A 223,227-nucleotide genomic window follows, 5' to 3' on the forward strand; every position below is an offset into this window, starting at 1 on the left:
GGTCTTCGCGTATGCGCAGCCAACTGCCGCCCTGTGCGGCCGCCCTACGACAGCCTGGGCGCGCCCTCGCGTGGTGCGGTTCCTTCCGTACGGCGGTCAGGGCCTGGTGGGGGTCGTGCTGGACGGCATGGCGCGCAGGAGTTCCGTGACGTCCGCGTGCCAGGCCCTCACCTCGGCCGGAGTGGGCGGCAGTTCGTAGGTGTGGTGGTGGCAGGCGGCGCTGAGGGCCGACCAGACCACGTACCACTGGCGGGCCACCGAGGGGCCCACGTACCAGTCCAGGCAGAGCGCCTTGGTCCGGCCCCTGCTGTGGACCATGCGGGGGCTGACGCTCCGCCAGAAGTCGTCCATGGCCTCGTCCAGAGCCAGCCTCAGCAGCGCGGCCGCGGCGCGGGCGCGCAGTCCGGGCGTGAGCGAGGGCATGGTGCCGGGCGGGGGTGTGAGCAGGGCGTCGGCGGCGGCCACGAGGTCGCGGGTGGACCGGGTCACCGGCGCTGCACCGCCCTGGCGAGCTTCTCTGTTTCCCGGACCAGGTCCATGGACGCACCGGACGGGGCGGGAGCCTGGTGGGCCCCCGCGTTGCACCGCTCGATCAGGGTGCGCGCCCACGGCCCGTGGTCCTGGGCGACCGCGGCGAGCACATCGGCCGGTGCCATCCCGCTGTCGTAGAAGGCGAGCGCGGCCAACTCGGTGAGCTTGAACGTCCTGCCGATCCTCGCCTCGACCTCGTCGTGGCTGTGGCCGTCGGCGCGCAGCCGGCGCCGTGCGGGCTCCAGGTAGGCCGCTTCCAGAGCTCCCCGGCACATCTGGGGCAGTACCCGGTCGGCAACGTCCTGCGGCACGTTGCGGTCACTGGCCACGGCCCGGGCCTCACCCAGCGCGAGGGAGACCGGGTCGTCGGTCCGGGTGACCCGTACGACGGAGTCGGTCTGGCGGGACACCTGCATGATCGTCGCGGGGACGCGCAGCTGACGGATGGCCTGCTGGAGGCGGGTGTCGTGGGTGAAGACGACCACCTGGCGGTGCCGGGAGTGGAGTTGGAGGACGCGGGCGAGTCCTTCGACCTTCTCCGGGTCCATGGACTGTACGGGGTCGTCGATCACCAGGAACCCGAAGGGGCTGTCGGGGTGCGTGGCCCGCGGGAGGAACAGCGAGAGTGCGAGCGAGTGGAGCTCGCCCTGGCTCATCACGCCGAAGGCGGGCGCGTCGATCGTGTCCACGGAGGCATCGAGCACCACCTTGCGCTGGTTGGCGGTGCCCGCGAGGCTGATCGAGCCGAGCGAGACGCTGCTGCGTTCGCACAGCAGTTTCCAGATGGTCTGCGACTGGTCGGCGAAGGGCCGGAGCCGTTCCTCGCGCAGTTCGCCGGTGACCTTCTTCAGCCACGCCCGGCCGTCCTTGATCTGCTTGATGAGCGGCCGGGCCGCCTCCGCCTTCTCGGCGTCGCGCAGGCATTCGGCGAGGCGCAGGGCGAGCGGCTGCCACCGGCCGTCCTGCTCGGCGATCCGGTCCGCGGCCTCCTCGCTCAGCTGTCGGCACGCGTCGGCCAGCGTGGCCGCCACCCGCTCGATCCGGTCCGCGAGTTCGCGCGGGTCGGCGACGTCCCGGCAAGCGGCCCACTCGTACCAGAGGGAGGCGAGCGGCGAAGCGTCATCCTGGAGCCAGCCCGGAACCGGCTGCACCAGATCGCGTACGGCCCGCTCCGCGGCGGCCAGGCCCGCACGGGCGGTCTGCGCCTCGGCCGCCTCCCGCTGGAGCCGTTCGACCTGTTCCCGGGCGCGCAGGGCCCAGATCTCGTCGAGTCGGCTCCCGGCACCGCAGACGGGGCAGTCGGCGGACTGCGGGTGTCGGCGGTGGTGGTCCAGGGCCCGCTCCAGCAGTCCGATCAGCTGCCGGGCGTCCTCGGCTGTGCCGAAACGCGCGTCCTCGGCGACGGCGGCGGCTTCCCGGAGCCGGGCCACCGCGCCCGCGACTCCGCGCGGGTCGGGGCCTTCCAGGCCGACGAGGCGACGCAGGCGGGCGAGCTCGGCGCCGTCCGTTTCGACCCGGCCCTTGAGCAGCGCGCGTAACCGGTCGAGGTCCGGGTGGCGGCCGCTCAGCGCCGCGACGGCCTCGGCGGCCCGCGGGTCGTCCGACTCCGACAGTTCGGCGATCACGGCTCGGATCAGGTCACCGGCCCCTGTGACGGTGTCGGTGAGCTTCTTCGCTCGGGCGCGGGCTTCGTTGTCGGCGTCGCTGAGCAGGTCCAGGCCGAGGATCTGCGCGAGCGCGTCGTGCAGGGCACTCATCCGCCCGTTGATCATCGCGCCCAGCTCGCTGTACGAGAGGAACGGCCGGTAGAGGGACAGGTCCTCGGCGTCGATGACCTCGCGGGGATCCTGTTCGGGCACCCCGGGCCGGTGAACGACCGTTCGGGAGTCGTCCAGGCCGTCCCCGTGCCAACTCCTGCGGACGGTCAGCGGATCGTTCTCGCCGTCGAGGCAGAGCTGCACCGACACCTGTGGAGCGGTGTGGTCGTGCAGGTTGCGCCAGCCCTGCCTCCAGATCTGAGTGCGGTCCTGCCAGCGGAAGTTCTCTCCGGTGAGCACCATTTCGGCGGCCTCGGCGAAGCTGGACTTCCCTGAGCCGTTGCGGCCCGCGACCACGGTGAGGCCGGGGCCGGGGGTGAGGTCCAGCGTTGCGGCCGGTCCGATGCCGCGCCAGCCGGCCGCCGAGATCGATCGCAGGTACACCGGCCCGGCCTGCCCTGCACTCCTGGTCCGTACCTCGGGCAGCAGCCCGGCCACGAGGTGCCGCACGGCGGGCGCCAGCGAGGAGGCGGCCAGGCGGCCGAGGACCAGGTCGCGGAGGGAGGGGTGGGGCTGGTCACTCAAGGCGGCTCCTTGCGGTGGCACGGGGGCGGCGCTGATCGAGCTGTTCGCCCATGTTGCCCGAGTCCACCGCCGCCAGGAGGCGGAACCGTCGAGCGGGATCTCGGCTCCCACGGCTCGGCTCCGTCGGGCGGTTCCGTCGGGTGGTTCCGGTGGTCTGTACGAGGGGGGTGGGGCGGAGTCTGTGGGTTTTGGGGGGTGGGTAGGGATGGGGGGCGTGCGTAGGGTGGTCGGTAAGGCCGCATAGTGCCGTTGACCTGGTGCTTTGTGGCGAGTGGAGCTCGCATGAGGATGGGGCGGCGCGATGCGTGAGTTGGTGGAGACGGCGCGGCAGTGGGTGGCCGAGGGGCGCGCGGGGTATCTGGCGCGGCCCGTGACCGAGCAGGGGTTCGGGCCGCGGGATCCGGCCGGGGCGGTGCTCGTCGATGCGCGGGGGGAGTGTGTCGGCGCCCTGTACCGGGGGGTCTTTGATGCCGAGCTCGTCGCCGAGGCCGGGGCGATGGGGGCCGGGGACACCGCGCGGGTGTGCGAGGTGTCCGTGCGCGGGGCCGAGGCCGTGGAGGCGAAGCTGACCTGTGGCGGGCAGGCCGAGGTGCTGCTCCAGCCGCTGGCGGCGATCCCGGCCGAGTGGTGGGAGCTGCTCGGTGAGGGGGTCGGGGTGGCGTTGGTGACCCGGCTGAACGAGGGCGCCGATCATGCCGTCAGTGCGGTCGTACGGGCCGGCGACGTGCCGCGTGATGACGCCGGGCGGCGGGCCGGGGAACTGCTGGGGACGCGGCGGGCCGGGCGGGACGCGTTGTACGGGGAGTCCGGGCTGGTGCTGGTGGAGGCGTACCCGTCGGCTCCGTACGTGGTGATCGGCGGGGGCGGTGAGCTCGCCGAGATCATCGAGCGGCAGGCGCTGCTGCTGGGCTGGGAGGCCGTGCTGGTCGACGGTACGGAGGAGGCCGTGAAGGTGATCCAGGCGCGGCGGGACGCCGCGTGCCTGGTCATGCTGAGTCACGACGAGGCGTTCGACGTACCGACGCTGCGGTTCGCGCTCGCTCAGGGGGTCCCGTACGTCGGTGCGCTGGGCTCGCGCAAGACGACCGCGCGGCGGCGGGAAGGGCTGATCGCCGCCGGGGTGAGCGAGGCCCAACTGGCCCGGGTGCACGGGCCGATCGGCCTGGACCTCGGCGCGCGGACCCCGGCGGAGACCGCGCTGGCCATCTGCGCCGAGATCCTGGGGGTGCTGGGCGGACGCGAGCTCGACACCCTGCGGGATACGGACGGGCCCATCAACTCCTGACCGCTGGTTCGTCCCGACCGGTCGGCCTTCGCCTGATCAGCCGTCGCCGAGGGCCCGCTTGAGCTGTGCCTTGTTCATGTCCGAGCGGCCGTGGACGTTGCGGCGCCGGGCCTCCGCGTAGAGCTGGTCGTACGTAGGGCCCTGCGCGCCGGAGTGGGAGTGCAGGCCCCCGCGGCGGGACGAGGACATGTCCTGCAGGGACTCCTTGCTGGCCGTCTTGGACTCCCCCGCCCGGGCGCGTTCCTTGTTGACCGTCCGGGCGGCGATCTCCTCGGCCTTGCCCTTCGGCTCGCCGCGCTGCTCCAGGCCCTCCTTGATGTGCTCGTACTGGCGTTCGCGCTTGGGGGAAGATCCGCGGGGCATGACCGGCCTCCTTCTCGGCTGCGGCTCGATTCGGGTGCCCCTGGCGCGTACCCCGGATGGCGCAAGGTATCCCGGCCAGAACAGCGCATATCGCCCTGAAGTGCGGGAAAATGGTTCCATGGACATGATCCTGAGCGTGGACTCGACCTTGACCGACATCGCATGGTTCCTGGTCGTCGGGATTGTCGTCGCCGGCTTCCTCCTCGGCGGCTTCAAGCTGGGTCAGCGGGTCCGGGCGAAGGAACCCCCGCCGCCCACCGCCGAGAGCCAGCCCCACCTGCCGAACGGCGGGGCCGTCTACGAGGTCCGCGAGGAGCGGGACCCCGTGGAGATTCCCGAGGGCGGCCTCCGGCCGCACGAGATGCAGGGCTACGGAAACTTCGGCTCCACCGCCTCCGCGCATCCCGACGACGTCCGCAAGCGGCGCGAGTCCGGTCACCAGCACGTGGAGGGACCGGGTCCGCATCCACAGCCGGGGGCTCCGCCGGACGCGGGACGAGGCGCACACAGCTGACACGCCGGCCCGACTCCCTCTGGCGTCTGACCTCCGACCTCTGGCGTCTGACCTCTGACCTCTGACCCGCGCCTCCCGCGCGGGTCAGAGGTCTGTCCGCAGCCGCAGCACCTCCGGCGGCGGGTGCCGGGCCGAGGCGTGCCGGACCTCCGCCGTCAGCGGCGGGTCGAGCGGCCGGAAGGGCACCTCGCCGAGCCCGATCGCCGTGACGGTCGCCCCGGCCGGAGCCACGGCCGCGCGGGAGGCCACGGCCTGCGCCACCTCCGCGCGCAGGGCCGCCGTCAGAGGGCTCGACACCAGCGGGGTCTCGTCCCCGACCGGCAGGACCAGCACCAGGGCGAGCGGGCGGCGCGGGGTGCCGGTGTAGCCGACCACCGCCGCGTCGCGGACGTCCGTGTGCCGCAGCTTCTGCCAGCCGCGCCGGCCTGCCGGGTAGGTCTGGTCCAGCCGTTTGACGACCAGGCCCTCGATGCCGCTGGCGGGCAGGGTCTCGTACCAGGTGGCCGCCAGCTCCGGGTCGGTGGTCATCGGCACCGGCTGCAGCGGCGGCCCGAGCGGCAGCAGAAGGTCCACCAGGAGGGCCCGGCGGCGCTCGTACGCGCGCCCGCGCAGGTCCAGCCCGGCCAGTTCCAGCACGTCGAAGGCGGCGTACGAGGCCGGCAGCGTCTGCGCCAGTACGGCGGCCCGCGCGGCCGTGGCCGCCGCCGCCCGGCGCTGCACCAGCGCGAAGTCCGTCCGGCCCGCGTGCCAGACCACCACCTCCCCGTCGAGGACGGTCCCGGCGGGCAACTGCCGTGCGGCCACCTCCAGATCGGGGAAGGCGCTGGTCACGATCCGGCCGGAACGCGCCTGGAGCACGACGTCGGCGTCCGAGCGCACGATGACCAGGCGGTGGCCGTCGAACTTCGGCTCGTACGCCAGGCCCGCGCCGCGCGGAAGGGTCCGTACGGCGGTGGCCAGCGCGACGCGGATCACGGCCGGGCTCCTCGCGTCCCCGGCAGCCGGCCGGCCCGGTCGAGGCTGACCAGGGGGCCGAAGAGGTCCCCGTCGCGCTCCAGCCGCAGCGGAACGTCGTCGGCGAGGAAGACCAGGTCGTCAGGGCGCCGGCAGGCCTCGACCTCCTCCCAGGACACCGGTGTGGACACGGTCGGCCGGGCCCGCGCGCGCAGCGTGTAGGGCGCGGCGGTGGTCTTGGCGGCGGCGTTCTGGCTGTGGTCGACGAAAACCTTGCCGGGGCGCAGCGCCTTGGCCATGCGGTGGACGACCAGGTCCGGCAGCTCGCGCTCGGCCTCCTGGGCGAGCAGCTTCGCGTACGCCGACACCTGCTCGGAGGGGGTCGGCTCCAGGGGCACGGCCAGGTGCATGCCCTTGGAGCCGGAGGTCTTGGCGTACGCGTGCAGGCCGTCGGCCGCGAGCCGGTCGCGCAGCCAGAGCGCGGCGGCGCAGCACTCGACGACGGAGGCGGGCGCGCCGGGGTCGAGGTCGAGGACCATCCGGTCGGCGATGGCCGGGCTCCCGGCGGTCCACTGGGGGGTGTGGAACTCGACGACGAGGTTGGCGGACCACATGAGGGTGGCCATGTCGGCGACGACCACCTGTTCGGCGGAGAGGTCCTCGGAGCGGGGCACGGGGGTGGTCTTCACCCAGTCGGGGGTGCCGGGCGGCGGGTTCTTGGTGAAGAAGAGCTGGCCGTCCGGGCCGTCGGGATAGCGCAGGAAGGACACCGGCCGGTTGTGGATGTGCGGGAGGAGGGATCCCGCGACGAGGGCGTAGTAGTGCAGCACCTCGCCCTTGGTGAAGCCGGTCTCGGGGTAGAGCACCTTGTCGAGATTGCTGAGCGCGATGCGACGGCCCTCCACCAATGTGATCGGCGTCATACGATGAGACTGCCACGAAACAGGAGGAACCGTGCGATCCATTTGGAACGGGGCGATCTCCTTCGGCTTGGTCAGCATCCCGATCAAGCTCGTGAACGCCACCGAGAGCCACTCGATCTCCTTCCGTCAGATCCACCTCACCGACGGCGGGCGGATCCGCTACCGCAAGGTGTGCGAGCTGGACGCCGAGGAGGTGCCGACCGCTGAGATCGGGAAGGGGTACGAGGAGGGGGACGGGTCGATCATCCCGATCACCGACGAGGACCTGGCGCAGCTGCCGATCGCGACCGCCAGGACGATCGAGATCATGTCGTTCGTACCGGCGGACGAGATCGATCCGCTGCAGATGGACGCGGCGTACTACCTCGCGGCGAACGGGGCGACGGCGGCGAAGCCCTACACCCTGTTGCGGGAGGCGCTGAAGCGGAGCCGGAAGGTCGCGATCGCCAAGTACGCGCTGCGGGGGCGGGAGCGGCTGGGCATGCTGCGGGTCGTGGACGACGTGATCGCCATGCACGGGCTGTTGTGGCCGGACGAGATCCGGGCGCCGGAGGGGGTGGCGCCGGATGCGGACGTGACGGTACGGGAGGCCGAACTCGACCTGGCGGACGCGCTGATGGCGACGTTGGGCGAGGTGGAGCTGTCCTCGCTGCACGACGACTACCGGGAGGCCGTGGAGGCGATGATCGCGGCGAAGGCGGGTGGGGCGTTCGAGCCGACCGAGGCCGTCGTGGAGCCGGCCGGGGGTCAGGTGATCGACCTGATGGCGGCGCTGGAGAAGAGCGTGAAGGCGGCCAAGGCTTCTCGGGGGGAGGCGGGTTCCGCGGGCGGGGCGGAGGGCTCGGCCGAGGCCGAGGTCACGCCGATTCGGGGGCGGCGGAAGTCGGCGGCTGCGGCTGCGCCGAAGGCGGTGGGTGGGAAGAAGTCGACGGCGAAGTCGGCCGCGGGCAAGAAGACTGCGTCGGGTGCGGCGAAGAAGGCCGCGGCGTCCAAGTCGACCGCGAAGTCGGCCAAGTCGGCTGCCGCGGCCAAGAAGACGGCCGGCGCCGCGAAGAAGGCGGCGCCTGCGCGGAAGCGGACCTCGGCCTGAGCCCAGGGTGGCGGGGGCCTGCGGCGCTGCCCCCTACCCGCCCCGTCCCGAAACTGGGGCTCCGCCCCAGACCCCGCGTCTCAAACTCCCCCAGACTCCGTCCGGGGGGACCCCCAGGCGGGGCTGGATCTGCCGGCGTTGGGGCCCAGCCAGGTTCTCGTGTCGCGGGCCAGGGTGAACAGGGTTTCGATGTCCGGGGGTTTGAGGGCCGTTGGGGAGGACGTGAGGTCTGTCGCGGCCGTGGGGGGTTGGAGTACGCGGATGTCGCGGAGGGTGGGGGCCACCTCGACGCGGGAGGCGTCGACCACGGCCAGGGCCGGGGTGACCTGGGCCGTCAGGGCGCGGGTGGCTCGGGCTGCCGCGCGGCGGGTCCAGCGCGGGTCCGGGCGGGGTTCGGCGCGGCCGACCGCGAGCAGGAGATCGCCGGCCACCGCGCGCTGGCGGCGGCCCGGGACGGTGCGGACGCAGAAGATCCCGGCCGGGCCGATGAGCAGGTGGTCGATGCGTCCCATTCCCGGGACCGGGACGCAGTGCAGGATCCGCCAGCCGTCCGCCTCCAGGGCGTCGAAGGTGTCCCCCATGCGCTGCTGGGCCAGCAGGTCCTGACGCAGCCGGTGCCGCGCCCGGGTGCCCGCCGGGCCGTGTTCCAGCTCCCCCAGCAGGGTCTCGCCGGGGCGGTTCGGGGCCAGGTCCGCGTCCGGCGGGAGGGCGAGGCCCGCCAGGTCGGCCGCCGTGGGGACGGGAGGCGGACCGATCGTCACCGTTCCGCTCAGGTAGGGCCGTAACACCGCGAGGATCGCCTCGCGCTGGTCGTCCGCGAGGATGCTGATCCGGTTCGCCTGCCGGTCGTACCAGGCCACCGCCCGCCCGTCGGGCAGATTGACATACAACCGGCCCCGGCCGGGCCGGCCGCCCGGCAGCACTCTGAGTCCCTTCATGGGCCCTCACCCCCCGCCGTCCATGGGAACAGCCGGGGCGCCGCACGGCAATCCCCCGGCTGTGTAACGACTCTGACGTGACCCTGCGACGTCGCTGTTACACGAACGGGGCTCCGCCGCAACGGCCGGCGCCTAGGTTTGTCCCACCTGGCCCCATCAGGAACCGCCAGCACACGCCAGCACACGCCAGGACATGACCAGCACCGGAGGGCTTCCCGTGAGCACCGTCAGCCGCCGCACCCTCGTTCGCGCCGCCGCCGTGACCGCATGCGCCGGGAGCCTGCTGGCGCTGCCGACCGCCGCCGCCCTCGCCGAGGGGGTGCCGGCGGCCTCGTCCGCGCACTCCGCGGGACCGCAGCCGACGCTGGTCAAGAGCCTCTCCCTCGCGGACGGCACCTCCACCGCGAAGGTCTACCGCATCGCCGGGGGCGCGTACCGGGCCGACATCCTGACCGCCGGCGGCCACAAGGCCACCACGCTGACGAGCCGTGAGGGCATCACCGGCTTCGGCGGCGCCGGGGACCTGCACGCCGCGCTGGAGTCCGACGGGCGGCTGACGTCCTGGGTGGGCGGCGACGCTCCCGCGGAGGGCCGGTCCCACGAGGTCGCGGGCGACGGGTACAAGACCGGCACCCGCAGCGGGCAGGTCGTTCCCGCGTCGGCGCCCGGGGCTGCGGGCGGCGGGAGCCGGTCCGTGGCCACCGGCCCGGCCGACTCGCTGCGCCTGAACACGCTGGCCGACGGGCCGGGCGAGGGCGTGTTCCTGCTCGCCGCGGGCGGCGGCATCGCGGCCATCGGCGCCGCCGGACTCGGCTTCGCGATGCTGCGGCGCGGGCGGACCGAGAGCTGACGCCCGGCCGGTACGGCGCAAGCGGCTCAGCGGGAGTCGCCCGGCGGTAGCAGCACTGCGGAAAATGCCGCAAGCGAAAAGGGCAAACCTCCGCATAAGGTTGACCGGACCCGAAGGTCATACCGCTGTGGACATGGAGGACGCTGGGGTCTGTGAAAACGTTTCCCTTCCGCTCGGCCGCCGCCTCCGTCCCGCAGGCGCTCGCACTGGTCGGTCTGCTCGCCCTGCTGCCCCTGCTGACGGGTTGCGGCGACGCCGGCGGGCTGGTCGGCGCGGGCTCGACACCGACCGCGAGCGGGCCCGTACATCTGTGGCCCGACCGCCAGGGTGCCGTCGTACCGCCGGCCGATCCGGGTGGCGCCCCGCCCGAGTACGTCCGGGGGATCCCGCCCGTCCAGGACCAGGACGTGCACGCCGTGGACCCGGTGGCCCTCGTCCAGGCGGAGCTGCGGGCCCATCCGAAGACCGACGTCGGCCCGGACGGGATGCCCGCAGAGACCGCTGCCGCGATCAGGGACTGCGGCAAGGACGGCGTGGAGCCCGAGGAGTGCCCGGTGCTGACGCCGTACTACCGGGACCTCACGGGGAACAGCAAGGACGAGCTGATCGTCGGCATCGAGTACCCGGACAAGATGATGTCGGTACGGGTGTACACGACGGACGCCGACGGCCGGCTCAACCGGATCATGGCGACGACGCAGACCGTCATCAACGTGGACCTGGCCGGGCGGGACGTGATCCTGCGGGTGCCCAGCGGGAACAACGGCTACGAGCTGATCACCGCCTGGTCCTGGGACGAGAAGCAGCTGACCATGCTGCCGACGCGCGAGCAGATCGTACGGGTGCCGGGCAATCCGCAGGGCCCGGCGAGTCCCGGCACGGGCCCGGGCTCCGGCTCGGGTTCCGGCCCCGGTTCCGGTCCCGGTTCCGGCGCCGGGAACGGGAACGGGTCAGGCACCGGCCCCCGGTCGAAGGCCTCCGGCGCGCCCGCCGGACCAGGCACGCCGTGAGACCCCGGCTGCCCGCCTGGACCGCCACGCTGACCTGGAAGTCCGCGTGTTTCATCGTGGTGATGTGCTGCTCGCTGGCGGCCGCGCTGGGGGCGCTCGTCCATGTGGAGGTGACCCGTCAGACCGTGGCCACGGCGCGCGAGAAGGCGCTCGCCAAGCTGAACGACGCCTCCCGCGCGTACGAGGCCGGCGAGGCCCTGCCGCCCGATTCGGCCCTGGATCCCGTGGGCCTGCCGCCGCGGCTGCGGGCGCTGGCCCTCAGCGGGCACCGCGGGACGGTGGTGGACGACTACCGGGACCGCCCCACGATGTGGGCGGCGGCTCCGGCGGACGGGCGGGCGCTGGCCACCGCCATCGACTACGGGCAGAGCGCGCGCACCATCAGCGGGCTGGACAACGCGATCATCGGGTCGTCGGTCCTGGCGATCGGCGGGACGCTGCTGGTCGGCGCCTTCGCCGTGACACGGGTGACGCGCCGGCTGCACCAGACGGCGACGGTGGCGCGCCGGATCACGCAGGGGGATCTCGACGCGCGGGTGGGCGACCCGCGGACGAAGGACCCCTCGCGGCACCAGGACGAGGTGGCGACGGTGGCCGGGGCGCTGGACACGATGGCGGGGAGCCTGCAGGCGAAGCTGGAGAGCGAGCGGCGGTTCACGGCGGACGTGGCGCACGAGCTGCGCACACCGCTGACCGGCTTGCATGCGGCGTCGGAACTGCTGCCGGAGGGGCGGCCGACGGAGCTGGTGCGGGAGCGCGTACGGACGATGCGGCAGCTGACGGAGGACCTGCTGGAGATCTCGCGGCTGGACTCGGGCAGCGAGGTGGTCGAGACCGATCTGCACCAGCTGGGGCGGCTGGCGGGACGGGTGGTGAGGGCGTCCGGGACGCAGACGCAGGTCGTCGTCGTCCGGGACGCGCACGTGGAGACGGACCGGCGGCGCCTCGAGCGGGTGCTGGGCAATCTGGTGGCCAACGCGCACAAGCACGGCCGGGCGCCGGTGGTGCTGACGGTGGACGGGCCGGTGGTGACGGTACGGGACCACGGCGACGGCTTTCCCGACTACCTGCGGGCGCACGGTCCGCAGCGGTTCCGCAGCGGGGGCAAGGGGCACGGGCTGGGGCTGACGATCGCGGTCGGGCAGGCGGCGGCGATCGGGGCGCGGCTGGAGTTCCGCGCCGCGGAGGGGGGCGGGGCGGAGGCGGTGCTGACGCTGCCGGGGCCCGTCCCGGCGCCTCCGGCGGAGACCTGACGGCACCCCCGGAGGCGCGGCCGAGCCCCCGGCCGTCAGGGGCGCGGGGCCTTGGTCCAGGGCCAGCGGGGCTTCGGCTTCTGGCCCTCCGGGCGGAAGGCGTACTTCCAGCCCTTCTGGAGCCCCAGGCGCTTGGAGTAGCCCGACGGGACGCGTTCGTAGAGGAGCACCGTCGCCGGGCCCCCGTCCGGCGCCGGGACCGGGATCTCGTACCACTTCGGGGGATGACCGGTGGGGCCGAGGAGGATCGGGAGGACCCGGCCGTCCATCGGGCCGCCCTCGAAGGGGGTCGGTTGGCTTCTCACCCCACCAGTGTCACAGGAGGTGGGCGGCCTCGGAGACCACCGGGATCACCCGGCGGGCCAGAACCCCGACCGGGCCGTCCGCCGATTCCAGTGCGAGGGCGGCGCGGGCGGCGGCCGCCGTTTCCGGGTCCGTGGCGGCGGTGGCCGTGAGCAGCGCGATGAACTGGTCCACCAGCCAGTCGCGCAGGGAGCCGACCTCCGGCTGCTTGCCCTCGTCGATCCAGATGAGGGAGGCCGCCTCGACCGCCGTGATCCACGTACGGACCATCATGCGCAGGCGGGGGCCGGGGGCGGGGACCCCCAGGTGGAAGAGGATCTGCTCGGCGGCGGACCGGCGGATGCCGTCGACCGTCGCCGTCGTGCGGGAGGTCTCCACGACGCTGCCGCCCTGGAGGAGCGCCGAGAATCCGGCGTCGTGTTCGTCGACGAAGGCCAGGTACCGGTCGAGGGCCCGGCTGAGGCGCTGGGTCAGGGGGCCCTGCTGCGGTTCCGCGAAGCACAGTTCGAGGAGGTCGGACGCCGAGCGCAGGGCGGCCTCGTACAACTGCTGCTTGCCGCCCGGGAAGTAGCGGTAGACGAGCGGGCGCGAAACCCCGGCCGCCTCGGCCACGTCGTCGAGCGAGACCTCCTCCGGCGCCCGGTGCGCGAACAGCGACAGGGCGGCGTCGAGGAGTTGGGCTCGCCGCTCCTCGACGCTCAGCCTGCGGTAGGCGCGTACGGTCATGCCCGCAGAGTAGACGACACCCACCTCTACGCGAGGAGGCCCGAGCTCTTCCACAGCTTGCGGCCGACCCCGCGCATCACGCCGATGTCGTCGAGGAAATCGGTGAGCCGCTTGGCGCCGGTCTGCATGACCTCGCGGCGGTGGCCGCTCGCCTTGACCTGGGCCACGGCTTCGCGGCGGTCGAGGCCGATGTTCTCGTAGACGGCCGGGTTCACGAAGGCGAGGGAGAAGACCCGGGCGGCCTCGCCGCAGCTGATGCGGGTGAGTTCCTGCTCCCAGCGCGGGGCCGTCAGCATCTGGCGGCGCAGTTCCTCCCGGGCGTACCGGACGTGCCGGGCCTCCTCGATGACGTGGATCCGGGTGACCCCGCGGACGAGGGGCTGGACGCGCTCGTCCGGGAAGGTCAGGCGCTGCATCCAGTCGAGGATCTCCTCGCCGAGGAGGGTGCACGCGAAGGAGCCGGGGGTGGTCGAGACCGTCTTGAGGACACGGGCGAGGTTGTGGTTGACGCGGGAGACCGGGTAGGCGGGGGCGCCGCCCTTCTGGATCATGCGGGCGAACATCATCGAGTGGCGGCACTCGTCGGCGATCTCGGTGAGCGCGTAGCGCACGTGGTTGCTGGTCAGGGACTTGTCGTAGATGTGCCGGACCAGGAGCTGCATGAGGATGATCTCGAACCAGATGCCCAGCGAGCCGAGCGCCGCGGCCTCGTGGCGGGAGAGGTCGATGCGCTGCTCCTCCCCCATCTTCTTCCAGATCGGGGTGTCGTAGAGGGAGAGCAGCTCCGGGGGCCAGTAGTACTTGCCCTCGATCACCGGGGCGTCCCAGTCGAGTTCCTTGTCGGGGTCGAAGGAGTGCTTGGCGGAGGATTCGAGCAGCCGTTCGGCGATCTGCTCGCGGTCCTTGAGCAGGCCGAGGGCGTCCCTCAGCTCGGCTCGATCGGTCACGGTCGTCATGGCTTCGGACACCTCGTCGTCGAGTTACCGGCGGTCACTGCTTATGAGACTGCCTGTCAGCAAGGTCGTCAATCCCTCGCGCACGACTTGTTGACCGCGCGTCTACCAACGTGTGACGCTGCCAACTGTCCAGTCCCGCACGGCAGTACGTGACGACGTGATGAGGCGAGGAGGCGTCAGTGTCGACGCACGAGCTCTACACCAAGGACCCGGGCGAGGGCGTCTGGCAGGTTCCCGCCTCCGGATCGGCCCGCTTCAGCTGGGAGTACGACGGGGGCCGCGAGCGGCTCCTCGCCCTCTACCAGAAGGGCAAGGACAAGCAGTGGGACGGTGCCAAGCGCATCGACTGGGACATCGAGGTGGACCCGTACGATCCGCTGGGCACCCCGGACGAGGTGCTGACCCTGTACGGGACGCGGCACTGGGCCAAGCTCACCGAGCAGGACAAGGGCGAGCTGCGCCGGCACTACGCCTCCTGGCAGTTCAGCCAGTTCCTGCACGGCGAGCAGGGCGCGATGGTGTGCGCGGCGCGCATCGTGGAGTCGGTGCCGGACCTGGACGCGAAGTTCTACTCCGCCACCCAGACCATGGACGAGGCCCGGCACGCCGAGATCTTCGGGCGCTTCCTGCACGAGAAGGTCGGGATGCTGTACCCGATCAACGACAGCCTCCAGGGGCTGCTGGGCGACACCCTGCGCGACTCCCGCTGGGACATGCCGTACCTGGGCATGCAGGTGCTCATCGAGGGGCTGGCGCTGGCCGCCTTCGGGATGATCCGCGACACGACCGACAAGCCGCTGCCGAAGCAGATCCTGGCGTACGTAATGCAGGACGAGGCCCGGCACGTGGCCTTCGGGCGGATGGCGCTGCGCGACTACTACAAGCAGTTGACGGACGCCGAGCTGCGCGAGCGCGAGGAGTTCGTGATCGAGGGCTGCTACCTGATGCGGGACCGGCTGCGCGGGGTGGAGGTGCTGGAGAACTTCGGCATCCCGCGGAAGGAGGCGGAACAGTTCAGCGAGCAGTCGGAGTTCCTGGCCCTGTTCCGCAAGCTGCTGTTCAGCCGGATCGTGCCCTGCGTGAAGGACATCGGGCTGTGGGGCGAGCGGCTGCAGAAGGCGTACCTGGAGATGGGCGTCTTCGAGATGGGCGATTCCAACCTGGACCTGCTGATGCGGCAGGACGAGGAGATCGCCGAGACCCTCGACCGCGAACGGTTCGCGGCGGAGGAATCGGAGCGCGTGGCGGAGGTGGAGGCAGCCATCGCGGACGGAGCCGCGAGCTAGCGGCAAAGCGGCAACGCGGCAGCCGGCCGGGCGCCCCCCGCATGCCCCGCGCAGCTCCCAGCGTCGATCTATCGAGCGGCCAGCGCCGCCTCCATCACCGCTCGCGCGATCGGGGCGGCGGCCAGGTTCCCGCTGATGTCCCCGCGGTCCGCCGCCGCGTCCTCGACCACCACCGCGACCGCGACCGCCGGCAGCGGCGCACCCTCGGCCTTGGCCCAGGAGATGAACCACGCGTACGGGGTCCCCGCGTTGCCGACCCCGTGCTGCGCTGTGCCGGTCTTGCCGCCGACCACCGCGCCCGGGATCGCCGCGTTCTTCCCCGTCCCGTTCTCCACCACCTTCACCATCAGCTCCTGCATCCTCAGGGCGGTGGCCGGATTCATGGCGCGGCCCAGGCTGCGCTGGTCCCCGCGCCGCACCGGGGATCCGTCGTCCTGCGTGGTCCGCTCCACCAGGTAGGGGGACTTGAGCTCACCGCCGTTGGCGACCGCGGCCGCCACCATCGCCATCTGCAGCGGCGTGGCCCGGGTGTTGAACTGCCCGATCGAGGACAGGGCCAGCTGGTCCTGGCTCATGTCGGTGTCGAAGTTCGACCGCGACACCCACGAGGGCACCCGCGGCCCGTCGCGGTTGAACCCGAACCGCTCCGCCGCCTCCACCATGCCGCGCAGCCCGACCCGCACCCCGATCTTCGCCATCACCGTGTTGCAGGACCACTGCACCGCCTCCGCCATCGAAGCGTCCTGGCAGCCGGTGCCCGCGTTCGGCAGCAGGGTGCTGGTGCCGGGCAGCGGGTAGGGGTCGGGGGTCTCGGTGGGCGCGTCCGCATCGGTGACCACGCCCGCGTCGAGTGCGGCCGCCGCCGTCACGATCTTGAAGGTGGAACCGGGCGGATAGGTCTCGCGCAGCGCCCGGTTGAGCATCGGCCGGGCGGGGTCCGCGTTCAGCCGCGCCCACTCCTCCTTGACCCGGGTGCCCGTACCCGAGAGCACCGACGGGTCGTACGAAGGGCTGCTGACCAGCGCGAGGATCTTCCCGGTGGCCGGTTCTACGGCCGCCACCGCGCCCCGTTTGCCGGCGAGCCCGGCGTACGCGGCCAGCTGCACGCCGGCCCGGACGGTGGTGGCCGCGTTCCCGCCGGCCGGGCGGCCGCGCGTCAGGTCGTACCAGAGCGGGAAGGCCGAGAGCCCGGGGTCCGTGCCCGCGAGGATCCCGTCCTCGGCGCGCTCGACGAAGCTGGTCCCGTACGTCTGGGAGGAGAAGCCGGTGACGGGCGCGTACAGCGGGCCGTTCTTGTACGTCCGCTCGTAGCGCAGCAGTTGGCCGCTGTCCCGGGAGCCGGTGACGGGACGCCCGTCGACCAGGATGTCCCCGCGGGGTTCGGCGTAGCGCGCGATGGCGGGACGTTTGTTGGCCGGGTTCGCGCCGTAGGCGGCGGACTTCCAGACCTGCACGCGGGCGATGTTGACCAGCAGGGCGACGAGCAGCAGGGCGCAGAAGTACGCGCACCAGCGGATGTAGCGGATCACTCGGGGGGCTCCTGCGGTGCGGGCCTGCGGGCGCTGTCGCTGAGCCGGACCAGCAGGGCGACGATGATCCAGTTGGTGACGACGGAGGAGCCACCCTGGGCCAGAAAGGGCATGGCCATGCCCGTCAGCGGGATCAGCCCGGTGACGCCGCCCGCGATGACGAACACCTGGAGCGCGACGATCGAGGCGAGGCCGGTGGCGAGCAGGCGGCCGAAGGGGTCGCGCAGGGCGAGCCCGGCCCGGAAGCCGCGGGCAACGAGGAGCCCGTAGAGGAGCAGGATCGCGGCGAGGCCGACGAGGCCGAGCTCCTCGCCGGCGGTGGCGAGGATGAAGTCCGACTTGGCGGCGAAGCCGATGAGGAAGGACTGGCCGTGGCCGAGCCCGGCGCCGAGCAGGCCGCCGGCGCCGAAGGCGAAGAGGGACTGGGCGAGCTGGCCGGGGCCCTCGCCGCGCTCGATGGAGGCGAACGGATTCATCCAGTCGTCCACGCGGCTGTGCACGTGCGGTTCGAAGGTCCCGACGGCGTAGGCACCGACAGCCGCGAGCAGCAGGCCGATCGCGATCCAGCCGATCCGTCCGGTGGCCGTGAACAGCATGATCACGAACAGTCCGAAGAACAGCAGCGAGGTCCCGAGGTCCCGCTCCAGGACCAGCACGCCGACGCTCAGCAGCCAGATCGCGAGGATCGGGCCGAGGACCCGGCCGGGCAGGAGGCGCAGCTTCCAGAAGAGCCTGCGGCCGGTGAGGGCCAGGGCGGTGCGGTTCGCGGCGAGGTAGGCGGCGAAGAAGACGGCGAGCAGGATCTTGGCGAACTCCCCCGGCTGGAAGGAGAGTCCGGCGAACCGGATCCAGATGTGGGCGCCGTTGACCGCCGGGAAGAACACGGGGACGAGCATCAGCACGAGGGCGACGGTGACGGAGAGGTAGGCGTAGCGCTGGAGCACCCGGTGGTCGCGCAGGACCAGGACGACGAGGACGAAGAGCGCCACACCGAGGGCGGACCACAGGAGCTGGTCCCCGGCGGTGAGGTGGCCGGGGGTGGTCGCGTCGAGGCGCTGGATGAGGACGAGGCCGAGTCCGTTGAGCAGGACGGCGATCGGGAGCACGAGGGGGTCTGCGTACGGGGCCCGGAGGCGGACGGCGACGTGCGCGAGCAGGGCGGCGGCGGCGAGGCCGGCGGCGTACTGGGCGGCGGGGCGGGGGACGCGGCCGGTGGTGGTGAGGCCGACGTAGAGGTGGCCGAGTACGGAGATCAGGACGGCGCCTGCGAGGAGCGTCAGCTCGACGCCGCGGCGCTTGGGGGCGCGGGCGTCGGGAGGTGGGGGCGGGGCGGGCTCCGCCACCTGTGCCGTCAGAGCGGTCATAGGCGAAACGTAGCAAGCAGACGGATGGTATGTCCGTTTATGTCATAGTGTGCCGAAGAGTCGTCATAAACGGTCGGAATCAGGAGCCGAGCCCTATGGGACCTGTGGAATTCATCGTCCTGGCCTTCCCGGAGGAGCAACTGCGGGTGCCGGCGGTCGAGGCGGTGATGGGGCTTCGGAAGACCGGGGTGGTCCGGCTGATCGACGGGCTCGTGGCGACGAGAACGGCGTCGGGGGATGTCCTCGCGGCGGAGTTCGACGAGTTCGTGGAGCTACGGGGCCTGCTGACGGGCCGGGACGTGGCACGGCTGATCGGGCCGGAGGACGTACAGGAGGCGGCGGAGCTGCTGGAGCGCGGGAGCTGCGCGCTGCTGCTGCTGGTCGAGCACGTGTGGGCCGAGGACGCGGCGATCGCCGTACGGGCGGCGGGCGGGCGGATCGTGGGCTCGGTCCGCATCCCGGTGGACCGGGTCCCGGCGGACACCCGGACGGGGGTGGCGTGATGTTCATCCGTCCGGTGGCAGTAACGGTCAGGTCGGCGAACCGCCCGCCGGGCCGCCCGCTGCTGCGGGGCCTGCTGGCACGGGCGGCGGGCGCGGTGACGGAGGGCGCGGCGGAGCCACAGCCCCGGGGCCTGCTGGGGCGGGCGGTGAGGGCGGCGGAGGACACGGGAGCGGTGGAGTGGGAGCCGGAAGGGGAACGGGAGCCGGAGTCGGAGTCGGAGCCCTGGCCACCGGACCCGGACGCCCCGGAGGAACCCTCGCCGACCACCCCCGCTCCCCCGACGGGCCTGGTATCGGAACTCACCCAACTGGCGGCCCTGACCCGCGAGGGCCTGCTCACCCCGGAGGAATTCACGACGGCCAAGGCGCGGCTGCTGGGGGCGTGAGGCGGGGCTTCGGGGGTCGGGGTCCGGGTTGCTCGGGATCAGAGAGGGTTTGGGGGTTTCCCGTCAGTCCCACTGTCTCTCCGGGTCGGGCCGGCCTGTAAAGGGCGCTCCTCCTTCGTCGTCGCGTCGCTTCGCGATGGCCTTCGGCCACCCTTGACACACCGTCCCGCCCCGGAAAGACAGGACTGTCGGGAAGCCCCCAAAAGAACGGTCCACCGGTTCACGATTCAGACCGGGGGACATCAGGGACCGAATGCTTGGCTGTCGTGGGCGGGCATGCGCCCGGGCCGATCGGGAGGGGATCCGGGGTCGGTGGGCGCATCAGATCGCTACACACTTGCTCATTGTCTGGCGGCTGCGGGCCGTCTGGGGCTGGGAACAGACCGGGAGCCGGTCGTCCTACTCAGCGTCCTGTACTGCCAGCTGCTCACGGACTTGAGGGGTGTCCTCGTAGACGCGCCACTCGGCGACCTCGCCGTTTCGGATCCTGGCGGTCCAGAGGGCCGGTCCGGCGAGGCTCGGTTCCGCACACACCGCGTGGCCGACGACCGTGACGACGCCCTCCCTCGCGTGAGTGAATCGAAGACGTTCCGGTAGTCGGGGAACGACTCGAAGAAGCCGCGCCAGGCATCGAGGCACTCTCGTTTCCCCGAGACGACACCTCCTTCCGAGTCGATGAAGGTGTGGTCATCCGACATCAAGCGGGCGAGACCCTCGATGTCCCGGCCGTTGATGCAGTCGTTGAACCGGACGACGAGCGCGGTGGGATCCGCGCTTCCTTCACCTGTCACACGCGCAAGCTATGCCCACCTGCGCCGAACAGGGCATCGCTACGCGCCCTTGACGTCTTGGCGTTCGGCGGGCTCGATATTGCCGGCGGCAGTGGTGAACTCGCGGCCGGACGCGCCTCGGATATAGGCCAGCTCGATCCAGTGTTCACGGGCGTCGGAGTCGGAGACGTTCTCGTTGACCACGGCCATCAGCTCGCCCTCGGCGCCGGAGGCGATATCGCGCACGTGCCGGTGCAGAAGTCGGTGCGGCACGTATTCGTACCGCTCACTCATCGGATGCTCCGTCAAAGGTGCCGAGGAAGCGCTGCCAGCCGACCAGCGCTCGATCGAGCAGGTCTGCACCGGGTCCGACCACCACAGCCACCCTCACGAAGGGGGGCTCCTCGGTTTCGATGCTGAGTACATCGCGGGCGCAGGGGATGTCGGAGGCCGCCATGCAGACCGTCAGTCGGTCGCCGGCATCCGGTACTCGAAGACGAACTGATCGGCGGCCATGAGGGTGTCGCAGACCTCCACCACCCGACCCTCGTCCGTGACGGCGTTCCTCACCAGATGGACCACCGGCGCGCCCGGGCTCAGCGCCAGCTCCGATGCCTCGGCTTTGGCTGCGAGCCGCGCCTGCAACGTCTCCACGAACTCGGTGAAGACGTGACCGTGTTCCTCCAAGCGGGCGTAGATGCCGCCGCCGCCAGGATTCTCGGCGAAGAGTTCCGGGATGTCGCGAACCACGTCCCACGGCAGGTACGACGTCGCAGACTCCACGGGAACGCCGTTACGGAAGTACAGACGCCGACGGGCAAGCACTTGGGTCCCCGTATCCACGCCCAGCCGCTGAGCGATTCCATCTGGGGCGGCCATCGGTCCGATGGAGATGACACTGACCTTCGCGGTGGCTCCGGACTGCTCGGATTCGGCAAGATATGCGGCCTTGCCGCCCTGCCGAAGCGACCGGCGGAAGCGGTCCGAAGACCGGTGACGCACTGGGGGACGGGCCTTCACGTACGAACCCTTGCCGTGCCTCGTGTCCACGAGGCCGCTGGCGCGGATCTCCAGCATGGCTTTGCGAACGGTCCCGCCCGAGACGCCGTAGCGCTCGACCATCTCGGACTCGCTCGGGACCTGATCGCCCGGTTTCAGGGAGCCTGCGCGAATCTGCTGGACGATGTCCTCGGCGATCTGCAAGTACCGCGGTACGGCCTTGCCCCCTCCTACAGCTACTCCCATAGTCCTTCGCTTCCTCCTATGCTCATGTACATGAGTAACAGTGCCCAGTCGGACAGGTCAACGCCACGCCACTCCGTATCGGTAGCCGGAGCAGTGGTGCGGGATGACGGCCGACTACTGGCAATCCGCCGGGCGGACAACGGGACGTGGGAGCTGCCGGGCGGCGTCCTGGAGCTGGAGGAGACCCCGGAAGACGGGCTGCGCCGCGAAGTCCTGGAGGAAACCGGGATCCACGTCGAAGTGGACCGGCTCACCGGCGTGTACAAGAACATCGTGGTGGGAGTGGTGGCCCTGGTGTTCCGCTGCAAGCCCTCCGGGGGTACCGAACGCGTCTCCGGGGAGACCACGGCAATCCAGTGGCTCACGCCCGAAGAGGTGTCCGAGCGGATGTCCGAGGCATACGCGATCCGACTGCTGGACGCACTCGATGCGGACACTCCTCACGTGCGCAGCCATGACGGACGGCGGCTCCTCAAGGTCCGGTGACCTTCATGAAGGCCGTCCCCCTGGGGCAATCCGAGAGCGGGCCCATCGGGAGGGGATCCGGGGTCGGTGGGCCGTCAGATCGCTACGGGCGCCTCCATCACTGCGAGTGCAGGTCGGTTGTCCCTATTTGGCGGCGAGTTCAGGACTAATCGATCTCTTCCCGGAGTGTGAGACCGAAACATCCGGCACCACACTCCGTCAGAGCGCTTTCTCCGCCCTCTACGGCCCGCAGACGCCTGCTGAGAGCACCAAGTGACGGTCTGGGGCGGCTTATGCCCAGCCCCAGACGGCCCGCAGCCGCCAAGCAATGAGCAAGTGTGTAGCGATCTGACGCGCCCACCGACCCCGGATCCCCTCCCGGCGGGCCCGCGCTCAGACCCTGCCCCTGGCAACCAGGGAGCCGGTCCCTGATGCCCCTTGCTCATTCATGGAACCAGTGGACCGTTCTTTTGGGGGCTTCCCGACAGTCCTGTCTTTCCGGGGCGGGACGGTGTGTCAAGGGTGGCCGAAGGCCATCGCGAAGCGACGCGACGACGAAGGAGGAGCGCCCTTTACAGGCCGGCCCGACCCGGGGAGACAGTGGGACTGACGGGAAACCCCCAAACCCTCCCTGATCCCGCCCCGCCGAGACCCCGACCCCCGAAGCCCCCGCCCCGTCCCCCCAACCGGGTGACCGCGCCCGGGCCCGCCGCTCCGTTGGGGGATTTGTCATATCGGGCGTGGCAGCATCAGGCGCCTCGGAGGTGATCCCCATGTCCCATCGGCCGCTTCGTGCCGCCTGCATCGCCGCAGTCGCCGCAGTGCTCGTCACCGCCGGCCCGATCCCCGCCGCCGACGCCGAACCCGGCGCGTCCGGCGAGTCCGTCGGGGTGCTGCTCACCCGGCTGCAAGGGCTCTACCAGAAGGCCGAGGAGGCCACCGAGGCCTACAACGCCACCGAAGTCGCCCTCAAGACCCGCCAGGACGAAGAGCGGCGGCTCACCGCCGAGCTCGGCAAGGCCCGTACCGCCCTCGGGTCCAAGAAGGCGCTCCTCGGCCGGTTGGCCCGCGAGCAGTACCAGGGCACCGGCGGCGGCATCTCCCCGTACGCCCGCATGCTGCTCGCCGGCAACCCCCAGGCCGCCCTGGACCAGCGGCGCCTCGCCGCCCGCGAGGGCGCCCGGCAGGCCGCCGTACTGGAGCGGCTCGCGCGCGGCGAGCGGGAGGCCGGCACCCTCGCCGGCCGGGCCCGCAAGGCCCTGGACTCCCAGCAGACGCTGGCCGCGCGGCAGAAGGAGCACAAGGACGAGGTCGCGACGCGGCTCAAGGAGGTCGAGCGGACGCTCGCCGCCCTGACCCCCGAGCAGCTCGCGCAGCTCGGCGCGCGCGAGGCCGCGGACACCGACGACGCGCAGCGCAGGCTGGTGGACTCCGGCCGGCTCCCCACCCGCACCGGTACGCCCACGGCCGCCGGCGGCGCGGCCCTCACGTACGCGGCGGCCCAGATCGGCAAGCCGTACGTGTGGGGCGCCGAGGGGCCGTCCTCCTTCGACTGCTCCGGGCTGACCTCGCAGGCCTGGGCGCACGCCGGCCGCACCATCCCGCGGACCAGCCAGGAGCAGTGGGCCACGCTGCCGAAGGTGCCGCTGGACCAGCTGCGCCCCGGGGATCTGGTGGTCTACTTCCCCAAGGCCACCCACGTGGGCCTGTACGTCGGCGGCGGAAAGGTGATCCAGGCTCCGCGGCCCGGGGCGAAGGTCAAGGTCTCGCCGATCGCCGCTAATCCGCTCCTCGGCGCCGTGCGCCCGGACCCCGACGGCAGCCCGCTCGCGCAGTTCACCCCTCCGCCGCTGCCCGAGGCGGCGGCGGAGGGGGCCGACACCGGCTACTCCGCCGAGGAGGCGCCCGAGTCCGCGACCGACGCCGAGACCGACGCCAGGTAGTCCGCCGCGTCCTCGGGGTCGTAGAAGTACGCGTCGAAGTCGGCCGGGTGGTCGAAGCCGTTGGCGAATCGATCCGCCACCGGCTGGAGCTGCCCGGCCGCCCCGATCAGGTTCAGTACGTGCTCCGGCGGGACACCGAGCATCGCGTTCGTCCACTGGGTCACCGGCTTGCCCGTGGTGAACCAGAACTTGTCGAAGGTGGCCTTCATCCACGCCTCGTCGAACGGCTTGTCCCCGTGCATCAGGATCGACGAAAGGTACGAGGCCGCGCACTTGGCGGCGGAGTTCGAGCCCTGCCCGGTGATCGGGTCGTTGGCGACGACCACGTCCGCGACCCCCAGCACCAGCCCGCCACCCGGGAGGCGCCCGATCGGGTTGCGGACCACCGGAGCGTAGCGGCCGGCCAGCGTCCCGCCCGCGTCCGTCAGCTCCACCTTCGTGGCACGCGCGTACTCCCACGGCGTGTACTTCTCCATCAGCTCCAGCGTGAGCGCCAGGTGCTCCGCCGGGTCCTTCACACCCTGGAACACGTCCAGCGGCCCGCCCGGAATGCCTTCCCAGAACAGGATGTCCGCCCGCCCGGACGTGGTGAGGGTCGGCATCACGAACAGCTCGCCGACGCCCGGGACCAGGTTGCAGCGCACGGCCTCGGTCTCCGGGTGCTCGGGGCGCGGGCCGAGTCCGTGCACGTACGAGACGGCCAGCGCGCGCTGCGGGGCGTCGTACGGGGAGCGTGCCGCGTCGCGCTCGAACATGGACACCAGCTCGCCCTTGCCGGCGGCCAGCAGCACCAGGTCGTACGTGCGGGAGAAGAAGTCGAGGTCGGCGACCGAGGCGCCGTGGATGACCAGCTGCCCGCCGCGCTGCGTGAAGGTGTCGAGCCAGCCGGCCATCTTCACGCGCTGGTCGACGGACTGCGCGTACCCCTTGAGGCGGCCGAGCCAGTCGATGGCGCGGCCCGCGTCGGGGGCCGCCACCGAGACGCCGAGGCCCTCGATCTTCGGGGCCTGCTGCTCCCAGAAGTTGATCTGGAGGTCACGCTCGTGGCGCAGTGCCGTGTCGAACATGCACTGCGTGGACATCACCCGGCCGGTGCGGATCTCGTCCGCCGTCCGGTTGGACATGAGGGTGACCTCGTACCCCTTCGACTGGAGTCCGAGGGCGAGCTGGAGACCGGACTGGCCGGCTCCTACGACAAGTATCTTGCGCATCTCTCACGTTCTCTATTCGGGAGTGGTGTCGAGGGCGTGCCCGACCAGGGTCAGCAGGGATTCGACGACCGTCGCGCGGCGCCGCGCGTCCATGATCACGACGGGGACGTGCGGCGGGATGCTGAGCGCCTCCCGCACGTCCTCGGGTTCGTACGAGGCCGAACCCTCGAAGTGGTTGACGGCGACGGCGTACGGCAGCCCGCAGCTCTCGAAGTAGTCGAGGGCCGGGAAGCAGTCGCGCAGCCGCCGCGTGTCGGCCAGGACGATGCCGCCGACCGCGCCGCGCACCAGGTCGTCCCACATGAACCAGAACCGCTCCTGGCCCGGGGTCCCGTACACGTACAGCACCAGGTCGTCGTCGAGGGTGACGCGGCCGAAGTCCATCGCGACGGTGGTGGTGTGCTTGTCCGGGGTGCCGGTCAGGTCGTCGGTCGGGACGCTGGCCTGGGTCATCACCGCCTCGGTGCGCAGCGGCGTGATCTCGGAGACGGAGGAGACGAAGGTGGTCTTGCCGACCCCGAAGCCACCCGCGACCAGCACCTTGACGGCGACGGGCGCGCGGGAGCGGTCGTACTGCCAGGGCTGGACGGGCTCGTCGGCTCCAGCGGACGGCGACACCGGCTGGTCAGAGACGGCGAAGACCACTGAGCACCCTTTCGAGCAGCGCGCGTTCGGGACGGCCGGTGCCGTGGCCCGTGCCGAAGACGCGGATCCGTCCCTGGTCGGCGAGGTCGCTGACGAGGACGCGGACCACGCCGAGCGGCAGCTTCAGCAGCGCGGCGATCTCGGCGATCGTGCGCATGCGGCGGCAGACCTCGACGATGGCGGGCATCTCGGGCATGCGGTCGGGCGCCTTGACGGGAGCCGCGTCCAGGGCGGCGACGAAGGTCTCCACCAGCAGGACCTGCGTGAAGCGGGTCCGGCCGCCCGTGAGGGAGTACGGGCGGACGCGGGCGGGACGGCGGTCGGCGCCGCGTATCGGCAGCCGGTCGGTGGCCGGACTCCTCACGGGGTTTTCTCCATCGACTGGCGCAGCTCACTGCGGACTTCGGGGGTCAGGACGTGGCCGGCGCGGCCGACGAACAGGGCCATGTGGTAGGCGACGACGCTCATGTCGCAGTCGGGCGTGGCGTGCACGCCCAGCAGGGAGCCGTCGCTGATGGCCATGACGAAGACGGAGCCGTGCTCCATCGCCACCATGGTCTGTTTGACGGAGCCGCCGTCCATGAGGGCGGCGGCACCGGTGGTGAGGCTGCCGAGGCCGGAGACGATGGTGGCGAGGTCGGCACAGGCGCCCCGCGGGCCCTTCGCGCGCGACTCCTGGGGGGATTCCGCTCCCGGGTCGGAGGACAGGAGCAGCAGCCCGTCCGAGGAGACGACGGCGACGGAGTTGACGCCGGGCACCTCCTCGACCAGGTCGGTCAGCAGCCATTGCAGGTTGCGGGCCTGGGTGCTCAGTCCGTACGTACTGGGCGCGGTCATGTGCGTGCCTCCTGTGCGGTGTCCCCCCGGTCGGTCTGCCCGTGCTGCGGCTCGTGCTCCTGCGCGTGCTCCTGCTCGAGCTCGGCGGCGGCCACGCGCCGCCCGTCCTGGGCGCCCTGGTAGAACCCGCCGAGGCGGCGGCGCAGTTCTTCGGCGTCGACCTTGCGCGGCGGCTCGGGCCGTACCTCATCCGCGCGGCCGGCGGCCACGGACCGCGGAGTCCGCTTCGGCAGGCCCTTGTCGGTGACGACCTCGGCCCCGGCGTCGGCCGGGTCGGCGGGGTGGCTGCCCTGCCGGGGCAGCCAGCTGTCCTCGGCGCTGGCATGGCTGTGCGGATCCGAATCCTGCTCCGGCTCCTGATCCGGCTCGGGCGCGGATTCCCGTACGTCGGCACCCGACTCGGCACCGGGCGCGCCGGCCGGGATCTCCGACCCGGGGTCCGGCTCACCGAAGCCGGCCACTTCCGCGTCGGGGACGACCCGCGCGAGCAACTGCTCCTCGGGACCGGGCCCGGCCGGGACCTCCGCCGCCGGGGCCTCCACGGGGACCTCAGCCGCCAGGGCCTCCACCGCGACCTCAGCCGCAGGAGCCTCCGCCGAGGCCTCCGCGAGCGGAGCCTCCGGAACCGGACCCTCGCCGCGCAGCCGGCTCGGCAGCGTGTTCTCGTTCGCCTCCGCGACCACGCCCGGCAGGTGCAGCGCGGGCGCGCCCGGCGTGGCCAGGGCGTGCACCGGCGAGGCCGGCGGGGTGGTGGGCAGCAGCGCGGCCGGGACGACCACCATCGCCTCGGTGCCGCCGTGCCGCGGAGCGCGCAGCTCCGCGGTGACCCCGTGGCGCGCCGCGAGGCGTCCGGCCACGTACAGGCCGAGGCCCAGGCCGTGTTCCGCCTCGGGCTCCTCGTCGTAGGCCTCGGGCGTGGACAGCCGGGAGTTGAGCGATTCCAGCCGGTCCTCGGTGACCCCGATGCCCTCGTCGACGACGGACAGCACCACGTCGCCGGAGTCCAGCAGCCACCCGGACACCTTGACCTTGACCTCCGGCGGCGAGAACGTCGTCGCGTTCTCCAGCAGCTCGGCGAGGACGTGCGAGATGTCGTCAGCCGCGTGCCCCGCGACCTGGGTGTACGAGGGCAGCGCCGCGAGGTCGACGCGCTCGTAGCGCTCGATCTCGCTCACGGCCGCCCGCATGACGTCGACCAGCGGCACCGGCAGCCCCTGGCCGTGGCCGTGCTCCTGACCGGCCAGGACCAGCAGGTTCTCGTTGTGGCGGCGCATCACGGTCGCCAGGTGGTCCAGCTTGAACAGGGTCGCCAGGCGGTCCGGGTCCTGTTCCTTGGACTCCAGCTCCTCGATGACCGCGAGCTGGCGCTCCACCAGACCGAGGGTCCGCAGCGACAGCGAGACGGAGGTCGTCGACATGATGCGGCGGTGCTCCTCCAGCCCGGCCCGCAGCTTCGCCAGCTCCTCCTCCAGCACCTCGCGGCCCGAGGCGAGCGCCTCGTTGCGGCCGATGATCCGGCGCCGGTCGGCGTCGAGCCCGGCGATCCGGGTGTGCAGGGAGACGGTCTGGTCGCGCACCGCGTTCAGGTGGCGCACGACTTCGGCGAACTCGTCGTTGCGGCCGGTGAACCGGACCGGTTCCACCGATCCCTCCGGCGTCGCCAGCCGCGCGGTGCCGCGGCGCAGCACGGACAGCGGCCGGGTCAGCGAGCGGGCAACGGCGGTGGAGACGCCGACGGTGACCAGGAACAGCAGGCCCAGCAGCGCGACCACGGTCTCGAGCCGGGTCACGTCGTCGTCGCGCTGGGCGGCGAGCGCGGAGGCGCGCTGACCGGCGAGGGTCGATTCGACGGACCGCATGCGGTCGATGCGGGCGGTGAGCGCGGAGCCCACGGCGGCCCCGTCGGTCTTGCGGTCGGCCGCGGTGAGCGTGGGCCGGTCGGTGAGCCGCTTGAGGTAGTCGTCGGCGGCCTTGACCTCGGGTCCGGTGACGGTGGCGGCGAGGGTCTGGCGCACGTCGGGCCGCGCGGCCCGCGCGAAGTCGTCCAGGGCGGCCTGTTCCCGTACCCGCGAACGCTGGGCGGCGGTGGTGAGTTCGTCGACCACGGCCGAGTTGGGGAGCTGGTCGCCGCGGGGGACGGCCAGCGCGGCGAGCAGCAGTCCGCGGGTGGACGAGGCCTGTTCCACCGCCTGGCCCAGCGGGGCCATCGGGCGGGTGGTGGCGAGGGCGGCCGTGGCGCGCGGCGGGGTCAGTTCGGCGAGCCGGTCGCCGGGGGCGAGCAGTTCCGCGAGGACTCCGGCGTAGGCCTGGTGGGCGGCGAGGGCGCTGCCCTTGCCGTCGACGGCTTCGGTGCGGACGGCCTGGACGCGGGCGAGGGTGCGGGCGGTCGCCTCGTCGGCGTCGGCCTGGACCTCGGCGAGCTGCCGGTCGGTGCGGGCGGTGCGCTCCTGGACGGGCCCCTTGGCCGCGCCGGGGCGGCCCTTGGCGGCGTACTCGACGACGGCGTCGCGTTCGTCGCCGAGGAGGTGGGCGAGGGTGAGGGTGTGCCGGGTCTGTTCCGCGAGGGTGACCAGGCGCTGGGAGTCGTTCAGTTCCCTCGTGGCGGAGACGACGGCGGGGGCGCCGGCCGCGAGGACGGTGAGGCCGGCGACGGCCACGCCTACGACCAGCCTGCGGCGCACGCGGACGCGGCGTCCTGCGGGGGCCGGGCCGTCGGTGGCGGTGCCGTTCTTCCGAGACCGCTTCTTCTGCACCGGTGCTCGCAATCCTGTACGTGTGCTCTTGCTCGTCTACTCGTGTGGCCGAGGTAACGGCCGGTCAACAAGTAAACGCCTCCTGCCCCCTCGTACCGCCTCAGACCTTTGCAGTGTGATGGGGACAGAGCCGCACATCGCCCACCCGGCCACTCGAACGAGTGAACATCACGGATGAGTTGGCGACCAACTCGGGCACCCGGTGCCAGAGCGCTTCCGTGGACAGGTGGTTGAAAGATCGATGCGGGCTTTGGCAGTATGCCCGCCCACATCGCGGGCCTCCGGCGCCCGGCCCTCCGGCGCCCCGCACGGGAGCCCGCCCGCCGCCTCGCCCGTTGGTACGGACCTACCCTCGCTCGGCGACCCCGCGCCCGGCAGAATGCCCGCATGCGCATCGACCTCGCCTCTGCCCCCGGCAGCCCGGAACGCCCCAATGAGGACTGGGTGTCGGCCGCGATCCCCGCTTCGGGCGGTGGCGTACTGGTCGCCCTGGACGGGGTCACTCCGCCGCGCGGCGAGGACGGCTGCGTGCACGGGGTGCCGTGGTTCGCGGCCCGGCTCGGCGGCCGATTGACCGAACTGTCCGGATCGCGGCGGGACATGCCGCTCGACCGGATCCTGGCGGAGGCGGTCCGCACCACGGCCGAGGCGCACCGGGACACCTGTGACCTTTCTCACGTCCGCACGCCGCAGGCGACGGTGGTCGTCGTCCGCTGGGACGAGGCGTACGTGGAGCACCTGGTCCTCTCGGACTCCGTACTGCTCCTCCAGGAACCGGGGGGTCAGGTGACGGCGGTGCTCGACGACCGGCTGGACCGGATCCCCCGGGAGGTGCTGCGGTCGGTGGAGGCGACGGACGCCCTGCGGAACGCGGAGGGCGGCTTCTTCACCGCGGCCGCGGATCCGGCGGTGGCGGCCCGGGCGGTGACGGGGCGCACCCCGCGCGGCCGGGTCCGGGCGGTGGCCGCGCTCACGGACGGGGCGAGCCGGTGGACGGACACGTTCGGGGAGGGCGACTGGGCCGAGTGCCTGGCGCTGCTGCGCAAGGAGGGCGCGGAGGGGCTGATCGGCCGGGTCCGCGCGATCGAGTCCGACCCGGCGCGCCCGTCGGCCCGGCACAAGCGGCACGACGACGCCTCGGCGGTCTACGCGGAGCTCTAGGGCCTGTGCGAGCGCTCTACGGGGTGTCTTCGCCCGCGTTCAGCTGGTTGAGGAGCCGGGCCAGTTCCGCCACCTCGCCGCGGTCCCAGTCGGCGAGTTTGCGCATGTACTGCTCGCGCCGGGCCCCTCGTACGCGCAGGAACCGCTCGCGGCCCTCCTCGGTGAGGCCGACCAGGAAGGCCCGGCCGTCGGCGGGGTCCGGCTCGCGGGCGATCAGGCCCAGCACCTCCAGGGCCCGCAGCTGGCGGCTCATGGTGGCCTTGCCGACGCCGAAGTACGCGGCGAGCTCGGTCGCCCGCTGCCGGCCGGCCGCCTCCAGGCGTACGAGGAGCCCGTACGCGGCGGGCTCCAGCTCGGGGTGGAGGGCGCGCGCCATCTCGCCGGAGGAGGCGCGGGCGCGCCGGAGGAAGACGGACAGCTCCCGCTCCAGGGCAAGGAACTCCTGGTCTTCGCTCCCGTGCACGTACCGCTCCTTCGGTGGTGGGTGAGCGGCCAGTATTTCGCAGCGGGCGGGGCTAAGCGGCCTCGGGGAAGTGGGGTGCGCCTCCGCGCCGTCCGGTGCGGTGCCTCGGCGTGCTGCCGCATCGCCCGTGTACTGGACGTACTCGGGCGATGCGGCAGTGCGGCGAGGTGCCGTGCCGGGCGGCGCGGAGGCGTGCCCCACTTCCCCGAGGCCGCTTGGGGCCCGGGACCCCGCCGCAGCGGAGTCCCGGGCCCTCGGCGTGCTTGCCGATCAGGCGGCGGCGGGGACCGTCAGCTCCTCCCGGGCCTGCGCCCCCGACAGGGCGAGCTCCAGTACCTGGCGCACGTCCGTCACCGGGTGCACCTCCAGCCCCTCCAGCACCTCGGCCGGGACGTCGTCCAGGTCGGCCTCGTTGCGCTTGGGGATGATGACGGTGGTCAGGCCCGCCCGGTGCGCGGCGAGCAGCTTCTGCTTGACCCCGCCGATCGGCAGGACGCGCCCGGTCAGCGAGACCTCACCGGTCATGGCCACGTCCGTACGCACCTGGCGCCCGGAGAGCAGCGAGGCGAGCGCCGTCGTCATGGTGATGCCCGCGCTCGGGCCGTCCTTGGGCACCGCGCCGGCCGGGAAGTGGATGTGCACGCCCCGGTCCTTCAGGTCGGCGACCGGCAGCTCGAGTTCGGCGCCGTGCGAGCGCAGGAAGCTGAGCGCGATCTGCGCCGACTCCTTCATGACGTCGCCGAGCTGGCCGGTGAGGGTCAGGCCGGCCGCGCCCGTCTCCGGATCGGCCAGCGAGGCCTCCACGAAGAGGACGTCGCCGCCCGCCCCGGTCACCGCGAGTCCGGTGGCCACGCCGGGGACGGCGGTGCGCCGCTCGGCCGGGTCCTGGGCGGACTCCGGTACGTGGTGGGGCCGTCCGATCAGCCCGCGCAGGTCGTCGGCGCCGATGCTGAAGGGCAGCTCCCGCTCGCCCAGTTCGTGCTGGGAGGCCACCTTGCGCAGCAGTCGCGCGATGGACCGCTCCAGGGTGCGCACGCCCGCCTCGCGGGTGTACTCGCCGGCGAGCTTCCTCAGTGCCTCCTCCTCCAGGACCACCTCGTCGGCGCCCAGGCCGGCGCGCTCCAGCTGGCGCGGCAGCAGGTGGTCGCGGGCGATGACGACCTTCTCGTCCTCGGTGTACCCGTCGAGGCGGACCAGCTCCATCCGGTCGGCCAGCGCCTCCGGGATGGCTTCCAGGACGTTGGCCGTCGCCAGGAACACCACGTCGCTGAGGTCGAGCTCCACCTCCAGGTAGTGGTCGCGGAAGGTGTGGTTCTGCGCCGGGTCCAGGACTTCCAGCAGGGCCGCGGCCGGGTCGCCGCGGAAGTCGGAGCCCACCTTGTCGATCTCGTCGAGGAGCACGACCGGGTTCATCGACCCGGCCTCCTTGATGGCCCGGACGATCCGGCCCGGCAGGGCGCCGACGTAGGTACGGCGGTGTCCTCGCACCTCGGCCTCGTCGCGTACGCCGCCGAGCGCGACCCGGACGAACTTGCGGCCCATGGCGTGGGCCACGGACTCGCCGAGCGAGGTCTTGCCGACGCCGGGCGGCCCGACGAGCGCGAGCACGGCTCCGCCGCGGCGGCCGCCGATGACGCCCATGCCGCGCTCGGTGCGGCGCTTGCGGACGGCGAGGTACTCGGTGATGCGGTCCTTGACGTCGCTGAGCCCGGCGTGTTCGGCGTCGAGGACGGCCCGCGCGCCCTGGATGTCGTACCGGTCCTCGGTCCGCTCGTTCCAGGGCAGCTCGAGCACGGTGTCCAGCCAGGTGCGGATCCAGGAGCCCTCCGGGCTCTGGTCGCTGGCCCGCTCCAGCTTGTCGACCTCCTTGAGGGCGGCCTCCCGGACCTTCTCGGGGAGGTCGGCGGCCTCGACGCGGCTGCGGTAGTCGTCGGACTCCTCGCCGTCCTTCTCCCCGTTCAGCTCGCGCAGTTCCTTGCGGACGGCCTCCAGCTGGCGGCGCAGGAGGAACTCGCGCTGCTGCTTGTCGACGCCGTCCTGTACGTCCTTGGCGATGGACTCGGCGACGTCCTGCTCCGCGAGGTGGTCGCTGAGCGCCTTGATCGCCAGCTTGAGGCGGGCGACGGGGTCGGCGGTCTCGAGCAGTTCGACCTTCTGCTCGACCGTCAGGAACGGCGAGTACCCGGAGTTGTCGGCGAGGGCCGACACCCCTTCGATCTGCTGGACGCGGTCGACGACCTGCCAGGCCCCGCGCTTCTTGAGCCAGCTGGTGGCGAGCGCCTTGTACTCCTTGACGAGCTCGGCGACCGCGCCCGGCAGCGGGTCCGGCACGTGCTCGTCGACGGTCTCGCCCTCGACCCAGAGCGCGGCGCCGGGGCCGGTGGTCCCGGCGCCGATGCGGACGCGCCCGCGGCCGCGGATGAGCGCACCGGGGTCCCCGTCGGAGAGTCGGCCCACCTGCTCGACCGTGCCGAGCACCCCGGTCCCGGCGTACTTCCCGTCGATCCGCGGCACGAGCAGTACCCGGGGTTTCCCTGTGCCCGCCGCGGCCTGGGCCGCTTCCACGGCCCCGCGCACCTCGGTGTCGGACAGGTCCAGCGGAACGACCATTCCGGGCAGCACGACCTCGTCGTCGAGCGGCAGCACGGGCAGAGTGAGCGTTACGGACGTCGAAGCCATGATCAACCCTCCGGCAGTGAAGTTGAGCTATGCCGACTCAATGCATGTGCGCCGCCTGTTGTTCCCCAACCCCCGTTCGCCTGGGGCGAACAGCCGGGAACTCGGATGGACGACGCCTCGGAGCGCGGATGGACGCCCTGGAGTGCACGGGGGAGGGCGGCGGCTTAGCGTCGCCGTGCGAGGCCGCGCGTCACCCGGCCGCGGCACGTGCAAGCGGTCGAGAGGAAGCTCCATGGCAGTCGTGATGACCTTTTCCTGGCCTGAGATCACGTCCGACGTCTACGACGCGGTGCGCAAGCGGGTGCGCTGGGAAGAGGACGCGCCGGACGGGTGTGTGCTGCACACCGCGTGGTTCGTCTCGGGCGGTCTCAACGTGCTCGACGTCTGGGAGTCCGAGGACCACTTCACCCGGTTCATCGCCGCCCGGATCGCCCCCGTGCTCAAGGGCGAACTGGGCGTGCAGAGCGACCCCGAGCCGCAGTTCTTCCCTCTGCACAGGCGCTTCGTCGCCCCGGGCGTCAGCGGCGGCGGCGAGTGATCCATCCGGACGCCGGGCGGGGTCAACCCCCGGCCGGGCCCGTGGCCTCGCCCGTGGCCACCGGGCGCTGGTCCGACGGCAGGCCCCACTCGCTCCAGGAGCCGTCGTACACCGCCAGCTTCCGGTAGCCGGCGAGGTCGGCGCCGAGGGCGAGGACGCACGCGGTGACGCCGGAGCCGCAGCTGAAGTAGAGCCGCTCCCGCTCTCCCGCCAACGCCCGGAAGATCTCGCGGAGTTCCCCGGCGTCCCGCATCAGGCCGCCGTCCCGCTGGAGCTCCCCGAAGGGCAGGTTGAGCGCGCCGGGCATGTGCCCGCCGCGCAGGCCCGGGCGGGGTTCGGGGGCGGCGCCGGCGAAGCGTTCGCGGGTGCGGGCGTCGAGGACGGCGGCGGCGGGGTCGGCCAGGGCCTCGGCGACCGCCGAGCTGTCGACCAGCAGCCCGGGGCGCGGGCGGGCGGTGAAGGAGCCGCGCGGGCCCTCGTACGCCGGGCGGGCGGCCTCCACGGGCAGGCCGGCGGCCGTCCAGGCGGGCAGTCCCCCGTCGAGGACGGCGACCCGGTCGAAGCCCATGGCGCGCAGCATCCACCAGGCGCGGGCGCTGGAGTAGACGCCGGCGCCGTCGTACACGACCACGGTGTCGGTGTCGCGGACGCCGAGGGCCCGCATCGCCTCACCGAACCGCGCGGCCGCGGGCATGGTGTGCGGGGCCGGGGCGTCGTGGTCGGACAGGTCCCCGTCGAGGTCGAAGGGGCGGGCGCCGGGGATGCGGTGCCCGGCGCCGCGGTGGGCGCCGACGGAGGCGTCGAAGACGACCAGCCCGGGCGCGGCGAGCCGGTCGGCCAGCCAGTCGGCCCCGACCAGCGGCCCGGACGGCTCAAGGGAGTTGGGGGTCATACGGCGGCTCCTCGACGTGGTGGGCCACATCCTGCCGCACGCCTCACGCCGGGCAGCCGCCCGGGCGGGCGTAGAGCGCGACGCGGGCGCCCCGTACGCCGGTGACCGAGCACAGTTCGAACCGGGCGGCCAGCGTCTCCCGCTTCACCACCTCGCGCGGATACGGGTCCAGCGGCTGGCCGGCCGGGTCCAGCAGGGCGATGACCCGGGGGGACGCGACGAGCGCCTCGCGGATCTCCGCCGCGGGCAGCTCGGTGCCCTGGAGGCTGTGCGAGGCCACCGGGGAGCGGTCCAGGGCCACGTCGCGCAGCCCGCCGTAGACGTCCGGCGAGGACAGCAGCCACTCGCGCCGCCGCGACGGCAGGAAGGCCACCGCGTCCCCCGGCCGGGCCCGCTCCCGGACCGCGGCGGCCACCGCGAGCACGTCGTCCTTGCGGCTCTCGGGCGTGCGCAGCCACACCGACCAGATGCCGAAGGGTACGAGCAGGGCCGCGACCGGCAGCCACGGCCACCAGCCGCGCGCCGTCGCCAGCCTGGCCCCCGCCAGCAGGGCGAGCCCGGCCAGCGCGTAGAGCACGTACCGGTCGACGTACCAGGGGTGGACCAGCGAGAGCGTCATCAGCAGCCCGGGCGGCAGCAGCGCGAGGGGCACGGCCACGCGGACCAGGAGGCTCCGGTGCCCCGCTTCCCCGAGGCCGCCCGGGTCCCGCGACCCGGCGCCCCGCGCGAGCAGCAGCACGGCGGCCACGAGCACCCCGTACGCCGCCCAGTCCTGCCAGCTCGGCCGTCCGAGCCAGCCGAGCTGCTGCTCCGCCTGCCGGGCGCTGACCAGGGCGAGGGGCAGCAGCAGGACCACGACGGCCCCGGCGGCGATGCGCCAGCCGCGCGAGCGCCAGGCGGTGAACGCGTGCGCGAGCAGGGCCAGCACCGCGAACTCGTGCAGCCAGCAGCCGAGCAGCAGCACCACCGCGTACGCCGCCCACCGCTCGCGCAGCATCAGGTACGTCGCCCACACCACCGCGGCGGCGACGAGGGCGTACGAGCGCCCCTCCTGGGCGTACATCTGCACGGGCGGGAGTACGGCGTACACGAGCCCGGAGAGCAGCGCGGCCCGCTCCCCCGCGAGCCGGTGCCCGATCGCGGCCACCCCGGCGGCCGCGAGGGCGGTGGCGGCGACGGACGGCAGCCGCAGTGCCCACGGGCCGCCGTCCCAGGCCAGGAACACCCCGTGCATGAGCAGGTAGTACAGGCCGTGCACGGCGTCCACCTGGCCGAGCAGCTCCCAGAGCCCGCCGAGCGGCCGGTGGGCCACCTGCCAGGTGACGGACTCGTCGCGCCACATGCTGCCGCCGCGCTCCAGGCCCCAGAGGCCGAGGAGGGCGGCGACCAGCGGCGGGAGCACGCGCCAGGGGGCGATGCGGCGGATGGCTGCCTCCGGGTGCTGTCGTAACGGGTGCGGGGACTCCATACTCGGGGTTCCGGGGGAGTACCTGCGGAGGTGGGTGTGCGAGCGTTGCGAGTGGTGGCGGTGACAAGCGCGGTCCTGTGCGCGGTCCTGGTCGGATGCGGACCGTCCGGTGCGGATGACGTCGACGGCCGGCCCGCGCCGACGGGCACGGCGAGCCCGGCGGCCACACCCGCTCCCACGACGGCGGGCCCGGCCCCTGCGACGACCCCCGCCACGCCCCCGGCCGCGACCGAGACCCTGGTCCGGGTCAGCCGCAGCGGCGGCTTCGCCGGCCAGACCCACACCCTCGTCGTCAAGGGCGACGGCTCGTGGACCCGGCTGGGCAGCCAGGCCGAGCCGGAGGGCACCGGAAAGCTGTCGGAGGCGGAGCTCGCGACCCTGCGCACCGCCCTCCGGGAGGCGGACTTCGCGCATCTGCCCAGGTTCGCGACGGGCGACCCGAAGGTCTACGACGGGTTCGTCTACGCGTTCGTGCACGGCGGTTTCGAGGTGGCCGCCGACGAGGAGGCCCTGGCCCCGGCCCTGAAGAAGGTACTGGAGGCGCTGCCCGGGTTCACGGCCGGCTGAGGCCCTGCGGGCCCGGAAGGGCCGCCAGACCCGTACCCGCGACCGAGATCTCCCGCAGCCGCCGGTCGAGGAAGGCGTGCAGCCGGGCCGGCATGTCCACGCTCGCGGGGGCGAGCACCCACTGGATCTGCAGGCCGTCCATGATCGCGAGGGTCTCGCGGCCGACGGCCTCGCAGTCGGTGCCGGGGCGCAGTTCGCCGCGCGCGATGCCGGCCTCCAGCAGGTCGACGGTGTAGCCGAGCACGCGGGCGTAGCGCTCCCGGAAGTACGCGTGGGCGGGATGCCCGGGGTTGCCGGACTCGCCGACCAGGGTGTTGAACATCCGGACGAGGCCGGGCCGGCGCGCGTTGTCGGCGGCGAGGGCGACGACGGTGGTGAAGTGCGCGGCCACCGAGTCGGCCGGCTCGCTGAACAGCCGCTCGATGTCGTGCCGTTCGCTTTGCGCCAGCACGGACAGCAGCAGGTCCTCCTTGCTGCGGAAGTGGTGCAGCAGCCCGCCCTGGGTGATCCCGCAGTCGGCCGCGATGCGGGCCAGCGAGGAGGCGTGGAAGCCCCACTGCGCGAAGTGCTCGACCGCGGTGTCGAGGATCTTCTGCCGACGGGCGTCACCCACCGCATAGGTCCCCCGGCCCCCGGCCTTCGGGGCCGTGCGCCCCTTGCCCTGTGCCATGCGAACACCGTCCTGTGCCATGCGAACACCCTAGACGCTGCATATTTTCGGCCACTCACACGGAGTGATCCAGGTCACTTTTAAAAACCTAGTGGGTGCATGGTTTTCACGTTTACGTTGGGGCGCCACGGTCGGCGACGCGACCGAGCCCCCTCAGGAGCCCCCATGAACACCCCCGCCTACAAAGACGCCTCGCTCCCCGTAGACCGGCGCGTCGAGGACCTGCTGTCCCGGATGACGCTGGAGGAGAAGGCCGGCCAGCTCTTCCACTCCATGCTGATGATGAACGCGGACGGCACCCCGGTCACCGAGACCGACGGCTCGATGCTCCCCTTCACCACGCCCGAGCTGATCGGGGAGCGACTCCTCACCCACTTCAACCTGCTCGGTACGTACGGGGCCCGCGAGATGGCCCAGTGGCAGAACGCCGTCCAGGAGATGGCCGCGGCCACCCGCCTCGGCATCCCGGTCACCCTCTCGACCGACCCGCGCCACGCCTTCACCGACAACATCGGCGCCTCCTTCAACGCCGGAGCCTTCTCCGCCTGGCCCGAGGCCCTGGGCCTGGCCGCCATCGGCGACCCTGACCTGGTCTTCCGGTTCGCCGACACCGTCCGCCGCGAGTACCTGGCCGTCGGCTTCCGCGTCGCCCTGCACCCGCAGATCGACCTGGCCAGCGAACCGCGCTGGGCCCGCCAGACCGGCACATTCGGCTCCGACGCCCGGCTGACCGCCGAGCTCGTGCAGGCGTACGTACGCGGCCTCCAGGGCCCGGAGCTGGGCCCCGAGTCCGTGTCCGCCATGGTCAAGCACTTCCCGGGCGGCGGCCCCCAGAAGGACGGCGAGGACCCGCACTTCGCGCACGGCAAGGAGCAGGTCTACCCGGGCGGGATGCGCGAGCACCACCTGGAGCCCTTCAAGGCGGCCATCGCCGCCGGGTGCGCGCAGATGATGCCGTACTACGGCCAGCCGATCGGCACCGACTGGGAGGAGGTCGGCTTCGGCTTCAACAAGGGCGTGGTCACCGGCCTGCTGCGCGAGGAGCTCGGGTTCGAGGGCATCGTCTGCACCGACTGGGGCCTGCTCAACGACGCGGCGATCTTCGGTCAGATGCACCCGGCGCGCGCCTGGGGGCTGGAGCACCTGAGCACGGCCGAGCGCGCGGCGCGCGCCCTGGACGCCGGCTGCGACCAGTTCGGCGGCGAGCAGTGCCCCGAGGTGGTCGTGGATCTGGTCCGCTCCGGCCGGATCGCGGAGTCCCGCATCGACGCGTCGGTACGGCGGCTGCTGCGCGAGAAGTTCCGGCTCGGGCTGTTCGAGAATCCGTACGTGGATCCGGACACGGCGGCCGAGACGGTGGGCCGGGCCGATTTCACGGCCCTGGGCGCCGCGGCGCAGCGTCGCTCGCTCACGGTGCTGACAAATCCGGAAGGAATTATTCCGCTCTCCGCGAAGCCGGAGCCTGGGCCGAGGCCGAAGCTGTACGTGCGGAACGTGGACGAGGCCGTCGCCGCCGCGTACGGCGAGGTCGTGGCCGACCCGGCCGCCGCCGACCTGGCCGTCCTGCGCCTGCGGACCCCGTACGAGCCCCGGGAGAACGTCTTCGAGTCCTTCTTCCACTCCGGCTCGCTGGCCTTCCCCGAGCCCGAACTCGCCGAGATCCTGACCCTGCTCGACCAGGTGCCGACCCTGGTCTGCATCAACCTGGAACGGGCCGCCGTCATCCCGGAGATCGCCGCGCGAGCGGCCGCGCTGATCGCCGACTACGGCGCCTCGGACGCGGCCCTGCTGGACGTGGCCTTCGGCCGCGCCGTCCCCGAGGGCCGCCTCCCCTTCGAGCTCCCGCGCTCGATGAAGGCCGTCGAAGCCTCCCGCCCCGATGTGCCGAACGACACGGAGAACCCGGTCTTCGCACACGGCCACGGACTGTCCCTCTAGGCCGGTACATCCCGCCCCCAACCCGGATGATCAGCACAAATGCCCTGTCCGAACCCCGCATAGCCGCAGGCCGGTGCCTCCTCTACGCTGCACCCCACCACGCAGATCTTCAGGGGCGGACCGGGACATGGAACAGACGCACACCACCCACAACGGCGCCTCGGCGACCCCCGGCGCCCAGCGGCGCGTACTCGTCGTCGAGGACGACCACACCATCGCCGAGGCCATCGCGGCCCGCCTGCGGGCCGAGGGCTTCCAGGTGCAGACGGCCGCGGACGGCCCGGCCGCCGTCGCCGCGGCCGAGAGCTGGCTGCCCGAGCTGCTGGTCCTGGACGTGATGCTGCCCGGCTTCGACGGACTGGAGGTCTGCCGCCGGGTCCAGGCCCAGCGGCCGGTCCCGGTGCTGATGCTCACCGCCCGGGACGACGAAACCGACCTGCTGGTCGGTCTCGGGGTCGGCGCGGACGACTACATGACCAAGCCGTTCTCCATCCGTGAGCTGGCCGCGCGGGTCCACGTACTGCTGCGGCGTGTGGAACGGGCCACACTGGCCGCGCACGCCCCGCGCGGGGCCACCCTGCGCCTGGGCGATCTGGAGATCGACCACGCGCAGCGCCGGGTCCGCGTGCAGACGGAGGACGTGCACCTGACGCCGACCGAGTTCGACCTGCTGGTGTGCCTGGCCGGGACCCCGCGGGCGGTGCTCTCCCGGGAGCAGCTGCTGGCCGAGGTGTGGGACTGGGCCGACGCTTCGGGGACCCGTACGGTCGACAGCCACATCAAGGCCCTGCGGCGCAAGATCGGCGCGGAGCGGATCCGTACGGTCCACGGCGTCGGGTACGCCCTGGAGACCCCGGCGCAGGCATGAGCGGCCGGCACCCCGGACCGGGGCTGCGGCCCTTCTCGCCGTTCTCGATCAAGACCAAGCTGGGCACCCTCGTGGTGGTCTCGGTCTTCATCACGACGGGCCTGCTGCTGGTGGCCCTGCGCACGGACACCGAGCTGCGTTTCATCACGGTCTTCTCGGTGATCGCCTCGATGCTGATCACCCAGTTCGTGGCGCACAGCCTGACGGCGCCGCTGGACGACATGACGCGGGTGGCCCGGGCGATATCCCGCGGCGACTACACCCGCCGGGTCCGCGAGGCGGGGCGCCGCGACGAGCTGGGGGACCTGGCCTCGACGATCAACCTCATGGCGGACGACCTGGAGGCGGTGGACCGGCACCGCAAGGAGCTCGTCGCCAACGTCTCGCACGAACTGCGCACGCCGATCTCCGCGCTGCGGGCGGTACTGGAGAACGTGGTGGACGGGGTCTCGGCCGCCGATCCGGAGACCATGCGCACGATGCTCAAGCAGACCGAGCGCCTGGGCCGCCTCGTGGAGACCCTGCTGGACCTGTCCCGGGTGGACAACGGCGTGGTCCCGCTGAAGGCCCGCCGCTTCGAGGTGTGGCCGTACCTGTCGGGGGTGCTGAAGGAGTCGGGGCTGGCGGCCGCGGGCCGGCCGGGTCTGCTCTCCGGTTCGGGCGGGCACACCCGCAACGACGTGCACCTGCACCTGGACGTCTTCCCGCCCGAGCTGACGGCGTACGCGGACGCCGAGCGGCTTCACCAGGTCGTCGCCAACCTGATCGACAACGCGGTCAAGCACAGCCCTCCGCACGGCCGGGTCACGGTCCGCGCCCGGGCCGGCGATGCGCCCGGCGGTCTGGCGCTGGAGGTGCGGGACGAAGGTCCCGGCATCCCGGAAGCCGAGCGGCACCGGGTCTTCGAGCGGTTCAACCGGGGCAGCGCGCGGGCCGGCGACGGCGGCACCGGGCTGGGCCTGGCGATCGCCCGCTGGGCCGTGGAGCTGCACGGAGGGCACATCGGCGTGGCCGAATCGTCACGGGGCTGCCGCATCCTCGTCACGCTTCCGGGCAGCTCGCAGGCGCCGCGTTGACGTAGGGTTCGAGTGGGAAGGACATGATCTCGGCCACACGTACCCGGGGTCCGTCAGGGGTGCGAAGCCAAGGGGGCCGCAACCTGGGTGCCCCCTACCCGAACCGCGCTTGTTTCCCGCCATTCCAGGCAGCGAAACCCGCCGTTCGATGTGACCTACGCGACGGATGTCCCGCCCGGTCTGCATCTCACCGCCGAGGAGGCGTAGCCTTTATTCCCGCTGTCCATACCTTGTGAAGCGGAAGAGGGCGGTTGCCGCCGTGTCGCCACAGTCCCCCAGTAACTCGAGCACCACGACCGAAGCAGCAGAGGGCGGGAAGACCCCTGCCTCAGGCTTCGGTGCCAATGAGTGGCTCGTCGACGAGATCTATCAGCAGTACCTCCAGGACCCGAATTCGGTCGACCGGGCCTGGTGGGACTTCTTCGCCGACTACAAGCCGGGGGGCGCTGCCGCTCCGGTCAAGGCCGAAGAGCCGAAGAAGTCCCCGACGACGGACGGCGCCTCCGCACAGGCCGCCACCACCGTCGCCGCAGCTCCGCAGGCCGTCGACGCCGCCGCCACGGGGGCGGCGCGCGCCGCGGCTCCCGCCCCGACTGCCGCGCCCACACCTGTGTCAGCTCCTGCCCCTGCTCCTGCCACCCCCTCTGGTGCCCCTGCTGTGACTGTCACCTCCCAGGCCCCGGCCGCCGCACCGGCCGCGCCCGCCACCCCCGCTCCCGTAGCCAAGCAGGCCGCGCCCGCCACCGAGGCCCCCGCGGGCCCGGAACTGGTGACGCTCCGCGGCCCGGCTGCCGCCGTGGCCAAGAACATGAACGCCTCCCTCGACGTCCCGACGGCCACGTCCGTCCGCGCCGTCCCGGTGAAGCTGCTGTTCGACAACCGCATCGTCATCAACAACCACCTGAAGCGCGCCCGGGGCGGGAAGATCTCCTTCACCCACCTCATCGGCTACGCGATGGTGCAGGCGATCAAGGCCATGCCGGCCATGAACTACTCCTTCGCGGAGAAGGACGGCAAGCCGACCCTGGTCAAGCCGGAGCACATCAACTTCGGTCTCGCGATCGACCTGGTGAAGCCCAACGGCGACCGCCAGCTCGTCGTCGCCGGCATCAAGAAGGCCGAGACCCTCAACTTCTTCGAGTTCTGGCAGGCCTACGAGGACATCGTCCGCCGCGCCCGCGTCGGCAAGCTGACGATGGACGACTTCACCGGCGTCACCGTCTCGCTGACCAACCCCGGCGGCCTGGGCACCGTGCACTCCGTGCCCCGCCTGATGCCCGGACAGTCGGTCATCATGGGCGTCGGCTCCATGGACTACCCCGCCGAGTTCCAGGGCACCTCGCAGGACACCCTGAACAAGCTGGGCATCTCCAAGGTCATGACCCTGACCTCGACCTACGACCACCGGGTCATCCAGGGCGCGGCCTCCGGCGAGTTCCTGCGCATCGTCGCGAACCTGCTGCTCGGCGAAGACGGCTTCTACGACGCCGTCTTCGAGTCGCTGCGCATTCCGTACGAGCCCGTCCGCTGGAACCGGGACATCGACGCCTCGCACGACGACGACGTCACGAAGGCCGCCCGCGTCTTCGAGCTGATCCACTCCTACCGGGTCCGCGGCCACGTCATGGCCGACACCGACCCGCTGGAGTACAAGCAGCGCAAGCACCCCGACCTCGACATCACCGAGCACGGCCTCACCCTGTGGGACCTGGAGCGCGAGTTCGCGGTCGGCGGCTTCTCCGGCAAGTCGATGATGAAGCTGCGCGACATCCTCGGCGTGCTGCGCGACTCGTACTGCCGCACCACCGGCGTCGAGTTCATGCACATCCAGGACCCGAAGCAGCGCCGCTGGATCCAGGACCGCATCGAGCGCCCGCACTCCAAGCCGGAGCGCGAGGAGCAGCTGCGCATCCTGCGCCGCCTGAACGCGGCGGAGGCCTTCGAGACCTTCCTGCAGACGAAGTACGTCGGCCAGAAGCGCTTCTCGCTGGAGGGCGGCGAGTCCGTCATCCCGCTGCTCGACGCCGTCATCGACTCGGCCGCCGAAGCCCGCCTCGAAGAGGTCGTCATCGGCATGGCCCACCGCGGCCGCCTGAACGTCCTGGCGAACATCGTCGGCAAGTCGTACGCGCAGATCTTCCGCGAGTTCGAGGGCAACCTCGACCCGAAGTCCATGCACGGCTCCGGCGACGTCAAGTACCACCTCGGCGCCGAGGGCACCTTCACGGGCCTGGACGGGGAGCAGATCAAGGTCTCGCTCGTCGCCAACCCCTCCCACCTGGAGGCCGTGGACCCGGTCCTGGAGGGTGTCGCCCGCGCCAAGCAGGACGTCATCAACAAGGGCGGCACGGACTTCACCGTCCTGCCGCTGGCCCTGCACGGCGACGCGGCCTTCGCGGGCCAGGGTGTGGTCGCCGAGACGCTGAACATGTCGCAGCTGCGCGGCTACCGCACCGGCGGCACCGTCCACGTCGTGATCAACAACCAGGTCGGCTTCACCGCCGCCCCGGAGTCCTCGCGTTCGTCGATGTACGCGACCGACGTGGCCCGCATGATCGAGGCGCCGATCTTCCACGTGAACGGTGACGACCCGGAGGCCGTGGTCCGCGTCGCGCGGCTCGCCTTCGAGTTCCGCCAGGCGTTCAACAAGGACGTGGTCATCGACCTCATCTGCTACCGCCGCCGCGGTCACAACGAGTCCGACAACCCGGCGTTCACCCAGCCGCTGATGTACGACCTGATCGACAAGAAGCGCTCGGTGCGCAAGCTGTACACCGAGTCCCTCATCGGTCGCGGCGACATCACCCTGGAAGAGGCCGAGCAGGCGCTCCAGGACTTCCAGGGCCAGCTGGAGAAGGTCTTCGCGGAGGTCCGCGAGGCCGCCACGGCTCCCGCCGGCGCCCCGGTGCCGCCGGCGCAGGTCGCGCAGGTGTTCCCGGTCCCGGTGAACACCGCGATCTCCCAGGAGGTCGTCAAGCGGATCGCCGAGTCCCAGGTCAACATCCCCGACCACGTCACCGTGCACCCGCGTCTGCTGCCGCAGCTGCAGCGCCGCGCGTCGATGATCGACGAGGGCACCATCGACTGGGGCATGGGCGAGACCCTGGCCTTCGGTTCGCTGCTGATGGAGGGCACTCCGGTCCGGCTGTCCGGCCAGGACTCCCGCCGCGGCACCTTCGGCCAGCGCCACGCAGTCCTCATCGACCGGGAGACCGGCGAGGACTACACCCCGCTGCAGTACCTGTCGGACGAGCAGGCCCGCTACAACGTCTACGACTCGCTGCTCTCCGAGTACGCGGCCATGGGCTTCGAGTACGGCTACTCGCTGGCCCGCCCGGACGCGCTGGTCCTCTGGGAGGCCCAGTTCGGTGACTTCGTCAACGGCGCGCAGACCGTCGTCGACGAGTTCATCTCCTCGGCCGAGCAGAAGTGGGGCCAGACCTCCGGCGTCACGCTGCTCCTGCCGCACGGCTACGAGGGCCAGGGCCCGGACCACTCGTCCGCGCGTCCCGAGCGCTTCCTCCAGATGTGCGCGCAGGACAACATGACGGTCGCGATGCCGACCCTGCCGTCGAACTACTTCCACCTGCTGCGCTGGCAGTCCCTCAACCCGCACCACAAGCCGCTCATCGTCTTCACCCCGAAGTCGATGCTGCGTCTGAAGGCGGCGGCGTCGAAGGCGGAGGAGTTCACGAACGGCTCGTTCCGTCCGGTCATCGGGGACGCCACCGTGGACCCGACCGCGGTCCGCAAGGTCGTCTTCTGCGCCGGCAAGGTCTACTACGACCTGGAGGCCGAGCGCGAGAAGCGCGGCATCACGGACACCGCGATCGTCCGCATCGAGCGGCTGTACCCGCTGGCGGGTGCGGAGCTCCAGGCGGAGATCGCCAAGTTCCCGAACGCGGAGAAGTACATCTGGGCCCAGGAGGAGCCGGCGAACCAGGGTGCGTGGCCGTTCATCGCGCTGAACCTGATCGACCACCTCGACCTGGCGGTCGGCGCGGACGTCCCGGCGGGCGAGCGCCTGCGGCGCGTCTCCCGCCCGCACGGCTCGTCCCCGGCGGTCGGCTCGGCGAAGCGCCACCAGGCGGAGCAGCAGCTCCTGCTGAACGAGGTCTTCGAGGCCTGAGCTTCGTGACCACCGGAAGGCCCGGTCCCCTTGGGGGGCCGGGCCTTCCGGCTCGCTGGGGGGAGGCCGGTCAGCGCAGGTCGAGCAGCATCACGTCGTGCAGGTCCGCGCCGGGCAATGCCCTGCCTGCGCCACGCGGCGCGTACGGCGAGTTCCATGAGTCCGACCGTCCGTCGGCCGTCCTCACGGCGCATGTCCTCGGGCACTGGCGCGGTCAGTTGGTCCCACCAGCCCGTCTGCGGTTCGAGCGGGAAGCCGTACGCGATGCCGACGGGCTCGCCGCCCGAGGTGGTCGCCAGGGCGCCGCGAAAGGTGGCCTTACGGGTCTGTGACCGAAAGCGGCGGAACGCCGCCGACACGTCGGTCTCGGTCTCGTTGTACGGCGGCTCGGCAAACGCCTCGGCGTAGACCAGGCGGAAGGCGCCCTCGGCCCTGGCGGCGGCCGTCCCATCGAGCCGCTCGCACCTACGCCGACAACTCCCTGGACGGCCTCTGGGCGGCTGCGCCCCCGCGACGGGCCTTCACTGCTGCGGTGTACTGCTCGCGCGTCAGGTCATCCGCGCCGATGCCGAGCTCGACAAGAACCTCGCGGACATCGTCAAGGGCCCCGGTTACGCCCTTCTCCTCGACAAGGGTCTCCAACTCCAGGAACGTCCCGTCGAGCTCCGGGACCCGGACCAAGGTGGCGAGCATCTGTCGGCCTCGTGCCTCGAAGGCGTAGTTCCTGCACCTCTTCTCGAACGCGATTGCCGGCACGTAGCCGAGGCCGCGCAACACGGCATGCACAGCTTGGGCGTCCTCCACTCGGGTCTCGTGCTCAGGCTTCGACCGGGACTCCTCGTCCACCGGGGCGCCCTTGTACGTGAGGACGGTGCGCGTCTCGTCCGCCCCGTGCACCGTCCTGACACGAAGCTCTTCGTCCCGGGCCTCCAAGGCCCCGTCCACCGTGTCGTAATAGGTGTCCTGGTATACCTCGGCCCGGCCCACGGCCCGCTCGTCCAGCCGCCGCAGCGTCTCTTCCGGCGCGTGCACACGTGCCTTCAGCTCCGCTTCGATCATCCGTCCGTCCCCTCTCAAACCGTACGTTCAGCGCTCCCGGCGACAGCCTCGAACATGCGCCGGAACCCCCTGAACAGCGGGCCGTGCGGCGTCTCCATCACCTTGTACGTGGCAGACTCGTGCCCCTCCCAACCTGCGTCGAACGCCCCGACGAACATGGTGGAGTCGGCCCGGATCACCCGCCATGTGGGCAGCATGCCGTACCGGTACACCTCGATGTCGCAGATCCCGGCAAGCTCACGGAGCCGAGCCTCGGCCAGCCGCACACCACTGGCAAGAGACTCCGCCGACTCACCGATTTCGGCAGCACGTAAGGCAAGGGCCGGCGCCTCAGGGTCGAGCAACAGCACCCGCACTCGGAGACCTTCGCCCTGCCTCCCGAGGTGAGCACGCAACATCGAATCATTCAGACCGATCAACCCGAGGCCACGCACGGCGAGGATGTCCAATTCCTTCGCGCCCCGCACCTGCTGCTGAATCTCCTCCCGCGCAGAGGCCTGCCCGGAGTACACCGCACCACCTCGGGAAACGCTGCGAGGTCGAAAGCGGCCCCACCGGAACGTCGCTCACGGCCAGCCGCCAACCCGAGGAGATGCCGAGCATCGTCGGGCATGTTCAGCCCGTCAGCGATCCGCTCGTACACATCGAGGCGCGACACCTCACGACGCCGGTTGATGATCTCGTTCACCCGCGCCTGGGTCATGCCGACCGCCGCAGCGATGCGCGCCTGACTGGCTCCGCTGTACTGCTGCACGTATCGGAACACGGCGCCCACGTCGCGCGTGCGAAGGGCCTGACGTACGTCTGCGCGCTCCCACGCCCAGTCGGGCAGGCAAGTCGGCACGAGCGGTGTGCTCACGGTCGGCTACTCCCGTCATCCACCTGCGAGATGGGAAAACATCCCACGGTGAGATTACCGTCCGGATATCGAACTTGTACGCACAGTCACCAGATTCTGTCCACATACCGCCAGGCGGTATGTCACCCAGACCCGGAAGGCCCCGACATGACTCTCAACGCCCCCGAAACCCCGGACGGCCCGTGGCGATGCGTGGAGGCCAGGCCCGAGCTCAGCCAGGAACTCCTCGACCGAGCTCTCGTCGGCTGGGAGCGTTTCCTCGCCTCCGTCCGGGAGCCGACCGATGACTGAACGCTACGAGTACGTCCCTCATCCCCTGTTGCGCCGCCGCGTACGAGATATCGCGTCCGGCACCGAAGGAGTCCTGATGGCCGTGATCAACGAGAACGTCTCGGACTCGGCCCTCCGCGAGCACTGGATGGAACTGGCGTACATCCGGGTCGCATCCGGCCGCGAGTTCACGACCGCCGTCGACAACGTCGAGCCCGCCGGCGACCAGCCACAGACGGGTCGCAGACGCCGAGACACGAGAAGCGCGTAGCGATCTGACGCGTCCGGCGGCTTCCGAGGCGCTTCTGGCCGCTGTTTGATGCGGGTTAGGCCTCCCCCGACCCGGAGAGACGATGGGACTGGCGAGAAGCCCCCAAACCCTCTCCGATCCCGCCCCCGCGGGCCGGACCGCCCAAGCGGAATCCGCCCGCCCCCCGACCCCGGCCGCAAGCCCTCAGCCCCCGCCCCGCCGCCCAGGGGGCGGGTGGGCAACCGCCGACTGCGGGTGGGGACTCGGGGGGCGGAAACCGGGCAGGTGTGGGCCCCGTACCGCCCACCCCTAAGGCTGCGGCTCGAAGTCCCAGTACGGGCGGGTCTGTTGCTTTGCCGCGACGGTGTGGACGTGCTGGGGGCCCAGGGTGCGGGTGAGGCCCTTGATGCCCGCGTCCTCGTGCTTGCCCGCCTCCGCGTCCTCCCGTACCGAACGGAGATCGGCGGCCAGGGCGATCTGGGCGCTCAGCGTCATCGGGTGGTCCGGGCCCAGCACCTGTTCGGCGGTGCGCAGTGTCTCGCGGCTCAGGGACAGCGCGTCCTCCAGGTGCCCGGTGATGTTGCGGTGCCCGGTGGCGTTCAGGGCGCAGCCCAGCGTCCAGGGGTGCCGGTCGCCGAGCGCGCCCCGCATGCCGACCAGCGCCTGCTCCGCGAGCGAGAGGGCCTCCGCGCGCTCGCCCTGGGCGCGCAGCACCAGCCCGAGGTTGCCGACCGTGCCGATGCTGTACGGGTGGGCCAGGCCCAGCTGCGACTGGTAGCCGCGGACCACGTCCTCCGAGATCCGGCGGGCCTCGCCGATGTCCCCGTACTCGCGCAGGTAGGTCGCGTAGTCGGAGGCCACCATCAGCGTCCACGGGTAGTCGACCCCGAACACCCGCGTCGCCCGCTCCCACACGGTCCGCAGCCGCAGCCCCGCGCCGGGGATGTCCCCGGAACGGCGCAGGCACAGCCCGAGGTTGTGCTCGGCGCGCAGGGTCTGCGGGTGGCCCAGCCCCAGCACCTGGGTGTTGACCTTGACCCCCTGCTCCTGCCGGGTCTGCGCCTCCCGGTAGCGGCCCATCAGCCGCAGTCCCATGGCGCAGGCGATGCCGGAGGAGAGGGTGGAGATGTGCTGGGCGCGCAGCACCCGCTCGCGGCGGCGCAGGGTGTCCAGGTCGAGCTCGTAGGCGTCCTGGTAGCGGCCCAGCAGCCGGTAGGTGGCGGCGAGGTTGTTCTGGGCGCCCAGGGTGGTGGAGTCGTCCTCGCCGAGCAGCTCGCGGTAGGTGGCCAGGCAGTGCTCGAAGATCTCGCGGGCGGGCTCGAACTTGGCGATGCAGAGCAGCACTCCCCCGTACGCGCTGCTGGCGCGCAGGGTCTCCAGGTCGCGCTCGCCGCGTTCCCCGGTGAGCCGGTCGGCGACGGCCCGGGTGAGGGTCTCGGCCGTCCGGAACAGGCCGAGGTTGCGCAGGGCTCCGCCGTACTGGTAACTGAGCTCGCGGACCTTGGGGTGGTCCTCGCCGAGCATGGCCCGCCAGGACTGGTCGGTCTCCTCGGACAGCCGCAGGCAGGTGCGGTACTCCCCGGCGAGGATCAGGTAGCGCAGGCAGTGCAGCAGGAAGTTCTGGATGCGCGGGTTGCTGCTGGTCAGCACCCCGGAGGTGGACAGGTGCGGGATGAGTTCGGCGTAGCGGGGCCACAGCCGGGAGTCGGAGGGGCGGCCGGGGTCGGCGGCGGCGAGGACCTGGCGGACGGCGCGGGCCAGCGGTTCGGCCTCGTCCTCGGAGAGGTTCTCGCGGACGATGCCGTGCACCATGCGGTGCAGCTGTACGGTCTCCAGCCCGCCGCCGCCCTCCTCCACGGGCAGGTCGGAGTACTCCAGGCGGACGACGGAGAACTGGACGAGCTTGTTGAGGGCCGCGTTCCACCGGATCTGGTCGTTGATCAGCCCGGCGAGCTGTTCGGGCACGTCGTCGGCCGGGAACTCGCGCAGCAGCCGCAGCGGCACGGGCCCGGGTGCGAAGAAGACGAACAGCCGCAGGAGGGCCAGGGCGTCGGGGAAGTTCTCCCGTACGTTGTTGAGCAGTATCGCCAGGGCCGTGGGGAAGGGCAGCGGGTAGTCGTCGGAGACGGTGACGGCCTCGCGGGAGTCCAGCCGGCGCTGGAGCAGCGCCAGGTAGTCGCCGACGGTCAGCGGGGAGTCGGCGAGCCAGCCCGCGGTCTGGTCGAGGGCGAGCGGGTAGTCCTCCAGGGCCTCGGCGAGCTGGTCGGCCTCGACGGCGGTGAGCCTCAGGGCCCGGCGGCGGATGAAGGTGATGGACTCGGGCCGGGCGTAGAGCGGGACTTCGACGAGGCTGGTGTGCCGGGAGGCCCATTCGCGGTTGCGGGAGGTGATGATGACGTCGCCCGCGCCGGAGGGCAGCAAGTCGGTGAGGTCGTCGGGGTTGTCGCAGCCGTCGAAGACCATCAGCCAGCGGCTGTAAGGGGATCCGCGCCGCAGCGCCTCCAGGACGGCCCGGATCTGCTCGCCGTAACTGCCGGCGCCGCGCGGCAGGCCGAGGGCGGGGGCCAGGTCGGCGAGGCGTTCGCGCAGGGTGGGCCGGTCCTCGGCGGGGACCCACCAGACCACGTCGTACTCGGAGGCGAAGCGGTAGGCGTACTCGGTGGCGACCTGGGTCTTGCCGACTCCGGAGAGCCCCAGCAGGGTGACGGTGGAGGCGCCGGCCGGGGCTTCGGTGAGCGCCGCGCGCAGGGTGCCGATGACGTCGTTGCGGCCGGTGAAGCGCGGGTTGCGGCGCGGGACCCGGCCCCAGATCTCCGGCGGGTCGTTGGGGAAGCGGGGCCCGCGGCGGCCGGTCTCGGTGCCGATGCGGTCGGTGGGCAGCTCCAGGCGGCGCAGCACGCGGTACTCCGCCTCGTACGCGTCCAGGCCCCACAGGTCGGTCTTCTCCAGTACGGCCACGGCGCTGGGCAGCGGGGCGTCGGTGAGGCAGACCGCGGCGAACCGGTCGGGGTGGCGGTCGGTGACCGTGCGCAGGGCGGTGTTCCACTCCGCGTCCTGGACGTCGCCGGGGGTGCCGGCGGAGAAGTAGCGCTCGCTGAGGACGAGCAGGACCCGGCTGCCCGAGCGGGCGAGGTCGTCGAGGGCCTGCGCGAGTCCGGGGCTGTTCTGCGGGTCCCAGCGCTGGAGGGCGACGCGGTGGCCGTGTTCCTCCAGGCGGTGGGCGATCCAGACGGCCCAGGGCCGGTTGAACCCGGCGAAGCTGATGACGAAGCGCTGCGGCCCAGCGGTGGAGCCCTGTTCCTGCCGACTACCGGTGGTCATGCGGCCGTCTCCCTGAAATCCGGGCAGTGGACGGGCTTGAAAGGTACCGCAGCACTGCCCTTCGCGAAGCCCCTCAAGCCCGTACGAACGGGGCGAGTTCGGGATGGGCCTCGCACCAGGCGCGGCGTTCGCGGTCGACGGCCCGGCGGGCGGTGGCGTGCTGGTCCCCGGGCGGCGGGAGCTCGTCCATGTTCCGCTCGGCGGCGGCCATGGCGTCGGTGAACTCCCTTCCCGCGGAGGTCAGTCGGTCGTGCGCGCGCAGTACGGGCAGGACGGCGGCGACCTGGGCGCGGCTGCGGGCGTGCTGGGCCCAGGCGCCGCGGGCTCCGTAGAGGGCGGCACGCTGCCAGTACCCGGCCAGGGCCAGATGGGCGTACGCGCCGTGCAGGAGCCCTTCCAGCGGGCGGGGGTCGGCGCGCCAGGGGGCCCAGTACCGGGGGGTGCGGTCGGCGGTGTGCAGGGTCAGCACGTCGGCGAGGGCGGTGAGCTTGCCGTGCTGGACCTCGTGCACGAGGGTGGCGGCCAGCGCGGGCGGGGCCTGCGCACGGGCCAGTACGGAACCGGCGGCCGCGGGCAGGGTGGCGCCGCTGGAGCGGGAGCCGCCGGCCAGCGGCACGACCGAGCGCAGCAGTTGGACGGTCTCCTCGGCGCGGGCGGTGTCGTACCGCTCGAGCAGGGTGAGCGCGCCGGCCCACTGGGTGTCCCAGCGCTTGTGGCCCTTGGGGGTGAGCCGGCGGGCGGGGCGGACGGGGGCCGGCCGGTCGGGGCCGGGCGCCCGGTAGGGGTCGAGGTCGTCGAGGGCGGTGCGGCCTCCGGGGAGGGTGTGCAGGGGCAGGGTGGCCGGGTGCCCGGGGTCCCAGGAGCGTTCGGTGAGGGCGAGCGGGCCGGGGCGGTCCGGGCGCAGCAGTCCGAGGGTGGGCAGGACGAGGCGCCCGTGCAGGGGCCGCAGGGTGTGGGTGAAGGCGAGCCCGGAGCGCAGGGCTGCGGCGACGGCGAGGGCCCCGAGGTGGCCGAGGTCCGGCGGGGGCCCGTACGGGGCGTGCAGGCGGCGCAGGGTCTCCTCGGCCCACACCCCGGTGGCGGGGTAGTGCAGGACGTCGCGGACGGCGCCCGGGTCGTGCCGTTCGGCCTCCTCCAGCAGGGCCCAGTGGTCGGCGGTCTCCCCGGCCCGGGCGCCGGGGGCGGCGTCGAGGACGGCGCGCAGCAGGACCAGGCGCTTGGAGCGGCGTACGTCGCGGACCAGGCGGGTGCCTTCGGTGCAGGGCTCGGTGGAGGCGAGGGCCCGCAGGGTGCGGGAGGAGACGGTGAAGGAGGCGAGGGCGGCGGTCATGAGGCGACCGCCGGGGGACGGGCGGCGGGGGTTCGGGCGGCGGGAGTTCGGGCCGCGGGAGTTCGGGCCGCGCGCTCGAGGGCCGTGGCGATGTGCCGGATGAGGACCTGGAGGTCCGCGCAGTACACGGACGGCTGCCGGAAGCCCTCGCCGGCCCGGTAGCGGTGCGGGTAGTGCCCGCCGCCGCACACCTCGACCAGTTCGCAGGCGCGGCAGCCGGCGGCGAGCGCGTCCCGGCCGAGCTGGCGGGCGGCGAACCCGGGGTGGTCGAGGAGCTGGTCGAAGCTGTGCGTGTCGAGGGTCATCCCGGTGGCGGCGGCGCCCTCGTAGGCGGACTTCAGCGAATCGGCCTGTTCGATGGAGCCGTCGGTCTCGATGACGGCGGTGGCGGCGGGCGCGAGCCCGAGGGTCTCGGTGGCGGCGGGCAGGCCGAGCAGCAGGGCGATGATCTCCTCGAAGGTCCGGATCCGGGTGCGCCGCACTCCGTCGTGCCACCAGCGTTCGAAGACGGCGAGGAGCCAGTCGGCGTACGGGGTCCCGCGGGGGCGGTGGCCGGGCGGCGGGGAGCTCCAGTTGGCGAGCGGCAGCAGCAGCCCGACGCTGGGCGGGGCGAAGGCGAGCAGGGACTCGTACGTCTCGACGGGGTCGTGGGCGAGGTCGATGACGCAGAGCACCCCGGCGTAGCTGTCCGGATGCCGTGCCAGCAGCCGCAGGCCGCGGGCGGCGGCGGCGAATCCGGGGCGTCCGGCGTGGTCCACGCGCCGGGTGTTGTGCGCGGGGAGCCCTCCGTCGAGGCTGACGCCGACGCGGATCCCGGCGGCGGCCAGCGCGGCGAGGCGGCCGCGGGTGAGGAGGGTGCCGTTGGTCTGGACGGTGGCGGTGACGCGGGTGCGCGGGGCGGCCGCGGCCACGGCGGCCCGTACGGCGTCGACGGGCTCGGCCAGCCGGGCGGGCGCGGTGAGCAGCGGTTCGCCGCCGTGCAGGACGAGGTCGACGCGGGGCAGGTCGTGGGCGGCGGCGTGCTCGGCGATCCGCTCGGCGGCGCGGGCGGCGGTGGCCGGGGCCATGAGGGCGGGCTGGGCGCGCCAGCCCTGGTCGGCCATCTCGTAGACGTAGCAGTAGGTGCAGGCGAGGTTGCAGCGGCTGCGCGTCTTGAGCACGAACTGCCGGATGGGATGGGGCCGGTGTCCGGCGGCGCGCAGGGCGGGCACGTCGAGCCGGGTGTAGGGCCAGGGCGCGTGGGTCCGGTGCGCGATCTGTTCGGCCGCGCTCGTCTGGGTGTGCCTCATCGCAGTACCTCCCGCCCCCGTACACCGCAGGGAGGCGCCCCCTGCGGACGGTCCATCCCTGCCCTTCGGACGGCCTCGGCTAACGGCGGAAAGTGGTCAACCGGCCTGTGGTCCGCGTGACTCGGGCCACTCGTGCGGCTTCGGTGTCTTCGGTGGCTCAGGGGGCTTCGGGCGACTCGGGCGGCCGAGGTGACTCGGGTGGCGCCCCGGGTCAATCGACCCCGGAGTCGAAGGCGTTCAGGATCTCGGCCGGGTGGGTCACCCGCTCGACCATGCCCTCGATCACCTGGGCCAGCACGGGATGGTCGATCCCGCGCAGCGCCGCCAGATCCAGCCCGGAGAGGTCCGGGAGCCGTCCGGGGCACTTGTGGACCACCACTGCCACGTCCTGATCCTTCGTCACCATGGGCCGCCCGTCCCCCTGTTGCGTCGCACGTTCGATGGTCCACTGCCTTTTCCCCTCCCCCGCTGCCCGGAAACGGCCGGGCCGGGGGCGCAGGGCGGCTCAGAGGGCCGCCTCCAGAGCGCTGATCCGCCCGGCGAGCGCCTCGGACCGCCCCTCCCACTGCCCCTCGGACCGCCCCTCGGCACCCGCGCCGAGCCGCCCCCACAACTCCAGCGCCGAGCGGTACGCGTCCAGGGCCGCCCGGGGCCGGGCCAGCCGCTCCAGTACCTCCCCGCGCAGCTCCTGCACGCGGGCCGCGAGCTGCACGGCGAGATCCTGGCGCTCCTCGCGGTCGGCCTCGAGGGCGGACCGCCAGGCCCGCCGGTAGGAGTCCGCCGCCCGGTCGAGGCGGTCCGCCGCCCGGGTGTGGCCGTGGATCTCCAGCTGCACGTCCGCGTGGTCCCGCCAGGCGCGGGCCCGTTCCAGCGGGCTGCGGCTCTGCCGGACGGCGAGTTCGAGCAGGTACTCCGCCTCCCGCAGGTCCACCGGGTCCCCTTCGTAGGTGTGCCGCAGCCGCAGCCCGGTGGCCAGCCTCAGCAGCCGGTGCGCCGCCCCCGGGTCGGACTGCGGCACCGCCGCCCGGCTGTCGCGCAGCACGCGTACGGCGGCCCCGGTGAACCGCCGCCCGTCGGCGGCCCGGGCCCGCTCCAGCAGTACGTCGCCCCACTCGGGCAGCAGCTCCCCGAAGGCCTCCGCGTCCCGGGGGATCAGCCGCCGGGCCCTGCCGTACGCCTCGGCGGCCTCCTCCAGCGCCACCGGGTCGGCGTCCCGCTCGTACCGGGCCCGGTGCACCCGCGCCAGGCACACCAGGGCGGCCACCCGCAGTTCGGGATCCCCGCCCGCCTCCCCGAAGGCCGCGTCCAGCTCCCCGGCCGCCTCCTCGAGCCGCCCGGGCAGGTACCGCAGCGCGCCGGCCAGCTCGACCCGGGTCCGGGCGCGCGTCTCCCGCCCGGCGGCGTCCTCCGCGGTCAGGCCGGTCACGGCCAGGCGGGCCGCGGCCTGTTCGGCCAGGGCCGTGCGCTCGGCCGGGTCGGGCGTGTGGGGCAGCAGGGCCAGCAGGACGCGGCCCAGGGCCCGTTGCAGCTCGGGGTACGCCGCGCCGCCGTCGTCGGCGCCTGCGACGGGCTCCAGGGCGGCCCGCGCCTCGCGCAGCGCGCCCGGGTCCTCGCGCAGCGCGCTCAGCCGGATCAGGGTCTCGGCCCGGCGCACCGCGCAGTCCCGGCGCAGCCCGGGGTCGGCGGAGGCGCCCGCCGCCGCGAACTCCCGGTCGGCGGCGGCCAGCAGGTCCGCCCGGGGTTCGGCGACCAGCGCCCGCTCGTACAGCACCCGGCCCAGCACGGCCCGGGCCGGGGCCGTGCGCAGGCCCGTCACGGTCCGCTCCGCCTCGGTGAGGAGTTCCGGGTCCCGCTGCGCCGCCCACAGCCGCAGCAGCGCGCCGGCCAGTTCGGTCTCGGCCTCCTCCGGCGGGTCGCCGGGCCCGGCCGGGGCCGCGACCGCCCGGCGCAGTACGGCCACGGCCTCGTAGAGCGCCCGCGCGTCCCCGTCCGCTTCCCCGTTCCCGTCCCGGTCCGCGTCGGCGAGCCGCTCCCGCGCGGCGCGCACCGCTCCGGCCCTCCCGGGCGGCGACGGGGGCGTGACGGCCTCGCGCACCGGCGGGCCCTCCTCGGGCATGCCGGGCAGGTAGCGCCGTACGACCTTGGCCGAGACCTGCGCGAAGGCCCGCGGGAGCCGCCCGGCGGGGACCCGATCGGCGTCCCCCGGCCCGGGGCCAGGGCCAGGGCCCGACCCCGGCCCCGGGCCGCCGTCGGCCGCCTCGGGCGGTGCTCCGGTGAGCTGAGAGACGGCGAGCGCGGGGAAGTTCCGTACGCCCCGCCCGAAGTGGGCCAGCACGTACTCCGAGCAGTGCTTGAGCACGAGAGCGGCCTCGTCCCGCCCCAGCGGCCCCAGCAGCACGTCCTGCACCCCGGGGGCGAACTCGTACCACTGCCCGGGGGTGTCCGCGCTGCGCCGCAGCAGGCCGCTCAGCAGTACCTCGGCCAGGTCCGAGGGTTCGGAGTCGGGCAGCATCGTGCGCTGCACCAGCCGCATGACGGGCAGCGTCAGCGGGGCCGCCGACAGGTACACGGCCAGCTGTACGGCCCGGGGCGCGGACGAGGACCGGAACCGCGCCACCAGCTCGCGCGGCGGCCGTACGGCACGGGGCGGCGGCAGGGGCGCGGCCGGGTGGGCGGCCAGCACCCGGCCCACTTCGGCCGGTACCGGGCCGGTGCCGATTCCGGCGACGAGCCGGGCCCATGCCCCGAGGGCGATGGCGCTCGGCGGCAGCACGGGCACGGTGAGCCCTCCCGTGGGCCGCCCGGGCAGCGGCGGCCGGTCCGACCGGAATTTCAGCTTCCCTGCGCTGCCCTCGACCCGGGAGAGCGTGCCGCGCTCGGTCGGCAGCCAGCTGCGGCCCCACAGCCGCTGGGGCAGCGGCTGGACGACCACGCACGGGGTGCATTCGGCCCAGCGGTGCAGCAGCCGCTGGGCCGAGCCCTCGCGCCACAGCGGTCCGGCGCAGTCGGAGACCACCATGGTCAGCGCCCGGCCGGTGGGGTCGCGCAGCTGGTCCCCCGAGCGCAGCCCGGCGCCGGGCACGGGGCCGCGCCCGAGCGCCGCGGTACCGTCGGCGAGCCGGTGCAGGTAGTGCACCTGAACGTCCCGGAAGGCCCCCAACCGCTCGCACACGGTACGCAGTTCCTCGAACATTTCCTGCCACACCGCCATCGACGGCGACGCGTCCATCACCAGCCGTACGGTGGCCTCGCGCCGGCTCTCCGGTTTGAGCACCGGGATGATCAGCCCGAGGGCCCGGGCGCTGGCCTCGGCGGTGGCCGGTTCGTCGAGCACCGTCCGGATGGGCGGCGCGGGCGGGCGGTGCCGCTGGAGGGCGCGCAGGGCCCGCTGTATCTCGAGGATCCGGGGCAGCGCGGCCGCCCCGGGCACCCGTACGGGCACCCCGCGCTCCCCGGGCGGCTCCCCGGTGAGCTCCGCTTCCGCTTCGCCGGCGCGGCGCGGCCCGGGCGCGTAGAGCCTGATCGGATCCTCAGTCTCCGGTTCCACCCGCTCGGGATCCTCAGGCAGCCTGACCGGATCATCAGCCTCCGGCTCGGGTACGGGCACCTCCGCACCCGGCGCCGGCTGCCCGGGCCGGCGGATCCGTGCGGCCAGCCACAGCGCGTCGGCGAGCTCCTCGGCGGACGGATCGAGCCCGGCGCGGCGCAGCAGCGCGGCCAGTTCGCGGACGCCGGGCGGTCCGGCGGGCGGCACGGCCCGTCACCTCGGGCGGTCGAGGCGCTGGATGAGCAGGTCCGCGAGGTCCTCCCGGGTGGGCGGGGCTGCGTAGTGGGTCAGGTAGACGGCGTTCAGCAGCTGGTCGGCGGCGACCAGCTCGGACTGCGAGCGGCTGAGGAACTCCCGGATCAGGTCGGCCCCCAACTGGGCGGCCTCCTCCCCGAGGTGGGCGCGGACCATGGTGGCGAGCCGCTTCTCACCGGGCTGTCCGAGCTTGAGCTGAATGCAGCGCCGCAGCAGCGCGGCGGGGAAGTCCCGCTCCCCGTTGCTGGTCAGGATGATGAAGGGGAAGGCCCGGCAGCGCACCCGGCCGCCCATGACGGTCACCTTCGACCCGTCGTCCGTGAGCACCTGCACCTCGGGCTCGGTGTCGGCCACCCGCTCCAGCTCGGGAAGGGCGAACTCCCCTTCCTCCAGCACGTTCAGCAGGTCGTTGGGGAGGTCGATGTCGCTCTTGTCGAGCTCGTCGACGAGCAGGACCCGGGGCCGCGCGGTGGGCAGCAGGGCGGTGCCCAGCGGCCCGAGCCGGATGTACTTGCCGATCCCCGGAGCCCCGCCCGGAGCCCCGCCGCTCGCCGCGATCTGCACGTCCTGGAGCCGGGCGAGGGCGTCGTAGCGGTAGAGCCCGTCCTGGAGCACGGTCCGCGACACCACCGGCCAGCGCAGCACCCGCCCCAGCTTCAGCTCGTGGGCGACGGCGTGCGCGAGGGTGGACTTGCCCGTGCCGGGAAAGCCCGTCACCAGCAGCGGCCGGCGCAGGTACAGGGCGGCGTTGATGGCCTCCAGCTCCTCCGGCTCGGGCCGGTGCAGCTCGGCGGCCTGCCGGTGGGCCCCGAGCCGCCGGGCGACGTTCCCGTCCGTCACCGCCGCCGGACCGCCCGCCTCCACCACGGGCCCGCCGTCGAAGTCCCGCCACGGCGGCGGATCGGGCAGGGCCTCGATCCCGTCGTGCGGCTCACCGACACCTCGGTATATGAGCCATTCGTCGTTCATCGGTGCTGCTCCCTCCTGCCGGTCACAGATCGCCCTGGAGCGGCTCGTCCTCGGGCAGGGCGCGTGCGGGGTCGTTCCAGACGAGTGCCGCCCCCGCCGTCCAGTACGCGTCCGGGTCGGCCCCGTACGCCCGCCCCCGCAGCGCCTGCAACCGCAGCGGCAGCACCTCCGCCCGTCCGGCGTCGGCCAGTTCCTCCCGCAGCCCGCGGTGGAAGGGGGCGCACGACACCCCCGGATCCGCCGGGGGCCGCCGGCACACCACCACCCCGTACCCGGCGTCCCGCACCGCATGCAGCGAGCCGAGCGTGGGCTCCTCCGCCGCCGCCCGGCAGTGCACCGGCACGGTGTTGTCGGGGAGCCCGGCCAGCCAGCCCGCGGACGGGCTGCGCGGCCGTCCCCGTACGCAGTCGGCCCGTTCGTCCAGCAGCGGTCCCGCCTGCGCCCGCGCCCACCGGGCGGCCGCCGCGGGCGCGGGGTCCGCGGCCGGGTACCGGAACACCACCGGCCGCTGCACCCCCACCGGCACCCTGCCCACCAGCACCCACTCGTCCGCCGCCAGCCCGAACAGCTCCGGGGCGACGGCCACTTCGAGCGGAGCCGCCGCCTCGTGGGTGTCGCAGCGCCGGAAGGCCTCGGCGAGCGGGGCCCGTAACGCCTCCGGCAGGCCCGCCTCGGTGGCCCGTACCCCGGAGTCCACCGGTGTCACCCGCCCCGGATGTTCCGGGCCCGCCAGCACCGACACCCGCCAGTCGTAGACGTCCTCCCAGCCGTGCGCCCACACCTCCAGCAGGACCGACGCCCCGGGCGGCAGCCCGCCGGACGGCCGGACCGGACCGTGCACCGCCTGCCCGGCCAGGGCCCGCCGGCGCCGCGCCCGCTCGGCCAGGCCCCGCTCGTGGCGCTCGCCGAGCTCCCGGCGCAGCGGGCGCCACAGCCGCACGGCGGTGGCCCGTACCCAGTCCCACAACTCCTCGTCGGCGCCCGGCGTCGGCGGCTCGCGGTAGTCGGCCACGCTCACGTCCGTCGCGTACCGGAGCATGGCCGCGGCCTCCCCCGCCCCGCCCGGCGGGTCGTGCAGCAGCCCCAGGCCGTCGCGCCAGCTGAGCGGGGCGAGCGGATGCGGCTCCGGCTCCTCCCCGCGCGCCGCCTCCACCAGGGCCCGTACGACCTCCGAGGAGCCCGGCGGGGGCAGTTCGGCGAGCAGCCCGCACAGGGTGGTGCGCTCGCCGGGGGTGAGCCGGCCGCGCCCGCCGTACGGGTCCCCGTCCTCGGCCGGGAGTTCGCCGTGCGCGTCCGTCCAGGTCCGGCGGCTGTTGAGGTCGCTGAGGTGCTGGTCGTAGTGGTGCAGGTCGTGGGCCTGCATGACCCGGCGGTAGAGCCCGGTCTGGCCGCGCGCGGGCATCGGCAGGGTGCGCAGCTGCACGACGGAGACGGCGAGCCCGCCGCCCCCGGTGTGCCGCCGGGCCTTGACCACGCCGACGACCTCGCCGCGGGCCAGGTCGACCACCGGCCCGCCGGACATGCCGGGATCGATCTCGTCGTCGCCGCCGAGCCGGATGGCCGCGCCGTGGCCCGCGGTGCCGCGCAGCCGGGTGGTGCGGCCGGTGATCTCGGGCGTGCCCAGGTCTTCGGTGCAGCCGAAGTAGGCGACCTCGTCGAAGCGGGGCCTGGAGCGGTCGGTCAGCCAGACGCAGGCGTGCGAGACGGGGGCCAGGACCCTGATCAGCGCCAGGTCGGGCAGGTCCCACAGGGCCCGCCGGCCGGGACGCCGCTCCTCCAGCCGCTCGGGCAGTACGCACTCCACGCGCCCGGCGACCGTACCGGTGGAGCCGTTGCCGGTGACGCTGACCCCCGAGGAGAAGGTGATGCCTACCTCGCGCCCCGTCAGACGCACCGCAGCACCCCCTTCACCGACCACGTGCGCACACGTCAGGACCCAGCCGGGGGCGATGAAGAAGCCGCTCCCCCAGGTGGGTCCGGTCCCAGCCGTTCCATACCCGTCCGGCGGGGCGTGGACGCGTACGGTCGCCGCCTGGACGAGGGGCTCCAGGAGCTCGAAGGCGCGCGCGGAGCCGACCGTGCGCCCCTCCGTCATACGCGCCCCCCCCGCTCGTGAGGCGTCCAGGTTAGCGCCGGAGGCTCCGCAGCCGGGAGGCTTCGCGGCCGGGCGGATTATCCTGGCGGGAAACACCCCCTGAACACCCTCATCACGGCACGGAGCCCGACTTGTACTTCACCGATCGCGGCATCGAGGAGCTGGAGAAGCGGCGCGGCGAGGAGGAGGTCACCTTCGAGTGGCTCGCCGAGCAGCTGCGCACCTTCGTCGACCTGAACCCGGACTTCGAGGTCCCGGTGGAACGCCTGGCCACCTGGCTGGCCCGCCTGGACGACGAGGACGACGAGGACGAGTGACCCGTACGAGAACGGCCCGGCTGCCAGGTGGGCAGTCGGGCCGTTCTTGTTGTCGCGTCGCCCGCCGAAGACGGCGCGGGCGGGCAGGGGTACCGGGCGCCGGATCAGGCGGCCTTGGTCTCCCAGAAGATGCGGTCGATCTCGGCGATGAGCTCGAGGGCCTTCTGGCCGGTCGCCGGGTCGTTCGACGCCTTGGCGGCCGAGAGGGCCTTCAGGGTGTCGTTGACCAGGGTGTGCAGCTGCGGGTACTTCTCGAAGTGCGGCGGCTTGAAGTAGTCGCTCCACAGCACCGAGACGTGGTGCTTCGCGAGCTCGGCGCGCTGCTCCTTGATGGTGATGGCGCGCGCGCGGAAGTCGGCGTCGTCGTTGGCCTGGTACTTCTCCTGCACGGCCTTGACGGACTCGGCCTCGATGCGGGCCTGGGCAGGGTCGTACACGCCGCACGGCAGATCGCAGTGGGCGGAGACCTTCGCCTTGGGGGCGAAGAGGCGGGAAAGCATGGAGTGTGTCCTCCTCGTGATCGTCTTCTCAAGGGGGAGATTACTCGCTCGGAATCGCCTTTTCGCGGTCGCCCCCATGGGCTTAGGACAAAAGTCCAGGGTCGCGGGCGGACCGGTGAGCGAATGTACGGATCCGTACGGCAGCATGCGGGGGGTGACGAGGAGGTCGGGCATGACGGAGAACGGGCGCCGCCCGCGCAAGCGGTTCGAGGTGCTGGAGGTGACGGGGCCGTCGATGGTGCCCACGCTGCTCCACGGCGACCGGCTGGTGGTCCGCTACGGGGCGGCCGTCCGTCCGGGTGACGTGGTGGTGCTGCGCCACCCGTTCCAGCAGGACCTGTTGGTGGTCAAGCGCGCGGTGGAGCGGCGGCCGGGCCGCTGCTGGTGGGTGCTCGGCGACAACCCGTACAACGAGACCGGCGACAGCACCGTCTACGGGCCGGTGCCCGAGGAGCTGGTGCTGGCGACGGCGGTCCTGCGGTTCCGGCCGCGCGAGGACGCTCAGCGCTCGCTGAGGGCGCGGCTCTCGTGGGCGGCCTCGGCGCTGCGCCCGCTCTGGGCGGACGCCTCGGCCTCCAGCCGCTTGCGGGCGCGGTAGGCCGCCACGTTCGCCCGGGTGGCGCACCGGTCGGAGCAGTACCGCCGGGAGCGGTTGGTGGAGGTGTCGAGGTAGGCGTTGCGGCAGGGCGCGGCCTGGCACAGGCCGAGCCGGTCGGGGCCGTGCTCGGTGAGGTGGAAGGCCAGGCCGAAGGAGGCCATGGCGGCGTAGCCCGCGGAGGCGTTCGAGGGGTGCTCGGCGAGGTGGATGTGCCAGTCGGGGGCGCCGTCCTCGCCGAGGGTCTCGTGGCCGGAGACCTGGGGGCTGACGGGGAACTCCATGAGCAGCGAGTTCAGCAGGTCGACGGCGAGGACGTGGTCGCCGCCGTCGGCCGCCTCGAAGACTGCGCGCAGCCGGCCGCGGACGTTGCGGAAGCGGGTGACGTCGGTGTCGGTGACCCGGCGGGCCATCTGCACGCTGGCGCCGAACAGGGCGCGAACGGCGTCGACCGAGGTCAGCGAGTCCTTGTTGCGGGCCGGCTCCTCGGTGTTGACCAGGCGCACGGCGAAGTCCGAGTAATGGGCCAGTTCCACTTGTAGTCCTTACGGCTGCGGATTAGTGTCTCCGGTAACGGCTGAGACGTATTCGAGGGTATTACGTACGGAGGGGTTCGTGATGGTGGATACGACGGGGACGGCCGGTACCAGCGCCTACTGGCAGGCATGGCAGGACAGCTGGGACCGCCAGCAGGAGTGGTACATGCCCGACCGCGAGGAGCGGTTCCGGGTGATGCTGGACATGGTCGAGGCCCTGGTCGGCCCCGCCCCCCGGGTGCTGGATCTCGCGTGCGGTACGGGAAGTATTACGGACCGCGTGCTCAAGCGGTTCCCGGAGGCCACCAGCACGGGCGTCGACCTCGACCCGGCGCTGCTGGCCATCGCCCGGGGCCACTTCGCGGGCGACGACCGGGTCACCTTCGTGACCGCCGACCTCAAGGACCCCGAGTGGCGCGCGGCCCTCCCCCACGACGCGTACGACGCGGTCCTGACGGCGACGGCCCTGCACTGGCTGCCCAGCAAGGACCTGGCCGTGCTGTACGGGCAGCTCGCGCCCCTGGTCCGCCCGGGCGGGGTGTTCATGAACGCCGATCACATGCCCGACCCGGCCACCCCGCGCATCGACGCCGCCGAGCACGCCCACCGGCACGCCGGGATGGACCGCGCCAAGGCGTCCGGGGTGCCCGACTGGCGCGAGTGGTGGGCCCTGGCCGCCGCGGATCCGGTACTGGCCGAGCCGGTGAAGCGGCGCTTCGAGATCTACGGGGAGCACGCCGACGGCGACACCCCCTCCGAGGCCTGGCACGCACGCACCCTGCTCGACGCGGGGTTCGCGGAGGCCCGTACGGTCTGGCGCTCCCCCTCGGACGGGCTGGTCCTAGGTCTGAAGTAGGGACTCGAGAACGGCGGAGGGGCGGTACGGGAATCCCGTACCGCCCCTCCTTCGCACGTCCGGCCCGGTGTCAGAGCACCTTGGACAGGAACGCCTTCGTCCGGTCGTGCTGCGGGTTGCCCAGCACATCGCGCGGGTGGCCGGACTCGACCACCACGCCGCCGTCCATGAAGACGAGGTTGTCGCCGACCTCGCGGGCGAAGCCCATCTCGTGCGTGACCACGATCATGGTCATGCCCGACTCGGCCAGGTCCCGCATGACGTCGAGGACGTCACCCACCAGCTCCGGGTCGAGCGCCGAGGTGGGCTCGTCGAAGAGCATCAGCTTCGGCTCCATGGCGAGCGCGCGGGCGATCGCCACGCGCTGCTGCTGGCCGCCGGAGAGCTGGGTGGGGTAGTTCCCGCCCTTGTCGCCGAGGCCCACACGGTCCAGGAGGCGTGCGGCACGCTCGCGCGCCACCGCCTTGGACTCGCCCTTGACCATGACCGGGGCTTCCATGACGTTCTCTATGGCCGTCATGTGCGGGAAGAGGTTGAAGCGCTGGAAGACCATGCCGATGTCCCGGCGCTGGGCCGCGACCTCGCTGTCCTTCAGCTCGTAGAGCTTGTCGCCCTTCTCGCGGTAGCCGACGAGGGTCCCGTCGACGTACAGCCGTCCGGCGTTGACCTGCTCCAGGTGGTTGATGCACCGCAGGAAGGTCGACTTGCCGGAGCCGGACGGGCCGACCAGGCAGAAGACCTCACGCGGGGCGACCTCCAGGTCGATGCCCTTGAGGATGTGCGCCGCACCGTAGGACTTGTGGACGCCCTCGGCCTTCACCATGGCAGTCGTCATCAGGCCACCGCCTTGCGGTTCGAGAAGCGGGACAGTTTCGCCTTGATCTTCTGCAGCGGCGTGGGCGGCAGCGAGCGGAGCGCACCGCGGGCGTAGCGGCGCTCCAGGTAGTACTGGCCGACGCTGAACACGCTGGTCAGGGCGAGGTACCAGATCGACGCGACGAAGAACATCTCCATCACCGCGAACGAGGTGGACGCGATGTCCTGGGCCGCGCGCAGCAGGTCGAAGTACTGCACGGCGACGACGAGCGACGAGGTCTTGAGCATGTTGATGAACTCGTTGCCCGACGGCGGCACGATCACCCGCATGGCCTGCGGCAGCACGACGCGGCGCATGGTCTGCATCCGGGTCATGCCGAGCGCGTGCGAGGCCTCGCTCTGGCCCTCGTCGACCGACTGGATGCCGGCCCGGACGATCTCCGCCATGTACGCGCCCTCGTTGAGGCCGAGACCCAGCAGGGCGGCCAGGAAGGGCGTCATGACCTGGGTCATCTCGTCCTTGTAGAACCCGAGGTTCAGGATCGGGAAGATCAGGGCGAGGTTGAACCAGATGAGGAGCTGCACGTACACCGGGGTGCCGCGGAAGAGCCAGATGTAGAACCAGGAGATGGTGCTGGTCACCGGGTTCTTCGAGAGGCGCATCACGGCGAAGAGGACACCGAGCACCAGGCCCAGGGCCATCGAGGCGACGCTGATCCAGATCGTGTTGACGACGCCACGCAGGATGGTGGGGTCGAACAGCTTCTCCGGCACGGTCGCCCAGCGCACGTTGCCCTGCGAGAAGGCGATCGCGAGCGCCACGACCAGGCCGATGACGACCACGGCGCTGATCCAGCGGCCGTAGTGGCGGACCGGGATGGCGCGGATCATCTCGGGGGGGACGGCCCCGGCCGGCGGGGTGTCCGCCGGGTCCGGGACCTTGTCGAGCTTGTCAGTCACAGTGACTGCCCTTCAGTGTGCTGCGGTCTGCGCGGAGATCAGGAGCCCGCGTTGATCTTGGCCTCGGTCACGGCGCCGGAGCCCGCATTCCACTTGTCCAGGGCGGCCTTGTACGTGCCGTCCTTGATGACCGCGTCGAGGGCTTCCTTGAGCGCGTCGCGCAGCTCGGTGTTCTTCTTGTCCACGGCGATGCCGAAGAGGCCGGCGTCAGTCGGGTTGGCGATGGCCTCGAAGTCGTTGCCGCCGCCCGCGGTCTGCGCGATGTACGCGGCGACCGGGGAGTCGTTCAGGTCGGCGACGGCGCCGCCGGCCTTCACGCGGGTCTGGGCCTCGGCGTCGGTCGGGAAGGACTCGATGCCGATCTCGCCCTTGCCGGCCGTCTTGCACTTCTCGGACTGGTCCTTGGCGGACTGCTCGTACGTCGTGCCGCGCTGGACGGCGACCTTCTTGCCGCACAGGTCGTCGAGGGTCTTGATGCCCTCGGGGTTGCCCTTCTTGACCAGGATGCCGGTCGAGGCGGAGAAGTAGTCGACGAAGTCGACACCGGCACCGGTCTTGGCGCCCTTGTCGTCCAGGCCCTCCTGACGGGCCTTGGTGTCGGTGAGCGAGGACATGACCAGGTCGCTGCGGCCCGTCTGCATGCTGCCGATCAGGGTGTCGAAGGTGCCGGACTCGAACTTGAACGTCACACCGAGCTGCTTGGCCAGGGCCGCCGCCACGTCGGGGTCGACACCGACGATCTTGCCGCCCTCGGTGAACTCCATCGGCGCGTAGGTCGCGTCCGTGCCGACCTTGATGACACCCGCGTCCTGGATCTTCTTCGGAAGCTTCGAGAAGAGCGGTGCGCTGCTGTTGTTCGCCTGGCCGGACGGGGTCGTGGAGGCCTTGTCCGTCTGGTCGCCACAGCCGGTGAGGATCAGGGCGCCGGCGACCGCGATCGCGCCGACCGCGGCGATCCGGGACCGTGCGGCGGTCGTACGACGGGTGATGCTTGCGGTCATGAGCGGGTTCCTCCGGCTGATGGAAAAGCACCGAAAAATGGTCGGGCACGCACCATCGAGTGTCGCGACCTTGTGTGATTACGGCATCTTGCCATTCGGACTGCCGCATTCAGGGTGCCCGTGAGGTCAAAATCAGATAACGGACACGCCCGACGACCCAACAGGACTGCGGGCAAGGGCCCTCGGAGCCGCACAAAACGCCGTGACCAGCCCGTTTGGGCTCACTATTTGCGGTGCGTCTCGCCCATTGGACACAAGGGTTTGGACTTTTAGCCAAAACCATGACAAGCAGCCTATGGTCGAGCCGGAATCGACTCGTCTGGGTGAGCGTTCATCCGGTAGAACAGATCCTTACACCCCTCATCCGGGGCTCAGGGCGCGCGTGCGGCGCGCCCGCGCGTACGAACCTCCCCTCCGCGGAGGCGGTCCAACCGTCGATGCGGAGTACGAACGCGGTGCCCGCCCACCCCTTAACCAGGAGTGGCCACCCTCAACGATTCAAAGGACTTAAGGGGTCACACAAAGTGGCAGCGGAGATCGTCAACCCTCACACTGACAGCGCGACGGACAACAACCCGGACGCGGTGTTCGCGCTGCACCGGGGCGGCAAGATGGCCATCCAGGCCACGGTGCCGGTCAACAACAAGGACGACCTGTCCCTCGCGTACACCCCCGGCGTGGCGAAGGTGTGCAGCGCCATCGCCGAGCAGCCGGACCTGGTGAACGAGTACACCTGGAAGTCCAACGTGGTCGCCGTCGTCACCGACGGCACGGCCGTGCTCGGGCTCGGTGACATCGGTCCCGAGGCCTCCCTCCCCGTGATGGAGGGCAAGGCCATTCTCTTCAAGCAGTTCGGCGGCGTGGACGCGGTTCCGATCGCGCTCGCGACCAAGGACACGGACGAGATCATCGAGACGGTCATCCGTCTCGCGCCGTCCTTCGGCGGGGTGAACCTGGAGGACATCTCCGCGCCCCGCTGCTTCGAGATCGAGCGCCGCCTTCAGGAGGCGCTCGACATCCCGATCTTCCACGACGACCAGCACGGCACGGCCATCGTCACGCTGGCCGCGCTGCGCAACGCCGCGAAGCTCACCGGGCGCACGCTCGGCGACCTGCGCGCCGTGATCTCGGGTGCGGGCGCCGCGGGCATCGCCATCGCCAAGATCCTGGTGGACGCGGGCATCGGCGACGTGTGCGTGACGGACCGCAAGGGCGTCGTCTCGGCGGACCGCTCGGACCTGACGGACGTCAAGGCGGAGATCGCGGGCCTGACCAACAAGACGGGCCAGACCGGCTCGCTGGAGAAGGCCCTCGCGGGCGCGGACGTCTTCATCGGCGTCTCCGGCGGCACGGTCCCCGAGGCGGCGGTGGCCTCGATGGCGAAGGACGCGTTCGTCTTCGCCATGGCCAACCCGAACCCGGAGGTCCACCCGGACGTCGCGCACAAGTACGCGGCGGTCGTGGCCACGGGCCGCTCGGACTTCCCGAACCAGATCAACAACGTGCTGGCCTTCCCGGGCATCTTCGCGGGCGCCCTCAAGGTGCGCGCGACCCGGATCACCGAGGGCATGAAGATCGCCGCCGCCGACGCCATCGCCGGTGTCGTGGGTGACGAGCTCTCCGCCGACTACGTGATCCCGTCGCCGTTCGACCCGCGCGTCGCGGAGGCCGTCTCCGCGGCCGTCTCCGCCGCGGCGAAGGCCGACGGCGTGGCCCGCCTGGCCTGATCTCCGCAACAAGCTGTACGGGCAGCGGCCCGGCCGGATCCATCCGGCCGGGCCGCTGCCTTTTTGACGCGCCGCTCGCCCGGTGCGACGAAGACCTCACCGCCCCGGTCCCGGAGGGGCTGGAACCCCGGCCTACCCAGCGGTAGCGTCGCGGCATGTTCGCTGCCTATGCCGCCCGAATCGACCGTGACCACCCGCTGAACGGCCTGGAGCTGGGCGAGCGCCCCGCCCCCGAGGCCCGCCCCGGGTGGGTGACCGTGAACGTCAAGGCCGCCTCGCTCAACCACCACGACCTGTGGTCGCTGCGCGGGGTGGGCCTCGGCCAGGACAAACTCCCGATGATCCTCGGCTGCGACGCCGCCGGGACCGACCAGGACGGCAACGAGGTCGTCCTGCACTCCGTGATCGGCCAGAGCGGTCACGGGGTCGGCCCGGACGAGCCCCGCTCGATCCTGACCGAGCGCTACCAGGGGACCTTCGCCGAGCAGGTCACCGTGCCCGCCTGGAACGTCCTGCGCAAGCCCCCCGGGCTCTCGTTCGAGGAGGCCGCCTGTCTGCCGACGGCCTGGCTGACGGCGTACCGGATGCTGTTCACCAACGCCGGGGTCCGCCCCGGGGACTCCGTCCTCGTCCAGGGCGCCGGCGGCGGGGTGGCCACCGCCGCCATCGTCCTCGGCAAGGCGGCCGGCCTGCGCGTCTTCGCCACCAGCCGGGACGAGGCCAAGCGCAAGCGGGCGGTGGAACTGGGCGCCCTGGAGGCGTACGAGCCCGGCGCGCGGCTGCCGCAGCGGGTGGACGCCGTCATCGAGACGGTGGGCGCGGCCACCTGGTCGCACTCGGTGAAATCCCTGCGCCCGGGCGGCACCCTGGTCATCTCCGGCGCCACGAGCGGCGACCGCCCGGAGCACGCCGAGCTGACCCGGATCTTCTTCCTGGAGCTGAAGGTGGTCGGCTCGACGATGGGCTCGAAGGACGAGCTGGAGGACCTGCTGTCGTTCTGCGCGACCACCGGGGTGCGGCCGGTCATCGACGAGGTGCTGCCGCTGGACCGGGCGCGCGAGGGGTTCGAGAAGCTCGCGTCGGGCGACCTCTTCGGGAAGATCGTCCTCACCCCGTAACCCGCACCCGGGCGTCAATAAGGGTTGACGCCCTCTCCCGTGTCAACCTACATTGACATCCATGACGGAAGCTACCGACCTCGCCGAGCGGGCCGGCGACCGCGACCCGCGCGTGGGCCTGCGTGCCGTGGCCGCCCTCCGCAGACTGCTGGAGCAGCTGGAGGCCGTACAGGTACGCAGTGCCCGCGCGCAGGGATGGTCCTGGCAGGAGATCGCGGCCGAGCTGGGCGTCAGCCGGCAGGCCGTGCACAAGAAGCACGGGAGGCTTTGATGTTCGAACGCTTCACGACCGAGGCCCGCGACACCGTGACGGGCGCCGCAGCCGAGGCCCGGCAGGCCGGATCCGCCACGGTCACCGAGGAACACCTGCTGCTCGCCCTGCTGTCCCGCGGCGCCTTGGACTTCCTGGGCGTCGACCGTGCGGCGCTGGCCGCGGACCTCGCCGCGGCCCGCCGCCGGGGCGGCATGTCCAGGGCGGACGAGGAGGCGCTGGCCGGGCTCGGCATCGACCTCTCGGAGATCGTCTCCCGCGTCGAGGAGGCCCACGGCGAGGGCGCGCTGTCCCCGGCGGCCCCCCGGCGGCGGACGCGGCACATCCCCTTCACCCAGGGCGCGAAGAAGGTCCTGGAACAGTCCTTGCGGATCGCCCTGGGCCGCAAGGACCGCCGCATCGCCGCCACGCACCTACTGCTGGCACTGCTCTCCCGCCCCGGCACGGTCGCCGAGGTCCTGACGGACCACGGCGTCACCTACGCGACCGCGGAGACGGGCCTGGCAGCCTAGGGCGTGTCTTTCGGATCTTGTCGGCCGAGCCCGCGTTGTCCGGTGCCGTGCATCGCAAGGCGGAGGAGCTCCCCTCGTACTGGACGTACTTGGGAGCCCCGACAACGCGGCGAGGTGCGGTGCCGGGCAGCGCGGGCCCGGCAAGGTCCGAAAGACACGCCCTAGTCACGCACCGTTGAGAGCGGCCTTGAGGCGGGAGGCCGCCGCGGCGAGGTGGGCGCGGGCCTCGGCCAGCTGGGCCGCGGACACCCCGTGGTCGCGGGCCGCGTCGCGGACGTCGTCACGGAAACGGTCCAGCAGCCGGTCCAGGTCCCGGGCCGGGTCGCCGGTGGGGGTCAGGTCCTCGGCCCAGCCGGTGTCGGCCACCGGGGGCGCCGCGGAGTCGGCCGGCGCGGTCGGCTGGGTCGGCTGGGTCGGCGCGGTCGGCGCGGTCGGCGTCGTACCGCCGCCGAGCCAGGCTCCGGCCAGACTGCCCAGGACCCCGCCCGACTTGGCGAACTGCTCCTGGAGCTGCCCCGCGATGCGCTGGACCTCCTCACGGGCCCGCTCCTGGGCCTCCTTGGCCTGACGGCGGGCCTGCTGGGCCTCCTCGCGAGCCCGGCGGCTCTCGTCCTTCGCCCGCCGAGCCTGCTCCTTCCACTCCTGCCGGGCCTTGCTCATCTCCTCCTTGATCGTCTTCCAGGACTCGTCGTCGACCCTCGTCGCCGACGCGGAGGCCGCCGCCCGCATCTCGCGCCGCAGGTCACCGGCCGCGCCCCGGACGTCGTCGCGGATCTCGGCGGCCAGTTCGGTGACCGAGTCGCGGATCTCCAGCTCCAGGTCGGCGAGTTCGCCGCCGCGGTCGGCCAGTTCGGCCCGGCCCGCCTCGGTGATCGAGTACACCTTGCGCCCGCCTTCGGTGGCGTGTGTGACCAGGCCCTCGGCCTCCAGCTTGGCCAGCCGCGGGTACACCGTGCCCGCGGAGGGCGCGTACAGGCCCTGGAAACGCTCCTCCAGCAGTCGGATCACCTCGTACCCGTGCCGCGGGGCCTCGTCCAGCAGCTTGAGGAGGTAGAGGCGGAGGCGGCCGTGGGCGAAGACGGGCGGCATGTCAGAGCACCTTCTTGTCGAGCGCGAGCGGGGTGGGGGCGGAGGCCGTGCCGTCGGTGTCGGCCGGGGGGCGGCGCAGCAGTGCGATCGCTCCCGAGACCGTGGTGGCGCGCAGGGTGCCGGTGCCCGAGCCGAGGGTTCCGGTGATCCGCTTGGAGCCCAGCTGGCCGGAGACCCGCAGGTCCTCGAAGGCGTTGGAGACGCCGCCGGTGGCGGTGTTGGCCTCCACGCGGGCGTCGGCGGGGTGCGGCAGGCGGATGGCGACCTGGCCGGACACGGAGTTCACCGCGATGTCCACCGGGCGCGGGGCGGACGGGTCGAGGTCCAGGTCGATGAGCATGTCGCCGCTGACCGAGTCGCCCCGTACGCTCACGCCCGCGCCGTCGACGACCGTCAGGTCGCCGGACACCGAGTGGAAGCCGAGGTCGCCGGTGACGGACTGGGCCTCGACGTTGCCGGAGACGGTGTGCGCCTTGACCTTGCCCGACAGCCCGGACAGCGTGGCGCCGCCGGAGACCGCGTTCACCTCGGTGCCGCCGGAGATTCCGGAGACGAAGGAGGTCGCGTCGACCACGGCCAGCTCCACGTGCGTGGTGGCGGGGACCGTGAGGGTGACGGCGGCGCTGCGCTCCCACGCCTTGCGGCCGGAGGCGGAACTCGACCAGGCCTTCCAGGGCTTGGCCTCCCACCACTTCTTGAAGCCCTGGGACCCGTTCCAGGGCAGGTCCTCGTAGGAGACGGTGAGGGTGCCGCCCTCCTGCACCACGTACAGGGGCGGTCCGTCGACCTCGGTCACCTCCAGGCGGGCGGGGCCCTCCTCGGCGGCGATCACGTTCACCGTGCCGCTCACGAGGCGGACGCGGAGCCTGGTCACGGGCTCCTCGAAGGTGAGCTTCTGCGCTTCGGCGATGTGCCACGTCGACTGCGACGCCTGCTCGGCCATGGGGCTGATCCTCCTCGTGCGTTCACGGACGGGACTCGACGCACGCAACATATCGCGTCTTCTGAGTAACACGATATATCGCGGTTGGGGGAAGTCAAGCATGCCGCCGAAATCCCCGCTCTGAGCCAATTGAGGCGGTTTGCCTTGGCGTGTGGGCATGCCGATCTCCGGCGAGCGGGTTCCGGTGCGCCGCCGCGTACGAGTGGGACGAGTGGGACGAGCGGGGCCGGCCGGACGGCGAGCCGGACGGGCTGACCCCGGGAGAGCCCGCCGACCGGCTGCGGGAGTCGGCCCGCCGGCGCAGCCCCGGCTGGGCGGCGGCCGGGGCCGTCCTGACGGCCCAGGGCGCCCTGTCCCTGGCGTACGACCACGCCCGCCGGTCCCGCTGACCAGGCCGGGGCCGCTGCGCGGGGCCTCCCCCACCCCGCCCCTTCTCCCCCAGCTACCGCTGGGAGGTGCCCCCAGAAACCGGGCTCCGCCCGGACCCTCCCCCAGACTCCGTCCGGGGGGACCCCCACTCAAACGCCGGCGAGGCTGGGTTGTGCCAGCCGGACGGCATCAGCCAAAATCCAGCCCCGCCTGGGGGCCCCTCCCAGCGGTAGCTGGGGGAGTTTGAGGCGCGGGGTCTGGGGCGGAGCCCCAGCAGCGGCGCCGCACCGGTCCGGCCTGCGTCCGGCGGAGCCCACCGGCGGAGCCCCAGCAGCGGTGCCGCAGGGCTACGCCGCCTCCAGGAGCGGGCTCGCGTGGTGGTGGAGCCATGCCCGGTACGGGGGCGTGCGCAGGGCCGCCTCGCGATAGGCGGCGCGGAGGTCCTCGTAGACCTCCGCATGGGCGCCGGGCCGGGTCGCCAGGAGCAGCCGCACGGCGAGGGGGTCGCCGGACAGCGGCCGGATCGCCATGTCCTCGCGCGGCCCGGAGGTCGGCTGGCAGGGAGCCACCGCCTCGCCGGAGACGATCAGCGAGCTCGCGGTGTGGTAGTCGGCGTGCAGCACCGGCGGGTCCAGCCCCGCACCGGCGAAGACCCTCCGCAGGCCGTCCCATTCGCCGTCGACCGACGGGTCCACCATCCAGCGGTCGTCGGCCAGGTCCCGTAAGGACACCACCGCCTGCCCGGCGGCCGGATGGTCCCGGGACATCGACACGAACTGCGGCTCGCGCTCCATCAGCACGTGCAGCTGCAGCCCGGCCGGCACCCGCAGCGGACTGCCCTCTACCTCGTGCACGAAGGCCACGTCCAGTTGCCCCGAAGCCACCATCCTCAGCAGCGCGTTGGCCGACACGTCCACCACCAGCGAGGTCTCGGTGTCCGGAAGCCGCCGGTGGATCCGCCGGAGCCAGCCCGGCAGCGCACGGCTGGCCGTGGAGCCGATCCGCAGCCGCGGCCCGTGCGCCAGCGCCCGGGCCTCCGCCACCAGCGCGGCCATCTCGGCGAGCAGCGGACGGGCCCGGCCCAGTACGGTGCGCCCGAAGGGGGTGGGCCGGCAGCCGGTCCGGTCGCGAAGGAACAGCTCTCCGTCCAGGGCCCGTTCGATACGGCGCAGCTGGGTCGTGAGGGAGGGCTGGCTCACGCCGAGGTGCCGGGCGGCCTTGTGCAGACTCCCGGCGTCGGCGATGGCGCACAGCGCGCGCAGGTGCCTGACCTCAAGCTCCATGCCCCGAGGGTAGGCCGCGGCCGGGGGACAACACCAGCCACCGATAGCCCCCCTAATCCCGCCATTCTCATACCAGTTGCCCTGTCGAAATCTCCCCGATAGGCCCGCGCTATCGGGGAGTGACATCATCCGCCGGGCACTTCCGCTCCCTCAGACTCCGGTTCGAACGACCACCCCCCACCGCACCGGACGAGTAGGAGCTCCCCCACATGCGCCACTCCCGTAAGGCCGTTCTGGCCACCACCATCGGCCTCGGCCTCGCCGCCGCCCTCGGCGTCGTCCCCACCGCCACCGCCGCCACCGCCCCCGCCGGCACGCCCGCGAGCTACGCGGCGTACGACAACTCGCAGGAGAACCAGGCCGCCAACAAGGCCTTCTTCGAAGCCGTTCAGCGCTCGGTCGCCGAGCAGCGCGCCGCGAACCCGGGCGTCCTGGCCGTGACCGTCACCTACAACACCCGCAACGCGCCGAGCTTCCGCACCCAGATAGCCCGCTCCACGCAGATCTGGAACAGCTCGGTGACCAACGTCAAACTGCAGGAGGTCTCCTCCGGCGGGAACTTCTCGTACCGCGAGGGCAACGACTCGCGCGGTTCGTACGCGAGCACGGACGGCCACGGCCGGGGCTACATCTTCCTCGACTACCGGCAGAACCAGCAGTACAACTCCACCCGGGTGACCTCACACGAGACCGGTCACGTGCTGGGTCTTCCCGACCACTACTCGGGTCCGTGCAGCGAGCTGATGTCGGGCGGCGGCCCGGGCACCTCGTGCCAGAACGCCACCCCGAACAGCACCGAGCGGGCGCGCGTCAACCAGCTGTGGGCCAACGGCCTCGTCGCCTCCGGCCTGGACACGAAGGGCTAGGAAGGACCGGACCGGGGCCGGGCCGGGCCAGAGCCGGGCTAGGGCCGGGCCCCCTCCGGAGCCACGTACCGCGGGCAGTCCGGGTTCCGGCAGGAACCCGCCACCCACTCCGGAATGAAGATCCCGAGGGACTTGCGCCTTCTGATCAGCGTATCGACGGGGCTCCCGCATGCCGGGCACATCTGCTGCTCGTGCCCGGCATGCGGGGCTACCGTCTCCTGCGCGTGCTGCTGCTCGTCACCGGCCATACCTCCACGGTAGGCCGGTTTCGCGCGTCCGGCGGAGTCAGCGCCTGCGCGCGTACGTGGTCACGACCTGGCCTCCGCCGAAGCGCTTGAGGTCGGTCAGCTCCAGCTCGCGGATCCCGAAGCCGGCGCGCGACATCGGGATGCCGGATCCGGCGAACACCGGGTACGTCTTGACCACGAACTCGTCGATCTCCTCGACCAGCTGTCCGGCCAGGTCCGCGCCGCCGGCGAGCCAGATCCCCAGACCCGGCTGCTCCTTCAGCTTCCGCACCCGATCCGGCACGTCGCCCGAGACGATCTCCACGGCCGGGTCGGGCGAGGTGCCGAGGGAGCGGGAGGCGACGTACTGGGCCAGATGGGAGTACGGGCTGGTGATCCCCAGCCTGAGCCCCGGGTCGTAGGTGCCGCGCCCCATCACGACCGCGTCGAAGTGCTTTCCTTCCACCCCCTCGACACCCAGGGACGCCCGGACGTGCGTGGGCACCGTCTCCGGGAACTCCCCGAACATGGCGCCGGAGTAGTCCGGCGGACGTGGCGACGAGGTACGTGAGCTTGCGCAAGCGGTTTCTCTTCCGTTCGACAGGGGGTACGTCCCAGCGGTAGCCGGGGGAGCCACCACACCGAGGCACGTCAAATAAAGTACTTCAGATGAAGTGGTTACGCAAACACCCCCGTCGCCGCGCCGCGGCGCCCCCGCGACTACCCGCGCGGTTTGCGCCACATCGGCCACATCAGCGGACCGTCCGGGAGCCTGACCGCCTCGCCCGTGAACTCCCAGCCGAGCCGCTCGTACAGCCCCTTGCTGCGCTCGCTGCTCGCCTCCAGGTACGCCGGCACGCCCTCCCGGTCGCAGCGCTCCAGCACGGGCCGCATCAGCTCGCTGCCCAGCCCCTCCCCCTGCCGGCCCGGGGCGACCGCGATCATCAGCAGGTACTCGTGCTCCTCCGCCGTCGGGTGCACCGCGCCCGTGAGCCGGCCGACCAGCTCGCACCGCTCGTTGTCGGGGTCGGCTTCGGCCCGCATCCTCGCCGGAACCTCATCCTCGACGGCCTCCCCCTCCTGATCGCCCGCCGGGATCCGCAGCCACAGCGCGGCCGCGGAACCGTCCACCGCGTAGTCGATCCGGCCCTCGGCCAGCGCCACGTCCACGAACACCCCGAGGAACTTGCCGTGCACCGCGGCCCGGTGCTCGGGGTCCGGGAAGACCCAGCTGCTCACCGGGTCGGTCCGGAAGGCCTCGTCGAGCAGCCGCGCCACCGCGTCCCGGTCCGACTGATCCGCCTGACGTATGTCCAGCCCCATGGGCCTCACCCTTCGCTCAATCATCAACAACCTTGAGCGATCCTAGAGTTGGGCCCGATGCGCGGACAGCCCGGTTCCGGCACCCGTCGGCGCCGGAACCGAACCACCTCACCGTGTCCGGCGCGTCACGAACTCCGCGAGAGCCAGCAGCCCGCCCGCCGCCCCGAGGTCCGGTACGGCCCGGGACAGCTGCTGCACGGCCCGGCCCATCCGGTCGGCGGCGTGGGCCTGCGCCCAGTCCCGACCGCCGGCCCGGTCCACCGCGTCGGCGGCCTTGCGCACGTCGTCCCCGCTCATGGGGCCCGCGTACAGGGCGGCCAGTTCCTCCCCCGCCTCGGTGCCCGAGGTGAGGGCGGCCACCACCGGCAGGGACTTCTTGCGGGCGAGCAGATCGGCCCCGGCGGGCTTGCCGGTGTGCCCCGGATCCCCCCAGATGCCGATCAGGTCGTCGATCAGCTGGAAGGCCAGTCCCGCCTCCCGCCCGAAGGCGTCCATCGCGTCGGCCTCGTCCGGCCCGGCGCCCGCGTACAGCGCGCCCAGTGCGCAGGCGCAGCCCAGCAGGGCCCCGGTCTTGGCCGTCGCCATGGTCAGGCACTCGTCGAGCGAGACGTACGCGCGCTGCTCGAAGGCACAGTCCGCCTGCTGGCCCGCGCACAGCTCGATGACACAGGCCGCGAGCCGCGCCGAGGCCTCCGCCGACGCCGGATGCGGATCCTCCGCGAGCAGGCGCAGCGCCAGCGCCATCATCGCGTCGCCCGTGATGATCGCGTCCGGTATCCCGAAGACGGTCCAGGCCGTGGCCCGGCCGCGCCGCCGGGTGTCCTTGTCGATGACGTCGTCGTGCAGCAGCGTGAAGTTGTGCGCCAGCTCCACGGCCGCCGCCGCCCGGACGGCGTCGCCCACCTGCCCGCCCGACGCTTGCCCGTGCCCGTGCCCGTGGCCTTGCAGGGCCTGGGCCGCGGCCAGCACCAGGGCCGGCCGGATGGCCTTTCCGGCGTTGCCCGCGGCCGGTGTGCCGTCCGCGTGCTCCCAGCCGAAGTGGTACATCGCGACGCGCCGCATGGAACCGGGCAGGCTCTCGACCGTCCGGCGCAGTTCCGGGTTAACCGTTTCTCTTGTCCGTTCCAGCAGGGCCGCGGCCTCCTGACCCTCACCGGTCGCGATCGCCTCGGTGGTCGCCATGGCGTGTCCGTCCCCCCGACGCTCTTCGGCCGGCCGCCTCAGCGCCAGCGGCCGATCTCGACGTTCTCCAGTACGCCGAGCGCGTCCGGCACCAGCACCGCGGCGGAGAAGTAGGCGGTGACCAGGTACGAGATGATCGCCTGCTCGCTGATCCCCATGAAGCGGACCGACAGGCTCGGCTCGATCTCGTCCGGGATGCCCGGCTGGTGCAGGCCGATCACGCCCTGCTCCTCCTCGCCGGTACGCATGCACAGGATGGACGTGGTGCGGGCGTCGCTGATCGGGATCTTGTTGCTCGGGAAGATCGGCACCCCGCGCCAGGCCGGCACGTGATGGCCGCCGATGTCGACCGGCTCCGGGTACAGCCCGCGCTTGTTGCACTCGCGGCCGAAGGCGGCGATGGCCTTGGGGTGCGCGAGGAAGAACTTGGAGCCGCGCCGCATGCTGAGCAGCTGGTCCATGTCGTCGGGGCTGGGCGCGCCGTCGTGCGGCTGGATGCGCTGGTCGTAGTCGGTGTTGTGGAGCAGGCCGAAGTCGCGGTTGTTGAGCATCTCGTGCTCCTGGCGCTCGCGCAGCGCCTCGACCGTGAGCCGCAACTGCTGCTCGGTCTGGTTCATCGGCTGGTTGTACAGGTCGGCGACGCGGGTGTGCACCCGCAGGACCGTTTGTGCAATGGAGAGTTCGTACTCGCGCGGGTGGGCGTCGTAGTCCACGAAGGTGCCGGGGAGCACGGCCTCGCCCTGGTGGCCGGCGGAGAGGTCGATGGCCGCCTCGCCGTACTTGTTGGTGCGCTGGGCGGGCAGCGTCCGTACGTGCTCCACGTGCTCGCGCAGCGAGTCCACGCGGTCGGCGAGCAGCTGGAAGTCCTGCCGGGACAGGACGAGCGCGGTTCCGGAGGTGGCGGCGCGGGCGGTGTACTCCCAGATCGCCTCTTCGTCGGCGAGGGAGTCCTCACCGAAGTACGCGCCGTCGGCGACGGTCTGGAGGACGGCGTCGTCCCCGTAGGGGCCCGGGCCGACCTGGTCGATGCGGCCGTGGGCGAGGAGGAAGACCTGGTCGGAGGGGCTGCCGAAGGAGGTGAGCTCCTGGCCGGCCTCGAAGTCGATCTGCCGGCACCGCTGGGCGAGTTCGCCGAGCACCTCGAGGTCCTCGTACTCCCGCAGCAGCGGGAGCTCGCCGAGCTCGGCCGGGATCACCTGGACCTGGGTCCCGGTCTTGATGAACTCCACGCGCCCGTCGCCGACCGAGTAGCTCAGCCGTCGGTTGACGCGGTACGTGCCGCCCTGCACGGAGACCCACGGGAGCGTCTTGAGCAGCCACCGGGAGGTGATCTCCTGCATCTGCGGCGCGGACTTGGTCGTGGTCGCCAAGTTCCGCGCGGCCGATGTCCCCAGACTGCGCTGCGGCGTCTGGGTCTCGGAACCTGCCTGGACCGACATGTGTATCCCTTTCGATCACTCCATGACTCTGCGGGATGCAGCCTTCCAGTGCGGAACGTGATGGGACCATTACACAAAAGGGTGGGACTACTCCGTCTGGGCGTGGGGCACTCTTCTGGGTCCACCTCCTTCCCACGCGCCCCTCTGGACCCACCGGTTTCAGCCACCGCACCCCACCACGGGCGTCATATTTTGCATTGTGGATGCAAATTTTCTATGGTGGACGCATGCGGCTGACCCGATTCACCGACCTCGCCCTGCGCGTCCTGATGCGCCTGGCCGTCACGGACGCCGACGCGGCAGCCCTCCCCACGACGCGCGAGGTCGCGGCGACCATGGAGGTCCCGTACACCCACACGGCGAAAGTGGTCGCCAGGCTGCAGCACCTCGGCCTGGTCGAGGCGCGGCGCGGCCGCGGCGGCGGGCTCACCCTGACCCCTGCCGGGCGCGACGCCTCGGTGGGCGGGGTGGTGCGCGAACTGGAGGGCGCGGGCGACGTCGTGGACTGCGACGGCGCCACCCCCTGCCCGCTGCGCGGCGGTTGCGTGCTGCGCGGCGCACTGCGCCGGGCCCAGGAGGCCTTCTTCGCCGCACTGGACCCGCTGACGGTGAACGACCTGGTGGCGGCCCCGACCGGACCGCTCCTGCTGGGCATCTCGGGCAGTTCGCCGGCGGGGGCCGAAAGACCCTGACACCCCGGGCCGAATGGCCGATTCGCAGCGGCGTCCGACCTGTCTAGGCTGCCCCCGACGGCAGTTCGAACGGAAGTCCGCATCATGGCGGACCCGCGTTCAAAAACATGCATCTCATATGCCAATTCCATTTCGCGAGGAGTCCCGATGCTTTCCGAGAAGTCGACCGCGACCGTACGAGCCACCCTGCCCGCCGTGGGCGCGGCGATCGGCGAGATCACGGAGCTCTTCTACACGAAGCTGTTCGCGGCCCACCCGGAACTCCTGCGCGACCTCTTCAACCGGGGCAACCAGAACGCCGGCCTCCAGAAGCAGGCCCTGGCCGGCTCCATCGCCGCCTTCGCGACCCACCTCGTCGCGCACCCGGACACCCGCCCCGACGTGATGCTGGGCCGCATCGCCCACAAGCACGCCTCCCTGGGCGTCACCCGCGAGCAGTACCCGGTCGTCCACCGGCACCTCTTCGAGGCGATCGCCGAGATCCTGGGCGAGGCGGTCACCCCCGAGGTCGCCGAGGCCTGGGACGAGGTCTACTGGCTGATGGCCAACGCCCTCATCGCCATCGAGGAGCGCCTCTACGCCGAGCAGCGGATCGTCGCCGGGGACGTGTGGCGCGAGTGGACCGTCACCGGCCGGGTCGAGGAGACCGCGGACTGCACCACGTTCCGGATGACCCCCGCCGACGGGGCTCCGGCGCCCGCCTTCAAGCCCGGCCAGTACGTCTCGGTGCAGGTCGAACTCCCCGACGGCGCCCGCCAGATACGCCAGTACAGCCTCTCCACCGCGCCCGGCTCCCCGGTCCGCGCGATCACCGTCAAGCGGGTCCACGGTCCGGCCGCGGCGGGCCCGGACGGCGAGGTCTCGAACCACCTCCACGCCCGGGTCCGGGCTGGCGACACCCTGCGGGTCTCGGCCCCGTACGGCGACCTGGTCCTCCGTGACTCCACCGCCCCGATCCTGCTCGCCTCGGCCGGCATCGGCTGCACCCCGATGCTGTCGATGCTGGAACACCTCGCCGAGACCGGGCACAGCGCCCCGGTGACCGTCCTGCACGCCGACCGGTCCCCGGCCGACCACCCGCTCCGCGGCGACCACCGGGCGCTCACGCACAAGCTGGCCGACGCGTCGGCCCGGTTCTGGTACGAGGAGTCGGCCGAGCCGGGCGACGGCACGGGACGCCTCGACCTGACCGCCGTACCGGTCCCGCCCGGCACCCGGGCCTACCTCTGCGGACCGCTGCCCTTCATGCGGTCCGTGCGCGAGCAGCTGCTGGCCAAGGGCGTGCCGGCCGCCGACATCCACTACGAGGTGTTCGGCCCGGACCTGTGGCTCGCCCCGGCCTGACCGCTGTCCGGATCCGCTCGCTCGCCGTACGAATCCACTGGCGCGGAAGAACCCCCTCCACTACACCGGAGAGTAGCGACGTGGGCACACAGGGTGTCCACGGAAGGAGGGGTCATGGCCGCACCCATGTCCGCGGGCCGGTTCCTCGACGCACTGCGCGCCGAGGGTCTGACCGTCGTCGAAGTGGGCGCCTGGCGCACCCACAACCGCAACCACAAGGGCCCCTGGGGGCCGGTGCACGGGGTGATGATCCACCACACCGTCTCCAACGGCACGGCGAACACGGTGTCCTTCTGCCGCCAGGGCGACTCCGACCTCCCGGGCCCGCTCTGCCACGGCGTGATCACCAAGGACGGCCGGGTCCACCTGGTCGGCTACGGCCGCGCCAACCACGCGGGCGCCGGGGACTCCGACGTTCTCGCGGCGGTGATCGCCGAGAAGCGGCTGCCGCCGGACCACCACGCCAACACCGACGGCAACCGCCACTTCTACGGCTTCGAGTGCGAGAACCTCGGCAACGGCAAGGACCCCTGGCCGGCGGTCCAGCTCGACGCGATCACCCGCGCCTCGGCGGCCCTGTGCCGCGTCCACGCCTGGACGGCCCGCTCCGTGATCGGCCACCTGGAATGGCAACCGGGCAAGATCGACCCCAAGGGCTTCACGATGGAGTCCCTCCGCAACCGCATCGCCGAGCGCCTCAAGTAGGGCGCCGACCAGGGACAATGGCCGGGTGACCCACCCCGAACTGCGCCCGCGTCCGCCGTCCCCGCTCGTCGAGGCGGCGGACGAGCGGTTCGGCGCGTACGGCGTCCGGCTGCTGCTGAAGCGGGACGATCTCGTGCATCCCGAGCTGCCGGGGAACAAGTGGCGCAAGCTCGCGCCCAATCTGCGGGCCGCCGTGGAGGGGGGACACCGGACGGTGGCCACCTTCGGCGGGGCCTACTCGAACCACCTGCGCGCCACCGCGGCCGCCGGGCGGCTGCTCGGGATGGAGACCGTCGGCATCGTGCGCGGCGACGAGCTGGCCGGGCGGCCGCTCAACGGCTCCCTCGCACGGTGCGCGGCCGACGGGATGCGGCTGCGCTTCGTGTCCCGGTCGGAGTACCGCCGCAAGGCCGAGCCCGAGGTGCTCGCCCGGCTGCTGGACGGGGCGGGCGCGAGCGGGGCGTACGTGGTCCCCGAGGGCGGCAGCAACGCCCCCGCGCTGACCGGCTGCGCGGAGCTCGGCCGGGAACTGCGCGGCGCGGCCGATGTGGTGGCCGTGGCCTGCGGGACCGGCGGGACCCTGGCCGGCCTGGCCGCCGGACTCGCCCCCGGGCAGCGGGCGCTGGGCGTACCGGTCCTGGCGGGCGGCTTCCTGGCAGCGGAGATACGTTCCCTCCAGCGGCAGGCCTTCGGCGGTCCGGCCGGCGACTGGACCCTGGCCGAGGAGTTCCACCACGGCGGCTACGCCCGCGTGCCGGCCGCGCTGGACGCCTTCGCCGCCGACTTCGAGTCCCGGCACGGCCTCCCGGTCGAGCGGATCTACGTCGCGAAACTGCTGTGGGCCCTGACCGAACTCACCAGGTCCGGCGCCTTCCCCCGCGGCACCACCCTGGCCGCCGTGATCACGGGCCGACCCTGACCCGCGGAGGGGATCACGCCGTCTCCTCGCGGTACGCCGCCGCTTCCTCCAGGTCCAGCCGGCGCAGCAGCCCGCGCAGCATCTCGTCGTCGATCCGGCGGCGGTCCCGCAGCGTCACGAAGACCTCCCGCTCCGCCTCGATCATCTCCCGCGCGAGGCGCCGGTAGACCTCGTCCGCCGACTCCCCCGTCACCGGGTTGACCTCGCCCAGCCGCTCCCACACCGCGTTCCGCCGCCGCTCCAGTACCGTCCGCAGCCGGTCCGCCAGCGGCGGCGGCAGCTGGTTGGCGGGCGCCTCCAGCAGCTCCGTCAGCCGCTCGTCCGCCGCCGTCGAGGCCTCGCTCTGCGCCTGCGCCTCCATCAGCGTCTCTGCCTGGAGGTCCCGCGGCGGCAGCCGCAACATCCTGATCAGCGGCGGAAGGGTGAGTCCCTGGATGACGAGCGTGCCGATGACCGTCGTGAACGTGAGGAACAGGATCAGGTTCCGGTGCGGCACCGTCATGGGCACGGAGAAGGCGATCGCGAGCGAGACCACTCCCCGCATCCCGGCCCACCCCACGACCACCGGCGCCTTCCAGTCGGTGTCCGGCTCCCGCGTCCGGATCCGCGCCGACATCCAGCGCGGCATGAAGGTCGCCGGGAAGACCCACAGGAAGCGGGCCACCACCACCGCGAGGAACACCGCGACCGCGTACCAGGCCGCGGCCGCCCCCTCGTACTCCCCCAGCCCCTTCAGCACCACCGGCAGCTGGAGTCCGATCAGCGCGAAGACCACCGATTCCAGTACGAAGGAGATCACCTTCCACACCGCCTCCTCCTGGAGCCGGGTCGCGAAGTCGACCTGCCAGTTGCGGTGCCCCAGGTACAGCGCCACCACGACCACGGCGAGCACCCCCGAGGCGTGCACCCGCTCGGCCGCCGCGTACGCCACGAAGGGGATCAGCAGCGAGAGGGTGTTCTGGAGCAGCGGCTCCTTCAGCCGCTTGCGCAGCTGGTGGATCGGCACCATCAGCAGCAGGCCCACGCCGACCCCGCCCACCGAGGCCAGCAGGAACTCCGCGATCCCGCCCGCCCAGCCGGCGCTGACCCCGACCGCGGCCGCCAGGGCCACCTTGTAGGCGGTGATGGCCGTGGCGTCGTTCACCAGGGACTCGCCCTGCAGGATCGTCGTGATCCGGTTCGGCAGCCGGAGCTTGCGGGCGATCGCGGTGGCGGCGACGGCGTCCGGCGGCGCGACCACCGCGCCCAGCACCAGCGCGACCGGCAGCGACAGCCCCGGCACCACCAGGTAGGCCGCGTACCCGACGGCGATCGTCGCGAACAGCACGTAGCCCACCGACAGCATCGCGATGGGCCGGATGTTCGCCCGCAGGTCCAGGTACGAGCTGTCCACCGCGGCCGTGTGCAGCAGCGGCGGGAGCAGCAGGGGCAGCACGATGTGCGGGTCGAGGGTGTACTCGGGCACCCCCGGCACGTACGCGGCGAACAGCCCGGCGGCGACCAGCAGCAGCGGCGCCGGAACCGGCGTCCGGCGGGCCACGCCGGCGACCACCGCACTGCCTGCAACCAGCGCCACCAGCTGCAAGACCTCCATCGAAGATCCCATCCGTGTTCGTCGGAGCCGTGCGCACCCGCACCCTGGCCGTACGCTGGCCATCATGAGCGAGTGCACCCACGTTGCCGAACTGCCGCGCCCCGAGCCCATCCCCTCTGCCCAGACCTGCACCGAATGTCTGGCGCTCGGCAGCCACCCCGTGCAGCTGCGGATGTGTCTGGGATGCGGGTACGTGGCCTGCTGCGACTCCTCCCCGTACCGGCACGCGACGGCGCACCACAAGGACACGGGCCATCCGGTGATGCGGAGCTTCGAGCCGGGCGAGATCTGGCGCTGGTGTTTTGTCGACGGTTCGATCGTCTGAGGAGGGGTAGGTCAACCCTCCGCCGGTTCCCCCGATTTCGACCCGCAGACCCCTAGCCACTGTGCGTACCCATGGGCTTACCATCAGTCACTGGCCGTGGGAAGGGGTGCCCCCAGCGGGCGCCACGAGGGGTGCCGCGACACGATCGCCCGGATCGCGATAGCGTCACCGGCGAACACAGCTCGTACCACCTTGGAGGTGAGGGTGTCCCAGATCGCAGGCGAGCCCGGGACCCAGGACTTCGTGGAAGTCCGGCTGCCCGCTGCGGGTGCCTACCTGTCGGTGCTGCGGACGGCCACGGCCGGCCTCGCAGCACGTTTGGACTTCACCCTCGACGAGATCGAGGACCTCCGCATCGCGGTGGACGAGGCCTGCGCGATCCTGCTCCAGCAGGCCGTGCCCGGCTCCGTCCTCAGCTGCGTCTTCCGGCTGGTGGACGATTCGCTGGAGGTGACCGTCTCGGCGCCGACCACGGACGGCCGTGCGCCGGAGCGCGACACGTTCGCCTGGACCGTACTGTCGGCGCTGGCCGGCAAGGTCGAGTCGACGGTCGAGGAGGACCGGACGGTGAGCATCAGTCTCTACAAACAGCGCGGCGCGGGACCAGGCCCGGCGTGAGCGGCGGGGAGATCCCGGTGCGGGGCGGGGATCGGCCCCGGGTACGGCACGAGGTCGACGGCGGCATCCCGGAGCAGCAGCACGCCCGGCCGCACCCGGCTGACACGGATGCGGAAGACGGCTTTTTGGACTCGGCGGAGCGACGGGCGGGCCCTATGAGCGACAACCAGCACGAAGAACCACAGCCGGCGCAGCCACCGGCGGCCGCCACGGCCCCGGAAGTGCCGGTGCCTCCGGAGGTGCCGGTACTCCCGGAGGTGCCCGCGTTCCAGCCGACCGCGCCACTGCCGGATCCGCGCGACCGCAGTGGGGCGCGCGCCCTGTTCATCGAGCTGCGGGCGCTGCCCGACGGCTCGGTGGAGAAGGCCGAGCTGCGCAACCGGCTCGTACGGATGCACCTGCCGCTGGTCGAGCACCTGGCACGGCGGTTCCGCAACCGCGGCGAGCCGCTCGACGACCTGACGCAGGTCGCGACCATCGGCCTGATCAAGTCGGTGGACCGGTTCGACCCGGACCGCGGGGTCGAGTTCTCCACGTACGCCACGCCCACGGTGGTCGGCGAGATCAAGCGCCACTTCCGTGACAAGGGCTGGGCGGTACGGGTGCCCCGGCGTCTGCAGGAGCTGCGGCTCTCGCTGACGACGGCCACCGCGGAACTGTCCCAGCAGCACGGCCGCTCCCCCACGGTGCACGAACTGGCCGAACGGCTGGGGATCTCCGAGGAGGAGGTGCTGGAGGGGCTGGAATCGGCCAATGCCTACAGCACGCTGTCGCTGGACGTCCCGGACACCGACGACGAGTCACCGGCGGTCGCGGACACCCTGGGCGCGGAGGACGAGGCCCTGGAGGGCGTCGAGTACCGCGAGTCCCTCAAGCCGCTGCTGGAGGGCCTGCCGCCGCGGGAGAAGCGGATCCTGCTGCTTCGGTTCTTCGGGAACATGACCCAGTCGCAGATCGCCCAGGAGGTCGGCATCTCCCAGATGCACGTCTCCCGTCTGCTGGCCCGCACCCTGGCCCAGCTGCGCGAGAAGCTCCTCGTCGAGGAGTAGCCGGTCGAGGAGCAACCAGGAGCCGCCGGACTATCGGGCCTGTTCGCCGGGCCCGATACCCAGGGCCTCGGTCGCCGTCGGATTGACCAGCAGGGCCGCGACCGCCACCGCGGCCACGCCCAGGGCCACCGCGGCGGCGATCATCGCACCGCCGGTGCTGTACAGAGTCCAGGCCACCGGCAGCGCCATCAGCTGGGTGATCAGCGCCGGGCCGCGGCTCCAGCGGCGGCCCAGGCGCAGACCGCGGGCCGCGATCAGCGGCAGCGCGGCGAGCGCGAGCAGGGTGATGCCGCCCGTCTCCGCCTGCTGCGGGGAGTCGGGATCGCCGGCGATGCCCACGAACAGCATGTAGACACCGAGGCCGGCCAGCGCCAGGCCCTCCAGAGCGGTCAGCGCGGCGGCGGCGGTCAGCCGGCCCGGCAGCGCGGCGGGGGCGGCGGGAGTGGTGGCGGGGGCGGCGGCATTCGCGGGCTGCTTCTTACTCACTCCAGCAGGGTAGCCGCGTGCCCCGGAGGCCGGAGGGGACAGGGCAGCAGGGTCGCCATTCGAAGCTCATGGACGGGCTGGGTAGTCTGGCGCTCATGCGTGCACTTCTCGTGGCCAACCCAGCAGCGACGACCACCAGTGCGCGCACGCGTGACGTCCTGACCCACGCCTTGGCCAGCGAGATGAAGCTGGAGGCGGTGACCACCGAGTACCGGGGCCACGCCCGGGACCTGGGACGCCGGGCCGCGCACGAGGGGCTCGACCTCGTCGTGGCGCTGGGCGGCGACGGCACCGTCAACGAGGTGGTCAACGGGCTGCTGCACGACGGGCCCGATCCGGACCGGCTGCCCCGGCTGGCCGTGGTCCCCGGCGGCTCCACCAATGTGTTCGCCCGCGCACTCGGCCTGCCCAACGACGCGGTCGAGGCGACCGGCGCCCTGCTGGACGCGCTGCGGGAGCAGCGCGAGCGGATCGTGGGCCTGGGTCTGGCGGCCGGCACCCCGGGCACGGAGGACGAGTCGGTCCCGGCGCGCTGGTTCACCTTCTGCGCGGGCTTCGGTTTCGACGCGGGCGTGGTGGGGCGGGTCGAGCAGCAGCGCGAGCGCGGCAAGCGTTCGACGCACGCTCTGTACGTACGACAGCTGATGCGTCAGTTCTGGGACGAGCCGAACCGTCGGCACGGCACGGTCACGCTGGAGCGCCCCGGCGCCGATCCGGTGACGGATCTGGTGCTGTCGATAGTCTGCAACACCTCGCCGTGGACGTATCTGGGCAATCGTCCGCTTTACGCCTCTCCGGAGGCGTCGTTCGATACAGCGCTTGACGTACTGGCCCTCAACCGTTTGTCAACTCCGGCGGTCGCCCGCTACGCGACACAGCTCCTGACCTCGACTCCTGAACGAGGTCCGCACGGCAAGCACGCGGTGTCTCTACACGATCTGACCGACTTCACCTTGCATTCGAAGGTTCCCCTTCCGTTCCAGATGGACGGAGACCACCTCGGTCTGCGCACCAGCGTTCGGTTCACAGGCGTACGCCGTGCACTGCGTGTGATTGTGTGAGTGGAAGGGCCCAAAGTCCTTTCACTCGAACGTTTACACGCTGGTCCACCCCCACGAAGTAGGGCTGTGACCTAGTAGACACCGACGAATCAAAAAAAACTTTCCGGAAGGGGTTGTATCCCCGTCCGAGGTTTGCGAATCTCTACATGGCGATCGGGACAGCCCGCAGAACCGGCACCCACACAGGCCGCCAGAACCCCTCCACGAATCTTCGGACCACACCAGGCAACTGGGTGTCGGCTCTTCCCCCACGGGGGGATTCGTGAAAGCGTTCACATTCACAAGCAACGAGCAAGTCACACAAGAGAGGTAGCAGCCATGGACTGGCGTCACAACGCCGTTTGTCGTGAGGAAGACCCGGAGCTGTTCTTCCCCATCGGCAACACCGGTCCTGCGCTGCTGCAGATCGAGGAAGCCAAGGCCGTCTGCCGCCGCTGCCCCGTCATGGAGCAGTGCCTGCAGTGGGCGCTCGAGTCCGGTCAGGACTCCGGCGTCTGGGGCGGTCTCAGCGAAGACGAGCGCCGCGCGATGAAGCGCCGCGCCGCTCGCAACCGGGCGCGCAACGCCAGCGCCTGACAACGACTTTCGAGCCTCGACGCGCAGCGCGTAGAACCGTATAAGCGCTTAGCAACGTGCTCTTGAGCCCCGGACCGAGAACCTTTCGGTCCGGGGCTCAGTGCTGTCCGGGGGCCGGTCCGTCACACTGAGTGACGCCTTCGCCGCTACTTCTGCGGGCTGGACGGTATGTCGAGGACGACCTTGGTCCCGCGCGGCTCCGCCCGGACCATGTCGAACGTTCCGCCGAGCTCGCCCTCCACGAGGGTCCGTACGATCTGCAGCCCGAGATTGCCGGCCCGCTGGGGGTCGAATCCCTCGGGCAGGCCGCTGCCGTCGTCGAGCACGGTGATCAGCAGTCGCCCGTCGGCGCGGCCGGTCCCGCTGCGGATGGCCGACACCTCCACGGTGCCCCGCTCCCCCTGGGTGAAGGCGTGCTCCAGGGCGTTCTGCAGGATCTCGGTCAGCACCATCGACAGCGGAGTGGCGACCTCCGCGTCCAGGATTCCGAACCGGCCGGTGCGCCGGCAGTCGACCTTGCCCGGCGAGATCTCCGAGACCATCGCGATCACCCGGTCGGCGATCTCGTCGAACTCGACCCGCTCATCCAGGTTCTGAGACAGCGTCTCGTGCACGATCGCGATCGAACCGACGCGGCGCACGGCCTCGTTGAGCGCCTCGCGGCCCTGCGGCGAATCCATGCGCCGGGACTGGAGCCGCAACAGTGCCGCCACGGTCTGGAGGTTGTTCTTCACCCGGTGGTGGATCTCCCGGATGGTCGCGTCCTTGGTGATCAGTTCACGTTCGCGACGTCGCAGTTCGGTGACGTCGCGGCACAGCACCAGGGAACCGATCCGGGTCCCCTTGGGCTTCAGCGGGATGGCGCGCAGCTGGATGACCCCGCCGTTGCCGTCTACCTCGGTCTCCCTCGGGGCCCAGCCGCTGGCGAGCTTGACCAGCGCCTCGTCCACCGGGCCGCGGGAGGGAGCGAGTTCGGCGGTGGTGTTGCCCAGGTGCTGGCCGACCAGGTCGGCGGCGAGGCCCAGCCGGTGATAGGCGGAGAGTGCGTTCGGGGAGGCGTACGTGACCACGCCGTCGGCGTCGAGCCGGATCAGGCCGTCCCCGACGCGCGGGGAGGCGTCCATGTCGACCTGCTGGCCGGGGTACGGGAAGGAGCCCGCCGCGATCATCTGGGCCAGGTCGGAGGCGGACTGGAGGTAGGTGAGCTCCAGCCGGCTCGGTGTACGCACAGTGAGCAGGTTGGTGTTGCGGGCGATCACGCCCAGGACCCGTCCCTCGCGGCGCACGGGGATCGACTCGACGCGCACCGGCACCTCCTCGCGCCACTCCGGGTCGCCCTCGCGTACGATCCGGCCCTCGTCGAGCGCCGCGTCGAGCAGGGGGCGGCGGCCGCGCGGCACCAAGTGGCCGACCATGTCGTCCTGGTACGAGGTGGGGCCGGTGTTCGGGCGCATCTGCGCGACCGAGACGTACCGGGTGCCGTCGAGGGTGGGCACCCACAGCACGAGGTCGGCGAAGGACAGGTCGGAGAGCAGCTGCCACTCCGAGACCAGCAGGTGGAGCCACTCCAGGTCGGTTTCACTGAGAGCGGTGTGCTGGCGTACGAGGTCGTTCATGGAGGGCACGTGGCGAGCGTACCCCGGGTACGCCTCATGACTTTCCCCACGGGAATACTCGGGAGTACACAGGACGGGCCCCGGGCGCGTACTGTTGGAGGAAGTGACGGCATTCAGGGTCCCGTCATTGGATGGACAGAACAGAATGGTCTAGTCCACAATTGCCTTAAGCTTCCGCCCTCCCCGCACAGGAGGACGGATCGAGGTAAGCCGCGCGCTCTGCCCTGACCGCGACGGCTCCTCCACCGGCCGCGGGAACCGCACACCCTCGGCCGTAAGTACTCCGGGCTACGGTGCCGGACGGGCTGAGGGTCCCGTCGGGCACCGTGGCCCAGAGGAAAAGCGCCGCCTCAGGCCGCAGGCCAGGCCAGCAGGGCCCGCGCCGCGATCGCCTCCAGCTCCTCCCGGCTCGCCCCGTCGCGCGACTGCTGGGACATCCCCTGAAGCACGGCTCCGGCATACCGCGCCAGCCCCCGCGCGTCGGTGTCGGCCGGCAGCGCACCGGTCGCCACGTCGGCCCGGATGCGGCTCTCGAACAGCTCCAGATTGGCGTTGCGCCGCGCGCGCAGCGCCTCCGCCACCTCGTCTGAGGTGGTGTTGACGGCCGCGCTGATCACCATGCAGCCGCGCGGGTGGGCCGGGTCGGTGTAGACCTCGGCGGCCTCGCGCAGGATGCGGTCGATGGCCGCGCGGGCGGTGGGCTCCTCGGCGAGCGCCACGCTCGCGAAGTCCCCGTACCGGCCGCCGTACACCGTCACGACCTCTTCGAACAGCGTGCGCTTGTCGCCGAACGCCGCGTAGAGGCTGGGTGCGCCGATCCCCAGGGCCTTGGTCAGGTCCGCGATGGAGGTCGCCTCGTAGCCCCGCTCCCAGAAGGCGAACATGGCCTTGCCCAGGGCGGCGTCGCGGTCGAAGGAACGGGGTCTGCCGCGCTGTCCGGTCACCATGCGCAGATTCTATAGCGGGCGCTAGGAAATCTGATACGGTCCCTTTCTGTAGCGACCACTAGTGATTACTGAAGGGGGGCGCGCCATGGGCGTGCTCAAGGGGAAGACGGCACTGGTCACGGGCGGCAGCCGGGGCATCGGGCGGGCGGTGGCGGAGCGGCTGGCGCGCGACGGGGCCCTCGTCGCGGTGCACTACGGGCGCGACGAGGCGGCGGCGAAGGAGACCGTGGCCGCGATCGAGGCGGCCGGCGGCCGGGCCTTCGCCCTCAGGGCCGAGCTCGGGGTCCCGGGTGACGCGCAGGCCCTGTGGGCGGCCTACGAGGCCCATCCCGCGCACACCGAGGAGGTCGACATCCTGGTCAACAACGCGGGGGCGGCCGCGTTCGCGGGCATCGGGGACACCGACGAGGAGACGTACGACCGGGCGCACGCGCTCAACGCCAAGGCTCCGTTCTTCGTGATCAAGTACGGGCTGCCGCGGCTGCGTGACGGGGGCCGGATCGTGAACGTGACCGGGACCCCGGAGCTCGCGCTGCCGGCCATCCTGGCCACGGTCATGGCGAAGGGCGCGGCGAACGCGCTGACCCGGTCGCTGGCCGCCGAACTCGCCCCGCGCGGGATCACGGTGAACTCGGTGGGCCCCGGCATCACCGAGACCGACCTGAACGCGGGGCTGCTGGCGGATCCCGGGACCCGGGCCCACCTGGCCGCCCGCTCGGTCTTCCACCGGATCGGCACGGCGGAGGAGGTCGCGGACGTGGTGGCCTTCCTCGCCTCGGCGGACTCCCGCTGGGTGACGGGCCAGCACCTGGACGCGACGGGCGGCCTCCAGCTGGCGCTCACCTAGGCCCTGTCCGGGCGATGGGCCAGCTGGTCTCGGTCACCTTGTCCAGGGCCCGTGCCGCGCAGCCGGTCCAGTACGGGCTGGAGGGCCTCGCCGCCGTCCCGCCGGGGACGACGGCGATGACCGGGGAGCCCTGCCCGCCGGGATGCGCCTGCGGGGATTCGGACCACCATGGAAATGGGTGCGAACCGGGGTGTGAAGGGCCCGGTTCTGCTAGATTGGTCTATACCACACATGCCCACACCTCTTCAGATCGGCAGGCCCCGCGTGGAAGTTGTCATCGTCCCGGACGCCAAGGCAGGCGGCGAGCTCATCGCGGAGGCCATGGCCGCACTGGTCCGCCGCAAGCCCGACGCCCTGCTCGGCGTGGCGACCGGCTCTACCCCGCTGCCCATCTACGAGGCCCTCGCCGGCAAGGTCAGGGCGGGCCTGGTCGACGCGTCCAAGGCGCGGATCTGCCAGCTCGACGAGTACGTGGGCCTGCCGACCGGGCACCCCGAGTCCTACCGCGCGGTCGTGCTGCGCGAGGTCGTCGAGCCGCTCGGTCTGTCCGAGGCCTCCTTCATGGGCCCCGACGGCTCGGCCGAGGACATCGTCGCCGCGTGCGAGGCCTATGACCGCGCGCTCGCCGAGGCCGGCGGTGTGGACCTCCAGCTGCTGGGCATCGGCACGGACGGGCACATCGGCTTCAACGAGCCGTGCTCCTCGCTGGCCTCCCGCACCCGCATCAAGACGCTGACGGAGCAGACCCGTGTGGACAACGCGCGGTTCTTCGACGACGACATAGACCAGGTGCCGCACCACGTCATCACGCAGGGCATCGGCACCATCCTCGACGCCCGCCACCTGGTGCTGCTGGCCACCGGGGAGGGCAAGGCCGAGGCCGTCGCGCAGACGGTCGAGGGCCCGCTGTCGGCGCTGGTCCCGGCGTCTGCGCTGCAGCTGCACCGCCATGCCACTGTTGTCGTGGACGAGGCGGCCGCGTCGAAGCTGAAGCTCGCCGACTACTTCCGGCACACGTACGCCAACAAGCCTGCCTGGCAGGGTCTGTAGGCCGTTCGGCGCGAAGGCCGGGCTCCCCCCAAGGGGGCCCGGCCTTCGTTCGTACCCGGGCGCTGCCCGGACCCTCCCCCAGACTCCGTCCGGGGGGACCCCCACTCAAACGCCGGCGGGGCTGGGTTGTGCCCGGCTGGGGCTGGGTTGTGCCGGCTGGGGCCAGCCGCGCCCGGCGGCCGGCAGCAGCCAAATCCAGCCCCGCCGGCGTTTGAGGCGCGGGGGTCTGGGGGCGGAGCCCCCAGCAGCGGGGCTACGGGCCGGCCAGGAGCTCGGCCGCGGCGCGGCCGCAGACGGGGGACGCGCCGTGCGTTGCGATGTACAGACGGCCGCGCGGCTCGGCCCGCGGGAGTCCCATCTCGACCACCACGGTGTCGGCCCGCGCCGCGACCAGCGCGTCGAGGGCCTCCGCCATCCAAGGATGCCGGTGCGCGTCGCGCACCACCGCGACCACGGTACGGTCACCCGCCGCGGCCAGGATGTCCCCCGCCGACGCCCCCTCCGGGTAGACGCCCGAGGCCGTCCCCGGTACCAGCGCGGCCAGTTCGGCGGCCACGCCCCACGGGGTCTCATCGCCCACCGCGATGTTCGCGACCGGGGTCAGCGTGGCCACGTACGGAGCGGCGGCGGCGGTGAGCGGGCTCGCCGAACCGGTGACGGCCACCGCCCGGCGGGCGGCCTCCAGGCCGATGCCGGACGCGCGGCTCCCCTCCGGTCGCGCGTCCGGCCGGGCCATGAGGGTCCACTCGGCCAGCGCGCGGACCCGGGCGGCGGCCTCGGCCAGCCGCTCCTCCGGCAGCGAGCCCTCGCGTACGGCCGCGACGAGCGCGTCGCGCAGCCGGAGCACGGTCGCCTCGTCGGCGAGCCCGCCGCCGACACAGATCGCGTCGGCGCCGGCCGCGACGGCCAGGACCGAGCCGCGCTCGATCCCGTACGTCCCGGCGATGGCGTTCATCTCCATGCCGTCGGTGACGATCAGCCCCTCGTAGCCGAGCTCCTTGCGCAGCAGACCGGTCAGGATCTGCGGGCTGAGGGTGGCCGGGCGGGTCGGGTCCAGGGCGGGCACCAGGATGTGCGCGCTCATCACCGCCTTGGTGCCGGCCTCGATGGCGGCCTTGAACGGTACGAGTTCACGCGCGGCGAGGGTGTCCAGGTCCACATCGATGCGCGGCAGCGCGTGGTGCGAGTCGACGTTGGTGTCGCCGTGGCCGGGGAAGTGCTTGGTGCACGCGGCGACGCCGGCGGCCTGGAGGCCTTCGACGTACGCGGCGGTGTGCCGGGCCGTGAGCTGGGTGTCGGCGCCGAAGGACCGTACGCCGATCACCGGGTTGTCCGGGTTGGAGTTGACGTCCGCGGACGGGGCCCAGTTGAGGTTGACCCCGCACTCGGCGAGGCGCCGGCCCAGCTCGCGGGCCACGTCCCGGGTGAGGGAGGTGTCGTCGACGGCGCCGAGCGCCAGGTTGCCGGGGAAGGAGGAGCCGCCGCGGACCTCCAGGCGGGTGACGTCGCCGCCCTCCTCGTCGATGGCGACCAGCACGTCCTCGCGCTCCGCGCGCAGCTGCGCGGTCAGCGCGGCGAGCTGCTCGGGCGAGGCGATGTTGCGGCCGAACAGGCCGACGGAGGTGAGGCCTTCGGAGACCTGGCGGAGCAGCCAGGCGGGGGCGGTGGTGCCCTCGAAGCCGGGCTGGAGGACCGCGAGGGCGTCGCGGGTGACCGTATCCACCTTGTGCGCAAGGACAGTCATGGGTGCCGTTATCCCTTCACGGCGCCGGCGGTCATGCCGCCGACGGCCTTGCGCTGGAGGAAGATGAAGATCAGCAGGACCGGTACGGCGAACAGGGAAGACGCGGCCATGGTGGCGCCCCAGTCGTTGCCGAAGGCGCTCTGGAACTCGGTGAGCCAGAGCGGCAGGGTCTGCGCGGTCTTGTCCTTGTTCAGGATCAGGACCATCGCGAACTCGTTCCAGGCGGTGATGAAGCCGAAGAGCGAGGTGGACATCAGGCCGGGGGCCAGCAGGGGGAAGATCACCTTGCGGAAGGCCTGGCCGCGGGTGCAGCCGTCGATCTGGGCGGCCTCCTCCAGGGTCACCGGGACGGCGGCGATGAAGCCGCGCAGGGTCCAGATGGTGAAGGGGAGGACCATCACGAAGTAGATCGCGGTGAGCAGCGGGAGGCTGTTCAGCATCTCGCTGTCGCGGGCGATCATGTACATCGCGATGACCATGACCTCCCAGGGGGCCATCTGGGCCATCATCACGGCGAGTACGAGGCCCTTGCGGCCCTTGAACTTCATGCGGGCGATGGCGAAGCTCGCGGCGAGCGCGACGACCAGGGCCAGCAGGACGGCGCCGACGGTGACCAGGACGCTGTTGGTGACGTACGTCCAGAAGTTGGCGACCCCGGTGGCCTTGGTGAAGTTGTCCAGCGTCGGGGTGAAGACGAAGACCGGGTCCTTGGTGAGGATCTCGCTGGACGGCTTGAGCGCCGAGGAGAACATCCAGTACACGGGGAAGACGAAGACGAGGGCCAGGAGGAGCGCGCCGAGGTTCTTGGCGACGGCTCCGGGGCGGACCGGCCGGCGCGTACGGAGCTTCTGCGCGGGCTTCGCGGACGGCGCGGGCGGCCCGGACGGCGCGGCCTTCGGGGCGGTGGTCGTGCTCACTGCTCCTCCTCCTGCTTCAGGATCAGGCGGAAGTAGAAGGACATGACGACCACGAGGATCACGATCGTCAGGACGGAGATGGCGGCGGCGAGGCCGTAGTGGGCCTGGCTCTGGCCCTCGACGTAGGCGAAGACCGGCAGGATCTCGGAGGCGCGGTCGGGGCCGCCCTTGTTCATCGCGTAGACCTGGGTGAAGGCCTTGAAGACCCAGATCACCTCGAGGAACGTGGTGACGAGGAAGAAGGGCTTGAGGTTCGGGAAGACGATCTTCCAGAAGGTCTGCCAGCCGTTGGCGCCGTCCATCCGGGCGGCCTCGTACAGCTCGGAGCTGACGGTGGTCAGGCCGGCGTACATGTTGAGCGCGACGAAGGGGATGGAGCCCCAGACCACCAGGATCGTGACGATCACCAGGGTGGAGAGGCCGGTCTCCATCCAGTTGTGCTGCTCGTAGCCGGCGAAGCCGGCGGTGCGCATGAGCCAGTTCATGACGCCGAACTGCTCGTCGAACAGCCACTTGAAGACCTGTACGGAGGCGACGATCGGCATGGCCCAGGCCATCACCAGCGCCATCGACAGGACCAGGCGCATCTTCTTGCCGAGCTTGTTCAGCAGGATGCCGATGAGGCTGCCCAGCACCATGATCAGCACGACGTTGGCCAGGGTGAAGCCGAAGCTCCGGACGACGACGGTCCAGAAGTTCGCGTCGCCGAGCAGCTCGGTGTAGTTGCCGAACCCGGCGAAGGGGTACTTCCGCTGGATGAACTCGATCTTGTTGATGTCCTGGAAGGACAGGATCACGTTCTTGATCAGCGGATACAGCAGGAGGGTCGCGAGGCTGAGCACCGCGGGCCCGATCAGCAGGTAGGGCAACCACCCCGACGGGAGCGACTTTCTGCCCCCGCGAGGAGACGTACGGCCGCGGTCGGTTCCGCCGGCCGGCGCCTTCGGCGGCGGCACGGCGGACTTCATCGGTGCGTCCTGTGGAGCGCTGGTCGCCGCCCCCTGGGAGTGCACAGTCATGGTCTTCGTTTCCTCGCGGTTGACTGTGGAGTCACATGCGCGACCGGGGGCGCGGCAGGCGCTGCGGGCGCCTGCCGCACCCCCCGGTGCGTTCACACTGCTGGGTAGTGCGGGTACTGCGGGTGCAGCCGGTACTGCGGGGTGGGACTACTTGTTGATGCGGTTCGCGATTTCCTTGTCCGCGTCCGCGCCCGCCTTGGCGGCGTCCTCACCCTTCAGGACCTTGGTCATGAACTCCTTGATGGGGTTCGGCTCGGTCTCGACGTTCGCCCAGCCCGGGGTGACCGGGGTGATCTTGCCGTTGACGCCGCCCTTGCCCATGGCCTCCGCGAAGGAGCCCGCGGCGGGGGTGAAGTTGGCGCCGGCCTGGTTCGGGAGCAGCGCGCCCTTGGTCTCGGCGGCGTACTTGGTCATCTGGTCCTTGCCTGCGGCGAGGGCCAGCCACTCCTTGGCGAGCTCCTTGTTCTTGGAGCGCTCGGCCACCGCGAGGTTCGAGCCGCCGAGGAAGACGGTGCTGGTCTTGTCAGCGGTCTTGCCCGGGATCGGGAAGTAGCCGAAGTCGGCTTCCTTGCCCGCTTCCTTCAGGGCCTTCTCGGCACCGCCGGCCTCCCAGCCGAGACCGATCCAGGAGGAGACGCCGCCCTTGGGGACGATGTCGGTGGACTGCTGCGGGTTGGCCTCGTCCTTGTCCTTGGGGGCGGTGGAGAAGGCCTGGAGCTTCTTGTAGAACTCCATCGCGGAGGCGGCCTGCGGGGTGCCCAGTGCACCCTTCCACTTGTCGCCGTCCTTGACGGCGAGGTCGCCGCCCTCGTCCCAGATCAGGCCGGCGAGGACGTACCAGCTCTGGCCGGGCAGGTAGATCGGCTGCGAGGCCGGGTCGGCCGCCTTCAGCTTCTCCAGACCGGCGATCCACTCGTCGCGGGTCTTCGGCGGGGTGACGCCGGCCTTCTCGAAGGCCTTCTTGTCGTAGATGACGACGCGGTTGGCGGCGTACCACGGGGCGGAGTAGAGCTTGCCGTCGACCTCTGCCGAGGTGAGCATGCTCTTCTGCCAGGCGTCGGCGCCGAGCTTGGCCTTGTCCTTCGTCAGGTCGGCGAGGCCGCCGGTGACCGCGTAGCCGGCGGTCTGGGTGTTGCCGAGCTCAAGGACGTCCGGAGGGGTGTTCTCGGAGAGGGCCGTGGTGACCTTCTCCTGGATGCCGGTCCACTTCTGCTCCTCGACCTTCACCGTGACACCGGGGTGCTTGGCCGAGAACTCCTTGTTGACCTCGTCGATCCAGGCCTTCGGCGCGGAGCCGTCCATCACCCAGACGGTGATCTCCTTGGGGCCCGCGTCGGCCTTGGCCTTGTCGTCGCCGCTGTTGCCGCACGCCGCGACTCCGGCCATCATGCCCGCAACACTGACCGCCACGATGAGCTTGCGCTTCACGCCACCCTCCTCAGGGATGCCTGCCTGCACTTCCCTTGCCCGCCGCGGTGACATACGCGAAGTACTGCCGTGGGGCCGGGATCTGATCCATATTGGTTTAGACCAGTAGCTGGAGCTTGGCCTAGACCTTTAGGGGTGTCAAGGGTCTAATGAGCGGGTGCTCGGTCCGTTATCGGACCGACACCTGGGGAGAGAGAAGGCCTGTCCCCCCGCACGTGTCACGATGTGACCGCACATATCGGAGGAGCCGGTGACGGCAGCGAAACTGGAGTCGGGAAGGCGGGCGGCGATGGCCACCGAAGGGGCGATCACGGAGCCGGAAGGCGGGGCGGCCACCCGCACGGCGCGTGTACCCAAGTACTACCGACTCAAGCGGCACTTGCTCGACATGACCGAGACGCTGCCACCGGGCACCCCGGTGCCGCCGGAGCGCACGCTCGCGGCCGAATTCGACACCTCGCGGACCACCGTCCGGCAGGCCCTCCAGGAGCTCGTCGTCGAGGGGCGGCTGGAAAGGATCCAGGGCAAGGGGACCTTCGTCGCCAAGCCCAAGGTCTCGCAGGCCCTCCAACTCACCTCGTACACCGAGGACATGCGCGCCCAGGGGCTGGAACCGACGTCCCAGCTGCTGGACATCGGCTACGTGACGGCGGACGACACCCTCGCCGGACTGCTCAAGATCAACACCGGTGGGCGGGTGCTGCGCATCGAGCGGCTGCGACTGGCCAGCGGTGAGCCGATGGCCATCGAGACCACCCATCTCTCGGCGAAGCGCTTCCCCGCCCTGCGCCGTTCGCTCGCCAAGTACACCTCCCTCTACACCGCCCTCGCCGAGGTCTACGACGTCCACCTCGCCGAGGCCGAGGAGACGATCGAGACCTCGCTGGCCACCCCGCGCGAGGCCGGACTGCTCGGCACCGACGTCGGCCTGCCGATGCTGATGCTCTCCCGGCACTCCCTCGACGCGGACGGGGAACCCGTGGAGTGGGTGCGGTCGGTGTACCGCGGCGACCGGTACAAGTTCGTCGCCAGGCTCAAGCGGCCCGCCGTCTGACGGCGGAGGTCCGACTGAGGTCCGTCTGAGATCTGCCCGAGGTCCGCCTGGGGTCCGTCCCTATATACCGGCAAACGGAATACCGGAATACGGACGGGGTCTTACGTTCACCGGGCAATCCCCCGTAGATTCCCTGCGCTTACGCAGATGATCGACGAGGGGACGAGGGTCATGCCTGAACCGGAAGCAACTGGGACACAACAGGCTGCATCACAAAAGGACGTGGCGAGTCCGGGCACCACGCCCGGCTCGCCTTCTCCGAAGTCCATCGCCGCATGGGTGCTCGTCGGACTCGTCGGGGCCATCGGCTGGGGCGTTCTGGCCCTTTCGCGCGGCGAGGAGATCTCCGCCGCCTGGCTGCTCGCCGCCGCGCTCGGCTCTTATGCGATCGGCTACCGCTTCTACGCGCGGTTCATCGCCCACCGCGTGCTGAAGGTGGACAAGACGCGGGCCACCCCCGCCGAACGCCTTGACAACGGTGTCGACTTCCATCCCACCGACCGGCGGGTACTTTTCGGCCACCACTTCGCCGCCGTCGCCGGCGCCGGACCGCTCGTCGGACCGGTGCTCGCCTCTCAGATGGGCTACCTGCCCGGCACGATCTGGATCGTCGTGGGCGTGATCTTCGCGGGCGCCGTCCAGGACATGGTCACGCTGTTCTTCTCCACCCGGCGCAACGGCCGCTCGCTCGGCCAGATGGCCCGGGACGAGATGGGCCCCGTCGGCGGAGCGGCCGCCCTGGTCGCCGTGTTCTCCATCATGATCATCCTCCTGGCAGTGCTCGCGCTCGTCATCGTGAACGCGCTGGCGCACTCCCCCTGGGGTGTCTTCTCCATCGGCATGACCATCCCGATCGCCCTCTTCATGGGCTTCTACCTCCGCGTACTGCGGCCGGGCCGGGTCACCGAGGTCTCCGCCATCGGCGTCGCGCTGCTGCTGCTCGCCATCATCGCGGGCGGCTGGGTCGCCGAGTCCTCCTTCGCGGACACCTTCACCCTGGAGAAGGAGACGCTGGTCATCTGGATGATCGCGTACGGCTTCGTCGCCTCGGTGCTGCCGGTGTGGATGCTGCTCGCGCCCCGCGACTACCTCTCCACCTTCATGAAGGTCGGCACCATCGCACTGCTCGCCGTGGGCGTGGTCATCGCGATGCCGACCCTGAAGATGCCCGCGGTCACGGACTTCGCCGCGCGGGGCGACGGCCCGGTCTTCGCCGGGTCGATGTTCCCGTTCGTCTTCATCACCATCGCGTGCGGCGCCCTGTCCGGCTTCCACTCGCTGGTCGCCTCCGGCACCACCCCGAAGATGATCCAGAAGGAGACCCAGGTCCGGGTCATCGGCTACGGAGCCATGCTGACCGAATCCTTCGTCGCCGTCATGGCGGTGATAGCGGCATGCATCATCGAGCCCGGCCTGTTCTTCGCGGTGAACTCCCCCGGCGGCGTCGTCGGCACCACGGTCCAGTCCGCGTCGGAGGCCGTGACCAACTTCGGCTTCGCCATCTCCCCCGAGGCGCTGGCGCAGGCCGCGAAGGACGTGGAGGAGGCCAGCCTGCTGTCCCGTACGGGCGGCGCGCCGACCTTCGCACTCGGAATGTCGGAGATCTTCTCGTCCGTCATCGGCGGCGCCGGCATGAAGGCCTTCTGGTACCACTTCGCCATCATGTTCGAGGCGCTGTTCATCCTGACGACGGTCGACGCGGGCACCCGCGTCGGACGGTTCATGCTCCAGGACACCCTCGGCAACGTGCACAAGTCCTTCAAGGACGTCAGCTGGAAGCCGGGCGTCTGGCTGGCGAGCGCCGTCGTCGTCGGCGGCTGGGGCTACTTCCTGTGGGTCGGCATCAAGGACCCGCTGGGCGGCATCAACCAGCTCTTCCCGCTGTTCGGCATCGCGAACCAGCTGCTCGCCGCGGTCGCCCTGGCCGTCTGCACCACGCTGCTGATCAAGTCCGGCCGGCTCAAGTGGGCCTGGGTGACGGGCGTTCCGCTGGTGTGGGACGTGGCCGTCACGCTCACCGCGAGCTACCAGAAGATCTTCTCGGAGGACGTGAAGGTCGGCTTCTTCGCGCAGCGCGACAAGTACCAGGGCGGCATCGACGCGGGCAAGGTGCTGCCGCCCGCCAAGAACATGGACGAGATGCACACCGTGGTCACCAACGCCACGGTCGACGGCGTGCTGTCGGCCCTGTTCGCGATCCTGATCATCATCGTGCTGGCGGACGCGGCCCGGACCTGCCTCAAGGCCATCCGGAGCCCGGAGTCGGTGCGGCTCTCCGAGGTCCCGTGGACGGAGTCGAAGATCGTCGCTCCGGCGGGGCTGATCCCGACCGCCGAGGAGAAGGCCGAGCTCGCCGCGGCGGGCCTGGACTCGGGCGGCGGTCACGTCAGGGAGCCGGTGGCCTGATGAGCGTGCGCAGCGCGCTGGCGAGGGCGCGGTTCTTCGTACGGGAGTTCTCGGGCGAGGCGGCCTACGACCGGTACGTCGCCCACGCCCGCTCCCACGACCCGGACGCGAAGGTCCCGACCCGCCGGGAGTTCGAACGCGCCCGCACGGACGCCCGCGAGGCGGACCCCCGCGAGGGCTTCGGCTGCTGCTGAGCCGACAGACGCCGAAGGCCCCGCCGGATGCTTCCGGCGGGGCCTTCGGGCCTGTTCAGCGCACCCAGTCCTTGAGGACCTCGGTCTGGAGCGTGATGCCGATGGGGTCGGGCAGCGCAATGTCCGTGCCGTACGGCACGACATGGACACCCTCGTATCGTCGACCGTTGGGCTGGCTGTAGACGGAGACCTCACACTTGGCCCGGTCGATCAGGAGGTAGACGGGGATGCCGGTCTCCGCGTAGGCCCGAGGCTTTTCGACATGATCCCGCTGGTAGGTGTCCGAATCCCACGAGGTCACCTCGACGGCCATGAGGATCGGAGCGGGGTCGACCCAGTCGCCCTGCCCTGCGAAGGCTTTGGAAGGCGCCAGCACCGCGTCCGGGATGGCTCGCCCGTCCCGGTACGCCTGGGCCTTGATCCCTTGCCCCCCGTGGAGCCAGAGCTCCGGCCGGTGCTGCATGCAGAGCCGCGTCAGCCACTGGATGATCATCTGGTGGTCGCCGTCCGGCATGGCCTTGCTCCTGATAACCCCGTCGATGAATTCGAGCCGCGTCCCCTCCCGCTCCTTGGCCGCTATGCGCGCGATGGCCTCAAAATCCTCAGTTTGCATGTGGGGACGTTCAGTCATCACGGTCAGGCCTCGCTCACCTTCATCGACGGTGCTGTGGCCGACGATAGCGCCGACCACCGACACCCGTCCGGCACACTCGACCGCATGGACATCGCGATCAGGGCGGCACTGCCCGCCGAATACGAACAGCTCGGCGAGATCACCGCGCAGGCCTACCTGGGTGACGGGCTCCTGGGCTCCGGCGAGGCGTTCTACGCGGCCGTACTGCGCGATGTCGCCGGCCGGGCCGCCGACGGGGAGGTGCTCGTGGCCGTCGACGAAGGCGCCGTACTCGGCGGGGTGACCTTCGCCCCGCCCGGGAGCCCGCTGGCCGACATCGCCGGGCCCGGCGAGGCGGAGTTCCGGATGCTGGCCGTCTCCCGAGAGGCGCGCGGACGCGGCGCGGGCGAGGCCCTGGTGCGCGCTTGCGTGGCCCGCGCGCGGGAACTGGCGGGGGTCACGCACCTGGTGCTCTCCACCCAGCGCGGCATGACGGGGGCCCAGCGGATATACGAGCGACTCGGTTTCACCCGTACGCCGGAGCGGGACTGGGCGCCCGTTCCCGGGCTGACATTGCTCACGTACCGTCTGGAGCTGTAGCCACGCCGACACAACATGTGGGGGGTCGCGCATAGGCGGCCCCCCACATGTATGCTCAGGGCTGCTGTCGCCGCAGGGGAATCCGGTGTGAATCCGGAACTGTCCCGCAACGGTATGAAAAGTCCGAGGACCTGCCGACAGCGCGCCCGGGTCGACCGAACCGGGTGCCGACACGTCCGGGCCTCGCGGTTGGGCCGGTGGACGCCATGCGGTGTACGCGTTCCTGCGCGCCCGCATGCGCCCGCTCGCGCCCCGCCCCGCCGATGACCGGGCCGAGCGAGGGAGAGCTCCCGCCGTGACCATCGCGCCTTCCGCACCGCGCGCCGAGTCCGTTTCTGGCGACAACACCGAGGGCCCGGGGGCCACGCTGCTGCGTACCCTCACCGAACTGACGGCGGACCTCCCCGACACCGACCCCGGCCGGGTCGCCGCCGCCGCGCTGCGCGGCCGCAGCTCCGCCGCCGACGACGCCGAACTGCGCGGGCTGGCCACCGAGGCCGCCGCCGGTCTGATCTCCGAGGACCCCGCGTACTCCAGGCTCGCCGCCCGGCTGCTGACGCTCGCCGTCCGGGACGAGGCCGCCGGCCAGGGCGCCACCTCCTTCTCCGCCTCCGTCGAGGTCGGACACCGCGAGGGGCTCATCGCCGACCGCACGGCCGAGTTCGTACGGACCCACGCGAGCCGCCTGGACGCGCTGGTGGAGCACACCCTCGCCGAGGGCGCCGACGACCGGTTCGGCTTCTTCGGCCTGCGCACCCTGCACAGCCGTTACCTGCTGCGCCACCCGATCACCCGCCAGGTCATCGAGACCCCGCAGTTCTTCATGCTGCGCGTCGCCTGCGGTCTGGCCGAGAACGAGAGCGTCCAGGCCGTCGAGGAAGTGGCCTCGCTGTACCGGCTGATGAGCCGCCTCGACTACCTGCCGTCCTCCCCGACGCTCTTCAACTCCGGCACCCGGCACCCGCAGATGTCCTCCTGCTACCTGCTGGACTCCCCGCTGGACGAGCTCGACTCGATCTACGACCGCTACCACCAGGTCGCGCGCCTGTCCAAGCACGCCGGCGGCATCGGTCTCTCGTACTCCCGCATCCGCGCCCGCGGTTCGCTGATCCGCGGCACCAACGGCCACTCCAACGGCATCGTGCCGTTCCTGAAGACCCTCGACGCCTCCGTCGCCGCCGTGAACCAGGGCGGCCGCCGCAAGGGCGCCGCCGCCGTCTACCTGGAGACCTGGCACGCGGACATCGAGGAGTTCCTGGAGCTCCGCGACAACACCGGCGAGGACCAGCGCCGTACGCACAACCTGAACCTGGCGCACTGGGTGCCGGACGAGTTCATGCGCCGGGTGAACGCCGACGCCGACTGGTCGCTGTTCTCCCCGGCCGACGTGCCCGAGCTCGTCGACCTGTGGGGCGACGAGTTCGACGCCGCCTACCGCAAGGCCGAGGCGGCCGGTCTGGCCCGCAAGACCATGCCCGCGCGCGACCTGTACGGCCGGATGATGCGCACCCTCGCGCAGACCGGCCAGGGCTGGATGACCTTCAAGGACGCCTCCAACCGCACGGCGAACCAGACCGCCGAGCCGGGCACCGTCGTCCACTCCTCCAACCTGTGCACCGAGATCATCGAGGTCACCAACGACGGCGAGACGGCCGTCTGCAACCTCGGGTCGGTCAACATGGGCGCCTTCGTGGTGGACGGGGAGATCGACTGGGAGCGCCTGGACGAGACCGTCCGCACGGCCGTGACCTTCCTCGACCGCGTGGTGGACATCAACTTCTACCCGACCGAGCAGGCCGGCCGCTCCAACTCCCGCTGGCGCCCGGTGGGCCTGGGCGCGATGGGCCTCCAGGACGTCTTCTTCAAGCTGCGGCTGCCCTTCGACTCCCCCGAGGCGAAGGCCCTGTCCACCAAGCTCTCCGAGCGCATCATGCTGGCCGCGTACGAGGCCTCCTGCGACCTCGCCGAGCGCAGCGGCCCGCTGCCGGCCTGGGAGCAGACCCGCACCGCCCGCGGTGTCCTGCACCCGGACCACTACGACGTGGAGCTGAACTGGCCGGAGCGCTGGGACGCGCTGCGCGCCCGGATCGCGAAGACCGGCATGCGCAACTCGCTGCTGCTGGCCATCGCTCCGACGGCGACGATCGCCTCGATCGCGGGCGTGTACGAGTGCATCGAGCCGCAGGTCTCCAACCTCTTCAAGCGCGAGACGCTGAGCGGTGAGTTCCTCCAGGTCAACGCGTACCTGGTGGACGAGCTGAAGCAGCTCGGCGTGTGGGACGCGCAGACCCGCGAGGCGCTGCGCGACGCGAGCGGTTCGGTGCAGGGCTTCGGCTGGATCCCGGCCGAGGTGCGCGAGCTGTACCGCACGGCGTGGGAGATCCCGCAGCGCGGCCTGATCGACATGGCGGCGGCCCGTACCCCGTTCCTCGACCAGGCCCAGTCGCTGAACCTGTTCCTGGAGACGCCCACCATCGGCAAGCTCAGCTCGATGTACGCGTACGCCTGGAAGCAGGGCCTGAAGACCACGTACTACCTGCGCTCGCGCCCGGCGACGAAGATCGCCCGCGCCGCGTCCGGCTCCGCCGTCCCGGCCGCCGCCAACCCGCTCCCGCAGGCCGTCGACGCCGACGCTCTGGCCTGCTCCCTTGAGAACCCCGAGTCCTGCGAGGCCTGCCAGTAATGAGCTCCACCGACAACAAGAACCTCCTGGACCCGGGCTTCGAGCTCACGCTCCGCCCCATGCGCTACCCGGACTTCTACGAGCGCTACCGGGACGCGATCAAGAACACGTGGACGGTGGAGGAGGTCGACCTCCACTCGGACGTGGCGGACCTCGCGAAGCTGACGCCGGCCGAGCAGCACATGATCGGCCGTCTGGTCGCGTTCTTCGCGACGGGCGACTCGATCGTCTCGAACAACCTGGTGCTGACGCTCTACAAGCACATCAACTCCCCGGAGGCGCGCCTGTACCTGTCGCGCCAGCTGTTCGAGGAGGCCGTGCACGTCCAGTTCTATCTGACGCTGCTCGACACCTACCTGCCCGACCCGGACGACCGCTCGGCCGCCTTCGACGCCGTCGAGGAGATCCCGTCGATCCGCGAGAAGGCGCAGTTCTGCTTCAAGTGGATCAACGAGGTCGAGAAGCTGGACCGGCTGGAGACGCAGGCCGACCGCCGCCGCTTCCTGCTGAACCTGATCTGCTTCGCCGCGTGCATCGAGGGCCTGTTCTTCTACGGCGCCTTCGCGTACGTGTACTGGTTCCGCTCCCGCGGTCTGCTGCACGGCCTGGCCACCGGCACCAACTGGGTGTTCCGCGACGAGACCATGCACATGAACTTCGCCTTCGAGGTCGTGGACACGGTCCGCAAGGAGGAGCCGGAGCTCTTCGACGACGCACTCCAGCAGCAGGTCACCGACATGCTGAAGGAAGCCGTGGAGGCGGAGCTGCAGTTCGGCCGCGACCTGTGCGGCGAGGGCCTGCCTGGCATGAACACCGAGTCGATGCGCGAGTACCTGGAGTGCGTCGCGGACCAGCGCCTGGTCCGCCTCGGCTTCGCGCCGGTGTACGGCTCGCAGAACCCGTTCTCCTTCATGGAGCTGCAGGGCGTCCAGGAGCTGACCAACTTCTTCGAGCGCCGTCCGTCGGCGTACCAGGTCGCGGTCGAGGGCACGGTCGACCTGGACGAGGACTTCTAGCCCGTCCTCGCGTTCCGGGGGCGGGGGCTCAATGGGCCATGCGTCCCCGGCGCCAGGTGCCGAACCGGATGCCGCGCCGGCGCGGGGTGGGCGGGAGACCGCCCGCCCGCTGGCGCGGCAGCCACACCCGCCGGGTCGCGGCGGCCCGCAGCTGCCGGTCGATCCGCCGGTCGCCGCGCGCCCCGTACAGGCTGGGCCCGAGCAGGACGGCGGCGAGGACCAGGACGGCGAGGTAATTCACGAAGGTGGTCATACCTCCACTGTCCGCCTGATCGCCCATGATCGAACAGTGGCAGTACTGTCACTCAAGAGCGAATTACTGCCACACTGAGGCCATGCTGACCAACGTGGCCGTGGCCCTCGTCGACGGAGTCGCCCCCTTCGAGTTCGGGATCTTCTGCGAGGTCTTCGGGATCGACCGCAGCTCACAGGGGCTGCCGGTGTACGACTTCGCCGTGTGCGCGGCCGAGGAAGGCCCGCTGACCATGGCCGACGTCGGCTTCGCCATCGCCCCCGCGCACGGCCTGGAGCGGCTGGAGGAGGCGGACCTGATCTGCCTGCCCGCCGACCGGCAGGCGCCCGTACGGGAGTACCCCGAACCGTTCCTCGACGCCCTGCGCCGGGCCGTGGACCGGGGCGCGCGGGTGCTGAGCGTGTGCAGCGGTGCCTTCGTCCTGGGCGCGGCCGGCCTGCTCGACGGCCGCCGTTGCACGACGCACTGGATGCACGCCCCGACCCTGGCGCGCCGGTTCCCGCGGGCCGCCGTCGACCCCGACGTGCTCTACGTGGACGAAGGCCGGGTGATCACCTCCGCGGGCACCGCTTCGGGCATCGACGCCTGCCTGCACGTCGTCCGGCAGGAGCACGGGGCCGAGGTGGCCAACACCATCGCGCGGCGGATGGTCGTCCCGCCGCACCGGGACGGCGGGCAGGCCCAGTACATCCAGCGGCCGCTCCCGCGCACCGCCTGCGACACGGTGGGTGAGGTGATCGGGTGGATGGCCCGGCACCTGGAGGACGAGATCACCGTCGAGCAGCTCGCGGAGCGCGCGCACATGTCCCTGCGCACCTTCGCCCGCCGCTTCCTCCAGGAGACCGGCACCACCCCGTACCAGTGGGTGCTGCGCCAGCGGGTCCTGCTGGCCCAGGAGTTGCTGGAGTCCACCGACGAAACGGTCGACGCGATCGCGGGCCGCTGCGGCTTCGGGAACGCGGCCGCCCTGCGCCACCACTTCCTGCGGACGCTCGGCACCACCCCGAACACCTTCAGGCGGGCGTTCCGGGGCCCGCGGGCCGTGGCCTGACCGCCCGGCCCGCTGACGCACCGGCCCGCCGGTGCACCGGCCGCGAAGCGCGCCCTGGCCGGAAAACGCTCCCTGGCCGAGAACCAGGGAACCTTTGGCCCAAACCAGGCCCGTGTGTAGTCAAGCGGTGTCGTACGGTGATGACGCCCGGCCTGTCGCCCCGCACAGCGGCCGGCCGCGCACCGCTCACCACAGCCCAGGAGGGCCCGTATGTCCCGTACCGCCCGCATCCTCACCGCTGCCCCCTTCGCCGCTCCGCTCGTCGACGGCGCCTCCGCGGACAGTGGCTGGGGCGCCGCACCGGCCGACAGCGGCTGGGGCAGGCCCAAGCAGTAGTCCGACGCGTCAGGGCCCCGCTCCCTCACGGGAGGCGGGGCCCTGACGCGTGGTGCGAAAGATCAGTCGTTGGGGACCGTCTCGTAGCGCGGGGTGCCCTCCGCCATCTGCCGCAGGGCGTCCTTGCGGTCGCGCTTGGAGAGCCGGTCGATGTACAGGTACCCGTACAGGTGGTCGGTCTCGTGCTGGAGGCAGCGCGCGAAGTAGCCGGTGCCGCGCACCTTGATCGGGTTGCCCTGCGCGTCCTGGCCCTCGACCTCGGCGTAGTCCGGGCGGGCCAGCGAGGCGTACGCCGTCGGGACCGACAGGCAGCCCTCGTTGGAGTCGTCCAGCACCCGCGCGCCGGCCGGCAGCTCGACGAGCTTCGGGTTGACGACGACACCGGTGTGCCGATTGCCGTCGTCGTCCGGGCAGTCGTAGACGAAGACCTTGGCGTCCACGCCGATCTGGTTCGCGGCCAGGCCCACGCCCTCGGCGGCCCGCTGGCTGGCGAACATGTCGTCGATCAGCTGCGCCAGCTCGTCGCCGAACTCGGTGACGTCCTTGCACTCCCGGTGCAGGACCGGGTTGCCGACCACCGTGATGGGGCGGGCGGTGCCACGCTCGCGGTGGGCGAGCTCGCGCTCCGCACAGTCCTCGGTGTCCACGACGTACCCGTCGTTCACCTCGCCCGCGACCTCGACAACCTCGTTCTCCTGCTGCGCCATGTCCGCCGTACGCCTTCCGTAAGTCACCGATGTGCCCGTACAGCCTACGGCCCCCGGCTCAGCAGACTTCCTCGAGATCCCGCCACTCCCGGGTGTCCGGACTGTCGGCGACCCAGCCGTCCAGCAGTCCGCGCACCAGACCGGCCGGAGCCGCGATGCCGCACTCCCGCTCGGGCACCCACAGCAGACCGGAACCGGTCGTACGGTGACCCAGCGGCCCGGGATGCCCCGGCTCGCTGTGGTCGTGCGGATCCAGGTGCTCCCCGTCACCCTCGTCGCTCGGCATCTCGCTCTCCGAGCAGGTCCGGCACAGCAGCCGCACCGACGAGGACCAGTCCTCGGCGGCGAAGCCGGCGTCCGAGGCCAGCTGCTCCAGCGCGTTGCGGTCCGCCTCGCCGGCCGCCTCCAGCAGCACCACCCAGGTCGGCACCGGCGACGGCGCCCACAGCTCGATCTCGTCGAACACGGGGTACGAGGGTCCGGCCGCGGTGACCCGCTCGCCGTGCGGGACCCCGTCGTGGAGCACCACCTCGCCCCAGCGGCGCCCCGAGGAGGGCAGCGGGATCGACAGGACCTCCATCCGGGCCGGGTCCAGCCGGCGTCCCCAGACCACCTCGGCCTCGCCCTCGGGCGACAGGCGTACGGCGGCGCTGCCGAGCTCCATGCCCACCGGCTCACCACTGTGCTTCCCGTTGCCGGAACCGGCTCCGTGCGGGTCTCCGGGCACCTTCAGCCCGTACGCCTGCCAGGCCCGCCGGGCCAGCGGCCAGTCCTGGAGCGCGGTCGCGGCGATCCCGACGTTCCACCAGTCCGGGGCGCCCGTCTCACGGTCCAGCAGGGCCACGGCGCGCAGTCCGGCGGACCGCGCCTGCTCCCAGTCGTGCCGGAACTTGTGCAGCAGGGCCAGATTGAACCAGGACTCGGACAGCCAGGGCTCCAGGTCCGCGGCTCTGGTCAGGAGCGCGCCCGCGTCCTCGTACCGCCCGTCCCCGATCAGCGTGAACGCGCGGTCGGTGGCCTGCCGCCACGAGGCGGAGGGCCGATGCCGTACCTTCCCGAAGATCCTCACGATTCCCGCCTGCCTGGGGGCACCTCCCGGCGGAAGCCGGGGGACTGCGGTGCCTTGCGGACACTCTCACTCTCACTCTTACTGGCATCCAACCATGCCCACTCGGACGGCCGCTCATTACCCATGGGTTACCCAGGTGGGACGGGAACAACTCTGTCACGTCCGCCCCTGGCCAGAACCCTCGCCAAGCACTCCACGACCTCCGGCTGGAAGTCGTGCCCGGTGCCCAGGCGGAGCCGCTCCAGGGCGGCCAGTGAGCCGCTCGGGTGACGGTCACCGCCGACCAGGTCGTCGTACGCGTTCACCGCGCGCACGATGCGTGCGGCGACGGGCTGCTCCCGGTACGGGTCCGCCTGCCGCTCCACGACCACGGCCACCTCGGCGGGCACCCCGGTCTGGCGGGCCACCTCCCCGCCGAGCTCGGCGATCCGGCGGGCCTCGGCGGCGGGCAGGACCGCGGTGGCCCCGTCCGGAACCGGGTCGACGAGGGAGAGCTGCCCGATGTCGTGCATCAGTGCCGCGTACTCCAGGACCGTGAGCTCCCGCTCCGAGAGCCCCAGCTCCCGGCCCACCGCGCAGCTCAGGGCGGCCACCCGGCGGGAGTGGCCGGGCGGGGTGTAGCCGGCGATCTCCGTGGCCCGGGCCAGGGAGGTGATGGTCTGGCGGTAGGTGGTGCGGATCGCGGTGATCCGGTGGAAGGACATCTGGGTCAGCAGCAGGGGCACGCTGAAGACGGGCAGGGCCCACAGCCCGGCCCCCGCGACGCCGAGGGCCATCACGACGCCGGTGGCGCAGATCGCCGAGCCGATGCCGAGCTGGGCGCGCAGCTCGTCGCGCAGCAGGGGCCCGTACGGCCAGCCGGTGCGGGCCCCGGCGAGGACGGCGGCGAGGACGGCTTCGCACAGCGCGGTGAGGCCGAGGAGGCAGAGCAGGAAGAGGACCAGGTACGGGCCCTGGCCGACCCACTCCTCGAGCCGGCCGGAGTTGTAGAGCGGCTGGAAACAGACGGCGGCGAAGGTGACGGTGAGCACGCGGCGGGCGACGTGGTCCACGGCGGGGCCGTGGCCCCGGGCGGTGTGCGGGACGATCCCGGCGAGGACGGCCGCGACGACGACGGCGACGATCTGCAGGACCCCGTGGTGGGTGGGCTGCCCGGCGATCGGGCCGAGGAGGGCGTAGGCGAGGGCTCCGGCGAAGCCGAGCGGCGCGGGCCGGCGGTCGGTGCCCTCGACCCGGTGGCCCGTGCGGTGGTCACGGCGGGCGAGCTCGCCGATGGTGATCAGGATGCCGAAGGCCAGGGCGGTGCCGGGTTCGACGAGGCCGTTCCACAGGGTGTGGCCGAGGCCGGCGGCGGTCAGCAGCCCGGCGGCCCCGCGCACCGTCCAGACGGCGGCCGCCCTCATGTTCCGGCCCCCGGCGGGGCCGGGGACGCGGGGACACCGGCCTGGTGGGAACCCCGCGCCGGCAGCGCGGCCAGCGGCGGCGTCCCCGGGCCGCCGGGAGGAGGCGTGCGCGTGCTGATCACCTGGAGGTCGGCGTCGGAGGTGACCACCGGGTGCCAGCCGTGCCGTCCGATGGCCCCGGTCAGGGCGCCCACCATCGCCGGGTCGAACTGCGCCCCCGCGCACCTCTCCAGCTCCGCCAGGGCGACCGGCACCGGCCGGGCCCGGCTGTAGGACCGGGTCGAGGTCATCGCGTCGAAGGCGTCGGCCACCGCCACCACCCGGGCCAGCTCGGGGATCTGGTCGCCGGTCAGCCCGTACGGGTAGCCGGAGCCGTCGACCCGCTCGTGGTGGTGCAGGATCGCCGACCGGGCCTCCCCGAGGAAGCCGATGCCGCGGACCATCTCGTGCCCGTACTCGGGGTGCAGCTCGATGATCCGGCGCTCCTGCGGCGTGAGCGGCCCGTCCTTGCGCAGCAGCCGGGTCGGGACGCCGAGCTTGCCGACGTCGTGCAGGATCCCGGCGATGCGGACGACTTCGAGGCGGTCCTCGGCCATGCCGAGCTCGCGGGCGATCATCGCGGAGGCCTGGCCGACGCGTTCGCTGTGGCCCCGCGTGTAGCGGTCCTTGATGTCCACGGCCTGGACGAGGCCGCGGATGGTGGCCTGGTGGGCGGCGCGTTCGCGGTGGTACTGGGCGAAGACCCAGCAGGAGATGTACATCGGCAGCAGGACGAGCAGTGCGGCCGGGAGCCCGTACGGGCTGCGCCACATGACGGCCATCATGAGTCCGGCGAGGCCGTGCACGCAGTGCGGGGCGAGGGACCGGGTGAACAGTCCGCGCCAGGCGGTGGCGGCGGGCCGGCGTTCCGCGGCGGCCAGGACGCCCCCGTCGAGGGCGGTGAGCACCAGGCAGAAGGCGGCGGCCGCGGCCGCCGCGGGGAGCATCGCGTACGGGAAGTCGGCCACCCAGAGGGGCGGGTCCACCGCCCCCGGCGGCCCGGACTCCGCGGAGGAGCCCAGTGCGGCCGGGCCGCGCAGCAGCCGGAACGTTTGCCCGGCGGTCCAGGCGGCTATCGACTGCTGCGCGCCGTGCCACACCCGGCGCACCCAGGCCGGCCGCTGGACCACGGTCCCCGCGAGCCCGCCGGGCAGCGCCACGAGCGCGGCGGCGGCGGGCGGCAGCAGGAAGACGGCGGCCAGCACCACGGGGAAGAAGGAGCCGATGCCCTCGGGCACCCGGCTGCCCGGCAGCGGGAAGATCTTCACGAGTTCGCAGCCGAGGTGGAGCACGGCGAGCAGGGCGACGGTGGCCCAGGGCGTACCGGAATCGGCGAGGGCGGGCGCGGCGCATGCGAGGGACGCGAGGACGGCGCACAGGATGTAGCCGCGCGCCGCCGGCGGAAGTACCCGCATGGCGCTCTCCTCCCCTGTGCCGTGCACGCCAGGTACTGAATCAAACCAGCACCGAATGGGGAGAATAAGTGGGGCCCCGAGAGAATCGGGCCACATTTTCACATTGCGCCATACGGACGCCCCCGGATTAGCACTTTCGAGTGAACGAAGTGCCGGTCCGGGGGCGGGGGTTGTTCAATCTTCCGGCCGAACGGCCGCGGAAGTGTCAGCCGGTGGCCGGGTTGTCGGCGGTGATGTCATGATCGGGAACGGCCTGTCCCGACCGGATCAGTTCGATCCGTCCCATCACCTTGGACCGCAGGTCGCTCGGTACGTCGTCCGAGCCGCAGCAGCGCTTCACCAGCTTCTTCACGGCCTGCTCCAGGCCGTACTTCTCCAGACAGGGGCTGCACTCGCCGAAGTGTGTCTCGAACTTCGTGCAGTCGCTGTCGGGCATCTCATGGTCGAGGAACTCGTAAAGGTGATCCAGGACCTCAGAGCACTCCGTCTCGTGCGGCTCTCCGCAACTCATGAGCCCGAGCCTTTCCGGTCGTTCGACTCTCCCGCGCCCGCGGGAACCAGCCCGCGTTCACGGGCATAGTCCTCCAGCATTCCGCGGAGTTGACGGCGGCCACGGTGCAGTCGCGACATGACCGTACCGATGGGTGTACCCATGATGTCGGCGATCTCCTTGTACGCAAAGCCCTCTACGTCGGCAAGGTAGACCGCGATGCGGAACTCCTCCGGAATGGCCTGGAGCGCTTCCTTCACGTCCGAATCGGGCAGGTGATCGAGCGCCTGCGATTCGGCGGATCGCAGCCCGGTCGACATGTGCGACTCGGCGCGCGCCAGCTGCCAGTCCTCGATCTCCTCCGCGGCGCTGCGCTGGGGTTCGCGCTGCTTCTTGCGGTAGGAGTTGATGAACGTGTTGGTCAGGATGCGGTACAGCCACGCCTTCAGGTTGGTGCCCTCGCGGAACTGGTGGAAGGACGCGTATGCCTTCGCGTACGTCTCCTGGACCAGGTCCTCGGCGTCGGCCGGGTTGCGCGTCATGCGCAGCGCGGCCGAGTACATCTGGTCGAGGTAACCGAGGGCGTCCCGCTCGAAGCGCGCGTTCCGCTCCGGGGTCGTCTCCTCCGCGTGGCCTTCGTCGGTCCCAGCGACAGGACCCACCTCCTCCGACTGCGTGGCGGCTCCGAAAGCGGATCCGCTCGAATCGGAGAATAGTCGACCATCCCGGCTCTCCGCCGCCCGAGCCGTGCTGCGCTTGGGGGCAGGAAGAACCGTCCAGTCCAGGTCAGCGGCCTGCCGACGGTTCTGACTGATGACCTGGGTCATGCGCTCCCTCTCCTCCGACAAGTTCCCTTACGTACCGACATCCGGGACAACAGAAGGTTCGGGCGGCGCATTCCCCGGCGGGGGCCGGGATTTCGGCCCGTTCCGGGGCCCGCGCGGCAGGGGTGACGCGGATCACCCCACGATCCACCGGGTCCCGATCAGACCTCGAGGGCGGTGAGCCACTCGGCCACCGATTCGGTGATCAGCGCGAGGGCGGCCTCCTGGGTGACGTCCGCCTTCTTGGGCACCGCGAAGCCGTGGTCCCCGTACGGGACCTCCACGAGCGTGTAGGAGCCGCCCGGCGGGAACTCCTCCGGGCGCCCGAAGGGGTCCCGGCCGCCCTGGACCACCAGCGTGGGCCGCCCGGCGCCCAGCAGCTCCTCGGCCCGGGACTTCTCCGGCCGGCCCGGCGGGTGCAGCGGGAACGCCAGCGCCAGCACCCCGGCCGCGCCCAGTGCGGCCGCGGTCCGGCAGGCCACCCGGGCCCCGGCGCTGCGGCCGCCCGCGACCACGGGCAGCCCGGGCTTCGCGAGGGCCGGCCACAGCCCGTGCCACCCCTCGTCGAGCACCTTGGGCGCGGCCGCGACCTTCTTCCCGGCGACCCGCCAGGGCTGTTCGACCAGCGCCACGGTGATCCCGCGCGCGGGCAGGGCGGCGGCCAGCGCCTGGAGGTCCCGGGCCTCGATGCCGCCACCGGCGCCGTGGCTGACGGCGAGCACGAGCCCGGCCTTGCGGGCGGTGTGCCAGGTGATGCGGGCCTCGCCCGCCGGGGTGTCGACGCTCTCGGTACGCGTGCTCATGGACCCATCCTGCAACGGGCCGCGGCGCCGGCGCGCTGGCCGACGCGCTAGAAGAGCGTGCCCTCCTCCGGCGCGGCGAGCTCCGCCAGCAGCTCCGGCCCGTTGTTCCGTACGTTGCTCACGGCGGTGGACACCGGGTAGGCGCGCATCAGGCCGCCCGGCGGCGGTGCCAGCAGCTCCCGCAGCGAACCCTCGGTGTCGGTGTTCGCCGGGTCCAGCCAGGCGTCCCAGCGGTCGGGGGTCAGCATGAGCGGCATCCGCGGGTGGATCTCGGACAGCGAGCGCGGCCCCTCGGCGGGGGCCACCCCCAGCGGCCCGGTCTCGGCCTCGGTTGTGATCACCGAGCAGGTGACCCACCAGGCGAGCGGGTGCTCGTCGGGCAGGGTCCGGTCGCGCCAGAACTCGTATATCCCGGCCATGGCGAACACGGAGCCGTCGGCGGGGAGCACGAAATAGGGCTGCTTGCGGGCCCGCTTCTTCTTGCCCTCCACCTCCAGCTGCCGCTCGTCGTGGGCGGTGACCCACTCGTAGTAGCCGTCGGCGGGGACGATGCAGCGGCGCTGCGCGAAGGGGCGGCGGAAGGAGGGCTTCTCGGCGAGGGTCTCGGACCGGGCGTTGATCATCCGGGCGGCGCCGTCGGGGTTCTGGGCCCAGGAGGGGACGAGCCCCCACTTCAGGGTGCGCAGCTGGCGAACCGGACGGGGGTCGGACGCGTCTTTCAGGGGACGGTCGAGGACGACGTGGACCTGCTTGGTCGGCGCCACGTTGAAGTCGGGGGCCAGGACCTCCTCCGGCTCCCACTTCTCGATGCCGAAGGCCTCCACCAGGTCCTCGGGTCCACGACTCACCGCATACCGTCCGCACATGGCTGCCACACTGCCATGTCACCCACTCACCACCGCAAGGAGTCCGCCACCTCATGGACAGCAGCACGACGGCCGGCCTCTGGGACCGGCTCACGGGTATACAGACGGCGCCCGACCTGTGGCTGGTGATCGTGACCGGCGTGGCCGCGCTGGCCGCCGTGGGCCCGCGCCCGCTGTGGCGGCTGTCGCGCAACGCCGTGACCATCGCGCACGAGGGCGGCCACGGCCTGCTGGCGCTGCTGACCGGGCGGCGGCTCGACGGGATACGGCTGCACTCCGACACCAGCGGGGTCACCGTCAGCCGGGGCAAGCCGACCGGGCTGGGCATGATCCTGACCGCCGCGGCCGGGTACACCGCGCCCTCGCTGCTCGGGCTCGGCGGGGCGGCCCTGCTGTCCGCGCACCGGATCACGCTGCTGCTGTGGGTGGCCACCGTCCTGCTGGTGGCGATGCTGGTGATGATCCGGAACGCCTACGGGGCCCTGACCGTGGTGCTGACCGGCGGGGCCTTCCTGCTGGTGTCCTGGCTGGCCCCCGCCGAGGTGCAGGCCGTCTTCGCGTACGGGGTGGTGTGGTTCCTGCTGCTCGGCGGGGTCCGGCCGGTCTTCGAGCTCGGGGCCAAGCGCCGGCACGGCGGAGCGCCGGATTCGGACGCCGATCAGCTCGGTCGGCTCACCCACGTGCACCCGGTGGTGTGGCTGCTCCTCTTCCATGTTGTCGCGCTGTGCTCCCTGGTGGGCGGCGGCCGCTGGCTTCTCGCCCTCTGAGACCGGGCAGCGATCAAGATCCGGGTCCGGAGGAAGCCACTAAAGTGGTGGCCATGACCGAGACCCCCGCGCTCCACGCCCTCTGGCCCGCCCCGATCGCCGACGCTGCCGTCCATGCCACCGTCACCGTGCCGGGGTCCAAGTCGGTCACCAACCGCGCTCTCGTGCTCGCCGCGCTCGCCGCCGAGCCGGGCTGGGTGCGCCGCCCGCTGCGCTCGCGCGACTCCCAGCTGATGGCCGACGCCCTGCGCGCGATGGGCGTGGGCATCGAGGAGACCGTCTCCTCCAGTTCGGCCGGCGAGGGCGCCGGCGGCGAGGCCTGGCGGATCATCCCGGCCGCCCTGCACGGCCCGGCCACCGTCGACGTCGGCAACGCGGGCACGGTCATGCGCTTCCTGCCGCCCGTCGCCACCCTCGCCGACGGCGACATCCGCTTCGACGGCGACCCGCGCTCCTACGAGCGGCCGCTGGGCCAGGTCATCAACGCCCTGCGCACCCTCGGCGCCCGGATCGACGACGACGGCCGGGGCGCTCTGCCGCTGACCGTGCAGGGCGGCGGGGCTCTGGAGGGCGGCGTCGTGGAGATCGACGCCAGCAACTCCTCCCAGTTCGTCTCCGCGCTGCTGCTCTCCGCCCCGCGTTTCAACCAGGGCATCGAGGTGCGGCACGTGGGCAGCAACCTGCCGTCGATGCCGCACATCCGGATGACGGTGGAGATGCTGCGCGCGGCGGGCGCCCAGGTCGACACCCCCGAAGCGGGCGGCGAGAAGAACGTGTGGCGGGTGGCCCCCGGCGCCCTGCTCGGCCGCGATCTGGTGGTGGAGCCGGACCTGTCCAACGCCCAGCCCTTCATGGCCGCGGCGCTGATCACCGGCGGTACGGTCACCATCCCGGACTGGCCGCGCCGCACCACGCAGCCCGGCGACGCGCTGCGCCGGATCTTCACGGAGATGGGCGGCTCCTGCGAGCTGACCGACGCGGGCCTGGTCTTTACCGGCACCGGCAAGATCCACGGCATCGACGTGGACCTGGGCGAGGTCGGCGAACTCACCCCGGGCATCGCGGCGGTGGCGGCCCTGGCCGACTCGGAGTCGGTCCTGCGCGGTGTCCAGCACCTGCGGCTGCACGAGACGGACCGGCTGGCCGCGCTGACCAAGGAGATCAACGCGCTCGGCGGCGACGTCACCGAGACGGCGGACGGCCTGCACATCCGGCCGCGCCCGCTGCACGGCGGCACCTTCCACACGTACGACGACCACCGGATGGCCACCGCGGGCGCGGTGATCGGCCTGGCGGTGGAGGGCGTACTGATCGAGAACGTGGCGACGACCGCGAAGACCCTGCCGGACTTCCCGAGGATGTGGGCGGACATGCTCGCAGGGGATTCCGAAGCGGGATCGGGAGCGTAGGGCCCGTCATGCGCAGGTACGGCAAGCACACCGACGAGGACGACATCCGCCAGCGCCCCAACCCCAAGGGCAACCGGCCGCGTACGAACATCCGCCCCAAGCACGAGGACGCCTCCGAGGGATTCGTCCTCACCGTCGACCGCGGCCGGCTGACCTGCCTGGTCGGGGACCGCACGGTCCACGCGATGAAGTCCAGGGAACTGGGCCGCAAGGCGGCGGTGGTCGGGGACCTGGTCTGGATCGTCGGTGACCTGTCCGGCAAGAAGGACACCCTCGCCCGGATCGTACGGATCGAGGAGCGCAAGTCCGTCCTGCGGCGCACCGCCGACGACGACGACCCGTACGAGCGGGTGGTCGTCGCCAACGCCGACCAGCTGGCCATCGTGACGGCCCTGGCCGACCCGGAGCCGCGGCCCCGGATGATCGACCGCTGTCTGGTGGCGGCTTACGACGCCGGTCTGGAACCGCTGCTGGTGCTCACCAAGTCCGATCTGACCTCCGCCGACAAGATCCTGGAGATCTACTCGACGCTCGGCGTGAACTACGTGGTGACCAACCGCGAGGAGCTCGCGACGGGCGACGCGGCCGACCGGGTGCGCGAACGTCTCAACGGCCGGATCACCGCCTTCGTCGGCCATTCGGGCGTCGGCAAGACCACCCTGGTGAACTCGCTGGTCGCCGAGGGCCGCCAGCGCGCCACGGGACACGTCAACGCGGTCACCGGCCGCGGCCGGCACACCACCACCTCGGCGCTCGCGCTGCCGCTGCCGGGCGGCGACGGCTGGGTCATCGACACGCCGGGCGTGCGCTCCTTCGGCCTGCACCACGTGGATCCGTCCCGGGTGATCCTGGCCTTCCCGGACCTGGTGCCCGGTACCGAGGAGTGCCCGCGCGCCTGCAGCCACGACGAGCCGGACTGCGCGCTCGACAAGTGGGTGGAGGACGGCCACGCGGACCCGGCGCGGCTGTACTCGCTGCGGCGGCTGCTGGAGACGCGGGAGCGCCGCGAAGGCGACTGACGCAGCGTCGGGTTTGCCGAAGATCGCGTCTGGATAAATCCATAATCGCACCAAGTGACGAGAAATCACGTGACGCGGGGAGGCATTCGACATGGCGTGGCTGCTCGTCGTGGTGGCCGGACTCCTGGAGACCGGATTCGCGGTCTGCCTCAAGCTGTCCCACGGCTTCACCCGACTGTGGCCGACCGTCGCCTTCGCCTGCTTCGCCCTCGGCAGCTTCGGCCTGCTCACGCTGGCCCTCAAGAAGCTGGACGTCGGTCCGGCGTACGCGGTGTGGACCGGCATCGGCGCCGCCGGGACGGCGATCTACGGCATGATCTTCCTCGGCGACCTGGTCTCCACCCTCAAGCTCGTCTCGATCTCCCTGGTGATCCTCGGGGTCATCGGGCTCCAGCTGTCCGGTTCTGCGCACTGAGCAGCCGGAGCAGTTCTCCCGCCCCCGGGTCCTCCCCCGGGGCCACCACGTAGGAGAGGGCGAGCCGTATCGCGAGCTCGCACCGCTGGACGTCCTCCGCGGGCATGAGCGCGGCGGCCGCCCGGTCCCGTACCGACCGGGCCAGTTCACCGGGCCCGGGCGCACGGCCCGCGGCGGGCAGGTCCGGGTCCCAGAACCCGGTCAGCAGGGCCCGTACGAGGGGATAGGCGCGGGCCGCCCGTACGGTCCACTCCGCGACCGCGGCGAGCCGTTCGGCGGTCGGGGCCGGGGTGGACAGGGCCCGCTCGACCCCGTCGAGGTACCGCTCGCCCTCGCGTCGGACCAGGGCGCGGCCCAGGCCGCCCTTGCCGCCGAACTCGTTGTAGAGGGTCTGCCGGGACACCCCGGCGGCCGCCGCCACGTCGACCATCCGCACGGCCGGCCAGGGGCGCGCCGAGAGCGCCGCTCCCGCCGCCTCCAGCAAGGTCTCCCGGGCTGCCGGCATCGTCGCCTCCCCACTGGGCCGTTCCCGCTGGGCTCCCCGGCCAGAGTTGACGGGGCGACAGATCCTGTCAAGGGCGCGTCCCGGCCGCGCCACCGGCCGCGATACTGTTCGGCCATGTCCGAGTATGACGATGACCTGCGCCTTGCCCTCGAACTCGCCGACGCGGCGGACGTCGCGACGATGGAGCGGTTCCGTGCCCTCGACCTCAAGGTCGAGACGAAGCCGGACATGACCCCGGTGAGCGAGGCGGACCAGGCCGCCGAGGCCATCATCCGGGCCGGCATCGAAGCCGCGCGGCCCGACGACGCGATCCTCGGCGAGGAGTACGGCCTGCAGGGCAGCGGCCCGCGGCGCTGGGTCGTGGACCCGATCGACGGCACGAAGAACTACGTGCGCGGGGTGCCGGTCTGGGCGACCCTGATCTCCCTGATGACGGAGGGCGAGGACGGCGTCTTCCGCCCCGTGGTGGGCGTGGTGTCCGCGCCCGCGCTGGGCCGCCGCTGGTGGGCGGTGCGGGGCGGCGGTGCGTACGGCGGCGGCGCGCTCGGCGAGACCACGCCGATCGGCGTCTCGAAGGTGGGCGGGCTGGGCGACGCCTCGTTCGCGTACTCCTCGCTGAGCGGCTGGGAGGAGCAGGGCCGCCTCGCCGGCTTCCTGGACCTGACCCGCGCCTGCTGGCGTACGCGCGGCTACGGCGACTTCTGGCCGTACATGATGGTCGCGGAGGGCTCGCTGGACCTGTGCGCCGAGCCGGAGCTGAACCTCTGGGACATGGCGGCCATCGCGGTCGTGGTCCAGGAGGCGGGCGGCCGCTTCACCAGCCTGGACGGGGTGGACGGGGTGCACGGCGGGAACGCGGCGGCCTCCAACGGGCTGCTCCACGAGGAGATGCTGGAGCTGCTGCGCCCGCGCGCCTGAGCAAGCGCCTGAGCAAGCGCCTGAGTACGCGCCTGTGCGTGCCCTCTTGTTGACGGTGCGTGTCCGTGGGAATCTGAGAATCCCCCGCTTGTGCGCTTGTGAACCCTTTCTCTAGGATCCTTCGGGCGCACCACACCCAAGCGGCGGGACTCACCCAGGAGGTGGCTCTCTTCATGCTCGTCCGTGACGCAATGAGCACCGTGATCCTCACCCTCGGACCCGCGCACACCCTGCGGCAGGCGGCCTGCCTGATGTCGGGGCGGCGCGTCGGCGCGGCCGTCGTACTCGACCCCGACCACAGCGGAATCGGCATCCTGACCGAGCGCGACATCCTCAACTCGATCGGCGCGGGCCACGATCCCGACCGCGAGACCGTGGGTGCGCACACCACGAACAACGTGGTGTTCTGCACCCCGGACGCCACCTTGCAGGAGGCCGCCGAGGCCATGGCCCACGGCGGCTTCCGGCACCTGATCGTGCTGGAGAACGGCGGCCCGGTGGGCATCGTCTCCGTACGCGACATCATCCGCTGCTGGGTGCCCGCGCGGCGTACGGTCCCGGCGTAGAGCGACGACGGGCCGGAACCCGTGGGGGTTCCGGCCCGTCGTCCTGCTACGGCAAGCGATCCGTGTCAGCCGCGAAGGGCCTGGACCGCGGCGTCGAGCCGCTTGCCGAAGTCGCCGTCCGCCTGGCGGAAGTTGTCGATCGCGCGCTCGACGATGTCGTCGCGGGAGACCTTGGCGATGAAGCCGGCCAGGTTCTCGACCAGGCGGGACTTCTCGTCCTCCGAGTACAGGCGGTAGAGGTTGCCCGCCTGGACGAAGTCGTTGTCCTCTCTGTGGACGGCCGCGGGGTGGTTGCCCGTGCCGCCGGTCAGGTCGATCGGCTGCCACAGCGGGCGGTCCGTCTGGTGCGGGCCGCCGAAGCTGTTCGGCTCGTAGTTCTTCGCACCCTTGTGACGGCCGTCGTACAGGTAGCCGTCGCGGGAGTTGGTGCGCGCCTCGGTGGCGTGCGGGCGGTTCACCGGCAGGTGGTCGGCGTTGATGCCGACGCGGTAGCGGTGGGCGTCGCCGTAGCCGAAGAGGCGGCCCTGGAGCATCTTGTCCGGGGACGGACCGATGCCGGGGACGAAGTGCGCCGGGGAGAAGATCGACTGCTCGACCTCGGCGAAGACGTTCTCCGGGTTGCGGTTGAGCTCCAGCTTGCCGATCTCGACCGGCGGGTAGTCCTCGTGCGGCCACACCTTGGTGAGGTCGAACGGGTTGAAGCGGTACTGGGCCGCCTCGGCCGCCGGCATGATCTGGACCTGCACGGTCCAGGACGGGAACTCGCCGCGCTCGATGGACTCGCGCAGGTCGCGCTGGTGCGAGTCGGGGTCCTCACCGGCGAGCTGGTTGGCCTCGGCCTGGGTGAGGTTCTTGATGCCCTGGTCGGTCTTGAAGTGGTACTTGACCCAGAAGACCTCGCCGGCCTCGTTGTTCCACTGGAACGTGTGCGAGCCGTAGCCGTTCATGTGGCGGTAGGACGCCGGGATGCCGCGGTCACCGAACAGCCAGGTCACCTGGTGGGTCGACTCGGGCGACAGACCCCAGAAGTCCCAGACGTTGTCCGCCTCCTGCGAGCCCGTGTACGGGTCGCGCTTCTGGGTGTGGATGAAGTCCGGGAACTTGATGGCGTCCTTGATGAAGAACACCGGGGTGTTGTTGCCGACGAGGTCGTAGTTGCCCTCTTCGGTGTAGAACTTCAGCGCCCAGCCGCGGGGGTCGCGCACGGCGTCGGCGCTGCCGAGGTTGCCGGCGACAGTGGAGAAGCGCAGGAAGGTCTCGGTCTGCTTGCCGACCTCGGACAGGAACTTGGCGCGGGTCCACTGCGAGACGTCACGGGTCAGCGTGAAGGTGCCGTACGCACCGGCGCCGCGGGCGTGCACCACGCGCTCCGGGATGCGCTCGCGGTTGAAGTGCGCGAGCTTTTCGAGCAGGAGCTGGTCCTGGACGAGGACGGGCCCGCCGACGCCGGCAGTCTCACTGTTCTGGTTGTCGGCGACCGGAGCCCCGGCCTCCGTGGTGAGCGGTCCCTGCGTCACGTGCGCCTCCTGCGTCATTCCTGCATGTCCTGTCCTTGGCCTTTGCCGTATCCGATCCTACGATGGACTTTGTCTAAGTCAAGTGAATATCCAAGTCCGAACTGATTCGGGAGTTACACCGAGTCCCCTCACTGTTAGGCTGACGTCTATGAGTGACCTGCTGGAACGACTTCGCGGACGCGGATGGCGCATGACCGCACAGCGGCGTGTCGTGGCCGAGGTGCTCGACGGTGACCACGTTCACCTGACGGCCGACGAGGTGCACGCGCGTGCCGTGGCCAAGCTGCCGGAGATCTCCCGGGCCACGGTCTACAACACGCTGGGCGAGCTGGTGACCCTCGGCGAGGTCCTGGAGGTCTCCACGGACCGCCGCGCCAAGCGGTACGACCCGAACGCCCACCGGCCCCACCAGCACCTGGTCTGCGCCCAGTGCGGCGCGATCCGCGACGTCCACCCGGCGGGCAACCCGCTGGCCGACCTGCCGGACACGGAGCGCTTCGGCTTCGTGGTGTCGGCGGTCGAGGTGACGTACCGCGGGGTGTGCCCGAACTGCGCGGCCGCCTGACCTGACCTGATCGACGAGGAAGGCCGGGAGCATCAGCTCCCGGCCTTCTTCGTGGCGCGCGACGGCTCGTCCGCGACGCTACGCGGCCCGGCCGTTCACCTTCAGAAACGACTCGAGGCCCGGATCCATGGATCCGGGCCTCGGGCCTTCAGTAGCGGGGACAGGATTTGAACCTGCGACCTCTGGGTTATGAGCCCAGCGAGCTACCGAGCTGCTCCACCCCGCGTCGGTAAACCCAACGTTACGTGAGGGCCCCCGGCAGATGCAAATCGGTTAACCGGCCGCCAGTCCCCGGTGGAGAAGCGCGGTGAGGGTGTCGACCACTTCGTCGTCGTCGAAGGCATTCCCGCTGGTCATGGCCGCGTAGCCCAGCATCGAGATCATGGCCCCCATCGCCGCGGCGACGAGCTGGGGATCACCGGGCAGCTCCTGGCCGCGTTCGCGCATGTACGCGAGGTGTTCGCGCAACGGCGCGGTTTCCGCCACGAGCCCCTCCCAGGCCTGTCCCGACCGGGGCGGCTCCGCCATGGACTTCTGGAACAGGGCGACCACGACGGGCAGGTGGTCCCGGAAGACCTCCCAGCTCACCGCGATGTGCGTACGCAGCTGCGCACGGTCGGCGAGGTCGTGGTCGCGCGGGTGGTCATGGGAACCGACCGCGGCGTCCACCTGGGCCCCCATGTCCGCCATCAGCGCGTTCAGCAGCTCGTCCTTGCCGGCGAAGTGTTCGTAGAAGGAGCCGGTGGAGCGGCCGGCCGCCTTGGTGATGTCGGTGATCTTCGTCTGCGTGTAGCCGCGCTCCAGGAAGAGCGCCCGCGCCGCCTCCTTGAGCGCCGCCTCCGTGCCGGCCGCCTTCTCCTTGCGCACTCCCACCGCGATCCCCGTTCCCGCTTGACGCCGCCTTCGCGCCCTCATCATACTGAACCCGATTTCACTGAATCAGAATTCAGTGAATGTGGATTCACCGGAAGGGGTCGGGCATGCGTGTGTCAGTCATCGGGGGCGGAGTGGCCGGAGCGGCGAGCGCGATCGCGTTGCGTCGGCGTACGGGAGCCGAGGTCACCGTCTACGAGGCGTACGAAGATCCCGCGGGCCGGGTGGGCTCGTTCCTGAGCCTCGCCGTCAACGGGCTGCGCGGGCTGGACGAGCTGGGCTGCCTCGCCCGGGTCCAGGAGGCCGGGTTCCCGGTCGCCGACCAGCTGATGTGGTCGGCGTCGGGCAAGCTCCTCGGCAAGGTGCCCCGCGGCCGGCTGGCCTCGGACACCCTGCACAGCACGACCCTGCTGCGGGGGCGGCTCGTGGAGGTCCTGCGCGCGGAGGCGGAGCGGGCGGGGGTGCGGATCGAGACGGGCCGGCGGGTGGACCCGTCCGGTGTGGAAGGGGACCTGGTGGTGGCCGCGGACGGCCTCTGGTCGGCGAGCCGCACCGCGCTGGACCCGGCGGCCCCGGTCCCCGAGTACGCCGGGCTCTACAGCGTGTCGGGGGTCTCGGAGGGCCTGGACCTGGCCCGGGGCTCCTTCCACATGACCTTCGGCCACCGGGGGGCGTTCCTCTGCATCCCGGCGCCGGACGGCACGGTGTGGTGGTCGGCCCAGGTGGCCGCGCCCGAGCCCCCGGACCCGGCGGAGGTCACCCTGGGCCTGCTCACGGAGCTGTACCGCACCTCGCGGATGCCGCTCGACGTACTGCGGGCGGCGACGCGCGTCGACCGTCCGATGCCGATGCACCGGCTGGCGGAGCTCCCCGTGTGGCATGACGACCGGACCGTCGTGATCGGTGACGCCGCCCACCCGGTGGGCGCCGGGCAGGGCGCCTCGATGGCGATCGAGGACGCGGTGGCGCTCGCGCGGTGCGTGTCGACGGCACCGGACGTCCGGACGGCGCTGGCCGAGTACACCCGGCTGCGCCGCCCCCGCGCGGCCCGCATGACCAAGGCCGCCGCGTCCAACCGCGACTCCAAGACCCCGGGCACGGTGCAGCGCCGCGTCAACGACCTGCTGATGCCCTTCGTCTTCCGGCACGCCTACGCCCGCTCCACGGGCTGGCTCTACCGCTGAGCGGCCAGGCCGGCCCCGGCAGCCCCGGTCGCGGGCGCCGGGGTCAGGCCGAGAGCTCCTCCGCCAGGGCGTCGCGCAGGCGTGCCGCGCGCTGCGAGACCTCCTCCGGGCCCAGCTCGATCGCGCGCACGCACCACTTCTGCCCCTCGGCCAGGTCACCGTGGCGCGCCGCCAGCAGCCCCAGCCGCAGGGCCGCGCGGCCGTGGCCCGCCACCGCCGCGCGGGTCCACCACAGGGCGGCCTCCGGCTCGCTCCCCTCGCGGGCCAGCAACAGCCCCAGGTTGAAGGCGCCGTTGCGGGAACCGGCCTCGGCCGCCTCCCGGTACCAGCGCGCGGCGGCCGCCAGGTCACCGCGGGCGGCCGCGAGCATGCCGACCCGCACCTGGGCCCGGCGGTGCCCCAGCTCGGCAGCCCGCTCGTACCACTCCTCGCTCTCGGTCCGCGGGGCGCCGCCGACCGGCTCGCCCAGCGCCACCGGCTCCGGCGCCGGGGCCAGCGACTCCAGCAGCGAGGCCAGCCGGAAGGCCGCCTCCGCACTGCCGCCGCCCGCCGCGCACCGCAGGTGCCGCTCGGCGGCCCGCTCCTCGCCGTCGCGCACCAGCGCGATGCCGACCTGGAGCGCGGCGTCGGTGTGGCCCGCCGACGCGGCCCGCTCGTACCACTTCAGCGCCGTGCGGTCCTCGTCGCGGCTGGCGAACAGGATCCCGAGGTTGAAGGCGGCGTCCACGCTGCCCGCCTCGGCCGCCTTCGAGAACCACGGCTCCGCGCCCGCCGCGTCCCCGCCCTGGAGCAGCAGGATGGCGAGCGCGTTGGCCGCCTCGCGGTGGCCGGCGTAGGCCGCCCGCCGGTACCACTGCTCGGCCTGCGCGGTCCGCTCCTGTGCGACGCACAGCAAAGCAAGGTTGTACGCCCCGTTCTGGTCGCCCGCGTCCATGGCGGTGCGGTACCAGCGCTCCGCGGTCTGGGTCTCGCCGCGGGCCGCGTGCAGCGCGCCCAGCGCGTTCGCGGCGTTGCCGTCGCCGTCCTGGGCAGCGCGGTGCCACCACGTGGCGGCGCTGTCCTCGTCACCGGCGTCGCGCAGCAGGAAGCCCAGCGCGCAGGCCGCCCGGGCCTCCCCCTGCTTGGCGGAGGTCAGGTACCAGCGCCCGGCCTCCTTGAGCTCCCCGCGCGCCTCCAGCAGCGCGCCCAGGTGCAGCGCGGCGCGACGGTGTCCGCGCGCGGCGGCCTGCCGGTACCACTGCTCGGCCTCGGTGGGGTCTCCCTTGCGCAGGTGCCGTGCCAGCCGGTAGGCGGCCTCGCGGTGCCCCTGCTCCGCCGCGGCGCGGAACCACCGCTCCACGCCCTTGTCCCCGCGGTGCTCGAGCAGGTCGGCCAGACCGTACGCCCCCAGCGCGTGGCCGGATTCCGCCGCCTGGCGGAGCCAGTACTCGGCGGCGGGCTCGTCGCCGCGCTCGCGGAAGTGACGGCCCAGGGCGTGCGCGGCCGGAGCGGATCCGGCCACGGCCGCGACCCGCCACCAGCCGGCGGCCTCCTCCGGGTAGCCCCGCTGGTGCAGCAGTACGCCCAGGTTGTTCGCGGCGGCGCGGTCCCCTTCCCCCGTGGCGCCGCGCAGGTACGGCTCGGCCCCGTCCAGGTCGCCGCGGCGCAGCAGCAGCGCACCGAGCACGCTCATGGCGCCCGGGTCGCCCTTGTCGGCGGCCACCCGGTGCCGGGCCTCGAGCTCGGCGTCGCTGGCCGCGTCGGTCTCGGCGAACATTTCCTCCGCGCTGTGCTTGTCCAAGAAATCCGCATCGGTCAGTGCGGTCTGCGCGTTGACAACGGGAGCCGTGTCACCGGCTCCCGTACCCGGCTCGGCATCCGCCCTCGCAAACCGCCCTGTCTCCAGCAGAGTTGACCTGTCCCCCATAAATCCCATCGTCGCATCACCTGCTACCCGCGTACACCTGGTATGTCGCAGCCAGTGAGGTCACTACAGCGTTTTGTCGACATGCCCATAGAGAGCCAAGTCAAACACGCTCCTGCCCCAACTCACCCGTCTCAGCTACCGCGTGTCCGCCCCGGGCATGACGAAGGCCCGGATCCCATGGATCCGGGCCTTCGTCTTCAGTAGCGGGGACAGGATTTGAACCTGCGACCTCTGGGTTATGAGCCCAGCGAGCTACCGAGCTGCTCCACCCCGCGTCGGTGAAACCACAGTATCACGACGCGGGACGGAGCCATTACCGGTTGATCGTCAGCCTGCCGGCTTGGGCGCCGTCAGCTTCGCCTCCGCGTCGATCGCCCGCTTCAGCGCCGCCTTGATCTCGTCCTGCGCCTTGCCGAAGGCCGCCCAGTCACCGGCCTGCCTGGCCTTCTCGGCGTCCTCGATGGCCTTCGACGCGTCGGCGAGCGCCGCCTTCACCGTCGGGTCCGTGGCAGCCGGAGGCGTCGTGGTGCCCTCGCCCGGCGGCTGGGCCGGAGGCACGGGCGTGGTCGGAGCCTCGGCCCCGAAGACCACGTTCAACGCCTTCTCCAGCGTGTCCTCGAACGCGGTCTGCCCGCCGTAGGTCACCAGCACCTTGCGCAGCAGCGGGTACTTCAGCCCCGAACTGCGCACGTACACCGGCTCCACGTAGAGCATTCCGCCGTCGAGCGGGACCGTGAGCAGGTTGCCGTACTCGACCTCCGAGTCGCCACCGCGCAGCAGGCGGATCGACTCGGCGATCTTCGGCTCGGACTGGAACTTGCTCTGGACCTGCTTGGGGCCGTCGACCGGCTTGCTGGTCGGCAGCTTCAGCACGCTGATCTTGCCGTAGTCCGGGGTGCCCGGATCGGCGTTGACCGCCATGAAGGCGCTCAGATTGTCCCGCTCGTTCGGCGTGAACGTCGTGGTGAGCGAGAAGACCTGGTCCTTCTCCGTCTGGCCCGGCAGCTTCATCGACAGGTAGTACGGCGGGACCGCCGTGCCGGCCTTGGTCGTCGGGTCGTCGGGGACGGCCCAGGCCTCACTGCCGCTGAGGAAGGTCTGCGGGTCGGTGACGTGGTAGCGGGTCAGCAGCTCGCGCTGGACCTTGAACAGGTCCTGCGGGTAACGCAGGTGGTCCATGAGCGGCTTGGAGATCTCGCTCTTGGCCTTCACCGTGCCCGGGAACGCCTTCATCCAGGTCTTCAGGACCGGGTCCTGGGTGTCCCACTGGTACAGGCTGACCGTGCCGTCGTACGCGTCGACGGTGGCCTTCACCGAGTTCCGGATGTAGTTGACCTGGTTCTCCTGCGCCACGACCGCGCGCTGGCTGTTGGTCAGCGAGTCCGCGGTGCTCTGGCCCAGCGTGGTGCGCGAGGCGTACGGGTACCCGTTGGTGGTCGTGTACGCGTCGACGATCCACTTGACCTTGCCGTCCACGACCGCCGGGTACGGGGCGCCGTCGATGGTCAGCCACGGGGCGACGGCCTCGACGCGCTCCTTGGGCGTGCGGTTGTACAGGATCCGCGAGCCGTCGCCGATGGCCCCGGAGTACAGGATCTGCGGCTCGCTGAAGGTCAGCGCGTACGCCGCCCGGTTGATCGGGTTGTCGAGGCTGACGCCGGAATTCCCGGTGTAGCTCGTCTCCTTCTCGCCCTTGTCGTCCGAGTAGTCGAGCTCCTTCTGCGGTCCGCCGACGATCGAGTACTGCTTCGTCTGCTCGCCGTAGTAGATGCGCTGCTCGAAGTCCGTGCCGAACATGCCCTTGGAGGGCAGGTCGGACTGGGTGAAGTCGGGAGCGCCCTGGTCACCGACGGTGGTGCCCTTGGCCGCGACCACGCCGTAGCCGTGCGTGTACTTGAAGTGGTCGTTGATCCAGTTGTTCTTCGGGATGCCGCCGATGTTCAGCTCGCGCAGCCCGATGACCGTGTCCTGGCCGTTGTACCGGTCCACGGCGAGCGTGGACGGGAAGGCGTAGTAGCCCTTGACCTGCTGGAGCTGCTGGAAGGCCGGCGAGACGATGTTCGGGTCGAGGAGGCGGACGCTGGCGGTCGTGTCGGCCGCCTTGCGCAGCTGGTTCTTGTCCGTCCCCGCGGCCGGTACGCCCGGGTAGTCCTTGACCTCGGAGCCGGCGATCCCGTAGGCGTCGCGCGTCGCCTTGATGTTCTTCTCGACGTACGGCGATTCCTTGGCCTGCTCGTTCGGCTGGACCTGGAACTTCTGCACGATCGCCGGGTAGAGCCCGCCGATCAGGATCGCCGAGAGCACCATCAGGCCGAAGCCGATGACCGGCAGCTGCCAGGTGCGGCGCCACAGCGTCGCGAAGAACAGCGCGGCGCAGATCGCGGCGATGGCGACCAGGATCGTCTTCGCCGGGAGGTAGGCGTTCGCGTCGACGTAGCGCAGGCCGGTCCAGTTGTCCGCGGCCTTGAAGTCACTGGACTTCACGGCGAGGCCGTACCGGTCGAGCCAGTACGCGATCGCCTTGAGCGTGACGAAGAGGCCGAGCAGCACCGACAGGTGGCCGGTCGCCGCGGCGGTGGCCCGGGCGCCCGGGCTGGTCACGCGCAGTCCGCCGTACAGGTAGTGCACGACGGCCGCGGCGATCACCGACAGGACGACCGCGGCGAAGCCGAAGCCGAGGAGGAAGCGGTACCAGGGCAGGTCGAAGGTGTAGAACGACACGTCCAGGTGGAACTCGGGGTCCTTCTGACCGAAGGGCACCCCGTTCACGTACATCAGCCAGGTCTTCCACTGGCCGGCCGCAGAGGCGCCCGCGATCAGACCGACGAGCACGGAGATGCCGAGCAGCAGCCACTTCTTGTACGGGGCGACGCTCATCCGGTAGCGGTCGAGGCTCTGCTGCTCCATCGACATCGCGCTGAGCGGCGGTCGCAGCCGGTGCGCCAGCCAGATGTTGAACCCGACGGCACCCGTCATCAGCAGACCGAAGACGGCAAAGAGGCCGATCTTGGTCCACAGGGTGGTGGTGAAGACCGTGGAGTACTTCACGGAGCGGAACCAGAGCCAGTCCGTCCAGAAGCCCGCGAACATGATGAAGAGCATGACCAGGACAGCCAGCACGCCCAGGGTCATGAGGAGAGTGCGGGCTCGCCGGGACGGGCGGCCGACTCTCATCCGTGGCCCCGAAGGGCCTCCGCCGCGGTCCGGCATCTGGAAAGCCAAGGTGCGCACCTCTGAAAGTCGCTGGGTCTGGTATTCAACGGACCCGCCGATCGTAGAGCCCACTCATGCAACTTACGGAGGCATCGGTCAGTTCCCGGTATCCGGCGGAAAGGAGGCAGGATGTTGCCCATGTCCAACCTTTCGCCTTCCCCCGGCACGCCGATGGCGGCCAGCCCGCTGACCCGGGCCTGTCTCGAGATCGACGAGTACGCGGCCGGCCTCGGCTGGGACCAGCCCGCCCGGCTGTTCGCCCTGGTCGACACCGCCAAGCTCAAGAAGCAGGAACCGCGCCTCGCCGGTCAGCTCGGCCTCGACCAGGACGACGCCGGCAAGACCTCCCTCACCCCGATCGAGCAGGACGAGCTGCCCGCCGGGACCGCCCTCGACAAGTTCCTGGGCACCATCGCCTGGCCCGACGCCGTCGTCGGCTGCGCGCTGACGGTCGAGCGGCTGATGCTGCCGCCGTCCGCGGAGGCCTCCGTACCGGAGGGCCTGAACGACAAGCAGCTGGCGAAGTGGGTCGCCGGGCACCCGGAGCGGCAGGAGGTCCGGCTGACCGTGGCCGTGCTGCGCGACGGCTCGCGGGAGTCGGCCGTACGGCTGCGCGAGAAGGACTCCTCGACCGAGGTCCTCACCGGCGGGGGCCTGGTGCCCGGCCTGGCCGAGGCGCTGGCGGCGACCTTCTCGTAGCAGGGGTCCGGGACCGGTCAGGGCTTGGCCGCGCACTGCGGCAGCCCGGCCGTGTCCCCCTTGCTGATCTTCTGCAGCGACTGCGTGGCGTCGGCGATGGTGGAGACCTTCACCAGGGTCAGCCCGTCGGGCACGTGCGCGGCCGCGGCGGCGCAGTTGTCGGCGGGCGTCAGGAAGTACCGGGCGCCGGCCTGGCGGGCGCCGATGGTCTTCATCTGGATGCCGCCGATCGGCCCGACCTTGCCCGCGTCGTCGATGGTGCCGGTGCCCGCGACGAACTTGCCGCCGGTCAGGTCCTCCGCGGTGAGCTTGTCGACGATGCCGAGGGCGAACATCAGCCCGGCACTGGGGCCGCCGACGTCGGCGAGCTTGATGTCGATCGTGAACGGGAAGGTGTGGTCGGTCCCGGCCCGGATGCCGACGATGGCGTGGCCGTCGCCCTCCGCCTTGCCCGCCGTGATCGTGACCTTGGTGGAGCCGGTGGGCTCGCGGTTCGCCTTCGCCGCCTCGGCCGCCTCGGCGGCGGGCACGATGGTGAACTCGACCGGCTCGCCGGGCTTGTGCTTGGTGACGAGCTTCGCCACGTCCTCGGGGGCGGTGACGGGGGCGCCGTCCACCGCCTTGATGACGTCACCGGCATGCAGCGTGCCGTCGGCGGGGCTCGCCTTGACCACGGAGGCGACGATGACGCGGGCGGAGACCGGGATGCCGAGCTGCTTGAGAGCCGCCACCTTGGCGCTCTGCTGCGACTGGCTGAACTCCTCGGCGTTCTCCTGGGTGGACTCCTCGTCCGTCTTGCCGTTCGGGTACAGGTTCTCGTGCGGCACGACGATGTTGTCGTCGGCCAGCCACCCGTACACCGCTTCCAGCAGGTTCATGTCGTAGTCCGCGCCGGTGACGCGGACCGTCGTCATGTTGAGGTGACCGCTGGTCGGGAACGTCGGGCGCCCCGAGATGTTGAGGACGGGCTCGCCGTGCGAGTCCCCGAGCGTGTTCACGGTCGGGCCCGGGCTCATCTCGGAGTACGGGACCTTGATGAACACTCCTGCGCAGAGCAGCGCGAACAGCACGAGGGTGGAAGCGAGCATCGTCGCAGTGCGGCGTGGCATGGATCCGACAGTACGGGACGGCCCTGACGGGCGGCCGCTGGGGCCGGTCCGTACGGGGCCGTACGCGGAACTCCCGGCGGAATCTCAGACGGCGTCGGAGCCGGAGTGGGCCTCTGCCTTCGCCCTGGCCTGTTCGGCGTTGCCCATGGCCTCGCGGAACCGCGCGTAGCCGGCGAGCTCGGATATGTCACCTTGCGTGCGGTCGCGTGCCGCCCAGCTGCCCCATATGCCCGCGCCTATCGCGGCGAACAGCGGAATCAGCAACCACGCCAGAGACGCCATGGGCGTGCCTCCCTACCCCGAAGTACATGTCGTTGGTGGCTTCAACGCTCATGCCCGGGAGGGGGTTACGCAAATCGAGGGCGTGTTGCGCGGCCGAACGGGTGCGAGGCTACCCCCTTCCGGGGGCAGCCTCGCGACCGGGGGTTCAGCAGGCCTCAGCGGGCCTCAGCAGGCGCCGACCCACTCCTCCGTGCCGTCGGCGAACGTCTGGTGCTTCCAGATCGGGACCTCGTGCTTGAGGTCGTCGATCAGCATCCGGCAGGCCTCGAAGGCCTCGCCGCGGTGCGGGCAGGACACGGCGACGACCACCGCAAGGTCGCCGACGGACAGGTCGCCCACGCGGTGCACGGCGGCCAGGGCGCGGACCGGGTACTTGGCCACGACCCGCTCGGCGACCCGGCGCATCTCGGCCTCCGCCGTCGGGTGGCAGGAGTAGCCGAGCGAGTCGACGTCCGCCCCGCTGTCGTGGTTGCGCACCGTGCCGACGAAGAGCGTCGTACCGCCCGTCGCGTCGTCGCCGACGGCCTGGAAGACCTCGTCGATCGAGAGCGGGGTCTCACGGATGCCGAGCAGCCGGATCGGGTCCTGCGCGGCCTGCTCGCCGGGGTGATCGAAGTTCGGTGCCATGCCTTCATCGTGCCCTAGCCGCTGACATGGCGAAATAGCAGATTCGCCCGTGCCGCTCCCACCCGCTTGGGATCCTCATACGAAACCCAGCACAATCCAGCCCCGCCTGGGGGCACCTCCCAGCGGTAGCTGGGGGAGTTTGAGGCGCGGGGTCCGGGGCGGAGCCCCGGCAACGGCGCCGCACGGGGCCACGGCCGGGACCCAGGCCGGCCCGGGTCAGATCCCCCGGCGGCGGCGGGCCGCCCGGACCACCGCGGCGGCGCCCAGCAGCGCGACCGTCGCACCTGCGGCACCCGCAGCGGTGGCGTCCTTGCGGCCCAGGCGGCGGCCCGCGACCGTGTGCCGGCCCGCGACCTCCTGGAGGAGCTCTGCCAGCACCTCCTCGTTGGTCCAGCGCGGCCGCCAGCCGGCCGCGTGCAGGCCGCTGACGCTGACCACCCACGGGTGCATCGTGTACGCGAGGTCCCCGGCCGGGGAGGGGGTCAGGCCGATGCGGTGCAGCCGGGCCGCGGCCCCCAGGGCGACCGCCGAGGGGAGCTCCATGCGGCGGATGCCGCTCAGCTCCTCCACCTCCTCCTGCTCCAGCCAGCCCTCGCAGCCCACCGCGAGCTCGCCCTCGACCTTCTCCAGGGCGGCGTACTCCAGTGCGCTGACCAGGTCCTCCACGTGGCAGAACTGCCAGGTGGGGCGGGATCCGGCGACGACGAGCAGGCGCGGGGACTCGAAGTACCGGGTCAGGGCGGTGTCCGTGCCGCCGACCAGGACCGCGGGGCGGATCACGGTGACGTTCAGGCCGGGGTGCGCCCGGGGGGCCCGGCGGCCGAGGCGTTCGATCTCCAGCAGGTCGCCGACGCCGGTGGCCTCGGCGGTGGCCCGCAGCTCGGAGTCCTCCGAGAGCGGGATGTCGTTGTCGGGCAGGGCCCCGTAGACCATCGCGGAGGTGCACAGCACCACCCGGTGGACGCCGGCCGCCGCGGCGGCCGTCAGCACGGTCTGGGTTCCGCGCACGTTGTACGCCGTACGGGCCGCCGGGTCGGTCTCGAGATCCAGGTCCAGGGCGAGGTGGACGACGACGTCCGCGCCGCGCAGCTTCTCGGCGATGGCGGGGTCCCGTACGTCAAGGACGTGCCACTGCGCGGCCGCGCAGTCCCCGCGCCGCTCGTCGATCGCCACGACCTGCTTGACCTCGTCGGATGCCGCCAGGCGGGTCACCAGGGCCGCGCCGACGCCCGACGCGGCGCCGGTCACGGCGATCACCGGGCTGCGCCGTGGCGGGACGGCCTGGTTTCGCGGCTGGCGAACGCCGGGAGCGTCTTCGCCCAGCTCAGAGCGGTTTTCGGCGTCGTGGGGCGCGCGGCTGTGCTTGTCCGAGCTGTGTTTGCCCAAAGCGTGCGGATCCGGGGAACTCACCAGGCGTCTCCAGCGGTTGTCTTCAGTAGGGACGCGCTGCGGCGCGTACCTACCAGGTGATGTCCATCCTGCCGCAGCCCAGGAGTCGGCGGAGCACCGAGCCCGGAAGCGGGTCTGGTGTCTACGCTGGGTGGTGTTGTCGGACCATTGCCCGTCGGCTCCCGCCGGCGGCCCTACGAGCCGAGGAAACCCGTGAGTGACACCCCATTCGGATTCGGCCTTCCGCCGGAGGAGCCGGAAAACGGCGACGAGGGCAAGAAGAAGGGCAATCAGGGCGGTCAGGGCGGCCCGAATCCGTTCGGGTTCCCGGGCATGAGCCTGCCGGGCGGCGCTGGCGGCGAGGGCGGTGCGGACAATCCGTTCGCCGCGATGTTCGGTTCGATGAACCCGAACGACCTCGGTGCGGCCTTCCAGCAGCTCGGCCAGATGCTCAGCTACGAGGGCGGTCCCGTGAACTGGGACATGGCCAAGGACATCGCCCGCCAGACCGTGGCGCAGGGCACGTCGGACGGCGTGAAGGACACCAGCGTCGGCGTCGCCGAGAAGTCCGCCGTCGAGGAGGCCGTGCGCCTGGCCGACCACTGGCTGGACGGGGTGACCTCGCTGCCCTCGGGCGCCACCACGGCCGTCGCGTGGAGCCGCGCCGAGTGGGTGGAGGCCACCCTCCCGGTGTGGAAGGAGCTCGTGGACCCGGTCGCCGAGCGGGTCGGCGCCGCCATGGGCGGGGTGCTCCCGGAGGAGATGCAGGCCATGGCGGGCCCGCTGCTCGGGATGATGCGCTCCATGGGCGGGGCCATGTTCGGCCAGCAGATCGGGCAGGCCGTGGGCGTGCTCGCGGGCGAGGTCGTCGGCTCCACCGACATCGGGCTGCCGCTGGGTCCGGCCGGCAAGGCCGCCCTGCTGCCGCTGAACATCGAGAGCTTCGGCAAGGACCTGGGCGTCCCCGCCGAGGAGGTGCGGCTGTACCTGGCCCTGCGCGAGGCGGCCCACGCGCGGCTCTTCGCGCACGTGCCGTGGCTGCGCTCGCACCTGTTCGGCGCGGTCGAGGGCTACGCCCGCGGCATCAAGGTCGACACCTCGAAGCTGGAGGACGTGGTCGGGCAGCTGGACCCGTCGAACCCGGAGCAGCTGCAGGAAGCCCTCCAGGGCGGCATGTTCCAGCCCCAGGACACCCCCGAGCAGAAGGCCGCCCTGGCCCGCCTGGAGACGGCGCTCGCGCTGGTCGAGGGCTGGGTCGACGCGGTGGTGCACGAGGCGGCGAAGCCCCGGCTGACCTCGGCGGACGCGATGCGCGAGACCATGCGCCGGCGGCGTGCCTCCGGCGGCCCGGCGGAGCAGACCTTCGCGACGCTGATCGGCCTGGAGCTGCGCCCGCGCCGGCTGCGCGACGCCTCGCGGCTGTGGGCCTCGCTCACCGACGCACGCGGTGTGGACGGCCGCGACGGGCTGTGGGAGCACCCGGACATGCTGCCGACGGCCTCCGACCTGGACGACCCGGACGGCTTCGTGCACCGGGAGCAGCTGGACTTCTCCGAGATCGACAAGATGCTCGGCGAGGCCGCCGAGAAGCACGGGAAGCCCGGGAAGCAGGAGAAGCCCGAGCAGGGCGAAGGCGAAGGCGAAGAGAAGAAGTGAGCCTGCACGACGACGCGGTCCTCGTACTCAAGGGCTACGAGGGCCAGCCCGAGCTGCGCGATGTCTATCTGGAGCACCTGGCCGCGCATCCGGACGGGGTCTACAAGCCCTGCCAGGCCGGACATGTCACGGGCAGCACGCTGGTGATCGACCCCGAGCAGCGGCGGGTACTGCTGACCCTGCACAAGAAGCTGGGCATCTGGCTGCAGATGGGCGGCCACTGCGAGCCCGGCGACGCCACCCTCGCCGATGCGGCGCTGCGCGAGGCCGTCGAGGAGTCCGGCATCGCGTCCGGGCTGGAGCTGCTGCCCGGCGGTCCGGTGCGCCTGGACCGGCATCCGATCCCGGCGCCCTGCAACTGGCACCTGGACGTGCAGTACGCGGCGCTGGCGCCGGCCGGGGCGGTGGCGGAGATCAGCGAGGAGTCCCTGGACCTGCGCTGGTTCCCGTACGAGGAGGTGGCGGCGGTGGCCGACACCTCGGTCGTACGGCTGCTGGAGGCGACCTTGGCCCGGCTGTGAGCCCGGTGTGACGAGCCTGGTGTGACGAGCCTGGTGTGACGAAAGGGGCGGTCCCTCGCGGGGCCGCCCCTTCGCCGTGCCCCGGAAGGCTAGTTCCAGGCGTTGTTCTGGTTCTGCGCGTGCGAGCCGTGCTGGCCCATGCCGAACTGGGCGGCGGCGCCCTGGCCGAGCTGGGCGTTCTGCGGGGGCAGCACCTCACTGGGCTGCACGAGGGCGAAACCGGTGCCGAGGAAGCTCAGCTCCCAGCCCTCGCCGGTGTTGCCGCGCCGCCGCCAGACTCCGGTGGAGTGCGTCTGGGCCTGCATCTGCACACGCAGCGAGGTGGACCAGGCGACGATGGCGTCCGCGTCGGCGTTGACGTACTTGTCGGGCGTGACCTGCATCATCAGCGGCTGCCCGGAGGTCATCAGGGCGACCTTGCCGCGGCCGGTGATGTTGAGCTGGTACTTGCCCGAGCCGGAGATCCCGTACTGGCTGTCCACCGCGATGGCCTCGGTGTGCAGGGTGGAGTCCAGGGCCAGCACGTAGCTGCTGTCGACGGTGAGGCCGTCCTGGTCCACGTCCACGACGTGCACGTACTGGGCGAGGTTGGCCAGGTAGACCGTGCCCTGCCCGGAGCAGCGCATGAGGTCGAGGCCCTCGCCGGTGCGGGCGCGGGCGGTGCGCTGGTTGGTGCTCTGGTACTCGCCGTCGAAGTCGACGATCCCCTGATAGGCGACCATCGCGCCCTTGCGGGCGAGTACGTCGTCGTGGCCGGTCAGCGAGACCCGCAGCAGCTGCGGGTTCTGGACGGCGTACCGCTCCTGGGACTGCGCCTCGGCGTGGGCGAAAAGTGCGCTCTGCATGATGTGTCCGCTCCCCCTCAGCCCCGGGCCCGGAGCCGGTCGGTGCTGTCCTCGCTGGGCTGTACGACGACGATGCCCTGGCCGGAGAAGGCCATCTGGTAGGCCTCCCCGCTGCCCCGGCCGATCATCGACGAGGCCTTGAAGCTGCGCTTGCCCTTGACCTTGAGATTCGGCGACCAGGCGACGAGCGCGTCCGGGTCGACGTACGTCTCGTCCTCGCCGCGGCCGCAGTCGACGACGATCGGCGTGCCGCGCGAGGTGATCGCGACCCAGCCGGTGCCGGCGACCTGCACGTTGAACAGGCCCTGGCCGGCGAACTTCGCCATGCCCTTGACCCGCTCGACGCCCCACTGGAGGTGGGCGTCGAAGGCGAGCAGATTGGTGCCGTTGACGGAGAGCGCGTCGTTGTTGAGGTTGATGACGACCACGTCGGCGCCGTAGTCGGCGAGGTAGAGCAGGCCGTCACCGGTGCACTTCATCAGCGGGGCGCCTTCGCCGGTGAGCCACTGCGAGGCCATCTGGCGCACGGCCGGCGGGTTGGGCTCGTACTGCACGAAGCCCTCGTAGGCGACCATCGAGCCGGTGCGGGCGAAGAGGTCCTGGCCGCTCTGCATGGCGACCTTGAGCATGGCCCGGCCGTGGTTCTCCATGCGGGCCGTGACGGGGGTCGGGGCGTAGCCCGCGAGCTGCTGGTTCATTGCGTTCATGTCGGGCTCCCTCAGACCTCGTACGGCTGGACGACGATGAAGTTGCCGGGAGCGCCGCGGAACTGGAGGTTCACGGTCTCCCCGCTGTGGCCGGGGTAGGCGTTGCGCCGGAGCCGGACCTGACTGGAGATGATCACCTGGGAGGCGGCCGACCACGCCACGATGGCGTTGCTGTCCGCGAAGGTGGTCGGGGTGACGGGCAGGACGACCGGGACGCCGTGCGTCTTGACGATCACCGTGCCGGTGCCCTGGAACTGCATGGTGAACAGGGCGCCGCCCGGGATGCCGTGGCCTTCGATGCGGCGGACCTCGTGCTGGAGCGACTCGTCGAAGGCGAGGACGCTTTCGGCGGAGACGCAGATTCCGTCGCCCTGGAGCTCGATGGCGTGCAGGTGGGCACCGTTCTCGGCGAGGAAGACCTGGCCTCGGCCGGTGCAGCGCATGAGCTGCATCTCCTGGCCGGTGGCGTTGCCGACGATGCGGCCGGCGAAGCCTGCGCCCTTGTAGCTGAAGTCGACCTTGCCCTGGTAGAGCACCATGCTGCCCTGGCGGGCGAGGACGGCCTGGCCGCCCATCGACAGGTCGACGCGCATGAGCTGCTGGTTCTGCGGGGTCCAGCGGGCGCCCGTGGGGGCTTCCTTGTACGGCTGGAGGGCGGCGGCGAGGCCGGCTCCGGCGGGGGCGGCGCCCTGCGGGGCGTACCCGGGCTGCTGCCCGGGGACCTGCCCGTACGCGGGCGGCTGCTGGCCCGGGACCTGCCCGTAGCCCGGCTGCTGACCGTAGGGGGCGGGGGCCGGGGCGGGCGGCGGAACCTGGCCGTACGAGGGCTGCTGGGGCGGCTGGCCGTAGGGCGCGGGGGCCGGCGGGGCCATCGGCGCGGCCATGGTGGGCGCGCTGTGCTGCGGGTACGCCTGCGGCTGCGGGGCGGGCGCGGGGGCCGGGGCGGGCGGCGCGCCGAAGGAGGGCGCGGGAGCCGGGGCCTGCGGGGCCGGAGCCTGCGGGGCCTGGGCCGGGGCGCCGAACGACGGGGCCGGAGCGGCCGCCTGCGGGGGCGGGGCGAATCCGGGCGCGGCGCCGGCCTGGGCGGCCGGTGCCTGCTGCTGCGGCTGCTCCTCGGCGACCTCGCCGCCGAAGTTCTTGAGCAGCGCGTCGAGTCCGCCGTCGAAGCCCTGGCCGACGGCGGCGAAGCGCCACACGTCCTTGAGGTAGAAGTCGCCGAGCATCACGGCCCGCTCGGTGGTGAACTCCGCGCCCGTGAAGGCGTACCGGACGACCTCTTCGCCGCCCGCCACGATCCGGATGTGGCCCGGGCCGATCTGCGACATCTGGCCGGCGCCGTCGATGGTGGCGGTGAAGGACAGCTTGTGGATGGAGGCCGGCACGCGGTCCAGGGTCACCCGGAAGGATTCCGTGTCACCGGCCTGCGCGCCGAGCTGCTGGATGGACTCCTCGGGCGACTTCGGCTGGTTGAAGAAGACGAAGTAGCGGTCGTCCGACAGCTGTTCGTTCGCGTCGAGGCCGAAGCAGCTGATGTCGAAGGTGAGTCCGGGCCCGGCGATCTGGACACCCACATACAGATCGGTGCCCGCCGTCAGATCACTGATCTTGGCCTTGTGGCCCCGTTGGAATTCCCTTGCCATACGTAACGACCGTCCCCCATCCCGACTGTGAATGCGTGCCGCTCAGGCTAACGGCAACGGCCGACATCCGGCCAAGTCGGTACCGACCCGGTACATATCACCGTGTGTGACAGCCCGGGTGGAGCCGGGCTATTCGTCCCGGGCGGCGGGAACCTTCGGGAGGCGCTCGGCGGCGACGATCCCCTCCAGGTATCCGCGGGCCCGCTCGGTCCGCGGATACGCCTCCAGCAGCTCCCAGAAGCGGGGACCGTGGCCGGGCACGAGGAGGTGCGCCAGCTCGTGCAGGAGTACGTAGTCGACGACGTACTCCGGCATTCCCTGGAGGCGGTGCGAGAGCCGGATGCTGCCCTCGGCCGGGGTGCAGGAGCCCCAGCGGGTGTTCTGGTTGGTCACCCAGCGGACGGAGCGGGGGCGAGCCCGGCCGCTGAAGAACTGCTCGGACAAACGCTCGGCACGCTCGGTCAGTTCCGCGTCCCCGAGGGTGCGCTTGCTCTCCTGGGCGGCCAGCTTGTCGAGCATGACGCCCACCCAGCGCTGCTCCTCGGCCTCCGACATCCGGGCAGGGATCAGGACGACCGTACGGTCACCCTCGCGATAGGCGGATACGGTCCTGCGGCGGCGCGCGCTCCGGCGGACTTCGACGGCGCGCTGCGGTGGGTCGGCGGACACGCCACGAAGGTACCCGGAACCCGTCACCGAAGTCCCGCCCGTCCGCGGTTCGAACACGATCGATTCGCGGTCGGTATCCAGGGCGCACCATTTCTCCATCTCATATGCCTAATAGGCCTCACCTGTGGACAAATTCCTGCACGGTATGCGGCGGACGGGCAGTGTTGCGGAGGAGCGGAAAGGCGGCGGCCCGAGTGCCGCCCGTGGAATCGAGGGGGACGGTCATGTATCCGAAGGTGAAGCCGGCGCTGGCCCGGGCGTGGCGGGATCTGCACACGGTGCAGTTCGGGGTGACCCCCGCGCACGCGGTGGTGCTCGGCCCGGTCGACACGGCGACGGGCACGCTCATCGACCGGATCGACGGGACGCGGCGGATGGAGCTGTTGCGGGCCGAAGCCTCGGGAATGGGGCTGCCGGAGGGCCGGGCGGACGAGGTCGTCCGGCGGCTGGCGGGGGCCGGGCTGCTCGACGACGCCACGGCGGGCGGCCCGCGGGCCCAGGCCGTGCGCAAGCGGCCGGAGACCCTGGAGCGGCTGGGACCCGATCTGGGCTCGCTCTCCCTGGTGCACCGAGAGCCGGGCGGGGACTTACGGGGCATCGCCGCGCGCCGGGCGATACGGGTCCAGGTGCGCGGGAGCGGCCGGGTGGGCGCGTTGATCGCATCGGTCCTGGCGGGGGCCGGCGTGGGCGGGGTCGAGGTGCTCGACGGTGGCCGGGTGGAACCGGGGGACGTGGCGCCGGGCGGGCTCGGGCCCGGGAGCGTGGGCCGGCTGCGGGCCGAGGCGGCGGGCGGACTGGTGCGCGAGTCGGCCCCGGGTCGCGCTCCGCGGGCCGGGGAGGGCGAGGGCCCGGAGCCGGGGCTCGCCCTGGTGGTGGTCGCGCCGCGCGACGGACTGCACGCCTGGGCCCCTGATCCGGACACCGCGGCCGACTGGGTCACCACGGGCATCCCCCACTTGTACGCGGGGGTGTTGGAGGGCACCGGGCTGGTCGGGCCGCTGGTGCTGCCCGGGGCGACGGCATGCGCGGGGTGTATGGAGCGCGACCGCGTGGACCAGGATCCCGCCTGGCCGAGGATGCTGGTGCAGTGGCGGTCTGCCCACCGCCGGCGAACGGGCGCCGCCTGCGACCTGGGGCTGTCCACGGCGGTGGCGGGCCTGGCCGCGGCCCACGCGCTGTCCTTCCTCGACGGCGAGCTGCCCGCTTCCACGGCATCCCGCTGGGAGGCCGCCCTGCCGGGCCTCCACTGGCAGCACACCCCGCTCCGGCCCCACTCCGACTGCCCCTGCGGTGCGAGCGCGGGCCGCCGGGCGGCGCTGCAAGGGGCGGGAGAAGGATCGGGAGGAGATCCGCCGGGAGGGCCATGACAGGATGCGTGGGTTGGAGGGGCATTCCCGAACCGCCGCTTGCGGCGCAGCTGTCTGGGACATGGAGGGGCGTATGTCTGATCTTCCCCGGAAGGCGGTCACCCGTACCGTCAAGCTGGCCGCGCTGCCGCTCGGCATCGCGGGTCGGGCCACCTGGGGGCTGGGCAAGCGGATCGGCGGCAAGTCGGCGGAGATCGTGGCGCGCGAGCTCCAGCAGCGCACCGCCGAGCAGCTGTTCCGCACGCTCGGGGAGCTGAAGGGCGGCGCCATGAAGTTCGGGCAGGCCCTGTCGGTCTTCGAGTCGGCCCTGCCCGAGGAGGTCGCGGGGCCCTACCGGGCGGCGCTGACCAAGCTTCAGGAGGCGGCCCCGCCGCTGCCCGCCGCCACCGTGCACCAGGTGCTCACGGACCGGCTGGGCGCGGACTGGCGGGACCTGTTCGAGGAGTTCGAGGACAAGCCGGCCGCGGCGGCCTCGATCGGGCAGGTGCACCGGGCGGTGTGGCACGACGGCCGGCAGGTGGCGGTCAAGGTCCAGTACCCGGGGGCCGGCGAGGCACTGCTGTCGGACCTGAAGCAGCTGAGCCGGTTCGCGGGGCTGCTGGGCCCGCTGATACCCGGCATGGAGATCAAGCCGCTGATCAAGGAGTTGCGCGACCGGGTCGCGGAGGAGCTCGACTACGAGCTGGAGGCCGAGGCCCAGCGGACGCACGCGGACGCGTTCGTGGACGACCCCGATGTCGTCGTGCCGGACGTCGTGCACCAGGGCGACCAAGTGCTGGTGACCGAGTGGCTCGAAGGGACGCCGCTGTCGGAGGTGATAGCCGACGGCACACAGGAGGAGCGCGACCGCGCCGGGCAGTTGCTGGCCCGGTTCCTCTTCTCCGGGCCCGCGCGGACCGGGCTGCTGCACGCGGACCCGCACCCGGGCAACTTCCGGCTGATATCGGGGGCGGACGGCCGGATGCAGCTGGGCGTCCTGGACTTCGGCACGGTGGACCGGCTGCCCGGCGGCTGGCCCAAGCCCATCGGCAGGTCGCTGCGGATGACGCTGGACGGTGATGCCGAGGGGGTCTACGGGCACCTGTGTGCCGAGGGGTTCGTGAAGGAGTCCATCGAACTGGCCCCCGACGCGGTGCTGGACTACCTGAAGCCGATCATCGAGCCCGCCGAGGCCGAGGAGTTCACCTTCACCCGGCCGTGGCTGCGCGGTCAGGCGGCGCGGATCGCCGATCCCCGCTCCCCCGCGCACCAGTTGGGCCGGCAGATCAACCTGCCGCCCTCGTACCTGCTGATCCACCGGGTGACGCTGAGCACCATCGGGGTGCTGTGCCAGCTGGGCGCGACCGTACGGCTGCGTGACGAACTGGACAGCTGGCTGCCGGGGTTCGCCGCCGGGGAGTGACGGGCGGGTCCGTCACCACCAGGAGGAGTCGAGCCTGCCCTCGATCGACCTGAGGTTGGCGCGCGCGCAGTCGACGCAGAAGTACTGTCTGGTCCCGTTCTCGACCGAGCAGGTCCAGGTGATCGGGGCGCCGTCGGGAGACCGGGCACCGCAGCGCGCGCAGACGACGGGCTGGGCCTCGGGTCCCGACTGGGCGGGGCGGGGAGTCGGCTGGTCCACCTCCAGACGATATCGCCGTGCGGGGTGGACAGCCCTCGCAACGCACCGGGGGGACCGGTCCGTTCGGACCGGTCCCCCCGGGACTTCTTCTTCTTTGCTCTTAGTGCATGACGGCCATGGCCAGCGCACGCCGGGCGCGCAGCGAGACGCGCTCGGCTCGCCGCTGCATGCGGCGGGCGGCGACCAGGCGCACGGCGAGACGCTCGGCGTCCGCCTCACGCATGCGGTCGTCCATATGGGCACGAGCCAGGGCTTCTGGGATGAGTTGCATTTCGCGGGTCCTGTTCTGACGCGAGGTGATCGCGCCGGCGGTGATGAAGTCTGCGTGGGCGGAGCCGTGCGGCTGCTCGCTCGTGGAGTGGGCGGTCATGAGGGCCTGCTTCAGGGGGTCGTGCGTGAGGGGGCGGTCGATGGTTCCGTTGGCGGTCATGCCGCGACAACCGGGTTCTTGCGCGGGCGGCCACGCGGACGCTTGCGGGCGACGACGACACCCTGGACGAAGAGCTCGCCACCCCAGACACCCCAGGGCTCGCGGCGCTCGGTCGCCCCGGCGAGGCAGGCCTCGACCAGCGGGCAGGTCCGGCACAGGGACTTGGCGTACTCGACGTCGGCCGGGGACTCGGCGAAGAAGACCTCGGGGTCGAAGGTGCGGCAGGGAACCGGGACGCCGAGGTTCTCGATGGCGTCGTCGAGCGCGGAGAGCGCGGTAAGCGGGGTCAAGGTGTGGTCCTCCGGGACTGCGGGCGGGGAGATCGTTTGGGTCTGCGGTACGGACGGGGCGTGCGCTTCGAGTTGCACGGTGGTTTCTTCCTCGTCTTGTTCGGCTAGTCGTTCCGGCCGGTCGGCCGGGTTCGGCTGGGCTGTCCTCACACCGACTGGCTCTGCCAGTCCCGAGGCTCCTTCGCTGCGTCGCCCCCGTTCGGGGACAAACAGAAGGGCCGCGGATCCCGGGTGGGGTTCCGCGGCCCTGAAGGCGCCGGCCAGATCATGCGATCAGGCTGGATCACTCCAGGGTTCGAGCCCGCGGAAGGCCCACATCAGGTGGTGCTGGTGCTTCGTCTGCTTCGTCTGCGTCTGGGATCCGGCACCGGCTGCGGCGGCGGAGCCATAGGCGCCATGTGCCTGGGCTTCTGCTGCCAGTACTGCCACCGGTGCCTGGGTCGGTCGCTCATTGCGCTCGCTGACGCTGCCCGGAAGGGTCGCCAGGAGGGCGGGGCGGGCCGCGGAAATCGCGGACACACCGGTACCCAGGACGGAGACGGAACCGAGCAGGCAGGAGGCGGCAACCGAGCGATCGGTCATTTTGGTGAAGGTCATGAAGCTGGTCACTGGTCTCGCCTCCTCTCGGCGTCTCGGGGACGGGGCCCGGGGGCCTGTCCCATGCGTATTCGGATAAGTACAGCACGGATCCAGGGCTTCGGAGAAGCCACCGTTTCCGTTGCTAAGAACCTATGGGGATTCGCTGGGCATGTGCAAACTATTTTTCCGACGAGTTTCTACGCGTCGTCAGATTCTGCGGCCTCAGGCTCTTGACCTGCACAGATGGCCAACACGTCGGCTCCGTACCGCTCGAGCTTGCGTCCACCCACGCCGGAGATCATCGAGAGCTCTCCCTCCTCGGAGGGCGCGGCCTCCGCGATCGCCATCAGCGTCTTGTCCGTGAAGACGCAGTAGGCGGGCAGGCCCTGCTCCTTCGACTGGCCCGCACGCCAGTCGCGCAGCCGCTCGTAGAGCCCTTCGTCCATGTCGGACGGGCAGTCCTCGCAGCGCATCAGTTTCAGCTCGCCCGCCTCGGTCAGGGTCTTGCCGCAGACCCGGCAGAGCACCGGCCCACGGCGGCCGCGCTTGCGGGCCGACCGCTCGGCCGCACCGCCCGGCCCGCTTCCCGGGGCCACGGAGCCCGGCCGCAGGCCGTTCAGGAAGCGGCTGGGGCGTCGGGAGGCCCGGCCGCCCGGAGCGCGCGAGAGCCCCCAGGAGAGACCCAGGTGCAACCGCGCCCGGGTGACGCCGACATAGAGCAGCCGGCGCTCCTCCTCCACCTGCTCGTCGGTCTTGGCGTAGGTGATCGGCATCATGCCGTCGGTGAGGCCGACGAGGAACACGGCGTCCCACTCCAGGCCCTTCGCCGCGTGCAGCGAGGCCAGGGTGACGCCCTGGACCGTCGGGGCGTGCTGGGCGGCCTTGCGCTCCTCCAGCTCGATCGTGAGGTCCGCCAGGGTGGCACCGGGCCGGGCGCGGGCGAAGTCCTCGGCGAGCCGGACCAGCGCGGCCAGCGATTCCCACTGGTCGCGCACGGCGCCGGAGCCGGCCGGCGGCTCGGTGGTCCAGCCGGTGGAGCTGAGCACGGCCCGGACCTGGGAGCCGAGCTCGACGACATCGTCGAGCAGCGGGTCGTTCCCGCCGGAACGGGCGGCCCCGCGCAGCGCGAGGATCGCCTTCTGGACCTCCTGGCGCTCGAAGAACCGCTCGGCTCCGCGCAGCTGGTACGGGACCCCCGCGTCGGCCAGGGCCTGCTCGTAGACCTCGGACTGGGCGTTGATGCGGTAGAGCACGGCGATCTCGCCGGCCGGGACGCCCGCCGCGATCAGGTCCCGGATCCGGTGCGCCACGCCCTCGGCCTCGGCGGGCTCGTCGGGGTACTCGGCGTACACCGGGTCGGGGCCGGCCTCGCGCTGCGAGATCAGCTCGAGGCGGTGCTCGGCGGCCCGGCCCTTGGCCTGGTTCAGGAGCCCGTTGGCGAGGTGGACCACCTGGGGGGTGGACCGGTAGTCGCGGACCAGCTTGACCACGGTGGCCTGGGGGTAGCGGGTGCGGAAGTTCAGCAGGTGGTCGGGGGTGGCACCGGTGAAGGAGTAGATCGTCTGGCTGGCGTCGCCGACGACGCAGAGGCTGTCGCGCTCGCCGAGCCACAGGTCCAGCAGCCGCTGCTGGAGGGGGCTGACGTCCTGGTACTCGTCGACGACGAAGTGCTGGTACTGGGTGCGGATCTGCTCGGCGATGTCGTGGCGGTCCTGGAGGATGCCGACGGTCAGGAGCAGCACGTCCTCGAAGTCGATCATCCCGCGGTCGCGCTTGAGCTGCTCGTACGTCCCGTAGATCTGGGCGATCTCGGCCAGGTCTCTCGGTGCCTCGCGGCCCGACTTGAGGGCGGCCGCCGGATAGTCGGCGGGCACGGTCTGGGTGACCTTGGCCCACTCGATCTCACCGGTGACGTCGCGCAGCTCGTTCCGGTCGAGGCGGATGCGGCAGCGCGCGCCGGCCTCGGCCACGAACTGGATCTTGCGCTCCAGCAGCCGGGGCACGTCCCCGCCGACCGCCTTGGGCCAGAAGTACTGGAGCTGGCGCAGGGCGGCGGAGTGGAAGGTGCGGGCCTGGACCCCGCCCGCGCCGAGATTGCGCAGGCGGCCGCGCATCTCTCCCGCGGCGCGGTTGGTGAAGGTGACGGCCAGCACACTGGCCGGCATGAGCTGGCCGGACTGGACCCCGTAGGCGATGCGGTGGGTGATCGCGCGGGTCTTGCCGGTACCGGCGCCCGCCAGCACGCACACCGGCCCGCGCAGGGTCGTCGCGACCTCGCGCTGCTCGGGGTCCAGGCCCAGGAGCACCGCGTCTGCCGAGTCGGCGGAGGCGGGGCCACCCGGGAACGATGAGGAGTGCGTTGCTGCTGTCACCCCGCCATGCTGCCAGGTCTCGTGGGTCGGGCGGGAAACCTGTCCACAGGCCACCCGCATCCGTCGTACTTACGGGAATGGCCGGGGGGTCCCGTACGTTCGACTACTCGGACCACCGAGGCCCCACGAAGGAGAGCGCAGCATGCAGGACACGGGCACCGTCACGATGTACAGCACGACCTGGTGCGGCTACTGCCGTCGGCTGAAGACCCAGCTGGACCGGGAAGGCATCGCGTACAACGAGATCAACATCGAGCTCGACCCGGCGTCCGCGGCGTTCGTGGAGAAGGCCAACGGCGGCAACCAGACGGTCCCCACCGTTCTCGTGAAGTCGGTCACGGGCAGCGAGTCCGTGATGACGAACCCGAGCCTGGCCCAGGTCAAGCAGGCCCTCGCCGTCTGATCCGCCCCGCACACAGAGTGGCCCCCGCCTCGGCGGGGGCCTTCTGCGTCTGCCGGAGGACGTGCGTCAGGCGGTGGGGCCGGGCTTCGGGAGCGGCTTGCCGTACCAGAGCTCGACCAGGCGGGCGGCGATGGAGATGCCTCCCGCCGGGGGGTGGACCTCGCCCGCTTCGATCGCCGCGCGCAGGTCGTCGCGGGAGAACCAGCGGGCCTCCTCGATCTCCTCGCCGTCCACCGTGATCTCGGAGGTGGTGGCGCGGGCCGTGAAGCCCAGCATCAGGCTGTACGGGAACGGCCACGGCTGGCTGGCCACGTACTCGACCTCGCCGACCCTGACGCCCGCCTCCTCCCACACCTCGCGGACGACGGACTGCTCGATCGACTCGCCCGGCTCCACGAACCCGGCGAGGGTGGAGAAGCGGCCCTCCGGCCAGTGCACCTGGCGGCCCAGCAGCGCGCGGTCCTGGTCGTCCGTGACCAGCATGATCACGGCCGGGTCGGTGCGCGGGTAGTGCTCGGCGCCGCAGCCCGGGCAGCGGCGGATGTGGCCGGCGGCCGCGACCACGGTGCGCTCGCCGCAGCGGGAGCAGAAGCGGTGCATCCGCTGCCAGTTCTCCAGCGCCACCGCGTGCACCATCAGCCCGGCGTCGCGCGGGTTCAGCAGCAGTCCTGCCTCGCGCAGGCCGGCCGCGCGGGCCGACTGGTCCATGCGGCCCGGCAGCGAGTCCTTCTGGAGCGCGAAGTACCGTACGCCGTCCTCGTCGGTGCCCAGAAAATAGCGGTGCGTCTCGGTGACCGGGGCCTCGAAGGCCGGGGTCATGACGATGCCGGTGCCCCCGTCCGGGGTGTCGTCGATCAGCACCTGGCCGCCGGAGACGACGAAGACGCGGGTCGCCGGGTGGCTCCAGGCGGCGGCCAGCCAGGCCTCGTCGAGGCGGTGGTGCGCGGCACGGTCGATTCCGCTGGGCGCGGTCAGCGAGATCGGGCGCTCGGTATGGATGCTCACGGGTACTTCCAACTCCCCCGGTGGTGGGACAGGCAGGTGGGCGTCAGGCGGATGTGCGGTGGGACGCGGCCAGGTCGCCCCAGAGGTAGGCGGTCGTCTCGACGCCCTTGAGGAGCAGGTCCAGCTCGACCTTCTCGTTCGGCGAGTGCCAGCCGTCGGAGGGCACCGAGATGCCGAGGAAGAGGACGGGCGCGCCCAGGACGTCCTGGAGGTCGGCCGCGGGTCCCGAGCCGCCCTCGCGGGTGAAGCGGATCTTCTGGCCGAAGGCGCGGCCCATGGCCCGTACGACCGACTGCAGCGCCGGGTGGTCCAGCGGGGTCAGGCACGGGCGGGTCGGTGCGCCGAAGGTGATGGAGTGCCGGATTCCGGCCGGGACGCGTGCCGCGACCCACTCCCGGACGGCCGCCTCGACCTCGTACGGGTCCTGCCCCGACACCAGGCGGAACGACAGCTTCAGGTGGGCGGAGGCGGGCACGATGGTCTTGCCGCCGGGGCCCTGGTAGCCGCCGCCGATGCCGTTGACCTCGGCCGTCGGGCGGGCCCAGACGCGCTCCAGGGTGGAGTACCCGGCCTCGCCGGCGGCCGCGTGGGACTTGGCCGTGCGGAGCCACTCGGACTCGTCGAAGGGGAGCTCGGCGATGAGCGCGCGCTCGGCGTCGGTGAGCTCGGCGATGCCCTCGTAGAAGCCGGGGATCGTGACCCGCCCGTCGGAGTCGTGCAGGGCCGCGACCAGGCGGGCGGCGGCGGCGGCCGGGTTGGGCACGGCTCCGCCGAAGGCTCCGGAGTGGATGTCCTGGTCCGGGCCGTGGAAGTCGATCTCGCAGTCGGCGACGCCGCGCATGCCGGTGCAGACGGTGGGGGTGGTCTCGGACCACATGCCGGTGTCGGAGACGATCACGACATCGGCGGCGAGCTCGGCGGCGCGGGACTCGACGAGGTCCCGGAAGTGGATGGAGCCGGACTCCTCCTCGCCCTCGACGATCAGCTTGAGGTTCACGGCGGGGGCGGCGGCGCCGGTGGCCGCCAGGTGCGCCCGTACGCCCAGGGTGTGGAAGAACACCTGGCCCTTGTCGTCGGCGGCGCCGCGCCCGTACATCCTGCCGTCGCGGATCACCGGCTCGAACGGGTCGGTGTGCCAGCCGTCGGCCACGGCGGCGGGCTGCACGTCGTGGTGCCCGTACACGAGGACGGTGGGCGCGTCCGGGTCCTCGCTCGGCCAGTGCGCGAAGACGGCGGGGGCGCCGCGGGTCTCCCAGACATCGACGACCGGGAAGCCGGTCTCCTTGAGCTTCGACGCGAGCCATTCGGCGCTGCGGCGTACGTCGCCCGCGTGCTCGGGCTGCGCCGAGACGGAGGGGATGCGGAGCCACTCGGCGAGGTCGTCGAGGAAGGCGGCGCGGTGGGTGTCGATGTACGTGCGGACGGCGCTGTCCGGCGGGGTGTCGCTCATGCCCCCGAGCCTAGCTGTCCGCCTGATGGTCACCGTCGGTGTCCGATTTGCCTTGGAGGATCCGCTCAAGGCGGGCCCGGTCGGGGAGGTTGCGGGGGCGGATCACGCGGCCGCTGCGAACGTGGAGGAAGGCCGCGGTGACCTGGTCGAGCGGGGTGCCGGTGGCTTCCGCCCAGGCCAGGCGGTAGACGGCGAGCTGGAGGGGATCGGCCTCGGTGGTGCGGCCGGTCTTCCAGTCGACGATCTCGTAGCCGGTGTCCGTGCGGTAGACGGCATCGATCCGGCCACGGATGACACGGCCCGCGAGGGTGAGCTGGACCGGGGCCTCCATGCGGTGGGGTGGCCGGTCCGCGTATTCGCTCCGCTCGAAGGCGGCCTTGAGGGAGTCGAGGTCGGCCTCGTCGGCGACCTCCTGGTCGGATCCGGGCAGCTCGGTGGCGGGGTCGAGCACGTCCAGGAGCGGGAGCGGGAGCTCGTCGAAGCGGGACTCGACCCAGGCGTGGAAGCGGGTGCCCTGGCGGGCGGCGGGCTGCGGGGGCGTGGGCATGGGGCGGGCCAGGTCGCGGGCGAAGCCCTGTTCGTCGGCGGCGAGCCGGAGCAGCTGGCTGGCCGAGAGGGCGGCCGGGAGTTCCACGTCGCGGACGGCTGCGCGGGCACGGCGGAGCTCGCCCTCCAGGGCGTCGAGGTCCCGGTCCCAGGAGGCGACGGCCCTCGCGTCCTCGGGGGTGAGGGGGTTCGGGCCTGCCGCCGCCTGCCGCCCGGCGGGGGTGGGGGCCGCGGCCCAGGCCTCGCCGTCCCAGGGGTCGTCGGCGTCCGGCTCCGCCACCGGCGCCGGCGCCGGCGCGGGGGCGGGCGCCTCGGGGGCCCAGAGGTCGTCCTCCGGCCAGGCCTCGTCGTCAGGCCACGGTTCGTCCTCGTACGACGGGTCCTCGCAGTCCGGGGGCCAGAGGTAGGAGTCCTCCTCCGGCGGGGCCGGGGAGGCGAGGTAGGACTCCACCAGGGCCGCCGCCGAGCGGCGGAGGGTCAGGGAGTCCGGGTCCAGGGGCAGCGGCCAGGACTGGTCCCGGGTGGATTCGGCGGACAGGGACGGGTTCTCCGCGTCCGGGGCGGGCTCGTCCGCCCAGGCCTCGATCTCGCCGAACCCGGCCGCGCAGTGCTCGTACAGCGCGGTCAGGAAGGCGGAGGGGCCGCGGCGCTTCTTCTGGGTCGGGCCCCACCAGTGGCCCGAGGCCAGCAGGAGGGAGCGCGGGCGGGTGAAAGTCACGTAGCCGAGGCGGAGTTCCTCCACGGACTTGTGGTCCTTCAGGGCCGTCTTGAAGGACTTCAGCCCGGCCGAGGTCCAGGCCGGGTCCCCCGGCAGGGTGGGCGCGTCGCCGCGCAGGGCGTACGGGAGCACCTTCGCGTACGAGGTCCAGGACTCCGGCGCCTTCTCCTTCGGGAAGGACCCGGCACACAGGTCGGGGACGACGACCACGTCCCACTCCAGGCCCTTGGACTTGTGGGCGGTGAGCACCTTCACCGTGTTCTCCCCGCCCGGCAGGGCGTGGTCCAGGCCCTTCTCGTACTGGGCCGCCGTGCGCAGGAAGGCGAGGAAGGCCAGGAGGGTCGCCTCGCCGTCCAGGGCGGCGAAGCCCGCGGCCACGTCCATGAAGTTCGACAGCGTCTCGCGCCGGCGGGCCGCCAGCGCGTGCGGGGACGCGGACAGTTCCACCTCCAGGCCGGTCGCGGCCAGGACCCGGTGCAGGACGTCCATCAGCGGGTCGGCGAGGGACCGCCGCAGGTCGCGCAGTTCCTGCGCGAGGTGCGCGAAGCGGACCCGGGCCTCGGCGGAGAACGGAAGGCCGTCATCGGACTGGCCCGCCCCGTCCAGGAACGTCTCCAGCGCGTCGGCCAGCGACACGATCTCCGCCGGGTCCACGCCCTCGACGGCCGCCGCGAGCCGTTCGTCCGGGTCCGCCTCCGTATCGGACGGCGACCGGCCCACGAGCAGTCGCGCGCGGCGGCCCAGCAGGGCCAGGTCGCGCGCGCCGATCCGCCAGCGCGGGCCGATGAGCAGCCGGACGAGGGAGGCGTTGGCGCCCGGGTCCTGGAGGACCTCGCAGACGGCGACGAGGTCCGCGACCTCCGGCAGGTGCAGGAGCCCGGAGAGTCCGACGACCTCCACCGGCACGTCCCGGGCCACCAGGACGGCCTGGATCCGCGCGAAGTCCGCGGCGGACCGGCACAGGACGGCGATCTCGCCCGGCTCCGTCCCGGTGCGGACCAGGTGCGCGACGGAGTCCCCGAGCCACTCCAGCTCCTCGGCGTGGGTCTCCAGCAGCGCGCACCGTACGAAGCCCGCGCGCTCGGCGCCGGGCGCCGGGCGCAGCGCCTCCACCCCCTCGTGCATGGCGCGCAGCGGTTCGGCGAGCCCGTTGGCCAGGTCGAGCAGGCGGCCGCCGCTGCGCCGGTTCTCGCTGAGCGAGAGCCGGGTGGCGGGGGTGCCGTCGGCGTGCGGGAAGTGCTCGGGGAAGTCGTCGAGGTTGGCCACGGAGGCGCCGCGCCAGCCGTAGATGGCCTGGCAGGGGTCGCCGACGGCGGTCACCGCGTGCCCGGTGCCTGCACCGAACAGCCCGGACAGCAGCAGCCGCTGCGCGACGGAGGTGTCCTGGTACTCGTCGAGCAGGACCACCCGGAACTCCTCGCGCAGCAGCGCCCCGACCTCGGGCCGGGTGGTGGCGAGCTGCGCGGAGAGGGCTATCTGGTCGCTGAAGTCGAAGAGGTCGCGGGAGCGTTTGGCGGCGCGGTAGCGGGCGACGAGCTCCAGGAGCTCGAGGCGGCCGCGCACGGCCTCGGGGACCTTGCGGAGGTCCTCGTTGGTGAGCTTGGCGTCGGCGAGCTCACTCAGCAGCCCGGTGTCGTAGGTACGCAGGCGCTCCGGCTCGACCAGGTGCTCGGAGAGCTCCGCGTCGAGCGCGAGCAGGTCGCTGACCAGGTCGGGCAGGGACTTGGTGAGCGAGGGGTAGGGGCCGGGGGCCTCGCGCAGCACCTTGGCGGCGAGCTGGAAGCGGGTCGCGTCGGCGAGGAGGCGGGAGCTGGGCTCCAGGCCGATGCGCAGGCCGTGGTCCTTGAGGAGCTGCCCGGCGAAGGCGTGGTACGTCGAGATGCGCGGCTCGCCGCCGGCCGCGTCGGCCTCGGCGGGCGAAGGGTCCGGGTCGGTGATGCCGGCCCGCGCGAGGGCCGTGCGTACGCGCTCGGACAGCTCCCCGGCGGCCTTGTTGGTGAAGGTCAGGCCGAGGACCTGCTCGGGGGCGACCGCGCCGGTACCCACCAGCCAGACCACGCGGGCGGCCATGACGGTGGTCTTGCCGGATCCGGCGCCCGCGACGATCACCTGGGGGGCGGGCGGTGCGGTGACGCAGGCCAGCTGTTCGGGCGTGAAGGGGATGCCGAGGAGCTCTTTGAGCTGCTCGGGGTCGGTGAGGACGGACGGACGCGCGGACACGTTAAGAGGCTAGCCGCCCCCACGGACAGTCCCCGCTACTCGACCGTCTGGCGGCCCTCCGGGCGGGCGCTGCACGAGCTGCGGAAGGAGCAGTGGTCGCAGTGCTTGCCCGCGGCGGGTGCGAAGCGCTCGTCCAGGACCCGGCCGGCGGCGGTGGCGAGCAGGTCGCCGACCCACTCGCCGTCGAGCGGCTGCTGTCCCTGGACCTTGGGGACCTCGTCACCGCCCTCCTTCTTGGGCGCGCCCTGGCGCAGTTGGACGAGTTCGGCGCCGCCGGATGCGGGGCGCAGGCCGTCGAAGACCTCGTCGACGGCGCCTTCGCGCACGGCGAGCTGGTAGACGGCGAGCTGGGGGTGGCGCGCGACCTCGTCCTTGGTGGGCGCGGCCTTGCCGGTCTTGAAGTCGACGACGTACGCGCGCCCCTGCGGGTCCGATTCGACGCGGTCCATGGAGCCGCGGATCCGGACGGTGTGGTCGCCCGCTTCGAGTGTGACGTCGAACTCGTGCTCCGTGGCCACGGCCGCCCGGCCCCCGCGGTCGGTGGCGTGCCAGCGCAGGAAGCGCTCGAGGGCGGCGCGGGCGTTCTCCTTCTCCTGGGCCGATTTCCAGGGCGCGTCGAAGGCGAGGCCGTCCCAGACGGAGTCGAGGCGTTCCATGAGGACGGCCAGGTCGGCGGGGGTGCGGCCGGAGGCGACCTCGTCGGCGAGGACGTGGACGACGTTGCCGAACCCCTGGGCGGCGGTGGAGGGGGCGTCGGCCTTCACCTCGCGGCCGAGGAACCACTGGAGCGAGCAGCTGTTGGCGAGCTGGTCCAGGGCGCTGCCGGAGAGGGCGACGGGCCGGTCCCGGTCGCGCAGCGGGACGCTGCTGCGGGTGGGCTCGTACAGCCCCCACCAGCGCTGCGGGTGGGCGGCGGGGACCAGCGGGCGGTCCTCGTCGTCGGTGAGCGCGGCGAGGCGGGCGAGGCGTCGGGCGGCCGCGTCGCGCAGGGCGGGCGAGGCGTCGGGGTCGACGGTGGTGGCGCGCAGCTCGGCGACGAGGGCCGGGACGGCGAGCGGGCGGCGGGGGCGGCCGGTGACGTCCTTCGGGGTGACGCCGAGCTCGGTCAGGAAGCGGGAGGGCTGGTCGCCGTCCTCGGCCGGGGCCTTGACGGCGGTGACGACGAGGCGGTCACGGGCGCGGGTGGCGGCCACGTAGAAGAGGCGGCGCTCCTCCGCGAGGAGCGCGCCGGGGGTGAGGGGCTCGGCGAGGCCGTCGCGGCCGATGCGGTCGGCCTCGAGGAGGGAGCCGCGGCGGCGGAGGTCGGGCCAGAGGCCCTCCTGTACGCCGGCGACGACGACCAGGGACCACTCCAGGCCCTTGGAGCGGTGGGCGGTCATCAGCCGGACCGCGTCGGGGCGGGTGGCGCGGGTCGTCAACGTGTCGGCGGCGATGTCCTCCGCCTCCAGTTGTTCGAGGAAGTTGAGGGCGCCGCGGCCGCCGGTGCGTTCCTCGGCGCGGGCCGCGGTGTCGAAGAGGGCGCAGACGGCGTCGAGGTCGCGGTCGGCGTTGCGGCCGGCCGCGCCGCCGCGGCGGGCGCTGCGCTCCAGCCGCTGGGGCCAGGGGGTGCCGTCCCAGAGGGTCCACAGGGCCTCTTCGGCGGTGCCGCCGCCCTGGAGGAGCTCGCGGGCCTTGCGCAGGAGCAGGCCGAGGCGCTGCGCTCCGCGGGCGTAGGCGGGGTCGTGCGCGGTGAGCCGTTCCGGCTCGGCGAGGGCGCGGGCGAGCAGGACGTCGGAGGGTGCGGGCACCTTGACGCCTGCGGTGCGCTCCTCGTCGCGGAGGGCGCGGCCGAGGCGGCGCAGGTCGGCGGCGTCCATTCCGCCGAGCGGGGAGGTGAGCAGGGCGAGGGCGGCCTCGACGCCGATACCTCCGGCGGGGTCGGCGGGGTTCTCGGGGCCGTGCCCCGGGTCCGGCTCGCCTGCGGCGGGCTGGTCCTGCGGACCGGGGGATGATCCCAGCCCACCCGCCCCGGAGTCGCGAGCAGGCTCGCGCACGTCGGTGGAGCCGGGTGCGGGTGGTGTGTCCGGGGTGGACGGGGGGAGGGCGGCGGCGGCCGTGGCTGTGGCGCGGAGGGCTGTCAGGAGGGGGGCTACGGCCGGTTCGTGGCGGAGGGGGGTGTCCGCGCCGTCCGTTTCGACGGGGACGCCCGCCGTGATCAGGGCGCGCCGCATCGCCGGGAGGGTGCGGCCGCCCGCGCGGACCAGTACGGCCATGTCCTGCCAGGGCACGCCGTCCTCCAGGTGGGCCCTGCGCAGGATGTCGGCGATGTTGTCCAGCTCCGCACCGGCCGTGGGGTAGGTGTACACCTCCACCCGGCCGCCCTCCCTGGTGGCGTGGAGGGCTCGGTGCGCCCGTACCGCGGCCGCGGGAAGCCGGGGCAGCGGCATGCGGGTCGTGAGGAGGCGGGTCGCCGCGAGGATGGCCGCGCCCGAGCGGCGGCCCACCGTCAGCGCCTTGACCGCCGCGCCCGGGAAGGCCGACTCGAAGTCCAGGACGTTGTTGATGTCGGCGCCGCGGAAGGCGTAGATCGACTGGTCGGGGTCGCCGAAGGCCACCAGCGTGCCGCCGGGGCCGCTCAGCGCCCGCAGCAGCCGCAGCTGGGAGGCGTCCGTGTCCTGGTACTCGTCCACGAAGATCGCGTCGTAGGAGGAGGACAGGGCGGGGGTGCCTTCCGCCAGGAGGACCGCACGGTGCAGGAGTTCCGCGTAGTCCAGCGTGCCCTGCAGGTCCAGGACGTCCAGGTACTCGGAGAGGAAGGCCGCGGCCGCCTTCCAGTCAGGGCGGCCGATGCGGGTCGCGAAGGAGTCGAGCGCGGACGGGCCCAGCCCCAGCTCGCGCGCGCGGGCGAGCACGGCGCGGACCTCGTCCGCGAACCCGCGCGTGGTCAGCGCGGCCCGCAGGTCGTCCGGCCAGCGGATGGAGCGGATCCGGCGCTGGCCCTCCAGGAGGGTGCGGACCATCACGTCCTGCTCCGGGCCGGACAGCAGCCGCAGCGGATCGGCGAAGAGGTCGGTGTCCTGGTGGGCGCGGACGAGCCCGTAGCAGAAGGAGTGGAAGGTGGTCGCCTGCGGAGCCCGCGCGCCGCCGAGGCGCAGGGCGGCCCGGTCGCGCAGTTCCACGGCCGCCTTGCGGCTGAAGGTGAGGATGAGGATCCGGGCGGGGTCCGTGCCCGCTTCCACTCGGGCGGTGACGGCCTCGACCAGCGTGGTCGTCTTCCCGGTGCCCGGTCCGGCCAGGACCAGCAGTGGTCCGCGGGTGTGGTCAACCACCGCGCGCTGCGCTGCGTCCAGGACAGGGGGGTCCACCCGTTCCGGCCCGGTGCGCACGAGGCGGTACGCGTCAGGAGTCCGCGTACGCCGCCGTTCGGTGCGGTCGGAAGGAGAGGTGATCACGTGAGCTGCCGGTCCTGGTGGGTCTTCGGGTGCCGCCGCGACGGCGGCGGCCGGAGCGGAAGAGGCAACGCTACGGCAACCGGCCTGCCCCGCGCAGTTCCTCTCCGTCCCCCGGACGGGCCTTCGCACGGACGCCCGACCGCCCGCGCGGGCCGCGCATGGCCGAAGCTGTCAGGTGTGAGCCTCGTCGCGGTCCCCGTCGCCGTCCCAGCGTGCCCGGCGCATGTCGAGCCGCTGCTCGCCGCCCGCCGTCAGGCGCAGCGGGGTGGCCTCGGCGCGGTAGTGCTCCAGGGCTCGGCGCTCGCTGCCGGGCAGTGGTACGCCGTCCGCCCGCACCACGCGCCACCAGGGCACCGCTCCCCCGTACAGGGCCATGACGCGCCCGACTTGGCGCGGTCCACCGTCGCCGAGCCACTCGGCGACGTCTCCGTACGTCATCACCCGGCCGGGCGGAATACGCTCGACCAGCTCCAGCACGTGCTCCGCGTACGCGGGCAGCTCCTCGCTCATCCGGCCCATGGTGCAGCACGATGGCGGGCCGGCGCCGGAAGACAAGGTTCCGTACCGGCGCGCACCCTGATGCCCCGCTCGAAGGTCGGTCCGTGCCACCATCTTGCGGGCGGTGACTGGTGATACGTGATCAAGAAGAGACGGAAGTGACGACTAAGGAGCAGGGTGTGAGCCCTCCGGACGGCGCGTCGGCTGACGACGACGCGCGCCCAGACGACGGCACCACCCCCCGGCCCAGACCCCGGCCCGACGGCGACGACGAGCCGGCGGGCCCGCACGGGCACGCCCCCACCGCCGCCGACCGGGTCGAGGTCGACGAACCGCTGCTCGCCGCCCGCGTGCACCGCCCGTCCGACCTCGTACGCCTGCTCGTCGGCGTCCTCGGCATCGCCGTCGTCCTCGCCATCGCCGCCTTCGCCCACGGCACCACCGTCGGCCTGGAGGAGGACATCAACAAGGGCACCGGCCAGGCGCCCGACCTGTTGATCAAGGTCGCCGCGCTGGTGTCGAGCATCGCGGTGCTGCTGCTCCCCGTCGCCTTCGCCATCGAGCGGCTGATCAAACGCGACGGCCTGCGCATCGCCGACGGCGTGCTCGCGGCCGTCCTCGCGCACGGGGTCACCCTCGCCACCGACCTGTGGGTCTCGCAGGCCGCCCCGGACACCATCCAGGACGCCCTGACCCGTTCCGCCGGGGCCGGCGGCGCCCTCACCGATCCGGTGCACGGCTACCTCGCGCCCGTGATCGCGTACATGACGGCCGTGGGGATGACCCGCCGGCCGCGCTGGCGCGTGGCGCTGTGGGTGGTCCTGCTCATGGACGCGTTCACGATGCTGGTCAGCGGCTACACCACGCCCTTCTCGATCATCCTCACCGTGCTGATCGGCTGGTGCGTCGCCTACGGGACGCTGTACGCCGTCGGCTCGCCGAATGTGCGCCCCACCGGGCAGACCCTCCTCGCGGGACTGCGCCGGGTCGGCTTCCGGCCGGTCAGTGCGATGCGCGCCGAGGTCCCCGAAGGCCCCGAGGCCTCCGAGGTGAGCGACCGGGGCCGCCGCTACCACGTGACCCTGGAGGACGGCCCGCCGCTCGACGTCACGGTCGTGGACCGGGAGCAGCAGGCCCAGGGCTTCTTCTACCGGGTCTGGCGCCGGCTCACCCTGCGCGGCATCACCACCGGGCGCAGCCTGCAGTCGCTGCGCCAGGCGCTGGAGCAGGAGGCGCTGCTCGCGTACGCCGCCATCGCGGCCGGGGCGAACGCGCCGAGGCTGATCGCCACCTCCGAGCTCGGCCCGGACGCCGTGATGCTCGTGTACGAGCACCTGGGCGGCCGGACCCTGGACTCGCTGCCCGACGAGGAGATCACCGACGAGCTGAGCCTCAACGCCTGGGAGCAGGTACGGGCCCTGCAGTCGAGGCGGATCGCGCACCGGCGGCTGACCGGGGACGCCCTCGTGGTGGATCGTTCCGGCAACGTCATCCTCACCGACCTGCGCGGCGGTGAGATCGCGGCGGGCGACCTGGTGCTCCGGATGGACATCGCCCAGCTGCTGACCACGCTCGGCCTGCGGGTCGGCGCGGAGCGGGCGGTGGCCTCGGCGGTGTCGGTGCTCGGCCCGGACGCGGTGGCGGACTGCCTGCCGCTGCTCCAGCCGATCGCGCTGAGCCGCTCCACGCGGGCCACGCTGCGCAAGCTGGCCCGGGAGCGGGCGGAGCGGCAGCGGGAGGCCGTACTGGAATCCTCGCGGGCGGCGAAGGCGGCGCGCGAGGCGGACGCCGCGGCCACCAGCCCCGCCGCGGACCGCAAGGCGGAGAAGAAGGCGCTGGACAACGCGCTGGACGGGGCGCGGGAGGAGGACCTGCTGAGCCAGATCCGCCAGCAGGTACTGCTGATCCGCCCGCAGGCCCCGGTGGAGCCGGCCCGGCTGGAGCGGATCCGGCCGCGCACCCTGGTGTCGTTCATCGCGGGCGCCTTCGGCGCGTACTTCCTGCTGACGCAGCTCGCCCACGTGGACTTCGCGACCATCGTCGGCCAGGCGCAGTGGGGCTGGGTCGGGGCGGCGCTGGCCTTCTCCGCGCTGAGCTACTTCGCGGCGGCCATGAGCCTGCTGGGCTTCGTGCCCGAGCGGGTGCCTTTCCTGCGGACGGTGGTCGCGCAGGTGGCCGGGTCCTTCGTGAAGCTGGTGGCTCCGGCGGCGGTGGGCGGCGTCGCGCTGAACACGCGGTTCCTCCAGCGGGCGGGGGTCCGGCCGGGGCTCGCGGTCGCGAGCGTGGGCGCCTCGCAGCTGTTCGGACTGGCCAGCCACATCCTGCTGCTGCTGTCCTTCGGCTATCTGACGGGGACGGAGAAGACCCCGGAGATGACCCCGTCCCGGACGGTCATCGCGGGTCTGCTGACGGTGGCGGTGCTGGTGCTGGTGGTGACGGCGGTCCCGTTCATGCGGAAGTTCGTCGCGACGCGGGTACGGGCGCTGTTCGCCGGGGTCGTGCCGCGCATGCTGGACGTGCTCCAGCGGCCGCAGAAGCTGGTGACCGGCATCGGCGGGATGCTGCTGCTGACGGGCTGCTTCGTGATGTGCCTGGACGCGTCGATCCGGGCGTTCGGGGGCGGCCAGGCCATCAGCTACGCGAGCATCGCGGTGGTGTTCCTCGCGGGCAACGCGCTGGGGTCGGCGGCGCCGACGCCGGGCGGTATGGGCGCGGTGGAGACCACGCTGACCCTGGGTCTGATCGCGGCCGGCCTGGAGAAGGAAGTCGCGATCTCGGCGGTGCTGTTGTTCCGGCTGATGACGTTCTGGCTGCCGGTGCTGCCGGGGTGGATCTCGTTCAACTTCCTGACCCGCAAGGAATCCATCTAGCCTCCGGCTCGGTGCAGGGGGCCGGGGAGGGACCCGTTCGGGTCAGCGCGGGGGCGGGGGTGGCCGAGGCCGCAGAGGATGGGGGCATGCCGAGAAACGCCTGGCGGGTCACATCCGCCGCCGCACTGGCCGCCGCACTGTTCGCCACCGGCGGCTGCTCCGACGACGGCGACGGGAAGAAGACGAAGGCCGACGGCACCAAGGAGGCCAAGCCCCTCAAGTGGGGCGAGTGCCCGGCCCCCACCCCCCTGGAGGGCGGCGGACAGGCCCCGCCCAAGGACTGGCAGTGCGCCACCCTCGACGTCCCCCTCGACTACGCGAAGCCCGAGGGCGAGACCATCCCGCTCGCCCTGATCCGCGCCAAGGCCCGCGACCAGAAGAACCGCATCGGCTCCCTCGTCTTCAACTTCGGCGGCCCCGGCGGCTCCGGCATCACCACCCTGCCCGGCGCCGCCAAGGAGTACGAGGCCCTGCGCGCCCGGTACGACCTGGTCAGCTTCGACCCCCGCGGGGTGGGTCGCAGCGTCCCCGTCCGCTGCGAGGGCGACAAGCAGCTGGACGCGTACTACGCCGAGGACTCCAGCCCCGACACCCCGCAGGAGGAGCAGGCCTTCGTCCGGAACATCCGGGACTACCAGCAGGCCTGCCGGCAGAAGTCCGCCGCGCTCCTGCCCCACGTCGGCACCTCGAACGCCGCCCGCGACCTGGACCGCATCCGCCAGGCCCTCGGCGACGAGAAGCTGAACTACTTCGGCATCTCCTACGGGACCGAGCTCGGCGGGGTCTACGCCCACCTCTTCCCGAAGAGCGTCGGGCGGGCCGTCTTCGACGCCGTCGTGGACCCGACCAAGACCTCCGAAGAGGGCGCGCTCGGCCAGGCGAAGGGCTTCCAGCTCGCCCTCGGCAACTTCGCGCAGGACTGCGTGGACCGCGGGGACGAGTGCCGGCTCCAGGGCAGCACCGCCAAGGAGATCGAAGCCAACATCATCAAGCTCCAGAAGGACCTGTCCGCCAAGCCCATCGCGGGCATCGGCGACCGGCCGCTCACCGAGAGCCAGGCGACCAACGGCATCGCGCAGGCCCTGTACTCCAAGGAGCTGTGGCCGCTGCTGGAGCAGGGCCTCGACGAGGCGGAAGGCGGGCAGGGCCAGCTGCTGCTCGCCCTCTCCGACGCCCTCAACGGCCGCGACCAGCAGGGGCATTACAGCAACATCGGCGCGGCGAACACCGCCATCAACTGTGTCGACTCGAAGGACCGTTACACCTTGGCGGAGACCAAGGCCAAGCTGGCGACGTTCCGTTCGGCCTCGCCCGTCTTCGGCGACTTCCTCGGCTGGGCGATGATGAGCTGCACCGACTGGCCGGTCGCGGGCGCCTGGGAGACCCCGGACGTGTCCGCCCCGGGAGCCGCCCCGATCCTGGTGATCGGCAACACCGGCGACCCGGCCACCCCGTACGAGGGCGCCCGCCACATGGTGGAGCAGCTCGGGCCCGGCGTCGGCGTGGAGCTCACCTACAAGGGCGAGGGGCACGGCGCGTACAACAGCGGCGACCCGTGCGTGCAGCAGGCCGTCAACACGTACCTCCTGGACGGGAAGGCGCCGAAGGCGGGCACCGTCTGCACCGCGACCGCGGACCCCACAGGGACGCCCGTCGGGCCGGAGCCGCCCCAGGGCGCCTGAACGCCGGAGGGGCCGCACCGCGCGCAGGCGGTACGGCCCCTCCGGGGTGACTGCTAGTAGATCGGCTTGTCCGGCTCGATCTGGTGGACCCAGCCGATCACGCCGCCGCCGACGTGGACCGCGTCCGAGAAGCCCGCGGACTTCAGGACCGCGAGGACTTCCGCACTGCGGACACCCGTCTTGCAGTGCAAGACGATGCGCTTGTCCTGCGGCAGGTCCTGGAGGGCCGTGCCCATCAGGAACTCGCCCTTGGGGATCAGCTTCGCGCCGGGGATCGAGACGATCTCGTACTCGTTGATCTCGCGGACGTCGATGATCTCGATGTTCTCGCCGTCGTCGATCCACTCCTTGAGCTGCTTGGGAGTGATCGTCGAGCCGGCGGCCGCCTCCTGGGCCTCCTCCGACACGACGCCGCAGAAGGCCTCGTAGTCGATGAGCTCGGTGACGGTCGGGTTCGGACCGCAGACCGCGCAGTCGGGGTCCTTGCGGACCTTGACCTGGCGGTACTGCATCTCCAGGGCGTCGTAGATCATCAGGCGGCCGACCAGCGGCTCGCCGATGCCCGCGAGGAGCTTGATCGCCTCGTTGACCTGGATGGACCCGATGGACGCGCAGAGCACGCCCAGCACGCCGCCCTCGGCGCAGCTCGGGACCATGCCCGGCGGCGGGGGCTCCGGGTAGAGGCAGCGGTAGCACGGGCCGTGCTCGGACCAGAAGACCGAGGCCTGGCCGTCGAAGCGGTAGATCGAGCCCCACACGTACGGCTTGTTCAGCAGCACGCAGGCGTCGTTGACCAGGTAGCGCGTGGCGAAGTTGTCCGTGCCGTCGACGATGAGGTCGTACTGGCTGAAGATCTCCATCACGTTCTCGGCTTCGAGCCGCTCTTCGTGCAGGACCACGTTCACGTACGGGTTGATGCCCAGCACGCTGTCGCGGGCCGACGCCGCCTTGGAACGGCCGATGTCCGCCTGGCTGTGGATGATCTGGCGCTGCAGGTTCGACTCGTCGACCTCGTCGAACTCCACGATGCCCAGCGTGCCGACGCCGGCCGCGGCCAGGTACATGAGGGCAGGCGAACCGAGACCGCCCGCGCCCACGGCCAGCACCTTGGCGTTCTTCAGGCGCTTCTGGCCGTCCATCCCCACATCCGGGATGATCAGGTGGCGGGAGTACCGACGAACCTCGTCAACGGTGAGCTCAGCAGCTGGCTCGACCAGGGGTGGCAGCGACACGGGGACTCCGTAGATGGTGACGTCTTAGCGGTGGTTCTCCCCGTAACACTGCCACGCCCGTCTTCATTCCAAGACACCCGTCCCGATCCGCGAGACGATTTCGTCCCAGTACGCGGGCATCGAGGCCCACGGGTCGCGGTCGCCCGCCCCGCGCCGGTCGGTGAACCAGATGGTGCCCGCTCCCTGCCAGCGGGCGATCCGCACGGCCTCCTCCAGGTGCGTGCGCGGCACCCCGTGGACGAGGTGGCAGAACCGCTCCGCCGCATGGTCGGCGGTCCACTCCGCGACCTGCGACCAGCGGTAGTCGGCCCAGGCCCCGGAGAAGGTCACCAGCTGGTCGGCGGCCTCCACGTAGCCCTCGTACGGGTGGGTGCCGTGCCCGAGCACGATCCGCACGTCCTCGCCGAGGCCGCGCAGGGTGTCCGCGACCCGGCGCACGGAGGCGAGTTCGGCCTTGTCCGACGGGGCGCCGGCGAGGTAGAAGCCGCCCACCCCGTACCAGTCGCGGAAGCGGTGGGCGTCGGAGATCAGCTCCCCGAAGGACCGCCGGCCGTCACGCATGGCGAGATGGCCCAGGAGCCGGGGGCCGGTACCGCCCGCGCCGCGGAGCTTCGCGGCCGCCTCCGTGCAGTGCGGGTCGGGCCGCCCGCCCGGTCCGTCGGTGACGTTGAGCACGGCCCAGTGCAGCGGGGTGCCGGGGCGGGTCAGCTCCGCCCACTCGACGGGGGCGAGCAGCGGGTGCGCGTAACCGGGGACGCCGAGGCCGAGGCGCCCGGCCTCGGTCGGGGCGGCCGTCGTGGCCCCTGGCGGGGTGGTCAGATGCGGCACGCCGCCTCCATCCAGATGTCCGCCAGGGACTCCTCCAGGTTGATCCGGGGCCGCCAGCCGAGCCGGTCGCGGGCGGTGCGGACATCCGCCTGCTGCCAGGCCCCGCACCCGTCGGGGTACGGGTACGGCTGCGGGGCCGCGGCGGCGAGCTGCTCGGCGGTCGCCTCGGAGCGGGGGGACCCGATGGCGGCGAGACCGGCCGGCCGGCCGGGGTGCCCGTGCTGCTGCGGCCCGCCGTGCGGGACGTCCAGCTCGTGCAGGGCGCCCCCGTACCCGGCGACCCGGGCCAGGACGGCGGCCGCGTCACGGAGCCTGACCGCACGGCCGGTGCCGATGTTGACCACACCCTGGGCGGCCGAGAGGGAGGCGGCGTGCACGGCCCGCGCCACGTCCCGAACGTCCACGAAGTCGCGCTGCACGCCGAGCCCGCTGAGCTTGAGCTCCCCGTCCCCGGACTGCATCGCGCGCCGCATGGCCTCGGCGAGGCGGCCGAGCGGGGATCCGGCGGGGGTGCCGGGGCCGACGGGCGAGAAGACCCGGAGCACGACGGCGTCCAGCCCGGAGCCCAGCACCAGCTCGGTGGCGGCCAGTTTGCTGACGCCGTACGGCCCGCCGGGTCTCGGCACGGCGTCCTCGGCCGTGGACGATCCGGGCTGGCTGGGCCCGTACTCGGCGGCGCAGCCGAGCTGGACGAGGCGGGCCCCGCAGCCGCTGCGGCGCAGCGATTCGCAGATGGTGGCGACGGCGACGGTGTTGTGCCGGGTGAGCTCGCGGGCTCCGCCGCGGGTGGCGCCGGCGCAGTTGACCACGACGCCCGGGTGGACGGCGTCGAGGAAGCGGGTCAGCGCGCCGGGGCTGCCGGTGGCGAGGTCGAACCGGACGTCGGCGTCGTCGCCGCGGCCGAGCGCGGTGAGCTGGACGGCCGGGTCGGCGAGCAGCCGGTCGGCGACGTAGCGGCCGAGGTATCCGTTGGCTCCGATCAGCAGCACCCTCATCGCGTGGCCCCTTGGTTGGTTGGCTGGCCGGTCATCTTCTGTTTCTCCTTGCGGGTGGGTGGATGGGGCCGCGCATGGGCGGATGCGCGGGACAGGGCGAGGACCGCGTGTACGAGGAGTCCCGCCGCGGCGGCGGAGGCCGCCGCCGGGACGGGGACGAGGGCGAGCGCCAGGGCCGCCGCGACGGGGCCGCGGTGGGCCCCGTGCCGGAGCAGCAGCCTCGTCAGGAACAGCAGGAGGGCGAGCGGTACCGCCGCGGTGAGCGGGGCTCCGGCGAGCGCGGCCGCCCCGGCGGCGGCCGCCGCGAACACCGCGACGGCGGCGAGGAGCAGCGGCCGGACCCGGTCCGCGAACTCCTCCAGGGCGCGGCTCCCGGCGAGCCGGGCCCGGGCCCGGGCGGCGAAGGCGGCGGCGACCAGGTGCCCGGGGGCGACGGCCAGGGCGAGGCCGAGGGCGAGGGCGGTGCCGTGCCGGTGCGCGGCCCAGCCGGCGACGGCCGCGGCGAGCAGGTGCACGGCGAAGGGGAACCGCCCGCCGGCGGCCCGCCAGGCCACACCAGCGCGGCGACGGCAGCGGCCGCGGCGGCGGGCCCGGCCCAGGCCGGCGCGGCGGCGGCCACCCCGAAGGCGAGGGCCCCGGGCAGCAGCGCGCAGCCGAAGCCCCGGAGCGCCGACGGCCCGGCCGGCCCGCGGGTGAGCGCGGCGGCGGGCACCTCCCCGTGCGGGGTGCGGGCGTACAGCTCCTCGGCGAGCGAGAAGACGTCCCGGTGCCGAAAGCGCGTGGCCGTACGGTCGGTGATCCCGTGGGCCTCCAGACCGGCGGCGATCTCCAGTGGGTCCACGGCCCGTTCGCAGAGCTCGCGGTGGCGGTGCAGCAGTGCCTTGACGGGGTCCCCGCCGGGTCGCCGGCGGGGAGTCGCGGGGGCGGCTTCGTCGACGGTCATACGGCTGCCTCCGAGGTGGGGGTGGGGGCGGCGGCCCACGTCGGGCTGGTCCAGTGCCCCGGCACGCGGGCTTCCGGGGGCGTGGCGAAGGGGACCTCCCCGTCCGGCCGGGCGGATCCGGCGGCGAGCAGCCGCAGGTAGATCTCCTGGAAGGCGGCCACGTTCTGCTCGACGGTGAACAGCTCCAGGGCCCGGGCCCGGGCGGCCGCACCGAGCCGGTGCGCCCGTTCCGGGTCGCGCAGCAGCGACAGGCAGGCGTCGGCCAGCGCCCGGGGGTTGCGCGGCGGGACGACGAGCCCGGTGCCGCCGATGACCTCGCGGACCGCTCCGACGTCGGTGGAGACGGTGGCCCGGCCGCAGAGCATCGCCTCGGCCAGGGTGACCGGGAAGCCCTCGATCACGGAGGACAGGACGACGACGCGCCCGGAGCCGTAGGCCTCGGCCGGGGTGGGCGCCTCGGGTCCGCCGATCTCCTCGAAGGTGACCGGGTTCTCCCCGACGGTGACGGCGTCGGCGGCCTCGTCGGGGAAGAGCTGGGCGGCCAGGGACCGGCAGTCGGCGAGGTAGCCGGGTGCCGCGGCCGTGGCGAAGATGCGCAGGCGGGTCTGCGGGGCGGCCTTGCGGACCTCCGCGAAGGCGTGCAGCAGGGCGATGAGGTCCTTGGCGGGCTCTATCCGGCCGACCCACACGAGGGTGTCGGGGTCCCCGCCGTCCACGGACTCCCCGACGGTGGCGAATCGGTCCGCCTCCATCCCCGGGTAGACCGTCCGCAGCTTGTCCCGGGGGGCTCCGCACCGCTCCTGCCAGCGCCGGGCGTGCGCGTTCCCGGGGGTCAGGAGGTCGGCCCGGGCGTAGATCTCGCCGGCCAGCCGGATGTGGAAGGCCGCGAGCAGGGCCCGCAGCGCGGGGCGGCCCTCCCGGCTCTGCTCGAGGTAGTGGGCCCGCAGCTGGACCCCGTACTCGGTGACCAGCAGCGGGACTCCGAAGAAGCGTTTGGCCAGCAGCCCGGGGAGCGCCGCGACCCCGCCCGCCGCCGCGTGGCAGACGTCGACCGCGCCGAGGCTGCCGGGCTCCTCGTACCAGTCGAGGGACAACGGCCGCAGCATCCGCTCCAGTTCGTCCACGAACTCCAGCAGGTCCGGCACCTGCGCCGTCTGTACGGCGCGCCCGGCGCCCGGCGCCCGGCAGGCGGACTCCACGGCCCGTACGGCGGACTCGGAGCGCAGCGCCGCGTACAGGCCGCCCTGTTCGCGGGCGAGTGCGGCGAGCCCGTAGAGCCCGGCCTCGAAGGCGGGGGCCTCGCCCGCGCAGATCCCGTGGACCAGTTCCCGGAAGCAGTCGGCGAACCGCCGGCGCTCGCGCCGGGAGTACGTCCGCCCGTCGTCGGCCGGGGCCCAGAGGGGGGCGGTGCGGACCCGGGTGACGTGCTCGGGCAGCTGGACCCTCGCGCGTTCCTGCTCGGCGCTGCGGCTCAGTGCGTAGAGCTCGAACTCGTGCTGCGGGAGCCCGCGCACGAGCCGGTCGCACCACAGCCTCGCCTCTCCCGTGGCATACGGATAACCACCTTCCGTGAGCAGTCCGACCCGCACGAGTGGCACCCCCGATCTCCCGTTTCAGGCGGTCGCCGTCGGTCCGGCGACCCGCCGCGGAAGAACTCAAGCGGATGTGCCGAAGGCGCGACGGACGGTTGTCCGTCGCGCCACCGGAAGGGGTGAAGAGTCGTAACTTTCCCGTACGGTTCGCGTTCGAGCGCGCTACGCGAACCGTTTGTCGACACGGACGGCCGACTGACCGTCAGCTACCGGGGAACACCCAGGGGTTGGGCTTGCACTGGATCCCGTCGATGTCGAGCGACTTGGTCTGCTGCTGCATGATCGGGGCGAGCGCGCCCGGCGTGCGGCAGCTCACGTGGCCGTGCCCGAGCCGGTGGCCGACCTCGTGGTTGATGAGCATCTGCCGGTAGGCAACCATCTGGTCCGGCCCGTAGGTGGCGGAGCCCTGGGCCCAGCGGTACGCGTTGATCATCACGCGGTCGGTGGCCGCGGAGTCGCAGGAGACGTTGTCGACGGTGGTGTCCAGCCCGGACTTGGCGCACCACTTCCCGGTGGTCCCGGGGCTCGCGAGGGTGATCACGAAGTCGGCCTCGCCGCCCGGCACCCGCTCGAAGGTCTTCGTGCCGCCGTGGCCCCAGCTGCGGTCGTCGTTGAGGGTGCGGTGGACGGCCTCGGCGAACAGCTGCGGGTCCAGCCCCAGGCCCTGCTCCACGTCGACCCGGTAGCGCACGAGTTTGCCCTTGCCGGGGGCCTTGGCCACGCCGGGCACCGTGTCGAAGGCGCCGGAGCCGGTGAGCTTCGCGTCGATCGGCAGCTGCTGGGCCATCTTCTGCTCGTACGTGAGCTCTTGCGCGGGCGCGGGTGCCTGCGCGGGCGCGTCCGGCGTCGGGCGGTCGTCGGAGCGGGAGGCGGCCTCGTCGGCCCGGCCGCCGTCGGTCGCGGCGAGCGTGCCGTGCTGGACTCTCTCGCCGTCGGAGACCACCTGGACGGCGACGACGACGGCGAGGACGGTGGTGACGGCCGCGGCGGCCATGCCGGTGTAGGTGCGTGTCTTCGTGCCGCGGCCGGAGTCAGGCCGCTCCGGCTCGACGGGCGCGTCGGCCGGCTTGCGCGGCCCGGGCACCCGGCGGTGCGAGCCGGTGGAGGTGACGGGGTCGAGGGCGTGCTCGTAGGGGGGCTCGGCGACCGGCGGAGCCAGGGTGACCTGCGGGAAGCCGACCGCGGGGGTGCCGAAGGCCGGCGTGTCGGAGTCCAGCAGGGCGGTCGCGGTCCGGGGGCGCGGGACGCCGCGCCAGTCCCCGTACACGGAGTCGGCTCCGGCTCCCCAGGCGCCGCCGGACTCGTACTGCTGGGGGTGGCCGCCCGGAGCGGGCCGCTCCTCGGCCACGTACCCCTGGTGGGTGACGGTGGGTTCGGGCCAGGCCCGGGTGCGTTCCTCGTAGACCGGCGGCTGCTCGTACGGCTGACGTGCGGGGGCCGGTGCGGGTGCGGGCGCCGGGGCAGGCGCGGGGGCCTTGCGACTATGTCGTCCCACGGTCCTCAGCCTCTGCCGTCTTCGGTATCTCGGAGCAGCTCCCGGAAGGCGGCGGCCACCACCTCGGGGTACTCCATCATCGCCACGTGCCCGGCCTCGGGCAGGCACAGCAGCCGCGAGCCCCGGAAGGCAGCGGCCGCCTTGTGCGCCATACGGTACGAGACCAGCTGGTCCCTGCCACCGTAGACCAGCAGGGCCGGGGCGAGTACCCGCTGCGCCTGCCGCCACAGTCCGTGCTGTCCGCCGAGGGTGTAGGCGTCGACGATGCCGCGCGAGGAGCGGGTCAGGGACTCCCAGAAGTACGGCAGGGCCATCCGCCGTTCCATCTCCTCGACCGCGTTGCGGAATCCCTCCGGCGTCACCCGCGCGGGGTCGCCGTAGCAGAGCTCCGTCACCCCTTGGGTGCGCTGTTCGGCGGTCAGGCCCTGCGCGATCCGGCCCAGGAGCGCGGCCATCCCCGGTACGGCGAGCAGCGCGGTCGGCACGGCCGACTTCTGCACGCGCAGTTCGGGCAGGGCGGGCGAGACCAGCGTGAGCGTGCGGACGAGGTCGGGCCGGACGGCCGCGACCCGGGTGGAAACGGCGCCGCCGAGGGAGTTCCCGAAGAGGTGGACCGGCCCGCGTCCGGCGGCGTCGAGGTGCCGGATGACCACGCGGGCGAAGGCGGTGACGGAGTAGTCCCGGTCGGCGGGCGGCGGGGACCAGCCGAAGCCGGGCAGGTCGAGGGCCTCGCCGTCGACGGTGCCCGCCAGCCGTTCCATGAGCTCCGACCAGTTCTGCGAGGAACCGCCGAGTCCGTGGACGAACAGGGCGGGCGGCAGGTCCGTACGGACGGGCGGGCGCACCCGGACGGCCAGTTCCAGCCCGGGCAGCGCGACGGTGCGCAGCTGCTCTCCATCGGCCACCCGGACCGCTCCCGCCAGGGCGGACGGCTCGGCGGTGGACCGTACACCCGGCAGCTCGGTCGAAGACATGCGGCAATGTTACGAGACGATCACGCCGGGATCCTTGTGTTCGCGGTCACAGAGGCATGGCGATCCGTATAGCGGGGTATCCGCAAGCCTCCTAGGCTCGTAGTGAGAACAAGGAAGCGAGGGGAGCGGCATGACTGTCGACCCTGCGGAGCCGGACACCTTCCGCGAGGCGATTCCGGAAGTCATCGACCCTGAGGCGCCCGAGGCGGACCTGGCGGAGCAGCTGACCGAGGTGGAGCCTTCGGAGGAGGACGACAAGGTCACCGGTGTGGATCGCGGCGAGGCCAACGACGGGGACGCCGTGGAGCAGGCCAGGGTGGTGCCCCTGGACGAGGACGACTACCGCTGACCAGCACGTCCGACCGGTCCGTACCGCGAGAAAACTCGGCTTGAACCCACCAGATTCGGTTACCGAAAAGTACGATGGCGGCGCGGCGCAGAGCGCACTGTGTTCTTAGAGAAAGTGGGAGGCGGCGTGACAGCCATCGAGCAGACCGAGGCAGCGCGTCCGCGGGGCACGCGACTGCCGCGCCGAGCCCGGCGCAACCAGCTGCTGGGCGCGGCCCAGGAGGTCTTCGTCGCGCAGGGTTACCACGCCGCGGCCATGGACGACATCGCGGAACGGGCCGGCGTGAGCAAGCCGGTGCTGTACCAGCACTTCCCCGGCAAGCTCGACCTCTACCTGGCGCTGCTGGATCAGCACTGCGAGGCCCTGCTGCTCGCCGTGCGCACGGCGCTCGCGTCGACGACCGACAACAAGCTGCGCGTGGCGGCGACCATGGACGCCTATTTCGCGTACGTGGAGGACGAGGGCGGCGCCTTCCGGCTGGTCTTCGAGTCCGACCTGACGAACGAGCCGGCCGTGCGCGAGCGCGTCGACCGGGTCTCGCTCCAGTGCGCGGAGGCCATCTCCGACGTCATCGCCGAGGACACCGGCCTGTCCAAGGACGAGTCGATGCTGCTGGCCGTGGGTCTGGGCGGGGTCTCGCAGGTGGTGGCCCGCTACTGGCTGTCCAGCGAGAGCCCGGTCGCCCGGGACACGGCGGTGGGCCTGCTGACCTCGCTCGCCTGGCGCGGTATCGCGGGCTTCCCGCTGCACGGCAGCGAGCAGGGCACCGAGGCCTGAGCCGCCGGACGGCCGCGGGCGGTGTCCGTTCTCCGCTGTTCGCTGCGAGCGTGTCCGCTGTGCGCGGTCCGCGTCCCCTCTCCGGGCTAATGTGGACCGCGTACGGCGCGGCTGATCGCGCGAACCGGATCGTCGGAGGGACAAAGCCGTGGAGGTCAAGATCGGCGTGCAGCACGCACCCCGGGAGATCGTGCTGGAGAGCGACCTGAGCGCCGAGGAGCTGGAGACCATCGTCGCCGCCGCGCTGTCCGGCACGGCGCCGCTGCTCAGCCTCACCGACACCAAGGGCCGCAAGGTTCTGGTGCCGTCCGACCGCCTGTCGTACGTCGACCTGGGCGAGCCGAGCGCGCGCAAGGTCGGCTTCGGAGCGCTCTGACGCGGTGGCACCTGACGTGCCGAGAACTGTCTGAAACGGCCTGGTGGTTGATTCCACCGGGCCGTTTCCGTGTCTTCCGCTTCGGGTAGGACCGCAGTGAAGGCGTTTGCCCTGATGTGTGGGAGGGACTTCATGGTGCTGATGGAAGTGCTCGGCTCTGCCCTGCTGGGCCTCGCCCTGTCCGCGACAGCCGCGCGAGTGCTCGCCCGCAGGCTGCCCGCCCTGAGAGTGGTGCTGGTCAGCGGGGTGCTCGGGGCGCTGTTCGGGGCCTATCTGACGCACTTCGCGCTCGGCCCGGGGCACAACACCCTGACCGCGACCTTCGTCGGGGCCGTCCTGGTGTCGGCGGTGGTGCTGTCCCTGCTGCTCCGGCCGGCCTCCGGGCCCCGCAGGCCCTCGCACAGGACTCCGTTTTCGGTCCCGACACGGGGCTGATCCCTGATCCCTGATTCCTGACGCACGTCGGCCCCGGTACGGATGGTTCCGTACCGGGGCCGACGTACGTGTGCCGGGTGCTACGCGGCGAGGCCGAGGGCCGCCATCCGCTTGGTGTGCGCCTTGGTGATCCGGGTGAACATCTCGCCGACGGCCGCGAGGTCGAAGCCGGCGGCCATCCCGTCGACTCCGCCGACCAGCATGGTGGAGAGCGCGTCGCGCTCGGCGACCACGCGCTGGGCCTGCGAGAGGGCCTCGCCCATCAGCCGGCGGGCCCACAGCGCGAGGCGGCCGCCGCAGCGCGGGTCCGCCTCGATGGCGGCGCGCACCTTCTCGACGGCGAAGTTGCCGTGACCGGTGTCGTCGAGCACACCGAGGACGAGGGCCCGGGTGTCGGTGTCCAAGTGGCTGGCGACCTCGCGGTAGAAGTCGCTGGCGATCGAGTCGCCGACATAGGCCTTGACCAGGCCCTCCAGCCAGTCCGACGGAGCGGTCTGGCGGTGGAAGTCGTCCACGCCCTTGGCGAAGGGCTGCATGGAGGCGGTGGGCTCGGCGTCGATCGCCGCGAGCCGGTCGCGCAGCCGCTCGAAGTGGTGGAACTCGGCGGAGGCCATGGCGGCGAGCTCGGCCTTGTCGTCGAGGGTGGGCGCGAGCTTCGCGTCCTCCGCGAGGCGCTCGAAAGCCGCGAGTTCTCCGTACGCGAGCGCGCCGAGCAGGTCCACGACGGCGGCCCGGTACTGCGGCGAGGCGGAGGCGGCCGCCCAGTCCTGGGCGGCGATGCCCACGGCTTCGGCGGGCGTGCCGTCGTCGGCGGGCGAGGCGTTTTCTACGGTCGACATGCTCCGCACAATAGCCCGCCGAAAGGCGCCTCAAGTCACTATCCCTGGTCACTGCCGGTCTGCCTAAACGTGCCGGTGCGGTGAATTCGCCCGACACAGCTGCGCGATTCCGGGGTACAGTGGTAATGCGCCTGCCGGATACTCGGCGGGCCATCCCGAATGAGGATGCCCGGTCGGTGGCCCGATCGGCTCCAAACCGACCGCCCTCAGTGGTGTGGTGTGTGCGCAGACGCGTGCCTCCCGCACGAGGGGCCCCCTCAGCGGCAAGAGCGCTTGAGCGACGGCAGTGGTCCCGCGCAGCTTCGTACGTAGCAGTACGGCATAGCCAGGCACGGTACGACCCCCTTCGCCGCCTCGGGCCGCGTCTCACAGAAGAGGCAGCACCCTGACTACGTTCCGAGACCTCGGGATTCTCCCCGAGACCGCCGAAGCCCTTGAGGCCGTCGGCATCGTGTCCCCCTTCCCGATCCAGGAGATGACCCTTCCCGTCGCCCTTTCCGGCACGGACGTCATCGGCCAGGCCAAGACCGGAACCGGCAAGACGCTCGGTTTCGGCCTTCCGCTGCTGGAGCGGGTCACCGTCCCCGCGGACGTCGAGGCGGGCCGGGCCGAGCCCGGGCAGCTGACCGACGCCCCGCAGGCCCTCGTGGTGGTTCCGACCCGCGAGCTGTGCACCCAGGTCACCAACGACCTCCTGACCGCGGGCAAGGTCCGCAACGTCCGCGTCCTCGCCATATACGGCGGCCGCGCGTACGAGCCCCAGGTCGAGGCGCTCAAGAAGGGCGTCGACATCATCGTCGGCACCCCGGGCCGCCTGCTCGACCTGGCCGGTCAGAAGAAGCTCGACCTGTCGCACATCCGCGCGCTGGTCCTCGACGAGGCCGACGAGATGCTCGACCTGGGCTTCCTGCCCGACGTCGAGAAGATCATGAACTACCTGCCGCCGAAGCGTCAGACGATGCTGTTCTCGGCGACCATGCCGGGCGCGGTCATCGGCCTGGCCCGCCGGTACATGACGCAGCCGACCCACATCCGCGCCGTCTCCGAGGACGGCGAGGGCGCGACCGTCGCCAACATCGCGCAGCACGTCTTCCGCGCGCACAACATGGACAAGCCGGAGCTGGTCTCCCGCATCCTGCAGGCGGAGGGCCGCGGCCTGGCCATGATCTTCTGCCGCACCAAGCGCACGGCGGCCGACATCGCCGAGCAGCTGGAGAAGCGCGGCTTCGCCTCGGGCGCCGTCCACGGCGACCTGGGCCAGGGCGCGCGCGAGCAGGCGCTGCGCGCGTTCCGCAACGGCAAGGTCGACGTGCTGGTGTGCACCGACGTCGCCGCGCGCGGTATCGATGTCGAGGGTGTCACCCACGTCATCAACTACCAGACGCCGGAGGACGAGAAGACCTTCCTGCACCGCGTGGGCCGCACCGGCCGCGCGGGCAACAAGGGCATCGCCGTCACCCTGGTCGACTGGGACGACATCCCGCGCTGGCAGCTGATCAACAAGGCGCTGGAGCTGGACTTCCACGACCCGGTCGAGACGTACTCCACGTCCCCGCACCTGTACGAGCAGATGAACATCCCGGCCGGCACCAAGGGCATCCTGCCGCGCGCCGAGCGCACGCGGGCCGGCCTGAAGGCCGAGGACGTCGAGGACCTGGGCGAGACCGGCGGCCGCGGTGGCCGTGGCGGCCGCTCCGGCCCGGCCGCGGCTGCCGCCGTGGTGACGGAGGAGCGCCCCGTGCGTACCCGTACGCCGCGTCAGCGCCGCCGCACCCGTGGTGGCACGGAGCTGGGCGCCGAGACCGCCGAGGCGGTCGCGGTGACCCCGCAGGCCGAGGCTCCCGAGGCTCCGGCCGCCGACGAGCCGCGCAGGCCGCGCCGCCGCCGGACCCGCGCCGCCGTGGTCCCGGCCCAGGCAGCCGAGGCCGTCGAGGCCGCTCCGGTGACTCCGGTCCCCGTGGTCGAGGCCCCTGCCGCCGTCGCGGTCGAGGCCGTCGTGGAGGCTCCGGCCAAGCCGAAGCGCACCCGCACCCGCAAGGCCGTCGCCGCGGTCGCCGAGGCGGCCGTGGTCGAGGCCCCGGCCGAGGAGGCCCCGGTCAAGCCGAAGCGCGTCCGCGTCCGCAAGGTCGCGGAGGCCGCTCCGGAGCCGGACTTCCAGATGGCCCCGCCCGTGGAGCCCGTCAAGGCCCGCCGTACCCGGACCCGCAAGGTCGCCGAGGCCGCTCCGGTGGCTCCGGCCGCCGCGGTGGCCGAGGAGGCCCCGGTCAAGCCGAAGCGCACCCGCACCCGCAAGGCCGCGGCCGCGCCGGAGGCGTAAGCAGCACAGCCCGATACGCCGATGGCCCGGCTCCCCGTCCAGGGGGGCCGGGCCATCGGCGTATCGGCCGACCCGCGGACCCGCGGTGCCGACCGGCCAGTAACGTGAGCCGTATGAGCAAGCCGCCGCGCCTCACCCTGCCCCCGCGCGCCCGCGCGTACCTCCTCGACACCGCCCGTGGCGCGTTCGCCGTCCACGAGTCCGGTGCGCCCGTCCGCGGTACCGCCCTGCTGGTCCCCGGGTTCACGGGCAGCAAGGAGGACTTCATCGCCCTCCTGGAACCGCTGGCCGCCGCCGGGTACCGCGTCGTCGCCGTCGACGGCCGCGGCCAGTACCAGAGCCCCGGCCCGCGCGAGGAGTCCGCGTACGCGCTGGAGGAGCTGGCGGGGGACGTCCTCGCGCAGGCCGCCGCGCTGGACGCGGGCCCGGTCCACCTGGTCGGGCACTCCCTCGGAGGGCTGGTCTCGCGCGCCGCCGTACTCCGCGACGCCTCGCCCTTCGCCTCGCTCACGCTGATGAGCAGCGGGCCCGCCGCGATCTCCGAGGAGCAGCAGGCGCGCACGAAGCTGCTGGTGGCGGCCCTGGAGGCGCTGCGTGAGGACATGGCGGCGGTGTGGGAGGCGATGCGCGCCCATGACCCCGAGGACGCCGTCGCGGACTCGCCCGAGCTGGCGCGGTTCCTGCGCGAGCGGTGGCTGGCCACCGTCCCCGAGCAGCTGATAGCCACGGGCCGGGTACTGATCTCCGAGCCGGACCGGATCGCGGAGCTGGCGGCCGTCCCGCTCCCGAAGCTGGTGCTGTCGGGAGCCGTGGACAACGCCTGGCCGGTGCCGTTGATGGATGACATGGCGGAGCGCCTGAGCGCTTCGCGTGTGATCGTCGAGCGCGCCGAGCACTCCCCCAATGCGGAGAATCCGCAGGTCACAGCGGGTGCGCTGGCTGCGTTCTGGGACGCGTGCACCGCAGAGTAGTTAGCGAGTGAAAAAATTTCCTTAGCGTAGGGAATGTTTTCCCTCTACACTTCGTTGTGACCTTTGCAAGGAGAACACTGACGAAGGGAGAAGCCCCATGCGCTTCGAGATTCTGCGCCTGGACGACGTCGACGGATCTGCCGTGGACAGCACCGTCGTGGACGCGGCCTCCGTCAACCGGATCGTGCAGCAGGCCGCAGCCGTCGGCCAGCGCATTCTGATCCGACCGGCCGAGACGGCGTCCTGCTGACGCCCTGACACACCGCACGAACGTCGACGCCCCCACACCGGAACCGGTGCGGGGGCGTTCGCATGTCCGTGGCGGTCAGGCGCCCTGTACGACCTGGAGCACACCGTTGATGATCTGCTGGACGGCGATCGCGGAGAGCATCATGCCGGCGAGCCGGGTCACGAGGACCACGCCGCCGTCCCTGATGACCCGGATGATCACCAGCGAGTAGCGCATGGTCAGCCACAGCACGACGTGCATGGCGATGATCGCGCACCAGACCGAGACCTGGCCGCCGAACCCGTCGGCCTTCTGCACGGCCAGGATCACGGACACGATCGCACCGGGGCCGGCCAGCAGCGGCATGCCCAGCGGGACCAGGGCGACGTTGACGTCCTTCGTCTGCTTCGGCTCGTCGGTCTTGCCGGTGAGCAGGTCGAGCGCGATGAGCAGGAGCAGCAGACCACCGGCGATCATCAGCGCCGGAACGGAGACGTGCAGGTAGTCCAGGATCTGCTGGCCGCAGATACCGAAGACCGCGATGACGCCGAAGGCCACGCAGACGGCCTGCCAGGCCATTTTGCGCTGCACCTTGGCGGGGCGCCCGGAGGTCAGGGCGAGGAAGATCGGCGTGATCCCCGGGGGGTCCATAATCACAAAAAGCGTGAGAAAAAGGGATCCGAAGACGGCGAAGTCGAACACAGTGATGCCTTGCGGGAGAGAGGGGTGTCGCGAAGAAAAGTGGTGGGACGGGTGGAGCGGAGCTCTGGCTCGCTAACCCTCACGTCCGCCGGCGCCGGGCACCGGGAAGGCCCCGGTCGCGCGGCGCGTGATCTCGCCGTAGATCTCGGGGTCGGTCGTGTACTCCCCGAGCCGGCAGGTCTTGCGGCTGCCGTGGTAGTCGCTGGAGCCGGTGGTCAGCAGTCCGAGGTCCGCCGCCAGGCCGCGCAGCCGCGCGCGGGTGTCGGTGTCGTGGTCCATGTGGTCCACCTCGATGCCGTCCAGGCCCGCGGCCGCCAGCTCGGCTATCGCCGCCTCGGGCACGCACTCGCCGCGCTTGACGGCGGCGGGGTGGGCGAAGACGGTGACCCCGCCGGCCGCCTTGACCAGGCGGATGGCGTCGAAGGGGTCGAGCTCGTGCTTCTCGGCGTACGCCCGGCCGCCGTCGGCGAGCCAGTCGGGCGTGAAGGCGTCCGACACGGTGGGTACGACGCCCAGCTCGACCAGCGCGGTCGCGATGTGCGGCCGCCCCACGGAGCCGTCACCGGCGATCCGGGCCACCTGCTCCCAGGTGACGTCCACGCCGAGCGCCCGGAGCTTGCCGACCATGGCCTGCGCGCGGGGGGTGCGGTCGTCCCGTACGAGTTCCCGCTCGCGGGCGAGCTCGGGCTCCTCGGGGTCGAAGAGGTAGGCGAGCATGTGCAGCCCGACCCCGTCGAGCCGACAGGACAGCTCGGCTCCGGTCACCAGCGTCAGCCCGGCGGGCAGCGCGGCGATGGCCTGGGCGTATCCGCCCACGGTGTCGTGGTCGGTCAGCGCGACCACGTCCAGCCCCGCGCCGGCGGCATTGCGCACCAGCTCGGCGGGGGTGTCCGTACCGTCGGAAGCCGTGGAGTGGGTGTGCAGGTCGATGCGCACAGCCGGGCTCCAAGGGTGGTACGAACGGGGGGCACTCCAGGATAACCGGGCCGGAGGTCCCCCCGGGCAGCGGGCCCGCGGGCTATCCCGGCCCGAGGATGCGCGGGCTCAGCGCCCCGCACGGCAGGAGCTCGATCTCGGCCCCCGCGTCGCGGAGGTCGGTGAGGACGAGCTCGTCGTACATCAGGAGGCCGGTCTGCTCCGGCCAGACGATCGCCCAGAGCCACAGGCCCCGTGCCTCGCCCGCGAACACGGCCCGGTCGTCCGGGGCCCCCTTGAGGTGCCACAGCGGTGTCGGGCGGCCCGCCGCGACCACCTTGGCGTGCGGCGGCGCCGACACGTCGATGTGCGAGCCGGGGTCCGGGCCGTCGATGCCCGCGAACCGCGCGCCGAGCCCCACTCCGAGCTCCTCGGCGACCAGCAGCAGCTCACCCATGCCGCCCAGCGGACCGGGACCCGAGCAGGCCACGGCCGTCGCCCGCCCCCCGCTGCGGTCGTCGCCGGCGGAGGCGACCCCGGTGAACAGCCACCCCACCGGGAGCGGCCACGGCATCCACACCGGCACCTTCGTCCGGTGCACGACCACGTTCAGGCCTTCGACGCTGGGCGGGATGACGGGTTGCAGAGGGTGGACAGCGCCGTGCACAGCGCACTGCCAGGAGTCGGAGAAGAGACCGGGCGCTCTGACCCGGCCACCGCACTTCGGGCAACTTGGTTCGCCCCTCATAAGAAGCCACGCTCCTCCCCGCCCGGCGCGCCGTCAAGACGCGATCACCCGTCCGGGCTCAGTCCAGTGCGACTGCGGTACGCAGAGGATCCCGCAGATCCGTGCCGCGCGCGAGCCAGCGTTCCTGGAGGGCGGCCGCTCCGTGCACCCGTTTCCACGCGGCCTCGTTCGCCGTCATGGGGAGCAGGGGGAGGAACTGCACCGGGTCCATGGGCTCGTCCAGCTCCAGGTCCTCCACCAGGCCGCCGGGTTCCGCCACCAGGACGGAGCTGAACGGCGCCCGGGGTCGGCGACCACGGCGGTCGGATCGGTCATCGGGTGCGCGGACATGCCGAGGGTCGCGTACCGCACGAGGTCACCCTCGGCGAAACGGAGTACCTCGATGCGGTCGGTGCCCAGGAAGGTGACGGCGGCGCGTGCGTCGGGTACGCCGAACGCGGTGCGCAGCCGAGCCTCCACGAGGGCCAGAATTTCTGCCATGGAGCGAGCATAGAACTCGTATCAGCCGGGTAAAGGACGCGTCTTGACCATCCGTCGGCTGATACTGTTGACAGCTGGTCGGGCCGCACGCAGAAGCGATGTATGGGTGCTCCGGCGACAGGACGTCCCTCACGGGGGACCGGCCGGAGGAGGTGGGGCTGCGATGGATCGAAGTCGATCGTGCAGTACCAATCGCTCTTCCGCTTCTGTGACGGGCGCCTCCCGCCCCCTTTGATCTCCTGATCAGTAGAAGAGCGACGGCAGAACTTTGTCCTCCCGTCCTGTTCCCTCCCCTTGCCCGGGCCTGCCCGCCCGCAGCGGTGGAGGGTCTCCCACCCGTACGGTCCGCAGCCGTGCGCGCGAAGGAGCCTGCCATGTCCATGCTGCCCTACCTGCGTGCGGCCGTCCGTCCGTCGCTGCGCAAGTCCACCCCGGCACAGCCCGGATACGACACCACCCGCGACCCGTCGGCGAGCAGCGCCGTGGTCGACTGCGCCGTGTACCGCGACGGCCGACGCGTGCTGGGGCCCGACTGCCTGACGCCCCGTGAGGCGATCCGCCGGGTCCGCGAGGACGGCGGCTTCGCCTGGATCGGCCTGCACGAGCCCACCGAGGCGGAGTTCGCGGGGATCGCGGCCACCTTCGGCCTGCACCCGCTGGCGGTGGAGGACGCCGTGCACGCGCACCAGCGGCCGAAGCTGGAGCGCTACGACGACACCCTCTTCACCGTCTTCAAGACGATCCACTACGTCGAGCACGCCGAACTCACCGCCACCAGCGAGGTGGTGGAGACCGGCGAGGTGATGTGCTTCACCGGCCCCGACTTCGTCATCACGGTCCGGCACGGCGGGCAGGGATCCCTCAAGGGGCTGCGCCACCGCCTCCAGGACGACCCCGACCTCCTCTCCAAGGGCCCCTCGTCGGTCCTGCACTCCATCGCCGACCACGTGGTCGACGGCTACATCGCGGTCGCGGCGGCCGTGCAGGACGACATCGACGAGGTGGAGAGCGAGGTCTTCGCCGCCCCCGCGAAGGGCGCCGCGCGCGGTGGCGACGCGGGCCGCATCTACCAGCTCAAGCGCGAGGTGATGGAGTTCAAGCGGGCGGTCTCGCCGCTGCTGCGGCCGATGGAGCTGCTCAGCGAGCGGCCGATGCGGCTGGTGGACCCGGACATCCAGAAGTACTTCCGGGACGTAGCCGACCACCTGGCGCGGGTGCACGAGCAGGTGGTGGGCTTCGACGAGCTGCTGAACTCGATCCTCCAGGCCAATCTCGCGCAGGCGACGGTCGCCCAGAACGAGGACATGCGCAAGATCACCTCCTGGGCGGCGATCATCGCCGTACCGACGATGATCTGCGGGGTCTACGGGATGAACTTCGATCACATGCCCGAGCTCCAGTGGAAGTACGGCTATCCGATGGTGATGGCCTCGATCGTCGGAATCTGCTTCAGCATCCACCGGACCCTGCGCCGCCACGGCTGGCTCTGAGGCCCGTCCACGGCTGGCTCCCAGGCCCGTACCGGCCTCCCCTACTCTGGTCCGCATGACTCTCAGCGCGCTCGACCTGGCCCTCGTCGAGGAGGCCACCAAGAAGTCCGGCCTGATCTGGGTCCGCGGCGGCGGGGCCGACCGCGCCCTGTGGCACGCCTGGGTGGACGGCGCGGCCCACGTACTGGGCGACGGGCCCGGCGAGCAGCCGTTCCCGGGGCTCGCCGACGGCGCGAGCGCCGAGGTGACCGTGCGGAGCAAGGACAAGGGCGGCCGGCTGGTGGCCTGGACCGCGACGGTACGGGAGATCCCGCCGCGCGGCGAGGAGTGGGCGGCGGCTGTCGCCGAGCTCAAGGGCAAGCGGCTGAACGCGCCCGACTCGGAGGAGATGACCGAGCGGTGGGCACGCGAGTGCCGCCTGCTGCGGCTGGAGCCGGAGTCGGTCCGCACGGAGCTGCCGGCCGGCTCGCTGGCCGCGGCCCCGCTGGCCTCCCCCGCGATCACCCGCAGGCCCATGCCGGCGCACCTGCCGAAGCTGCTGCTGAAGCGGAAGAAGGCCGCCCGCTAGACCCCCGGGCTCTGCGCCTCTGCGGCTCTACGCCCCTGGGCCTCTACGGCTTGGTGGGGTTCGAGCCCTGGCCGGAGCCCTTGGTCTCGGCTTCCTTCGTCGTCGGCAGCTGGGACCCGTAGTCGACGGTCTGGTCCTGCGCGGGCGGATCGAGCGGGAAGGCCTTGCCCCACTCCGCGAGCTCCACCCGGCCGGCGCCCCCCGCGCGCTCCATGAGCAGCGGGTACGGGGTCCCCTCCAGGGAGACCGCGAGCTTGCCGCCCTTGCCCTCGTCCGCCGTGACCTGGACCGCCCGGGTGTGCCCGACCTTCGTGTAGGAGCCCTTGGCGAGCTCTCCCTCGAGGCCCAGCAGCCCGTCCAGCAGGACGTCCATGTCGGTGAAACCGCGGAACTGCTTGTAGGAGGGGTCCCCCTCGGGCACCTTCACGTACTTGTCGCCGAGTTTCCCGGCCGAGTCGGACTGGCCCCAGAAGGCCGCGCTCGCCTTCAGGTACAGCTGCTCCCCCACCCGCAGCAGCTGGAACGTGTCGTCCTGGGACTTCACCTCGCCGGAGCCGCCGTCCGACTTCAGCCGCATGTCGAGGGTGAAGGACTTGCCGCCGCTCACCAGCGTGCCCGACAAATGCACCGAGTCGGCCTCGGTGGCGGCCGCCTTCGCCTTCGCCTCGATCTTGTCGGCGGAGAGCTTGCCGATCCCGTTCGTGCCCTCGTCGGGATCCTCCCCGCAGCCCGTACCGGTGACGGCGAGACCCGCGCACAACACACCGATGAAGGCGGCCCGGCGCAGCCGCGCGGCAGGGAAGTAGGCGGTCACGTGCGAGTGCCTCTCGTCCGTCGTCTGCTGGGGGACCTCCCAGCGGCGGCTGGGGGGAGCAGCTGGCAGCGTACCCGCCCGTAGACCGAGGGCCGCCAGCCCCCCGGAGGGACCCCGTGCGGACCGCCCCACCAGGACGCTTGCGCGGGGCACGGGCTAGCCTGAGGGGCGGCAGGACTGTTGATTGACGCTCTAGGAGGCGCTCGGATGGCTGCAGGCGCCCCGCGGATCTTCGTCTCACATCTGTCGGGTGTGCCCGTCTTCGACCCCAACGGCGACCAGGTCGGCCGCGTCCGCGACCTCGTCGCGATGCTGCGCGTCGGCGGACGCCCGCCGCGGCTGCTGGGCCTGGTGGTCGAGGTGGTCAGCCGGCGCCGGATCTTCCTGCCGATGACCCGGGTCACGGGCGTGGAGTCCGGGCAGGTCATCACCACCGGCGTGGTCAACATGCGGCGCTTCGAGCAGCGCCCCACCGAGCGGCTGGTCCTCGGCGAGCTGCTCGACCGGCGCGTGAAGCTGGTCGCGGACGGCGAGGAGGTCACCGTCCTGGACGTGGCCATCCAGCAGCTGCCGGCCCGCCGGGACTGGGAGATCGACAAGATCTTCGTACGGAAGGGCAAGGCGGGCGCGCTGCGCCGGCGCGGGGAGACCCTGACGGTGGAGTGGTCCGCGGTCACCGGCTTCTCCCTGGAGGAGCACGGGCAGGGCGCCGAGAACCTGGTCGCCACCTTCGAGCAGATGCGCCCCGCCGACGTGGCGAACGTCCTGCACCACCTGTCGCCGAAGCGGCGCGCCGAGGTGGCGAGCGCCCTCGACGACGACCGGCTCGCGGACGTCATGGAGGAGCTGCCCGAGGACGAGCAGGTGGAGATCCTCGGCAAGCTGAAGGAGGAGCGCGCCGCCGACGTCCTGGAGGCCATGGACCCGGACGACGCGGCCGACCTGCTCTCCGAACTGCCGGAGGACGACAAGGAGCGGCTGCTGACGCTGATGCAGCCGGACGACGCGGCCGACGTGCGGCGTCTGATGTCCTACGAGGAGCGGACGGCGGGCGGTCTGATGACCACCGAGCCGATCGTGCTGCGGCCGGACGCGACGGTCGCGGACGCGCTGGCCCGCGTACGGCAGGCGGACCTGTCGCCGGCGCTGGCGGCCCAGGTGTACGTGTGCCGGCCGCCGGACGAGACGCCTACGGGCAAGTACCTGGGCACGGTGCACTTCCAGCGGCTGCTGCGGGATCCGCCGTTCACGCTGGTCAGCTCGATCGTGGACACGGGCCTGGCGCCGCTGCGGCCGGACGCCTCGCTGCCGGTGGTGACCAGCTATCTGGCCGCCTACAACATGGTGGCCGTGCCGGTGGTCGACGAGAGCGGTTCGCTGCTGGGCGCTGTGACGGTGGACGACGTACTGGACCACCTGCTGCCGGAAGACTGGCGCGAGACGGACTTCCACTCCGAGGAGGTCGTCAATGGGCACTGAACGGGGGCGCGGCGATCAGTCGCGCGAGCGGCGGCGCGAGCAGATCCGGGAGCGCCGCGAGCAGGCACGGCTGTCGGCGCGCGAGCACGGGCTGGCGGAGGCCGCCGAGCGGGTGGAACGTTCTTCCTTCGAGCGCGGCGAGCGGGCGAAGGCCGGCGGGTTCGGCCCGTCGACCGGTTCGAGCGCGCTGACGCGTTCGCGGGTCCGGCTGGACCTGCCGCGCCCGGCGCGGCGCCGGCTGCTGCCCGAGTACGACCCGGAGGCGTTCGGGCGGCTGTCGGAGCGGGTGGCGCGGTTCCTCGGCACGGGCCGGTTCATCGTCTGGATGACGGTCGTCATCATCTGCTGGGTGCTGTGGAACATCTTCGCGCCGGACGACCTGCGGTTCGACCCGTACCCGTTCATCTTCCTGACGCTGATGCTGTCGCTCCAGGCCTCGTACGCCGCCCCGCTGATCCTGCTGGCCCAGAACCGGCAGGACGACCGTGACCGGGTCAACCTGGAACAGGACCGCAAGCAGAACGAGCGGTCCATCGCCGATACCGAGTACCTGACACGGGAGATCGCGGCCCTGCGGATGGGCCTGGGCGAGGTCGCCACGCGCGACTGGATCAGGTCCGAGTTCCAGGACCTGATCAAGGAGATGGACGAGCGGCGGCTATTCCCGCAGGAACGTGACGAAGGCGACCGCTGACGGGCTTTCCTGAGCCGTGCTACCGAGCCGTACCATCGGGGCATGGCTACCGACACAAGCTCCGCCGACGCCGCCGCAGTGCCTGAGCAGGACGCGATCCTGGACGCGCTGGCGACGGTGAACGACCCCGAGATCCACCGGCCGATCACCGAGCTCGGCATGGTGAAATCGGTGGAGATCGGCGACGGCGGCGCGGTCGCCGTCACCGTCTACCTGACGGTGTCGGGCTGCCCGATGCGCGAGACCATCACCAAGAACGTCACCGAGGCCGTCGAGCGCGTCGCGGGCGTCACCTCGGTCGCCGTCACCCTGGACGTGATGAGCGACGAGCAGCGCAAGGAGCTGGCGACCTCGCTGCGCGGCGGTACCGCCGAGCGCGAGGTGCCCTTCGCGAAGCCGGGCTCGCTGACCCGCGTGTACGCGGTCGCGTCCGGCAAGGGCGGCGTCGGCAAGTCCTCGGTCACCGTCAACCTGGCCGCGGCGATGGCCGCGGACGGCCTGAAGGTCGGCGTGGTCGACGCGGACATCTACGGCCACAGCGTGCCGCGCATGCTCGGCGTGGACGGCCGCCCCACCCAGGTCGAGAACATGATCATGCCGCCGTCGGCGCACGGCGTGAAGGTCATCTCCATCGGCATGTTCACCCCGGGCAACGCGCCGGTGGTGTGGCGCGGTCCGATGCTGCACCGGGCCCTCCAGCAGTTCCTGGCGGACGTGTTCTGGGGCGACCTGGACGTGCTGCTGCTGGACCTGCCGCCGGGCACCGGTGACATCGCGATCTCGGTGGCCCAGCTGGTGCCGAACGCGGAGATCCTGGTCGTCACGACCCCGCAGCAGGCCGCCGCCGAGGTGGCGGAGCGGGCCGGTTCGATCGCCGTGCAGACCCACCAGAAGATCGTCGGCGTCGTCGAGAACATGTCGGGCCTGCCGTGCCCGCACTGCGACGAGATGGTGGACGTCTTCGGCTCGGGCGGTGGCCAGAAGGTCGCCGACGGGCTGACCAAGACGGTCGGCGCGACGGTTCCGGTGCTGGGCTCGATCCCGATCGACGTGCGGCTGCGCGAGGGCGGCGACGAGGGCAAGCCCGTCGTCCTGTCCGACCCGGACTCCCCGGCCGGCGCGGCCCTGCGCGCGATCGCGGGCAAGCTGGGCGGCCGCGCCCGCGGCCTGTCGGGCATGTCGCTGGGCATCACCCCGCGCAACAAGTTCTGACCTCAAGGGCACAGCGTGAAGGGCACCGCCGGCCGGCGGTGCCCTTTCGCGTTGCCCGCTACTCGTACGTGCCGAGGTCCGTGATGGCCGAGAAGCCGAGCCCGTACGCGCTCATCCCGCGCCCGTACGCACCGAGGTGGACCCCGCTGCCGGTGGACCCGGCGAGCACCCACCCGAACTCCGACTCGCGGTAGTGGAACGGCGTCGGCTCCCCGTCCACCGGGAGCGACAGCGTGGACCAGTCCTCGCCGCCGAGATCGTCCGCGAGCTCCCAGGCGGCCTCGGTCTGCTGGTCGAGCCAGTCGCTGCGCAGGGTGTGGTCCATCTGCCCGGGCCAGCTGTAGGCCAGCAGCCCGGAGCCGGCCAGCCAGGCCGCCGAGGAGACCGAGGTGGCCTCCAGGGTGCCGGTGCCGTCGCCGCTGCGGCGCACCGGGTTGCTGGCCACGGTGACGACCACCGCGAAGCGCTCCTTCTCGCCGGTGGCGATCTCACCGCGGGCGGACGGCTCGTCGCCGTGGCCGGTGGATCCGTGCTCGACGGTGCCGTCGGCGGCCGTACCCACCTGCATGAGCCAGCGGGGGCCGGTGAAGGCCTCGTCCAGCCCGTACCAGGGGAAGTCGGCCGCCAGAAAGCCCTCGGCCGTCCGGCGGGCCGCCGGGACGGGCGCGGCGGCCTCCTCCGGCGCCTGCGCGGCGGTCTGTGGTTCCTCAGCGGGTGCGGCGGCGGTCTGCGCCCCTACCCTGCTGCTCGTCGTCTCCATCTGAGCGGCCTCTCGTTCCGTGGGGCCCGGAACGGCCAGCCCCCCTCGCTTCGCTGGGGGGACCCCCACCCTCGGGCGGCCTGGGTCCGGACAGATGGAGGATAGCCACCGGACCCCCGATCACCGGGCAGGCTGCCTGTCAGGTGGCGTGTTAGGTGGCGTCGGCGTCGAAGCGGGCGCGCTGGTCGGCGGCCGGGGCGGCGGGCTTCTTCAGCAGGTCCGGGCCGGTGGCGGCGGGCGTGGCGGACGGACCGGCGGAGGCCACCGCGGGATCCGTCTCCTTGCTGTTCACGGCGTCGGTGACGTCGGTGAGCTCCTTGCGGAGATCGAAGCTGCTGCGGATCTCCTTGAGGTCCTCGTTCTCGGTCAGCTGCTTGCGGATGAAGTTCTTCGGGTTCAGGTCCTCGAACTCGAAGTCCTTGAATTCCGGGCCGAGTTCGGACCGGATGTCCTGCTTCGCGCTGTCCGAGAACGCGCGGATCTTCCGGATGACGCCGGTGACGTCCTGGATGACCTTGGGCAGCTTGTCCGGGCCGAAGATGAGAATGGCGAGCACCACGATCGTGACAAGTTCGAGTGCGCCTATGTCGTTGAACACCTTGCCGCTCCTCGGCTCTCTATCACTTCGGGCCCGGACACACGGTACCCGGCGTTGTCCGCCGGGCCATACCTGCGTACCGCCTCCGTAGCGCTTTCACCCTGTCGTCATCCGGTGCTCATGAGCCGTTCGCCGACCCGAGGACCAGCTCCAGGGTGCGCTCCCGGCCGTCGCGGACCACCGTGAGGGTCAGCGGGTCACCCGGCCGGTGGGACCTGATCTTGATGATCAGCTCGTCCCCGCCGCGCACGCGCTGGCCGTCCACCTTGGTGATCACGTCACCGGCCTTGATCCCGGCGCGGGCGGCCGGCCCGTCGGCGACCACGGCCGGCTTGCCGTCCTCGCCCTTGTCCCCGACCCGGGCCCCGTCGCCCGTGTACTCCATGTCGAGGGTGACGCCGATGACGGGATGCGTGGCACGGCCGGTGCGGATGAGCTCCTCGGCTACGCGCTTGCCCTGGTTGATCGGGATGGCGAAGCCGAGTCCGATGGAGCCGCCCTGGCGGGCGGGGTCGTCCTTGTCGGCGCCCCGGATCGCGCTGTTGATGCCGACCACGTGGGCCTTGGCGTCCAGGAGGGGGCCGCCGGAGTTCCCGGGGTTGATGGGGGCGTCGGTCTGCAGGGCGTCGACGTAGCTGATGTCGCTGCCGTCGCCCTTGTCTCCGCCGGCGGTGACGGGCCGGCCGGTGGCGCTGATGATGCCCGCGGTGACGGTGTTGGACAGGTCGAACGGCGCCCCGATGGCCACGACCGGGTCGCCGACCTTCACGTTCTCGGAGTTACCCAGGCTCAGCGGCTGGAGCCCCCGCACCCCGCTGACCTTGACCACGGCCAGGTCGTACCCGGAGTCGCGGCCCACCAGCTCGGCGGTGACGCTCTCACCGGTGCTGAAGGTGACCGCTATCTCCTTGGCGTCGGCGACCACGTGGTTGTTGGTCAGGATGTGCCCCTGCTGGTCGAGTACGAAGCCGGTACCGGTACCGCTGCCGGCGGAGCCGCGCACGTGCAGGGTGACCACCCCGGGGAGCGCGGCGGCCGCGATGCCCGCGACGCTCTCCGGGGCGCGGCCCTTGTCGGCGACCCCGGCCTGGGGCAGCTCCAGGCGGGTGCTGCTCTGGCGCTCCGCGAGGACGCCGAGGTACCCGCCGATCCCGCCGGCGAGCAGGGCCGTTCCGGCGGCGAGGGCCGCCACCTGCCAGAGCCGGAACCCGCGCCCCTGCCTGCCCCGGTCCACGACCTGCAACGGCTGTTCGCCCCAGGGGTCGTACCGCACCTCGCGGACCGGCTCCTGGGCCTCCGCCTCGCCGCCGCCCTCCGGCCGCGGGGCGGGCACCCCTTCGCGGCCGGTGTCCGCCGCCGTGCCCTCGGGCCGGCTCCACCACTGTGGAGCCGGATCGGTCTGCTGCCTGTCGGCCATCGGCGCTCCCCGCGTACTTGTGCGCATGTGCCGCAGATTCAACCAGGTCCGAGGTCAGCGCAGCAGGGAGACCGGGCGGGCCGAGCTGGGCGGGGAGGGGTGGAGCGGCGGGAGCGGGGTCGCCGCGGTCGACAGGAGCGTCGGTACGGCGGCCGGGGTGGGCCGCCGGTCGCGGACGAACGCGTCGGTCACCGAGGCGTCGGCCACGGACACCGCGGGGCCCGGCCGGGAGGCGGGCGCGGGGGATTCACCCCGCAGGTTCGGGTCCACGGTCTCCAGCGGCATCGCACCGCCCAGCGCCAGCGCGGCAAGGGACACCGCTCCGGCGGCGGCGAACGCGAACCGGCGGCGCGGACGGCCCACCTCGTGGATCCGGAAGCCCTCCTGCTGCGGCCGGGCGGCCGAGGGCAGGGCGTACGCGAAAGAGGCGAGCGGGTCGCCGGAGGGCGGGCCACCGGGACCGGACGGTCCGTCGAAGCCGCCGCCCGGCAGCCCCTGCAGCCGCGCCAGCAGCCCGGCGGACAGCGGCGGCGGCGCGCTCTCCACGAACATGGTCTTCAGACGGCGCTGGGCATCGGCCTCGGCCTTGCACTTGGCACAGGTGGCCAGGTGGGCCAGGACCCGCTCGCGCGCGTCGTGGTTCAGCTCGCCGTCCACCAGGGCGGCAAGCCGGTCGCCCAGGTGCTGTTCGGCGGGGGACGGATTGGCTCCGCTCACTCGGCTCCGCCCTCTCCCCCGGCGCCCGGCGCGCCCACGGCCGCCCCGGCCAGCGCGCGCTGCTCGGCGCGGGCCGCGGGGGACCGGTGCTTGAGCGCCTTGCGCAGGTGCGAACGGCCCCGGTGGATACGGCTGCGCACGGTGCCGAGCTTGACGCCGAGCGTGGCGGCGATCTCCTCGTACGACAGGCCCTCGATGTCACACAGCACCACGGCCGCGCGGAACTCGGGCGCGAGGGTGTCCAGCGCCTGCTGGACGTCCGCGTCGAAGTGGGTGTCGTGCAGGACCTGCTGCGGGGACGGCTCGCGGCTGGGCAGCCGCTCGGCGGCGTCGTCGGCGAGCGCGTCGAAGCGGATGCGCTGCTTGCGGCGGACCATGTCCAGGAACAGGTTGGTCGTGATGCGGTGCAGCCAGCCCTCGAACGTGCCGGGCGTGTACGTCGACAGCGAGCGGAAGACGCGGACGAAGACCTCTTGGGTCAGGTCCTCGGCATCGTGCTGGTTGCCCGTCAGACGGTAGGCAAGACGGTAGACCCGCGCACTGTGCGTGCTGACGATCTCCTCCCATGAAGGAGGGGTCCACGCCTGGGAGCCCGCATCGGCGGCGAACGTCGCGGTGGTTGCGGCGGCTGCGGTGTGGAAGCGGTCAGCGGTGTCGGTCACGGATTTCGGCTCACCCGACGACCAGAAGAGGCGTCTCAACACGCCCCCACGATCCACAGGCGCAGCCGCACCTCCCCTGTCGGCTCTGGTGGTGTCCAGCGGAGTCCCTACCATAGCCACCCCCTCCGTCAGCTCCGGATAAGTGTTTTTGCAGTAACTTTGCATGGCTCGTGGGCCCCGGAGCGGTCCCCGACTGGCGATCTGCCCGGCACCGTCCCTTCTTATCCCGCCCACACCCCACACAACGCCCGGTCCCATCTGCGGGTTCCCGACGTCAACGGATACAGTCACCGTTGCGCCAACTATGGGGACAGGAGAGGGTCATTACCGGCAACCGGCAGACGAGCTGGGCGTTCGCCGACGCGTTTGTCGCCGAGGACGACGCTCTGCGATGGGCCCGCGACCGGTCCAGGGAAGCGGGCCTGCGCTCGGTCTCCCCCGGTACCGGGGCCGCGCTGCGCCTGCTGGCCGCCACCGCGGACGCCAAGGCGGTCGCCGAGATCGGCACCGGAACCGGCGTCTCCGGCATCCATCTGCTCCACGGAATGCGCCCGGACGGGGTGCTGACCACGGTGGATCCCGAAGCGGACCGGCAGGCTTTCGCCCGCCAGGCCTTCCGCGCCGCCGGCTTCGCGGGCAACCGCGCGCGCTTCATCCCCGGGCGGGCACTGGACGTGCTCCCCCGCCTCGCCGACGGCGGGTACGACCTCGTCTTCTGCGACGGGGACCCTGCCGAGTCCCTCGACTACCTCGCTGAATCGTTGCGCCTGCTGCGCCCCGGCGGGCTGGTGTGCTTCGAGGGAGTCTTCTCCGACGGCCGTACGGTCGACTCCTCGGCCCAGCCGGTGGAGGTGCTCCGCGTCCGCGAGCTGCTGCGCAGCGTCCGGGAGAGCCCCGCCCTGGAGGCCGCGCTGCTCCCGGTGGGCGACGGACTGCTGTGCGCCGTGCGGCGTTGAGCGGCTCGCCTCAGCGCAGCAGGGCGAAGGTGAGCGCCGCCGTCCCGCCCAGGGCGGTCCCGGCGAGCAGCTGAGCGGCCGTGTGCGCCCGCAGCGCCAGCCGCGACCAGCCGATGGCGGCGGCGATCAGCGCCGCCGGGAGGACCTGCGGGCCGAAGACGAGCAGCAGGATCATCACGGTGCCGCCGGCCACCGACATGTGGATGGATATCTGCCAGCCGACGGTGACCAGCAGGGACGAGACGAGCCCGGCGAGCATCGCCACGACGAGCGCGAACACGTCCGCCGGGGCGCCCAGGACGTGCAGCAGGCCGATCCCGGCGGCAACGGAGACCAGGCTCAGGGCCATCGGGACGACCCGCTGGCGCCGCACCCGTATGTGCTGGTCGGTCAGCGCCCCCCGCCGGACGCCGAGCACGATGATCCCGATCGGGACCACCCCGCAGAACAGGGCGGCGAGCAGACCCCAGCCGAGGCCGGACCACGAGCCGGTGCTGTGCCACCCGACCAGCAGGAGCAGGGCGACCACGAGGTTCGCCGGCGCGAGGACGTCGGAGAGGATCCGGGCCGCCTTCTCGCGCGGGGTGCAGTCGGCGAAAGCGGGCGGCGCGGGCGGCGAGAAGGTCACGGCGACGGCTCCGGGAAGGGGATGTCCTCGAACACGACACAACGCTGCCCCGGCCGCTCATCGCGGTCGGGGCAGCGCAGAGAATGCAGAAACGCGGAAATGCAGTGAAAGTGCGGTCAGCGTCCTCGGGGGATCAGCCGACGACCTTCTTCAGGGCGTCACCCAGGGCGTCCGCCTCGTCCGGGGTCAGCTCGACGACGAGCCGACCGCCGCCCTCGAGCGGTACGCGCATGACGATGCCCCGCCCCTCCTTGGTGACCTCGAGCGGGCCGTCGCCCGTCCGCGGCTTCATGGCCGCCATGCTCGTTCCCCTTCCTGAAACCAGCTCATCGTCAGCCGACGGCCCCATTCAGGCGCCTAGTACCGGCATCGAACACATTGCTTCCCAGCCATTATCCCGCATGTCAGGACCCGATGACCAACATCGCCCGGGAACGCTTCGGCAACGCGCTCGGCCAAAACCACTCATTTCGGGGACCCGCCTGCGATACTTCGCCCCCGCTTCCGGTGAACGGCCCCGGCTTTCTTTGACGCACATCACATGTGCGCGTGCCGTCCGGTCCGCCATGCTGGCCCTTGCACCGGCCGGTACCGGCCGGTAGCCATCCCGCGACGAAGGGGGACCCCCTGCCATGGCCGACAGCGTGCTCTACGAAGTGAGCGACGGACTCGCGACCATCACGATCAACCGCCCGGACGCGATGAACGCCATGAACACGGAGGCCAAGGTCGCGCTGCGCGACGCGGCCCTCGCGGCGGCCGCGGACACCGCGGTACGGGCCGTCCTGCTGACCGCGGCCGGCAACCGGGCCTTCTGCGTGGGCCAGGACCTCAAGGAACACATCGGGAACCTGGCGGCGGACCGCGAGAGCGGCTCCACCCTCACGATGAGCACCGTCACGGAGCACTACAACCCGATCGTCCGGGCGCTCACGGAGATGCCGAAGCCGGTGGTGGCCGGGGTGAACGGCGTCGCGGCCGGGGCGGGCTTCGGTTTCGCGCTCGCGGCGGACTTCCGGGTCGTCGCCGACACCGCGTCCTTCAACACCTCGTTCGCCGGGGTGGCGCTGACCGCCGACTCCGGGGTCTCGTGGACCCTGCCCCGGCTGATCGGCGCTTCCCGCGCCTCCGACCTGCTGCTCTTCCCGCGCTCGGTCAAGGCCCAGGAGGCGTACGAGCTCGGCATCGCCAACCGCCTGGTCCCCGCGGACTCCCTGCACGCCGAGGCCGAGGCCGTGGCCCGTGCGCTGGCGTCCGGCCCCACGGTCGCGTACGCGGCGCTGAAGGAGTCCCTGGCGTACGGGGCCTCCCACTCCCTCACCGAGGCGCTGGAGCGCGAGGACGTCCTCCAGACCCGTGCAGGGGCCTCCGAGGACCACTCCATCGCGGTCCAGGCCTTCCTCGCGAAGCAGCCGCCGAAGTACCTCGGCCGCTGACCGTGCGGAACGACTACGCCTCGCGGGAGACGCAGCCCGCGAGGTGGTCGTTGACCAGGCCGCACGCCTGCATCAGCGCGTAGGCCGTGGTGGGCCCGACGAAGCGGATGCCCGCCTTCTTCAGGGCCTTGGCCAGGGCCGTGGACTCCGCGGTGACCGCCGGCACGTCGGCGGTGCTCCTCGGGGCCCGGCCCGGCTTCTTCGGCGCGTGGGACCAGATCAGCTCGTCCAGCTCCCCGGGCTGCCACCCGGCCAGCACCTTCGCGTTGGCCAGGGTGGCCTCGATCTTGGCCCGGTTGCGGATGATCCCCTCGTCCGCCAGCAGCCGCTCGGCGTCGGCCGGCCCGAACTCCGCGACCGCCGCGATCTCGAAGTCCGCGAAGGCCTTACGGAACCCCGCACGCCGGCGCAGGATCGTGATCCAGGACAGCCCGGACTGGAAGGCCTCCAGGCACAGCCGCTCGTACAGCGCGTCGTCCCCGCGGACCGGCTTGCCCCACTCGGTGTCGTGGTAGACGACGTAGTCCTCGGTGGAGAGCCCCCAGGGGCAGCGCAGACCGCCGTCCGGTCCGGCCACGAGCCCGGCGCCGCTCACCGGTCGTCCTTGGTGAGGTCGACCCGGTCCTCCGGGGCCGGGGCGGCCGGGGTGGCCGCCGCCGTCAGCTGCGCGATCCGCGCGTCCCGCTCGGCCAGCTCCGCCGCCAGCCGCTCCAGTACGTCGTCCACCTCGGCCATCCGGTAGCCGCGCGGCGCGACCGGCAGCCGCAGCGCGTCGATGTCCGCCCGTACGACGGGCCGGGTCTCCGGCAGCCCGTCGGCCACCCGGTCCGGCTCCGCTTCCGGCAGGACGGCCTCCGAACCGCCGCCGATCACCGCCAGGGTGACCGCTGCCACGACCACGACCAGCGCGATCATCAAGAAGAAGAACACGATCAACTCCCCTGAGAGACTCCGGCCACCAGGTTAAGGTCGCAGGCGAGGCGCATGGGCCGCCGAAGGAGGAAAGAGCAGGATGCTGCGACTGGGCAGGCGCGAGTTCGACACCCACGAGCCGGTGATCATGGCCATCGTGAACCGGACTCCGGACTCCTTCTACGACCAGGGCGCGACGTTCCGCGACGAGCCGGCGCTCGACCGGGTCGAGCAGGCGGTCGCCGAGGGCGCCGCGATCATCGACATCGGCGGGGTCAAGGCCGGTCCCGGCGAGCACGTGGACGCGGCCGAGGAGGCGCGGCGCACGGTGGGCTTCGTGGCCGAGGTACGGCGCCGCCACCCGGACGTGGTGATCAGCGTGGACACCTGGCGGCACGAGGTCGGCGAGGCCGTGTGCGAAGCCGGGGCCGATCTGCTGAACGACGCGTGGGGCGGGGTGGACCCCAAACTGGCAGAGGTCGCGGCGCGCTACGGCGTCGGGCTGGTCTGCACCCACGCGGGCGGGGTCGAGCCGCGTACGCGGCCGCACCGGACCTCGTACGAGGACGTCATGGCCGACATCCTGCGCGTCACGGTCGGCCTCGCCGAACGGGCGGCGGAACTCGGCGTCCGCCGGGACGCGATCATGATCGACCCGGGCCACGACTTCGGGAAGAACACCCGGCACTCGCTGGAGGCCACGCGCCGGCTGGCGGAGATGACGGACACCGGCTGGCCGGTGCTGGTCTCCCTGTCCAACAAGGACTTCGTCGGCGAGACCCTCGACAAGCCGGTCAAGGAGCGCCTGCTGGGCACCCTGGCCACGACGGCGGTCTCGGCCTGGCTGGGCGCCCAGGTCTACCGCGTCCATGAGGTCGCGGAGACCAAGCAGATCCTGGACATGGTCCGCACCATCCAGGGCCACCGCCCCCCGGCGGTCGCCCGCCGCGGACTGGCCTGAGCCGCCGCCCCCTGAACCCTGCCCACCCTGAGCCCGCTGCGGCCCGGGCCGCTGCGGCCCGGGCCCGTGGGGTTACTTCCCGACTTCCTTCGTCACCAGCGCGATCGCCTCGTCCACGTCGTCCGTGACGTGGAAGAGGTAGAGGTCCTTCTCCGAGGCCTTGCCCTGGGCGATCACCGTGTTGCGCAGCCAGTCGATCAGGCCGCTCCAGTACTCCGTGCCGAACAGCACGATCGGGAAGCGGGTGATCTTCTGGGTCTGGACCAGGGTCAGCGCCTCGAACAGCTCGTCCAGCGTGCCGAGCCCGCCCGGCAGCACCACGAAGCCCTGGCTGTACTTCACGAACATCGTCTTGCGGACGAAGAAGTACCGGAAGTTCAGCCCGAGGTCGACGTGCTGGTTGAGCCCCTGCTCGAAGGGGAGCTCGATGCCCAGGCCGACCGAGACTCCGTTGGCCTCGCGGGCGCCCTTGTTGGCCGCCTCCATCGCGCCCGGACCACCACCGGTGATCACCGCGAACCCGGCGTCGACCAGTGCGCGCCCGATCCGCTCGCCCGCCTCGTACTCCGGCGTCCCCGCCGGGGTGCGGGCCGATCCGAACACGCTGATCGCGGGCGGCAGCTCGGCGAGGGTGCCGAAGCCTTCGATGAACTCCGACTGGATGCGCAGGACCCGCCAGGGATCGGTGTGCACCCACTCGGAAGGCCCGGCGGAATCCAGCAGCCGCTGGTCCGTCGTACTGCCGGCCTTGATCTGGCTCCGCCTCCTCAGCACCGGCCCGAGCTGCTGCTCCTCGGGCCGACGACGAGCGGACCCTTCAGGGTTGCCCATGATGTGCTCCCTCCTGCTGATCGTTGGATCAGGTTAGGCGCACGAAGGTGGCCACAAGCGGAATTCAGGAGGTCAGCCAGGCACGGAGTCGTTCCTCGCAGTGGAGGATCGCCTTCGTCTCGACGCGTTCGTCGACCTTGTGGGCCAGCAGGGCGTCGCCCGGGCCGTAGTTGACCGCCGGTACGCCCAGCGCGCTGAAGCGGGAGACGTCCGTCCAGCCGAACTTCGGCATGGCGTGGCCTCCGACGGCCTCCATGAAGGCCGCGGCGGCCGGGTGGGAGAGGCCGGGCAGCGCGCCGGGCGAGGAGTCGTCGACCACGAACTCGGCGATGTCGCAGTCCGCGAAGACCTCCCGTACGTGGGCCAGGGCCTCGGCCTCGCTGCGGTCCGGGGCATAGCGGAAGTTGACCGTCACCGTGCAGGCGTCGGGGATGACGTTGTTGGCGACGCCGCCCTCGATGCGGACCGCGTTGAGGCCCTCGTGGTACTCCAGGCCGTCGATCACCGGCTTGCGCGGCTCGTACGCGGCCAGCCGCGCCAGGATCGGCGCGACCGAGTGGATCGCGTTGGAGCCCATCCAGCTGCGCGCGGAGTGGGCGCGCTCGCCGGAGGTCCGCAGCAGCACCCGCAAGGTGCCCTGGCAGCCGCCCTCGACCTCGGCGTCGGAGGGTTCGAGCAGCACCGCGAAGTCGCCGGTCAGCCAGTCGGGGTGGGCCGCGGCGACCTTGCCCAGGCCGTTGAGGTCGGCGGCGACCTCCTCCTGGTCGTAGAAGACGAAGGTGAGGTCCCGGTTCGGCTCGGGAACGGTCGCCGCGATGCGCAGCTGCACGGCGACGCCGGACTTCATGTCCGTCGTGCCGCAGCCCCACAGGACGTCGTTCTCGTCGAGGCGGGAGGGAACGTTGTCGGCGATCGGCACGGTGTCGAGGTGGCCGGCGAGCACGACGCGCTCGGCGCGGCCGAGGTGCGTTCGGGCGACGACGTTGTTGCCGAAGCGGTCCACGGTGAGGTGCGGAAGGGCCCGTAGCGCGTGTTCCACGAGGTCGGCGATTACCTTCTCGTCGCCGCTCACGGAAGGGATGTCGACGAGCCGGGCGGTCAGCTCGGCGGCGTCCAGGGTGAGGTCCAGCTCGGATTCCGGCATGGAACCGACCCTAACGCCCCGGCCGTGGGGCAGCCTCGGACGTCCGGCCGGTGGACGCGTCATATGCCTCAAGTACGGTGGGCGCGTGTCCGAGAACCGTGCTCCACGCCCCCGTCGCCGCAGGCCGCTCCGTACGGCCGTCGGTCTGCTCGTCCTGTTCGCGGTGATCGGCTATTTCGCCGTGCAGCGGTACTCCAACGGCGGCGCGGGCGCGCCGTACTGCACCGCCACCGCGACCTCCGCCGACGGGCAGAAGTACGAGATGACGCCGGAGCAGGCGGCGAACGCGGCGACGATAGCCGCCGTCGGCATCTCCAAGGGGCTGCCGGACCGGGCGGTGACCATCGCGCTGGCGACCGCCATGCAGGAGTCGGCGCTGCGCAACCTCGGCCACGGTGACCGGGACTCGCTGGGCCTGTTCCAGCAGCGGCCCTCGATGGGCTGGGGCACCGCGGAACAGATCCAGGACCCGGTGTACTCGGCCGGGATCTTCTACGACCACCTCGTCGACGTTCCGGGGTACTCGCGGCTGCCGCTGACGGTGGCGGCGCAGAAGGTGCAGCGCAGCGGCTACCCGCAGGCGTACGCGAAGCACGAGACGGACGCGACGGTCCTGACCGCGGCCTTCGGCGAGAGCGGCGTGCTGTCCTGCTCGGGCCCGGCCCCGCTGAAGGGCGATCCGGAGAAGGTGAAGGCGGAGCTGGTACGGGCCTTCGGCAAGGAGGCACTGGCCGGCAGCACGGGCAGTGCGGGCGCCGCGGGCGGTGCGGGGGCCGGCCGGACGGCTCCGGGCGGGATCCCGGAGCCCGAGATCAACCTGCGGCTGAAGCAGGACGGCGGCCCGGGTGAGGAGCGCCGCGGCCGTGCGATGGCGCACTGGGCGGTGGCCCGGTCGCACGAACTCGGCATCGCCCGGGTCTCGTACCGGGGCGGCGGCTGGATCGGCGGGCAGGCCCGGGGCGTGTGGCAGGACAAGGGCGGCCCCGGCAAGTCCGGCGACGGCGATCCGCACAACTCGCTCGGCGACGAGGTCCGGATCTTCATCGCCCGCTGAGCCCCGCCGCGCCCCGGCGAGACCCGGCCGCGCGTACGAGGCGTCACTCCTGCGGGGGTGGCCGAGGTGGCGGCCTCGGGGACCCCGGACGGACAGAAGGCCTGGTGGGCGCGTATCCAATGAGCTTGTGGGGGAAGCCGATTAAACGATGCGTTACCGATCTTTTACCTACCGGCTCCGCAACTCCACCCGCCCCCCGAGCGGTTGTACACGGCGTACTCAGCCGCTACCGCTTAGGAGCATCATGTCCCTCCCCCTGACCCGTCGGATCGCCCGTGCCGCGCTGCTCCTCGCAGCCGGGGCAGCGCCCGTGGTCGGTGCGGCCGGCGCGGCCAGCGCCGCGGACGCCCCCGACGCCGCGGCCGCGACGACGGCAGCGGCGACCGACACGGCGAGCACCGCCGTGAAGGCCGTTCCGGACGCCTCCGCCGCCGGCGTGACCGACACCGCGGGCAGCCTGCTCGGTGGCCTGCCCGCCACGCAGCAGCTGCCGGCGGCGCCGCTCGCCGGTGACCTGCCGGGTGGTCTCACGGGCGGCCTGCCCGGTGACCTGCCGGGTGGTCTCACGGGCGGCCTGCCCGGTGACCTGCCGCTCGGCGGCTGACCACCGCCGAACCACCGCTGACCCACCGCGGAACACCGAAGGGGCCGGGAGCACGAACTCCCGGCCCCTTCGGGCTGTCCGGCGGCCTCAGCCCAGGCGCTTGACCGCGGCCTCGACGCGCTCGTCGGTGGCGGTGAAGGCCACGCGCACGAACCGCGCGCCCGCCTCGCCGTAGAAATCGCCCGGCGCGACCAGGATGCCCAGGTCGGCCAGGTGGGCCACGGTGTCCCAGCAGGGCTCGTCCCGGGTCACCCACAGGTAGAGGCTCGCCTCGCTGTGCTCGACCCGGAAGCCGTGCGCCTCCAGCGCCGTGCGCAGCGCCGCGCGGCGGGCCGCGTAGCGGGCGCGCTGCTCCTCGACGTGGCGGTCGTCGCCGAGCGCCGCGACCGTGGCCGCCTGCACCGGGGCGGGGGTCATCATGCCGCCGTGCTTGCGGATCTCCAGCAGCTCGCCGAGGACGTCCGCGTCACCGGCGACGAACGCGGCCCGGTAGCCGGCCAGGTTGGACCGCTTGGAGAGCGAGTGGACGGCGACGAGGCCCTCGTACGAGCCCCCGCACACGTCGTCGTGGAGGACGGAGACGGGCTCGGCCTCCCAGCCCAGCTCCAGGTAGCACTCGTCGCTGAAGACCAGGATCCCGTGCTCGCGCGCCCAGGCCACGATCCGGATCAGGTCTTCCTTCGGGATGACCTTGCCGGTGGGGTTGGACGGGGAGTTGAGCCACAGCAGCTTCACGCCCGCCGGGTCGAGCTCCGTCCCCGCGGGGTCACTCGCAAATGTCTCAGCGTCGTAGACGACCGCCTCGGCGCCGCACAGCCGCGCGCCGACCTCGTACGTGGGGTAGGCGAGCCGGGGGTAGGCCACCTTGTCGCCCGCGCCGAGGCCGAGCTGGGTCGGCAGCCAGGCCACCAGCTCCTTGGAGCCCACGACCGGCAGGACGTTGCGGTGCTCGGCGGCGCTCGCGCCGAGGCGGTCGCGCAGCCAGCCGGTGATCGCGTCGCGCAGGGCGGCCGTACCCCACACCGTCGGGTAGCCCGGGGAGTCCGCGGCGCCGATCAGGGCGCGCTGGATCAGCTCGGGCACCGGGTCCACGGGCGTGCCGACCGACAGGTCGACGATGCCGTCCGCGTGGGCCGCCGCCGTCTTCTTGTACGGCTCCAGCTTGTCCCAGGGGAAGGCGGGAAGACGGTCGGATACTGCGGCCACGGTGGTCTCTGCTCTCTCTGGGTGCTGGTTGCGCGGTGCGGGGCGCGGGGTGCGGGGCGCACGGTCGGGAAACGCCTCGGTCCCGTGCGGCGGGAGGGCCGTACGGGACCGAGGGGCGCGTCTGCCGTGAAGGTCAGTGCTCGCCGTTGATACCGGCGGGCAGCGCCGCGATGAAGGGGTGATCGCGCTCGATCAGGCCCAGCTTGGAGGCACCACCGGGCGAACCGAGCTCGTCGAAGAACTCGACGTTCGCCTTGTAGTAGTCCTTCCACTCTTCCGGAGTGTCGTCCTCGTAGAAGATGGCCTCGACCGGGCAGACCGGCTCACACGCACCACAGTCGACGCACTCGTCCGGGTGGATGTACAAGGACCGCTGGCCCTCGTAGATGCAGTCGACGGGGCACTCTTCGATGCATGCCTTGTCCTTGACGTCGACACAAGGCTCCGCGATGACGTAGGTCACGCTCTCGTTCCTCCTCGGTAGGGCTTTCCATATCGCGCGGGAGCGCGGCGTCGTCGATGCCCGCACCTAGTATCTCCGTTCCCGGGCACGATCCGAACAGGAGGGGCGGACAGAGCTGTGGAAATCACTGCCGGTGGGCTGCTGGAGGTCCGTATCACCCCGGCTGACGTGGGAAAACGAGTCTCTGTACGACGGGTGGAGCGCGGGTCGAGCGGTGCCCCCGCGTACACGGATGCGGTCGGGGTTCTCACATCCTGGGACGAGGGTGTGCTGACGATCACACAAAAGAACGGAAAGTCCGTCCGCATCGCGGAATCCTCGCTGGTGGCGGGCAAGGTCGTGCCCCCCGCACCGGCCCGCCGGAGGGGTCCTGCGGCCTCTTTCGAGGAGCTCTCGAGGGTCACGGCGCGCTCCTGGCAGCCGCTGGAGAGCGAGCCGCTGGGCGAGTGGACGCTGCGTGCGGCCGCCGGATTCACCCGCCGGGCCAACTCGGTGCTGCCGCTCGGCGATCCGGGGATACCGCTGGACGATGCACTCGCGCGAGTGACCTCCTGGTACGCGCGGCGAGGACTGCCGGCGTACGTGCAGGCCGCGACGGGGGCCGTCGGCACCCAGGAGCTGCTGATCGCGGAGCTGGAGCGGCGCGGCTGGGCGGCCGAGGTGTCGGCGGACGTACGGATCGGGGCGCTGGCGCCGGTCGGGGACGTGGACGCGCCCGCCGCCGAGGCCGTACGTCTGACCCGTACGCCGGACGAGGCCTGGCTCGGGCGCTACGGGAAGGTACGCGACCCGGAGGTGGCCCGGCGGATGCTGGTCGAGGGCCCGTCGGTGTGGTTCGCGGCGCTGCCCGGGGGCCGGGCCATCGGGCGGTGCGTGGTGGACGGGCGGTGGGCCGGTTTCGCCGCGGTGACGGTCGATCCCGCGCACCGGCGGGAGGGTCTGGCGACCGCGGTGATGGCGGCGCTGGCGCGCCGGGCGCTGGAGGAGGGCGCGTCGGCGGCCTGGCTCCAGGTGGAGACGGACAATCCGGCGGCGCGGGCCCTGTACGACGGGCTGGGCTTCGCGACGCACCACTCGTACCACCACTACCGGGCGGCGGCGTGAGTCCGGCGGACCGGCGCGCGCAGTTCGCGGCGGAGGCGCGGTCGGAGCGGCCGGACCTGGCGCTGCTGTGCCTGCTGCTGGCGGCGGAGGCGGACCCGGAGCTGGACGAGCGCGCCATGGACTGGGCGCAGATCGAGCTGGACCGGCTGGCCGGGCTGCTGCCGTACGGGCTGCGGGGCGGGCGGGCCTGGGCCTCGGCGATCACGGAACTGCTGGGCGGGCGCCTCGGGTTCCACGGCACCCCGGCGGACTACGAGCGGCTGTCGTCCTCGCTGCTGCACGAGGTGCTGCGGCGCCGGCGCGGCCTGCCGATCCTGTTGTCCGTCGTCTGGCTGGAGGTCGCCCGGCGGGCGGGGGCGCCGGTGTACGGGCTGGGGCTGCCGGGGCACTTCGTGGTGGGCTTCGGGGACCCGGAGGAGGGCGTGGTGGTCGACCCGTTCGCGGGCGGCGCGTCCTTGGGCGCGGGACCGGCGGAGCTCGCGGAGGGGCCGCGGAGCCCGGCCCGCACGCTGGACATCGTGCTGCGGATCCTGAACAACATCCGGGCGTGGGCCGCTACCCGGCCGGAGCAGTCGGGGGTGGCGCTGTGGGCGCTGGACCTGTCTCTGCTGCTGCCGTCGCATCCGGCGTCGCTGCGGTACGAGCGGGCCCGTCTGCTGGTGGAACGGGGCTCCTTCCGGGACGGCGCGGCCGAGCTGGACGCGTATGCCGATGTGGTGGCTGCGGTGGATGCCGATGCGGCCGCCCGCATACACGCGGAGGCCGCCTCCGCTCGCGCCCTGCTGAACTGAGCCGGGCCGCTGCGCGGGTCAGAGCCAGCCCTTTTCGCGGGCCGTGCGCACGGCTTCCGCGCGGTTGCGGGCCGCCAGTTTCTGGATCGCCGTCGAGAGGTAGTTGCGGACCGTGCCCGGAGACAGGTGCAGCCGGGCGGCGAGCTCGGCGTTGGTCGCGCCCGACTCCGCCTCCCGCAGGACCTCCCGTTCCCGCTCCGTCAGCGGATTCGCGCCCTCCGCCAGGGCCGCCGCCGCCAGGGTGGGGTCGATGACGCGCTCCCCCGCCAGGACCCGGCGTACCGCGTCCGCCAGCTGCGCGGCCGGTGCGTCCTTGACCAGGAAGGCGGAGGCGCCCGCCTCCATCGCCCCCCGCAGATAGCCGGGGCGGCCGAAGGTGGTCAGGATGACGATCCGGATGCCGGGGAGGGCGTCCCGGAGGGCCGCGGCCGCCTCGATGCCGGTCATCCCCGGCATCTCGATGTCCAGCAGCGCCACGTTCACGTCGTGCGCGCGGGCCGCCGCCACCACCTCGTCGCCGCGGGCGACCTGGGCCAGTACCTCGATGTCCGGTTCCAGGCCGAGCAGGGCGGCGAGGGCCTCGCGGACCATCGACTGGTCCTCCGCCAGGAGGATGCGGATGGGGCGTGGGCTCATGACGGGGATCCTAGGGGGACGCGGGCGACGAGCCGGAAGCCGGTCTTGCCGGCCGGGCCGGCCGACAGGGCCCCGCCGACCGCCTCCAGGCGTTCCGTCAGGCCCGTCAGGCCGTTTCCGTGGACGGCCGGGCCTCCCGCGCCGTCGTCCGACACCGTCAGTTCCATGAACCGGCCCCCGAGGGTCTGCCGGTCGGCGAGGGCGACCGTGCAGCGCCGCGCCCCGCTGTGCCGGACCACGTTCGTCACCGCCTCGCGCAGGGACCAGGCCAAGGCCGATTCCGCCTCCTCGGAGAGATCGGCCACCGGCTCCGCCGGGAGGTCCGCGACCACGCCCGCGGCGGCCAGCGCCGTCCGGGCGCCCGCGAGTTCGCCGGGCAGGGTGGGCCGCCGGTAGCCGCTCACCGCTTCGCGTACGTCGACCAGGGCCTGCCGGCTGACCCGCTCGATGTCCGCGACCTGCTGCGCGGCCGCCTCCGGCTGCCCGGGCAGCATGCGGCCCGCCAGCTCGCTCTTCAGCGTGATCAGCGACAGCGAGTGGCCCAGCAGGTCGTGCAGGTCACGGGCCATCCGCAGACGTTCCTCGTTGGCCGCGAGCTGCGCCACCGTGGCCCGGGCCTGGCGCAGTTCGATGGTGGTGCGGATCATCGCGCGGACCCCGGCCATCGCGAAGCCGCCCATCAGCGCCGGGATCAGCAGGCTCGCCAGGTAGGCGTCGCCGCCCGGGACCGCGAAGGCCGTGGCCGTCATCAGCGCGGCCGCGGCGGGGACCGTCCAGCGGGAGATCTCCCCGGGCAGCGCGGCGCCGGAGGAGATGGCCACGTAGACGAAGAGCACGAGCCATTCGCGGCCCAGGGTCAGCGACAGGACCGTGGCCTGGGCGGAGAGCACCGCCAAGGAGACCAGGACCTTGCGCACCGCCATCTGCCGGGCCGTGCGGAAGACCAGCACCAGGTACCAGGCGACGAAGGCCGCCAGGCCCAGGCCGCCGAGCAGCCGCACGCCGGGGCTGTGTCCGCCGCTGACCAGGTCGGTGACGGGTGCGCTCAGGTAGAAGAGCCAGATGCTGATCCACAGGGCCTTCACCAGCTTCTGGCGGCGGTTCTCCGGCTCCTTGGCGATCTCGGGGAAGCGCCGCTCCTCGTCTGCTTGCATCAGCGCCACGGGTTCATGCCTTCAGTGAGTCCTTGCGGTACAGCCAGGCGGCGGCACCGGTGAACAGTACGAAGTACACCGCGAGGATCGCGACGTCCTTGGCCTGGGGCGCGCCACCCAGCTCGATGGCCTGGCCGAGGCCCGCGTAGGCGTGGGTGGGGAGCCAGTCCGCGATGTTCTGGAGCCACTGCGGGAAGTTCGTCGTGGGCATCCACAGGCCGCCGAGGATCGACAGGGCGAAGTAGACGAGCATCGTGACGGGGCGGGCGGTGTCCCCGTTGGCCAGGTAGCCGATGGCCACGCCGAGCGCGGCGAAGACCAGGCTGCCGGCCCAGATGGCGCCGGTGAGGGCGAACCACTGCCAGGCGTCGAACCGTACGTCCTTCACGGCGGCCGCGACCGCGAAGACGACCAGGATGGCGGGGAGCGAGAGCACGCCGGCACTGGCCGTCTTGGCCAGTACGTAGCCGCGGCCGGGCAGGGCCGTCAGCCGCAGCTGGCGGACCCAGCCGCTCTCGCGCTCCTTGGCGATGCGTTCGCTGTTGCCCATCAGGACGGCGGTCAGGGCGCCGAAGGAGGCCATGGCGACCATGTAGAAGGCGGGCATGGTCAGTTCGGTGCCCATGACCTTGGTGGTGCCGTCGAGGGTGCCGCCGAGCATCAGGAAGAGGGCGGCCGGATAGAGCACGGTGAAGAAGAGGAACTTCTTGTTGCGCAGGGCCCGGGTGATCTCGAGCTTGACGAGGACGTTCACTTGGCGGCCTCCTCGGCCTCGGTGAGTGCGATGAAGGCCTGTTCCAGGCCGAGGCCCGCGACCTCCAGGTTGCGGGGGTAGAGCCCGAGCGCGTACACGGCGTGCACGGTCGCGTCGGCGTCGCGGGACTGGAGCCGTACGGTCGCGCCGTGCCGTTCGTAGCCGGTGAGGTGCGGGAGCGCGCGCAGCACCTGTTCGTCGACCGGGTCGTGGACCCCGTCGAGGTCGAAGGAGATCTTCCGGGCGCCGGCCCGGGCCTTGATCTCGGCGGCGGTGCCGTCGGCCAGCAGCCGGCCCCTGTTCAGGACCAGCACGCGGTCGGCGATCGCGTCCGCCTCCTCCAGGTAGTGGGTGGCGAAGAGCACGGTGCGGCCCTGGGCGGCCAGTTCGCGCATCGTGGCCCAGAAGGCCTGGCGCGAGGTGACGTCCATGCCGGTGGTGGGCTCGTCGAGGACGATCAGGTCGTTGTGGCCCGCGGTGGCGAGGGCGAAGCGGACGCGCTGTTCCTGGCCGCCGGAGAGCTTGTTGACCATGCGGTCGGCGAGGGTGTCGACTCCGGCGCGGGCCAGCACCTCGTCCACCGGGTACGGGCGGGGGTGCAGGGCGCAGCCGAGGGCGACGAGTTCGGTCACGGTCACGTCCTCCATCAGGCCGCCGCTCTGGAGCATCGCGCCGACGCGGCCGGCGGCGACGGCCTCGCGCGGGGTGGTGCCGAAGAGCCGGACGGAGCCGGAGTCGGCGGGGCGCAGGCCGAGGAGGAGGTCGAGGGTGGAGGACTTTCCGGCGCCGTTGGGGCCGAGGAGTGCGACGGTCTCGCCCGGGTGGAGCGCGAGGGAGAGGCCGTCGACCGCCCGGACCGTGCCGTAGCTCTTGGTCACGTTCTCGAAGCTCACCACGGTGCCGGGGGCGGCGGGGCCGGGGTGCGCGGTGTGTTTCGTCTCGGTCGTCGTCATGGCCCAAGGCTCGCCCGTACGGGGTCCCGCGCGGCAGTGTCGGCCGTCGTGGGTGCCGTATGACGGATGTCATGCGGCGGGCATGACAGTGCCCCCGCCCGGTGGGGGCGGGGGCACTGGCGGGGGCCACTGAAGGGCCGGGAACCTAGCCTGCGTTGGTGTCGACGACGACGGTCCGTTCGGCCGTGGTCTTGCCGCGCAGGGCCTTGCCGAGGGCGCCGGCGACGTCCTGCGGGGTGACCGCCGTCTTGGCGCCGGTGCCTCGGGTGATCGTGATGCCGTCGAAGGTGTTCCCGTAGGTCTCCTTGAGGGCGTCCAGGTCGAACTTCTCGACCAGGTGGCCCTCGACGGGCTGCATGCTGAGGATCTTGGGCAGGGACTTGCTGCCGAAGGCGATGGTCTTGGGGCCGATCTTGACCGTGGCGTTGGCGGACATCGCCGGTTCGGCGAACTCCTTCATCGCCCGGCCCAGTTCCGCCTCGTCGATGACCGGCGCCTTGGTGGTGACGGGCAGTTCGGTCACGCCCGGGTTGCCGGTGGCGACCATGTCGCGGAAGGACTTGGTGACCAGCGCGACGGAGGCGTCCACATCGAGGGTGGTACCGGGGGTGCCGGGGACGGCCACGGCCTTGCCGGTGTCGAACTTGATGGTGCCCTCGGTGGCCGTGCCGGCGGTGCCCGCGAGCTCCTGGAGCGCGACCTGGAGCTTCTCCTCGTCGACCGGCATCACGGCGTCGGCCTTGCGCTCGTTGCCGAGGAGGGAGCCGATGACGGTGACCGGGTTGTAGTCACTGCCGGCGGCGTTGCGGACGGTGGTCTGGCTGTCCAGGGTCAGGCCGGCCTTCTCGGGCTTCAGCTCGACCTGCTTGCCGCCGACGCTGAGCTGGAGCGGGGCGGCGGCGCGGGTGCCGAAGGCCGTCTGGAGCTTGGCCACGGCCTCGTCGCGGCTGCCGCTGATGTCGACGCTGAGGACGGTGGTGCCCTTGGGGACGTCGGAGTGGTTGAGCAGCAGCCCGGCTCCGTAGGCCACGCCGAGCAGGACCACGATGCCGCCGCCGAGGAGGACCAGCTTGGAGCGGCCCTTCTTGGCGGGCTTCGCGGCCTTGGCGGATGCCTTCTGCTGCGAGGGCGCGGGCCGCGGGACGGCGGGCGCGGGGGCCGGGACCGGGGTCGGCCCGGGGCCGTGGCCGGGGCCCGTCTCGGGTCCGGGCCAGCGCGCGGCCTCTTCGCCCACGGGGCCGCTCCCGAAGCCGGGGCCCGCCGTGGGGCCGGCCGGGAAGCCTTCCTGGCTGCTGTAGGCGGGGAACGCCTCGGTGACGGGGCCGGCGTCGTCCTGGCCGCCGCCGTACGCCGGGTAGCCCTGGGTCGACCCGACGCCGGGGCCGCCCGCGGGCGGGCCGTAGTCCGAGACCGGCGGGGGCGGGGTGCGCGGCGGCGCGAAGCCCGCGTCCGGCGCGGGCGCGGCCTGGGTGCGTACGGGCGGCGGGTAGCCGGCGCCCGGCCCGGCCGGAGGCGGCGGGGTCATCCCCGGAACCGGTCCGGGCCCGGGACCCGGGGCGGGCCGCGGAGCCGGATGCGGGTGCGGGCCCGGGTGCGGGTGCGGAGCCGGGGCCGGTGCGCGCCCCGCGGCGGGCCCGGGCGGCGCAGTGGGCGCCGGGGCGGGAGCGGGGGCGGGCGCCGCGTTGGGCGCCTTGCGCGGGGCGAACCAGTTGCTGGCGGACTCCTCGGGCTCGGCAGGGCCCTGGCCGCCGCGCGCGGGCTCCCGCTCGGCCTCGATCCGCGTCGGCACGGGCTTCGGCCGCCGCCGAGCGGCGGCTCGGCCGCCCGCCCGGGCGTCGGCTCGGGCGCCTGCTGCGGCGTCGGCCGCGCCCCGGGGGACGCGGCGTCGGCCGCGTCGGAGGCAGGTCCCATCGCCTTGCGTACGACCACCGGCGGGATCGGCCGCGAACCCGGGATGTTGATCCGGATCCGGGTCGTCAGGGTGGTCTCGGTCTTGGGCCCGTCCGAGTCGGGCGTGGGCGGCTTCGAGGTCACAGGGTTCTCCTCCGGGGCTGTCGCCGCGCCAGGGCCAGGTGGCACAGCCGTGGACGGATACTGGCCGGTTCCATACGGCGGCGTACCCGAGGGGTAGGCGGCTCCACCGCGCCCTGTGGGCCCGGAGGACGAACTGTCAGTTTCACGACTCAAGGCAGGTTCTCCCGGTTGGCTCCGCCGCCCGTCATACCGTGCGCGGGCAGCTCGGCGGCCCGTCCACCATACTGGCCGCCGCCCTCGCGCAACTGACCCCCAGGAATCAGGGGTTCCTCATAGCCCCCGCCAAACCCCCCTGAAGCCGCCCGCGAGCCCCTGCGAACCCCCGTGGACCTGCCATCTCTAAGGAGTCCGACACCACGTCACTTGGCGGGCCGCGCGGCCGAAACCGGCCGATCCAGCGGACCGCGCATCGTGGCGCACATCACAGCGAAGACGGTTCCACCCAAAAGGTAGACGTACATGCCGATTCCGGACGAACTGAGCAGGAAGTCCCCCTCGGGACGCGGGACACCGAGCAGCACGTACGCCAGGAACCAGCCGACCGCCGCCCCGCCCACCCCGAGTCCGGTGCCGAGTGCGATCCGGCCTCCGAGGAAGAGCCCGAAGGCCGCCAGCAGCGCGAGCAACAGACCGCCGGGGAACCACAGGTCCACCACCAGCCAGCCGGCCAGGCCGGTGAGCGCGCCCAGCACCACCAGGCCAAGACAGCCGGCGATCCGCGCCGGGGTCAGGGGCCCGCTCACGCCGCCACCCCCGCGAACAGGTCGCGCTCGCGCTCGCCCGCCGGCGCTCCCGGCAGGCCCGCGACGAGTTCGTAGTACTCGCGGGCGAACAGCGGCTGGGCCAGGTCGTTGGAGAGGGCGAAGAAGGGCCCGTCCACGGCGATCTGGGTGGCGTGGGCCCGCATGGCGGCCGACTTCGCCGCCACGAGCTCCTGCGCGGCCCCGATCTCGGCGGTGATCTTCTCGTCGGGGACGACCCCGGGCACGTCCTCCGGCGAGGCCAGCCCGGGGAAGGGCGCCTCGGAACCGGCCGCACTCAGCCTGGCGAAGCCCTCCTCGACCACCGAGCGGGGCACGCGGTTCCAGTAGATCTTCCCGACCTCGTGCGGCTCGCCCAGGTCGCGCCGGTACGCGGCCTCCGCGGCCAGTTCGGCGCCGCGCATGGCGACGCGGTGGGCCTGGATGTGGTCGGGGTGCCCGTAGCCGCCGTTCGGGTCGTAGGTGACCAGCACCTGCGGCCGTACCTCCCGGATCACCTCCACGAGGTACGCGGCGGCCTCGTCCACGTCGGCGGACCAGAAGGCCTCCGGGCGGCGGTTCTGCGGGGCGCCCATCATTCCGGAGTCCCGGTAGCGGCCGGGACCGCCGAGGAACCGGTGGTCGGTGACGCCCAGTTCCGCCATGGCGGCGGCGAGCTCGCCGACCCGGTGCGCGCCGAGGCTGTCGTCGCGGTCGGCCGCCAAGTGGGCGAGCCCGGGCGGGATGACCTCGCCCTCTTCGCCGAGGGTGCAGGTCACCAGGGTGACGTGAGCCCCCTCGGCCGCGTACTTGGCCATGGTGACGCCGTTGTTGATCGACTCGTCGTCCGGGTGCGCGTGCACGAGGAGCAGACGACGGGCGGGAAGACCGTTCATGGGCCTAGCCTACGAGGCAGGGCTCAGAACTTGAGGCCACTGATCATGCTGGCCACGTTGGAAGTGAGCTGGCTGAGGGTCGGGGCGATGGTGGAACTCGCCAGGTAGAAACCGAGGAGCACACAGACCACCGCGTGTCCCGCCTTCAGGCCCGACCTTCGGACCAGCAGGAATACGACGATCGCCAGCAGCACCACGGCCGAGATCGAGAGTGCCACGGCGTTTCACCTCCACGTCGAGCGGACATCGGTACGCGTATTAGTGCTCGGCGGGAGTCATACCCACCGTGCGCTACGGATCATAACTTTCCGTACCAGCGCATCGATCGAAATCCGGCAGCACGAGGGGCGCATGGCGCGCATGGGCAGGGGCACACGGGAGGCCGGCCGGAGAGGCTGTACGCCCCTCCGGCCGGCTGTCGGCACCCGCACGGCCGCACGCCACCCAGGCTGCATGCCCCAGATCTCGGGGCAGAAACGGTCAAGTTGCCCGCGTGTAAACGGCGTTGGGGCAGAGCCGCCGTCACGGCGTGGGATATGCGCGCGTGGCCGGAAATAATCGGCTGGCAGGGAAGGGTGGTTCACTCCTCGAGACGCCCCCTAGGGGTTCGCGTCTTCCGGTGGTGCGGGAACCACCTGTTTCTCCGCCGCGAAGTGACAGGCCGAAGGATGGGCCGCCGGGCCCGACGGGAAGACCGCGGGGACCGCGAGCAGCGGCACCTCCGAGGTGCACCTCTCCTGGGCCTTCCAGCAGCGCGTACGGAAGGGGCAGCCCGAGGGCGGGTTCGCAGGTGAGGGCACGTCCCCGGAGAGGATGATCCGCTCGCGGTGGGCGCGGGCCTGCGGGTCCGGGACCGGGACCGCCGACAGCAGGGCCTGGGTGTACGGGTGGGTCGGGTGGTCGTAGATCTGGGTGTCGGAGCCGATCTCCACGATCCGGCCCAGGTACATGACCCCGACCCGGTCCGAGATGTGCCGCACGATCGACAGGTCGTGCGCGATGAACACGTAGGACAGGCTGAACTCGTCCTGGAGGCGCTCCAGGAGGTTGATCACCTGGGCCTGGACGGAGACGTCGAGCGCGGAGACCGGCTCGTCGGCGACGATGATCTCGGGTTGGAGGGCCAGGCCGCGGGCGATGCCGATGCGCTGGCGCTGGCCGCCGGAGAACTGGTGCGGATAGCGGTTGATGTACTCCGGGTTGAGGCCGACCACGTCCAGGAGCTCCTGGACCTTGCGGCGCCGGCTGCCCTTCGGGGCGACCTCGGGATGGATCTCGTACGGCTCCCCGACGATGTCGCCGACCGTCATGCGCGGGTTCAGCGAGGTGTACGGGTCCTGGAACACCATCTGGATGTTGCGCCGGACGGCCTTCAGGGCGCGCCCCGACAGCTTGGTGATGTCCTCGCCCTTGTACGAGATCGCGCCGGCCGTCGGCCGCTCCAGGTTGACCAGCATCTTGGCCACGGTCGACTTCCCGCACCCCGATTCGCCGACGATGCCGAGCGTCTCGCCGGCGCGCAGGTCGAAGGAGACCCCGTCGACCGCCTTCACCGCGCCGATCTGCTTGCGGAAGACGATGCCCCGGGTCAGCGGGTAGTGCTTGACCAGGTCCTTCACTTCCAGAAGGGACTCAGACATGGAGGCACTCCTTCCAGAAGAAGCAGGCGCTGGTCCGATCCTCGGCGACCTGCGCCAGCGGGGGGACCTCGGCCCGGCAGACGGCCTGCGCCATCGGGCAGCGCGGGTTGAAGGCGCAGCCGGGCGGGATGGCGAGCAGGTTCGGGGGCAGGCCCTTGATCGCGTACAGCTCCTGGCCCTTCTGGTCGAGGCGCGGGATGGAGTCCAGCAGGCCGCGCGTGTACGGGTGCGCGGGCGCCTGGTAGATCTGGTGGACGGGGGCCGCCTCGACGATCCGGCCCGCGTACATGACTGCGATCTTGTCGGCGACGTCGGCGACCACGCCCAGGTCGTGGGTGATCAGGATGAGGCCCATGTTGAGCTCGCGCTGGAGCTCGGCCAGCAGGTCCATCACCTGGGCCTGGACGGTGACGTCCAGGGCGGTGGTCGGTTCGTCCGCGATGATCAGCGAGGGTTCCAGCGCCAGCGCCATCGCGATCATGATGCGCTGGCGCATACCGCCGGAGAACTGGTGCGGATAGTCCCCCACGCGCTGCTTGGCCGCCGGGATCTTCACCCGGTCCATCAGCTCGACGGCCTTGCCCTTGGCTTCCTTGCGGGACATCCCGCGGTGGACCTCGTACATCTCGCCGAGCTGCGCGCCCACGCTGAGCACGGGGTTCAGGGAGGAGAGGGCGTCCTGGAAGATCATCGCCATGTCGGCGCCGCGGATCTTCCGCCGGTCCTCCTCCTTCATCTTCAGCAGGTCCCGGCCCTTGAAGAGGATCTCGCCGCCCGCGATCCGGCCCGGCGGCGTCTCCAGGATGCCCATCACGGCCTGGGCGGTCACCGACTTGCCGGAGCCCGACTCGCCGAGCACGGCGAGCGTCTCGCCCTCGTCCACCGAGTAGTCGACGCCGTTGACCGCCTTCGCGACTCCGTCGCGCGTCTTGAATTCCACGTGCAGGTCGCGGACTTCGAGCAGCATGTGCGGGGCTCCTCAGCGCAGCTTGGGGTCGAGGGCGTCGCGCACCGCGTCGCCGAGCATGATGAAGGCGAGCACGGTCAGGCTGAGCGCGCCCGCCGGCCAGAGCAGCATGTGCGGGGCGTTGCGGATCTGCGAGGCCGCGTTGGAGATGTCGATGCCCCAGGAGACGGTGGGCGGGCGCAGGCCGACGCCGAGGAAGGACAGGGTGGCTTCCAGGGCGATGTAGGTGCCGAGCGCGATGGTGGCGACGACGATGACGGGCGCGATGGCGTTGGGCGCCACGTGCCGCAGCAGCATCCGGGCGTTGCCGGCGCCGAGCGCGCGGGCGGCCTGGACGTAGTCGTTCTGTTTGGCGGTGATCACCGAGCCGCGGGCGATGCGGGCGAGCTGCGGCCAGCCGAGCAGCACGATGAAGCCGACCACGGGCCAGACGGTGGTGCTGGTGACGACGGACAGGAAGACCAGGCCGCCCAGGATCACCGGGATGCCGAAGAAGATGTCCGCGACCCGGGAGAGCAGCGAGTCCCCCCAGCCCCCGAAGAAGCCGGCGAACCCGCCGAGTGCGGAGCCGAGCAGGGCGGCGCCGAGGGTGGCGCACACGCCCACGGTGATGGAGGCGCGGGCGCCGTAGACGGTACGCGTGTACACGTCGCAGCCCTGGGTGTCGTAGCCGAAGGGGTGGCCGGGTGAGGCGCCCTGCTGGGACTTGGACAGGTCGCATTGCAGCGGGTCGCCACTGGCGATGAGCTGCGGCCAGATCGAGATGACCACGAGGAACAGGATCACCAGCGAGGAGATGACGAAGACGGGGTTGCGACGCAGCTGGTGCCAGGCGTCGGACCACAGGGAGCGGGGCTTCTCCTTGGGCCCGGAGCCGGCCGGCTTGTCGCCGAGCGTCTTCTCCAGACTCTCGGCCTCGTCCAGCGCGAGATCCATGGGCCCGCCCGCGCCGGTGGGTGCGATGGCTTCCCCCTCTCCGGGCTCCAGCGGGTCGTAGGCGGGCGGCTCGGGCTCAGGCATAACGGATCCTCGGGTCCAGGACCGCGTAGAGCAGGTCGACGAGCAGGTTCGCCAGCAGGAAGACGATGACGAGGATGGTCACGAAGCCGACCACGGTGGGGGAGTTGTTGCGCAGGATGCCCTGGTAGAGCTGGTAGCCGACGCCGTGGATGTTGAAGATCCGCTCGGTGACGATGGCGCCGCCCATGAGCGCGCCGATGTCGGTGCCGATGAAGGTGACCACCGGGATCAGCGAGTTCCGCAGCAGGTGGCGGGTGATGACCCTGTGGCGCGGCAGTCCCTTGGCGGTGGCGGTGCGGACGTAGTCGGCCTTGGCGTTCTCGGCGATGGAGGTGCGCGAGAGCCGGGTCACGTACGCGAGCGAGACCAGGGCGAGGACGATGCCGGGCAGGATCAGCTCGTTGAAGGGGGCGTCCGGGGAGACGGTGGGCCGGACCCACCCCCATTTGACGCCGAAGAGGTACTGGAGCAGGTAGCCCGTCACGAAGGTGGGCACCGAGATGACGACGAGGGTCATCACCAGCACGGAGGTGTCGATGGACTTGCCGCGGCGCAGTCCGCTGACCACGCCGAAGGTGATGCCGAAGACGATCTCGATGAGGATCGCGATGACGGTCAGGCGCAGGGTGACCGGGAAGGCCGTCGCCATCAGCTCGGTGACGGGCTGGCCGTTGAAGGCCGTTCCGAAGTCGCCCTGGAAGATCTGGCCCATGTAGTGGAGGTACTGCTCCCACAGGGGGCGGTCGAGGTAGAGGTCCTTGCGGATGCGCGCGGCGGTGGCCGGGTCGGGCGCCTTGTCGCCGAAGAGGGCCGCGACCGGGTCACCGAGCGCGTACACCATGAAGAAGATCAGGAAGGTGCTGCCGATGAACACGGGGATCATCTGGAGCAGCCGCCGGATCACATAACGTCCCATGGACTGCTCCAGGATCGATCCGTCGGTGGGTCAGCTGACCTTGATCTGGTCGTAGACCGGCACGCTGAACTGGTTGAGCGCGACGTCCGTGATCCGCTCCGAGTGCCCGGCGCTGCCGTTCTGGTACCAGAGCGGGATGGACGGCATCTGGTCGGCGAGGATCTTCTCGGCGTTCTGGAACGTGGCGGTCGCCTTGGCGGAGTCGCTCTCCTGGTTGGCCTGGTCGACGAGCTTGTCGAACTCCGGGTTGCTGAACTTGCCGTAGTTGGAGGAGGCGCCGGTGTAGTACAGCGGCTGCAGGAAGTTCTGGATCAGCGGGTAGTCGGCCTGCCAGCCGGAGCGGAAGGGGCCGGTCAGCTTGAAGCTGCTCTGCTGGTTCCTGAAGTCGGCGAAGGTGCCGATGGGGTTGACCGTGCAGACCGGGCCCTCGCCCAGCGCGTTGTTGATGCTGTTGCAGACGGCGTCCATCCAGTCGCGGTGCGAGCCGGTGTCCACGTTGGAGGTCAGCGTGACCTTGCCGCCGGGCAGTCCGCCGCCCTCCTGGATGAGCTTCTTGGCCTCGGTGGGGTTGAAGGTGCAGGCGTCGCCGCACGCGGTGGCGCTGAACCCGCCCTTTTCGCCGAGGGCCGGGGAGGTCCAGTCCTTGGCGGGGGTGCGGGTGTCCCGGAAGATCTGCTTGGTGATCTCGTCGCGGTTGATCGCCATCGAGATGCCGCGGCGGACCTTCTCCGAGCCCTCCTTGTTCCACTGCGGGTCGTACAGCGGGAAGGTGAGGGTCTGGATGATCAGGGCCGGCTGGTTGATGTAGCTGTCGCCGAGGTCGTTCGCGACGTTCTTCAACTGCTGCGCCGGGACGTCGTCGACGAGGTCGAGGTTGCCGGAGATCAGGTCGGTGTAGGCGGTGTTGTTGTCCGTGTAGACCTTGAGGTCCACGCCGTCGTTCTGCGCCTTGTCCGTACCGGGGTAGCCGTCCCACTTGCGCAGCTTCATGCCGGTGCCCTTGGTGTACGAGTCCACCGTGTACGGGCCGTTGCCGACCGGCTTGGCGAGCCAGCCGTTGTGGTCGGTGAAGAAGGCCTGGGGCAGCGGGGAGAAGGCCTGGTAGCCGAGGGTCTCGGGCCAGGTGGAGAACTTCGCCTTCAGTGCGACGGTGAAGGTCTTGGGGTCCTTGACGACCAGGCCCTTCATCGTCTTGGCCTTGGGCTCGCCGGAGGCCGGGTGCAGGTCCTCGTAGCCGACGATGTCCGAGAAGAACGGCGAGTTGTTCTGCTTGTTGCGCACGTCCGCCCCGTAGTTCCAGGCGTCCACGAAGGACTGGGCGGTGACGGGCTCGTCGTTGCTGAACTTCCAGCCGTCCTTCAGCGTGATCGTGAAGTTCTGGCTGTCGGTGGTCTCGATCTTCTCGGCGAGGAAGTTCAGCGCCTCTCCGGTCTTCGGATCGTAGCGCTTCAGGCCCCGGAAGAGCATGTCCAGCACCTTGCCGCCCTGCACCTCGTTGGTGTTGGCGGGCTCCAGTGGGTTCTGCGGGTCACCCCACGAGGAGCTCACGATCCCCGCGCCCTCGCCACTGCCTCCGCCTCCGTCGCTTCCGCCGCAGGCCGTCGCCGCGAGGGCGACGGCCATCGCACATGCGGCCCACTTGGCGTGGGTGGCTCCGCGCATGGAGTGCCTCCTAGGAATCCCAAGACTCGCTTAGGGCCCTATGTCACACTATGCGGGTTCGCGCACACCCCCTGTTGGACCGATTGCACCCGCGCGTCCGCCGCCTGTCACCCCTGCGAGTGCAAAGGCAGCTCCCAGGTGTCGACCGCGTAGTGCAGGCCCATGCCGTGCGCCTCGTAGAGCCCGAGTGCGCCGGTTTCGTTGTGGATGTCCACGCCGAGGCCGACGGTGTCCCGGCCGCGTGCCGCGTAGGCCGCGAAGCCGTGGCGGAGCAGGTAGCCGCCGATGCCGCGGCCGCGCAGGTCCTCCCGTACGCCGATGTGGCTGAGCCAGCCCATGCTCGTACGGTCGTCCCGGCTGAGCAGCACGGCCACGTCGCCCTCGCCGGGCAGGGAGGCGATCCACACCAGGGACCAGTCGAGCCTGCGCGCGTCCAGATGGTCCAGCCAGGGCTCGTACGCGCGCTCCACATGGCCGAAGTGCGCCGCGAAGGTCTGCTCGACCAGGGCGTGGGCCCGGTGGCGGTCGGCCTCGTCGGCGGAGCAGTCGCGCAGGGTGAGCCCTTCCGGCGGGGCGGGGGGAAGGTCGCCGGCCGGGTCCAGGGTCCGGGTCAGCACCTGGTAGCGGCGGACGCTGCGGTAGCCACGCGCGGTCAGGAGGGAGAGGTCGATGGTGGGCTTCACGTTGAGCTGGATCCGCAGCCAGGCCTGCCCTGCCCCGGCGGCCAGCTCGCGAGCCCGGATCTCCATCAGCTCCAACAGCCGCTGGGCGGCTCCCCTGTGGCCGGGCAGTACGTAGTGGTCGCCGTAGACCTGGCCGGGCTCTCCGTCCGCCCAGACCAGGGCATAGCAGACGAGCCGCGAGCCGTGGAAGGCGAGCCAGGAATCGGTGGCCAGATCGATGTCGGGGCGGTTCAGATCGGCTTCGACGCTGCCGAGATCGGTCTCCGGGCGACCGATCTCGATCACGTCGACGGCATTGAGCAGGGCGCAGATGTCGGCCGCGTCCCCTGGTCCGGCGGGGCGGTGGGTCAGGACGGTCAAGACAGGCATCTTGTCGGTCATCCGGCCACTGTCGGGCGGCGCGGCGTGCGGGCGCAACTCCCACACTCCAGCCTCGCCGGCGTTTGAGGCGCGGGGGCTCGGGGGCAGAGCCCCCGCAACGGCGCCGCACGCGTCGGCTCCGCGCCCCCGGCCCTGGGAAACGCCAGGGCGCCCGGGCCGGATGGTGATCCGGTCCCGGGCGCCCTGGTGACATACGGCGGCGGATCAGACGGCCAGAATGGCCTTCTCCTCCGCGAAGTGGCACGCCGACTCGTGCGCGGCAAAGGTGTCCTGGCCCTTGAAGCGCTCCGGGATCGCCAGCAGCGGCTCCTCGGTGGCGCACTTGTCCTGGGCCTTCCAGCAGCGGGTGCGGAAGCGGCAGCCCGACGGCGGGTTGGCCGGGGACGGGACGTCGCCGGTGAGGATGATGCGCTCGCGGTTCTCGCGGACCTCGGGGTCCGGGACGGGGACCGCCGACAGCAGCGCCTGGGTGTAGGGGTGCGTCGGGTGGTCGTAGATCTGCGTGTCCGTGCCGATCTCGGCCATCTTGCCGAGGTACATGACGCCCACGCGGTCCGAGATGTGCCGGACGATCGACAGGTCGTGCGCGATGAAGACGTAGGACAGGTTGAACTCGTCCTGGAGCTTCTCCATCAGGTTGATGACCTGCGCCTGCACCGACACGTCGAGCGCGGAGACCGGCTCGTCGCAGATGATGATCTCCGGGTTGAGCGCGAGGCCGCGGGCGATGCCGATGCGCTGGCGCTGGCCGCCGGAGAACTGGTGCGGGTAGCGGTTGATGTACTCCGGGTTGAGGCCCACGACGTCCAGGAGTTCCTGGACCTTGCGGCGCCGGTCGCCCTTGGGAGCCACCTCGGGGTGGATCTCGTACGGCTCCCCGATGATGTCGCCGACCGTCATGCGCGGGTTCAGCGAGGTGTACGGGTCCTGGAACACCATCTGGATGTTGCGGCGGACGACCTTGAGGGCCCGGCCGGACAGCTTGGTGATGTCCTGGCCCTTGTAGAAGACCTCGCCGGCGGTGGCGGTCTCCAGGCTCATCAGGAGCTTGGCGACGGTCGACTTGCCGCAGCCGGACTCGCCCACGATGCCGAGGGTCTCGCCCTGGTAGAGGTCGAAGGAGATCCCGTCGACCGCCTTGACCGCGCCGACCTGCTTCTTGAACAGGATGCCCTGGGTCAGCGGGAAGTGCTTGACCAGGTTGCGGACCTGGAGGATCGGCTCGCGCTCGGTGACGTTCTTGGTGAGCTCAGCCATTGATCTGCTCCTTCCAGAAGTGGCACGCGCTGGTGCGGCCGGACAGCTCGGTGCCGTCCTGCGCGGTCACCTGGTGCAGGACCGGCACGTCGGTGCGGCAGATGTCCTGCGCCTTGGGGCAGCGCGGGTTGAAGGCGCAGCCCGAGGGGATGTTGAGCAGGTTGGGCGGCAGGCCCTTGATCGCGTAGAGCTCCTGGCCCTTCTGGTCCAGGCGCGGGATCGAGTCCAGCAGGCCCCGGGTGTACGGGTGCGCCGGGTTCTTGTAGATCTCGTGGACCGGGGCGTTCTCGACGATCCGGCCGCCGTACATGACGGCGATCTTGTCCGCGACGTCGGCGACGACGCCGAGGTCGTGGGTGATCAGGATCAGGCCCATGTTCATCTCGCGCTGGAGCTCCGCGAGCAGGTCCATGACCTGGGCCTGGACCGTCACGTCGAGAGCCGTGGTCGGCTCGTCGGCGATGATCAGGTCCGGCTCCAGGGCCATCGCCATGGCGATCATGATGCGCTGGCGCATACCGCCGGAGAACTGGTGCGGGTAGTCACCCACGCGCGCCTTGGCGGCGGGGATCTTCACCCGGTCCATGAGCTCGACGGCCTTGGCCGTGGCGTCCTTCTTGGACATCCCGCGGTGGACGCGGTACATCTCGCCGAGCTGGGCGCCGACGGTGTGCACCGGGTTCAGCGAGGACAGCGCGTCCTGGAAGATCATCGCGATCTTCTGGCCGCGGACCTTGCGGAACTCCTCGGCCGGGAGCTTCAGCAGGTCGGTGCCCTGGAACAGGATCTCGCCGGACGGGATCTTGCCGGGGGGCATGTCCAGGATGCCCATGATGGCCTGTGCCGTCACGGACTTGCCGGAGCCGGACTCGCCGAGGACGGCGAGGGTCTCGCCGGCGTTCACGGAGTACGAGACACCGTTGACGGCCTTGGCGACACCGTCGCGGGTGTGGAACTCGACGTGCAGGTCTCGCACTTCGAGCAGCGGGATGCCCTCCGGCGCCGAGCGGGGCGCGGGGACGTTCGAGGTCTTGTCGATGATGGTCAACGTACGCCCTTCCTCAGCGCAGCTTCGGGTCGAGGGCGTCGCGCACCGCGTCGCCGACCATGATGAACGCGAGCACCGTGATGCTCAGCGCGCCGGCCGGGAAGAGGAGCACGTGCGGAGCCTGGAGCCAGCGGACGGAAGCGTCGCTGACCATCAGGCCCCAGGAGATCTCCGGGGGCTGGACGCCGATACCGAGGTACGACAGGGCCGCCTCGGCGGAGATGTACACACCCAGGCTGATCGCGCCGACCACGATGACGGGGGCGACGGCGTTCGGCAGGATGTGCCGGATCGTGATGCGCCAGGCGCCGGCACCGAGGGCGCGGGCGGCCATCACGTAGTCGTTGTTCTTGTTCTGCAGCACCGAGGACCGCATGATGCGGAAGATCTGCGGCCAGCCGAGGGTGGCCAGAACGATGGAGACCGTCCAGGCGTTGCCGGGCAGGGCGGACATGATCAGCATGCCGCCGAGGAGCAGCGGGAGCGCGAAGAAGATCTCGGCGAAGCGGGACAGCACGCTGTCGGCGATTCCGCCGAGCCAGCCGGCCAGCAGACCGAGGCCGCCGCCGACGATGATCACCAGGGTGGTGGTGACCACGCCGACGATCACGGAGTTCCGGGCCGCCCAGACGGTACGCGTGTAGACGTCGCAGCCCTGGATGTCGAAACCGAACCAGTGGTCCGCGCTCGGGGTCTTGAGCGAGTTCTGCAGGGTGCAGGCGGTGGCGTCGAACGGGCTGCCGTCGGTGAACCACTGCGGCACGGCCGACAGGACCAGCATGGCCAGCACCAGCACGGTGCCGATCAGGAAGATCGGGTTGCGGCGCAGGTCGCGGATCGCGTCGGACCAGAGGCTGGCCTCGCGGTCCTTCTTCTTCTTGCCGTTGCCCTTGACCGGGGCGCTCGTGGCGGGGGCTCCGGTGGTCTGGGTGTCGGTCAACTCATCCCCCACCGTAGTTGTGTCACGCATAGCGGATCCTCGGGTCGAGCACGGCGTACAGCAGGTCCACCAGCAGGTTGGCGACGAGGTAGATGAGGACCAGGAGCGTCACACCGCCGACGACGACGGCGCCCTGCTTGAGGTACACGGACTGGGCGAGCAGACCGCCGAGGCCGTGGATGTTGAAGATGCGCTCGGTGATGACCGCGCCGCCCATGAGGCCACCGAGGTCGGCTCCGAGGAACGTGACGATCGGGATGAGCGCGTTGCGCAGCGCGTGGTTCACGACGACGCGGCGACGGGGCAGGCCCTTCGCGGTCGCGGTGCGGACGTAGTCCGCGCGCATCGTCTCCATCAGGCTGGTCCGGGTCAGTCGGGCCACGTACGCCAGCGAGGTCGAGGCGAGGACGAACGCCGGGAGGAGATAGGCACGGATGCCGTCGGCCTCGTTGAAGGAGACCGGGAAGAAGTCGATGCCCCAGGCGTCCTTGAGCTCCACGCCGAGCGTCAGCTGCAGCACGAAGCCGGTGACGAAGACGGGGATGGAGATGACCATCAGGGTGGACAGCAGCACCAGCTGGTCGAGGAACTTCCCGCGGCGCAGCGCGGCCATGACGCCGGCGAGGACGCCGACGATGGCCTCCATGATGAACGCGATCAGACCGAGGTTCACCGTGTACGGGAACGCTTCGGTGATGAGGTCGATCACCTTGCGGCCGGTGAGGGTTTCACCGAGGTCGCCCTGGAAGACGCCGCTGATGTAGTTCCAGTACTGCATCAGGAACGGGTCGTCGAGGTGGTACTTCTCGCGCAGCATCGCCGCGACGAGCGGGTCGGCCTTCTTGTCACCCGCGAGGAGCTGAATCGGGTCAGCTCCCGGCATGTGGAAGGTCAACGTGTAGATCAGGAACGTGGCACCGAGCAGAACAGGGATCGCCTGTATGAGTCGGCGGATGAGGTAGCGGCCCATCAGACCTCCAGCAGAAGAGCAGGGGGAAGGGGCAGACAGACGGAAACCTGATTCCGTCTGCCCGCCCCCGTTGTCCCCTTGGTGTGAAGAAGGGTGTTAGTTGAGCTCGACCGTGGCCAGGTCCATGCGGCCCTGGGCGTCGATCTCAACGTTCTTCACGGACTTGGAGTAGGCCGAGGAAGACATGTAGGTGAAGACCGGGATGTACGGCAGGTCCTTGATGATGATGTCATCGGCCTGCTGGTACAGCTTGAGGCCCTCTGCCGGGTCCGTCGCCTTGTCGGCGTTGTCCATGACGGTCTCGAACTCCTCGTTGACGTAGGCACCGTAGTTGGAGCCGTTGTCGATCGCGATCTTGGAGAAGATCGGACGGAGGTAGTTCTCGGCCGCCGGGTAGTCCATGGACCACGCCATGCGGAAGGCGCCCTTGTACTTCTGGTCGCCCAGCTCGGTCAGCATGTCGCCGAACTTGGTGAACGGCTTGGCGGTGACCTCGATGCCGAGGTTCGCCTTCAGCTGGTTGCCGACGGCCTCGATCCACTCCTTGTGGCCGCCGTCGGCGTTGTAGCCGAGCTCCAGCTTGTTGCCGGGGATGCCACCGGCCTGGGTGTAGAGCTCCTTGGCCTTGGTCGGGTTGTACGTACCGACCTCACCCAGGGCGCCCTTGCGGTAGCCCGGGACGATGGGGCTGATGAAGTCATCGGCCGGCTTGCGGGTGCCGTTGAAGATGGTCTTCGTGATGGCTTCCCGGTCGATGGCCATCGAGATGGCCTTGCGGATCTCGACCTTGCCGAACGCCTCGGGGTTCGTCTTCAGCGGGAGACCGATGTAGCCGACGCCGGACTCGGGCTTGTAGAGGTAACGGTCGCCGAACTCCTGGGAGACGGTGGCCATCGCCGAGATCGGGAGCTTGTCGACGATCTGGATGGTGTCGGCGCGCAGGTCGTTGTACGCGGTGTCCAGGTTGTCGTAGATCTTGAAGGTGACGCCCTCGAGCTTGGCGCGACCCTCGGAGGGGTACTTGTCGTACCTCTTGATCTTGATCTGCTTGTTGTGCTCCCAGGTGCCGTCCATCTGGAAGGCGCCGTTGCCGATCGGGGCCTCGCCGAACTTCTTCGGGTCGGCTTCGAAGGCCTTCGGCAGCGGGTAGAAGGCGTTGTAGCCCAGCATCGTCTTGAACTGGGAGAACGGAGCCTTCAGCGAGACGGTGAAGGTCTTCTCGTCGACGACCTTCAGGCCCTTGAGCTCGGTGGCGGTGGGCTTCTTGTCCTTGCCCGGCGCCAGCTCCTCGGAGCCCTCGATCTTGTCGTAGAAGGGCAGGCCCTCTGCGGCGTTGTCCTGGTTGGCTCCCCAGTTCCAGGCGCGGACGAACGACTGCGCGTCGACCTTCTCGCCGTTGTGGAAGGTGAAGCCGTCCTTGATCTTGATCGTCCAGGTCTTCGAGTCCGTGGTGGTGATGGACTCGGCGACCGCGAGCTTCGGCTCATTGGTCTTGTTGTCATACTCGACGAGGCCCTTGAAGAGCGCGTTGAGAACCTCAGCGCCTTCGGACTCGGCGGTGTTCTGACCGACCAGACCGTGCTGCGGCTCGCCGAGCACCACGGTGATGTTTCCACCGGACTTGCTGCCGGCCTCGTCCTTGCTGGTGCTGCAAGCCGTGGCAGCCATCGCCACGATGACGGCACCCGCGACCCACTTGGCGCTCGTTGCTCCGCGCATGGGTAATTGCCTCCTCAGGAGTCACTGTCGATACGTGAAGGGCCCGGCACTCGCTGACACCCCTGACAGCGATTTCCGGCCCCATCGTGTGTGCTCGTGAGTCGGCGCTCCCCACAGCGCGTGACCCATTGACCCGAGCTCAATGGAGCCATCCTCAGGGACGCCTAGACCGTAAACCACACTTAAGTGGTCTCGTTTTCACAACATCGCCCCATGTCGAAAACCCGAAATCCGGACAAACGGATAGGAGACAGACACGTGCGAAACGGACGGTTAGTTCACCTTCCGGAGCGTCACGGTCGGTATGCGGACACGTGAACCCCTAAATCCGCTTGACAAAAGTGAACGTCACACCGCTCTGTCAACGGGCCATCAGGGCACGCAGTTCCCCGACCGGCCCGGCACCGAGAGCCTCGTACAGGTCAAGGGCATCCGTCCAGGACCGCAGGGCCCCTTTCTCATCACCCGCACCCCGCCGGGCGTGCCCCAGGACGACCAGGGCATCGGCCCGGCCGGCCCGGTGGCCGGCCTCCGGCTGCAGATCGACCGCCTGCCCGGCCCGTCGCGCGGAGGCCTCGAAATCGCCGCCGTTCAGGTCCAGCTCGGCCAGCAGGATCAGCGCCTTGGCATGGAACAGCCCGTATCCGCTGCGGCTCGCCGGCTCCCGCGCCGCCTCCGCGAACCCGGCCGCCTCCGCGTACCGCCCCAGCCTCAGGCTGCTCTCGGCCAGCCCCAGCAGGGCCCGCAGCTCGGGGGTGCGGGCGTTGCAGCGCCGGGCCAGGTCTCGCGCCGTACCGAAGTGGTGCAGGGCGGTGCCGTGGTTGCCGAGGCTTTGCGAGAGCAGGGCCCGCCCGACGTACAGGTACGACTCCGCGCGCGCCTCACCGGTCGCGATCTCGAACCCTTGATCGATGTGGTCGAGGGCGCCCGCCCGGTCGCCCGACTGGATCATGGTCAGAGCGAGCCAGAAGAAGGTGTATGCGAGGTCGGTCTCGTTGCCGAGGCGTCGCTGCATCGCGGCCGCCCGTTCGAGGGCTCCACGCGCCCGCTGCGCTTGCCCGCTCTCGAAGAGGACCGCCCCGAGATTGCGCTCGGCGATCGCCATGGCCGTCTGGAGCCCCAGCTCCTCGTAGCGGGCCAGTGCCTGGATCAGCAGCTCCTCGGCCTCGGCCAGCCGGCCCGTCTCGTGCAGGATCGCCCCCACGTTGCCCATCGTGATCGCCTCGCCGACCAGGAAGCCCGTACTGCGGGAGAGCTCCAGACACTGCTCGCCGTGGAGCAGGGCACAGTTCAGATCGCCCACGTACCAGGTGGCGATG

216 protein-coding genes, 2 tRNA genes, 2 pseudogenes and 1 riboswitch (1 of these 221 cut by a window edge) are annotated in these 223,227 nt (G+C 71.9%); of the genes and pseudogenes, 83 read left to right on the top strand and 137 right to left on the bottom strand.

Annotated features, from left to right (window positions below; all coding sequences use genetic code 11):
* Positions 1–96 precede the first annotated feature (96 nt).
* Both OHA89_RS13075 and OHA89_RS13080 read right to left on the bottom strand, forming a co-directional pair.
* The gene (locus OHA89_RS13075) at positions 97–489 is read right to left on the bottom strand and encodes a hypothetical protein (protein ID WP_406366223.1); all 393 of its coding nucleotides are present in this window, start codon (positions 487–489) and stop codon (positions 97–99) included.
* Positions 486–2,873: an AAA family ATPase gene (locus OHA89_RS13080; protein ID WP_266614965.1), complete on the bottom strand. Its 2,388-nt coding sequence runs from the start codon at positions 2,871–2,873 to the stop codon at positions 486–488. The genes OHA89_RS13075 and OHA89_RS13080 overlap by 4 nt, the downstream gene beginning before the upstream one ends.
* Positions 2,874–3,174: 301 nt before the next feature.
* Here OHA89_RS13080 and OHA89_RS13085 point away from each other — a divergent pair, with 301 nt between their 5' ends.
* Positions 3,175–4,158 carry an XdhC family protein gene (locus OHA89_RS13085; protein WP_406366225.1) on the top strand — a complete coding sequence of 328 codons (984 nt, stop codon included), beginning with the start codon at positions 3,175–3,177 and terminating at the stop codon, positions 4,156–4,158.
* A gap of 36 nt (positions 4,159–4,194) precedes the next feature.
* Here OHA89_RS13085 and OHA89_RS13090 read toward each other — a convergent pair whose 3' ends face one another.
* Entirely contained in the window at positions 4,195–4,521 is a 327-nt protein-coding gene (locus tag OHA89_RS13090; protein WP_266614967.1) for a plasmid stabilization protein, read from the bottom strand.
* A gap of 118 nt (positions 4,522–4,639) precedes the next feature.
* Between OHA89_RS13090 and OHA89_RS13095 the strand changes: the two genes are divergently transcribed.
* Entirely contained in the window at positions 4,640–5,035 is a 396-nt protein-coding gene (locus tag OHA89_RS13095) for a DUF6479 family protein (RefSeq protein WP_215146861.1), read from the top strand.
* A gap of 84 nt (positions 5,036–5,119) precedes the next feature.
* Here OHA89_RS13095 and OHA89_RS13100 read toward each other — a convergent pair whose 3' ends face one another.
* Together OHA89_RS13100 and ligD are read right to left on the bottom strand one after the other, a co-directional pair.
* On the bottom strand, positions 5,120–6,007 hold the full coding sequence (locus OHA89_RS13100) for an ATP-dependent DNA ligase (protein WP_266615391.1): 888 nt from the start codon (positions 6,005–6,007) through the stop codon (positions 5,120–5,122).
* The gene (ligD, locus tag OHA89_RS13105; protein WP_266614968.1) at positions 6,007–6,912 is read right to left on the bottom strand and encodes a non-homologous end-joining DNA ligase; all 906 of its coding nucleotides are present in this window, start codon (positions 6,910–6,912) and stop codon (positions 6,007–6,009) included. Before ligD ends, OHA89_RS13100 begins: the two co-directional genes overlap by 1 nt.
* A gap of 31 nt (positions 6,913–6,943) precedes the next feature.
* On the opposite strand from ligD, the gene OHA89_RS13110 reads away from it, so the two are divergent.
* Positions 6,944–8,002 (top strand): Ku protein, encoded by a 1,059-nt coding sequence (locus OHA89_RS13110; protein WP_257554187.1) that lies wholly within the window; start codon positions 6,944–6,946, stop codon positions 8,000–8,002.
* Between the two features lie 80 nt (positions 8,003–8,082).
* Here the strand turns inward: OHA89_RS13110 and OHA89_RS13115 are convergent, their stop codons facing one another.
* Positions 8,083–8,940 carry a nuclease-related domain-containing protein gene (locus OHA89_RS13115; protein ID WP_406366227.1) on the bottom strand — a complete coding sequence of 286 codons (858 nt, stop codon included), beginning with the start codon at positions 8,938–8,940 and terminating at the stop codon, positions 8,083–8,085.
* 193 nt (positions 8,941–9,133) lie between these two features.
* On the opposite strand from OHA89_RS13115, the gene OHA89_RS13120 reads away from it, so the two are divergent.
* The 3 genes from OHA89_RS13120 (at position 9,134) to OHA89_RS13130 (ending at position 12,053) form a co-directional block, all read left to right on the top strand.
* Complete coding sequence (locus OHA89_RS13120; protein ID WP_406366228.1) at positions 9,134–9,790, top strand: hypothetical protein; 657 nt, start codon at positions 9,134–9,136, stop codon at positions 9,788–9,790.
* Positions 9,791–9,942: 152 nt separating this feature from the next.
* Positions 9,943–10,800 (top strand): hypothetical protein, encoded by an 858-nt coding sequence (locus OHA89_RS13125; protein WP_266614971.1) that lies wholly within the window; start codon positions 9,943–9,945, stop codon positions 10,798–10,800.
* The gene (locus tag OHA89_RS13130; RefSeq protein WP_266614972.1) at positions 10,797–12,053 is read left to right on the top strand and encodes a HAMP domain-containing sensor histidine kinase; all 1,257 of its coding nucleotides are present in this window, start codon (positions 10,797–10,799) and stop codon (positions 12,051–12,053) included. The genes OHA89_RS13125 and OHA89_RS13130 overlap by 4 nt, the downstream gene beginning before the upstream one ends.
* Before the next feature lie 35 nt (positions 12,054–12,088).
* Here OHA89_RS13130 and OHA89_RS13135 read toward each other — a convergent pair whose 3' ends face one another.
* The 3 genes from OHA89_RS13135 to OHA89_RS13145 are packed head-to-tail and all read right to left on the bottom strand — an operon-like array spanning position 12,089 to position 14,038.
* The gene (locus tag OHA89_RS13135) at positions 12,089–12,358 is read right to left on the bottom strand and encodes a hypothetical protein (protein WP_257554193.1); all 270 of its coding nucleotides are present in this window, start codon (positions 12,356–12,358) and stop codon (positions 12,089–12,091) included.
* Positions 12,359–12,368: 10 nt separating this feature from the next.
* Positions 12,369–13,082, bottom strand: coding sequence for a TetR/AcrR family transcriptional regulator (locus OHA89_RS13140; RefSeq protein ID WP_266614973.1), 714 nt, complete (start codon positions 13,080–13,082; stop codon positions 12,369–12,371).
* Positions 13,083–13,108: 26 nt separating this feature from the next.
* Positions 13,109–14,038, bottom strand: a complete 930-nt coding sequence (locus OHA89_RS13145; protein WP_266614974.1) for a diiron oxygenase — start codon at positions 14,036–14,038, stop codon at positions 13,109–13,111.
* Positions 14,039–14,217: 179 nt separating this feature from the next.
* Between OHA89_RS13145 and OHA89_RS13150 the strand changes: the two genes are divergently transcribed.
* Complete coding sequence (locus OHA89_RS13150) at positions 14,218–15,324, top strand: ferritin-like domain-containing protein (RefSeq protein ID WP_266614975.1); 1,107 nt, start codon at positions 14,218–14,220, stop codon at positions 15,322–15,324.
* Positions 15,325–15,392: 68 nt separating this feature from the next.
* Here OHA89_RS13150 and OHA89_RS13155 read toward each other — a convergent pair whose 3' ends face one another.
* Both OHA89_RS13155 and OHA89_RS13160 read right to left on the bottom strand, forming a co-directional pair.
* Positions 15,393–16,853, bottom strand: a complete 1,461-nt coding sequence (locus OHA89_RS13155) for a penicillin-binding transpeptidase domain-containing protein (RefSeq protein WP_266614976.1) — start codon at positions 16,851–16,853, stop codon at positions 15,393–15,395.
* A complete protein-coding gene (locus OHA89_RS13160) occupies positions 16,850–18,217 on the bottom strand; it encodes an FtsW/RodA/SpoVE family cell cycle protein (RefSeq protein ID WP_266614977.1) in 1,368 nt (455 codons plus the stop codon). The genes OHA89_RS13155 and OHA89_RS13160 overlap by 4 nt, the downstream gene beginning before the upstream one ends.
* A gap of 95 nt (positions 18,218–18,312) precedes the next feature.
* Here OHA89_RS13160 and OHA89_RS13165 point away from each other — a divergent pair, with 95 nt between their 5' ends.
* Together OHA89_RS13165 and OHA89_RS13170 are read left to right on the top strand one after the other, a co-directional pair.
* Positions 18,313–18,720, top strand: coding sequence for a DUF6325 family protein (locus OHA89_RS13165; RefSeq protein ID WP_215146847.1), 408 nt, complete (start codon positions 18,313–18,315; stop codon positions 18,718–18,720).
* The gene (locus tag OHA89_RS13170; protein ID WP_406366232.1) at positions 18,720–19,106 is read left to right on the top strand and encodes an SHOCT domain-containing protein; all 387 of its coding nucleotides are present in this window, start codon (positions 18,720–18,722) and stop codon (positions 19,104–19,106) included. Before OHA89_RS13165 ends, OHA89_RS13170 begins: the two co-directional genes overlap by 1 nt.
* Positions 19,107–19,447: 341 nt before the next feature.
* Here the strand turns inward: OHA89_RS13170 and OHA89_RS13175 are convergent, their stop codons facing one another.
* The 4 genes from OHA89_RS13175 to OHA89_RS13190 are packed head-to-tail and all read right to left on the bottom strand — an operon-like array spanning position 19,448 to position 21,121.
* On the bottom strand, positions 19,448–19,897 hold the full coding sequence (locus tag OHA89_RS13175; RefSeq protein ID WP_406366233.1) for a nuclear transport factor 2 family protein: 450 nt from the start codon (positions 19,895–19,897) through the stop codon (positions 19,448–19,450).
* Between the two features lie 39 nt (positions 19,898–19,936).
* Entirely contained in the window at positions 19,937–20,170 is a 234-nt protein-coding gene (locus tag OHA89_RS13180) for a hypothetical protein (protein ID WP_406366234.1), read from the bottom strand.
* Positions 20,163–20,333 (bottom strand): hypothetical protein, encoded by a 171-nt coding sequence (locus tag OHA89_RS13185; RefSeq protein WP_266614981.1) that lies wholly within the window; start codon positions 20,331–20,333, stop codon positions 20,163–20,165. Before OHA89_RS13185 ends, OHA89_RS13180 begins: the two co-directional genes overlap by 8 nt.
* 8 nt (positions 20,334–20,341) lie before the next feature.
* Complete coding sequence (locus OHA89_RS13190; protein WP_266614982.1) at positions 20,342–21,121, bottom strand: GntR family transcriptional regulator; 780 nt, start codon at positions 21,119–21,121, stop codon at positions 20,342–20,344.
* An 18-nt stretch (positions 21,122–21,139) separates the two neighbouring features.
* On the opposite strand from OHA89_RS13190, the gene OHA89_RS13195 reads away from it, so the two are divergent.
* Together OHA89_RS13195 and OHA89_RS13200 are read left to right on the top strand one after the other, a co-directional pair.
* Positions 21,140–21,607, top strand: coding sequence for an NUDIX hydrolase (locus OHA89_RS13195; protein WP_266614983.1), 468 nt, complete (start codon positions 21,140–21,142; stop codon positions 21,605–21,607).
* 752 nt (positions 21,608–22,359) lie between these two features.
* Positions 22,360–23,529: a C40 family peptidase gene (locus OHA89_RS13200; protein ID WP_266614984.1), complete on the top strand. Its 1,170-nt coding sequence runs from the start codon at positions 22,360–22,362 to the stop codon at positions 23,527–23,529.
* Here the strand turns inward: OHA89_RS13200 and OHA89_RS13205 are convergent.
* The 5 genes from OHA89_RS13205 to OHA89_RS13225 are packed head-to-tail and all read right to left on the bottom strand — an operon-like array spanning position 23,472 to position 28,975.
* The gene (locus OHA89_RS13205; RefSeq protein WP_266614985.1) at positions 23,472–24,740 is read right to left on the bottom strand and encodes a styrene monooxygenase/indole monooxygenase family protein; all 1,269 of its coding nucleotides are present in this window, start codon (positions 24,738–24,740) and stop codon (positions 23,472–23,474) included. The two genes, OHA89_RS13200 and OHA89_RS13205, sit on opposite strands and share 58 nt — an antisense overlap.
* A 12-nt stretch (positions 24,741–24,752) precedes the next feature.
* The gene (locus OHA89_RS13210; RefSeq protein ID WP_266614986.1) at positions 24,753–25,385 is read right to left on the bottom strand and encodes an ATP/GTP-binding protein; all 633 of its coding nucleotides are present in this window, start codon (positions 25,383–25,385) and stop codon (positions 24,753–24,755) included.
* Positions 25,366–25,749 (bottom strand): DUF742 domain-containing protein, encoded by a 384-nt coding sequence (locus OHA89_RS13215; protein ID WP_215146837.1) that lies wholly within the window; start codon positions 25,747–25,749, stop codon positions 25,366–25,368. Before OHA89_RS13215 ends, OHA89_RS13210 begins: the two co-directional genes overlap by 20 nt.
* A complete protein-coding gene (locus OHA89_RS13220; RefSeq protein ID WP_215146836.1) occupies positions 25,746–26,222 on the bottom strand; it encodes a roadblock/LC7 domain-containing protein in 477 nt (158 codons plus the stop codon). Before OHA89_RS13220 ends, OHA89_RS13215 begins: the two co-directional genes overlap by 4 nt.
* Positions 26,219–28,975, bottom strand: a complete 2,757-nt coding sequence (locus tag OHA89_RS13225; RefSeq protein ID WP_406366236.1) for a nitrate- and nitrite sensing domain-containing protein — start codon at positions 28,973–28,975, stop codon at positions 26,219–26,221. The genes OHA89_RS13220 and OHA89_RS13225 overlap by 4 nt, the downstream gene beginning before the upstream one ends.
* 387 nt (positions 28,976–29,362) lie before the next feature.
* Between OHA89_RS13225 and OHA89_RS13230 the strand changes: the two genes are divergently transcribed.
* A complete protein-coding gene (locus tag OHA89_RS13230; RefSeq protein ID WP_406366237.1) occupies positions 29,363–30,136 on the top strand; it encodes a protein phosphatase 2C domain-containing protein in 774 nt (257 codons plus the stop codon).
* Between the two features lie 16 nt (positions 30,137–30,152).
* On the opposite strand, the gene OHA89_RS13235 is transcribed toward OHA89_RS13230, so the two are convergent.
* Both OHA89_RS13235 and lon read right to left on the bottom strand, forming a co-directional pair.
* Positions 30,153–30,599 (bottom strand): MarR family winged helix-turn-helix transcriptional regulator, encoded by a 447-nt coding sequence (locus OHA89_RS13235; RefSeq protein WP_257554212.1) that lies wholly within the window; start codon positions 30,597–30,599, stop codon positions 30,153–30,155.
* Between the two features lie 270 nt (positions 30,600–30,869).
* Positions 30,870–33,278, bottom strand: a complete 2,409-nt coding sequence (gene lon / locus OHA89_RS13240; RefSeq protein ID WP_266614989.1) for an endopeptidase La — start codon at positions 33,276–33,278, stop codon at positions 30,870–30,872.
* A gap of 232 nt (positions 33,279–33,510) precedes the next feature.
* On the opposite strand from lon, the gene OHA89_RS13245 reads away from it, so the two are divergent.
* Positions 33,511–33,816 carry a hypothetical protein gene (locus tag OHA89_RS13245; RefSeq protein WP_215146832.1) on the top strand — a complete coding sequence of 102 codons (306 nt, stop codon included), beginning with the start codon at positions 33,511–33,513 and terminating at the stop codon, positions 33,814–33,816.
* Between the two features lie 22 nt (positions 33,817–33,838).
* Here OHA89_RS13245 and OHA89_RS13250 read toward each other — a convergent pair whose 3' ends face one another.
* Both OHA89_RS13250 and OHA89_RS13255 read right to left on the bottom strand, forming a co-directional pair.
* On the bottom strand, positions 33,839–34,708 hold the full coding sequence (locus OHA89_RS13250) for a sulfurtransferase (RefSeq protein ID WP_266614990.1): 870 nt from the start codon (positions 34,706–34,708) through the stop codon (positions 33,839–33,841).
* Positions 34,709–34,751: 43 nt separating this feature from the next.
* Complete coding sequence (locus OHA89_RS13255) at positions 34,752–36,176, bottom strand: hypothetical protein (RefSeq protein WP_266614991.1); 1,425 nt, start codon at positions 36,174–36,176, stop codon at positions 34,752–34,754.
* Between the two features lie 36 nt (positions 36,177–36,212).
* Between OHA89_RS13255 and OHA89_RS13260 the strand changes: the two genes are divergently transcribed.
* Positions 36,213–36,743 (top strand): hypothetical protein, encoded by a 531-nt coding sequence (locus OHA89_RS13260; RefSeq protein ID WP_266614993.1) that lies wholly within the window; start codon positions 36,213–36,215, stop codon positions 36,741–36,743.
* On the opposite strand, the gene OHA89_RS13265 is transcribed toward OHA89_RS13260, so the two are convergent.
* Positions 36,730–37,413, bottom strand: a complete 684-nt coding sequence (locus OHA89_RS13265; RefSeq protein WP_266614995.1) for a TetR/AcrR family transcriptional regulator — start codon at positions 37,411–37,413, stop codon at positions 36,730–36,732. The two genes, OHA89_RS13260 and OHA89_RS13265, sit on opposite strands and share 14 nt — an antisense overlap.
* 165 nt (positions 37,414–37,578) lie before the next feature.
* Here OHA89_RS13265 and OHA89_RS13270 point away from each other — a divergent pair, with 165 nt between their 5' ends.
* The 4 genes from OHA89_RS13270 (at position 37,579) to OHA89_RS13285 (ending at position 45,424) form a co-directional block, all read left to right on the top strand.
* On the top strand, positions 37,579–39,351 hold the full coding sequence (locus tag OHA89_RS13270; protein WP_266614997.1) for a glycoside hydrolase family 3 N-terminal domain-containing protein: 1,773 nt from the start codon (positions 37,579–37,581) through the stop codon (positions 39,349–39,351).
* A 127-nt stretch (positions 39,352–39,478) separates the two neighbouring features.
* Positions 39,479–40,219: a response regulator transcription factor gene (locus OHA89_RS13275; protein ID WP_215146826.1), complete on the top strand. Its 741-nt coding sequence runs from the start codon at positions 39,479–39,481 to the stop codon at positions 40,217–40,219.
* Complete coding sequence (locus OHA89_RS13280) at positions 40,216–41,295, top strand: HAMP domain-containing sensor histidine kinase (RefSeq protein WP_257554219.1); 1,080 nt, start codon at positions 40,216–40,218, stop codon at positions 41,293–41,295. The genes OHA89_RS13275 and OHA89_RS13280 overlap by 4 nt, the downstream gene beginning before the upstream one ends.
* Positions 41,296–41,554: 259 nt before the next feature.
* Positions 41,555–45,424 (top strand): multifunctional oxoglutarate decarboxylase/oxoglutarate dehydrogenase thiamine pyrophosphate-binding subunit/dihydrolipoyllysine-residue succinyltransferase subunit, encoded by a 3,870-nt coding sequence (locus tag OHA89_RS13285; RefSeq protein WP_406366238.1) that lies wholly within the window; start codon positions 41,555–41,557, stop codon positions 45,422–45,424.
* Positions 45,425–45,531: 107 nt separating this feature from the next.
* On the opposite strand, the pseudogene OHA89_RS13290 reads toward OHA89_RS13285, so the two are convergent.
* From OHA89_RS13290 to OHA89_RS13305, 4 genes and pseudogenes are all read right to left on the bottom strand, one after another.
* Positions 45,532–45,837: pseudogene (locus OHA89_RS13290) on the bottom strand (GNAT family N-acetyltransferase); the annotation flags it as partial.
* Positions 45,838–45,889: 52 nt separating this feature from the next.
* Positions 45,890–46,483, bottom strand: a complete 594-nt coding sequence (gene cyaB / locus OHA89_RS13295; RefSeq protein ID WP_266615002.1) for a class IV adenylate cyclase — start codon at positions 46,481–46,483, stop codon at positions 45,890–45,892.
* Positions 46,484–46,497: 14 nt separating this feature from the next.
* Positions 46,498–46,995 carry a hypothetical protein gene (locus OHA89_RS13300; protein WP_406368777.1) on the bottom strand — a complete coding sequence of 166 codons (498 nt, stop codon included), beginning with the start codon at positions 46,993–46,995 and terminating at the stop codon, positions 46,498–46,500.
* Positions 46,899–47,342: a helix-turn-helix domain-containing protein gene (locus tag OHA89_RS13305; RefSeq protein ID WP_406366239.1), complete on the bottom strand. Its 444-nt coding sequence runs from the start codon at positions 47,340–47,342 to the stop codon at positions 46,899–46,901. The genes OHA89_RS13300 and OHA89_RS13305 overlap by 97 nt, the downstream gene beginning before the upstream one ends.
* Before the next feature lie 147 nt (positions 47,343–47,489).
* Between OHA89_RS13305 and OHA89_RS13310 the strand changes: the two genes are divergently transcribed.
* Both OHA89_RS13310 and OHA89_RS13315 read left to right on the top strand, forming a co-directional pair.
* Positions 47,490–47,633, top strand: a complete 144-nt coding sequence (locus OHA89_RS13310) for a hypothetical protein (RefSeq protein ID WP_266615005.1) — start codon at positions 47,490–47,492, stop codon at positions 47,631–47,633.
* A complete protein-coding gene (locus tag OHA89_RS13315; RefSeq protein WP_266615007.1) occupies positions 47,626–47,883 on the top strand; it encodes a hypothetical protein in 258 nt (85 codons plus the stop codon). Before OHA89_RS13310 ends, OHA89_RS13315 begins: the two co-directional genes overlap by 8 nt.
* A gap of 288 nt (positions 47,884–48,171) precedes the next feature.
* Here OHA89_RS13315 and fxsT read toward each other — a convergent pair whose 3' ends face one another.
* From fxsT to OHA89_RS13350, 7 genes are all read right to left on the bottom strand, one after another.
* On the bottom strand, positions 48,172–51,183 hold the full coding sequence (fxsT, locus tag OHA89_RS13320; RefSeq protein WP_266615009.1) for an FxSxx-COOH system tetratricopeptide repeat protein: 3,012 nt from the start codon (positions 51,181–51,183) through the stop codon (positions 48,172–48,174).
* A 73-nt stretch (positions 51,184–51,256) separates the two neighbouring features.
* Positions 51,257–52,513, bottom strand: a complete 1,257-nt coding sequence (locus OHA89_RS13325; protein ID WP_266615011.1) for an HEXXH motif domain-containing protein — start codon at positions 52,511–52,513, stop codon at positions 51,257–51,259.
* Positions 52,510–53,802 (bottom strand): FxsB family cyclophane-forming radical SAM/SPASM peptide maturase, encoded by a 1,293-nt coding sequence (locus OHA89_RS13330; protein ID WP_266615013.1) that lies wholly within the window; start codon positions 53,800–53,802, stop codon positions 52,510–52,512. Before OHA89_RS13330 ends, OHA89_RS13325 begins: the two co-directional genes overlap by 4 nt.
* 211 nt (positions 53,803–54,013) lie before the next feature.
* On the bottom strand, positions 54,014–54,208 hold the full coding sequence (fxsA, locus tag OHA89_RS13335; protein WP_257554227.1) for an FxSxx-COOH cyclophane-containing RiPP peptide: 195 nt from the start codon (positions 54,206–54,208) through the stop codon (positions 54,014–54,016).
* A 99-nt stretch (positions 54,209–54,307) separates the two neighbouring features.
* Positions 54,308–57,556, bottom strand: coding sequence for an SAV_2336 N-terminal domain-related protein (locus OHA89_RS13340; RefSeq protein WP_406366240.1), 3,249 nt, complete (start codon positions 57,554–57,556; stop codon positions 54,308–54,310).
* A gap of 6 nt (positions 57,557–57,562) precedes the next feature.
* On the bottom strand, positions 57,563–58,573 hold the full coding sequence (locus tag OHA89_RS13345; protein ID WP_215146815.1) for a MoxR family ATPase: 1,011 nt from the start codon (positions 58,571–58,573) through the stop codon (positions 57,563–57,565).
* A 22-nt stretch (positions 58,574–58,595) separates the two neighbouring features.
* Positions 58,596–60,668, bottom strand: a complete 2,073-nt coding sequence (locus tag OHA89_RS13350) for a trypsin-like peptidase domain-containing protein (RefSeq protein WP_406366242.1) — start codon at positions 60,666–60,668, stop codon at positions 58,596–58,598.
* 131 nt (positions 60,669–60,799) lie between these two features.
* Between OHA89_RS13350 and OHA89_RS13355 the strand changes: the two genes are divergently transcribed.
* Positions 60,800–60,985 carry a DUF6104 family protein gene (locus OHA89_RS13355; protein WP_010061466.1) on the top strand — a complete coding sequence of 62 codons (186 nt, stop codon included), beginning with the start codon at positions 60,800–60,802 and terminating at the stop codon, positions 60,983–60,985.
* A gap of 104 nt (positions 60,986–61,089) precedes the next feature.
* On the opposite strand, the gene sodN is transcribed toward OHA89_RS13355, so the two are convergent.
* Positions 61,090–61,485, bottom strand: a complete 396-nt coding sequence (gene sodN, locus OHA89_RS13360; protein WP_136215065.1) for a superoxide dismutase, Ni — start codon at positions 61,483–61,485, stop codon at positions 61,090–61,092.
* Between the two features lie 172 nt (positions 61,486–61,657).
* Between sodN and sodX the strand changes: the two genes are divergently transcribed.
* Positions 61,658–62,083: a nickel-type superoxide dismutase maturation protease gene (gene sodX / locus OHA89_RS13365; RefSeq protein ID WP_215146813.1), complete on the top strand. Its 426-nt coding sequence runs from the start codon at positions 61,658–61,660 to the stop codon at positions 62,081–62,083.
* On the opposite strand, the gene OHA89_RS13370 is transcribed toward sodX, so the two are convergent.
* Positions 61,987–62,616, bottom strand: a complete 630-nt coding sequence (locus OHA89_RS13370; RefSeq protein ID WP_257554232.1) for an ABATE domain-containing protein — start codon at positions 62,614–62,616, stop codon at positions 61,987–61,989. The genes sodX and OHA89_RS13370 overlap by 97 nt on opposite strands.
* Before the next feature lie 82 nt (positions 62,617–62,698).
* On the opposite strand from OHA89_RS13370, the gene OHA89_RS13375 reads away from it, so the two are divergent.
* Positions 62,699–63,472, top strand: coding sequence for a class I SAM-dependent methyltransferase (locus OHA89_RS13375; protein ID WP_257554233.1), 774 nt, complete (start codon positions 62,699–62,701; stop codon positions 63,470–63,472).
* A gap of 70 nt (positions 63,473–63,542) precedes the next feature.
* Here OHA89_RS13375 and OHA89_RS13380 read toward each other — a convergent pair whose 3' ends face one another.
* The 3 genes from OHA89_RS13380 to OHA89_RS13390 are packed head-to-tail and all read right to left on the bottom strand — an operon-like array spanning position 63,543 to position 66,249.
* Positions 63,543–64,307 (bottom strand): amino acid ABC transporter ATP-binding protein, encoded by a 765-nt coding sequence (locus OHA89_RS13380; RefSeq protein WP_285444464.1) that lies wholly within the window; start codon positions 64,305–64,307, stop codon positions 63,543–63,545.
* Positions 64,307–65,248: an amino acid ABC transporter permease gene (locus OHA89_RS13385; RefSeq protein ID WP_374199310.1), complete on the bottom strand. Its 942-nt coding sequence runs from the start codon at positions 65,246–65,248 to the stop codon at positions 64,307–64,309. Before OHA89_RS13385 ends, OHA89_RS13380 begins: the two co-directional genes overlap by 1 nt.
* A 38-nt stretch (positions 65,249–65,286) precedes the next feature.
* The gene (locus OHA89_RS13390; protein WP_266615022.1) at positions 65,287–66,249 is read right to left on the bottom strand and encodes an ABC transporter substrate-binding protein; all 963 of its coding nucleotides are present in this window, start codon (positions 66,247–66,249) and stop codon (positions 65,287–65,289) included.
* Positions 66,250–66,773: 524 nt separating this feature from the next.
* Between OHA89_RS13390 and OHA89_RS13395 the strand changes: the two genes are divergently transcribed.
* The 4 genes from OHA89_RS13395 to OHA89_RS13410 all read left to right on the top strand — a co-directional run bounded on the left by OHA89_RS13395 (position 66,774) and on the right by OHA89_RS13410 (position 69,877).
* A complete protein-coding gene (locus tag OHA89_RS13395) occupies positions 66,774–67,976 on the top strand; it encodes an NADP-dependent malic enzyme (RefSeq protein ID WP_266615023.1) in 1,203 nt (400 codons plus the stop codon).
* A 155-nt stretch (positions 67,977–68,131) separates the two neighbouring features.
* Positions 68,132–69,094: a zinc-binding dehydrogenase gene (locus tag OHA89_RS13400; protein ID WP_406366246.1), complete on the top strand. Its 963-nt coding sequence runs from the start codon at positions 68,132–68,134 to the stop codon at positions 69,092–69,094.
* A gap of 61 nt (positions 69,095–69,155) precedes the next feature.
* A complete protein-coding gene (locus tag OHA89_RS13405) occupies positions 69,156–69,365 on the top strand; it encodes a helix-turn-helix domain-containing protein (RefSeq protein ID WP_042818984.1) in 210 nt (69 codons plus the stop codon).
* The gene (locus tag OHA89_RS13410; protein ID WP_406366248.1) at positions 69,365–69,877 is read left to right on the top strand and encodes a Clp protease N-terminal domain-containing protein; all 513 of its coding nucleotides are present in this window, start codon (positions 69,365–69,367) and stop codon (positions 69,875–69,877) included. Before OHA89_RS13405 ends, OHA89_RS13410 begins: the two co-directional genes overlap by 1 nt.
* Before the next feature lie 165 nt (positions 69,878–70,042).
* Here the strand turns inward: OHA89_RS13410 and OHA89_RS13415 are convergent, their stop codons facing one another.
* On the bottom strand, positions 70,043–70,966 hold the full coding sequence (locus OHA89_RS13415) for a helix-turn-helix transcriptional regulator (RefSeq protein ID WP_406366250.1): 924 nt from the start codon (positions 70,964–70,966) through the stop codon (positions 70,043–70,045).
* Position 70,967: 1 nt separating this feature from the next.
* A complete protein-coding gene (locus OHA89_RS13420; protein ID WP_266615032.1) occupies positions 70,968–71,909 on the bottom strand; it encodes a DUF4097 family beta strand repeat-containing protein in 942 nt (313 codons plus the stop codon).
* A gap of 149 nt (positions 71,910–72,058) precedes the next feature.
* Between OHA89_RS13420 and OHA89_RS13425 the strand changes: the two genes are divergently transcribed.
* Positions 72,059–72,298 (top strand): hypothetical protein, encoded by a 240-nt coding sequence (locus OHA89_RS13425; RefSeq protein ID WP_406366252.1) that lies wholly within the window; start codon positions 72,059–72,061, stop codon positions 72,296–72,298.
* A 327-nt stretch (positions 72,299–72,625) separates the two neighbouring features.
* Here OHA89_RS13425 and OHA89_RS13430 read toward each other — a convergent pair whose 3' ends face one another.
* Positions 72,626–73,561 (bottom strand): LysR family transcriptional regulator, encoded by a 936-nt coding sequence (locus tag OHA89_RS13430; protein WP_215146804.1) that lies wholly within the window; start codon positions 73,559–73,561, stop codon positions 72,626–72,628.
* A 209-nt stretch (positions 73,562–73,770) separates the two neighbouring features.
* Here OHA89_RS13430 and snpA point away from each other — a divergent pair, with 209 nt between their 5' ends.
* Positions 73,771–74,427 carry a snapalysin gene (gene snpA / locus OHA89_RS13435; RefSeq protein ID WP_266615035.1) on the top strand — a complete coding sequence of 219 codons (657 nt, stop codon included), beginning with the start codon at positions 73,771–73,773 and terminating at the stop codon, positions 74,425–74,427.
* A gap of 285 nt (positions 74,428–74,712) precedes the next feature.
* On the opposite strand, the gene OHA89_RS13440 is transcribed toward snpA, so the two are convergent.
* From OHA89_RS13440 to OHA89_RS13455, 4 genes are all read right to left on the bottom strand, one after another.
* Positions 74,713–75,183 carry a dihydrofolate reductase family protein gene (locus OHA89_RS13440; RefSeq protein ID WP_406366255.1) on the bottom strand — a complete coding sequence of 157 codons (471 nt, stop codon included), beginning with the start codon at positions 75,181–75,183 and terminating at the stop codon, positions 74,713–74,715.
* Between the two features lie 191 nt (positions 75,184–75,374).
* Positions 75,375–75,977 carry a GNAT family N-acetyltransferase gene (locus tag OHA89_RS13445; RefSeq protein ID WP_257554242.1) on the bottom strand — a complete coding sequence of 201 codons (603 nt, stop codon included), beginning with the start codon at positions 75,975–75,977 and terminating at the stop codon, positions 75,375–75,377.
* Between the two features lie 108 nt (positions 75,978–76,085).
* The gene (locus OHA89_RS13450) at positions 76,086–77,159 is read right to left on the bottom strand and encodes a family 2 encapsulin nanocompartment cargo protein polyprenyl transferase (RefSeq protein ID WP_266615040.1); all 1,074 of its coding nucleotides are present in this window, start codon (positions 77,157–77,159) and stop codon (positions 76,086–76,088) included.
* A 38-nt stretch (positions 77,160–77,197) separates the two neighbouring features.
* Positions 77,198–78,598 carry a family 2B encapsulin nanocompartment shell protein gene (locus OHA89_RS13455; protein ID WP_215146799.1) on the bottom strand — a complete coding sequence of 467 codons (1,401 nt, stop codon included), beginning with the start codon at positions 78,596–78,598 and terminating at the stop codon, positions 77,198–77,200.
* Between the two features lie 227 nt (positions 78,599–78,825).
* Between OHA89_RS13455 and OHA89_RS13460 the strand changes: the two genes are divergently transcribed.
* The 4 genes from OHA89_RS13460 (at position 78,826) to OHA89_RS13475 (ending at position 82,258) form a co-directional block, all read left to right on the top strand.
* Positions 78,826–79,290: an Rrf2 family transcriptional regulator gene (locus OHA89_RS13460; RefSeq protein WP_257554244.1), complete on the top strand. Its 465-nt coding sequence runs from the start codon at positions 78,826–78,828 to the stop codon at positions 79,288–79,290.
* A gap of 147 nt (positions 79,291–79,437) precedes the next feature.
* The gene (locus OHA89_RS13465) at positions 79,438–80,634 is read left to right on the top strand and encodes a globin domain-containing protein (RefSeq protein ID WP_266615044.1); all 1,197 of its coding nucleotides are present in this window, start codon (positions 79,438–79,440) and stop codon (positions 80,632–80,634) included.
* Positions 80,635–80,748: 114 nt separating this feature from the next.
* Positions 80,749–81,339 (top strand): N-acetylmuramoyl-L-alanine amidase, encoded by a 591-nt coding sequence (locus tag OHA89_RS13470; protein ID WP_215146796.1) that lies wholly within the window; start codon positions 80,749–80,751, stop codon positions 81,337–81,339.
* A gap of 25 nt (positions 81,340–81,364) precedes the next feature.
* Positions 81,365–82,258 (top strand): 1-aminocyclopropane-1-carboxylate deaminase/D-cysteine desulfhydrase, encoded by an 894-nt coding sequence (locus tag OHA89_RS13475; protein WP_266615047.1) that lies wholly within the window; start codon positions 81,365–81,367, stop codon positions 82,256–82,258.
* 13 nt (positions 82,259–82,271) lie between these two features.
* Here OHA89_RS13475 and OHA89_RS13480 read toward each other — a convergent pair whose 3' ends face one another.
* Positions 82,272–83,852 (bottom strand): Na+/H+ antiporter, encoded by a 1,581-nt coding sequence (locus OHA89_RS13480; protein WP_215146794.1) that lies wholly within the window; start codon positions 83,850–83,852, stop codon positions 82,272–82,274.
* 64 nt (positions 83,853–83,916) lie between these two features.
* Between OHA89_RS13480 and OHA89_RS13485 the strand changes: the two genes are divergently transcribed.
* From OHA89_RS13485 to OHA89_RS13495, 3 genes are all read left to right on the top strand, one after another.
* Positions 83,917–84,177, top strand: a complete 261-nt coding sequence (locus OHA89_RS13485; RefSeq protein WP_215146793.1) for a UBP-type zinc finger domain-containing protein — start codon at positions 83,917–83,919, stop codon at positions 84,175–84,177.
* A 204-nt stretch (positions 84,178–84,381) separates the two neighbouring features.
* Positions 84,382–84,795 (top strand): anti-sigma regulatory factor, encoded by a 414-nt coding sequence (locus tag OHA89_RS13490; RefSeq protein WP_030153599.1) that lies wholly within the window; start codon positions 84,382–84,384, stop codon positions 84,793–84,795.
* A complete protein-coding gene (locus OHA89_RS13495) occupies positions 84,792–85,844 on the top strand; it encodes an RNA polymerase sigma factor SigF (RefSeq protein WP_266615053.1) in 1,053 nt (350 codons plus the stop codon). The genes OHA89_RS13490 and OHA89_RS13495 overlap by 4 nt, the downstream gene beginning before the upstream one ends.
* Positions 85,845–85,874: 30 nt before the next feature.
* Here OHA89_RS13495 and OHA89_RS13500 read toward each other — a convergent pair whose 3' ends face one another.
* Positions 85,875–86,330, bottom strand: a complete 456-nt coding sequence (locus tag OHA89_RS13500) for a hypothetical protein (protein WP_266615055.1) — start codon at positions 86,328–86,330, stop codon at positions 85,875–85,877.
* Positions 86,331–86,425: 95 nt separating this feature from the next.
* Here OHA89_RS13500 and OHA89_RS13505 point away from each other — a divergent pair, with 95 nt between their 5' ends.
* Positions 86,426–87,391: a diacylglycerol kinase family protein gene (locus OHA89_RS13505; protein ID WP_215146790.1), complete on the top strand. Its 966-nt coding sequence runs from the start codon at positions 86,426–86,428 to the stop codon at positions 87,389–87,391.
* Between the two features lie 318 nt (positions 87,392–87,709).
* Positions 87,710–87,967: a WhiB family transcriptional regulator gene (locus tag OHA89_RS13510; protein WP_003953983.1), complete on the top strand. Its 258-nt coding sequence runs from the start codon at positions 87,710–87,712 to the stop codon at positions 87,965–87,967.
* Positions 87,968–88,113: 146 nt separating this feature from the next.
* Here OHA89_RS13510 and OHA89_RS13515 read toward each other — a convergent pair whose 3' ends face one another.
* The gene (locus tag OHA89_RS13515; RefSeq protein ID WP_215146878.1) at positions 88,114–89,583 is read right to left on the bottom strand and encodes a sensor histidine kinase; all 1,470 of its coding nucleotides are present in this window, start codon (positions 89,581–89,583) and stop codon (positions 88,114–88,116) included.
* A gap of 350 nt (positions 89,584–89,933) precedes the next feature.
* Positions 89,934–90,530, bottom strand: coding sequence for a TetR/AcrR family transcriptional regulator (locus OHA89_RS13520; RefSeq protein ID WP_215146789.1), 597 nt, complete (start codon positions 90,528–90,530; stop codon positions 89,934–89,936).
* Between the two features lie 85 nt (positions 90,531–90,615).
* Here OHA89_RS13520 and OHA89_RS13525 point away from each other — a divergent pair, with 85 nt between their 5' ends.
* Together OHA89_RS13525 and nagB are read left to right on the top strand one after the other, a co-directional pair.
* A complete protein-coding gene (locus tag OHA89_RS13525) occupies positions 90,616–91,377 on the top strand; it encodes an SDR family oxidoreductase (protein ID WP_406366257.1) in 762 nt (253 codons plus the stop codon).
* 264 nt (positions 91,378–91,641) lie between these two features.
* Complete coding sequence (gene nagB, locus OHA89_RS13530; RefSeq protein ID WP_215146786.1) at positions 91,642–92,427, top strand: glucosamine-6-phosphate deaminase; 786 nt, start codon at positions 91,642–91,644, stop codon at positions 92,425–92,427.
* Positions 92,428–92,680: 253 nt separating this feature from the next.
* On the opposite strand, the gene OHA89_RS13535 is transcribed toward nagB, so the two are convergent.
* From OHA89_RS13535 to OHA89_RS13550, 4 genes are all read right to left on the bottom strand, one after another.
* Entirely contained in the window at positions 92,681–94,171 is a 1,491-nt protein-coding gene (locus OHA89_RS13535; RefSeq protein ID WP_266615061.1) for a glycoside hydrolase family 3 protein, read from the bottom strand.
* 8 nt (positions 94,172–94,179) lie between these two features.
* Positions 94,180–94,956, bottom strand: coding sequence for a carbohydrate ABC transporter permease (locus tag OHA89_RS13540; protein WP_215146877.1), 777 nt, complete (start codon positions 94,954–94,956; stop codon positions 94,180–94,182).
* 128 nt (positions 94,957–95,084) lie between these two features.
* Positions 95,085–96,107: a carbohydrate ABC transporter permease gene (locus OHA89_RS13545; RefSeq protein WP_215146784.1), complete on the bottom strand. Its 1,023-nt coding sequence runs from the start codon at positions 96,105–96,107 to the stop codon at positions 95,085–95,087.
* 147 nt (positions 96,108–96,254) lie between these two features.
* Positions 96,255–97,535 carry an extracellular solute-binding protein gene (locus OHA89_RS13550; RefSeq protein ID WP_215146783.1) on the bottom strand — a complete coding sequence of 427 codons (1,281 nt, stop codon included), beginning with the start codon at positions 97,533–97,535 and terminating at the stop codon, positions 96,255–96,257.
* A 289-nt stretch (positions 97,536–97,824) separates the two neighbouring features.
* Between OHA89_RS13550 and OHA89_RS13555 the strand changes: the two genes are divergently transcribed.
* The 3 genes from OHA89_RS13555 to OHA89_RS13565 all read left to right on the top strand — a co-directional run bounded on the left by OHA89_RS13555 (position 97,825) and on the right by OHA89_RS13565 (position 101,189).
* Positions 97,825–98,589, top strand: coding sequence for a GntR family transcriptional regulator (locus OHA89_RS13555; protein ID WP_215146782.1), 765 nt, complete (start codon positions 97,825–97,827; stop codon positions 98,587–98,589).
* Between the two features lie 171 nt (positions 98,590–98,760).
* Positions 98,761–100,995, top strand: a complete 2,235-nt coding sequence (locus OHA89_RS13560) for a carbon starvation CstA family protein (protein ID WP_257554254.1) — start codon at positions 98,761–98,763, stop codon at positions 100,993–100,995.
* Positions 100,995–101,189, top strand: coding sequence for a YbdD/YjiX family protein (locus OHA89_RS13565; protein ID WP_266615066.1), 195 nt, complete (start codon positions 100,995–100,997; stop codon positions 101,187–101,189). The genes OHA89_RS13560 and OHA89_RS13565 overlap by 1 nt, the downstream gene beginning before the upstream one ends.
* Before the next feature lie 55 nt (positions 101,190–101,244).
* On the opposite strand, the gene OHA89_RS13570 is transcribed toward OHA89_RS13565, so the two are convergent.
* A complete protein-coding gene (locus OHA89_RS13570; RefSeq protein WP_406368487.1) occupies positions 101,245–101,820 on the bottom strand; it encodes a Uma2 family endonuclease in 576 nt (191 codons plus the stop codon).
* Between the two features lie 87 nt (positions 101,821–101,907).
* On the opposite strand from OHA89_RS13570, the gene OHA89_RS13575 reads away from it, so the two are divergent.
* From OHA89_RS13575 to OHA89_RS13585, 3 genes are all read left to right on the top strand, one after another.
* The gene (locus OHA89_RS13575; RefSeq protein WP_266615068.1) at positions 101,908–102,402 is read left to right on the top strand and encodes a GNAT family N-acetyltransferase; all 495 of its coding nucleotides are present in this window, start codon (positions 101,908–101,910) and stop codon (positions 102,400–102,402) included.
* A 41-nt stretch (positions 102,403–102,443) separates the two neighbouring features.
* Positions 102,444–102,556, top strand: a riboswitch (cobalamin riboswitch).
* Between the two features lie 141 nt (positions 102,557–102,697).
* Positions 102,698–105,085, top strand: a complete 2,388-nt coding sequence (locus OHA89_RS13580; RefSeq protein ID WP_406366258.1) for a ribonucleoside-diphosphate reductase subunit alpha — start codon at positions 102,698–102,700, stop codon at positions 105,083–105,085.
* The gene (locus OHA89_RS13585; RefSeq protein ID WP_257554260.1) at positions 105,085–106,101 is read left to right on the top strand and encodes a ribonucleotide-diphosphate reductase subunit beta; all 1,017 of its coding nucleotides are present in this window, start codon (positions 105,085–105,087) and stop codon (positions 106,099–106,101) included. Before OHA89_RS13580 ends, OHA89_RS13585 begins: the two co-directional genes overlap by 1 nt.
* A gap of 28 nt (positions 106,102–106,129) precedes the next feature.
* On the opposite strand, the gene OHA89_RS13590 is transcribed toward OHA89_RS13585, so the two are convergent.
* Complete coding sequence (locus OHA89_RS13590; protein WP_215146775.1) at positions 106,130–106,354, bottom strand: hypothetical protein; 225 nt, start codon at positions 106,352–106,354, stop codon at positions 106,130–106,132.
* Positions 106,355–106,436: 82 nt separating this feature from the next.
* Here OHA89_RS13590 and OHA89_RS13595 point away from each other — a divergent pair, with 82 nt between their 5' ends.
* Both OHA89_RS13595 and OHA89_RS13600 read left to right on the top strand, forming a co-directional pair.
* Complete coding sequence (locus OHA89_RS13595; RefSeq protein WP_406366259.1) at positions 106,437–107,405, top strand: helix-turn-helix domain-containing protein; 969 nt, start codon at positions 106,437–106,439, stop codon at positions 107,403–107,405.
* 210 nt (positions 107,406–107,615) lie between these two features.
* The gene (locus tag OHA89_RS13600) at positions 107,616–107,741 is read left to right on the top strand and encodes a hypothetical protein (RefSeq protein ID WP_257554263.1); all 126 of its coding nucleotides are present in this window, start codon (positions 107,616–107,618) and stop codon (positions 107,739–107,741) included.
* A gap of 62 nt (positions 107,742–107,803) precedes the next feature.
* Here OHA89_RS13600 and def read toward each other — a convergent pair whose 3' ends face one another.
* From def to OHA89_RS13640, 8 genes are all read right to left on the bottom strand, one after another.
* On the bottom strand, positions 107,804–108,448 hold the full coding sequence (gene def / locus OHA89_RS13605) for a peptide deformylase (RefSeq protein ID WP_215146773.1): 645 nt from the start codon (positions 108,446–108,448) through the stop codon (positions 107,804–107,806).
* 58 nt (positions 108,449–108,506) lie between these two features.
* Positions 108,507–109,517, bottom strand: coding sequence for a hypothetical protein (locus tag OHA89_RS13610; protein WP_215146772.1), 1,011 nt, complete (start codon positions 109,515–109,517; stop codon positions 108,507–108,509).
* A gap of 128 nt (positions 109,518–109,645) precedes the next feature.
* Entirely contained in the window at positions 109,646–110,920 is a 1,275-nt protein-coding gene (locus OHA89_RS13615; protein ID WP_257554265.1) for an HD-GYP domain-containing protein, read from the bottom strand.
* Positions 110,917–112,374 (bottom strand): HD-GYP domain-containing protein, encoded by a 1,458-nt coding sequence (locus OHA89_RS13620; protein WP_406366261.1) that lies wholly within the window; start codon positions 112,372–112,374, stop codon positions 110,917–110,919. Before OHA89_RS13620 ends, OHA89_RS13615 begins: the two co-directional genes overlap by 4 nt.
* Positions 112,375–112,579: 205 nt before the next feature.
* Positions 112,580–112,885, bottom strand: a complete 306-nt coding sequence (rsrA, locus tag OHA89_RS13625) for a mycothiol system anti-sigma-R factor (protein ID WP_215146769.1) — start codon at positions 112,883–112,885, stop codon at positions 112,580–112,582.
* Positions 112,882–113,526 (bottom strand): sigma-70 family RNA polymerase sigma factor, encoded by a 645-nt coding sequence (locus OHA89_RS13630; protein WP_030709911.1) that lies wholly within the window; start codon positions 113,524–113,526, stop codon positions 112,882–112,884. Before OHA89_RS13630 ends, rsrA begins: the two co-directional genes overlap by 4 nt.
* A 323-nt stretch (positions 113,527–113,849) precedes the next feature.
* Positions 113,850–114,491: an alpha/beta family hydrolase gene (locus OHA89_RS13635; protein WP_257554267.1), complete on the bottom strand. Its 642-nt coding sequence runs from the start codon at positions 114,489–114,491 to the stop codon at positions 113,850–113,852.
* A 47-nt stretch (positions 114,492–114,538) separates the two neighbouring features.
* Positions 114,539–115,357 carry an SOS response-associated peptidase gene (locus tag OHA89_RS13640; protein ID WP_266615078.1) on the bottom strand — a complete coding sequence of 273 codons (819 nt, stop codon included), beginning with the start codon at positions 115,355–115,357 and terminating at the stop codon, positions 114,539–114,541.
* Positions 115,358–115,410: 53 nt separating this feature from the next.
* Here OHA89_RS13640 and OHA89_RS13645 point away from each other — a divergent pair, with 53 nt between their 5' ends.
* From OHA89_RS13645 to OHA89_RS13660, 4 genes are all read left to right on the top strand, one after another.
* Entirely contained in the window at positions 115,411–116,124 is a 714-nt protein-coding gene (locus OHA89_RS13645; protein ID WP_257554269.1) for a M50 family metallopeptidase, read from the top strand.
* 53 nt (positions 116,125–116,177) lie between these two features.
* Complete coding sequence (gene aroA, locus OHA89_RS13650; protein ID WP_215146765.1) at positions 116,178–117,533, top strand: 3-phosphoshikimate 1-carboxyvinyltransferase; 1,356 nt, start codon at positions 116,178–116,180, stop codon at positions 117,531–117,533.
* 8 nt (positions 117,534–117,541) lie between these two features.
* The gene (rsgA, locus tag OHA89_RS13655; protein WP_215146764.1) at positions 117,542–118,552 is read left to right on the top strand and encodes a ribosome small subunit-dependent GTPase A; all 1,011 of its coding nucleotides are present in this window, start codon (positions 117,542–117,544) and stop codon (positions 118,550–118,552) included.
* Between the two features lie 91 nt (positions 118,553–118,643).
* Positions 118,644–118,967 carry a multidrug efflux SMR transporter gene (locus OHA89_RS13660; RefSeq protein WP_150517955.1) on the top strand — a complete coding sequence of 108 codons (324 nt, stop codon included), beginning with the start codon at positions 118,644–118,646 and terminating at the stop codon, positions 118,965–118,967.
* Here OHA89_RS13660 and OHA89_RS13665 read toward each other — a convergent pair.
* Positions 118,933–119,472 carry a TetR/AcrR family transcriptional regulator gene (locus tag OHA89_RS13665; RefSeq protein ID WP_215146763.1) on the bottom strand — a complete coding sequence of 180 codons (540 nt, stop codon included), beginning with the start codon at positions 119,470–119,472 and terminating at the stop codon, positions 118,933–118,935. The genes OHA89_RS13660 and OHA89_RS13665 overlap by 35 nt on opposite strands.
* Positions 119,473–119,586: 114 nt before the next feature.
* Here OHA89_RS13665 and hisN point away from each other — a divergent pair, with 114 nt between their 5' ends.
* Together hisN and OHA89_RS13675 are read left to right on the top strand one after the other, a co-directional pair.
* The gene (gene hisN / locus OHA89_RS13670) at positions 119,587–120,390 is read left to right on the top strand and encodes a histidinol-phosphatase (protein ID WP_257554270.1); all 804 of its coding nucleotides are present in this window, start codon (positions 119,587–119,589) and stop codon (positions 120,388–120,390) included.
* A gap of 173 nt (positions 120,391–120,563) precedes the next feature.
* The gene (locus OHA89_RS13675; RefSeq protein WP_215146761.1) at positions 120,564–120,956 is read left to right on the top strand and encodes a cyclic nucleotide-binding/CBS domain-containing protein; all 393 of its coding nucleotides are present in this window, start codon (positions 120,564–120,566) and stop codon (positions 120,954–120,956) included.
* A gap of 65 nt (positions 120,957–121,021) precedes the next feature.
* Here the strand turns inward: OHA89_RS13675 and OHA89_RS13680 are convergent, their stop codons facing one another.
* Positions 121,022–122,491, bottom strand: a complete 1,470-nt coding sequence (locus OHA89_RS13680; RefSeq protein WP_323186095.1) for a catalase — start codon at positions 122,489–122,491, stop codon at positions 121,022–121,024.
* A 130-nt stretch (positions 122,492–122,621) separates the two neighbouring features.
* On the opposite strand from OHA89_RS13680, the gene OHA89_RS13685 reads away from it, so the two are divergent.
* A complete protein-coding gene (locus OHA89_RS13685) occupies positions 122,622–123,038 on the top strand; it encodes a Fur family transcriptional regulator (RefSeq protein WP_031144892.1) in 417 nt (138 codons plus the stop codon).
* 152 nt (positions 123,039–123,190) lie between these two features.
* Here OHA89_RS13685 and OHA89_RS13690 read toward each other — a convergent pair.
* Positions 123,191–123,264: transfer RNA gene (locus OHA89_RS13690), tRNA-Met, on the bottom strand.
* Positions 123,265–123,311: 47 nt separating this feature from the next.
* Positions 123,312–123,911 carry a TetR/AcrR family transcriptional regulator gene (locus tag OHA89_RS13695; RefSeq protein WP_266615080.1) on the bottom strand — a complete coding sequence of 200 codons (600 nt, stop codon included), beginning with the start codon at positions 123,909–123,911 and terminating at the stop codon, positions 123,312–123,314.
* Between the two features lie 107 nt (positions 123,912–124,018).
* On the opposite strand from OHA89_RS13695, the gene OHA89_RS13700 reads away from it, so the two are divergent.
* The gene (locus OHA89_RS13700) at positions 124,019–125,095 is read left to right on the top strand and encodes an NAD(P)/FAD-dependent oxidoreductase (protein WP_266615081.1); all 1,077 of its coding nucleotides are present in this window, start codon (positions 124,019–124,021) and stop codon (positions 125,093–125,095) included.
* A gap of 43 nt (positions 125,096–125,138) precedes the next feature.
* Here the strand turns inward: OHA89_RS13700 and OHA89_RS13705 are convergent, their stop codons facing one another.
* The 3 genes from OHA89_RS13705 to OHA89_RS13715 all read right to left on the bottom strand — a co-directional run bounded on the left by OHA89_RS13705 (position 125,139) and on the right by OHA89_RS13715 (position 130,211).
* Positions 125,139–127,001 carry a tetratricopeptide repeat protein gene (locus tag OHA89_RS13705; RefSeq protein WP_406366264.1) on the bottom strand — a complete coding sequence of 621 codons (1,863 nt, stop codon included), beginning with the start codon at positions 126,999–127,001 and terminating at the stop codon, positions 125,139–125,141.
* A 201-nt stretch (positions 127,002–127,202) separates the two neighbouring features.
* Positions 127,203–127,276: transfer RNA gene (locus tag OHA89_RS13710), tRNA-Met, on the bottom strand.
* A 52-nt stretch (positions 127,277–127,328) separates the two neighbouring features.
* The gene (locus tag OHA89_RS13715; protein ID WP_266615393.1) at positions 127,329–130,211 is read right to left on the bottom strand and encodes a UPF0182 family protein; all 2,883 of its coding nucleotides are present in this window, start codon (positions 130,209–130,211) and stop codon (positions 127,329–127,331) included.
* A 132-nt stretch (positions 130,212–130,343) separates the two neighbouring features.
* Between OHA89_RS13715 and OHA89_RS13720 the strand changes: the two genes are divergently transcribed.
* A complete protein-coding gene (locus tag OHA89_RS13720; RefSeq protein ID WP_215146755.1) occupies positions 130,344–130,913 on the top strand; it encodes a PPA1309 family protein in 570 nt (189 codons plus the stop codon).
* A 17-nt stretch (positions 130,914–130,930) separates the two neighbouring features.
* Here OHA89_RS13720 and OHA89_RS13725 read toward each other — a convergent pair whose 3' ends face one another.
* The 4 genes from OHA89_RS13725 to OHA89_RS13740 all read right to left on the bottom strand — a co-directional run bounded on the left by OHA89_RS13725 (position 130,931) and on the right by OHA89_RS13740 (position 134,254).
* Positions 130,931–132,022: a PDZ domain-containing protein gene (locus OHA89_RS13725; protein ID WP_257554277.1), complete on the bottom strand. Its 1,092-nt coding sequence runs from the start codon at positions 132,020–132,022 to the stop codon at positions 130,931–130,933.
* A gap of 84 nt (positions 132,023–132,106) precedes the next feature.
* Positions 132,107–132,304, bottom strand: coding sequence for a hypothetical protein (locus OHA89_RS13730; protein ID WP_215146753.1), 198 nt, complete (start codon positions 132,302–132,304; stop codon positions 132,107–132,109).
* Positions 132,305–132,469: 165 nt separating this feature from the next.
* Positions 132,470–132,931 carry a molybdenum cofactor biosynthesis protein MoaE gene (locus tag OHA89_RS13735; protein ID WP_215146752.1) on the bottom strand — a complete coding sequence of 154 codons (462 nt, stop codon included), beginning with the start codon at positions 132,929–132,931 and terminating at the stop codon, positions 132,470–132,472.
* A 216-nt stretch (positions 132,932–133,147) separates the two neighbouring features.
* Positions 133,148–134,254 (bottom strand): SDR family oxidoreductase, encoded by a 1,107-nt coding sequence (locus tag OHA89_RS13740; protein WP_266615394.1) that lies wholly within the window; start codon positions 134,252–134,254, stop codon positions 133,148–133,150.
* Between the two features lie 279 nt (positions 134,255–134,533).
* On the opposite strand from OHA89_RS13740, the gene OHA89_RS13745 reads away from it, so the two are divergent.
* On the top strand, positions 134,534–135,976 hold the full coding sequence (locus tag OHA89_RS13745; RefSeq protein ID WP_215149249.1) for a zinc-dependent metalloprotease: 1,443 nt from the start codon (positions 134,534–134,536) through the stop codon (positions 135,974–135,976).
* On the top strand, positions 135,973–136,497 hold the full coding sequence (locus tag OHA89_RS13750) for an NUDIX hydrolase (RefSeq protein WP_266615082.1): 525 nt from the start codon (positions 135,973–135,975) through the stop codon (positions 136,495–136,497). The genes OHA89_RS13745 and OHA89_RS13750 overlap by 4 nt, the downstream gene beginning before the upstream one ends.
* A gap of 89 nt (positions 136,498–136,586) precedes the next feature.
* Here the strand turns inward: OHA89_RS13750 and OHA89_RS13755 are convergent, their stop codons facing one another.
* From OHA89_RS13755 to OHA89_RS13770, 4 genes are all read right to left on the bottom strand, one after another.
* Positions 136,587–137,342, bottom strand: a complete 756-nt coding sequence (locus OHA89_RS13755; RefSeq protein WP_215149251.1) for an AIM24 family protein — start codon at positions 137,340–137,342, stop codon at positions 136,587–136,589.
* A gap of 17 nt (positions 137,343–137,359) precedes the next feature.
* Positions 137,360–138,040, bottom strand: a complete 681-nt coding sequence (locus OHA89_RS13760; protein ID WP_215149254.1) for an AIM24 family protein — start codon at positions 138,038–138,040, stop codon at positions 137,360–137,362.
* Positions 138,041–138,060: 20 nt separating this feature from the next.
* Positions 138,061–139,689 carry a TerD family protein gene (locus tag OHA89_RS13765; protein WP_266615083.1) on the bottom strand — a complete coding sequence of 543 codons (1,629 nt, stop codon included), beginning with the start codon at positions 139,687–139,689 and terminating at the stop codon, positions 138,061–138,063.
* Positions 139,690–139,818: 129 nt separating this feature from the next.
* Positions 139,819–140,457, bottom strand: a complete 639-nt coding sequence (locus OHA89_RS13770; RefSeq protein ID WP_406366265.1) for a M48 family metallopeptidase — start codon at positions 140,455–140,457, stop codon at positions 139,819–139,821.
* A 125-nt stretch (positions 140,458–140,582) separates the two neighbouring features.
* Here OHA89_RS13770 and OHA89_RS13775 point away from each other — a divergent pair, with 125 nt between their 5' ends.
* On the top strand, positions 140,583–141,725 hold the full coding sequence (locus tag OHA89_RS13775) for a ThiF family adenylyltransferase (protein ID WP_215148233.1): 1,143 nt from the start codon (positions 140,583–140,585) through the stop codon (positions 141,723–141,725).
* Between the two features lie 73 nt (positions 141,726–141,798).
* A complete protein-coding gene (locus OHA89_RS13780; protein ID WP_215148231.1) occupies positions 141,799–143,127 on the top strand; it encodes an AarF/ABC1/UbiB kinase family protein in 1,329 nt (442 codons plus the stop codon).
* 12 nt (positions 143,128–143,139) lie between these two features.
* Here the strand turns inward: OHA89_RS13780 and OHA89_RS13785 are convergent, their stop codons facing one another.
* The 5 genes from OHA89_RS13785 to OHA89_RS13805 all read right to left on the bottom strand — a co-directional run bounded on the left by OHA89_RS13785 (position 143,140) and on the right by OHA89_RS13805 (position 147,077).
* Positions 143,140–143,346: a hypothetical protein gene (locus tag OHA89_RS13785; RefSeq protein WP_215148229.1), complete on the bottom strand. Its 207-nt coding sequence runs from the start codon at positions 143,344–143,346 to the stop codon at positions 143,140–143,142.
* Positions 143,347–143,446: 100 nt separating this feature from the next.
* Positions 143,447–143,776 (bottom strand): hypothetical protein, encoded by a 330-nt coding sequence (locus OHA89_RS13790; RefSeq protein WP_215148227.1) that lies wholly within the window; start codon positions 143,774–143,776, stop codon positions 143,447–143,449.
* Complete coding sequence (locus tag OHA89_RS13795; RefSeq protein ID WP_215148226.1) at positions 143,773–144,144, bottom strand: WhiB family transcriptional regulator; 372 nt, start codon at positions 144,142–144,144, stop codon at positions 143,773–143,775. The genes OHA89_RS13790 and OHA89_RS13795 overlap by 4 nt, the downstream gene beginning before the upstream one ends.
* A gap of 195 nt (positions 144,145–144,339) precedes the next feature.
* A complete protein-coding gene (locus OHA89_RS13800) occupies positions 144,340–144,675 on the bottom strand; it encodes a hypothetical protein (RefSeq protein WP_406366266.1) in 336 nt (111 codons plus the stop codon).
* A gap of 167 nt (positions 144,676–144,842) precedes the next feature.
* Positions 144,843–147,077 carry an ATP-dependent DNA helicase UvrD2 gene (locus tag OHA89_RS13805; protein ID WP_323186096.1) on the bottom strand — a complete coding sequence of 745 codons (2,235 nt, stop codon included), beginning with the start codon at positions 147,075–147,077 and terminating at the stop codon, positions 144,843–144,845.
* 82 nt (positions 147,078–147,159) lie between these two features.
* Here OHA89_RS13805 and OHA89_RS13810 point away from each other — a divergent pair, with 82 nt between their 5' ends.
* Complete coding sequence (locus OHA89_RS13810) at positions 147,160–147,420, top strand: mycoredoxin (RefSeq protein ID WP_215148221.1); 261 nt, start codon at positions 147,160–147,162, stop codon at positions 147,418–147,420.
* 66 nt (positions 147,421–147,486) lie between these two features.
* On the opposite strand, the gene nudC is transcribed toward OHA89_RS13810, so the two are convergent.
* From nudC to OHA89_RS13835, 5 genes are all read right to left on the bottom strand, one after another.
* Positions 147,487–148,437 carry an NAD(+) diphosphatase gene (nudC, locus tag OHA89_RS13815; RefSeq protein WP_215148219.1) on the bottom strand — a complete coding sequence of 317 codons (951 nt, stop codon included), beginning with the start codon at positions 148,435–148,437 and terminating at the stop codon, positions 147,487–147,489.
* 31 nt (positions 148,438–148,468) lie between these two features.
* Positions 148,469–149,875: a dipeptidase gene (locus tag OHA89_RS13820; RefSeq protein ID WP_406366269.1), complete on the bottom strand. Its 1,407-nt coding sequence runs from the start codon at positions 149,873–149,875 to the stop codon at positions 148,469–148,471.
* A 10-nt stretch (positions 149,876–149,885) separates the two neighbouring features.
* Entirely contained in the window at positions 149,886–153,359 is a 3,474-nt protein-coding gene (locus OHA89_RS13825) for an ATP-dependent DNA helicase (protein ID WP_266615088.1), read from the bottom strand.
* Positions 153,360–153,394: 35 nt separating this feature from the next.
* Positions 153,395–156,724 carry an ATP-dependent helicase gene (locus tag OHA89_RS13830; RefSeq protein ID WP_406368490.1) on the bottom strand — a complete coding sequence of 1,110 codons (3,330 nt, stop codon included), beginning with the start codon at positions 156,722–156,724 and terminating at the stop codon, positions 153,395–153,397.
* A 237-nt stretch (positions 156,725–156,961) separates the two neighbouring features.
* Positions 156,962–157,309 carry an MGMT family protein gene (locus OHA89_RS13835; RefSeq protein WP_251065262.1) on the bottom strand — a complete coding sequence of 116 codons (348 nt, stop codon included), beginning with the start codon at positions 157,307–157,309 and terminating at the stop codon, positions 156,962–156,964.
* 110 nt (positions 157,310–157,419) lie between these two features.
* On the opposite strand from OHA89_RS13835, the gene OHA89_RS13840 reads away from it, so the two are divergent.
* Both OHA89_RS13840 and OHA89_RS13845 read left to right on the top strand, forming a co-directional pair.
* Positions 157,420–160,158, top strand: coding sequence for a lysylphosphatidylglycerol synthase transmembrane domain-containing protein (locus OHA89_RS13840; protein ID WP_266615089.1), 2,739 nt, complete (start codon positions 157,420–157,422; stop codon positions 160,156–160,158).
* A gap of 86 nt (positions 160,159–160,244) precedes the next feature.
* Complete coding sequence (locus tag OHA89_RS13845; RefSeq protein ID WP_266615090.1) at positions 160,245–161,840, top strand: alpha/beta hydrolase; 1,596 nt, start codon at positions 160,245–160,247, stop codon at positions 161,838–161,840.
* A gap of 53 nt (positions 161,841–161,893) precedes the next feature.
* Here the strand turns inward: OHA89_RS13845 and moeZ are convergent, their stop codons facing one another.
* The 7 genes from moeZ to OHA89_RS13880 form a co-directional block, all read right to left on the bottom strand.
* The gene (moeZ, locus tag OHA89_RS13850) at positions 161,894–163,072 is read right to left on the bottom strand and encodes an adenylyltransferase/sulfurtransferase MoeZ (protein WP_215148206.1); all 1,179 of its coding nucleotides are present in this window, start codon (positions 163,070–163,072) and stop codon (positions 161,894–161,896) included.
* Positions 163,073–163,135: 63 nt separating this feature from the next.
* Positions 163,136–163,900: a spherulation-specific family 4 protein gene (locus tag OHA89_RS13855; RefSeq protein WP_266615091.1), complete on the bottom strand. Its 765-nt coding sequence runs from the start codon at positions 163,898–163,900 to the stop codon at positions 163,136–163,138.
* Positions 163,888–164,895, bottom strand: coding sequence for an NAD-dependent epimerase/dehydratase (locus tag OHA89_RS13860; protein ID WP_215148202.1), 1,008 nt, complete (start codon positions 164,893–164,895; stop codon positions 163,888–163,890). Before OHA89_RS13860 ends, OHA89_RS13855 begins: the two co-directional genes overlap by 13 nt.
* The gene (locus tag OHA89_RS13865) at positions 164,892–165,449 is read right to left on the bottom strand and encodes a hypothetical protein (RefSeq protein WP_406366270.1); all 558 of its coding nucleotides are present in this window, start codon (positions 165,447–165,449) and stop codon (positions 164,892–164,894) included. Before OHA89_RS13865 ends, OHA89_RS13860 begins: the two co-directional genes overlap by 4 nt.
* Positions 165,450–165,834: 385 nt before the next feature.
* Complete coding sequence (gene pelF, locus OHA89_RS13870) at positions 165,835–167,427, bottom strand: GT4 family glycosyltransferase PelF (RefSeq protein ID WP_266615399.1); 1,593 nt, start codon at positions 167,425–167,427, stop codon at positions 165,835–165,837.
* A 205-nt stretch (positions 167,428–167,632) separates the two neighbouring features.
* Positions 167,633–168,925 carry a DUF3152 domain-containing protein gene (locus OHA89_RS13875; RefSeq protein ID WP_266615095.1) on the bottom strand — a complete coding sequence of 431 codons (1,293 nt, stop codon included), beginning with the start codon at positions 168,923–168,925 and terminating at the stop codon, positions 167,633–167,635.
* 5 nt (positions 168,926–168,930) lie between these two features.
* A complete protein-coding gene (locus tag OHA89_RS13880) occupies positions 168,931–169,899 on the bottom strand; it encodes an alpha/beta fold hydrolase (protein WP_215149757.1) in 969 nt (322 codons plus the stop codon).
* Positions 169,900–170,029: 130 nt separating this feature from the next.
* On the opposite strand from OHA89_RS13880, the gene OHA89_RS13885 reads away from it, so the two are divergent.
* The 4 genes from OHA89_RS13885 to OHA89_RS13900 all read left to right on the top strand — a co-directional run bounded on the left by OHA89_RS13885 (position 170,030) and on the right by OHA89_RS13900 (position 171,836).
* A complete protein-coding gene (locus OHA89_RS13885) occupies positions 170,030–170,248 on the top strand; it encodes a hypothetical protein (protein ID WP_215149756.1) in 219 nt (72 codons plus the stop codon).
* A 126-nt stretch (positions 170,249–170,374) separates the two neighbouring features.
* Positions 170,375–171,025: a TetR/AcrR family transcriptional regulator gene (locus tag OHA89_RS13890; RefSeq protein ID WP_215149755.1), complete on the top strand. Its 651-nt coding sequence runs from the start codon at positions 170,375–170,377 to the stop codon at positions 171,023–171,025.
* A gap of 148 nt (positions 171,026–171,173) precedes the next feature.
* Complete coding sequence (locus OHA89_RS13895) at positions 171,174–171,401, top strand: DUF3107 domain-containing protein (RefSeq protein ID WP_215149754.1); 228 nt, start codon at positions 171,174–171,176, stop codon at positions 171,399–171,401.
* A 132-nt stretch (positions 171,402–171,533) separates the two neighbouring features.
* Positions 171,534–171,836, top strand: a complete 303-nt coding sequence (locus tag OHA89_RS13900) for a hypothetical protein (protein WP_251065603.1) — start codon at positions 171,534–171,536, stop codon at positions 171,834–171,836.
* Between the two features lie 80 nt (positions 171,837–171,916).
* On the opposite strand, the gene OHA89_RS13905 is transcribed toward OHA89_RS13900, so the two are convergent.
* Positions 171,917–172,675 (bottom strand): ferritin-like domain-containing protein, encoded by a 759-nt coding sequence (locus OHA89_RS13905; RefSeq protein ID WP_257554295.1) that lies wholly within the window; start codon positions 172,673–172,675, stop codon positions 171,917–171,919.
* Between the two features lie 475 nt (positions 172,676–173,150).
* Here OHA89_RS13905 and OHA89_RS13910 point away from each other — a divergent pair, with 475 nt between their 5' ends.
* From OHA89_RS13910 to OHA89_RS13920, 3 genes are all read left to right on the top strand, one after another.
* Positions 173,151–174,992, top strand: coding sequence for a DEAD/DEAH box helicase (locus tag OHA89_RS13910; protein ID WP_266615097.1), 1,842 nt, complete (start codon positions 173,151–173,153; stop codon positions 174,990–174,992).
* Between the two features lie 113 nt (positions 174,993–175,105).
* A complete protein-coding gene (locus OHA89_RS13915; protein WP_406366273.1) occupies positions 175,106–175,963 on the top strand; it encodes an alpha/beta fold hydrolase in 858 nt (285 codons plus the stop codon).
* A gap of 97 nt (positions 175,964–176,060) precedes the next feature.
* A complete protein-coding gene (locus tag OHA89_RS13920; protein WP_215149874.1) occupies positions 176,061–176,213 on the top strand; it encodes a hypothetical protein in 153 nt (50 codons plus the stop codon).
* A gap of 75 nt (positions 176,214–176,288) precedes the next feature.
* On the opposite strand, the gene OHA89_RS13925 is transcribed toward OHA89_RS13920, so the two are convergent.
* From OHA89_RS13925 to OHA89_RS13940, 4 genes and pseudogenes are all read right to left on the bottom strand, one after another.
* Positions 176,289–176,894, bottom strand: coding sequence for a MarC family protein (locus OHA89_RS13925; RefSeq protein ID WP_215149875.1), 606 nt, complete (start codon positions 176,892–176,894; stop codon positions 176,289–176,291).
* A 72-nt stretch (positions 176,895–176,966) separates the two neighbouring features.
* Positions 176,967–177,830 carry a PHP domain-containing protein gene (locus OHA89_RS13930; RefSeq protein WP_215149876.1) on the bottom strand — a complete coding sequence of 288 codons (864 nt, stop codon included), beginning with the start codon at positions 177,828–177,830 and terminating at the stop codon, positions 176,967–176,969.
* 82 nt (positions 177,831–177,912) lie between these two features.
* Positions 177,913–178,557, bottom strand: coding sequence for a DUF6758 family protein (locus OHA89_RS13935; RefSeq protein WP_266615102.1), 645 nt, complete (start codon positions 178,555–178,557; stop codon positions 177,913–177,915).
* Between the two features lie 58 nt (positions 178,558–178,615).
* Positions 178,616–179,037, bottom strand: a pseudogene (locus tag OHA89_RS13940) (suppressor of fused domain protein).
* Positions 179,038–179,411: 374 nt separating this feature from the next.
* Here OHA89_RS13940 and OHA89_RS13945 point away from each other — a divergent pair.
* Positions 179,412–180,527: a magnesium and cobalt transport protein CorA gene (locus tag OHA89_RS13945; protein WP_215149879.1), complete on the top strand. Its 1,116-nt coding sequence runs from the start codon at positions 179,412–179,414 to the stop codon at positions 180,525–180,527.
* A 55-nt stretch (positions 180,528–180,582) separates the two neighbouring features.
* Positions 180,583–181,095: a hypothetical protein gene (locus OHA89_RS13950; protein ID WP_406366276.1), complete on the top strand. Its 513-nt coding sequence runs from the start codon at positions 180,583–180,585 to the stop codon at positions 181,093–181,095.
* Between the two features lie 43 nt (positions 181,096–181,138).
* Here OHA89_RS13950 and OHA89_RS13955 read toward each other — a convergent pair whose 3' ends face one another.
* Complete coding sequence (locus OHA89_RS13955) at positions 181,139–181,909, bottom strand: hypothetical protein (RefSeq protein ID WP_266615104.1); 771 nt, start codon at positions 181,907–181,909, stop codon at positions 181,139–181,141.
* A gap of 207 nt (positions 181,910–182,116) precedes the next feature.
* On the opposite strand from OHA89_RS13955, the gene OHA89_RS13960 reads away from it, so the two are divergent.
* From OHA89_RS13960 to OHA89_RS13970, 3 genes are all read left to right on the top strand, one after another.
* Positions 182,117–183,388, top strand: coding sequence for a magnesium transporter MgtE N-terminal domain-containing protein (locus OHA89_RS13960; protein ID WP_257554301.1), 1,272 nt, complete (start codon positions 182,117–182,119; stop codon positions 183,386–183,388).
* The gene (locus tag OHA89_RS13965; RefSeq protein WP_257554302.1) at positions 183,378–184,082 is read left to right on the top strand and encodes a DUF1003 domain-containing protein; all 705 of its coding nucleotides are present in this window, start codon (positions 183,378–183,380) and stop codon (positions 184,080–184,082) included. Before OHA89_RS13960 ends, OHA89_RS13965 begins: the two co-directional genes overlap by 11 nt.
* Positions 184,083–184,178: 96 nt before the next feature.
* Positions 184,179–185,294 carry a P-loop NTPase gene (locus OHA89_RS13970; protein ID WP_215149902.1) on the top strand — a complete coding sequence of 372 codons (1,116 nt, stop codon included), beginning with the start codon at positions 184,179–184,181 and terminating at the stop codon, positions 185,292–185,294.
* Positions 185,295–185,352: 58 nt separating this feature from the next.
* On the opposite strand, the gene OHA89_RS13975 is transcribed toward OHA89_RS13970, so the two are convergent.
* From OHA89_RS13975 to sigE, 5 genes are all read right to left on the bottom strand, one after another.
* Positions 185,353–186,054, bottom strand: coding sequence for a hypothetical protein (locus OHA89_RS13975; RefSeq protein WP_215149883.1), 702 nt, complete (start codon positions 186,052–186,054; stop codon positions 185,353–185,355).
* 151 nt (positions 186,055–186,205) lie between these two features.
* Positions 186,206–186,652, bottom strand: a complete 447-nt coding sequence (locus OHA89_RS13980) for a sec-independent translocase (protein ID WP_257554305.1) — start codon at positions 186,650–186,652, stop codon at positions 186,206–186,208.
* Between the two features lie 118 nt (positions 186,653–186,770).
* The gene (locus tag OHA89_RS13985) at positions 186,771–188,069 is read right to left on the bottom strand and encodes a trypsin-like peptidase domain-containing protein (RefSeq protein ID WP_323186097.1); all 1,299 of its coding nucleotides are present in this window, start codon (positions 188,067–188,069) and stop codon (positions 186,771–186,773) included.
* Between the two features lie 54 nt (positions 188,070–188,123).
* The gene (locus OHA89_RS13990; RefSeq protein ID WP_266615107.1) at positions 188,124–188,786 is read right to left on the bottom strand and encodes an anti-sigma factor; all 663 of its coding nucleotides are present in this window, start codon (positions 188,784–188,786) and stop codon (positions 188,124–188,126) included.
* The gene (gene sigE, locus OHA89_RS13995) at positions 188,783–189,562 is read right to left on the bottom strand and encodes an RNA polymerase sigma factor SigE (RefSeq protein ID WP_257554307.1); all 780 of its coding nucleotides are present in this window, start codon (positions 189,560–189,562) and stop codon (positions 188,783–188,785) included. Before sigE ends, OHA89_RS13990 begins: the two co-directional genes overlap by 4 nt.
* A 179-nt stretch (positions 189,563–189,741) precedes the next feature.
* On the opposite strand from sigE, the gene OHA89_RS14000 reads away from it, so the two are divergent.
* Complete coding sequence (locus tag OHA89_RS14000; protein WP_069921811.1) at positions 189,742–190,404, top strand: O-methyltransferase; 663 nt, start codon at positions 189,742–189,744, stop codon at positions 190,402–190,404.
* 10 nt (positions 190,405–190,414) lie between these two features.
* Here OHA89_RS14000 and OHA89_RS14005 read toward each other — a convergent pair whose 3' ends face one another.
* Together OHA89_RS14005 and OHA89_RS14010 are read right to left on the bottom strand one after the other, a co-directional pair.
* Positions 190,415–191,032 (bottom strand): hypothetical protein, encoded by a 618-nt coding sequence (locus OHA89_RS14005; RefSeq protein ID WP_266615109.1) that lies wholly within the window; start codon positions 191,030–191,032, stop codon positions 190,415–190,417.
* A gap of 133 nt (positions 191,033–191,165) precedes the next feature.
* Entirely contained in the window at positions 191,166–191,333 is a 168-nt protein-coding gene (locus OHA89_RS14010) for a DUF3117 domain-containing protein (RefSeq protein WP_003966491.1), read from the bottom strand.
* A 331-nt stretch (positions 191,334–191,664) separates the two neighbouring features.
* Between OHA89_RS14010 and OHA89_RS14015 the strand changes: the two genes are divergently transcribed.
* On the top strand, positions 191,665–192,468 hold the full coding sequence (locus OHA89_RS14015) for an enoyl-CoA hydratase/isomerase family protein (protein ID WP_266615110.1): 804 nt from the start codon (positions 191,665–191,667) through the stop codon (positions 192,466–192,468).
* A 13-nt stretch (positions 192,469–192,481) separates the two neighbouring features.
* On the opposite strand, the gene OHA89_RS14020 is transcribed toward OHA89_RS14015, so the two are convergent.
* Positions 192,482–193,063, bottom strand: coding sequence for a DNA-3-methyladenine glycosylase I (locus OHA89_RS14020; protein WP_323186098.1), 582 nt, complete (start codon positions 193,061–193,063; stop codon positions 192,482–192,484).
* Entirely contained in the window at positions 193,060–193,398 is a 339-nt protein-coding gene (locus tag OHA89_RS14025) for a DivIVA domain-containing protein (protein WP_374199364.1), read from the bottom strand. Before OHA89_RS14025 ends, OHA89_RS14020 begins: the two co-directional genes overlap by 4 nt.
* An 82-nt stretch (positions 193,399–193,480) precedes the next feature.
* Between OHA89_RS14025 and folP the strand changes: the two genes are divergently transcribed.
* Positions 193,481–194,341 (top strand): dihydropteroate synthase, encoded by an 861-nt coding sequence (folP, locus tag OHA89_RS14030; protein WP_257554310.1) that lies wholly within the window; start codon positions 193,481–193,483, stop codon positions 194,339–194,341.
* Positions 194,342–194,413: 72 nt separating this feature from the next.
* On the opposite strand, the gene OHA89_RS14035 is transcribed toward folP, so the two are convergent.
* Both OHA89_RS14035 and dapE read right to left on the bottom strand, forming a co-directional pair.
* Entirely contained in the window at positions 194,414–195,172 is a 759-nt protein-coding gene (locus tag OHA89_RS14035; protein WP_215149893.1) for a TIGR00730 family Rossman fold protein, read from the bottom strand.
* A gap of 64 nt (positions 195,173–195,236) precedes the next feature.
* The gene (dapE, locus tag OHA89_RS14040) at positions 195,237–196,316 is read right to left on the bottom strand and encodes a succinyl-diaminopimelate desuccinylase (protein WP_257554311.1); all 1,080 of its coding nucleotides are present in this window, start codon (positions 196,314–196,316) and stop codon (positions 195,237–195,239) included.
* Between the two features lie 85 nt (positions 196,317–196,401).
* Between dapE and OHA89_RS14045 the strand changes: the two genes are divergently transcribed.
* Together OHA89_RS14045 and OHA89_RS14050 are read left to right on the top strand one after the other, a co-directional pair.
* The gene (locus OHA89_RS14045) at positions 196,402–197,370 is read left to right on the top strand and encodes a hypothetical protein (protein WP_266615113.1); all 969 of its coding nucleotides are present in this window, start codon (positions 196,402–196,404) and stop codon (positions 197,368–197,370) included.
* 244 nt (positions 197,371–197,614) lie between these two features.
* Positions 197,615–197,974 (top strand): hypothetical protein, encoded by a 360-nt coding sequence (locus tag OHA89_RS14050; protein ID WP_266615115.1) that lies wholly within the window; start codon positions 197,615–197,617, stop codon positions 197,972–197,974.
* Positions 197,975–198,061: 87 nt separating this feature from the next.
* Here the strand turns inward: OHA89_RS14050 and dapC are convergent, their stop codons facing one another.
* Both dapC and fdxA read right to left on the bottom strand, forming a co-directional pair.
* The gene (dapC, locus tag OHA89_RS14055; RefSeq protein WP_257554315.1) at positions 198,062–199,180 is read right to left on the bottom strand and encodes a succinyldiaminopimelate transaminase; all 1,119 of its coding nucleotides are present in this window, start codon (positions 199,178–199,180) and stop codon (positions 198,062–198,064) included.
* 133 nt (positions 199,181–199,313) lie between these two features.
* Positions 199,314–199,643 (bottom strand): ferredoxin, encoded by a 330-nt coding sequence (gene fdxA / locus OHA89_RS14060; RefSeq protein WP_030713714.1) that lies wholly within the window; start codon positions 199,641–199,643, stop codon positions 199,314–199,316.
* Between the two features lie 117 nt (positions 199,644–199,760).
* On the opposite strand from fdxA, the gene OHA89_RS14065 reads away from it, so the two are divergent.
* Together OHA89_RS14065 and OHA89_RS14070 are read left to right on the top strand one after the other, a co-directional pair.
* A complete protein-coding gene (locus OHA89_RS14065) occupies positions 199,761–200,747 on the top strand; it encodes a GNAT family N-acetyltransferase (RefSeq protein ID WP_266615121.1) in 987 nt (328 codons plus the stop codon).
* Positions 200,744–201,538, top strand: coding sequence for a transglutaminase-like domain-containing protein (locus OHA89_RS14070; RefSeq protein WP_257554318.1), 795 nt, complete (start codon positions 200,744–200,746; stop codon positions 201,536–201,538). The genes OHA89_RS14065 and OHA89_RS14070 overlap by 4 nt, the downstream gene beginning before the upstream one ends.
* 18 nt (positions 201,539–201,556) lie before the next feature.
* On the opposite strand, the gene OHA89_RS14075 is transcribed toward OHA89_RS14070, so the two are convergent.
* The 20 genes from OHA89_RS14075 to OHA89_RS14170 form a co-directional block, all read right to left on the bottom strand.
* The gene (locus OHA89_RS14075; protein WP_257554320.1) at positions 201,557–202,174 is read right to left on the bottom strand and encodes a response regulator transcription factor; all 618 of its coding nucleotides are present in this window, start codon (positions 202,172–202,174) and stop codon (positions 201,557–201,559) included.
* Positions 202,171–203,328, bottom strand: coding sequence for a sensor histidine kinase (locus OHA89_RS14080; RefSeq protein ID WP_266615403.1), 1,158 nt, complete (start codon positions 203,326–203,328; stop codon positions 202,171–202,173). Before OHA89_RS14080 ends, OHA89_RS14075 begins: the two co-directional genes overlap by 4 nt.
* A 13-nt stretch (positions 203,329–203,341) precedes the next feature.
* Positions 203,342–204,082, bottom strand: coding sequence for an ABC transporter permease (locus OHA89_RS14085; protein ID WP_215149899.1), 741 nt, complete (start codon positions 204,080–204,082; stop codon positions 203,342–203,344).
* On the bottom strand, positions 204,079–205,035 hold the full coding sequence (locus tag OHA89_RS14090; RefSeq protein WP_257554321.1) for an ABC transporter ATP-binding protein: 957 nt from the start codon (positions 205,033–205,035) through the stop codon (positions 204,079–204,081). The genes OHA89_RS14085 and OHA89_RS14090 overlap by 4 nt, the downstream gene beginning before the upstream one ends.
* A 145-nt stretch (positions 205,036–205,180) precedes the next feature.
* Positions 205,181–206,824: a hypothetical protein gene (locus OHA89_RS14095; RefSeq protein WP_406366286.1), complete on the bottom strand. Its 1,644-nt coding sequence runs from the start codon at positions 206,822–206,824 to the stop codon at positions 205,181–205,183.
* Between the two features lie 604 nt (positions 206,825–207,428).
* Positions 207,429–207,812, bottom strand: a complete 384-nt coding sequence (locus OHA89_RS14100; RefSeq protein WP_257554324.1) for a DUF6113 family protein — start codon at positions 207,810–207,812, stop codon at positions 207,429–207,431.
* Entirely contained in the window at positions 207,809–208,705 is an 897-nt protein-coding gene (gene mshB, locus OHA89_RS14105; RefSeq protein ID WP_215145115.1) for an N-acetyl-1-D-myo-inositol-2-amino-2-deoxy-alpha-D-glucopyranoside deacetylase, read from the bottom strand. The genes OHA89_RS14100 and mshB overlap by 4 nt, the downstream gene beginning before the upstream one ends.
* Before the next feature lie 23 nt (positions 208,706–208,728).
* The gene (locus OHA89_RS14110) at positions 208,729–208,923 is read right to left on the bottom strand and encodes a hypothetical protein (RefSeq protein WP_053677094.1); all 195 of its coding nucleotides are present in this window, start codon (positions 208,921–208,923) and stop codon (positions 208,729–208,731) included.
* A 381-nt stretch (positions 208,924–209,304) separates the two neighbouring features.
* Complete coding sequence (locus OHA89_RS14115; RefSeq protein WP_266615129.1) at positions 209,305–210,345, bottom strand: ABC transporter ATP-binding protein; 1,041 nt, start codon at positions 210,343–210,345, stop codon at positions 209,305–209,307.
* Positions 210,338–211,312, bottom strand: a complete 975-nt coding sequence (locus OHA89_RS14120; RefSeq protein ID WP_215145111.1) for an ABC transporter ATP-binding protein — start codon at positions 211,310–211,312, stop codon at positions 210,338–210,340. Before OHA89_RS14120 ends, OHA89_RS14115 begins: the two co-directional genes overlap by 8 nt.
* A gap of 12 nt (positions 211,313–211,324) precedes the next feature.
* On the bottom strand, positions 211,325–212,332 hold the full coding sequence (locus tag OHA89_RS14125) for an ABC transporter permease (RefSeq protein ID WP_257554328.1): 1,008 nt from the start codon (positions 212,330–212,332) through the stop codon (positions 211,325–211,327).
* Positions 212,325–213,248: an ABC transporter permease gene (locus OHA89_RS14130; RefSeq protein ID WP_215145107.1), complete on the bottom strand. Its 924-nt coding sequence runs from the start codon at positions 213,246–213,248 to the stop codon at positions 212,325–212,327. Before OHA89_RS14130 ends, OHA89_RS14125 begins: the two co-directional genes overlap by 8 nt.
* A gap of 30 nt (positions 213,249–213,278) precedes the next feature.
* Positions 213,279–214,910 carry an ABC transporter substrate-binding protein gene (locus OHA89_RS14135; RefSeq protein ID WP_266615132.1) on the bottom strand — a complete coding sequence of 544 codons (1,632 nt, stop codon included), beginning with the start codon at positions 214,908–214,910 and terminating at the stop codon, positions 213,279–213,281.
* A gap of 107 nt (positions 214,911–215,017) precedes the next feature.
* Positions 215,018–215,974, bottom strand: a complete 957-nt coding sequence (locus OHA89_RS14140; RefSeq protein WP_406366290.1) for a GNAT family N-acetyltransferase — start codon at positions 215,972–215,974, stop codon at positions 215,018–215,020.
* A gap of 204 nt (positions 215,975–216,178) precedes the next feature.
* Entirely contained in the window at positions 216,179–217,231 is a 1,053-nt protein-coding gene (locus tag OHA89_RS14145; RefSeq protein WP_215145101.1) for an ABC transporter ATP-binding protein, read from the bottom strand.
* Complete coding sequence (locus OHA89_RS14150) at positions 217,224–218,279, bottom strand: ABC transporter ATP-binding protein (protein WP_257554331.1); 1,056 nt, start codon at positions 218,277–218,279, stop codon at positions 217,224–217,226. The genes OHA89_RS14145 and OHA89_RS14150 overlap by 8 nt, the downstream gene beginning before the upstream one ends.
* A gap of 13 nt (positions 218,280–218,292) precedes the next feature.
* The gene (locus tag OHA89_RS14155) at positions 218,293–219,249 is read right to left on the bottom strand and encodes an ABC transporter permease (RefSeq protein WP_215145097.1); all 957 of its coding nucleotides are present in this window, start codon (positions 219,247–219,249) and stop codon (positions 218,293–218,295) included.
* Complete coding sequence (locus tag OHA89_RS14160) at positions 219,242–220,189, bottom strand: ABC transporter permease (protein WP_215145095.1); 948 nt, start codon at positions 220,187–220,189, stop codon at positions 219,242–219,244. Before OHA89_RS14160 ends, OHA89_RS14155 begins: the two co-directional genes overlap by 8 nt.
* 96 nt (positions 220,190–220,285) lie before the next feature.
* Positions 220,286–221,908 carry an ABC transporter substrate-binding protein gene (locus OHA89_RS14165; RefSeq protein WP_257554332.1) on the bottom strand — a complete coding sequence of 541 codons (1,623 nt, stop codon included), beginning with the start codon at positions 221,906–221,908 and terminating at the stop codon, positions 220,286–220,288.
* Positions 221,909–222,269: 361 nt separating this feature from the next.
* A protein-coding gene (locus OHA89_RS14170; protein ID WP_406366293.1) for an AfsR/SARP family transcriptional regulator crosses the window boundary here: on the bottom strand, positions 222,270–223,227 show its 3' end. The gene runs 2,354 nt beyond the window's last position; only the last 958 of its 3,312 coding nucleotides appear in the window; its start codon lies beyond the right edge, outside the window; its stop codon occupies positions 222,270–222,272.

This window comes from Streptomyces sp. NBC_01546 (assembly GCF_045208355.1).
In the GTDB taxonomy this organism is placed as follows: Bacteria; Actinomycetota; Actinomycetes; order Streptomycetales; family Streptomycetaceae; genus Streptomyces.

Bases quoted from the DNA above. Each gene is read 5' to 3' on its own strand.
- OHA89_RS13220 (WP_215146836.1), bottom strand. From the start codon at position 26,222: ATGACCGCGCCCAGTACGTACGGACTGAGCACCCAGGCCCGCAACCTG.
- rsgA (WP_215146764.1), top strand. From the start codon at position 117,542: ATGCGCAGGTACGGCAAGCACACCGACGAGGACGACATCCGCCAGCGC.
- OHA89_RS13520 (WP_215146789.1), bottom strand. From the start codon at position 90,530: ATGGTGACCGGACAGCGCGGCAGACCCCGTTCCTTCGACCGCGACGCC.
- OHA89_RS13915 (WP_406366273.1), top strand. From the start codon at position 175,106: ATGAGCAAGCCGCCGCGCCTCACCCTGCCCCCGCGCGCCCGCGCGTAC.
- OHA89_RS13595 (WP_406366259.1), top strand. From the start codon at position 106,437: ATGCTGACCAACGTGGCCGTGGCCCTCGTCGACGGAGTCGCCCCCTTC.
- OHA89_RS14090 (WP_257554321.1), bottom strand. From the start codon at position 205,035: ATGACGACGACCGAGACGAAACACACCGCGCACCCCGGCCCCGCCGCC.
- OHA89_RS13705 (WP_406366264.1), bottom strand. From the start codon at position 127,001: ATGGGGGACAGGTCAACTCTGCTGGAGACAGGGCGGTTTGCGAGGGCG.
- OHA89_RS13390 (WP_266615022.1), bottom strand. From the start codon at position 66,249: ATGACCGCAAGCATCACCCGTCGTACGACCGCCGCACGGTCCCGGATC.
- OHA89_RS13465 (WP_266615044.1), top strand. From the start codon at position 79,438: ATGCTTTCCGAGAAGTCGACCGCGACCGTACGAGCCACCCTGCCCGCC.
- fxsA (WP_257554227.1), bottom strand. From the start codon at position 54,208: ATGGTGACGAAGGATCAGGACGTGGCAGTGGTGGTCCACAAGTGCCCC.
- OHA89_RS13565 (WP_266615066.1), top strand. From the start codon at position 100,995: ATGAGCGTGCGCAGCGCGCTGGCGAGGGCGCGGTTCTTCGTACGGGAG.
- OHA89_RS13250 (WP_266614990.1), bottom strand. From the start codon at position 34,708: ATGACCCCCAACTCCCTTGAGCCGTCCGGGCCGCTGGTCGGGGCCGAC.
- OHA89_RS14165 (WP_257554332.1), bottom strand. From the start codon at position 221,908: ATGCGCGGAGCAACGAGCGCCAAGTGGGTCGCGGGTGCCGTCATCGTG.
- OHA89_RS13885 (WP_215149756.1), top strand. From the start codon at position 170,030: ATGACTGTCGACCCTGCGGAGCCGGACACCTTCCGCGAGGCGATTCCG.
- OHA89_RS13665 (WP_215146763.1), bottom strand. From the start codon at position 119,472: ATGCCGGCAGCCCGGGAGACCTTGCTGGAGGCGGCGGGAGCGGCGCTC.
- OHA89_RS13205 (WP_266614985.1), bottom strand. From the start codon at position 24,740: ATGCGCAAGATACTTGTCGTAGGAGCCGGCCAGTCCGGTCTCCAGCTC.
- OHA89_RS13140 (WP_266614973.1), bottom strand. From the start codon at position 13,082: ATGACCGTACGCGCCTACCGCAGGCTGAGCGTCGAGGAGCGGCGAGCC.
- OHA89_RS13325 (WP_266615011.1), bottom strand. From the start codon at position 52,513: ATGACCGCCGCCCTCGCCTCCTTCACCGTCTCCTCCCGCACCCTGCGG.
- OHA89_RS14015 (WP_266615110.1), top strand. From the start codon at position 191,665: ATGGCCGACAGCGTGCTCTACGAAGTGAGCGACGGACTCGCGACCATC.
- OHA89_RS14035 (WP_215149893.1), bottom strand. From the start codon at position 195,172: ATGGGCAACCCTGAAGGGTCCGCTCGTCGTCGGCCCGAGGAGCAGCAG.
- ligD (WP_266614968.1), bottom strand. From the start codon at position 6,912: ATGACGCCGATCACATTGGTGGAGGGCCGTCGCATCGCGCTCAGCAAT.
- OHA89_RS13645 (WP_257554269.1), top strand. From the start codon at position 115,411: ATGGACAGCAGCACGACGGCCGGCCTCTGGGACCGGCTCACGGGTATA.
- OHA89_RS13835 (WP_251065262.1), bottom strand. From the start codon at position 157,309: ATGGGCCGGATGAGCGAGGAGCTGCCCGCGTACGCGGAGCACGTGCTG.
- OHA89_RS13770 (WP_406366265.1), bottom strand. From the start codon at position 140,457: ATGGAGAAATGGTGCGCCCTGGATACCGACCGCGAATCGATCGTGTTC.
- OHA89_RS13535 (WP_266615061.1), bottom strand. From the start codon at position 94,171: ATGACTGTCCTTGCGCACAAGGTGGATACGGTCACCCGCGACGCCCTC.
- OHA89_RS13730 (WP_215146753.1), bottom strand. From the start codon at position 132,304: ATGGCGTCTCTGGCGTGGTTGCTGATTCCGCTGTTCGCCGCGATAGGC.
- OHA89_RS13735 (WP_215146752.1), bottom strand. From the start codon at position 132,931: ATGGCACCGAACTTCGATCACCCCGGCGAGCAGGCCGCGCAGGACCCG.
- OHA89_RS13880 (WP_215149757.1), bottom strand. From the start codon at position 169,899: ATGTCTTCGACCGAGCTGCCGGGTGTACGGTCCACCGCCGAGCCGTCC.
- OHA89_RS13675 (WP_215146761.1), top strand. From the start codon at position 120,564: ATGCTCGTCCGTGACGCAATGAGCACCGTGATCCTCACCCTCGGACCC.
- sodX (WP_215146813.1), top strand. From the start codon at position 61,658: ATGACGGAGAACGGGCGCCGCCCGCGCAAGCGGTTCGAGGTGCTGGAG.
- fxsT (WP_266615009.1), bottom strand. From the start codon at position 51,183: ATGACCACCGGTAGTCGGCAGGAACAGGGCTCCACCGCTGGGCCGCAG.
- OHA89_RS13085 (WP_406366225.1), top strand. From the start codon at position 3,175: ATGCGTGAGTTGGTGGAGACGGCGCGGCAGTGGGTGGCCGAGGGGCGC.
- OHA89_RS14050 (WP_266615115.1), top strand. From the start codon at position 197,615: ATGTCCCTCCCCCTGACCCGTCGGATCGCCCGTGCCGCGCTGCTCCTC.
- OHA89_RS13985 (WP_323186097.1), bottom strand. From the start codon at position 188,069: ATGGCCGACAGGCAGCAGACCGATCCGGCTCCACAGTGGTGGAGCCGG.
- OHA89_RS13640 (WP_266615078.1), bottom strand. From the start codon at position 115,357: ATGTGCGGACGGTATGCGGTGAGTCGTGGACCCGAGGACCTGGTGGAG.
- OHA89_RS14155 (WP_215145097.1), bottom strand. From the start codon at position 219,249: ATGCGTGACACAACTACGGTGGGGGATGAGTTGACCGACACCCAGACC.
- OHA89_RS13160 (WP_266614977.1), bottom strand. From the start codon at position 18,217: ATGACCGCTCTGACGGCACAGGTGGCGGAGCCCGCCCCGCCCCCACCT.
- mshB (WP_215145115.1), bottom strand. From the start codon at position 208,705: ATGAACGGTCTTCCCGCCCGTCGTCTGCTCCTCGTGCACGCGCACCCG.
- sigE (WP_257554307.1), bottom strand. From the start codon at position 189,562: ATGGTAGGGACTCCGCTGGACACCACCAGAGCCGACAGGGGAGGTGCG.
- OHA89_RS13505 (WP_215146790.1), top strand. From the start codon at position 86,426: ATGCGTGCACTTCTCGTGGCCAACCCAGCAGCGACGACCACCAGTGCG.
- OHA89_RS13960 (WP_257554301.1), top strand. From the start codon at position 182,117: ATGGCTGCAGGCGCCCCGCGGATCTTCGTCTCACATCTGTCGGGTGTG.
- OHA89_RS13410 (WP_406366248.1), top strand. From the start codon at position 69,365: ATGTTCGAACGCTTCACGACCGAGGCCCGCGACACCGTGACGGGCGCC.
- OHA89_RS13190 (WP_266614982.1), bottom strand. From the start codon at position 21,121: ATGGGAGTAGCTGTAGGAGGGGGCAAGGCCGTACCGCGGTACTTGCAG.
- OHA89_RS13255 (WP_266614991.1), bottom strand. From the start codon at position 36,176: ATGGAGTCCCCGCACCCGTTACGACAGCACCCGGAGGCAGCCATCCGC.
- OHA89_RS13820 (WP_406366269.1), bottom strand. From the start codon at position 149,875: ATGAGCGACACCCCGCCGGACAGCGCCGTCCGCACGTACATCGACACC.
- OHA89_RS14135 (WP_266615132.1), bottom strand. From the start codon at position 214,910: ATGCGCGGAGCCACCCACGCCAAGTGGGCCGCATGTGCGATGGCCGTC.
- OHA89_RS13805 (WP_323186096.1), bottom strand. From the start codon at position 147,077: ATGCGGGTGGCCTGTGGACAGGTTTCCCGCCCGACCCACGAGACCTGG.
- OHA89_RS13315 (WP_266615007.1), top strand. From the start codon at position 47,626: ATGACTGAACGCTACGAGTACGTCCCTCATCCCCTGTTGCGCCGCCGC.
- OHA89_RS13600 (WP_257554263.1), top strand. From the start codon at position 107,616: ATGTCCCGTACCGCCCGCATCCTCACCGCTGCCCCCTTCGCCGCTCCG.
- OHA89_RS14160 (WP_215145095.1), bottom strand. From the start codon at position 220,189: ATGGGCCGCTACCTCATCCGCCGACTCATACAGGCGATCCCTGTTCTG.
- OHA89_RS13780 (WP_215148231.1), top strand. From the start codon at position 141,799: ATGTCTGATCTTCCCCGGAAGGCGGTCACCCGTACCGTCAAGCTGGCC.
- OHA89_RS13185 (WP_266614981.1), bottom strand. From the start codon at position 20,333: ATGGCGGCCTCCGACATCCCCTGCGCCCGCGATGTACTCAGCATCGAA.
- OHA89_RS13275 (WP_215146826.1), top strand. From the start codon at position 39,479: ATGGAACAGACGCACACCACCCACAACGGCGCCTCGGCGACCCCCGGC.
- OHA89_RS13680 (WP_323186095.1), bottom strand. From the start codon at position 122,491: ATGACGCAGGAGGCGCACGTGACGCAGGGACCGCTCACCACGGAGGCC.
- OHA89_RS13180 (WP_406366234.1), bottom strand. From the start codon at position 20,170: ATGAGTGAGCGGTACGAATACGTGCCGCACCGACTTCTGCACCGGCAC.
- OHA89_RS13350 (WP_406366242.1), bottom strand. From the start codon at position 60,668: ATGACGGAGGGGCGCACGGTCGGCTCCGCGCGCGCCTTCGAGCTCCTG.
- OHA89_RS13760 (WP_215149254.1), bottom strand. From the start codon at position 138,040: ATGAACCAGCAGCTCGCGGGCTACGCCCCGACCCCCGTCACGGCCCGC.
- OHA89_RS13950 (WP_406366276.1), top strand. From the start codon at position 180,583: ATGACTCTCAGCGCGCTCGACCTGGCCCTCGTCGAGGAGGCCACCAAG.
- OHA89_RS13615 (WP_257554265.1), bottom strand. From the start codon at position 110,920: ATGAGGGCGGCCGCCGTCTGGACGGTGCGCGGGGCCGCCGGGCTGCTG.
- OHA89_RS13265 (WP_266614995.1), bottom strand. From the start codon at position 37,413: ATGGCACAGGGCAAGGGGCGCACGGCCCCGAAGGCCGGGGGCCGGGGG.
- OHA89_RS13170 (WP_406366232.1), top strand. From the start codon at position 18,720: ATGTTCATCCGTCCGGTGGCAGTAACGGTCAGGTCGGCGAACCGCCCG.
- OHA89_RS13845 (WP_266615090.1), top strand. From the start codon at position 160,245: ATGCCGAGAAACGCCTGGCGGGTCACATCCGCCGCCGCACTGGCCGCC.
- OHA89_RS13715 (WP_266615393.1), bottom strand. From the start codon at position 130,211: ATGCCGGACCGCGGCGGAGGCCCTTCGGGGCCACGGATGAGAGTCGGC.
- OHA89_RS13480 (WP_215146794.1), bottom strand. From the start codon at position 83,852: ATGGAGGTCTTGCAGCTGGTGGCGCTGGTTGCAGGCAGTGCGGTGGTC.
- OHA89_RS14010 (WP_003966491.1), bottom strand. From the start codon at position 191,333: ATGGCGGCCATGAAGCCGCGGACGGGCGACGGCCCGCTCGAGGTCACC.
- OHA89_RS14115 (WP_266615129.1), bottom strand. From the start codon at position 210,345: ATGTCTGAGTCCCTTCTGGAAGTGAAGGACCTGGTCAAGCACTACCCG.
- OHA89_RS13420 (WP_266615032.1), bottom strand. From the start codon at position 71,909: ATGGCCGAGCAGGCGTCGCAGTCGACGTGGCACATCGCCGAAGCGCAG.
- OHA89_RS13810 (WP_215148221.1), top strand. From the start codon at position 147,160: ATGCAGGACACGGGCACCGTCACGATGTACAGCACGACCTGGTGCGGC.
- OHA89_RS13975 (WP_215149883.1), bottom strand. From the start codon at position 186,054: ATGGAGACGACGAGCAGCAGGGTAGGGGCGCAGACCGCCGCCGCACCC.
- OHA89_RS13575 (WP_266615068.1), top strand. From the start codon at position 101,908: ATGGACATCGCGATCAGGGCGGCACTGCCCGCCGAATACGAACAGCTC.
- OHA89_RS13790 (WP_215148227.1), bottom strand. From the start codon at position 143,776: ATGACCGCCAACGGAACCATCGACCGCCCCCTCACGCACGACCCCCTG.
- OHA89_RS14125 (WP_257554328.1), bottom strand. From the start codon at position 212,332: ATGCCTGAGCCCGAGCCGCCCGCCTACGACCCGCTGGAGCCCGGAGAG.
- OHA89_RS13310 (WP_266615005.1), top strand. From the start codon at position 47,490: ATGACTCTCAACGCCCCCGAAACCCCGGACGGCCCGTGGCGATGCGTG.
- OHA89_RS13400 (WP_406366246.1), top strand. From the start codon at position 68,132: ATGTTCGCTGCCTATGCCGCCCGAATCGACCGTGACCACCCGCTGAAC.
- OHA89_RS13545 (WP_215146784.1), bottom strand. From the start codon at position 96,107: ATGACTGTGCACTCCCAGGGGGCGGCGACCAGCGCTCCACAGGACGCA.
- OHA89_RS13620 (WP_406366261.1), bottom strand. From the start codon at position 112,374: ATGCGGGTACTTCCGCCGGCGGCGCGCGGCTACATCCTGTGCGCCGTC.
- OHA89_RS13095 (WP_215146861.1), top strand. From the start codon at position 4,640: ATGGACATGATCCTGAGCGTGGACTCGACCTTGACCGACATCGCATGG.
- OHA89_RS13590 (WP_215146775.1), bottom strand. From the start codon at position 106,354: ATGACCACCTTCGTGAATTACCTCGCCGTCCTGGTCCTCGCCGCCGTC.
- OHA89_RS13585 (WP_257554260.1), top strand. From the start codon at position 105,085: ATGAGCTCCACCGACAACAAGAACCTCCTGGACCCGGGCTTCGAGCTC.
- OHA89_RS13755 (WP_215149251.1), bottom strand. From the start codon at position 137,342: ATGCAGAGCGCACTTTTCGCCCACGCCGAGGCGCAGTCCCAGGAGCGG.
- folP (WP_257554310.1), top strand. From the start codon at position 193,481: ATGCTGCGACTGGGCAGGCGCGAGTTCGACACCCACGAGCCGGTGATC.
- OHA89_RS13525 (WP_406366257.1), top strand. From the start codon at position 90,616: ATGGGCGTGCTCAAGGGGAAGACGGCACTGGTCACGGGCGGCAGCCGG.
- OHA89_RS13430 (WP_215146804.1), bottom strand. From the start codon at position 73,561: ATGGAGCTTGAGGTCAGGCACCTGCGCGCGCTGTGCGCCATCGCCGAC.
- OHA89_RS13330 (WP_266615013.1), bottom strand. From the start codon at position 53,802: ATGAGGCACACCCAGACGAGCGCGGCCGAACAGATCGCGCACCGGACC.
- OHA89_RS13515 (WP_215146878.1), bottom strand. From the start codon at position 89,583: ATGAACGACCTCGTACGCCAGCACACCGCTCTCAGTGAAACCGACCTG.
- OHA89_RS13415 (WP_406366250.1), bottom strand. From the start codon at position 70,966: ATGCCGCCCGTCTTCGCCCACGGCCGCCTCCGCCTCTACCTCCTCAAG.
- OHA89_RS13935 (WP_266615102.1), bottom strand. From the start codon at position 178,557: ATGAGGGGCGAACCAAGTTGCCCGAAGTGCGGTGGCCGGGTCAGAGCG.
- OHA89_RS13560 (WP_257554254.1), top strand. From the start codon at position 98,761: ATGCCTGAACCGGAAGCAACTGGGACACAACAGGCTGCATCACAAAAG.
- OHA89_RS14120 (WP_215145111.1), bottom strand. From the start codon at position 211,312: ATGCTGCTCGAAGTCCGCGACCTGCACGTGGAATTCAAGACGCGCGAC.
- OHA89_RS13555 (WP_215146782.1), top strand. From the start codon at position 97,825: ATGGCCACCGAAGGGGCGATCACGGAGCCGGAAGGCGGGGCGGCCACC.
- cyaB (WP_266615002.1), bottom strand. From the start codon at position 46,483: ATGATCGAAGCGGAGCTGAAGGCACGTGTGCACGCGCCGGAAGAGACG.
- hisN (WP_257554270.1), top strand. From the start codon at position 119,587: ATGTCCGAGTATGACGATGACCTGCGCCTTGCCCTCGAACTCGCCGAC.
- sodN (WP_136215065.1), bottom strand. From the start codon at position 61,485: ATGCTTTCCCGCCTCTTCGCCCCCAAGGCGAAGGTCTCCGCCCACTGC.
- OHA89_RS13230 (WP_406366237.1), top strand. From the start codon at position 29,363: ATGCGCATCGACCTCGCCTCTGCCCCCGGCAGCCCGGAACGCCCCAAT.
- dapE (WP_257554311.1), bottom strand. From the start codon at position 196,316: ATGCCGGAATCCGAGCTGGACCTCACCCTGGACGCCGCCGAGCTGACC.
- OHA89_RS13635 (WP_257554267.1), bottom strand. From the start codon at position 114,491: ATGAGCACGCGTACCGAGAGCGTCGACACCCCGGCGGGCGAGGCCCGC.
- OHA89_RS13445 (WP_257554242.1), bottom strand. From the start codon at position 75,977: ATGGGGCTGGACATACGTCAGGCGGATCAGTCGGACCGGGACGCGGTG.
- OHA89_RS13965 (WP_257554302.1), top strand. From the start codon at position 183,378: ATGGGCACTGAACGGGGGCGCGGCGATCAGTCGCGCGAGCGGCGGCGC.
- OHA89_RS13905 (WP_257554295.1), bottom strand. From the start codon at position 172,675: ATGTCGACCGTAGAAAACGCCTCGCCCGCCGACGACGGCACGCCCGCC.
- lon (WP_266614989.1), bottom strand. From the start codon at position 33,278: ATGGCTTCGACGTCCGTAACGCTCACTCTGCCCGTGCTGCCGCTCGAC.
- OHA89_RS13440 (WP_406366255.1), bottom strand. From the start codon at position 75,183: ATGTTCGGGGAGTTCCCGGAGACGGTGCCCACGCACGTCCGGGCGTCC.
- OHA89_RS13910 (WP_266615097.1), top strand. From the start codon at position 173,151: ATGACCCTTCCCGTCGCCCTTTCCGGCACGGACGTCATCGGCCAGGCC.
- OHA89_RS13270 (WP_266614997.1), top strand. From the start codon at position 37,579: ATGAACACCCCCGCCTACAAAGACGCCTCGCTCCCCGTAGACCGGCGC.
- snpA (WP_266615035.1), top strand. From the start codon at position 73,771: ATGCGCCACTCCCGTAAGGCCGTTCTGGCCACCACCATCGGCCTCGGC.
- OHA89_RS13775 (WP_215148233.1), top strand. From the start codon at position 140,583: ATGTATCCGAAGGTGAAGCCGGCGCTGGCCCGGGCGTGGCGGGATCTG.
- OHA89_RS13470 (WP_215146796.1), top strand. From the start codon at position 80,749: ATGGCCGCACCCATGTCCGCGGGCCGGTTCCTCGACGCACTGCGCGCC.
- OHA89_RS13900 (WP_251065603.1), top strand. From the start codon at position 171,534: ATGGTGCTGATGGAAGTGCTCGGCTCTGCCCTGCTGGGCCTCGCCCTG.
- OHA89_RS13345 (WP_215146815.1), bottom strand. From the start codon at position 58,573: ATGAACGACGAATGGCTCATATACCGAGGTGTCGGTGAGCCGCACGAC.
- OHA89_RS14075 (WP_257554320.1), bottom strand. From the start codon at position 202,174: ATGAGCCCACGCCCCATCCGCATCCTCCTGGCGGAGGACCAGTCGATG.
- OHA89_RS14140 (WP_406366290.1), bottom strand. From the start codon at position 215,974: ATGACCGACAAGATGCCTGTCTTGACCGTCCTGACCCACCGCCCCGCC.
- OHA89_RS13405 (WP_042818984.1), top strand. From the start codon at position 69,156: ATGACGGAAGCTACCGACCTCGCCGAGCGGGCCGGCGACCGCGACCCG.
- OHA89_RS13455 (WP_215146799.1), bottom strand. From the start codon at position 78,598: ATGTCGGTCCAGGCAGGTTCCGAGACCCAGACGCCGCAGCGCAGTCTG.
- OHA89_RS13120 (WP_406366228.1), top strand. From the start codon at position 9,134: ATGACCAGCACCGGAGGGCTTCCCGTGAGCACCGTCAGCCGCCGCACC.
- OHA89_RS13765 (WP_266615083.1), bottom strand. From the start codon at position 139,689: ATGGCAAGGGAATTCCAACGGGGCCACAAGGCCAAGATCAGTGATCTG.
- OHA89_RS13450 (WP_266615040.1), bottom strand. From the start codon at position 77,159: ATGGCGACCACCGAGGCGATCGCGACCGGTGAGGGTCAGGAGGCCGCG.
- OHA89_RS13460 (WP_257554244.1), top strand. From the start codon at position 78,826: ATGCGGCTGACCCGATTCACCGACCTCGCCCTGCGCGTCCTGATGCGC.
- OHA89_RS13195 (WP_266614983.1), top strand. From the start codon at position 21,140: ATGCTCATGTACATGAGTAACAGTGCCCAGTCGGACAGGTCAACGCCA.
- OHA89_RS13685 (WP_031144892.1), top strand. From the start codon at position 122,622: ATGAGTGACCTGCTGGAACGACTTCGCGGACGCGGATGGCGCATGACC.
- OHA89_RS14145 (WP_215145101.1), bottom strand. From the start codon at position 217,231: ATGGCTGAGCTCACCAAGAACGTCACCGAGCGCGAGCCGATCCTCCAG.
- OHA89_RS13245 (WP_215146832.1), top strand. From the start codon at position 33,511: ATGGCAGTCGTGATGACCTTTTCCTGGCCTGAGATCACGTCCGACGTC.
- OHA89_RS13725 (WP_257554277.1), bottom strand. From the start codon at position 132,022: ATGCCACGCCGCACTGCGACGATGCTCGCTTCCACCCTCGTGCTGTTC.
- rsrA (WP_215146769.1), bottom strand. From the start codon at position 112,885: ATGAGTTGCGGAGAGCCGCACGAGACGGAGTGCTCTGAGGTCCTGGAT.
- OHA89_RS13115 (WP_406366227.1), bottom strand. From the start codon at position 8,940: ATGAAGGGACTCAGAGTGCTGCCGGGCGGCCGGCCCGGCCGGGGCCGG.
- OHA89_RS13090 (WP_266614967.1), bottom strand. From the start codon at position 4,521: ATGCCCCGCGGATCTTCCCCCAAGCGCGAACGCCAGTACGAGCACATC.
- OHA89_RS13380 (WP_285444464.1), bottom strand. From the start codon at position 64,307: ATGACGACTGCCATGGTGAAGGCCGAGGGCGTCCACAAGTCCTACGGT.
- OHA89_RS14080 (WP_266615403.1), bottom strand. From the start codon at position 203,328: ATGCAAGCAGACGAGGAGCGGCGCTTCCCCGAGATCGCCAAGGAGCCG.
- OHA89_RS13920 (WP_215149874.1), top strand. From the start codon at position 176,061: ATGCGCTTCGAGATTCTGCGCCTGGACGACGTCGACGGATCTGCCGTG.
- OHA89_RS13660 (WP_150517955.1), top strand. From the start codon at position 118,644: ATGGCGTGGCTGCTCGTCGTGGTGGCCGGACTCCTGGAGACCGGATTC.
- OHA89_RS13700 (WP_266615081.1), top strand. From the start codon at position 124,019: ATGCGTGTGTCAGTCATCGGGGGCGGAGTGGCCGGAGCGGCGAGCGCG.
- OHA89_RS13945 (WP_215149879.1), top strand. From the start codon at position 179,412: ATGTCCATGCTGCCCTACCTGCGTGCGGCCGTCCGTCCGTCGCTGCGC.
- OHA89_RS13720 (WP_215146755.1), top strand. From the start codon at position 130,344: ATGTTGCCCATGTCCAACCTTTCGCCTTCCCCCGGCACGCCGATGGCG.
- OHA89_RS13145 (WP_266614974.1), bottom strand. From the start codon at position 14,038: ATGACGACCGTGACCGATCGAGCCGAGCTGAGGGACGCCCTCGGCCTG.
- aroA (WP_215146765.1), top strand. From the start codon at position 116,178: ATGACCGAGACCCCCGCGCTCCACGCCCTCTGGCCCGCCCCGATCGCC.
- OHA89_RS13485 (WP_215146793.1), top strand. From the start codon at position 83,917: ATGAGCGAGTGCACCCACGTTGCCGAACTGCCGCGCCCCGAGCCCATC.
- OHA89_RS13570 (WP_406368487.1), bottom strand. From the start codon at position 101,820: ATGACTGAACGTCCCCACATGCAAACTGAGGATTTTGAGGCCATCGCG.
- OHA89_RS14130 (WP_215145107.1), bottom strand. From the start codon at position 213,248: ATGGGACGTTATGTGATCCGGCGGCTGCTCCAGATGATCCCCGTGTTC.
- OHA89_RS13510 (WP_003953983.1), top strand. From the start codon at position 87,710: ATGGACTGGCGTCACAACGCCGTTTGTCGTGAGGAAGACCCGGAGCTG.
- OHA89_RS13860 (WP_215148202.1), bottom strand. From the start codon at position 164,895: ATGAGGGTGCTGCTGATCGGAGCCAACGGATACCTCGGCCGCTACGTC.
- OHA89_RS13280 (WP_257554219.1), top strand. From the start codon at position 40,216: ATGAGCGGCCGGCACCCCGGACCGGGGCTGCGGCCCTTCTCGCCGTTC.
- OHA89_RS13375 (WP_257554233.1), top strand. From the start codon at position 62,699: ATGGTGGATACGACGGGGACGGCCGGTACCAGCGCCTACTGGCAGGCA.
- OHA89_RS13200 (WP_266614984.1), top strand. From the start codon at position 22,360: ATGTCCCATCGGCCGCTTCGTGCCGCCTGCATCGCCGCAGTCGCCGCA.
- OHA89_RS13165 (WP_215146847.1), top strand. From the start codon at position 18,313: ATGGGACCTGTGGAATTCATCGTCCTGGCCTTCCCGGAGGAGCAACTG.
- def (WP_215146773.1), bottom strand. From the start codon at position 108,448: ATGGCGCAGCAGGAGAACGAGGTTGTCGAGGTCGCGGGCGAGGTGAAC.